A 230686-nucleotide genomic window follows, 5' to 3' on the forward strand; every position below is an offset into this window, starting at 1 on the left:
GGCGGAGGGGCAGCAGCAAACCTAAACCCACCGCTAGGGCAATCAAACACAAAGTAGCTGCCGCTGCCGAGTAAATCGGCTGGGTAATTCCCAAGACTACGAAGCCGATGATGGCGGCAGCCAGCAGCAGCCAGCCGACCTTGGTGCGGGTCCGCAAAGTCGGTAATGGGGGATTGGGCGCTACGAAACCTTCGGTGTCTTCCACTGGGGTCCAGTCCCGAGGTCCGAAACCTCCGAGTTCAGGAGTAGCCGCCGCGAGTTGCTCGAAACGACGGTTTACTTCCTCAGGGGTTTCCTCATTGCGATCCTTGTGACCGCTTCGATTACGAAACGTCATAATTGAACTATACATGAAGCCCTGTGGGCACTGGAGGTATCGACTGTGTACAGATTTCCAAAGTTTGTCGCTGGACCGTTGTTGCACCTCTTGTTTCAGCCGTGGATACGCGGAGCGGATAACATTCCCGAAACCGGTCCGGCAATTTTGGCTTCCAATCACCTCGCGGTTATTGACTCAGTGTTCCTGCCATTGATGATTAAACGAGAAATTACTTTCGTCGGGAAATCAGATTACTTTACCGGTACCGGTATAAAGGGCTGGATTACCAAGCATTTTATGCAGTCCGTGGGGGTCATTCCAGTGGATCGTTCCGGTGGTAAGGCTTCCCAGGTCGCTTTGGATAAGGGACTGCAAGTTTTGGAACGCGGCGACCTATTCGGTATTTATCCCGAAGGCACGCGTTCTCCGGACGGCAGGCTTTATCGCGGTAAAACGGGGATTGCCCGACTGTCTCTCATCAGTGGCGCTCCGATTATTCCGGTGGCAATGGTGGGAACGAACAAATCGCAGCCCATCGGCAAGACCATCCCGAAGCTGGAACGTATCGGTGTCATCATCGGGAAACCTCTGGATTTTTCTCGCTACAAGGGCATGGAAAACAACCGCTATGTGCTGCGTTCCATTACCGACGAAGTCATGTATGACCTGATGCTGCTGTCCGGGCAGGAATACGTGGATGAATATGCCGCCAATGTGAAAAAGCGTTTGGAGATACAGCGCAAAACCAGCAAGGAAACCAGCAAAGACTCCGAAACCGCCGCTAGTGAGGTCGGTACGGCGGAGGCATCTCCCGCGGAGGGACAATCCGATACACAACCAGATGTAGCCGCCCAACCAGGCGACGAACCCCAGAATGTAAAGAAATAGGATAACAAGAAAGGCAGAAATATGGCTCTGAAACGAGTGGCTCTGTTGACAGCGGGCGGTTTTGCGCCGTGTCTGTCCACCGCGGTGGGCATGTTGATTGAACGGTACACCGAGTTGGAACCGGAGGTGGACATCATCGCGTACGAGCACGGCTATCACGGTCTGCTCACCGGCAAATACTTGCAGATTGATGATGATGCCAGGGCTAATGCCGCCCGGTTGCAGCTCTACGGTGGTTCACCCATCGGGAACTCTCGGGTCAAGTTGACGAACACCGCCGACCTTGTGAAGCGCGGTCTCATCAAGGAAGGCGAGGATGCGCTGAAAGTCGCCGCGGACCAATTGGTGAAGGACGGCGTAGACGTGCTGCACACCATTGGGGGGGACGATACGAACACGACCGCTGCCGATTTGGCAGCTTATCTGGAGGAGCACAACTATCACCTCACTGTGGTGGGGCTGCCCAAGACGATTGACAATGATGTGGTGCCGATTCGCCAATCCTTAGGTGCCTACACCGCGGCAGAAAATACTTCCATATTTGCCCAACACATCATTTCGGAATCCCGGGTATCTCCGCGGATGTTGATTGTGCATGAGGTAATGGGACGCAACTGCGGCTGGTTGACGGCGTACTCGGCAAAGCTGTATCGCGAGTGGCTGGACCAGCAAACCTTTGTGCCTTCGGTGGGTCTGGATCGCAAACACTGGGATATTAACGGCATCTATGTGCCGGAAATGCACATGGACATTGAGTCCGAAGGCAAGCGCCTTAAGAAAATTATGGACGAAAACGATACGGTCAACATTTTCCTGTCTGAAGGTGCCGGGGTCATGGACATCGTGGCAGAGATGGAAGCCCAAAACCAGGTCGTCAATCGTGATGCGTTCGGTCACGTGCGTCTGGATGAAATCAATCCGGGACAATACTTTGCCAAACGTTTCGCCCAGGCAGTCGACGCGGAAAAAGTCTTGGTTCAAAAATCTGGCTATTTCGCCCGTTCTGCCCCGTCCAATCAGGCTGATTTGCAGCTCATTAAAGGCATGGTGGACCTGGGTGTGCAGTGTGCCATCGCCGGAGAATCCGGGGTTATTGGGCACGATGAAGAAAATGGTAACCGTCTGAGCTGTATTGATTTCCAGCGCATCAAGGGTGGCAAGCCTTTCGACGTGAACCTGCCGTGGTTCCGCCAGATGCTCCAGGAGATTGGTCAAGCCTAGGCTTTTTTAGGTTTTCTCACTCGCCGCGCTCCGGGTTAAACTGTAGAAAGTTGCCCGGAGCGGGGCTTTTTAATGGCAAACACGAAATGGAAACGCGAAAATGGTCTTGAATGCACTTAGAGATTTTGAAACTGTGTGGCGTGGCGCACCTGCCCTCCAGCAGCCGCGCTATCCTGACCCAGACCAGGTTTCTGCGGTCTGTGCAGCATTGAAGCAGCGTCCGCCACTGGTTTTTGCCGGGGAAGTCAATGAACTGCAACACTTGATGGCACAAGCCTGTGTCGGGGAGGCTTTCGTGCTGACCGGCGGAGATTGTGCCGAAACTTTTGCTGAATCCACTGCCGACCACTTGAAACTGAAAATTCAGACCATCCTGCAGATGGCAGTCGTTTTGGCTTACGGTGGGGGACTGCCCGTCATCAAAATGGGTCGCATGGCGGGGCAGTATGCCAAACCCCGTTCTGCTGATACAGAAACTCGTGACGGCGTGACGTTAGAGTCCTACCGAGGCGATGCCGTTAACGGACACGAGTTCACCGCAGAGTCGCGTACTCCTGACCCGCACCGGCTGATGTCCTGCTACCAGTATTCAGCTGCCACACTGAACCTGATTCGGGCTTTTACCCAGGGCGGTTACGCCGATATGCGCCGAGTTCACGAGTGGAACAAAGGCTTTATGCGTAACCGGGCGTACGCACAATTCGATGACCTGGCTACCGCGATTGACGCGGCAATGCAGTTCATGAAAGCTACCGGGGTTCCCTCCGATGCGCTGCGAACCACTGATTTCTATTCCTCGCATGAAGCGTTGCTCCTGGAATACGAAAACGCCCTGACTCGCGTGGATTCCATCAGCGGTGATTTGTATGACACTTCCGCACACTTCCTGTGGATTGGAGAACGCACCCGTCAAGTGAACGGGGCGCACGTGGCTTTACTGTCACAGGTGAAAAATCCTCTGGGCGTTAAGCTCGGACCGAACTCGACTCCCGATGATGTGAAAGGGCTGGTGGAAAGGTTAAACCCGGAGGGCGTGGCGGGACGCCTGACTTTCATCACCCGGATGGGAGCCAGCAATATCCGGGAAAAACTTCCCCCCCTGCTGCAAGCCGGCAAAGACACCGGCACTCCTCTGGTGTGGATGTGCGATCCGATGCACGGCAACACAATAAAGACCGGTTCGGGCTACAAAACTCGTCACTTTGAGACGATTCTGGACGAGGTGCGGGGTTTCTTTGCTGCTCACGAGGCTATCGGGACAGTTCCGGGGGGCATTCACGTGGAACTGACGGGCGAGGACGTGACCGAAATTGTTGGCGGTACGGAAACTATCGACGAATCCGCCCTGGCAAACCGTTACGAAACTTTGGTCGATCCCCGTCTAAACCACCAACAGGCTCTAGAACTGGCTTTCTTAGTGGCGCAAATGCTGGCGCAAGCGAAACCGGGCATCCAACCGGCAGATTTAGAGAACTTCCCGGCGCTAGGTTTTTAATCTGTCACCGGTGGCAACGCTTTAACCTGCCGGAGACTCTGAATGGCAGTCGCGACGCCGGTCCGCCGGGTTTAAGTTCGTTCAGAACAGAGTAATCGTTACCGTGGATCCGACTTTAGCTTGGGTTCCGGCGCCTGGATTGGAATTCAAGACCCGCTTGGAATCTCCGAAAGTACGCTTTACATTCACCGTGAATCCAGCTGACTCCAGGGCAGAGCGGGCCTCGCCTTCGCTTTTACCAAATACATTCGGTACTGCTGCCATCTCTGGACCTTTAGAAACCACCAGGGTCACTTGGTCGAGACGGTGGAGGGTCGTGTTGGGAGCCACACTTTGGCTGATGACCTTGCCTTTGGGAACGCCATCCGAGAATTCTTCCTTAACCTGTGGCTGTAAACCAACCTTGGTCAATTCACTTTGAGCTTCCGAACCTGGTTTGCCGACCAAATCTAGCATCGTAACCGGCTGACGACCTTTGGAAACCATAACTTTAACTATCGTGTTGTGCGGCACACTGGCATTGGGTGCAGGGTCTTGGGCAGAAACCTGCCCCTCCGGCACGGTGTCATGGAATTCCTCGCTGACCTGCGGGGCATTGAAGCGAGCCTTTTTCACCAGCTCCAAGGCCTCTTCCTGAGTCTTTCCCGTCAAATCGGGCATCGTCAGCATTTCGACGCCCTTGGAGACAAAAATCTTTGCCGTCTGGAAACGTCCCAAGGGTTTCCCCGGCGCTGGATCGGTACGGGCTACGTTCCCGGCAGGAACGTTGTCATCAAACACATCCACACGTTCAAAAGTTACGTCGGCGGCAGTGAGGGATTTGGAGGCATCCGACCACTGTTGGTTGACCACGTCCACCATGGGTCGATACGAACCCGGTCCCCACATAAAGAACCAGGTCAGGATAGCCGCTAGCAGGACTATGGCGCCGATAATTCCCCCAATTAAGAACCACCGCGTCTTTCGGTGGGAAGCATCTGCGGATGGGGCATCTGAGTTCCGCACGGAATTTGCCCGACGTTCCCGGCGGCGCTTCCACCAAGACTTGTGATGCGTAGGGGAGCCAGGGGCACCGGGCAGGGGAACTTCGTTGAGAGTCGGCGTTAATTCCTGATCCGAGTCGACCTCAACAGCGTCGGGTGCGGGCTGAGCGTCGCCGTGCAGCGCCATTTCGGTGGGACTAAGCCCAGCAATGGTTTCGTCAACCAGTTCCAGGGCAGCATCCCCGTTCAAAGGTCGCTTGGCAGGATCCCGTGTCGTGAGTTTCGCAATCAGGTCATCGACGGACTGTGGCACCCAGGGCTGGGTCTCCCTGATGCGTGGAACGTCTTGGTTCACGTGGGCGTAGGCGATTTGGATGGGAGAATCGCCGGAAAACGGGGGGACTCCAGCCAAAAGCTCGAAAAGCATGATGCCGGTGGCGTAAACGTCCACGCGGGAATCTGCGGCTGTTCCCGACACGGTTTCGGGAGACAGGTACGCCACTGTCCCCAAGATTGAACCGGTAGTGGCAGCGGTAACTTCGGAGGCGGCACGCGCCAAACCGAAATCGGCGACCTTTACCTGACCGGTTTCTGGCAGCAGCACGTTTTCCGGTTTCACGTCACGGTGAACCAGACCGGAGCGATGCGCAGCGGCGAGGGCTTGGAGAATTTCCCTGGTGATTTGGAGGGCTTCACTGACCGGCAGGCACCCCCGTGAACGCAGGTAGGTACGCAGGTTAGGACCCTTTACCAGTTCCATCACCAGGTAGCTAGAGCCTTGGGCACTACCCTGGTCATACACCGCGACCACACCGGGATGGGTCAGTTTTGCTGCCGCTCGCGCTTCCCGGCGAAACCGGGCGACGAAGTCCTGGGACTCTGCCAGGTGGGGGTACATAATTTTCAACGCTACCGGTCGGTCCAGGCGTGTGTCTCGTGCTCGATACACGGTAGCCATCCCGCCGCGGGCGAGTCTCTTTTCAATGACGTAACGACCATCAATAGTCTGTCCCACCAAGTGATCCGTAGGTTCCCGTGGAGCCTGAGGGCTGGCGGGGGTGGACTGGGCAGGTGGGAAAGAATCGGGCATGTTGCCGTTGGAGTGACGTCCTGTAGAAGTGGGTTTGGGGGCCGGTACCGCGGTCGTAGCTCCGGTACCGTCGAAATTTTCCGTTTCTTTGTCACTCACGCCCAAAAGTCTAGGTTAAATTGCTCCGTATTTCTGTGTCCCTCCCCGTGACGCGCCGCTTTTTGCATTAGTTTTGCATTGTGAGTGAAATCTGGAAGGAATATAACTGGCTGACTATCAGCGAAGCGGCGGCTTATCTGGGTGTGGAACCGAAAGCTATCCGCTCCTGGCTCAAAGAATTATCTTTGCTAGCGTTGCCCTCACCAGAGGATGGAAAGCTGCGTATTCCCCAGGTCTTCCTGGTGCCAGCTGAATCGGCGGGAGATTATTGCGGACCCTTGGAGGTCCTGCGGGGTACCTTGATCCTGTTGCGTGATGGCGGGTTCAGCGATGTCGAAGCAATGAACTGGATGCTCAGCGTGGACGACAGCCTAGGGGACACCCCGTTGAATGCACTGCGGGCGGGACGCAAGAAAGCTGTGCGTAGGGTGGCAGGAGCTTTGGCACTCTGAATAGTTAGTGCTGATTAGCTGGCGCGGTTCACCAGGGAGGAACCGAAAGCGGCGAGTTGTCGTTTCACCTCTGCGTCGCACGGCATAGCGTCTAGGAATTCCTGGGATTGCTCCAGGTGCTCATTCATCAGGTCAGAAATCGCGCGTCGGGCTCCGGAACCGGTGATAATGGCGCAAATGTTGTCGATGATGGGTGGGGTCAAGTCCGGCGCTCCCCAGTAGCGCATCAAGTAGTCTCGCCCTCGGTCATCAGTCATTTCCCAAGCGAGAGCGAGCTGTGCAGTACGTTTCCCAGAACGAATATCGTCACCGGAGGGTTTTCCGGTCAGTTCTTGATCTCCGAAAATCCCCAAATCGTCGTCACGCAGCTGGTAAGCCACGCCCAAGGGAGTGGCGAATCCTTCCAATTGCTCAATGAGGGAATCACTGGCGCCGCGCAACGCCGCTCCCAACAGCAGCGGTATTACTACAGAGTAACGCGCGGTCTTGTGCTTGATAATTTCCATAGCCGCCTCCCGAGAGGGGGGCATATCAGGTGAGAGCTCACGAGTCTCTGCGGAAAGGTCGAGGAACTGTCCGTAAGCCACTTCGGCTTGCATCGTAACGAAGAAATTACTGGCTCGATGGGCATTTTCCACAGAAAGCGTGCTGATGGCCTGGGAAAAGTAAGAGTTTGCAGCCGCATAGAGCAAGTCTCCCCACAAGATAGCAGCGGAATCGCCGAAACGAGGTCCACCCATGGGGAAAGACGTCATAAACGCGATTTGCGCAGCAGGTAGACCGCGACGTTTTATGGCATTGTCGATGATGTCATCATGAACCAGAGCTGAGGTTTGAAACAGCTCGAGACTGGCGCCCAGGTCCAGCAGTTGGTCGGGAATCTCACCTGTCCGCAGGGGACCGGCGGCGCTAATCCAACCCATGTAGGCGGCGATGGCTCGGAAACGCTTACCCCGGGTGAGTAGTCCGCTAGCGGGGGCAGAGAATCCGTCTAGCTGCGCGTTTGTTAAGGCTTTGCTGTTGCAATATTTCCACGGCTCGGCAAGTCGGGCGCTGACTCCGGAGCGCACGTCAGCTATTAGGGAAATTTCCTCGAGCATGACCCAAATTTACCATGTCATGAGCAATTTTGTTAGTATGAAATTATAATTGTGCCTTGTACGTTTTGAAACAATTCCTCAATGCGAAAGGTTCTCGGTGTCTACCAGCGAAAAGTCCCTTGAAAATCAAGGCGAAACCAGCCCTACTACCACTCGGAAGACTGTCGGCAAGGCAGCAGGCGCCAAAGCTGGTTCCACCACTCGGAAAGCTAGCACCAAGGCGGGACAGAAAGTCTCTAAGGCGCAGTCGGAGGCGAAATCAACCGCCAAATCTGCAACGAAATCTAAGGCATCGACCGGATCCAAGAGCGCCGCAGCGAAGGCTACCAAGACCGCTGCTAAATCTGGCGGGAAAGCTAGCACAAAGACTGGCGCTAAAACTGCAGGGAAAACCGCGGCGAAATCCACCACCAAGACCAGAGCAAAATCCAGTGCCAAATCAGGTGAAAAGACCACTACTCGGAAAACCCGGAGCTCCAAGGCAAAAGCCACGGAGACGAGCACGGGTACGAAGCGGAGGAAGTCTGCAACCAATCAAGAACTACCTGAAGAGTCTGTAAAATCTCCGGAACTCGAAGTCGAGGACGAAATCGAGGAAGAAGTCGAAGATAAGGACAACGAACCTGATGAAGGCGAGCTGGAAGACCCGGAAATCGAGGATTTAGCAGACCTCGAGGGCGACGACGAAGAAGAAGATGATGCAGACAGTGAGGAAGACGCTGAGGATACTGAGGACGACGAGGACGAGGACGCTTCCCACGAGGATAAATCGAAAGATACCAAACTAGGGTCTAAAGCTAAATCCTCGACCAGTGCGGAATATACCCTCTCCGAAAAAGATGATGCGGACGAGCCGGCTCAAAAGGTGACCGTAGCTGGGGCGACTTCCGATCCGGTCAAGGATTACCTGAAGCAAATCGGCAAGGTCGCGCTGTTGAACGCGGAACAGGAAGTGGACCTGTCCAAGCGCATCGAAGCTGGTCTGTACGCGGAGCACCTGTTGAAGACTAAGCAGGAAACCATGACTCCGAAACAGATTCGGGAACTGCACTATGTCGTTCAAGACGGGCAGATGGCAAAGAATCACCTGCTAGAGGCAAACCTGCGCTTGGTAGTGGCTCTGGCAAAGAAATATACCGGACGTGGTATGTTGTTCCTTGACTTGATTCAAGAGGGCAACTTAGGTCTGATACGTGCGGTAGAAAAATTCGATTATTCCAAAGGTTACAAGTTCTCTACCTACGCCACCTGGTGGATTCGTCAGGCCATCACCCGTGCTATGGCAGACCAGGCGCGTACCATCCGGATTCCGGTACACATGGTGGAAGTCATTAATAAACTGGCGCGGGTGCAACGCCAAATGCTGCAGGATCTGGGACGCGAACCCACCCCTGATGAGCTGGCGCAAGAACTTGAAATGACCCCAGAAAAGGTCGTGGAAGTCCAGAAATACGGTCGCGAGCCGATTTCCCTGCACACCCCGCTGGGTGAGGACGGTGACTCTGAATTCGGGGATTTGATTGAAGACTCCGAAGCAGTAGTGCCTGCCGATGCCGTTAGCTTTATGATGCTCCAAGAACAGCTACAACGTGTTTTGGACACGTTGAGCGAACGAGAATCTGGCGTGATTGCCATGCGTTTCGGTCTCAAGGATGGTCAACCCAAGACTCTGGACGAAATCGGGCGCCGCTACGGGGTCACCCGCGAGCGTATCCGCCAGATTGAGGCCAAGACAATGTCCAAGCTGCGTCACCCGGCTCGTTCTCAGTCTTTGCGCGATTACTTGAACTAACCGCGACTCCCGTTAGACGAGTGTGCTATCGCGTTGATGGCGGGGATGGCGTATCAGCGACGTCTGGGGGACGTCGCGCCGCTGTAGCCCTGAGCTGAGTGATGAAGCGTCCTGGGTTTTGTTCCTATCTGTTTTTGAGAGGATTGGAACATATCGCAGGGGTGTTCGCTGGAGTTTAGGAATCGTGCGGTGAGGATGGTTGGTGATCGTCTGTCTGATGACAGGTCGTGTACGCAGTGGCGGGCTATCAGCGAGATTGCTCCACGGCTGGGTACATCAGTTGAGTCGTTGCGCCGCTGGTATGAGCAGCATCTTGATGTGGGGGATATTGTCCTCCAAGTAGGGCTCGGAGATCTGACGGAACCCGAGGTTTTCATAGAACCCCTGGGCATAGACCTGTCCCTCCAGATAGATGGCTTCAGCGTGGAAATGCTCTTGAGCCACGCGTATTCCCGCTTTCATGATTTCAGAACCCAAGCCCTGGCGGCGGCGCGCAGCAATGACGCGGCCAATCGAGACATATTCGCTCTCCACGCCGCGATCCAAGACGCGCAGGTAAGCCAGAATCTCGCCGTCCTCTTCCAACCACACGTGCAGAGAATCCTCATCTCGCCCATCAATTTCCGGGTAGGGGCAAGCCTGTTCGACCACGAAAACATCCGCCCTGAGTTTCAAGATTGCATACAGTTCCGTGTTACTGAGTTGCGCAAAAGTCTTAACCTTCAGCTCCAAAGGCGACGCCTCCTGTGTCGTGGGTTTTCATGTGTTATCAGCGTTTTAGTCTACCAGCGGTTTACTGTGGCGACACAGCGTGAAAACCGGGGGCGCGGGGGCAAAAAGCGCGAAGCCCGGCAAGGCAACCTGAACCGGAGCGCCACGGCGCATAGGATATAGCCCGTGGTTACAGCTAAAGATGTCTCTGATTACTCTGCCCACCACCTTTCCGTCTTGGAAGGGCTGGAGGCGGTGCGCAAGCGTCCCGCTATGTATATAGGCTCGACTGATAAGCGCGGGCTCATGCATTGCCTGTGGGAAATTATCGATAACTCGGTCGATGAAGCTTTGGCTGGGTTCTGTGACCACATCGAAGTCGTGCTTTATCCCGATCATTCAGCGGAAGTGCGCGATAACGGTCGTGGCGTGCCGATAGACGAAGTGCCCGGCACGGGCTTGAGCGGTGTGGAAGTCGTCTACACGAAACTGCACGCGGGCGGCAAATTCGATGCCGGACTGTACAAGGTCGCGGGAGGTTTGCACGGGGTGGGTGCCTCGGTGGTCAACGCCCTGTCCGCCCGTATGGACGTGGCGGTCGACCGGGATGGTTACACCCACGGATTGCAGTTTCGTAGGGGCGAACCCGGCGTGTTCAGCGACACGGAGGAACTGAACCCCAACAACGCTTTCCTACCTTTCGAGGATTCCTCCAAGCTAACGAAGCTCGGCAAGGTTAAGAAAGGTACCACCGGGACGCGGGTACGCTTTTGGGCGGACTACCAGATTTTCCCCAAGGAGGTTGACTTCAGCTACGAGGACCTGTCTAATCGGGCGCGCAAAACCTCGTTCCTGGTTCCCGGTCTGGCCATCACCATCACCGACCTGCGTGGAGAGGAAACTCTCACCGATACGTTCTTGCACAAGGGCGGTACGGTCGACTTTGTGGACTATCTCGCGCCGGACCGTGCCATCACTGACACTTGGCAGTTACAGGGGAGCGGCACCTTCATGGAGATTGTGCAAGTGCCGAACCAACAGACGGGTCATTTGGAGCCTAAAGAGATGGAGCGCACCTGTGAGGTCGACGTGGCGCTGCGCTGGGGAGTGGGCTATGACACTGTGGAACAAAGCTACGTAAACATTATCGAAACCCCGGTCGGTGGCACGCACCTGGCGGGCTTCGAAGCGGGGTTGGTGAAAACCCTGCGCGCGGCAATCCAAGCCAACTCACGGCGTCTGAAACTGGGCGCTAAAGAATCGAAAATCGAGAAAGAGGACATTCTGACAGGCATGACCGCCGTCATCACCGTGCGCTTGCCCGAACCCGAATTTGAGGGGCAAACAAAAGAAGCCCTGGGCAGCGCCAAAGTCAAGCCGATTGTGACCAAAGTCGTGACTGAGGAGCTGGAAGCAAAGCTGAACTCCCGGAAACGCGAGGATAAAAACCAGGTTTCCGCCCTTCTGGACAAAATCGTGGCAGAGATGCGTTCACGCCTGTCCGCTCGGCTGTCCAAAGAGATTACGCGACGGAAAAACGCGCTGGAAACCTCGACTCTCCCGACGAAACTTGTGGATTGCCGCAGTGACGACGTCGAGAAATCCGAGCTGTTCATCGTGGAGGGCGATTCTGCGCTGGGCACCGCGAAAGCTGCTCGGAACTCCGAATTTCAAGCTCTGTTCCCGATTCGCGGCAAAATCCTCAACGTGCAAAAGACCGGCACTGCCCAAATGCTGGCTAACGCGGAATGCGCGGCGATTATCCAGGTCCTCGGGGCTGGGTCGGGGCGCACTTTCGACATTTCACAAGCCCGGTACGGCAAAGTCATCATGATGACGGATGCGGACGTGGATGGGGCGCATATCCGCACGCTGCTGTTGACCCTGTTCTTCCGCTATATGCGACCCATGATTGCCGCAGGTCGAGTCTTTGCTGCCGTCCCGCCGCTGCACCGGATTCAGGTCAACGCGAAAGGCAAGACGCCCGGCGAATTCCTCTACACCTATTCAGAGGATCAGCTCCATAAAGAGCTGGGGAAACTGGAACAGACCGGACGAACCTACAAGGAACCCATTCAGCGTTACAAAGGCTTGGGCGAGATGGACGCCGACCAGTTGGCAGAAACGACCATGGATCCGCAACACCGCACGCTGCGGCGAATCCGTTTAAGCGATGAAGCCGCTGTCAATCGGGCAGAAGAAGTCTTTGAGTTGTTGATGGGTTCGGCAGTGCCACCGCGGCGAGAATTCATCATCGAGGGAGCTTCGAAGTTGGACGCCGAGATGATTGACGCCTAGAATCGTCAGATAAGCTCCGGATTGGTGTCCGATTTCACCAGGAACCAATCAAAGTCATGGCAACGGCTTCTAACAAGCGAGGGGGAGATTTGGCTCAACTTTTTGCGTACCCAGCTTCCACTCCAGGACTCACCTGGAAACCGCTGGAGGTCACGCATAAGCCAGACCTGATGCGACTCATTGTCGAGATGGAACGTATCGACAATCCGCCCTACCGGACTTCCCCGGCGGAAGTTGATTCAATCTTTCAATCTGAATTTTGCGGACTAAGCGCCTGGGATCAGGACTCGCGGATGGTCGCCTACGCCATTGTGCGTATCGACGAAACCGACGGAGTACAAGCGATTTGCTCCGGAGGAGTGGGAGCGAGCTGGCGGAATCGTGGGGTCGGTTCCATCATTTTCCAGTGGGAAGTCCAGACTGCGCACACTATGCTGACAGACAAGCCGCGTCCTGCCCAGATTGTGTGTTTCGTGGACCAGGCAGCCAGTGGTGCCGAACCACAGCTGCGCGCCAGCGGTTTTCTTCCCGCCCATACTTATCTGGAATTGCGTCGTGATTTGGCAGCTCCGGGAGAACTGGTAGCCCCCGGTCAATATCTGGAAATTATCCCGTGGTCACCGGACTTTGATGACCATGTGCGTCGGGCTCACAACGAGCTGATGTCTTTAGCAGCCGGAGCACCTGCCCAAGATATGCAGACCTGGCAATCGAGCCGACCCTTCTTTGCCCCGCAATGGTCATTTATCGCCTTGGACAAATCCAGTGATGTCGCCGAAATAGCCGGGTATTTGCTATCTGCCCGCTATGAGCAAGATTGGGAGGCAATGGGATTCACCCAAGGTTATACTGAAATCCTGGGGGTCCTGCCTGATTATGCGGAGACGCAGGTAGCGGCGGCTTTGCTATCTCATGCCATCGCTTCATACCAAGAATCGGGAATGCAATACGCCGCTGTAGGGTTGGATCAGGAAAACCCGACTGATGTCGCACAACTCTATACTGACTTCGGGTATGAAGTTACAGGAGGTTCGACTGAGTGGGTGGTGAACCTACCTGCCGAAACTACAGAGCCTGCGGATGCTTCCGCCCTGCGGGAAGAAGTCGCAAAAATGAATCGTGAGTCTGCCTCTGTGCTATCGAGACGAAAAAGAGAGAAAATCGGGCGTAAATCTCAGTAAAGACCCTGCTTGCGGGAGCGTCTCTCGACGTCTCAGACTCCGGTGCAACGATGAGGATAGAAAATATACTGCAATCGAGTATTAGCCAAAATAGGCGATATTAGATTTCAAGTTCGATCCAGAACCATCCCTACGTTCGTCTAATTCTGGCAGTTTGACTGGCTTACCGTGGGCATCGATGGCGTGTATTGGATCCGGACCCACAAAAGCCATATCGAGCGCATACTCGCCCTTTAGGAAACGCTGCACCCGCACCCCTTGTGCGCCCCGACCCTTTACGGGATAGCGATCCAGCGGTGTGAGTTTAATGGAACTTTGATTCGCCCCCGGCATCGCGTTCATAATGGCAGCGACAGTGGCGACGGTAGTAGCTGCAACCAGCTCATCAGGGACGATAGCTCCGGCAATGACCTGCGTGTGTTCTTTCAGACTCATACCTGCGACCCCGCCGGCATTGCGCCCCTGGGGGCGAACTTTATTAGCGGGAGTTCGCAGCAGCTGGGCATCCGTTGAAATCATCACGATTTGAGCGTCATCCGGGCAAGCTCCGGCATAAATCAACTGGTCCGTACCCTCCAGATTGATGATGCTGAAGCGGTCTTGGGTACTGGGATAGTCCGGTCGCATCCGTTTCACGATGCCGCGTGCGGTCATCATTCCGACCGTTTCGTCTTTATCCAAGGTGAGGATACCGACCACAGTTTCCCCGTCCTCCAAACGAGCTGCAGCTGATAGTTGCGGGGCGCCGTCAAAAGACCAGAGGGGCGCACTTTCCGTGAGACTCAACTCTATATCCTCAGTTTCGGTTGAACCTGCGGCAGTTGCGCTACTAGCGCCGGCAGAGTCAGCCAATGAGGACTTTTCCCCCGGAGGAAGACTCAACACGTCCAGACGCACCACAAAACCCGATGAAGTCACGACTCCGAAAGACCCTCGCGTATGGGTCAGTATAGAGCCGGCGATGGTGCTGTTGAAACCCTCTAAACGGGTCACGGGACCGGTATGTGTCAAACGGATAGCTCGCCCGTCGGCACCCAGGATAATCCGGCACGGTACATCGGGAACCTCCAGGGGCACATCCGACACCGTCATCGCCCCCAAAACCGGCAGTGCAGCGTCTTTTGAAGCCGCCACAGCTGAACCGTCCTCTTCCAGCAACACGGTACGACGTGGCGTAGACAGACGCGCCGCGGTCTGACGCATATCGGAACGTACCACGTCATGCAGTTTTTCGGTGGATGCCAAAATTTGTTCCAGTTCGGCAATCGCTTGTCGCAGCTCATCAGCTTCCGCCTCCAGCTCCAGGCGGGAGAACTTAGTCAGCCGCCGCAACCGTAGCTCTAGGATGAACTCCGCCTGGGCTTCGGACAAATCGAATACTGTCATCAAACGTTGACGAGCCGCGGCGGAATCATCCGAGGTCCGAATGACCTCGATGACCTCATCCAGATTCAGCACGGCAATGAGCAACCCATCGACCAAATGCAGGCGTTCTTGCTTTTTCTTCAGACGGAATTCGCTGCGCCGTCGAGTGACCTCCACACGGTGGTCGACAAACACCTGCAGTGCTGCTTTCAGACCCAGCGTGCGCGGCTGGCCATCGACCAGGGCGACGGTATTAATGCCGAAAGATTCCTGCAGGGGAGTGTACTTATACAGCGAAGCCAAAACAGCTTCAGGATGAAAACCGTTCTTAACCTCGACCACCAGGCGCATTCCGTGCGTCCGATCGGAGAGGTCCTGCCAGCCCGAAACACCTTTGACCTTTCCGGAGCTGACAGATTCTTTCAGTTTTTCCGCGACTCGCTCGGGACCGACCTGGTAAGGCAGTTCAGTAATGACAATGCCACGCTTACGAGCCGTGACCTGTTCGATGGTCGCCCTGGCACGAGTGATAAAAATGCCTCTCCCGGTTTCGTAGGCTTCACGGATTCCGTCCAAGCCCACAATAATTCCGCCTCCGGGAAGGTCCGGACCGGGGCAGTACTTCATCAGTTCCGCGGTGTCGGCTTGCGGATGATCCAGTAAGTGAATGGCGGCGTTAATCGTTTCGCCCACGTTGTGAGGTGGAATGTTAGTCGCCATGCCTACCGCGATCCCGTTAGCGCCGTTGACCAGCAGATTCGGGAACGCAGCTGGGAGCACCGCAGGCTGGGTGAGCTGATTGTCATAGTTTGGCACAAAATCGACAACGTCCTCGTCCAAATCGTCCACCAGTGCCAAAGCGGCGGGAGCCAAGCGAGCCTCGGTGTAACGCGCGGCGGCGGGGCCGTCATCCAGCGAACCGAAGTTGCCGTGACCGTCGATAAGCGGCACGCGCATGGTGAAAGGCTGTGCCAGACGCACCAGGGCATCGTAGATGGCAGAGTCTCCGTGCGGATGCAGCTTACCCATGACATCACCAACGACACGTTGCGACTTGACGTGTCCTTTATCAGGTGTCAGACCCATCTGTTTCATCTGGAACAGGATGCGACGCTGGACTGGTTTCAACCCGTCTTTTGCATCTGGTAGGGCGCGCGCGTGAATGACTGAATAGGCATATTCCAGGAAGGAATGCTCCATTTCCTCGTTGATGTCGATGTCTTGGATGCGTTCGAGGGAGGAGTCAGACATGACATCAATTCTTACGATTTTTCCTGCTCTTACGCCGCTTGCCACACCGGCGGGGTCGGAAATGATTGAATGGAAGGGTGAGCAACACGGAATTTCACACTGAAATCATGGCTGCGGGCGATGCTGATTTACGCCTCGATGCCCTGCTGGAAAGCGAATTTGCGGCTGCTGGCTGGTCCACCTTACCTCAGCAGCCTCCCTCCGCCCCGGATTCGACTGATAGCCCTGCCGGAGCCCCAGTCGTCCTCGTCCTGATTGACGGTCTGGGATGGTGGAACTTGAACGAATACCTGGGACATGCACCGAACTTACGTGCTCTGGTGAAAGCCGCCACAGCCTCGGGACAGACCTTAACCGCTCGCAGCGTGTGCCCCTCCACTACTGCAGCCGCGATTACTTCCACTCTGACCGGGCTGGCTCCCGGACGGCACAATATGCTGTCCTACCAGCTGATAGACCCGGTGGCACAGGCGAAATTTAACTTGATTACCTTCGAGGATTATCCGGGACGGACCGAAGAATTCCAACCCGAATCGACTTGGTTTGAGCGACTGCACACGGCGAAAATTCCGGCTTTTGCTTTGGGACCGAAAAAATTTATCGGTGGCGGACTGACTCGAGCTGCCCTGCGGGGCGCGACGTATGTGGCTTCTGAAAACCTGGAGGCACGAGCCCGTGATGCCGCCAACGTGTCGAAACAGGGCGGACTGACGTATTTCTATATCGCAGAAGTCGATCATGCCGGACATGGTTACGGGGTGGGATCCGATAAGTGGGTGAAAAACTTGGAAAAGGCTGATCGCGCCATTGGAATCATGCTGGATAGTCTGGCACCAGGAGTGAGGGTCATCATCACCGCAGATCACGGCATGTTGAACACGTCCCCTGAAGTCACCGTGGATTTGGCAAAGACTGCGGCGGCAGAATTTATCGCTGACGCCAGCGGGGAAGGACGCGTCCTGCACGTCCACGCCCAGCCGGGAGCGGCAGCGGTGCTGCAAGAAACGCTGCAGACACTGCTGGGGCCAGCCAAAGTGCTGAATCGCGACCAGGCAGAAGCCTTATTTGCTGCCTACAACGGCACCCCGGTGCGCCGGAAGGAACTGTTGGGCGATGTGGTCATATTTGCAGCGGGGACAGGTCAGACCTTGGACTCGCGATTTTTCAAAGAACAGGTATTCCAGATGAAAGGTCTGCACGGGGGCTTGAGCGAATCAGAAATGCGCGTTCCGCTGCTGCGTTATGTCAGCTGAGTCTCTCTCAGTCTGCCTTAGAGCCAAACAGAATCTCGTCCCAAGAAGGCATGGCAGCACGCCCCCGGCGTGTGGTGTGTCTACCTGTGTCAGCGGCAGGCTGAGCTGGATTTGGCTGCAAATCTTCCATCCCCGGTAACACGCCACTATCTGTGGGCAGTGCGGGTGACTGGGCAGCTGGAGGAGACTGGCGTTTCGCGGCTTCGAGGGACAAAACGTCCGCATCTGGGAGCGGCGAAACAGCGTCTGGAGTGGGTGCGGCTGGCGGTGCAGTCTCAGCATCCGGGGCAAACCCGGACGCAATGGCTGCCTCCATCGCGGAAACATCGTCTTCTTCGTCTCCGGTCACCACGGAAAGCCGGGTTCCTCGAGCAGCGTTCAGCTCTTCGAGCAGAGCTTCGGTAGCGCTCGTTTCTGGAGATTGTTCCGGGATGGGTTTGGTGGTTGGAGAGGGGGAAACCTCAGTCTCTGGGGCAGAACCGAAGCGGAAATGTCCTCGGCTCAGCAGGGTGTCGGAACCGGCGGGGGTAGCGGTCTCTGTCAGCCAGCGTGCCTGTTCGTCCAATGCCGTCAACGTGCGGTTTTCGTGGTCAAAGTCCCAGTTTGCCTCCAGGGCTTTGGCGTCCTGTACGAACTCCAGGTGAACCAGCCAGTTTTCGCCGGGTTGCCGGGTGGCATCCCAAATCAAGGAAGTGGGGCTGACTCCGCGGGTCGCCAAGCGGTCGATAACCAACTCGCCCAGAGCCGGGGCATCTTTATCAGGCGAAACCCGAGTTTCCTGAGCCTGACGGGCAGTATAAATCCGTTCTGCCAAAACCGGAGCTTCGTAACGTTTCACCTGAGCCAAGTCCATGCCGGCGCTGGTGGCGACCTCTTGGGCGGACGCGCCACCGCGAATCAAAGTTTGAATGTCTTTGGGGCGTAAATCCTGGGTGTTGGAAGCGGATAGCGCCGCCACAACTTTCCTACGCTGCTGGCGCACTATGGAGCGCAGCTCTTCGTCGAGAGGTAAAAGGAAGCGTTCACCTTCTGTGTCAACTAACACAAGGTGTTCGCCGTCAGTATGAATTCCAAGCAAAGAAAGGCTGCGCATTTTTCCTCCTGGACTAAACATTGCCAAAATCGGGGGCAGTTTTCACGTCAACCCGCCGTAGCGTTGCCGACAGGTCGCAATTTCCTTAAAGTAGTGCTAATATCGCGACGCACCAAATCGTTTATTTTAAGGGAGTGCAATGGCCACCGATTACGATGCCCCGCGCAAGCGAGATGAGGAAAATCCTGAGGAATCCATCGAGGAGTTAAAGACTCAGCGAAAGAATTCCGAAGATGCTTCCGTTGATGAGGACGAGAATGAAGCTGCCGATTCCTTCGAGCTGCCTGGCGCGGATTTATCCAATGAGGAACTCTCAGTTCGGGTAGTTCCCAAACAGGACGACGAGTTCGTGTGTTCACAATGCTTTATTGTGCATCATGCGTCACAACTGGCTGGGGAGGAAAACGGTCAGCCGGTGTGCATGGATTGTGCGGGTGTAGCCTGATGGGACTGTTTTTTAAGCGACGTCAGAAAACTGCGAATGCTCGTGAGCTTCAAGACGATTCCACCAGTGCGGTAACCTCGGGGACACCCGATTCAGCTCCGGTATCGTCCGAGGCTGTGGAGACGAAAGACCAGCCCGCAGGTCCCCGGGACGTCAAACAACTTGCTGACCAGGACACCTCCCAGTACGCAGACTTCGGAGTGTTCTTGCTGCCTCAAATTCCCGGTCTGGCGGTGCATCCGGAATCTCCGCTGGATGAAAAAACTTTTGGTTCTCTGACCATGCAGATTGGTAAGGCAGCGGTAGAACTCCTGGCAGTTGCCGCGCCGAAATCAAAGCGCTTGTGGCCTGAACTGCGTGCGCAGGTGCGCGGAGAGACCACCGCTGCGGGCAACACTTGTGAAGAACGCGAAGGAAGCTTCGGTACCGAACTGTTCGTACAGTTAGCAGCACAAGACGCTCAGGGCAACCGGGGACGCGTACAGGTTCGCTATTGCGGAGTGGACGGTCCGAACTGGTTTGTGCGCTTGGTTTTTAACGGCATGGTGCAAGCTGATGACCCGGATTTGCAGGCGTTGGAGAAAGCTGTCCGTCAGGTCGTGGTGGTGCGCGGTTCCCGACCGATGAGTCCACGCTCGGTCATCCCCGTGGTTTTGCCTGACGATTTGGCACGTCAGTTGGCAGCTTTGCGCGAGCAGCAGCAAGCCTAATCGCGCGGCGAGCAGACGAGTTAACCATGTCACCACGTCAACAGATTACGCGTGTCGGCACCGTGCTTTCCACGTCTTTCCTGTCTCCCGCCGACGTACCGTCTTTCCGGATATGTCTGGAAACTGCCGGGGGATTCATTAACGTGCGCTGGCTGGGGCGGATGGAGGTTCCCGGAGTGACCTTGGGGCGCCGTCTGCAAGTGTGCGGCATTCCGTTACAAGGGTCGGACGGTGTAGAACTGATTAACCCTGACTATCACCTCTTGGGAGCAACGAATGAGTAAAGAAAACGACCAAGAAGCGATTATTGCCGGGCTCAATGACTTCAAAGATACCCTGGGGCGGAACATGGGGGGCAAGCTGGATGCGGAAGAATTCTCCCTTCGCCAAGCCGTAGGGGGGTGGCGCGGCATTATCGAGTCCATCGGACCGACGCTGGTTTTTGTGGTGGCGTTTGTGGCAGGCTGCGATGTCCTGAAAGCCGGTGCGATTTCGTTGGGCTTTGCTGTGGGCTTGATTATCGCGCGGCTTATTGGTCATTCCTCGATTATGCAAGCATTTGCAGGATTCTGGGTCGTCATCATCGGTGTGCTGTGGGCCATGTTCAGCGGCAAAGGCGAGAACTACTTCTTGCTGAGCCTAATTATTAATGCGGTTTATGCCACCGTGATTTTGGTGTCGATTTTGGTGCGTTTCCCCGTTATCGGTCTGTTAGTCGGATGGTTTCGTGCCCAGGGTTTGCGCTGGCGGACAAATCCGAGACTGAAGGCAGATAAACAGGCATATTACGCGGTGACAGTCATCTGGCTGGGAGTATTCACGCTCCGTCTAGCTGTGAAAACACCTCTCTACCTGGGAGGAAACGTGCCCTGGCTGGGAACCTTCCAGATTCTGTTGGGTGTGCCTCTATTCGCCGTGGCGCTCTACCTGAGTTGGCTCCTGCTGCGTCGCACTCACGGGAAGTTCCTCGACTCCGGTCTCGCTGGCGTCGGTTCCTCCGACACCGACGCTGCCCACACCCCCGACAGCGCTTGCTGAATCCGCGGCGTCCGTAACTGTCAGAAGCTTTCCGACCTGGGCAATCGCTTCTTCATTCTGCTCGGGGAACAGGAACAACAGCTGATCTGAAGCACGTAAACTCGCGACCAGGTGCGGAGCCAGCGCTGTTCCGTCTTGCATGACCGCAGTCAGCAAAACCCCCGTGGGCCACTCAATTTCGCCCGGGTTCCTGCCCAAAACTGGGGAATCAGCGGAAAGGACTATAGAAAATAATCCGTTGTGGGAGTTATTGAACCGGAATATCGGCACCAAAGTACCAACACTCAAGGCCTCCTCGACCAGGGCAGTCATCATCCGGGGGGTAGAAATCGGCACGTCCACGCCCCAAGACTCATTGAACATCCACTCATTCTTGGGATTATTAATCCGACCCACCACCCGAGGTACCCCGAACTGAGTTTTGGCCAGAAGTGCAATCACCAGATTAGCCTGGTCGTTGCCGGTAGACGCAACGACCACATCGGCTTGCGCTGCCCCCGCCTGTTCCATGGTCTCGGGAGTGGATAAGTCTCCCAGAATCCAGTTCGCCTCTGGAACTGAGGAAACTTTCATCGCCTCGGGGCTGGAGTCGGCAATTGTGACCTGATGCCCCCTGGCTAGCAGCTCCCTGGCGATGGAGCGACCGATTGAGCCCGCCCCGGCAATAACAATCAGCATGATTACTCCTTGGAATTCCTCGCCAAACGGGACGCCACCGCTTCACGTTGAGACTCGGCAACGAAATAAAACAACTCGTCGTTTTCCTGTAACACGGTCGAAGCCTCAACCATCAGCACTTTCGAAAAACGCAGGACATAAGCCGCTCGAATCCCCAGCTCAGCCTCTAAAGCGGAAATCTCGTGCCCGACCCAGCTGGGGCCCACGGGCACGCGGCACAGACTCAAATATCCGGTGTCCTCGGTATATACGACATCCGGGGGTAGCGGCAAGACTCGCGCCAGCAATAATGCGGTGGTGCGATCCACCGAACCGATAGTAGGGATACCCAACCGTTCATAAACTTCGGCGCGACGGGGGTCGGAAATTCGCGCCACCACTTTCTTTACATGATAAATTTCGCGAGCCATGCGTGCCGCCAGGATATTGGCATTGTCATCATCAGCCACCGCCGCGAAAGCGTAGGCGTCCTCGATGCCAGCCTGGAGCTGGGTGTTGCGGTCATACCCCTCACCAGTCAGCTTTTGCCCCTGAAAATTTTTGTACAGCCGACGGAAAGATTCCGTGTTGTTGTCAATAATTGCCAGGGTGTGCCCCCGGTCCTCAATCGCTTTCGCCAGCGTGGTTCCGACGCGTCCACAGCCCATGATTACAAAATGCACTCTTAAAACATAACCTGAAAGGCTTAAATTCGGCGACATTTCAGGGGTTCGGGAGGTAAATTCTTTCCGGTTTGAATCCGAGCGGCTAAAGTTGAGACGTGTTGAAGAATCTAACTCCTCGAGAGGGCTGGCGGGAGAACTTTATCCAGCTGGCATTCTTCGCACCAAAATTTTGGTTCCCTGCCCTCATTGCGGCTTCGGTATTCCCCTCTTTGATTGCATATTCGGGACCGATTTTCTCTGCAGTAGCCCTGTGGATTGTAGCGTTTATGCTGATTGCTGGGTTGATAACAACGCTCGCCCACGGGTATTCCCTGGGGCAAACCCACCGTTTAGATTCCACAGCCGCCTTGGTGCAAGCCAACTTAGGTTCGTTTCTCGGTGCCCTCACCGCGGCGGCGTCATTGCTGGCGATGGTCGTTGCCGTAGCTGCGTTGGTCTCTACCGCTACCACGTTCATCGTGGTTTCCGTGGGGCTGCCCGAAAGTTATCGGGTGTGGATTTTAATTTCCGGTTTCGTCTTGCTGTTGCTGGCGCTGTTTCGTCCCGAACCTGTCCGCAAGGTGATTCCGTGGCTCACCCTGGTTATATTCGTGGTTGGTTTTCTGATGCTGGCATACGGTTTCTGGCATTACCTGCGCAATGGAGCCAAGCCCGGTTTGCTGGAGTTGCTCAGTTCCACCACGAAAGCCAAGAACGCCGTCGCCGATGCAAATCTGGAGTCTGGGTGGAGGGCTGCTGCTGTAGCCGCGCTGCTGCTGGTGCCCGTGACCCCCGCGGTGACTTTGTTCCGCAACGAGAATCGCCAGCCGCTTTCGGGGCTGATATTCCGGATTCTAGGTGGTTCAGCAGCAGCCATGTTTGCCGCTACGGTCTATCTGTCGTTTACGGTTGCCGGATTCCATTGGACCCGCTTGGATACGGTGATTCAAGGACCGGGCAACCTGGCTTTATTGCTGGGTGTTTTGCTGGACAAGCACGGGTGGTTGGTCATCCCGGTCATGTCTCTGTTCGCGGTGGGATGCTTGATAAGTGCTTACATCTATATCTCCAGTGCCTCCACTTTGCTCGCTGATTTGAGCAGACATGACCTGACGGTACATCAGGTTCCCGTGTCGTGGATGCGCCGAGGTCGTTCGGCTTCAATTTTGATATTCATGACGGTCACGTTCGGGGTAGCGCTGACGGTGCACAGCCGTATGGGAGTGGCGGCGCTGACCTGGGTGACCTTCGTGGCAATCTCTAGCTTCCTAGGTCAGGTCGCGCGGATGCGCATGTGGCGTTCTCGGTTCCACAGCGGGGTTACCTTCGCGCAGCGGCGTCAATCCAAGCGGTATTACCGGATTGCCATTATCAGCGTCATTATTAGCTTGATTATCCTGATTGTGGTTTCGGTGGCGTTTAACTCATTTTTTGAGTTCTATGTGCTGGCCACCTGGGTCGGACTGGGACTGCTCATTTACATACTCAACTTTTATTACCGAAGGGTGCAATACAAAATGTCGCAGCTCGAACACGCCGAAACCCCGGTGAAACATACTCTCGCCCTCGTGCTGGTGTCGCGTTTTAATGCGTCTGCCCTAAAAGCCATCCGTTACGCGTGGGCGGCGCATCACCCTAATGTCGAGGTAGTACACGTGCTTGAGCCAGATGAGGATGAAACGGGGGTGCGTCACCGCTGGCAGGAGTTAGGAATCACCGCTACGCTGACCCTGATTCCGGACGAGGGCGGCAACCACCTGCAGTCGGTTCAGAAATATCTCAACGCGAAACTTGATATGGATCCGCTGACCTCTATCTCGGTATATTTGCCGAGATACGTGCCGAAATGTAAGGCTTTGGGATTGCTACACAATGCCGCTGAACGCACTTATGCTCGTCATTTGGTGCGACTGGCACGAGTGACAATCACCTGGGTCAGCTTATTGGGGGGAAAGGAATCTGATGCAAACTGAAATCATTACGCTGGGCGGACCGGCTCATGGCGGATATTGCGTGGGGCGTCTGGCTGCAGGTAAAGTCATCATGGTCCGAGGGGGACTTCCGGGAGAAACGGTCGAGGTAGAAGTCACTTCTGAGCGGTCCAAAGTTGCCTATGGGCGTGTCGTGCAGGTGAAAACAGCCAGTGCGGACCGGGTCCCACACATATGGCCCGAGGGGGAGACTAAAGACCTGGGCGGGGTGGAACTGGGGCACGTTGCTTATCCTGCTCAGTTGCGTTGGAAACGTGACGTGGTGCGCGACGCCATCAGGCGGAATGGCAGTTCGGAACTATTGGCGGAACTGGATCAGGCGCATCCCGGTTGGGAAGTGGAATCGTCTGGTTCTGAGCCGGGTCGCACTCGCGTGAGCTTTACGGTCTGCGAAGGCGGGGGATTGGGGATGTATGAAGCTGCGGCTCACAATGTCCATACGGTGCGTTCTTTTCCGCTGCTGGTGCCCGAGTTGGTCGACTTGGATTTGTTCCGGCGGCATTGGGAGTTTGCGCCGGGAACCCGCCTGCGTGTCATTGCTCCGTCAAACTCTGCGCCGGTACTGTTTGCCGATGGACAGACTTTCAGCGTGGACGGCGAGCCGACAACCTCGCGGGTGCGGGAGACGGTCCACGTGAGTGACCTGACTTTTACATACCGAATTTTTTCCGGGTCATTTTGGCAGACTGACCGGCGTGCTCCCGCAATCCTCGCGGCGGCACTTCGGGATGCTCTCGGTCAGATTGAGGGGTTTGAAGCGTGGGAGCTCTATTCCGGTTCAGGGCTGTTTTCACTGTTCCTAGCTCAGGGGCTGGGCGCAAAAGGGCGTTTGACCACGGTGGAAGGTGACGGTCCGGCGACGAAATCTGCTGCCTACAATTTGGCGAAGGCTGGTTTTGACCAGGTAGAAGTACGGCGCGGTGATGTTTCCCCACAGTTGTTGCGTTCTTTGCCGATGGGAGAGATGGTTAGTCAGGGCACGTTGGTGGTGGCTGATCCGCCACGCTCAGGGTTGGGTAAAGCGGTGGCACGAGCGATTTGTGCGCAGCATCCGGATTTGGTGGCGCTGTTTTCTTGCGACCCGGTTAGCTGTGCGCGGGACCTAGAAACCATGCGCCAGTTGGGCTACCGGGTTAAGACATGGCGAGTCTTCGATTTATTCCCCTACACGAGCCACGTGGAGACAATCGTGTTGCTTTCCAAACTAGATTCAAAGAAATATATTAGTGTAGAACTTCCGATGGATGATATGGGCTTAACAAGTGCCGAAAGTAAAGCAACCTATAAACAAATTCAAAACTATGTTTTTAAGAAGTTTGGATTTAAAGTATCTAATTTATATATAGCACAAGTAAAAGAAAAATGTGGAATTAAAGAAAGAGAAAATTATAATAAACCTAAAAAAGAAGACTTAAAACAACCAATTTGTCCAATAGAAAAAGAAGAGGCAATAAAAGATGCGTTTAGATATTTTCAGATGATCTAATAGATGTTCGCTAAAGCTAAAATTTCAAAATTAGTATTTGAAAATGTTTAAGTTTAGTATCCTATTAATAATTAAATATTGAATAGAGTAAGTCTATTTTAGCAATAGGTGAGCAATATTATATAAATATAAATTATCAGAATATGAAATTGATTTTTCGAAGAAAAGATTAAGCCTATGGAATAATGTTAAAGTTAGAAAAATAGTGAAAGGATGGCTAAAATGCGATTATCGAAGATAAAGATTAAAAACTACAGATTGCTTATTGATGCCGAATTGGATGTCGATGCAAAAACAACCCTTATTGTTGGCAGGAATAATACGGCCAAGACTTCCTGTAGTAACTGTATCAACACCGTGCTACAAGGAAACGATTTTTCATATAATGATTATCCTATATCAAAGCGAGAAAACCTCTGCAACCTGTTTTTTCAGTTCATGAAGAAAGAATTGAGTTATGAAGATCTCTGCAGAGGAATACAACCTATTTCTATAGAGTTTGTAGTTGATTATTCATTGGATGATCAAGATACAAAATTGGGGGCATTATCACCTTTCATTATTGACGTTGATGTGGATACCACTACAGCGTTAATTCGTGCGGAGTATCAGTTGAAAACTGACGAAAGCAAACTGCGGGAACTGTTTAAGGATAGTTGCTATAGTAATGCTAAATTTGCGCCTAAAGCAGAGGACATGCACGCTATGCTTGCAAGCAATTTTTCGAGGTTGTTTGGCTTAATTATCTATGCGGTTAATCCAAAGAATTTAGAAGATTGGCAAGTTAAAAGTCATAGAGAACTTAAAGACCTTTTCCCTTATTATCCGATTCCTGCAGAACGCATACTTGGAGAAGATGGTACTCAAAAGAACGAGTCCCTTAGTTCGTTGATCGCGGACTATTTCAGCTTGAACGAGGAAGATTTGACACCTGATATAGCAGAGAAAGTCAAGGAACTCCGTGCAGTAGTTGATGGTGCAAACAAAAATGTGCAAAAAGAAAGCGATCGAATACTCAGTGACTTGGTCAGCAAGGCAGTTGGTTTTGGATATCCTAATGTTGAAGAATTGCAGCTTGGTGTTACTACTGAGTTAAAAATTGACGATCAAATAAAAAACCAGACACGGCTTTCATATAGCTCTGGCGCCGGTGACGAAAGCCTGCCCAGCTCCCATAACGGATTGGGGTACAAGAATTTGATTAAAATGGAATTTCTCTTGGCTGCGTTTGCACGAGATGTTGAGAAAAAGGGAGACGCCTGCATTCCATTGTTGTTCATTGAAGAACCTGAGTCACATATGCATCCTCAAATGCAGCATGCGTTTGCGGAGCATTTAGAAAAATTCCTCGATAAAATTACAACTGTTCATATTCAGACGTTTTTAACTACTCACTCTGCACATATAGCGAATACTATGGATTTCTCTAAAATCCGGTATGCGAAAAAGTCTAAATCTGGAGTTGTTTATAAGAACCTTGATATTTTTGTGAGAGAAAATGCTGACAACATGGATTTCATCAAGAAATACCTTACCCTTAGCAGATGCGATTTGTTCTTTGCAGATAAAATCATTTTTGTTGAGGGTGCTTCGGAGCGGTTGCTGCTACCGGATATGATAGAGAAATGCGAGAAAGAAAAACTGTTTGATTCAGAAAAATATAAACTGCCCGCACAGTATTATGCTTTGATCGAAATTGGAGGAGCATACGCATACAAATTCATACCTTTTGCAGACTTCCTTGGACTCCCTTGCTTAATCCTTACGGATATAGATTCTATGATAGATGGCAGAACAAAGGCTGTTGTCAGCAAAGGTAAGACTACCTCCAATGCAACAATAAAATGGTGGATGCGCAAAATTAAGGGTATTCCGCAGAATAGTAAAGATAAGATTTACCTTGCGGATATCGCCGCTGCAACAGATGCAGAAAAGACTTTGGGGAAATGTCATATTGAATATCAAACTTCGGAAAATGGGATATGTGGCAGATCTTTGGAAGAAGCCATCATGAATGTGAATCGTAGTCATTATGGGTTCACAGAACCTGTTGCCGAAGAAGATTTGGAGTTTACTGAGAAAAGCAAGACGGACTTTGCACTCAATCTGATTTGCAACAATCCTAATTATTCTATTCCTCAATATATTAAAAATGGTTTAATATGGCTTAATCGGCAGCCAGTTCTTGAATGAGGAGGTATTGAGAATTGTCTAAGAATTATGAGTATTTAAATTATAACATAGCTAAGGCGGAAGCAGATAAAGTCGACGAACAAATAATTTCTGCACTCAAGGCTGGGCGTAGCTTCCGCGTGGAGGCAGGCGCTGGTTCTGGAAAAACCTACTCACTAAACCGTGTAATCGAATGGATTCAAGCAAATAAGTGGAATGATTATCGCCGACAAAAGCAGAATGTAATATGTATTACATATACAAATGCAGCTGTTGATGTGATTTCGCAGCGCTTATCCCAAGATTCATTTATTCTTCCGTCGACAATCCATTCATTTGCTTGGAATGCAATCAAGCAGTATCAAAGTACCCTTATTAGTATTATCGAGAATGATGCGTCATTAACAACGACGGAAACGGACTTCAGCAAGGTGTTAGAGATTCGTTATACTTTAGGACACCGTTATGTATCCCAAGGAGTTCATTACTTGCACCATAATGATGTTTTGAAACTTTTTTGTACTATGCTGGATAATGCAAAATTTCGCCGTGTTTTCTCTGACAATTATCCGTTGATTTTAATTGATGAATACCAAGATTCCTACAAACCGATTATCACACGTTTTATAAACTTTTTTATTGCAGAAGGAATAGGCCCACAATTTGGCTTTTTCGGAGATGCATGGCAAACTATTTACCAAACCAACAACGCTTGCGGTGCGATAGAGCACAGCAAGCTTCAGGAAATTAAAAAGGGTTCAAACTTTAGATCAGCTCCCAGAATTGTGAAGCTTTTAAATGATATTCGCCCAGATTTACCACAACAATCTGCAATAGATAATTTTGAAGGTGAAGTAGTTGTTGTGACTTGCGATGATTTTTCTGGAGAACGTCGAACAGAACGGACATTCAAAGACGATCTCCCCGCAGAAGAACTGAAATCTAGACTGTTCCAGCTTTCAGAACACATCAAGAAAAACGTGTCAAAGGATGAAAATATCAAAATTTTGATGATTACTCATAAGGTTCTTGCCACACAGCAAGGATATGAGCGTCTATTAGCCATTATTGATGATGGACTCCGAGATAAACAAGATCCATTTTTGCTATTCTTTATGAATACCGTTGAACCGATTTATGAAGCACTCAGCACATCAAATATGCAACTTCTGTTTGATACGCTTGGAATCAGACGATATCCTATCACGAAAAAAGCTGATAAGATGAAATGGAAAGAGTTTGAGTCGCAGCTAAAGAAAGCTCGTAATGGCAGAGCCATTGATGTTATCAACACTATCGTAGAGACAAAGTTAGTGCCCATTCCATCATTGGTTGATGGATACTACCATCTATATTTTGATGCCCCTGATACAATCTATGGATTGGATGCAACAATCCAGGATGTTTTAGATTTAGATTACAGTCAATTTAAGGCTGCCATTGAATTTCTGTACCCTGAATCAGAGTTTTCGACAGAACATGGTGTTAAGGGCGAAGAATACGATAATGTTGTCTTCGTTATCAGTAAGGGATGGAACCAATATCAATTTGAGACTTATTCACCTATGATAACTGGGAAAGTTCCAATACCAGTAGGTAAAGAGGCATCATATGAACGAAATAGAAATTTGTTTTATGTATGCTGCTCAAGACCAAAGAAAAGATTATTTTTATTTGTTTCAATACCTCTTAATTCCACTTTTAGAAATTTTCTAATCGATATAGTTGGATTAGAAAATATTTATACATTTAATGAATATTTAGATAATAAAGCCAAATAAAATGTTGGTTTGAACAAATCTGAAAAGAAAGTTGTTTCTTTACTTATTGAAGATTCAGCTTCCACTTCAGATGAGCGAGCAATTTACATTGGTTTAACAAAAAGAACCATAGAGCGAACATTTATTTCTTACAAAATGAAAAAGTCATCGAAAGAATCGGAACAAAACGTGATAGAAGATGGTTTGCAATTAAATATGAAAATAATCCTCAAGATATATTTTATGTTGATGTTTACATGTGGGAGTTTGGACAAAAGTTCGCATGTCGAGAGTTTGTGCCTGCTATCGGCTCAGGTTAGGTAAATGTATGCAGCTTATCGAAATACCCCGCATGGTACTGCGGAAACCTGAACTATCTGATTTAGAACCCTTATTTCAAATCCATTCGGATCCAGCTACTAATCGCTATAACCCAGCCGGACCAGTGCGTGACCGTGAGACTTTTCAACAAGAATTGAAGACGTGGATTGAACACCATGAGAAGTACGGTTTTGGGTATTATGTCATTATCGATAAAAGCGATAGTGGTTACGTGGGTGTCTGTGGGCTTAAACACGTCTTTATTCAAGAGCAGCGCTATTTGAATCTCTATTACCGGATTACTCCAGAAAAAATGCGCCGCGGATATGTTAAGGAAGCCGCCAGAACGATTATTGATACTGTGCTTCAATCTGATGGGTCAGATAGGGCTGGCGAGGCGGAATGTCCTTCGCCGCAATCTCGTATAGTTGTTGCCTTGACCTTGAATACAAATCTACCTTCCATTCGTACCGCGATGTCACTCGGTCTGAAACATTATCCTGGATTAGATGATTATGACGGTGATGGGAACGTCTATTATTTTAACTCTGAATATTTTGAACAAAAAGATTCTTAAATGACGGGAAACGGGTAATACCTGAGTTTCACGATTTTAGTGCCCCAGTACGCTTCAACCTGCATTATGTTATGCAATCGTGTAGCAGAAACCCATCTTCCATAATGATAGGTGCGCGGGAAAATATTAATGGCATCGGCGACAGGGATACGAAAGCTGCTGAATAATTTGTCGGCTTCAGGTTTTATTTCAGGTTCTCTACGAAGGATAATATTTGCGGTTTTGGCCCTGAGTTCTTTGACTGGTACCCCTTCAGGGCTTTCTTTGAGCTGGTTTTTAGAGTCTCGAACCCGGACCCAGAACATTTGCGCAACAACAGTTTTGCGTATTGGGTGCACTTCAGGAACGTGAAAACGTCTCGCCCCACCCTCGTGAAGTTGGTCGATGATTGCCCCAGAAGCTGTATGTGCCGGGCATAACACCAGATGGCAGGCGATTCGACGCTTGAGGTCTGGCAGTATTCAAAAAATGTATGCCAACCAGAATTGTGTGTGTTGTGAATTTGCCAAATAAAATATATCTTGATGTCGAGATAAATTTTGTGGCGTTGGCGCCACCTCAGAGGAGGTTATTAATGGCCAGTTTGAACAGCTTAAATGCTCGCAAGACATTGCAGGTGGGAGATAAATCCTACGAGATTTTTTCTCTCGATGCCGTGGAAGGCTTAAAACAACTTCCTTACGCCCTGCGCATTTTGGGTGAAAACCTGCTGCGTAACGAAGACGGAGCCAACATTACGGCAGACCAAATTAAGGCTTTGGCAGCATGGAATCCTGACGCGCAGCCCAGTACGGAAATTCAGTTCACCCCGGCTCGCGTGGTGATGCAAGACTTTACCGGCGTGCCCTGCGTAGTTGATTTGGCAACCATGCGCGAAGCCGTGAAAGAGCTGGGCGGAGATCCCAAGAAAATCAACCCGTTAGCTCCGGCGGAAATGGTCATCGACCATTCGGTCCAGATTGACTACTTCGGGCGCGTTGACGCGCTGAAACTCAACACAGACAAGGAATACGAACGTAACTCAGAACGTTACAAGTTCTTGCGCTGGGGACAGGGTGCCTTTAACAACTTCCGCGTAGTGCCGCCGGGGACCGGCATCATTCACCAGGTCAACATCGAGTACTTGGCGCGTTCCGTGTTCACCAAAGAACTGCCCGACGGCACGGTACAGGCTTATCCTGACACCTGTGTCGGTACTGATTCCCACACCACCATGGTCAACGGGTTGGGTGTGCTGGGCTGGGGAGTCGGCGGTATTGAAGCCGAAGCCGCTATGCTCGGGCAACCGGTGTCCATGCTGATTCCGCGCGTGGTCGGCTTTAAGCTCAGCGGTTCCATCCCTGCCTCCGCTACCGCTACGGACGTGGTGCTGACCATCACCCAGATGCTGCGCGAGCACGGCGTGGTCGGCAAGTTTGTGGAGTTCTATGGCGAGGGTGTCACGCAGGTGCCGCTGGCTAACCGCGCCACCATCGGCAATATGTCTCCCGAATTCGGCTCGACGGCAGCCATCTTCCCCATCGACCAGGTCACCGTGGATTACCTGCGCTTGACCGGACGTGACGAAGAACGCTGCGCTCTGGTGGAGGCTTACGCTATGGAACAGGGTCTGTGGCACGATCCGAGCTTCGAGCCGAAGTATTCGGAGTACCTGGAACTCGATTTGTCCACCGTGGTGCCTTCCATTGCCGGTCCGAAGCGTCCGCAAGACCGCATTAAGTTGAGCGATGCCAAACGAACTTTCGAGCAGACCCTGGTGCCTACGTATGCTCCCGAAGCGCATAAGCGCGTAGAACTAACCACCGCTGACGGCACCAAGACCGACCTGGATCATGGTCGCGTGGTCATAGCCTCCGTTACATCTTGCACGAACACCTCCAACCCCTCGGTGATGATGGCTGCCGGACTGCTGGCTCGCAACGCTCGTACCAAAGGACTGAAGTCGAAGCCCTGGGTTAAAACTTCGGTGGCTCCCGGCTCCCAAGTCGTCACGGACTACTTTGATCAGTCAGGTCTGTGGAAACCATTGGATGAGCTGGGATTTAACCTGGTAGGTTACGGCTGTGCGACCTGCATCGGTAACTCTGGTCCTCTTTCTCCCGAAATCTCGAAGGTCATCAACGACAATGATTTGGCAGTTACAGCGGTGCTATCAGGTAACCGTAACTTCGAGGGACGCATCTCTCCTGACGTAAAGATGAACTACCTGGCTTCTCCGCCACTGGTTGTGGCATACGCCCTGGCTGGCACCATGGACTTCGATTTTGAGACGGAGCCCCTGGGTCAGGATCAGCATGGCAACGACGTGTTCTTGCGTGACATTTGGCCCGACCCCACTGAGGTGCAACGGACTATCGACGAAACCATCAACCGTGATATGTACACGAAAGATTACGCAAACGTGTTTGCTGGTGACGAACGCTGGCAGTCCTTGCCGACTCCGGAAGGCAGCCGCTTTACCTGGGACGATGCCTCGACCTATGTGCGCAAGGCGCCTTTCTTTGACGGAATGAAGATGGAGCCCGAACCGGTTCGGGACATCCACGGGGCTCGGGTTTTGCTGAAACTGGGCGATTCCGTCACGACTGACCACATCTCTCCGGCTGGCGCCTTTAAGCCCGAAACTCCCGCTGGTCAGTACTTGACCAGCAATGGGGTGCAGCCCAAGGACTTCAACAGCTACGGTTCGCGTCGTGGCAACCATGAAGTCATGATGCGCGGAACGTTCGCGAACATCCGCATTAAGAACCAGCTGCTGGACGGGGTGGAGGGCGGTTTCACCCGCGACTTTACTAAGGATGGCGGTCCCCAGGCTTATGTGTATGACGCCTCGATGCACTACCAGGCTGAAGGAATTCCACTGGTCGTGCTGGGGGGCAAGGAATACGGTACGGGGTCCAGCCGTGACTGGGCTGCAAAAGGCACGCGCCTGCTGGGCGTGAAAGCCGTTATCGCGCAGTCCTTCGAGCGTATCCACCGCTCCAACCTGATTGGGATGGGAATTCTGCCGCTGCAGTTCCCGGAAGGAGAATCTGCGGACTCGCTGGGGCTGGACGGGACGGAAACCTTCGATATCAGCGGTGTAACTGTCCTGAACGAAGGTAAAACTCCAGAGACGGTGAAAGTCTGTGCCACTAAGGCAGATGGTTCCAAAGTTCAGTTCGACGCGGTGGTGCGTATCGACACCCCCGGAGAAGCTGACTATTACCGCAACGACGGCATTTTGCGTTACGTGCTGCGTAACTTAGTAAAGGCCTAAGTCGCCGCGGCACAATCGTCAACAGCTCCCCGAATTGACTTTTGGTCGGTTCGGGGAGTTATTTTTGACAAATTCATAGCAAAAACGTTGCCGTGCCACCGTTCCACACTGGAAAGGTATGAAAGGAAACACAGAAACCGGATAGAATGAAGCAGCATCTTTTTGAGGAGTTTCACGATTCTATGTCCCAACTTGAACCCGTACGTGCGCAAAATGCCGACTTGGTGTCCCTGCGCCTGTTGCCGACGATTTCTTCGCCACGCGATTTGCGGCACCTAAACCACCAGGAACTCAATCGTTTATCTGGGGAAATTCGTCAATTCCTGGTGGAATCAGTCGCCAAAACGGGGGGACACCTGGGACCGAATTTGGGCGTAGTCGAGCTGACCATAGCCTTGCACCGCGTGTTCGATGTCACTCGAGACACTTTCGTTTTTGACACGGGACACCAAACTTACGTTCACAAGCTTCTGACAGGGCGGCAAGATTTTTCTCGACTGCGTCAACGCGGAGGGCTATCAGGTTATCCTTCCCGGGCAGAATCCGAAACTGACGTGCTGGAAAACTCTCACGCCTCAGCCGCGCTGTCCTGGGCGGACGGGATTACCAAGGCAAACCGTCTGACCGGAAATCAAGGCTGGGTCGTGGCGGTCATCGGTGATGGGGCGATGACCGGCGGCATGGCTTGGGAAGCCCTGAACAACATTGCCGAACAAAACGAAGGTCGGCTGATTATTGTTTTGAACGACAACGGGCGTTCCTACGCTCCGACTATCGGCGGACTGGCACATCACCTCGATGCGCTGCGAGTTACCCCCCAGTATGACAAGGCTCTGAAATGGGGTAAACGAACTCTGAAAGGCGGCGGACCCGTAGGGAACCTGGTGTATTCCGGGCTGCACGCCGCGAAAGCCGGGTTGCGTGACATGGTTGCCTCCGCTGAGGGGGTCTTGTTTGACGAGCTGGGGATTACCTATACCGGTCCGATTGATGGACACGATATTGCCGCCCTAGAATTTAGCTTTACCAGGGCAAAAGCCGCCAATAAGCCCGTATTGGTGCATGTCATCACGCAAAAAGGGCGTGGCTACACCCCGGCGGAAGAAAACGACTCTGACCACTTCCACGCAATTGGACGGATTCACCCGGAGACAGGACTGCCCATCGAACCGAAGCGATTTGAATGGACACAGGTTTTTGCCGACGAAATCTGTAAGTTGGCACGTGAGAACGAAAAAATTGTCGCTTTGACCGCCGCCATGCTCCGTCCGGTGGGGCTGTGCCCAATGCAACGAGAGTTTCCGAACCGAGTTTTCGACGTGGGCATTGCCGAAGCAGACGCCCTCGCCACCGCTGCTGGTCTGGCTTACGGCGGGATGCACCCAGTTGTTGCGTTGTATTCCACGTTTTTAAATCGGGGCTATGACCAGTTGCTGATGGATATAGCTCTGCATCGGGCAGGGGTGACAATTGTGGAGGACCGTTCCGGTATCACGGGAAACGACGGTGCCAGCCACAACGGCATGTGGGACTTGGCTCTGGCGGGAACCGTGCCCGGTCTGCGTCTGGCTGCCCCGCGTGATGCTGTGACCTTGCGTGAAGAACTCCGGGAGGCTCTCCAGGTTGAGGACGGTCCCACCATCGTGCGCTATCCGAAAGGTTCGCTGCCTGAACCTTTACCTGCTTGGAAACGAGCTCATGGCTGTGACGTGCTGTGGGAATCTGCAGAGTTCGTGGACCCCACTACCCAAACTCGTGAGCCGAATGACAGCTCAAGTCGCCCCCAGAACATTCTGATTGTGGCAACCGGAGCATTTGCCCACTTGGGGGTGGAAGTCGCCAAACAGCTCGATGCCTCCAACGATTTGGCAGTACGCGTAGTCGATCCGCGATGGCTGATTCCCGTGCCTGCAGATTTAGTGTCGGCAGTAGGCGCCTACGACTGGGTCGTAACTTTAGAGGATGGTCTGGTAGAAGGTGGTTTTGGTTCTCAACTGCGCAATGCTGCAGCTGCATTGGACATCTTTACTCCGGTGCTGTCCTACGGGATTCCGAGACAATTTCTGCATCACGCCACCCGCGATGAAATCCGAAAAGAACTGGGTCTAACCCCGCAGGCGCTAGTCGATTCTATTAATTCTCGGATTTGAGGACTTGCACCAGCGAATCCAAAGTATTTTCAATTTGCCAGGGTCGTGCCTGGCTGGCCTGCAGCACCTCGAGGACTTGGGACTTTGTGGCGTCATCAGGCAGCATCCAAGCCAGCCGGCGGATAGTTTTCGGTTCCAACATGGCTTCGTGATTGACGTCTAGCTGGGCTGCCACGCCTGCCACGGATTCACGCAAACGCCGCCACCGGTCGGCTTCTTGCGGATGATTATGTGTGAAAGAGCGCGAATCTGGAACGTCACCGGGAATGCGTGGGGCGCGCCGTGGGGGGAGCTCTTGAGGGGACAATTGGTAGGACCTTCGCAAAGCTGCAAACCAACGGTCAGCTCGTTTTCGTCCGATTCGGTCATGGCGAAAATCCTCCAAAGCCGCCATGTAACGTTTCCCTTTTGGCAGCCCTACCGCGAGGGCAATCATGGCAGCGTTCGTCAACACTTTGGTCGGCGCCAAATCTTCTTGCTGTGCTAGGTCATCACGGGAATACCACAGTTCCCGCAAGGCGGCGAGATTGCGTGGGGCGTGAACCTTTCCAGAACCGGGGACGTGGCGCCACGGATCAGGTTTAGGAGCGGGTGGCTGAAAGTCCAGCAGAAAGTCGAATTCTTGCTCTGCCCAATCGTCTTTGTCTGCGTCTTGCAGCTGTAACCACAAATGATTGCGCAGGTCAATGAGGTAATCTACGTCCAGTGCCGCATAGGTTTGCCAATCGGAGGGCAGGGGACGGGTGGACCAATCCGCGGCGGAATGTTCCTTTGCCAAGCTGATACCCAGTACCTGTTCCAGGACCGCTGCCAAACCAAATCCCTGAAAATTCAGCAGCTTCGCTGCCAGCTCGGTGTCGAACAGCAACTGTGGACGCATCCCCAGTTCCAACAGATACGGCAAGTCTTGAGTGGCGTCGTGCAAAATCCACTCCGCCTTGCCAATAGCCCGGCTCAACGGCTCCAAATCGGGAAAGGCTATCGGGTCGATGAGGAACGTCCCCGCCCCTTCGCGGCGCAGTTGCACCAGGTAAGCGCCTTGTGAATAGCGAAAAGAACCGGCTCGTTCGGTATCGAGAGCCACCGGACCCGTGGCATCGGCGATAAGTTCACAGACTCGCGCCAGGGCTGCGGAAGTATTCACAATCGGAGCCAAAGGCTCACGAGTACGGGTAACCAGTCGCGGGGTACTGACTTGTGACATTGAGGTGGTGCTCGACATAACGGTTCTATGTTATATAACCTGTCGCGTTTACGCCCGTCTAGGCGCACCGTGGGAGTATTTCCGAGAATTCTGTTTAGTGCATAAGGGCGGTCGGGAAGGTCTTAACGGCGCAGTTGCGTGACGTTTTCCTCGGGGGAGAGCCCGGTTGCCTGCAGCATTGTATCCAACCACGCCAGGAAATGGGCGCTCAAATCGGGGCTGCCTGGAGTCCAAGAAGCGCGAATCTCCAGAGTGGCAGAGGTGGCGCGCAGTGCGAAGCCCTCAAAAGAACGGTTGATGGTGGTGGTGGCAGTGCCCACCAAGTGTCCGTAATCAGCGTCGCGACTCGCCAAACATTCCCGCAGCCACGACCAAGCGACTTCCCCCGCCAGGGGGTCTTCCCCTAAAGCTAGCTCCGTATCGGTCGCCACCAAAGCAATTACCCGAAACTCGCCGCCCCAACCTTCTTGGGTCTGCGGATCGTAGAGACACACAAACCTACCGGTAGCGGGAGCTTCCGCCTCCACATGCAGTGCGGTTTCCGCGCTTATTGCCACCGCGTAAGGGGCAATCTTTGTCGGGGCAGGAACCTCGTGAATGGAAACGCGGGGCGGCACAGACGCCTGTCGCAGTGACAAAAGAGCGAGCTTCCACGCCGGGGGTACCTGCGCCTGCGCCGCTGAACTCGCCTTGCTCACTCTCTCAGCGTAAGCGAGAGAACCGGAAAACCGACCGTACCACGCCCTACAGACCCGAAATACCTTCTGACCGGGAGACACCCCGACCTAGAGTGTGCGCTCAGCCATAGGTGACGCTAAAACCATAATGGAACGTGAACGCACCGTAATGGTCTCAGGAGAACCCAACAGTTCTGCCCGCACGAAATCTGTCTCAATAGGCTCTGGCGAGGTCGTGTCAATCACCCGATACCACTGCAAATCGTGGGTCCATCGCGGCATGGTGAACTCCAAGTCCTTTTCAGAGGCATTGAACATCAGGATAAAATCATCATCCTGCACGCGCTCGCCACGCTTGCCCGGCTCGTCAATAGACGCGCCGTTCAGAGAAATCGTCAGGGCTTTGGCGTAAGCTGTGGTCCACTCTTCATCGGTCATATGCTCACCGTTCACACTGAACCACTCGATGTCGCCGCGGTCTGATTCTCCGCCACGTGCCGCATCTCCAGCTAGGAACCGGCGACGGCGAAACACCGGATGCTCGTTGCGCAGGTGAATCAGGGTGCGGGTAAAGTCAAACATTTTTTGGTCGCGCGCATCCTCATCCCAATGAATCCAGGTGATTTCGTTATCCTGGCAATACCCGTTGTTGTTGCCGCCCTGGGTACGCCCTAACTCGTCTCCGTGAGAAATCATGGGAACCCCTTGGGATAGTAGCAGGGTGGTGAGAAAGTTGAAGCGTTGGCGCCGGCGCAGCTCATTGATTGACTCGTCGCTGCTGGGACCTTCCTCCCCGTAATTCCACGATTTGTTGTTATTGTCGCCGTCAACCCCGCCTTCGCCGTTGGCTTCGTTGTGTTTTTCGTTATAGGAAACCAAGTCCAGCAGGGTAAATCCGTCATGCGCAGTCACAAAGTTGATGGAGGCCACCGGCAGGCGCCCAGTGTGGGCATAGAGATCTGCCGAACCGCTGAACCGAGACGCGAACTCGCCCAGCTTTGCCGGCTCGCCACGCCAGTAATCTCGCACCGTGTCACGATATTTGCCGTTCCATTCCGACCACAGAATCGGGAATCCGCCCACGTTGTAGCCGCCTTCACCGACATCCCAAGGCTCGGCAATAAGCTTAACCTGGGAAATAATCGGGTCTTGGTGGATGATGTCAAAGAACGCCGAAAGTTTGTCGACCGAGCTGAGTTCCCGCGCTAGGGTCGATGCGAGGTCAAACCGGAACCCATCGACGTGCATTTCGGTAATCCAGTACCGCAGGGAATCCATAATCAGCTGCAGCACTGCGGGGGAGCGCATCAGCAGGGAGTTGCCGGTTCCAGTCGTGTCGAAGTAGTGTGCCCGGTCGCCTTCAACCAGGCGGTAGTACACTTCGTTGTCCAAGCCACGGAAAGACAGAGTCGGTCCCAGCTGGTTGCCTTCGGCAGTGTGGTTATAGACGACATCGAGGATGACTTCGATGCCTGCCGAATGCAGGTCTTTGACCATTTGCTTAAATTCTTCGACCTGGCGGTCGCCTTGACGATTTGAACAATAGGCGTTATGTGGAGCAAAGTAACCGATAGTGTTGTAACCCCAATAGTTTTTCAAGCCTTTTGCCTCTAGGGAAGGATCGGTAACGAATTGGTGCACGGGCATGAGTTCCACCGCGTTCACACCTAAATGTTTCAGATAGGCAACGGTATTCGGATGCCCCATCCCCGCGTAAGTGCCCCGCAGAGGTTCGGGAATGGCAGGATTCAACATGGTCATACCCTTAACATGAGTTTCATAAATGACCAGGTCTGGGTAATCCAAACAGGGATGACGGTCATTGCCCCAATCAAAGAAGGGGTTGATGACGACGGAATGCATCGTGTGCGCGGCTGAGTCCGCCTCCGAATAACCGTCCGGTTCTCCGGCAGGATAAGCGAAAATCGACATGTCGCCGTCTAAGTCTCCGGCGATGGCTTTGGCATAAGGATCCAGCAACAATTTGCTCGGATTGAAGCGTTGCCCGTTAGCAGGGTTATAAGGACCGTAGACGCGATATCCGTAGTGTTGCCCAGGGCGGAGATTGGGGATGTAGCCGTGCCACACGTGACCATCAACTTCATCCAAAGTGAAACGTTCGGTTTCTCGTCCGTATTCGTCTACCAAACAGAGTTCCACTCTTTCAGCGTTAGCTGAATAAACTGCAAAATTTGTTCCGCTCCCGTAATAAGTTGCCCCCAGCGGATAAGGTTTTCCTGGCCACATTTCCATAACTTAAATATCTCATACTCCCCCTCGGTGCGCTGCATGGGGTTTGTTAGGGTTACTTTTCGTTCGGGGGGATGTCGCCTTTGTCGGCGGATTTAAGTTTCAGAAGTCCGCTCCACAGGTTAGCGCGATTGTCCTCAGTTTCGTCGGGCAGCGGGGGAATTTTGTCGGCAGTCGAGTCTTGCCACCAACCACGTTTCTGCAGCAGCGGTTCGACCATGCGGACGAACTCGGCGGCAATCTGGCGATAGGTGTCGGTGTTGGGGTGGAAACCGTCCTCGGCTCGAATCATGAGAGTTCGCCAGAGTGGCACATCTCCCAAGTGGCGAATGGGAACCAAAATATGGTCTGACTCGGAAACGACGCGAGTCAGGATATCGTTCATTTCGATGGCACGTTTATCTGCCGGTAGTGGTTTTGCCGGGGGAACTTCAGAGATAAGGGCGGGGGCAGGTAGGCTTTCAACGATAATTTCCATCTGCCGTTGGAAATTTTTAGGGTTTTGACCCTCCGCGGAAAATACGTCGTTACCGCCTATGTCCAGGGTGATGATGTCTGGCGTCAGACCCGTGGCCAGCATCTGCGGAATCTGCGCGTTCACCACAGTCGAGGCGACGGCCCCGGAAATGGAATAATTCAGCACAATCACCCGACGCTGTGTGGCGCGTCGCAGATAAGAGGCAAACAAAGCCACGTAAGAGTCGTGTACGTCCTCGCACCCCACCCCTTGTGCAGCGGAATCACCTAGAGCAACGTAAACCAGGGGAGGAGAGTTTTTGATCTTGGAGGGACGGTGTAGTTTCTGACCGGTTTGCGGAAAGATGAGTTTGTTGGAGTACCAGTCGCTACGGTGCAGATAGTGTTGCGCCCCGTTGGAGAGCAGCGCAAAGCTGGGGGCGTAGATTTCCGGATTTGTCAGCATTCCCAGTTCGTTTAGTTTAGCTAGCCCGGAAATGACGTGGTCTTCCCAGAACCAGCGGTGACTGGAAACCTCTTGATGAACCTTCCACATCCCCGCCGCCGCAGTGCCCGCCCAGACCAGGGACGATGACGTTCCCAGTGCCGTGAGGGCAGAAACTTTTGCCGAAGCGGGCAATTCTCGAAACAGCTCGAGTACCGTCTCAACAGAAATTTTTTTGGCAACCATAGTTTCAGCTTACTCGGCTCGCGCTGTTTTAAGCGCGCCAGAACGTGTATGGTGGGCCATACTGGGATCGAACCAGTGACCTCTTCCGTGTCGCCTGGTGTTAACGACACACCCCTAAGAGGGTGCTGGTTGGGTAGTCACGGTATGCCCCAGATAAGCGGGCATAAGAAAACCGCCCTGGCGTATAGCCAAGACGGTTGCTGATGAGGTTTGTTTGGTTAGACGCGTTCCTGCAACGCATCTAGCATGTCTTGGTAGTATTCCTCGTCGAAAAAGGGTTTAAGAGCAAGGATTTCATCCAACACATCAGCAGGAATGTCTCTTGACGGACTCTCTACCACGGCACTTATTCCTGCATGTGCAGCAAACGTTCCATCATTGTCGATGAAATTGTTCATGTCTTCTAGTTCTTTTTTGGTAATCACGTTTCTTTCATACATGTGCTGGAGGACAGCTCTTGTTTCAGATTCGCCATTCATGTTTCTCCATATGCTGTTGTATCCAGTTGAGGGTTCTTAGCTGAAGTTCTTCGTCCCACGATGTGTTCACTTCGTATTCGGTATCGCGTAAGAGTTTCTCGGGTACTTCAACGGAATCCAATAAAGCGAACTGAAGAAAGTCGTCTATCTCCATCCAGGAATCGCCTTCAGCGCGATCACTTTCGATTAGAGATTGTGCCTCGTCGGACAGATGACTGAATAAATAGGTGTCGTATTCTTTCAGGATTTGTATCAAGTTAGACATTGCGCTCACCTCTGCTGCGTTTTATCCCGGTTCGCAGGGTCTTTTCTATTTTACCCGATTGGGTATTGACGTAGAATCCCTTACCGGTTACCGGGAATGCTAATCTGAATTTTGTGTATGTGAACTGCACCAGAACGTGGAAAACTCGGGGATGCCATCGTTGAAATCTTTATCAGTTTGCAACGCTCTCAGGGCGTGTCGCTACGTGGACTCTCTCGAGAGTCTGGCGTGAAGTTAGGTCGGCTTGGAAATATTGTGTCGCGCAACTACACGCTTACGATTGACGAAATCGGCGCTATCTCAACAGCGCTGAATGTGTACGCCTGGGAGGTTGTGGCTGCTGCGGAGTGGATGGGGTACGGACAACCACCAGAAGGACTCACCAGCAAGAACAAATCGACGTCGCGGCGCTCTTCGAGGCTGCAGCCCGCTACCAAGATAAAGACTGCGCCCCAACCTCAGCAGCCCCGAAGATAACCCCACTATTCTCTGACCGGCGCAACGACGGCTTCTACGGCTACGAAGCCCTGCCCCGCAGGGCATAGCATCCAGGCAAGTTTTCTTGACGCTGGATACTTTTGTCAAGTATGATTGACGTATGGAGTTTAAGGAAAGCGCCTTCAAACACGGATACAACCGCACGGAAATCACCCACGCTATCCGCAACGCTTGGCGAATCCTTGACCTCGACGAAGGCGTAACCCTATTCCTAGGACCAACTCCTTCGGGAAACATCCTTGAAATACTAACCAACAGAGACGGCACCGTATTCCATGCGATGCAAGCCAGACCAAAATTCTTTCAATAAAAGGTGATAACAATGGAAACCAAAACAAAACTAAGTGACGAAGAATACGCCTTACAGTTCATCAAGTCAGACCCGCAAGACATCATCCGAAACGCCAAGGCAATCCACGAGGGAGAAATCCTACGTCTTATACAGACCGCTCGCGATAGGAAAGAAGCTGCCGAACATGACCTCGTAGACGCAGTACGCCAGGCTCGCGCCGAGGGTGTTACTTGGCAAGCCATTGGCGGGCTACTCGGCATGAGCCGCCAAGGCGCACAATCTTTTTACGCCGAACGCATCGCCTAATACTGTAAAGAAAGGACTAACATCCATGCCCGCCCGTTATCTGGCTCTCACTGACGTTGCCAATCGTATCGGCATAGCTGAAGGCGCTATCCGCTCTTACTCGGCTAAAGGAATGCTCCCTGAACCTGACGCATACACAGGTACGGGTGCCCGGGCTGTGCGTGGCTGGCTACCCGAAACCATAGACGCGTGGAACCAGGCTCGCCCAGGACGCGGGAACTGGGGTAATAATCGGGGCGGCTCAGCGGATTTGTAATATTATGACCCGTTTTGAAACATTGCCATCGTAAATCTGACCTACCCAGTGGTCTCCGTTGTGTGTCATAGTAGAGACTTCCGGTGCCGTATGTGCGGTTTTTTCATGGTTGCCGCTTTTTCTTTTTTAGGAAGTGCTACCTTGACGCTCTGACTGGGGTTTTGGGAACGCTATTTTTGGGTGCCTCCACCGGTTTTGTGGTGCTATTGGTGGTGCTTTTTTAGCGATTATTTCCGACTATTTCCGACTATTTCCGATTATTTCCGATTATTTCAGAAATAAAAATAACAGCCCCGAAGCCCTTATTTGCTGGGGTTTCGGGGGTGTTTTTCCTGGTGGGCCATACTGGGATCGAACCAGTGACCTCTTCCGTGTGAAGGAAGCGCGCTACCGCTGCGCTAATGGCCCAAGGCTTATAAAGTTTAGCCTTATGTGGCTCGGAACGCAAAACGTTGACGGAATGCGGGAGAATGGGCGTTATCTGGCACTCGGTGGGGTTAGGGAACGTTGAGTCGAGCTGAAAAATCTGCGTGGAATCTTATTTACGAGTTTTAGCCGAAACTGGGCGCGAGAGAAACAAATTGGTACATGTTAAGAAAAATGCCCAGACAATTATCAGAATTTCTACAGCTATCGTTTAGAATTCTAATATGTGTGAGGTTTCAGATTCTGCTGTTCTCGTGAAAAAGCGCGTAACTTTGGATGATGTGGCAAAGGTGGCACACGTGGCGACCTCTACCGCTTCGCGGGCGTTGAATCGTCCGGGGCGTATCAATGCTGAGACGGAAGCCCTGGTGCGCCAGGTTGCGATTGAACTAGGTTACGAGAGGCCCGAAAATTTTTGGTTGCGGACGCACGTACTGACCCAAAAAGTTGGGGTCGTGATTGCGTTGGAGCAGTATCGCATGTTGGCTGCGATACAGGACAAATTGATTCTGGAGCATTACTTGCCGGTCTTGTATCCCACTGTTCCAAACCAAAGCGCGCGAATTATCAAGCGGGAGTTCAATAATGTAGACGGTCTGATTATCGATAATCCGCAAACACCCGGACGCATTCACTTGGAAATCCCTAATACTGAGCCACTGGTGGTGACGAATTGCGTGATTGACGAAGCGACTTGTGTCGTGCCGGATACGGAACAGGGAGTGGCGGTCTTGCTGACTCATCTAAAGTCATTGCGGCATCGGTCGATTACTTACTTTTACGCAAAGGATTGCTGGCTGGGCGAGAGCATTTTGCAGGCTTTGCAGTCTGGATGTGGGCAAGCGGGCGTGATTTTGCATCCGATGGGAAATGTGGGAAATAACCTGGAGGCTGGCGCTCGTGCAGTCGCGGCGTGGTGCCGGCACAAGGACAGTGCGGCGGTTTTTTGTGGAGATTATTCTGCCCTCGGGTTTATGCAAGAGCTGAACCGTTCGCTAAAGATGCTGGTGCCTGACGATGTTTCCGTCGTTGCCATCGGTGATGCCTTTATCGGACGTTTATGCCCTTCCGTCACCACGACTCTGGAGGTTCCGTACCGGAGAATTGGTACTGAAGCGGTGCGCCAGTTGCTCAGTCAGATTTATCATCCGTCCGGTCGCGAAAGGCGGGTGAAACCGATGAAAATGAGCCTCGTAAACGGTGGTACTACAGGCATTTCTTGATTTGAGTGCCGGCTGGCTCCGTGCCGTATTTGCAACCTCTGGTGACTTATGTATAAGATACTGGGGTTGGTTTTTCCAGCGTGTTGCGGATGTAGCTCAGTTGGTAGAGCATCACCTTGCCAAGGTGAGGGTCGCGGGTTCGAGTCCCGTCATCCGCTCGGTTTTTGGGGGAATCGAGCCTCGGTTCGGTTCCCCTCAAAAATTGGCTGTCTGAGGAGTCCTACCGGGTGCGTAACAGGTACTGGGTTTGGGCTTCTTTATAGAGTATGATACTCAAGACCACATTGGTGGGTTGGCCGAGTGGCTAGGCAGCGGCCTGCAAAGCCGTATACACCGGTTCGAATCCGGTACCCACTTCGACGGGCGGTTGGCGCAGCTGGTTAGCGCGTTTCCTTGACACGGAAGAGGTCGCAGGTTCGAGTCCTGTATCGCCCACCACGACGCAGGTCGAGGATAAAGCCACGACCTGCGTTTTTTGGTTTTATGAGCCGGGCAAGCTTGCTTGCAAAGGCTCATAAAACCAAAAAACGTTAGCGGGGGACCCGCTGGTGGTTTTATCCGAGACCAAGGAAGTGGCGCGCAATTTTGCGGAGCAAAATTGTTGGCACCTCGGTGCGGGTGTGGTTGCTATTTTGCGGAGCAAGATAGCTGGTACTTAACATGGCTGCTAAATCTCCCAGAATGTTTTTCCTATTATTTCCCGCGCGTATAAGATTGTCTCAGTAAACCAAGACTGAGAAAGGCGCAAAGTGTCCGAGATCAACGTCACTATTGACGGGAAAGCAACCCAGATTGAATCCACTATCACCGGTGAAGATTTGTACCGGGATCGTAAAGAAGTCATTGCTTACTTCATCAACGGTCAGGCACGTGACCTGTATCGCGAACTCCATGACGGGGACACAGTTGAAGCCATCACTATCGACTCTGAGATGGGCTTGAACATCTTGCGCCACTCCTGCACTCACGTGATGGCTCAGGCAGTCAAGCAGGTTCGCCCGAATGTGAAGTACGGCATCGGTCCTTTCATCGAAAACGGTTTTTACTATGATTTCGGTGTCGATGAGCCTTTCACTCCGGAAGATTTGATAGCCATTGAGAAATACATGGCGCGGATTTGTAAAGAAGACCAGAAGTTCGTGCGCCGGGTCGTTACCGAAGATGAAGGTCGCGCTGAACTCGCCGATCAGCCTTACAAACTGGAATTGATTGGCTTGAAAGGAACAGACTCCGACAATGACCAGGCTGCCGCCGGAGCTTCGGTGGAAGTCGGGGGCAGTGAGCTGACGATTTACGATAACGTGCGCAAGAACGGTGAGGTGGCGTGGAAGGACTTGTGCCGTGGTCCTCACGTACCTTCGACCCGGCTCTTAAACGGCGTGTTTAAGCTGATGAAAGTATCAGCCGCGTACTGGCGCGGTGACCAGGCAAATGACTCTCTGCAACGTATCTATGGCACCGCTTGGGCGACTAAAGATGATTTGAAAGAGTACGTGACCCGCATGGAGGAGGCTGCCAAGCGTGACCATCGCCGGCTGGGAAACGAGCTCGATTTGTTCAGTTTCCCGGAGGAAATCGGATCCGGTTTGGCGGTGTTCCATCCCAAGGGTGCGATGGTGCGTATGGAAATGGAAAACTATTCTCGACGTCGCCATCTGGAAGAAGGGTACTCTTTCGTTTACACCCCGCATGTCACGAAGGGTCAGCTGTTTGAAACGTCGGGACACTTGGAGTGGTACAAAGATGGTATGTTCCCGCCCATGCGTGTGGATGAGGAATGCGATGATCAGGGCAATGTCACCAAGGAAGGCTTCGACTACTACTTGAAGCCTATGAACTGCCCCATGCACAACCTCATCTATAAATCTCGTTCGCGTTCCTATCGGGAGCTACCGCTGCGCTTGTTTGAGTTCGGAACGGTCTACCGTTACGAGAAATCTGGTGTGGTTCACGGTCTCACTCGCGGACGTGGCTTCACCCAGGATGACAGCCATATCTATTGCACGCGCGAACAGATGAAAGACGAGCTGACAAAACTGTTGACTTTCGTGCTGGATTTGCTCAAAGACTACGGGTTGGATGACTTTTACCTGGAGCTTTCTACAAAGAATCCGCATAAGTTTGTGGGGTCTGACGAGATTTGGGAGGAAGCGACCAATACGTTGGCGGAAGTTGCCACAGCTTCGGGCTTGGAACTGGTTCCGGATCCGGAGGGAGCGGCGTTCTATGGTCCCAAGATTTCCGTGCAAGCTCGAGATGCAATCGGCCGCACATGGCAGATGTCGACCATTCAGCTGGACTTTAACCTGCCCGAACGCTTTGATTTGGAATACACCGCGGCGGATGGAAGTCGGCAACGTCCCGTGATGATTCACCGTGCCTTGTTCGGTTCAATCGAACGCTTCTTTGGGGTGCTGACTGAGCACTATGCGGGAGCATTCCCGGCTTGGCTGGCGCCGGTGCAGGTGCGTTTGGTGCCGGTGGCAGAGGCATTCAATGACTACTGCGAAGACATTGCGAACCGTTTGCGTGCGGAAAACGTTCGGGTCGAGGTGGATACGACCGATGACCGTTTCGGTAAGAAAATCCGCAATGCTGCCAAGGATAAGATTCCTTTCACTCTCATTGCTGGTGGGGAGGACGCTGAGGCAAACGCGGTGTCTTTCCGCTATCGCGGTGGGGAGCAAAAGAACGGTGTCCCAATTGACCAAGCGATTGCGGAAATCCTGGAGGTTATCCGCAGTCGCAGGAACGACTAAGATGACTGACTTACCCGCGGAATCAAGCGAAAATTTCGGTGCGCAAACTGACGGGATGGAACGATTGTGGACTCCTCATCGGATGGTGTACATCGATGATGGACCGCATCGTGATGTGAAAACCTGTCCGTTTTGTGAGGGTCCGAAAGGCGGGGACGAACAGAGTCTCATTGTGTATCGAGGCGAGACTTGCTTCGTGGTGATGAACCTGTTTCCTTACAATCCCGGTCATGTTCTGGTTTTGCCCTATCGACATATTCCCGATTACACCGATTTGGACTTTGCGGAACGTGTCGAATTTGGCGAACTCACCGCGCACACTATGGAGGTCATCCGTCAGGTCAAAGCTCCGCAAGGGTTTAATCTGGGGATGAATCAGGGCGCGGTCGCGGGAGCAGGAATCGCGGGTCACCTGCACCAGCACATCGTGCCGCGGTGGGCGGGGGACGCGAATTTCTTTCCCATCGTGGCGCGTACCAAGGCGGTTCCGGAGCTGTTGGGTCAGACTCGTCAGGTGTTGGCTGAGGCTTTCGGCGATTGGCAGCCACGCGAAATCTGAAACTTTCCCGGTATGGGACTTGAGAAACTGTTGCTAGATCACAATGAAGACCACCAAGACTAACGCCATGCGACTGTTGGACGGTGCCGGAGTAGCTTATGAAACGTCGAGCTACTCCACGGAAGGGGACGTCGGCGCGCTCCATACTGCCGAAGTCCTGGGAATTCCCCCTGAACTCATTTACAAGACCCTGGTGTTGGAAGATGGGCAGGGCGGTCACTATGTCGCGGTCGTTCCCGCCGATGCTGAGCTGGACTTGAAAAAGACTGCCGCGCATTTCGGTGTGAAACACGTCCAGCTCATTAATTGGCGGACCTTGCGGGAAGTGACCGGCTATATCCGCGGAGGATGTTCCCCTTTGGGAATGAAAAAATTGTTTCCCACGGTCATCGAGGAAACTGCCATATTGCTCGATAAGTTCTATGTTTCGGCAGGGATGCGGGGCTTGCAAATTGTGGTTAATCCTCAGGAATTGGCACCAGTGGTGTCGGCCGGTTTCGCGGATATAGTGCAGTAATAGCTAAAATGGGGACGATTGAGAAATTTTAAGAGTATGAACAAGGAAAGAAGGAAAAATGTCTGATCAACTGGCGCAAGGCACTGGAACTGATTTAGTGAAGCGGGGTATGGCGCAGATGCTCAAGGGCGGTGTCATTATGGACGTCGTAAATGCCGAGCAAGCCAAGATTGCCCAAGATGCCGGTGCCGTGGCGGTGATGGCTCTGGAGCGCGTTCCGGCGGATATTCGCGCCGAAGGTGGAGTCGCCCGTATGAGCGACCCTGATTTGATTGATGAGATTATCAATGCGGTGTCTATTCCTGTGATGGCAAAAGCCCGAATTGGTCATTTTGCGGAAGCTCAGGTGTTACAGAGCCTGGGTGTGGATTACATCGATGAATCCGAAGTTCTGACCCCGGCTGACTACAAGCATCACATCAACAAGTGGGATTTCACCGTGCCTTTCGTGTGTGGCGCCACCAACCTCGGTGAGGCTTTGCGTCGTATCAGTGAGGGCGCTGCCATGATTCGTTCCAAGGGTGAAGCCGGTACCGGGGACGTGTCCAACGCGGTGACCCATATGCGCACCATGACTTCTCAGATCAACCGTTTGACCACCATGCGTCCCGATGAGCTGTTTGACGCCGCCAAGGAATTGCAGGCTCCCTATCCGCTGGTCAAAGAGGTTGCGGATACCGGGAAGCTGCCGGTCGTGCTGTTCACCGCGGGCGGTATCGCCACCCCGGCTGACGCGGCGTTGATGATGCAGTTGGGTTCCGAGGGCGTGTTCGTGGGCTCCGGCATCTTTAAGTCCGGTGATCCGGCGAAGCGCGCGGCGGCGATTGTGAAGGCTACGGCTCGCTACAACGAACCGGAAGTGGTCGCTGAGGTGTCCCGTTCCTTGGGTGAAGCCATGGTCGGCATCAACGTTCACGATATTCCTGACGAGGCACGCCTAGCTCAGCGCGGTTGGTAAACCGCTGGCTCGGTCGTGAGCCAGCATATTCGCGTCTTTAGGAAAACCACAGAAAAGGATGATTTTGGATCAAAAACAATGGCGCGTAGGCGTCTTGGCTCTGCAGGGTTCGGTGATTGAGCATGTCCGAGCCCTGCAGGCTTTGGGCGCCCTTCCTGTGGAGGTAAAAGTTAGCGCTCACCTGCAGGATTTGGACGGTTTGATTATTCCCGGCGGGGAATCTACCACCATGTATAAGTTGGCGCGAGCCTTCGACCTGTTTGATTCCTTAAAAGCCTTTGTTCACAGTGGAAAAGCCATTTATGGCAGCTGCGCGGGCATGATTATGCTGGCTGACCACATTGTTGATGGTATCAAGGGGCAAGAGACGCTGGGAGGATTGGACGTGGTAGTGCGACGTAACGCGTTCGGTCGACAGGTCGATTCGGCGCAAAGTTTCGTCGACCCCGGTTCCTTCGGGGGCGACCAGCCCCTTCCGGCGGTATTTATTCGCGCTCCTTGGGTGGAGTCGGTCGGATCGGGGGTGGAAGTGCTCTCGACTTGGCAGCAAACTCCCCAGTCGACTCCGCGAGTGGTGGCAGTACGCCAAGGTCCCTTGTTGGCGACCTCATTCCACCCCGAAGTAACCGATGACCTGCGAGTACATAGTTACTTCTTGAACCTTGTGAAAGCTCAGACCAGCTGAGAGCCACTAAAAGGGGAAAGATCATGGACGAAGTCTGGCGTTCCGGACAGCAGCACTGTGATGCTGTGCCGGGCGCGGGATTCGAGAGTGATACGCAGACCTCTCTGGAGGACTATTTCCTGAATGAATGGCCCCAGGATGAGGAAGGCTATAACCATCGCCAGGCCGCACGAGTCGTGGCTTTCAACAGTCGTGACGAGTTGCTATTGCTGCGTGGGCATGACTTTTCTGACTTCGACCACTGGTGGTGGTTTACCGTCGGCGGCGGACTGGAGATAGGGGAGGACCCGCGAGCTGGGGCAATACGGGAGTTCTTTGAAGAAACCGGTTACCGTCTGCAGCCAGACGCGTTGGTTGGTCCGGTGCTATGCCGGCACGCCACCTTCGAGTTTCACGCGTTGACTTGCCGCCAAGACGAGCTGTTTTTTCTGACCTGGCTGCCTGGAGAACCCGTGTTTGTGCGAGACGGGTTTACCGCCGTCGAACAGAAAGTCTTGGATGAAATGAGATGGTGGAACCTCTCTGCATTACAACGCGAAATAGCTGATGGTGCGGTGGTTTACCCGCAGGATTTGGTTTCCCTGGCGCATGGCTGGGTGCGGGGCTGGGATGGGACCTGCCCGGAAATCAGTGAAGGTACCGTGGGGAAGCGCCGCCCTGCCGGTTAAATATTTGGTGCCTGATCACAGAACAGGCACCAAAAGCATTTATTTTGACCGAAGTCAGTAATGAAAGGCGTTTTCGGTGCCTCCGATTGTGGGGTGTGCAGGTTCGCCGTGGCATGCCGCTATCCCTAGGCTAGCTTTCAGGCTAAAATTTGTAGCCATGCTCGCGTCCTCTCTTTCCGTGTTTGATGTCATCCAAGTCGGTGTCGGACCTTCCGCTTCACACACCGTCGGACCGATGCGCGCCGGTGCGGATTTCGTGGCACTATTGCTTGATTCTGGGCAGCCTTTCCGGCGTCTGGAAGTTGAGCTCCAGGGTTCTTTGGGTGCCACTGGTCGCGGACACCTCAGCGATGGTGCGGTGCTGGGGGGTCTTTCCGGTTTCATTCCCGCTACGGTACAGCCCGGCGCGGTAGCGCGTCTGTTGGACGCGGTGACTCCGGAAGGGGCACTAGTCTTGCCGGGCGGGTCGACGGTGCCGTTCTGCTTTAAGCGGGATTTGCTTTACCGACCGCAGACGATAGCCCCATTCCACGCGAATTCTCTCGTGATTAGAGCCTACGATGATGCTCAGGTTACCTTTTCGAAACGCTACTATTCCACCGGTGGGGGGTTCGTCACCCGTGACGAGGCAGATTTCGGGGAACCCGGTGAACTGACCTCCCTCGATGAGGGTACCGCCGCAGCTGACGTGCCCTACCCGTACAACTCTATGGACGACCTTTTGCAACTGGCGCAAAGTGAGGGAAAATCCCTCGGCGACCTGGTGCGAGCCAATGAGCTAAGTCGGATGACCAAGACTGAGCTGGGGCAAGGTCTGGACAACCTGCGCAAGATGATGAACAAATGCATAGATAACGGCTGCACCAGCACTGAAACCATTCTGCCTGGCGGATTGTCCGTGCCGCGCCGAGCGCACCGATTGTTCCTCCACTTGCGAGCTCGAGATGGCAAGCCCGGCACTCCGGCGATTTGGCGTAGCTTCGCGCAAGACCCTATGCGCGCAATGGACTGGGTGAACCTGTGGGCGCTGTCCGTAAACGAGGAAAACGCGGCTGGCGGAATGGTGGTGCGAGCCCCCACAAATGGTTCGGCGGGTATCGTGGCAGCGGTGGGGCGTTACCTGCAGTGGTTTTGTCCCGAAGTGGAACAGAAATGTGGCTCGGCGCAGCGCGACTACCTGACGGTGGCAGGGGCGGTAGGTGGAATCATTAAAACGAATGCCTCTGTCGCTGGGGCAGAAGTCGGCTGTCAGGGTGAAGTCGGATCCGCGGCAGCTATGGCAGCGGGAGGCTTGGCTGCCGCTTTGGGGGGAAGTCCTCACCAGATTGAGAACGCCGCTGAAATCGCGATGGAGCATCATCTGGGCTTGACCTGCGACCCTATCGGCGGTCTGGTGCAGGTTCCCTGCATCGAACGCAATGCTATCGCTGCCATCAAAGCTATTAACGCCGCCCGCATGAGCTTGTGGGGAGACGGAACACATCGGGTCAGCTTTGACGAAGTTATTGAGACTATGCACCAGACTGGTCTGGATATGAACTCAAAATACAAAGAAACCGCCACCGGGGGGCTGGCGGTCAACGTCGTGGAATGCTGAAAAATCAGCGTTTAGAAATCGAAATTTGGGTTTCATGCGGCTACGGTCCGATGATTGTGTCGGAATTGCGGTAATCTCAGTTGGACGATACGAGGAACGTTTTATTAAACTGTCTTCGTTATAGGCAAGAAGTTTAAGGAGATACATCAATGTCGGGTCACTCAAAATGGGCCACCACGAAACATAAGAAGGCTGCCATCGACGCCAAGCGCGGCAAGCTGTTTGCGCGCCTGATTAAGAATATCGAAGTGGCGGCGCGTACCGGCGGCGGTGATCCTGCCGGTAATCCGACCCTTTTTGATGCCATTCAGAAAGCCAAGAAATCCTCCGTTCCTGCGGATAACATCGATCGCGCGGTGAAGCGCGGCTCTGGTGCTGAATCCGGTGGTGCAGACTGGCAGTCCATTACTTACGAAGGTTACGGACCTAGCGGGGTGGGCTTCATCGTGGAGTGCCTCACCGATAATAAGAATCGCGCGGTGTCTGAAGTGCGGACTATCTTTAGCCGTAACGGTGGCAATATCGCCGATTCTGGTTCCGTTTCTTACCAGTTTGCCCGCCGTGGGGTCATCGAGGTCGCCAAAGTTGACGGCTTGGACGAAGACAAGATTCTGGAAGCGGTGTTGGCAGCTGGCGCTGATGATGTGGAAGATGCTGGTGAAATTTTTGTAATTGAGACTGAACCGACGGATTTGGTGGCGGTTCGTACCGCTTTGCAGGATGCTGGGATTGACTACGACTCGGCGGAATCCCAGTTCGTTCCTTCGGTCAAGGTGGGCTTGGACTTGGATGCCTATCGCAAGGTCATGCGCCTGTTCGACGCTCTCGAGGATAGCGATGACGTGCAGAACGTGTACATGAACGGCGATGCTTCCGATGATGTCATCGCACAATACGAAGCCGAATAGTAAACGTCTCTATGCGAGTTTTGGGCATCGACCCCGGTATCACCAGGTGTGGTATCGGGGTCGTTGACTTTGATACGAGCCGGCGGTGTACTTTGGTCTATGTCGATGTGGTGCGCAGTGACCCGAACACTGCCACACAGTTTCGACTCTTGAAAATTTCACAAGGGGTGGCTGAAGCTATCAATCGCTTTCAGCCGGACATTGTGGCTTTGGAGCGACCTTTTGCAAAGGAAAATCGTCAATCTGTAGCTACCACTATGCAGGCGATGGGCATCGCCATGGTTGAAGCGGCGCGTCAGGGGCTCCCTGTGGCAGTACACACGCCCTCGGAGGTGAAAGCAGCTGTGAGTGGTAACGGGAGTGCCGCGAAAGCGCAGGTACAGGCTATGGTGGCACGGATTTTGCGCTTAGATAAACCACCAAAGCCCGCCGATGCGGCTGACGCATTAGCTATTGCTATCACTCAAGCCTGGCGTGGCACGGGGATTCTCGGAGCGGGTGCGGATGGAGATTTTAGCGTCAGTTTGAGTGGGAAAGTGAAAACGGCAGCCGGCACTCACTTGACTGCTGCCCAACGCTTGTGGGCAGAAGCGGAAGCAAAAACTCGACGTTCCGGCGCGGTGGATCCACGACGACACCAGAAACCGCTATAGTACAAATGTTCGAATTTTCAACCACGAGGACAATTAGTGATTTCTGTAATTAAAGGGGAGGTTGTCTCCAAGAAGCTGGACCGAGCTACGGTGCTGGTGGGGGGATTGGGATTGGAATTTCTTGCCACCCCAAACACCTTGGCAGCTTTGGTTCCGGGAACGACTGCCACGGTGCAAACATACCTGGTGGTTCGCGAAGATTCCTTGACTCTCTATGGATTTGCTTCTCCCTCGGAACGTGATACTTTTGCGACTTTGATGCAAGTCAAAGGGATTGGTCCCAAGCTCGGATTAGCGGCCCTTTCAGTTTTGAGCCCCGAAGCCCTGGCTGCAGCGGTGGTTAACAGTGATGTGGCGGCGTTGCAAGGCATTCCCGGTGTGGGCAAGAAGTCCGCTGAACGGATGATTCTGGAAATCGGGGACAAACTCGGTGGCGTATCTGGCGTGGCAGCATCCACAGGTGCGACCGCCGGTTTTAACGCCAGTACCGTCGTCGAAGCGCTGAGCAATCTGGGTTACAACCAAGCCCTCGCTACCGAAGCGGTCAACGCGGTATCAGCCAGTGATGCTCCCACCGCATTGCGGGAAGCCTTAAAGTACCTGGGGAGCAAACGTGGCTGAAGATACAGATTTCTCTCATGAGCAGCGTTTGGTGGATTCCTCCGCGCCCGATGCGGAACGCGCCGCCGAAGCGGCTTTGCGCCCCAAGACGCTCGGTGATTTCATCGGTCAGGAAACTGTCAAGACCCAGTTGCAGCTGGTCCTTTCGGCAGCAAAAGAACGGGGTGAGGCTGCCGACCATGTTTTGTTAGCGGGTCCTCCGGGGCTGGGTAAGACGACTCTGGCAATGATTATCGCCGCTGAAATGTCATCTTCACTGCGACTGACTTCCGGTCCTGCCATCGGTCACGCTGGTGATCTAGCGGCGATACTGTCTTCTCTGCAAGAGGACGATGTCCTGTTTATTGACGAAATTCACCGGTTGGCACGTCCTGCCGAAGAAATGCTTTACCTGGCAATGGAAGATTTTCGAGTTGATGTCGTAGTGGGCAAAGGACCTGGCGCCACATCTATTCCTCTGACGCTGCCACCCTTTACCCTGGTCGGAGCCACAACTCGGGCGGGTCTGCTCCCAGCACCCCTGCGTGACCGCTTCGGTTTCACCGCGCATCTGGAGCCCTACCAGCCCCCAGATTTGGCACTCATCGTGAAACGTTCTGCCAGTTTGCTGGGGTCTGAGATTACCGAGGACGCTGCCAGCGAAATTGCCCGCCGTTCGCGTGGTACGCCTCGGGTAGCGAACCGTCTGTTGCGCCGGGTCATTGACTTTGCCCTGGTTCATGGTCATCCCCGGTGTGATTTGGAATCGGCACGTCGTGCCTTGGAACTGTTCGAGGTCGACGAGCTGGGCTTGGATCGCTTGGATCGCAGTGTTTTACGTGCGGTAATAGAGAGATTTGCGGGAGGCCCGGTTGGTTTGCACACCCTCGCGGTGTCCGTCGGGGAGGAACCAGAGACGATTGAAGAAGTCGTGGAGCCGTTCCTGGTGAGAGAAGGTCTCTTGATACGTACCAATCGAGGTCGCGCCATCACTCCGAAAGGTTGCGAACACTTAGGCGTTACTCCACCGGCGGAAAATGCTCTGTTTTAGCGGGTATATTTTCCGTTTTTGTCGTGCAGGCTTTAGACTTGGACGGTCGCCTAATTTAAGGAAGGTTTATCTGTGCTGCCATTTCAAAATGCCGCAAGCAATGCCCAAAATCCCATGATTACTTGGGGGATACTTGGTTTAGCGTTTTTGTTGATGATTATTTTTATGCGCAGGTCCGGTCAGAAACGCTTGTCTCAGATGGAAGAGCAGCGTAAGTCTATGGAACAGATGATGACTCCGGGGACTTGGGTGCGTACCACCTCCGGTTTCTTTGGCAAAGTCGTCGAAGTTAGTGGGGAAGTTATTACCTTGGCTAATCTGACCGGTGAGGAAACCTTGTGGGATATTCGGGCTATCGCCAAAGTTGAGGATCCAAACTTTGGAACCGTTAGTGACTCTGATTCCGTGACGGAAACGGATTCGGTGGCTGCTGACCCGGAAGCACCTGAAACCAAGCCAGAGGAATCAGGATTTGGCTCCAACGTGGAAGATAATTCCACACCCGGTGAGGACACTGAAAAAGGTGAGGGTCACACCTTTTGACCCCGAGACTTTTACAACACACATTGAAAGCTAGATAAAGAAGGAAAATCTGTGGCTGCCAAGAAGACTAAGAACAAGGCGTTGCGCACACTCATATTTTTCGCCGTGATTGTGGTGGCTCTGGCGGGGACCCTGGTTGGTTCGACCATTTTCTCAAATGGCTCGTATGCCCCGAAGCTGGCTATCGATCTAGAAGGTGGAACCCAGCTGATTCTCACCCCGAAAAATACAGAAGCCAAGGCAAAAGCCATCTCCGACGCCGATATTGAACAAGCTATTGAAGTCATCCGCCAGCGTATCGACGCCTCCGGTGTCGCCGAGGCCGAGATTGCGCGGAATGGTCAAGAGAACATTTCGGTAGGTATTCCCGGCAACCCCAGCGAAGAAACTTTGGCATTGATTCAACAGTCCGCAGTCATGCGTTTCCGTACCGTGCTGCTGAGCGCGCCAGGTAATGCTACTAATAATGAGGATCCCCAAGCGCTTCTGGGACAGTTGACGGGGGCTGCGGCTCCTGCCGGACAGGGGCAACCAGCCGCCGGAGAAACCGGTGGTCAACAAACTCAGACCACGGTGGGCGAAGGCAATAATACCGTGACGATTCCGCCTTCTGCGCCGACAGAAAAGGGTAAAACGCAGTCTTTGGTCTTAAACTCTACGGATCCCAGCGCTACTCCTGAGCCGACAAGCAATCCAGGCAAGCCGGCACCCACACCGGCTGCTAAACAGCACCCCTCCGCGGCGATTCCTTTCGATGAACTCATGAAACAGGCGGAAAAATATCCCGACACACCCGCCGGTGAGTCCAAAGTCATTAACGACCGGAAACACATCACGGTACGGGATATGTTCATCTTTAATCATTTGGATTGCACCGACCCGGCATCTCTCAAGGGTGGTTCCCTGGACGACCCGAAAAAGAATTTGGTGGCTTGCTCTAAGGAAGGTTACGAGAAGTACATCTTGGGTCCCGAGGTACTTTCCGGTACCGACTTGGTCTCCGCGTCTTCCGGGATGGGCACTAACCAGCAGGGTAACGCTACCGGTCAGTGGGAAGTCGCGCTGAAGCTTGATGCTGATGGCGCCAAGAAATTCGATGCCGTGGCAAAGGTTCTGTACCCCAACCAAAACCAGGGGAGCAACCGTAATCCTGACAATAACCGTTTCGCGATTGTGCTGGACTCCCTGGTCGTTAGCGCTCCGGGGGTAAACGCTCCCGCGTTCGGTGGCTCGGCATCTATCTCCGGTTCCTTGACTCGAGAATCCTCCGCTACTTTGGCTAATCAGCTCCAGTTTGGTTCGCTGCCTCTGAACTTTGAACAGCAATCCAAGCAATCCATCTCGGCGACCCTGGGTGGGGAACACCTGAAAGTCGGGTTCTATGCCGCTATCGTTGGCTTGATTCTGGTCGTGCTTTATCTGCTCCAGCAATATCATGCTTTGGCAGGTTTGGCGACGGCATCCCTGCTTCTGGCTGGCGGCATTGTGTACTTGGCAGTGGCTATTCTGTCTTGGTCGATGGGATACCGACTCTCGCTGGCAGGGGTGGTCGGTTTGATTGTGGCAGTCGGCGTGACCATGGACTCGTTCATCATCTATTTCGAACGTATCCGCGATGAGGTTCGTGATGGCAAGCCCCTGGCTACCGCGGTGGAAACCGGATGGAACCGTGCGAAACGCACCATTGTGGTGTCCGATATTGTGAACATCGTGGCTGCGGTGGTTCTCTATGTTCTGGCTGTTGGTGGTGTGCAGGGCTTCGCATTTACCTTGGGTCTAACCACGTTGGTTGACTTGGGAATTATCTTCCTGTTCACTCACCCCATGATGTCGTTGCTCATCAAGACTCGTTACTTCGGTGAAGGTCGGAAGTTCAGCGGTCTCGATCCCCTGCACCTTGGTGCCAGCAGCGACCGTATCTATATGCGTTCCACCGCAACCGCGACTTTTTCTCGGAAAAAGAAATCTGCGCAAAAGGTCGCGTCGCCAACTATCTCTCTGGCTCGCCAAAAGGCTGGTCTGCTGCAGGCAGACGAGGAAGATACTGCAGATACAGCTGCCACTCAGAACGCGAATCTAGAATCGGATACTCCCGCGACTGAGCCTGCAGCGGAAACTTCCTCGACTGAATCGCAGTCTGAGACAGCGAAATCTGATGAGAGCGGGGAGGACACCGCCTCGAAAGACGAACCCACCCAGACAGAGGAGGACGCGAAATGATGAGTTATGCCCAGTGGGGTAATGCGCTTTACTCCGGAAAAAAGTCTTATGGAATCATTAAAAATCGACGGATTCCGCTCACTGTCGGAGCTATTTTGATGGCAATCTCCGTCATCGGAATCGCGATTTTCGGGTTGAACCCGTCTATTGAATTCACCGGTGGCGCTGAGTTTGTAGTCACGAACACCGTGAAAAATCCGCCTCAGCAACCTGCATATAACGCGGTCAAAGCTGCCGGTCTGAACGAACAGACTAAAGTTGCGCAGATGGGCACGAACGGTCTGCGCGTTCAAACCAGTCAACAGCCCAACGATGTGGAGCTCAAGATTCAGCAAGAGCTGGCAAAGTCTTACCACGTGGACATTAAGAAAGTCTCCAAGACTTCCATTGGTCCGTCTTGGGGTGCTTCGGTGTCCAAGCAGGCTTTGGTTGGTTTGCTGGTATTCATGGGCATGATTGCTGTGCTGCTGATGGCGTACTTCCGCACCTGGACCATGTCTTTTTCCGCGCTGTTTGCCTTACTGCACGACTTCCTGATTACCTTGGGCGTTTTTGCCTACACACATATTGAGATTACTCCGGCAACGATTATCGGCTTGCTGACGATTCTGGGGTATTCGCTCTATGACACGGTGGTGGTATTCGATAAAATTCGCGAAAATACTCGTGATATGTTCAATCAGTCGCGCTCCAAGTACAACGAACTGGCGAACCTCTCGATTAACCAAACCATGGTGCGTTCCATCAACACCTCCATCACCGGTATTCTGCCGGTGTCGGCGATTCTGTTCCTGGGAGCGGCACTACTGGGCACATCCACTCTGTTGGATATCTCGATGCCGCTGTTTATCGGCATGATTGTGGGTACCTTCAGCTCCATCTTTATTGCCACCCCGATGCTGACGCTGATTCGAGGGCGTTCCCAAGCTATCAAAGACCACAACGCCAAGGTGGATAAGGCTCGCGCTGCCGCGGTGGAATCCGGTGCCGTGACTCTCAAGGAAGACGGTTCTTTCCAAGAAATTACTCCCGCGGTGGTAGCCGCTCCCATGGTTCCCGGACACCATAAGGGACAAGCTTCTCAGCCAAAACGGAAGAAGAACAAGAAATGAATACGGCGGTTGATTTTGACCCGCGGCTGCACCAGATTATTACTTCGCATCTGGCAGAGATTCCTGATTTTCCTCAGCCTGGGGTTCTGTTTCGTGACTTTTCCCCGCTACTGGCTTCGGGGGATCCTTTTCGGGAATTGATTGCCGGGATTGCCCAGCATTATCGCGGTCGAGTCAACGCGGTTGCGGGGTTGGAGTCACGCGGTTTTATTCTTTCCTCGCCTTTGGCTGTGGAACTAGGTGTGCCCATGATTATGGTGCGTAAGGCAGGGAAACTGCCCGGTCACGTAATCAGTGAATCCTATGACCTGGAATATGGTTCGGCGACAATTCAAGTCCAACCGGAAACAGTGCAAGGCTTTGACAGTATCTTGGTAGTGGATGACCTGTTAGCGACGGGTGGTACTGCCGCCGCGTCCGTGAAACTGTTGGAAAAAGCCGGGGGACATGTCAGCGAGATCTTGGTATTGATGGAGCTGAAAGCGCTGAACGGACGCAAGCACTTGGGCAATACCCCATTCCACTCGCTCGTTGAACTGTAAACAGATTTATTCCTTTTGGGGTATTTCGAATTTAGCTGGTCAATTCGTTGAATTTACGTTTGATTTTGGAAAAAAATCCAGGTCACGCCCAATTCAACTAACGCTCATCGGGTAAAACAATTAGAATCTCTGTATGGAGCAAGCGCCGGAGATTGTCAATGAGCCCAGTGAGAGCACTGGCGCGTTGCGGGGTTCCCTGTTTCGGCTGGTTCGTTCCCGGAGTCCTTACCGGGAGCTAGAACCCGTAATCCGGGCAGTCAAAGAAAACCACCCGAAAGCAGACTTCGACCTCGTGGAACGGGCTTATACGACTGCTGAACGCTACCATCGGGGTCAGTTTCGAAAGTCCGGAAAGCCTTACATTACTCATCCTGTGGCAGTCGCGACCATCCTCGCTGAACTGGGTATGTCGGAAACGACGGTTGCCGCGGGTTTGCTGCATGACACAGTCGAGGACACCGACTATTCTCTGGAACAATGCCAGCGGGACTTTGGTGAGGACATTGCCGCTTTGGTTGACGGGGTCACCAAACTCGACAAAGTAAAATACGGGGATTCTGCACCTGCTGAAACCATCCGAAAAATGCTGGTAGCGATGGCGAAAGACATCCGGGTCCTGCTGATTAAACTCTCTGACCGTCTGCATAATGCGCGTACTTGGCGCTACGTTAGTAAAGAAAGCGCAGCGCGCAAAGCCAAGGAAACCCTGGAAATTTATGCCCCGCTGGCGCATCGGATGGGACTCAACGCTATTAAGTGGGAACTGGAGGATTTAGCATTTAAAACCCTCTATCCCCAGATTTATCAAGAAATCGACAAACTCATTCAGGAAGCCGCCCCCCGGCGAGAAGAACAACTCAGCGCCATTATCCAAACTATTGAAGGCGACTTGCGGGAAGCGAAGATTAAGGGGACAGTGAACGGTCGCCCGAAGCACCACTACTCGATTTATCAAAAGATGATTGTGCGTGGGCGTGATTTCAACGACATTTATGACTTGGTGGCAGTGCGTGTCCTGGTGGAATCTGTGCGAGATTGCTATGCCGTGCTGGGGCTGATGCACTCTCGATGGTCTCCGATGCTGGGGCGGTTCAAAGACTATATCGCGATGCCGAAATACAACCTGTACCAGTCGCTGCACACCACGGTGATTGGACCTAAGGGGAAACCCGTAGAGATTCAGATTCGTACTTTTGAGATGCACCGCCGTGCCGAATTCGGGATTGCTGCGCACTGGAAGTACAAGGAAAACCCGAACGCTAAATCCTTAAAGAAGTCCGAGGGCGGCAAGGTCTTGGACCTGGAAAATGAGATGGGTTGGTTGCGTCAACTGGTTGACTGGCAAAAGCAAACCCAAGACTCGGGGGAGTTCCTCGACTCACTGCGTTACGAAATTAACTCTGCGCAAGTTTACGTCTTCACCCCGAAAGGTCAGGTTGTGGTGTTGGCTGCCGGATCCACTCCGGTCGACTTCGCCTATTCCGTGCACACCGAAGTAGGAAATAAGACGGTCGGCGCCAAAGTCAACGGCAAATTGGTTCCTTTGGACTCGAAACTGGAAAACGGCGACACGGTGGAAATCTTCACTTCTAAGTCTCCCGGTGCATCTCCCAGTCGAGACTGGTTGTCATTTGTGGCGACCCCACGTGCCAAATCCAAAATTAAAGCCTGGTTTTCAAAGGAACGCCGTGAGGAATCCATCGATAAAGGCCGCGAAATCCTGGCAAAAGAGATTCGCAAACAAAAGTTGCCGTTACATCAACTCGCCAGCCACGAATTTTTGGAAACAGTGGCCAGTCAGCTGGGATTACCAAACGTTGATACTCTCTATGCGACCATCGGGGATGCCCACGTCAGCGCGCAGAATGTAGTGGAACGCCTGCTGACCTTTACCGGTACTCTCACCGATGATGATGAGGACACTTTGGCAGAGGAAGAAGTCGTCCCCACTCACGCGCCTACTTCTGAATCTCGTACCGGGGGATCCGGTGTATTGGTCGACGGTCAGGACGCCGATGACCTCTGGGTGAAGTTGGCAAAGTGTTGTACCCCGGTTCCCGGTGACGAAATTATGGGATTTGTCACGCGAGGGCACGGTGTTTCCGTGCATCGCGTGGACTGTGTGAATGCAAAGAATCTCGATGCCTCACAACCGGAACGTGTCATCAAAGTTAATTGGGCGCAACATGCCAAGACTCCGTTCCTGGTTCAGGTACAAATCGAGGCTCTGGACCGCGGGGGATTGTTGAGCGACGTAACCAGGGTTCTCACCGATAATCACGTGAATATTCTCTCGGGTAATATTTCCACCACTCGCGACCGGGTGGCGTATTCACGTTGGGCTTTTGAACTCGCCGAGCCTTCTCACCTGCAAAACATCCTCAATGACTTGGGACGTATCTCGGGAGTTTATTCCGCAACGCGCGTGACTCCTGGGAAAAACGGAACCATAGAACCGATCCCGCAGTCTTAAACTGCAGGGGAATCCCAGTTACGGGAAGACTTTATCTCTGGCTACGGTAATTCGGGGAGGTTACTCCGCCGCAGCTTTACGAGCCTGGTCCAGCCAACCCTTCCGGGCTTGCAAATCTTCTTCCAGTTTTTGGGTGTCCTTGCCGGCTTGTTTCGCGGCAGCAATCTTGCTTTCAAGTTTGGCGATTTTTTCTTCGAGCTGACCGACCAGACCCTCAGCACGGGCTTTCGTCTCGGGATTGGACTTTACCCAGGCATCGTTCTCAGCTTTCGCGATGGCCTGTTCCACGGAACGTAACCCGTTTTCCAAACGCTGCATATCTCCACGGGGGACCCGTCCAGCCTCGTCCCACTTATCCAGCAAGGCGCGGAATTTTGCCTTGGTGGTTTCCAGGTCCTTCACCGGCATGAGGGCTTTCGCTTGTTGCAGCAGCTGTTCTTTCACCTCAAGATTAGCTTGTTCTTCGGTATTGGTCTTGGCATTGTCAGCGCTGCGAGCATCGAAAAAGACCTGCTGGGCGGCACGGAAGCGTTCCCACAGAGCATCGTCATCTTTTCGGGAAGCCCGTCCGGCAGCTTTCCATTCTGCCATCAAATCTCGGTAGGCGGCTGAGGTCCGCGCCCAATCAGTCGAGTTGGCAAGCTCTTCAGCACGCTTAATCAGGGCTTCTTTAGCATTTCGAACTTCCGCCCGCCGAGCATCAAGTTGGGAAAAGAAAGACTTGCGGTGTCGATCAAAAGACGTGCGAGCTGCCGAAAAGCGTTTCCACAAGGCATCCTCAGTGGTGCGATCGATACGTGGGCCCTTGCGTTGGGAGTCTTTCCACGATTCCAGCAATTCGCGCAAGCGTTCCCCGGATTGTTTCCACTGGGTGCGCTCCGGGTCTTGGGCAGCAATCTTTTCTGCCGTTTCCACAATCTTGGTACGGGCTTCCAGAGCCTGCGCCTTAGCGACTTCGCGTTCTGCTGCCAGCTGTTCTTTGCGGGCGGTACCCAGCTCCCGCAGTTTTTCAATACGCGAACGCAGCCCAGCTAGGTTGCCTACTACCATTGGGGATTCCATGGCCTTGTCCAAGGACTTCAGCGTGGCATCAATGTCGTGGGCCTTTAACGTTGCCAAACGTGCTTGTGCCAAATCGACTTGGGCTTGCAGGTCGAGGAAACGACGCACGTAAAGCGCTAGAGGCTGTTCTGGAATTCCGTCCGCGTATTGACCGACTTCCCGTTCGGTGTCGCCGTCTTTGACAAAAACTCGACCTTGGTCGTCAACACGACCGTATTTGGAGGCTTCGTCCATAGCAATTTTCTCTACCGACCCCACGGACTTGTTCTGATTAGCGTTCTCAAGATGTACCGGGGTGAGCTGCGCGGGTTTTTCTGCAGACTGGGGCGCTGGTGTTGCGGAGGATACTTCGCTGGCTGTTGATTCGGGAAGGGGAGCGGCTGGTGACTCAGTTTGAGGTTGGCTGCTCGCTGCAACTTCAGTCTGGGTAGGTCCTGTTGAGGTGTCACCAGAGAGATTTTCCTGGGGTTCCTTGATTCCGCTGGTGTTGGATTCCTGTTCAGACGTGACCATGAATTTTTCCTCCTGACGGGGTTAGTGCCGCGGCACTTTCCGTACGCGTTGGTAAGTATATTTCCAGGATTACTTTACTTGAAAAGACGCACTTTCGGGAAACTGGGTGAAAGAAAATTCGTGATGAAAAAAATCAGTTAGCCTTGAACCATGGACGTGTTACGGATTGTTTCGCCAATTTATGGGGAAAATTGCTATGTTGCAGTAACTGCTAACAAATCCGCGCTGGTCGTTGATCCCGGCGCAAAAACTGCCCCGCGTATCAAAGCACTCTTGTCAGAGCTCGAAGCCGAACTGGCTGCGGTATTGCTGACTCACGGTCATGCGGATCACCTGTGGAACACAGCCCAGGTGGTCGCCAGCAACCCGGAGGTTCCGATTTATTTGGCAAAACCCGATCATTTCTGGATGGATGCACCCGGTCCAGGGGTCCAGCTGGGAGTAGACAATTACTTCACAGAAATGGACGGAGCCTGGGAACCAGTGACGGTCCAGGCTCCCCCTGATGAATTATTCACGGGCGGGGGAGCACAAATTATTCCCGATTTGACGCTCCGCGCCTTGCCTGCCCCCGGTCATTCGCCTGGTTGCACCATGTTTTTTGGGGCGGCAAAAGGCGAAGATCACGGTCAAGGACTTGGCTTTGACGGTCGTGAGGACCAGACATTTTGCTTTTCCGGTGACGTGATATTTAAAGGCTCAATCGGACGCACCGACTTACCCCATTCTGACCCTGAGGTGATGACGGAAACCTTGCGAACCCTCAAAATCAGCATCAATCCGGACACCCTACTGCTGCCCGGTCACGGAGAAAGTACCACTTGGGCAGCGGAACTAGCGACCAACCCATTTCTGAGATGACATGGGAAAATGAGAGAATATGCCCATGATGACATCACTTTCAGGTTTTCCTGAGTTCACGCCGGAGGAAAAAATCCTTGAGGACGAGCTGATTTCTCGTCTGACCAAAGTATTTGAGCTGCACGGATTTTCTCATTTAGAGACGCGCGCTATAGAACCTCTCAGTGAGCTGGAACGCAAGGGAGAAACCTCCAAAGAGGTCTACGTCCTGTCTCGCCTGCAAGACAAGGAAGGCAAAGAGGACCGTAAGAACGGACTGCATTTTGATTTGACTGTGCCGTTGGCGCGTTACGTGTTAGAAAACTCGCACTTGCTGCGGTTCCCATTCAAGCGTTATCAGATTCAAAAGGTATGGCGTGGCGAGCGTCCCCAGGAGGGTCGTTTCCGCGAGTTTGTTCAGGCCGATATTGATATGGTGGCAGCCGAAACTTTACCGCCACAATTTGAGATTGAGGCTCCGTTGATTATGGCGCAGGCTTTGGACTCCCTGCCGATTCCCACCCCGGTGGTACACGTGAATTCCCGCAAGATTTTGCAGGGTGTCTGCAACGCCTTGGGTATCGCACACGTGGAGGGGGTCCTGCAAGTCATAGACAAACATGACAAGGTCAGCCCCGATGATTTTGCAGGAATGCTCAGTGAACTCGGTCTCGATACGTCCCAAGTACAGACCCTGGTGAACTTGGCAGACATTTGTGGTGCTGATGAAAGCGTCATCCAACAGGTGCGTGATCTGGGACTACAAGATGACCTGTTGGAGGAAGGTCTGGAGGACGTGGCGCGGATGCTGCGCAGCGTTCCCGACCATGAGAAAGGCAACGTGGTCGCTGACTTTAAGATTGCCCGTGGGCTCGATTACTACACCGGCATGGTTTACGAAACATTCATCACGGGAGCTGAATCTTACGGTTCTATATGTTCCGGGGGGCGCTACGATAACTTGGTTTCGCAGGGTAAACGCCACTTTCCGGGGGTGGGTATGTCTATCGGCTTGACCCGTCTCATCTCGATTATTCTGGCTAACGATTGGGCGAAAGTGTCCCGTCAGGTTCCGACCTGTGTCTTGGTTGCGGTAGATAGTGAGGAAACCAGAGGACAAGCCGAGAACGTGGCTTGGAAGCTGCGGGCTCGCGGTATCAACACGGAAGTCAGCCCCACCGCTGCCAAATATGGTAAACAAATCAAATACGCGGTGACTCGTGGTATTCCCTACGTGTGGTTTGTGGAATCCGGGGAAGTTAAGAATCTAATTAACGAAACCCAGGAAAGTGCCCAAGCCGACACGTTTACGCCCGCGCCCGACCTTTTGAAACCGCAGGTGATTGCCAACTATGGGTGAATCGCCAACGGTAGCTTTGGATGAGTTGGCTCAGCAGCTGGAGGACCTAACGTTTGGTTTTCCGGCAGCGCAGGCTGCCGCCATAAAGCTGCGAGACTCGGCGATTTCTCGGCTGCGCGAACATCTGTGCGCGAGAGGCACTGACTTGGACGGGCCTCTGGTGGCAGTGCTGGCAGGCTCCACCGGGGTGGGCAAATCGACCATCCTGAATTCCTTGGTCGGTTCCCAAGTTCCGACTTCCGTGAGACGCCCCACGACCCTCACCCCAGTGCTGGTGTACCATCCCGATGACGAGCTGTGGCTGGCGGCGGATCGTATCTTAGGGGGCTTTGAAAAGATACGTCTGTTAGAGGACGACACGTGGGACGACCCCGCAACCTTAGATTCCCCGACAGAACAGGCGAGAGCGGCTAGTGAAGACTCTGGGACGGCACCCCGACCCCAGCTGATTCTGCGCGCGACTCCAAAGATAACCCCAGGTATATGCCTCATTGATTGTCCCGACTTGGATTCCTATCTGGATACGAACCGAGATTTAGCACAGCACCTTTTGGAAGTGGCTGACCTATGGATCTTTGTGACTACCGCCAACCGCTACCGGGATGAACCAGGACTGGAACTGTTGCGGAAAGCTGCCCGGCGCGATGTTGCTATTGGCGCGGTGCTAAATCGGGTCGCCAAAGGTGCCCTCCTGACGACAAAGCAGGATTTCAGTGCGGAAATTGCAGGCAGCAACCTCAAAGATGTCCCGATTTTTGCCATCTTGGAGACACAAATCGCCGACGGAGAGCTGCCTGCCGAAGATTTAGTTCCCTTGCGTAACTGGCTGGATAATCTGGCGGGGGACGCCTTGCTACATTCCGCCATGGCTCGCCAGACCCTGTTCGGTTCTCTGCAGGAAGTTTTGGATTCGAGCGAAGAAGTGTTCGCTGCAGCCGCCGCAGAGACGCAGCTGCGCAGCGATGCGGAGCAAACCGTGGAGCGACTGGAACAGCAGTTACGAGATTTTGTTGATGCGCAGATTGCGGATCCGACTTGGTTCCAAGGAGAGCCTGCGGATTTGTTGGAGCCTTGTGTGCGCCACCATCTCGAGGAATACCGGGCTGAAAATAACTGGGTACGCCAGCGGCTGAAATGGAAAAATGCTTGGCTCAAGCAGCAAACGCAATTGGATTTGGCGCTAGATTCAGTCCAGCGAGCAGTGGCAAGTAGTGTATCCAACCTGGACTTTCAGATGGAACAAATGATTGCCCAGAGCATTCAGCATTCCACTTTGTCAGTGCCAGACCAGCTTTTCGACAACACAGCCTCGCCCCTGGATGGGGGCGAACTCTTGGAACAGTGGTCTCTCACGCCGACGGAGTGCTATCGCCAAATGGGACAGAACCGGGATGAGGAGCTTTCCGCAGAGGAACTCCAGATGCTATTCTTGGCGATCCTTTTCGCGGGGGTAGCGTCACCCGAAACCTGCGAGTTCACCGGGGTCGACCAGCTTTTGGGAGATTATTTTGATACCGAAATTCTTATGCAGCTGCAATCGTGGAGCCTGGCGATGCTGCGCAATGGGCTGTACGCGCGGGTCAACCAGCATATTGTCGCCTTGCGCCAAAGCATTCCCCATCCCGCCAACTCAGAGGTAATCGCCACGGGACGAAAGACGCTGCGTATCCTGCGAGAGGAGTGGTCCTAGTGCCTCGGAACAATCCCGAACAACGCAAAAATCGGATGCAGGCAGCCCTCCAACGTGCCTTGGAATGCCTTGCTGACGCTCAGGTTACGTCCAGTGCCGAGACCTTCCTGACCCGGACCCACGAAGACTTACGCCGTTTGGAGGAGCAGCTAGCACGCCGAGACGCCTTGGATCCTCAGGTCACGGTGGTGGCGGTAGCTGGACCAAGCGGTACTGGAAAATCCACGGTAGTCAACACCTTGCTCCGCCGCAACGGTCTGGTGCCGACCGGGACACACCGTCCCACCACGACGGAACTGGTCGCATATGTTGACGCGGAGGTGACTGGGGCACCATTTTTGGAGCTGAGTGGAATTTCTCGCAGCGTCAGTGTGGAGTTTTGCTCTACCGGGTCCAATCTTGTCGGGGAAAACCAGCGCGAGGCTGGCGAAGCTCATCAGGTGCGTTCGTCTCGGGGAAATCACTTGATTGTGGTTGAAGTGCCCGATACATTGTTAGTCCCGGAGCTGACCTCAGCAGTGTCGCAGGTATTGGAAACGGCGGATTTAATCTTGTGGACCACAGATTCCCAAAAATATGCCGACGCGGCTTTTCACCGCCAGATTTCCACCTTTCCGCGGCAGCAAAATTCGTACTTTGTTTTGACTCACACCGAGGGCTTGACCGCGAGTCAACAAGGGACTCTAAATCAAGAGCTTGCTGCTATTGCGGAACGGCTCGGGGTTAGTTCTGAAATCTTGCAAATTTCGGTTTATGAAGATTCAAGTTTGGCACAGTTCCGGGAAACCGTAGCTGAAATTTCTCGTGCGCCGGAAGCCCGTTGGAGGAGCGAACAAGCCGCGATCAGTCGTATCGCCATGCGGTCGTGTCAAGACTTGGAACTGAAAATGAATGGAGAATCGTCTCCTCTGTCCGATTCATCCCCGTCTGACTCTGCGTCGCCGAGCACAGCCGAAAAAAAGCTGGTTGACCAGGTGGCTCAGGTCAGTGGTCTCGTGGCAGTGCAAACGAACTTTTTCAAACGGTACCTGCAGGCAGGAGGATTTTGGACCCTGTGGCCGGTGCTGAATTGGCTAGCCGGTATCAAACCGCTGGCTTCTTCCAGTGAGAATTCTGCAATCACGGTGGGCGAAACTGCTGCGGATGAACCCGTCGACGACAACTCTGTCCAGAGCTCTGCGGACTCTTCTGCAGAACACCCGTCAGAAGATAGCACAGCTGCAGCCTCCACGGACGCTTCGACAAGCACGGGTGAGGTCGAGGGGTCAGCAACCCCGCAAGCTGATTCGCTAAACCGAGTTTCCACCCAGGTCAACACCGCGGGAATTACAAGTGCAGCTCGTGCCTATGCCGTGGTTGTCAGCACGGATCGTCCTTCCAAATGGATTAACTTTGCCCAACTTAAGGCAATAGAACTGTCCGGCAATCTGGCTAGTGCTCTCACTTTGGCTCTGGAATCGTGGAAATTCCCGGCGCGTCCCACCCGGACCTGGTGGCGGATCTGGCGTATAGGACATTGGTTCTGGTTAGCAGCGCTGCTGGGGGGTCTGCTGTGGAGCCTCATTGCGGGGGTTGCCTTCCTCGGAGGAGCCGGCACTAGCGCGGTCGGACGGATGGTAGGACCGGCGCCGTTGCCCCTCGTGATTTTCGCCGTGGCCATCGTGGGTACCTTGGCATGGAGTTTGGCAGGAGCCAAAATGCTGCGCCGCGGGGCGCAAAACTACGGGAAAGAATGCGCTGATAAATTCCGCGCCCTCATTCTGGAAGTGACTCGTCAGGCGTTCCTGGTCAAAATGAATCAGAATTTGGATGTGTATCCCCAGCTGTCCGAGCTGTTTTTGGAAATGCGCGGGGAAGCGCAATCCTGTTAGCTTTCTCGGCTGCACGCCACAGGTTATTTTCTAGGGTTTTCCCTCAGCTCAGATAGGCGTTAAACTTTAGACAGCCCACTTGCTGGGGTCGGGGTATCGCCCCGGTGTTTACTTGAGACGATTTTTCAAAGGAAGGCATAAGTTGCTGCGAAATCACAAATGTGCGGAATTGAACCTGAATCACGATGGTCAGACCGTCACCCTCTGCGGTTGGGTGGATCGTCGCCGAGACCACGGTGGAGTAGCTTTCATGGACTTGCGTGATGCCTCCGGGATCGTGCAGCTGGTTGTCAGCGAAGAAGTGGTACGGGAAGTCCGTAATGAATACGTGCTCAAGGTCACCGGCAAGGTGCGCAAACGCCCCGAAGGTAATGAAAATCCCGATATTGCCACCGGAGAAATTGAGGTTATGGCGGACGATGTCGAGATTCTTAATTCTTGCGCGACCCTACCTTTCCAAGTTTCGGAACATGCTGAGGACTCCAAGGTAGGCGAAGACATCCGGTTGCGCTATCGTTTTGTTGATTTGCGTCGTCGTCAGCTGCATGACAACCTGGTGCTGCGTTCTCGGATTTCTCAAATCGCGCGGCGGGTCATGGAGGAACATGAGTTTCTTGAGATTGAAACCCCGACTCTGACGCGTTCCACTCCGGAAGGTGCGCGCGACTTTGTGGTTCCCGCGCGGATTCGACCCGGCTCGTGGTATGCCCTGCCGCAGTCACCCCAGCTGTTCAAGCAGCTACTGATGGTCGGTGGTATGGAACGCTACTTCCAGTTGGCCCGCTGCTACCGAGACGAAGACTCCCGTGCCGATCGCCAGCCTGAGTTTACGCAGCTCGATATGGAAATGAGTTTCGTTGATCAAGATGATGTCATTGAGGTGACCGAACACCTGCTGAAGGAGATTTGGAAAGTCATCGGCTATGACCTGACCACTCCGATTCCGCGGATGCCTTTCCAGGAAGCCATGGATCGTTTCGGCTCCGACAAGCCGGATTTGCGGTTCGGATACGAGCTTGTGGATTTGACCGACTTCTTTAAAGACACCCCGTTTAAGATTTTCCAAGCGCCCTACGTAGGAGCGGTAGTTATGCCCGGAGGTGGTTCCCAGCCGCGCCGTACTTTTGACAAGTGGCAAGAATGGGCGAAAGCCCGCGGCGCGAAAGGTCTGGCATACGTAACCTTGGACGAAAAAGGCGAAGCTGGCGGTCCGGTGGCAAAGAATATTTCCGACGCGGAAAAGGTCGGTTTGGCAGCTGCCACCGGAGCCCAACCGGGTGACTGCATTTTCTTTGCCGCGGGGGACAAGACCGCTTCACAAACGTTGTTGGGGGCAGCACGTTTGGAGATTGGCAGGCGCTGCAATCTCATAGATGAAAAGGCGTGGGCTTTTACCTGGGTGGTGGACGCGCCACTGTTCAAGCCCTCCGGAGAGGCAGAAGCGGAAGGTGACGTAGCCCTGGGACACTCCGCATGGACCGCTGTGCACCACGCGTTTACTTCGCCGAAACCGGAATGTCTCGACACTTTTGATACCGATCCGGGCAGTGCCTTGGCTTATGCATATGACATTGTGTGCAATGGGGTGGAGCTCGGCGGTGGTTCCATCCGTATCCACCGTCGCGATATTCAGGAGCGGGTGTTTAAAGTTATGGGCTTCTCGCAGGAAGAAGCGCAGGCTCGCTTTGGGTTCTTGCTCGATGCTTTCAAGTACGGCGCCCCGCCGCATGGCGGTCTGGCTCTGGGCTGGGATCGCATCGCCGGAATGCTGACAGGTTCTCCGTCGATCCGCGACGTTATCGCTTTCCCGAAGGCTGGCGACGGTTTGGATCCGCTCACCGGCGCGCCCGCTCCGATTACGGACGAACAACGCAAAGAAACCGGCGTGGACTACGTGCCGGAAGACGACGAGGACGACGAGTCAACCGAGGACAGCGAATAAACGCTGTAGACGGCGCTTGTGCAAAGAATCACCGCGAGTTGTCTCTCCACTGCCAGCTATCCCTTCTAAAATGGACGGGATAGCTGGCAGTGTTTTACCTAGGGGAAAATCATGAGTGCGAAAATTTTTGAACTGCATCCGGAAAATCCGCAGGCTCGTTCGTTGCGTCAAATTGTCGAGATTATCCAAGACGGTGGCATTATGGCGTATCCCACTGATTCTGGATATGCGTTGGGCTGTGCGTTGGCTAACGGGGCTGGTCTGGAACGCATCCGGAAAATTCGTCAGCTTGATGACAAACACCATTTCACGCTGGTATGCCACGACTTTTCCCAGCTGGGTCAGCTGGTGATGGTGTCTAATTCTCAATACCGTCTGATTAAATCGCTGACTCCGGGTCCCTATACGTTTATTTTGAAAGGCACCAAGGAAGTACCCCGCGCCACGTTGAACAAAAAGAAGCACACCGTAGGCGTGCGGATTCCCGCTCACAAGGTCGCGTTATCACTGGTAGAAGCCATGGGGGAGGCCATCTTGTCCTGCACCTTGTTGCTGCCCGGCGATGCGGAACCGTTGAGCGACCCGGTGGAAGTCATTGCCAAGCTGGGACATCTGCTGGATGTAATCGTCGACTCCCCAATTGGTTCGGATCAGGCAACTACCGTCATCAACATGGAGGACGATGTGCCCATCGTGACCAGGGAAGGTGCCGGTCCAGTTGATTTCTTGGAGTAGCGACTAGTCGCTTGCATCCGCAGCGTTATCGCTGGTTTCAAGGCTTTCAAGGGCAGGTGCGCTGTCTACTGCGCTGGGTTCGCTCTGTTCTGGAAGCTCATCTTCCCAGACCAATTCGGAGTCTTGTGACTTTCGCGCCGGGTAAGTCTCCAGCAGGGGAGAGAGGAACAGTCGGCTGAACAAAACGTTGAGCAGCACCACGATGACGAGGGCGAAAGCTGACTGTTTCACCGGCATAGCGTGCATCGGCAGGAAAGCCAGAAAAATCGCTAGGTGAACCACAGAGCGAGTCCATAGGGCGCCACGGGTTTGAGTTAATTCGTTTAGCAACGGGTCATCGTCCAAGTCCGCGAGTTCTTCAGGCAGGTGGTGTTTCGATTTATTCATGGCATAGAACTGATAATCCAGGGATAGCGCGAAACCGAAACCTGCCAATAAAACTGCCACGTTAGGGTCGACCCCCCCGGAACGCGCCAGTTTGGGCAAGAACGCGCCCCACCCGTCTTGGAAAACTAAAGCCGTCAGCCCTAACGCTACCAACAGATTCAAGGAGTTCAGCAAAGTCGCCCACACCGCCGCCCAGACATGCCTGGTGGCGCGCAAAATGACCAAGAAAGTAGCCAGGACCATAACTCCTACCAGCGGGGGGACAAACTTGATGAGCTCGGAGGCGAAATCGACCTGGTTGGCGGCCTGTCCAGTGGTCCATTTCGGAAATTCCGAAGGTAGTTTGCGGATAGTTTTCACGATCTCCCCGGCTTGCCGGTTGGTGATACCCGGTTTCAAATCAACGTTCAAAACGCTGTAGTCCCCAGCGATTTCGGTGTTACCCGCAGTCATTGCCGCCACACCGGGGATTTTCCCTACTGCCACCGACCAGCTTTGTATATTTGCGGCGGTAGTTTTCCCGAGAATCTGAATATCAGGGGTAGCCGCGGTGGTACCGTAATGGGCGGCACGCAAAGACTCAAATTTTGCGGCATTTGTGCCGGGAGGGAAAGTCGTTTGCCCGGATGTATGCCAAGTAATCCCAAAGGTGGGAACAGCCAGCACCAGCAGAAACACCACCAGGACACCCGTCAAAATCGGTCTGGCGGGCTTTCGTGAGGCAAATGGTGCCCACAACCGGGTGCCCAAAGAACGTATCCAGGAAGAAACGGTACTCAGAATCTGTCGATGCCATTGCGGACGAGGGCAATCCAACCAATTGATACCGAGGTACAGCAGCGAAGGAATTAACGTGGCCCCGATTGCGTAGCATTCCAGAATCGAGAACATGCTCACCAGAGCTACCCAGCGCAGGCTGCTGGCAGGGAATATGGCGACCATAATTAATCCCAGCACAATCAACGCCGTCGAAATCAGCATGGCAGGCGCCGAATGTGCGAAAACTTCATCTAAAGGGGTGAGCGAGTCGCGACGCTTGCGCAGCCGGCGTTCACGAGGCTTGGAAACGCGAGGAATCTCGGCAGTGTATTTCATGACTGCTAAACGAGAACGACTGCGACTGATGAGAAACACCGCATACCCGGTCACCACACCTAGTGAAAGCATAGTAACCAGGGCAGAGTCACCGGGAGCGGGTTTGACGACGAGGGAAACCAGCGTAGCGATGGTGCGCGTCACAATCCACCCGCAAAGGCTCGGAATGAAAGCGAGCAGAGTCAAGCGCAGACGTCCCATAGCCCCAAACAGCACCGTGAAAATCAGCAGCAAAGCAATCAGATTAGCCTGGAGAGAATCTTGATGCGCATTGAGAGCCACTTCGCGATTATTCAAGTCTTGATCTGTGACGAGTCCCGTGGCGTGGGGCGCAAATGAGCGCATGTCACCGGCGATTTGGCTTAAAGCGTGCTCAGTCATGGCACGGATGTCATCGGCACGTTGGGGAAACTGGGTCAGGTCCAGCAGCACCACCATCATGAAACCGTGTTTATCTTTTGCAATAAACTTGTCCATCAAAGTTTTCGCGTCGGGGTTATTGACATCGTCACCTTTCGCAAAGGGATACAGCACCCCTGCCGGAATTACCCCCGGAACCTCGCTGAAACTCGCCGCCGCGGAGTCCAGCACATTCTTAACTTCCGCACGTTGCTTATCCATGTCCACGCCGGTGACGATGAGGTAAGCCTGATAATTCGAGCTACGGCTGTCATTCAGGATTTGCGATGCCACGTAGGATTCCGAGCCGGGGATTGATACCAGGCGGTTTTCAACGCGATTCCACATGCTTCCAAAACCAAAACCGGTCAATGTAAAAACTGCACAGATAACTATCACCAGAGCCCAAATCAACACCGTAGGGAGGGGGCGTCGATTCAACCGGCGATATAGTTTGAAAAACATGTTATGCATTGTCTCACACACTTTGGGGTAATTTTCACTAGGGTGGTGGCATGGACTTGTTTGATTCCTTGAGTGATACCGGCAAGGGGGTTCCGGAGTTTCGCCCGGATGCCCCTTTGGCAGTGCGGATGCGTCCACGTAACGTCGAAGAATTGGTGGGGCAGTCGCACCTTTTGGCACCCAATTCCCCATTGCAGCGACTGTTGCGGGGAGACACCGAGATGACCTCCTCGGTGATTCTCTACGGTCCGCCCGGCACCGGTAAAACGACTTTGGCATATTTGGTGGCACAGGCAGGAGGTCGAGACTATGCCCAGCTGTCTGCCATCAATGCGGGAGTGAAAGAAGTTCGAGAGGTTATCAATGCGGCGAAGCAACGGCTGAGCCTGAGCGGACAAGAAACCATATTATTCCTGGATGAAGTTCACCGGTTTTCTAAATCGCAACAGGACTCGCTGCTGCCGGCAGTGGAGAACCGGTGGGTTATCCTGGTGGCTGCCACCACTGAAAATCCGGCTTTCTCGGTTATTTCTCCGCTGTTGTCTCGGTCCCTCCTGCTGACCCTGCAGCCTTTAACGAACCGGGACATTGAAATCATCATGGACCGGGCTTTGGCAGATGAACGGGGACTGGGTGGGAAATACACCCTGACTCCGGACGCTAGGGAAATTCTCATCAGATTAGCCAGCGCGGACGGGCGCAAAGCCCTGACTCTGTTGGAGGCTGCTGCCGGAGGAGCGGATTCCCGAGCTGCTAGCGAGATTACTGAAGACGATGTGGCAGCGGCAGCGGATACGGCTGTGGTGCGCTACGGTATTGACGAGCATTATGACGTGGCGTCGGCGTTTATCAAGTCGATGCGCGGCTCTGACCCCGACGCTGCCCTGCACTATTTGGCGCGGATGATTAAAGCCGGGGAAGACCCGCGTTTCATTGCTCGGCGCGTCGTTATTGCGGCGGCAGAAGACGTCGGGTTGGCAGACCCCAGTGTGCTGCCCCTGGCGGTCGCGGCGGCACAAGCGGTGCAATTGATTGGGATGCCAGAGGGACGGATTCCCTTGGCAGAGGCTGTCATCGCGGTGGCGACTGCCCCAAAGTCGAATCGGGCTTATGTAGGTATCAACTCCGCTCTAGCTGACGTGGAGTCCGGCAACATTGGAACCGTTCCGACCTATCTGCGGGATCAGCATTATCCGGGTGCCGCTACGGATAGGAAAATCATCGGTACTTATCGCTACCCTCACGATGACACTCGTGGTATCGTCACGCAGCAATACCTGCCTGACCCGCTGAAAGACAAGGTATATTACGAGCCTTCTGCCCACGGGTGGGAAGTCACTTTGGGGGATAGGCTCGCAAAAATACGCAAGATTCAAAAAATGGGGTAAGATAGCTAAGTTGCCCGGCGCTTTGGTCAACCTTCGGTTGCTTGGCGTCCGGACACCTGGGGTCTTAGCCATGAAGGTGACCCCTCCCCGTTGAGATGCCCTCGCGGGGTGACTTTGCGATAAGACAGGAAGAATAAAATGGGAAACCGTTCTCGGAAAATGGTGCGCTTGTCGCGCGCCTTGGGGATGCCGCTGACCCCGAAAGCTAAGCGGTACTTTGAACGTCGTCCGTATGGGCCCGGCGAACACGGTCGCGCTCGTCGTCGTAGTGAATCCGACTACGCGGTGCGTTTGAAAGAAAAGCAGCGTTTGCGCGCCCAGTACGCCATTCGTGAGGCTCAGCTGGTGAAGACCTTCCAGGAGGCTCGCCGGATGGAAGGTCAGACCGGTGACAACCTGGTGGAATTGCTGGAAATGCGGCTTGATGCCCTGGTGTTGCGTGCCGGCTTTGGTCGCACTATGTTCCAGGCCCGCCAAGCGGTGACACACCGTCACATTCTGGTTGACGGCAAAATTGTGGACCGCCCCTCTTACAAGGTGCGTCCCGGACAGACCGTGCAGATTAAGCCGACCTCCCAGGTGAAGGACCCCTTCGTGGTAGCAGCACGTGGTTCGCACCGCGATGTGTTGCCTCCCGTCCCTGATTACCTGAAGGTCGATTTGGAAAAGTTGCGTTTTACGTTGGAACGTAAGCCGAAGCGTGAAGAAGTTCCGATTCAGTGTGAAGTGCAACTGGTCGTGGAGCACTATTCCCGCTAAACCTTACAGTGGCCCTGGGATTTTCCCAGGGCCAATTGTTTAAAGTTAGAATGCTTACGGCGCAAATCGCGCCGAAAACGCGGAAATGGGTCGCTATACCGGGACAGGAGAATGACATGATTGGTGAAATTGCCGGGATTATTGCCGCCGTGACTTTTGCGGTATTGGTGCTGGTTTTGGCAGTGCCGCTGTGGAAACTGGGCGGAGTTTTTTCCCAACTGGAGCAATCCATTAAAGCAATCGGAGATGAAACGGTCGTGGCGGTCAAACAGGGGCAGACTTCTTTGGATCAGGTCAATAACCAGTTAGAACGGGTCGATTCTATGACCTCGGCAGCGAATCGTTCCGTCGAGGATCTCTCGGCATTGACGACCTTGTTTACGGCGACGCTCGGTCGACCGCTGATTAAAGTCGCGGCGTTTAGCTACGCGGTGCGTAAAGCTATGGGTATTGACCGAAAGAATGCGAAGTAGGGGGAGGAATGTCGAATACGGCAAAAGTAGTGGGAACGACGCTGCTCCTTTCGGCAGGAGCGGCGCTGGCGGCATACTTCACCGTGACCCCGTTCCGGCAGACTGTTGATCAGATGACCGAGCGTTTCCGTGCGGATATGTCGCAGCGTGAGGGGGAACTCATCGAGGCTCTCAGCTCCAGTGATTCAGAAATCGAACAGGCTCGTGAGACCTGGAACGCTCGGAAGGACGACGGCGCGGGTTTCAAAGTTGGACGCGGACGCCACCGTGACTCTGCTGCAGATGATGACCTGGACTTTTAATTACATTCATCGACAATAAACGAAAGCCACCCGGAACCAACCGACCGGGAGACTAGGACAGATAATTCCGGGAACAGCCCGGAGCTGAAAGAAAGAAACATATACATGCGTACTGCGGAAGTTCGTCAGCGTTGGCTGGATTTTTTTGCAAAGAATGGTCACGAGGTTCGTCCCTCGGTGCCACTTATTTCTCCCGACCCCTCGATTTTGTTCACTATTGCGGGGATGGTTCCGTTCATTCCTTACATTGTGGGGACTGAACCGGCACCGTGGCCGCGAGCCACATCGGTGCAAAAGTGTATTCGCACTAACGATATTGATGAGGTCGGGAAGACCACTCGTCACGGTACTTTCTTTCAGATGTGCGGGAACTTTTCTTTCGGTGACTACTTTAAGGAAGGTGCTTCGAAGTTTGCCTGGGACCTGCTGACCGGCAGTCAAAAGGACGGCGGTTACGGTCTGGACGGCGACAAGCTTTGGGTCACCATTTGGGAGCAGGACGAAGCCGCTTGGGACATTTGGACTCGGCAAATCGGTCTGGACCCTACCCACGTCCAAAAACTTCCGCGCGAAGAAATCTTTTGGGATACCGGTCAGCCCGGTCCTGCCGGTCCCTGTGCGGAGATTCACTTGGATCGCGGTCCCGAATACGGTCCCGAGGGCGGTCCGGAAGTTGACACACAAGGCGACCGCTACCTAGAACTGTGGAACCTGGTTTTTGATGAATTTCTCCGTGGCGAGGGCACTGGGAAGGATTACCCACTGCTGGGTAAGCTCGACCAGACCGCTATCGATACAGGCTTGGGCTTGGAACGTCTGGCTTTCGTCCTCCAAGGCAAAGACAACATGTACGAAATCGACGAAGTGTTCCCCGTCATTGCCGCCGCTCAGGATATGTCTGGACGTCGCTACACCTCTAGTACTGACCAGATGGATGTGCATTTCCGTATCGTGGCTGATCATGTGCGTTCCAGCCTGATGTTGATTGGCGATGGGGTTCGTCCCAGCAATGAGGGGCGAGGCTACGTGCTGCGCCGCTTGATGCGCCGCGCAGTCCGTTCCATGCGACTGTTGGGCGTATCCGAGGCTGTCATGCCACAGTTGTTACCGGCTTCCATGAATGTGATGAAAGCCTCCTATCCGGAACTGGAAAAGGACTGGGATACTATCTCCGAAGTGGCTTATGCCGAGGAGGACGCTTTCCGTCGCACCCTCGATGCCGGAACCGTCATCTTGGATACCGCGGTGGCGAAAGCGAAACAATCCGGTGCGGCTCTGAGCGGCGATGATGCTTTCCAACTGCATGACACTTATGGTTTCCCCTTGTCCCTGACCTTAGAAATCGCAGCGGAAGCCGGAGTTAAGGTGGACGAGAAACGTTTCACTGAGCTGATGAATGAGCAAAAGCAGCGTGCCCGAGCGGATGCCGTTGCCAAAAAGACCGGTCACGTGGACACACACGTTTATCACGAGTTGGCTGCGAAACTAGGCGAAAACAACACGGTGGAGTTCCTGGGATACACCGAAACCAGCGCTCCGGCGCGAGTGGTCGGCATCTTGCAGGACGGCAAACCGGTACCGGTCGCGACAGCGCCAGCTACCATTGAAGTCTTGCTAGATCGGACCCCGTTCTATGCCGAAGCCGGCGGGCAACTGGCTGACCAAGGTCAGATTACTTTCGCTGGTGGTGGCGTACTGGATGTGGCTGATGTCCAGGCTCCCGTGAAGGGATTGCCGATGCACCGGGGAACTTTGACGGAAGGTCAGGTCACCCTCGGTGAGGACGCTCAAGCCACGATTGATGTGGAGCGTCGTGGAGCGATTGCACGGGCGCACACCTCTACCCATGTCATTCACCAGATTCTGTTGGATTCTTTAGGACAGGGCGCGACTCAAGCGGGGTCGGAAAATGCTCCCTGGCATGTCCGGTTTGATTTCCGCAATGCGAAGGCTCTCCCTGATTCTTTAATGGCAGACATTGAGGCGGAAGCTAACGAACGGGTACAGACCAATATGACTGTTACCGACTACCAGATGCCGATTGAAGAAGCTCGCAAGACTGGTGCCCAGGCAATTTTCGGGGAAAAGTACGGCAAGATTGTGCGGATTGTTGATATTGGCGACGGTTGGTCCAGGGAGTTCTGTGGCGGCACTCACGTGCCGTTGACTGGGCATATTGGGTCTATTGCGTTACTGGGAGAATCCTCAATTGGCTCTGGGGTACGGCGTATCGAAGCGTTGGTTGGAAACGGTGCGTCGGGATTCCAAGCGAAAGAACACGCGTTGGTGTCTCAGGTCACGCAGCTGGTCGGCGCCAAGCCGGAAACCCTGGTGGAACGGATTACTTCCCTAATGGATCGGCTTAAGACCGCGGAAAAAGAACTCGAAAAGACCCGGTTGGCAGCATTGCTGTCCAATCTGGACGACTACGCTAAATCTGCTGAAACGCTGTGTGGCGTACAGGTCATTCACCAGGTCGCCCCAGCAGGTTCTGTGGACGACTTGCGTCAAGCAGCCACCACTTTGCGAGCACGATTCTCTAACGCAAATCCGGCGGTCGTTGCTTTGGCAGCCGTTATTGGCGGAAAACCAATGCTGGTTGTGGCAGTGAACGAAGCGGCTCGTGAAAAGGGCGTGAAAGCTGGGGCGCTGGTAAAGGCCGGTGCCGCTGCGATGGGCGGTGGCGGCGGCGGCAAGGATGACTTGGCGCAAGGTGGTGGAGCCCCCACTGGGAAACCCGAAACCGGTCTGAATGCCCTCGTGGATACCTTGCGGACCATACTCACGAAGTAAGCAACTTGTCGGTTCGGGCTGGTCCCGAGCCGACAAGTCGAGAGGAGATAGCGCACAGGATGGTTGCCGGAAACTTTCTCGCCATAGACGTGGGCAAGGCGCGCATCGGAGTCGCCCGCTCGGTGTCGGGTACCTCCTTGGCTCTACCGGTGAAGACTCTGCAGGTGCAGCCGGACGGTTCTGAACTGGATGAACTGTTGGCAATCATTACGGACAGTAACCCTGCAGCTGTGTTTGTGGGCTTGCCGAAACTGATGAGTGGCAAAGAAGGCGAGGCGGCGCGGATGGCACGGTCTTATGCCCGGCGTTTAGTGCGGCGACTTGGTGAGCTACCGGTGCATCTCATTGATGAACGATTGAGCTCGGCTGATGCGCACGCCAAACTGCAACAAGCGGGAGTCTGCGCCCGCCGCCAAAAGGAGATGGTTGACCAACTTGCTGCCGTGACCATCCTCACGCGAGCTTTAGAAACTTTAACTCAAACAGGAAACTTACCTGGTGAGTTGGTTATCATTTAGTAAACCACGGAACAAGGGAAGTACATGTCAGAAACTGAAGATTTAGCTTCGATGGGACCCCGACGCCGACGTCGGTATTTGGCTCAACACGGTCAGGCTGCCTTGAGTCAGCTTGACTCGCAGTCTCCCGCGACCTCGGCACTTCCACCCGAGGCGGCTCTTCCGCAGACTCCAATACCGGCGTCGCCTTTCGTCGCATCTCCGTACACAACGGTTCAGCCAGAACCACACGAACTTCCCAACTTTCGTGACTACCACGAGGAACCTCACCCCCCGTCTTTTCCCCGCGTGACCCCAGACATACCCCCAGCCGCAGACACGACCTGGGAATCTCTGTTACAGGACACGCAGGTTACTCCCGCCGAGCAACCTGAAGTTACTCTGAGTGACAATCGTCGGCGTGATAAGCGATCCCGAATTCGGCGCCGTAAAACTATGCGCAATCGCACTTTTATCATCCTGGCTATAGTCGTGACGCTGCTGGTGATAGCGATTGTTTTTGGTGCCATCATCTTCAACCGTTGGTTGAGCGCAAAGGGAGCCGATTATGAAGGCAGCGGCACCGGTCAGGTCATGGTGACCGTTCCCGAGGGTGCTCTGGGGTCAGACATTGGTAGCATTCTGGCTAAAGCGCAGGTCGTAGCCTCTTCACAGGCTTTCTTTAATGCCTGCCGTGACCAAGAGGCGGCGTGTTCTGCGATTCAGCCCGGAACTTATGCCATGGCTAAACACATGTCTGCCGTCAACGCTTTGTCAATCTTGATTGACAAAGCAAACCGGGTCGATGATCAAATTACGATTGGTCCCGGTCTGACAAAGTGGCAGGTCAAAGAGCAGCTAGTCAACACTGCTGGATTCAGCGATGCAGACGTGGAGGCAGCTTTTGCCAAAGCTCCAGGGCTACCCAAAGTCGCCGGGGGAAATATCGAAGGCTGGTTAGCTCCCGGAACGTACCTGGTGGGACCTGGTCAGGACGCGACCGAAACGGTGCGCCAGATGGTGGCAGCGAACGTGAAACGGCTGCGAGAGTCAGGAATTCCTGAAGACCAGTGGGAGACCTTCCTCACTAAGGCATCTATCGTCCAGCGTGAGGGCAGTGACCTGCAAAAACAGGACTATGCAAAGATTGCTCGGGTTCTGGAAAACCGCATGGATACGAGCAAAGAAACCGTCGGGTTCTTGAACATGGATTCCACGGTTATCTACGGCTTGGGTGAAGCCTCGAAATCGCGCAAAATTCCGACCTCCGGTGAGGTTGCTGACGCTTCCAATCCGTACAATACTTACCGTCACAAGGGGCTTCCGCCGGGACCTATCGGGGTCGTGGGTCAGGACGCTTTTGACGGTACCCACAACCCGCCACCGGGAGACTGGCTTTACTTCACCACGGTAGATTTGAACACTGGTGAAACCCGTTTCAGTGCGACCATGGAGGAACAGAAAGCCAATGTGGAGTTGTTGAAACAGTTCTGTAAGGATCACTCCAATATTTGTAAAGGGTAGCGGGTCGTGCCGTACTGTTTGGTCCTGGGAGACCCAATTTCACATTCTTTGTCTCCCGTCATACATCTTGCAGCGTATCGCGAACTGGGTTTGAACTGGGATTTTCGGCGCCAACAGGTTCAGCGGGGGACACTCAATGCATTCCTGTCCGGAGCGGATACCCAATTGCGTGGCTTGGCGGTGACCATGCCTCTGAAGCCAGAAGCGCTGCAGGTTGCCACTTTTGCTGACGGTTTGGCTAAAGCTACCGGCGCGGTTAACACCCTGGTCCCGGCTACGGGAGGGGACTGGACTGGATTTAATACTGACGTCCGGGGCATTGTCGAGGCTTTTCGGGGAGCTACCGGGGAGGAATTGCCGTCAACGGGCAGCGCGGTTATCTTTGGCTCGGGCTCCACAGCGGCTTCTGCCCTAGCGGCTTGCGCAGAGCTGGGGATGAAAGAACTGACCATAATTTCGCGGAATACGGAACAAACGGGGGCAGCCTTTCAAGCCGCACGACGGATGGGCTTGTGCATTTCCGCAGTGGCGTGGCACCAGACCGAGGCGGTCAACCTAGCCCTGAGCGCGGCACGCCTGCTGATGGGAACAGTTCCCGCCCCCGTCCAAGATGCCCTGCCCATGGCGCAGCTGCGGATTAATCCGAATTCGATATTACTGGACGCGGCTTACGCACCGTGGCCGACTCCGGTCGCCCGCTGGGCAAAGTCCTGCGGTGCTCAGATTATCCCTGGTTGGGAAATGCTGCTGCACCAAGGCGTCGCTCAGGTTAAATTGTTCACCGGAGAGGAAATTGACGCTGCGGTTTTACGCCCCACTTTGCTGAAAGTCGTCAACTCCACAGATTAGAATAAGTGCGAGCTTTGTCTCATGATTTGCAGGCTCCCTATGCAGTTACAGCGCAGTAACGAGAGAGAGGACCGATGCTCTGGCACGTTTTGACATGGATTTTTAGCGGAATTTGGGGTTTTGTGGTGGGCGCACTGACCACCAAAATCCTGCGTCAACGCCATCTCGAACTGCCAGATTTGCATTACCTACCGTTTTCACTGTGCCTCACCTTTGTTACGGTATTAATTAACGTCGCCCAGTGGCTCATTCTGGAATACTTTTCAAACGACATGTGTTGCACGCATCTGTTGCTTACGCTACCGGTGTATTTGAGTACCGCTCCGTTCTGTGCGTTATTCCTGACTGACGCCCGCTATCGGCTGCTGCCGAACCGGTTGCTGGGATTGGGAGCGGCTATGCTTCTGCCTCTGTTGAGTATTGTCGCCATAATCCTGCATGACCCGGAGGCGCTGGCACGGGTCTGGGGTCTGTCTTTGGCTATGGGGTTGGTTCTGGCTTTCGCCACGCATTTCGGTTTAGGGATGGGAGACGTCAAACTCGGAGCGCTACTCAGTGCCTGGTTAGGTCTTTATGATTGGTTTGCACCCCTGGTCATGCTGCTGTTGGCATCCTTTTTAGCCGGAGTGTTTGCCCTAATTCTCATCATCAGCAAGAAGCTCGATTTAGACAATGACATTGCTTTTGGTCCCTGGCTCATCACGGGTGCGTTCATTACGTGGGTCGTGTATCTCCCTTCGATATTGGATGGTATCTAGCTGGGGTTGCTATCACGAGGGCGGGGCATCCGGTTCGGGATGTTTTGCGAAATGTGGCAAGATGAACTCATGCTGGAATGTGTCACTGCGGGGGAATCGCACGGAGCTGCCCTGGTCGCTGTGCTCAGCGGGTTACCTGCGGGCATTGAAATCACCACTGATACCCTGACTAAAGCCCTGGAACAACGGAGAAGGGGATACGGCAGGGGAGCGCGCCAAAAGTTTGAGCAGGACGTGGTGACCATCCTGTCGGGGTTGCGTCACGGAAAAACGTTGGGTTCTCCGGTAGCTGTAGAAATTAAGAACACAGAATGGCCCAGATGGCAGACTGTCATGAGCCCGGACCCGGTGCCTCGTCGGGCGCTGCTTCGGGACGCGGGGCGAGGCGACGTGCGTGAGGTGGCACGGAACCAGAAACTTACGAAACCGCGGCCGGGACATGCTGATTTTGCAGGCATGATGAAGTACGGCTTCGCTGATGCCCGTAATGTGTTGGAACGTTCTTCGGCTCGCGAAACCGCTGCCCGGGTGGCGTTGGGGGCTTTTGCGCAAGCATTTCTGGATCAGGTCGCAGGTATTCGTATAGTGTCTCATGTCACATCCCTGGGACCGGTTTCGGTTTCTCTGCGTGCCCCGGTGCCTCGACCAGAAGATGTGGATTATCTGGATCGTGACCCGGTGCGCTGCTTGGATCCGCATACGTCTGAACAGATGGTGCAGGCTATCGACCAAGCGCAGCATACGGGTGACACTTTGGGAGGAGTGATTCAGGTCATTGCTTACGGGGTGCCGGTTGGTTTAGGCTCTCACGTGAGCCGCGACCGCCGGCTGGATGCGCGTCTCGCCGCTGCCTTGGTTTCTATGCAAGCTGTAAAAGGGGTAGAAATTGGTGCTGCTTTCCTGCAAGCCTCCCTGCCGGGCAGCAAAGCTCACGACCCTCTCTACCGTGGTGACCAGCCCGCTGAGGCAAACACCGGCTTGGGCATGATAGTGCGCCCCAGTAACCTGGCAGGTGGCATCGAAGGCGGAATGTCCAACGGCAATCCGATTGTGGTCTCTGCTGCGGTGAAACCTATCTCTACAGTGCCCCACGCCCTACCCACCCTGGATGTGGCAGATGGCAGCCCTGCAACCGGGTTACACCAGCGTTCGGATACAACCGCCGTGGTACCGGCGGCGGTCATCGCGCAGTCCGAAGTTGCCCTGGTGCTGGCTGATGCTCTGTTGGAAAAAACTGGCGGGGATTCGGTCGCGGAGTGTTCGCGAAACTTATGGGCTTATTTGGACGAAGTCACCCAAAGGAACACATTTTCATGACTCGCAAGATTGTTTTGATGGGATTACCAACCTCTGGTAAGACCAAAACTGCCAGGCTGTTGGCTCAAATGTTGCACGCCACCTGGGTTGATACCGATTTAGAAATTGAGCGGCGTTTCGGCAAAGCTATTCCTTGGATTTTTAAAGAACTTGGGGAGGAAGGCTTTCGCGCCCTCGAATATGCGGTGGTACGGGATGTTCTGCGCGGACCAGCTCAGATTGTTTCCCTGGGAGGTGGTGCCCCAACCTATGTCCCGACCCGTGAGTTGCTGCATGGACACACTGTCTACTATCTGAAAGCGGATCCAGACTTTCTGGTGGACCGTCGGAGGGGACGTGCCGGGCGTCCTGGATCACATAAAGGCACCCAAGTCCGTCCTTTGCTGGCAGGCGACTTGCGGAAACGGATGCATGAGCTGTATCGGGAACGAAGAGATATTTATGAAAGCATCGCTTCGGTGGTCATCGACGCGCAGCGCAAAAGTGGCGAAATAGCAAATGCCATTATCACGCAGGAAGAAACTCTGGCTGGTCGTCTCTGGGTGTCTACTCCGAGCCAACCCTATGCCGTCAGTTTCGGGCAAGATTTAAATTCTCAGGTGACCGACTTGATGAAGGCTCACACGAAAAAAGTTTTGGTGTTGAGCGCGCCTCCGGTCGCATCGGCAGCAAACAGTTTAGCGCTGCACCTAGATTCGTTGGGCAAACACGTCACCGTGAAAGTGTTGCCTGACGGAGAGGCTGCTAAGCAGCTTCCGGTGCTTTCTGAAGTATGGGAAGCAGCTGCCAGTGCCGGTCTGGAACGCCGCGATTTAGTGGTTGCCCTGGGCGGAGGAGCCACTACTGATTTGGGTGGTTTCGCGGCTGCGACCTGGCTACGCGGCATTGACCTCATCACGGTGCCGACCACCCTGCTGGCGATGGTTGATGCCGCAGTTGGAGGCAAGACTGGTATTGATTGGAGTACCGGGAAGAATTTGGTGGGAGCGTTTTATCCTCCCATCGGGGTGGCGGTGGATTTCACGACTTTGCGGACGCTCTCTCCCCAGCATCTGCGAGAAGGCTTAGCGGAGGCTCTGAAGTGTGGGTTTATCCGCGACCAACAGATTCTAGACATTGCTCAGGATAATGCGCCGGCGCTGCTGGATCCCGATTCCCCTTCGCTTCGCGAAATTATTCGGCTGGCTGTCACGGTAAAAGCCGACGTGGTATCTGCCGATTTATATGAATCAGGGCAGCGGGAACACCTGAATTACGGTCATACTTTGGCGCACGCCATAGAACGGGTAGAGGACTACCGTTTCCCCCACGGTCTAGCAGTGTCTATTGGGATGGTGTTTGCGGCAAACCTCGCCACGGTGCTGGGTTTAGGCTCAAAAGACTTGTCTGCGCGCCTGCGTGAGCAGCTGGAAGCTGTCGGTCTGCCCACCACCTATACCGACCACACTTTTGCGGAACTATTACCCGTCATGTTCACCGATAAAAAAGTTCGTGGCGGGCAGTTGCGGTTTGTCCTGCTGGAAGATTGGGGCAAACCCGTGGTCGTTCCGGTGGCTGATTCCCAAGCCCTGGTCAAGGCGGCTGAACTGACAGGAATTCCCCTGTGAGTCGACGCTGTTCGCTAGCTTTAGTGTCTCTGCCGGGAGCTCGTCTGCAGGAGTTGGCACAGGCAATTTCGCCGAACCTCGGGCTGCCCGTAATAGGTTCAGAGGACTTCGGTTCCTGGTCGCCACACTGCGCTCCCGCCGTGTTCGTGCTGCCCTCTGACGTGCTCGAGAGCGGGGCAACTGACCGGGTAGATGACTTTCGGCACGCCGGGAATCCGGTCTTTTTCCTGGATTTGCCGTGGGAGGACTCGTGGCACGCGATGAACCCGGAGAATCTCCATGACCCCAACGGATTGCCTTGGCGCGCAGCCTATCGTCGCTTAGCCAATAGCCGTCGCGAGCAACTCATGGCGCACGCTGACCACACGGTCGACGTGGACGGTACTTTCACAGAATTGGCGCACCGCCTGTTGAAAGTTATTACTGCAAACGGCTATAGTTAGCCAGTGGTCTGCTTTTTCGGTAGACTGTTTGAGCTGATTTTGCTAACTGTTAAGACTGTGAAGGATGAAACGTGGCAACGACTAATGATTTGAAAAACGGCTTGGTGATGAAGATTGACAACCAGTTGTGGCAGGTTGTCGAATTCCAACATGTAAAGCCCGGTAAAGGACCGGCTTTCGTGCGCACCAAGATTAAGAACATCCTTTCGGGCAAAATCGTTGACCGGACCTTTAACGCGGGACTAAAGATTGAAACCGCGACCGTGGATCGTCGCGACATGACCTACTCATACAACGACGGCACCGATTACGTATTCATGGACGAAAAGACCTTCGAAATGGTCAACGTCACCCCTGAAATAGTTGGGGATGCCGCGCACTTCCTGTTGGAAAACCAGAAATGCATCCTGGCTTTCAACGAAGGCAACGTTTTGTTTATCGAGTTGCCCGCTTCGGTCGTGCTTGAGATTTCGCATACGGAACCCGGTCTGCAAGGTGACCGCTCCAATGCGGGCACCAAGCCTGCCACCCTAGAGACGGGATACGACATTCAGGTACCGCTGTTCTTGAATATCGGTGACAAAGTGAAGGTTGATACCCGCTCTGGCGACTACATTTCGCGGGTCACTGATTAATACTGTCGTGGACGCGAGCCGGGGCGCAGGCTTCCGGCTCGCGTTACGCATTTTCGCGAGGGGATGAGACCGTGGGACATAAATTGCCGCGACGCACGCGGGAGCGGGTACGTGCCGTTGACGTGCTGTATGAGGCGCACGTGCGGGGCTGGGACACTCCTGAAGGCATATTTTCTCTGTCTCAGCTGCGTCAAGACGAGACTACCGCCCAAACTCCATTACCGGCGTATGCCGTGGAAATATTGGAAGGCGTGGCGGAGCATTTGGAGCGGATTGACGCAGCTCTAGCTACGTACTCGAAAGCCTGGCCTTTGCATCGGATGCCGGAGGTCGACCTGGCGATTATGCGGGTCGCGGCTTGGGAAATCTTGTTCAATCCTGATGTTACTGGACCGGTCGCTATCACCGCGGCGATGCAAATCGCAGAGGAACGATCGACTGACGAATCGCCGAAATTTATTAACGGTTTGCTGGGCGCCATCGACGACATGAGGGATACGTTGAGCAATACTGAGACTGACCAAACTTTGAGTGGTGAGACAATTGCCAAACTTGAGTCCTCGGTACCTCAGAGCTTCGATACCGTCGCCAAGACCGCAGCGGCGGGCGGTGTTTTGGAACAGATTGACTTAGACAGCCTGGAATAGAGTCCGCAGTTAGTCTCGATTCATCATTTCACGCAAGATGTCCGCGGATTTTTCCGAGTTCTCCAAAGTCTCGTTGATGGTTTGGGCTTTCTGTTGTGCTTTTGCCCACTTTTGGAAACGAGCCGCAGCCTCTGGTGAGTTGTCTGGTTGGGTGACCTCGTTACTCAATCCCGGCTTGTCCTCGTTGCCAAAAAGAAGCTGCATTAATAGCTCGCGTTTCTCGTCCATAACCCTATTATCGGCGATTAATTCCCCGAGTTTAGCCTGAAAACGCCCGATGTTGAGATTTGTGGGCGGTGGTGTGTCTGTTGCGTGCAGAGACACCATAACTGACCCATTTTTCGGCGTCATGGCGTGAGATTCGGAGGTGACAGAAAAAACGTGTACTATTGAGTCGCTATAAAACCTTTAATTTTGCCCTGTGAGGCAGAAAGGAAAAATATGGAAAAAACAGTGTTGGGCAGTGCTGACATTGCCCGTTCGCTGAAACGACTGGCCTTCGAGATAATGGAGAAAAACCAAGGTCTTGAAGATGTCGTTCTGTTAGGAATCCCCACCCGTGGCGTTGATTTAGCCAATCGGTTGGGGTCTTTTTTAAAGGAAAATAATCCCGATACAGACGTCCCGGTTGGCACCTTGGACATCACTCTGTACCGCGATGATCTTTCCCGTCAACCGATACGAGTCCCGAAGCCCACTGTGATGCCCAAGGGCGGCATTGACGGCAAGACGGTCATCCTGGTCGACGATGTGCTTTATTCCGGACGAACCATCCGGGCTGCGCTCGATGCTTTGAATGACCACGGTCGACCTGCCCAGGTGCAGTTAGCCGTGCTGGTGGACCGCGGTCACCGTGAACTTCCGATTCGCGCCGACTACATCGGCAAGAATCTGCCCACGTCACGCGCGGAACAGATACTCGTAAAACTTCAAGACAGTGACGGCGAAGACGCCGTGATTATTGCAGACGGGAAGGAATAAAGACTATGCGACATTTGCTCTCTGCGGCTGATTTGAGCCACGATGATGTCCTGAAAATTTTGGATACTGCCGAAGCTATGGCGATGACCCAGGCTCAAAAGGTGAAAAAACTGCCGACCCTGCGCGGCAAAACCGTGGTCAACCTCTTTTTTGAGAACTCCACCCGCACCCGGATTTCTTTTGAAACCGCTGCCAAGCGTCTCAGCGCGGACGTCATCAACTTTTCCGCGAAAGGATCCTCAGTAGCCAAAGGCGAGTCTTTGAAAGACACGGCTTTGACCCTGCAAGCAATGCGGGTTGACGGTATCGTAATCCGTCATTCCTCCTCCGGAGCGGCTTACCGTTTGGCTAACGCCGGGTGGTCTGACGTGCCGGTGCTTAACGCTGGTGATGGTGAACACCAGCACCCTACCCAGGCTCTGCTCGACGCGATGACACTGCGCCGCCACTACCTCGGTTTGAGCGGCGGTGACTTGGCGGGCAAAGACCTCAATGGAGCCAACGTGGTGATCGTGGGCGACATCCTGCACTCTCGTGTGGCCCGTTCCAATGTGGACCTGATGTCAACTTTGGGTGCCCACGTGACCCTGGTTGGTCCGCCGACCCTGATGCCGGTCGGAGTGGAAAATTGGAAATGTGATGTGAACTACGACTTGGATGCGGCTTTGGCAACCGACCCTGACGCAGTCATGATGCTGCGGGTACAACGCGAGCGTATGAGCTCTGCCGGTGGCGGTTATTTCCCCTCCGTGGTCGAATATCACCGCGCTTACGGTTTGAATAATGTCCGTTTCGCTAACCTGCCGGAACACACGGTAATCATGCACCCCGGTCCGATGAACCGTGGGGTGGAAATCTGCGCCCAAGCCGCAGATTCCGCAAAATCTGTCATTGTTGAACAAGTTGGGAACGGCGTGAGCGTCCGGATGGCTGCCCTCTACCTTTTGCTCGCGCCGGAAGGAGGCCTGCTGTGAAGGAATATTTGATTAAAAACGTAACCCTGCCGAACGGTAAAGGGGCTGACATTGCTGTCAAAGACGGCATTTTTGCAGGGGTAGGAGCCAACGCGGCGGATGCCGTTTCGGCTGGCGCTACCACCATTGATGCCAACGGCTTAGTGGCTCTGCCCGGTCTGGTTGATATGCACACTCACCTGCGCGAACCCGGTGGCGAAGACGCGGAAACAGTCGCGTCGGGGACCCTCTCAGCTGCTTATGGTGGTTACACCTGTGTTCACGCGATGGCTAACACGACCCCGGTTCAGGACAACGCCGGTATCGTCGAGCAGGTTGTCCACTTGGGGAACCTGGCGGGCTGGGTGCAGGTGTGCCCAGTTGGCGCCGTTTCCGCCGGTCTGCAAGGTGAACACCTGGCTGACTTGGGGTCTATGAACCGTTCGGATGCTCACGTCACGGTGTTTTCTGATGATGGTAAATGCGTTTCTGACCCGGTACTGATGCGTCGTGCTCTGGAATACGTGAAAACCTTTGACGGTGTAGTCGCGCAGCACGCCCAGGATCCGCGTCTGACCGAAGGCGCCCAGATGAACGAGTCTCCGCTGTCAGCGGAAATGGGTATGCCTGGATGGCCGGCGGTGGCGGAAGAAGCCATTATCTTGCGTGATATTCAGTTGGCTTCTCACGTGGGTTCACGAGTCCACATTTGTCACGTGTCTACCGCAGGTTCGGTTGACATTGTGCGTTGGGCCAAGAGCCGCGGCATTGCCGTGACTGCCGAAGCCACCCCGCACCATATCTTGCTGACCGAAGATAAGGCGCAAACTTACGACCCGCGCTACAAGGTCAACCCGCCGCTGCGCACCTCTGCGGACACCGAAGCCGTGGTGGCAGGTCTGCTGGACGGCACTATCGACTGCATCGGCACCGACCACGCGCCACATCCTCTGGAAGATAAGGACTGTGAGTGGCAAGCTGGGGCTTGCGGCATGATTGGTTTGGAAACCGCTCTGCCGGTGGTCCAGAAAGTCATGGTCGATACCGGCAAGTTCACGTGGGAGGACGTGGCACGAGTCATGTCCACCGCGCCGGCACACATCGGGCGAGTCAAAGAACAGGGTCAGGGCATCGTCACCGGTAAACCGGCGAACCTGACCTTGTGGGATCCCTCCACACGCCGCACTATTGACCTGAACTCCCAGCATTCCCTGTCCACAAACACACCCTACCTGGGCATGGAGCTGCCCGGTCAGTCGCGGTACACCATGTGGAAGGGCGAGTTCACGATTATGGATGCCACGGCTATCCCGCTCGACCAGCGCTGAAAGTATGACCGTGACGGAACTGCCCAATCTGGGTTGCAATCTGCACGGTTATCCCCGGTCTGTGTCGCCGGGTTATATCTGAACTAAATCGACTTCGAAGGCTTTGTCTAAGTGGGCAAAGCCTTCGAAGTTGCTTAATGAGCGACGCGAAGGAGCTCGAGTTTCAACGCGCGATTCCGATTCCAAATACTTTGCGCCACCAAATAAATTAAAGAGTGGACCGTCGCAGGCAATCTTTTGGGGAAACGTGAACTGAAAATGGAAAAGTTTGTTACCCGGAACCCCGGTAAGGCATAAAATAACTTTTCAAGACGTTCGAGCGTAGTCGCTCGAGCAGATTCTTGACACTAACTGCGAAAGGGAAGCTATGAGCGCTGCGCCGGAAACTAATCCTGTTAAACCCTTCGGGAAACGCTGCTTGGAAACCATTGCGAACCAGGGTCCCCTGTGTGTGGGCATTGATCCTCATCCGGAGCTGCTGGATGCTTGGGGATTGCCACGCAGCGGGGCCGGCGTCTGGGATTTCGCCATGCGCGTGATAGACGCGCTGGGTGATTTGTGTGGATTCTTTAAACCGCAGTCGGCGCTGTTCGAGGAATACGGCACTTCTGGAATCTCTGCGCTCACCGCGACATTGCGGGCGATTCATGATGTCGGGGCAATCAGTATTGCGGATGTGAAGCGCGGTGACATTGGTTCTACTATGAGTGCTTACGCAAGGGCGTATCTGTCAGAAGGACCGTTGGAAGCGGACGCGATGACGTTGAGTCCTTTCTTGGGATTTGAGTCGCTGCGTCCCGCGCTGGACTTGGCAAAACAGAACGGAAAAGGGACTTTTGTGCTCGCGTTAACTTCAAACCCAGAGTCTGCTCCCGTCCAATCAGCGATGATTATGAATGCGGGCGGACAGCCGGTATCTTCCCTGGCTGCGGACATTATGCAACGTGTGGGTGCGGAGAATAACGAGGCGGCACAAGCGGGACACTGGGGTCACGTGGGCATGGTGGTTGGGGCTACTGTAGGGGAGCGGATGCGCGGTCTAGAGCCTTTGCTAGATGCCGCTAATGCGCCCCTGCTGGTTCCTGGTTTTGGAGCCCAGGGTGGAAACACTGAAAGTATCGCCACAGTGTTTGGAAAGGCCACTGAACGGATTATTGTTTCGAGTTCTCGCGGAATTTTACGCTGCGGTCCGGAACCGAGCGCGCTGCAGGCAGCATTCAAAGAAAATTTAGATTCCCTTAAATCCCTAATTTCGTGAAGCAATCCTGTATAGAATGCTCAATAGAGTTGGTCATTGACCAATTCGCGTTCACAAAGAAGTCAGAAAACAGGAGTTTAGCAAATGGCACTTCCTCCACTTACCGCTGAACAGCGCGCAGAAGCTTTGAAGAAAGCGGCTGCGGCGCGTAAACACCGTGCTGAGATTAAAGCTGATTTAAAGAACCGCAAAAAGACGCTATCGCAAATCCTTAAGGCTGCCGAAAAGGACGAAGCCCTAGCAAAGATGAAAGTTCAGTCCTTGCTGGAGTCGCTGCCTCGGGTTGGCGCTAAAACTGCCGCTTTGGCAATGGAAGAAATCGGGATTTCCCCCGCTCGTCGCATTCGTGGTCTGGGACCCCACCAGACTGCCGAACTTATCAAGCGTTTCGGCTGATGGTCGCTGCCGGCTCCGCTGCCCGGCTGTTCATACTTAGCGGACCTACCGCTGTTGGAAAAGGAACAGTGGTAGGTTCGCTTTGTGCGACTTTTCCGGGTGAGTTTTATCTTTCTGTCTCTGCCACCACTCGTGACCCTCGACCGGGGGAAGTGGACGGGCAGTCCTATTTCTTTATGACGAATCCCCAATTTGAGCAGCTTATTGAATCCGGGGGTCTGCTCGAGTGGGCACGAGTCCACGGCAAGAATTATTACGGTACTCCCGCTGACCCGGTCGATGAGGCATTGCGTCAGGGCAAACCGGTTCTGTTGGAAATCGATTTGGCAGGAGCCCGGCAGGTGAAAGCGAAACGCCCGGATGCTCATACCATTTTCCTCAAACCCCCGTCTTGGGAAGAGCTGGTGCGTCGTCTGCAAGGTCGCGGTACGGAATCTTCCGAAGAACAGCTCCTGCGCCTCAATACGGCACGCACAGAACTGGCTGCCGCCACGGAATTTGATGAGATTGTGGTCAATAACGAAGTGCCCGCCACCACCGCGCAACTGGCTAAAATTATGGGTTTGCGCTAGGATAGCTGGGCTGAAGAAACCAAATTCACTATTGAGGGGAAACTTTTATGACCGGAACCGTCGCCCGCCCCGAGGGCATTACCGACCCGCCTATTGATGACCTGTTGGAAAACGTTGATTCCAAGTACGCTTTGGTGGCTTTCGCGGCGGCTCGCGCACGCCAGATTAACACGTACAATCAGCAGCTGGAAGCTGGTTTGTTGGATACTATCGGTCCGCTGGTTGAACACGGTCCGCGAGAAAAGCCACTGTCCATCGCGATGCACGAAATCGCCCAGGGCATGTTGGACATGGAGCTGAAGGGCGATGAGCCCGAGGAAGAAACTCCTGAGGAAGACACGCCGGCACCGGTGGATCCGCTGGCAGCTTTGGCAGCATCTTTCCCCGAGGGGCTGGCGAAAGATGACGACGCCTGATAGCAGCGCCCCCGACGCTCCTGAAAAAACCGTCATTTTGGGGGTGGGCGCCTCCGTGGCTGCTTTCAAAGCCATCGAGGTGCTGCGCAATCTCATTGCTGCCGGCGTTGATGTGTGGGTTTGTCCCACGGTCGATTCCCTCAATTTTGTGGGAAAAGCGACTTGGGAATCCCTAAGTAATCACCCCATTCACACCAACGTATTTCAGACTCCGGACTTCATCACCCACATTACTCTGGCCAGGCAAACTGACCTGTTCCTAACGGTGGGGGCTTCTGCCGATTTGATGGCGCGGTTCCGCGTAGGCATGGCAGACGAGTTTCTCACGCTGGTCGCTCTCGCGGTAAATTGCCCACGTCTCATCGCGCCATCTATGCATCCTACGATGTGGGAGAACCCGGCAACACAGGAAAACGCTGCGGTGCTGCGTGATTGGGGCTGGCATTTTATCGGTCCCGGAACCGGTAAGCTGGCTGACAACACTTATGGCATGGGACGTTTGAGTGAACCTGAAGTCATCTGTGATGAGGTTCTGACACAGCTAGGTGTGAGTGTCCCCGGTTCAAATAATTAGTTTTCACAAGGTCGCCCCATGAGTTTTCGTTCTGTAGTGGTTTCCGCGGGGGGAACCCGCGAGCCTTGGGACGAGGTGCGTTTTTTAGGGAATCGTTCCACCGGGCGCCAGGGTTGCGAAGTGGCTCGGGCTGCCCTTGAGGCTGGCGCAGCGGTCACTCTCGTGGCTGCCAATGTGGAAGCTGCGTTGATTCCTCACGGAGTGACGGTTGTGGACGCGCCTACCGCTGAGGATATGCTGCACCATATGACCGCCTTCTCGCCGCAGGCAGACTTGGTGGTCATGTGCGCCGCAGTAGCTGACTTTCGCCCGATTCGTGTTGCCGGAAAAATTTCCCGCCACGACGCAACAATCCCTACCTTGGAACTGGAACGTACCCCAGACGTCCTTCTGAACCTGATTCGACAGCGGCGCGAAGGACAGACCATTGTCGGATTTGGGGCGTTGGCCGGCAGCGAAGCACAGGTACGGGAGAACGGTCGTAAGAAAGCTCTGGATAAGGGCGCTGACCTGCTGTGTGTTAATCGTGTAGGGGACGGTCACGGCTTTGCGACCGCGACCAACACTTTGATATTTTTTGATTCCCAAGGAAACGAACGAGGTCAAGCCAGCGGCACGAAATTTGAGGTGGCACAAGCTATGTTGCGGCTAGCTGGAGAAATCTCACAAAGTCACTAGAATTAATTTATGAGTAAAAAAGTAACTTTCACATCTGAATCTGTCACTGAAGGACATCCCGATAAGGTTTGTGACCGGATTGCCGACTCAATCCTGGACGCTATTTTGGAACAAGATCCGGCGGCGCACGTTGCGGTAGAAACGTTCGTTACGACCGGACTGGTGCATGTTATGGGTGAGGTGACGACTGAGGCCTACGTGGAGATTCCCCACATTGTGCGCCACGAAATCGCCCAGATTGGATACACGTCCTCGGATATTGGTTTCGATGGACGCAGCTGTGGCGTGATGGTGTCTCTGGGGCAGCAATCGCCAGACATCGAAGCGGGCGTCAGTCATTCTCTGGAAGTGCGTCAGCGTCCGGAAGCCTACGATCCTCTGGACGAGCAGGGTGCCGGGGATCAAGGCATCATGTTCGGCTATGCCTGTGATGAAACCCCGGATTTGATGCCCATGCCGATATGGTTGGCACATAAACTCTCCCAACGCCTGGCTCAGGTGCGCAAAGAGGGAATTGTATCCGGATTACGTCCCGACGGCAAAACTCAGGTCTCTATTGAGTACGAGGACGGGGTGCCACGTGCCCTGTCGACCGTCGTGGTATCCACCCAACATGCTCCCGATCGCACCCAGGCTGAGCTCCATGCCATGGTCGAAGCGGAGGTGATTCGTCCGGTGCTCGACCAGTTGAATATCGAATTGGACACGAAAAACGCGGAAATTTTGGTGAACCCCTCGGGACAGTTCATTATCGGCGGACCTGCTGCAGACTCCGGTTTGACCGGTCGCAAGATTATCGTCGATACCTACGGGGGCATGGCACGTCACGGGGGAGGAGCGTTTTCTGGCAAGGACGCTTCAAAGGTCGACCGTTCTGCGTCTTACGCCCTGCGTTGGATAACCAAGAACATCGTGGCGGCAGGTCTGGCGAAGCGTTGCGAGATCCAAATCGCGTATGCCATTGGTCGAGCCAATCCGGTGTCTCTGTCGGTGGAAACCTTCGGGACCGGAGTCGTGTCGGATGAGGAACTGGCAGCGGCGATTCGTGAGACCTTCGATTTGCGACCTGCGGCCATCATTCGAGATTTGGATTTGACTCGTCCGATTTTCCGCTACACCAGCAACTATGGACATTTCGGACGAGACGGTTTCAGCTGGGAAGAGACCAATCGAGCGCAAGCTCTCAAGGATTATTTTCAGTGAAGCCGACTGCGGGGCAGGGCAGGGTTTTGCCCTGACTATCGGGATGAAATGACAACTGTTAGATTTTCGTCTCCGGGGTATGAGCTGTAATTAAGTCGTGTTTTCTGAACCGATTTTGCCGCTGGACGATTTCGCACCTCCCGAACCTCGGGAGGTGCGGGTCCACGGTGTGGAAAAGCCTGTGGCAGCAGTTCTGCTCAATACGTTTGCTCCTGCTTTGTCTCATCCTCTTGACTTCCTGATTCCTGCGAAACTCGATGCTGTGGCGGTTCCAGGGGTGCTGGTGAAAGTGAAAGTGGGGACGAAACGCTACACCGGGGTCATCGTGGAACGCAAGGATAGTACTGATTGGCAAAAACCGCTGCGGGAAATCGAACGGACTTTGGGTGACCTGCCCTTGTTGGACATCCCCACTCTGGAACTGCTGGAAAATGTCTCTCTGTACTACGGGACGGGACCTTCCGCCCTATTGCGTTACGCCCTGCCGGAGCGGCGAGTCAAGGTAGAACAGGACTTTTCTACCGCCCCTTCCGAGCTGGACCCGATTCCAGTCACCGTGCCACCACCAGAACAAACAACTTGGGCACGCTACGCAGGCGGCGTCGAGTTTTTCTCTGACTTGTGTCAGGGACGCCACCCTCGTGCTGTGGTCAGCGCGTTGCCACTGGGGAATAATCCGCATTTCCAGCCATCGTCGCGATTTCAGCCCATCGCTGAGTTAGTGTCGGCGGCATGGTCGAACGGGGAGCAATCCCTGATAGTGATGCCTACGGTAGAACAAGCCGACGAGGCATATCTGTATTTGCGTGACTACTTCGCCGACTCGGATCAAGTGGTGCTCTACACCTCAGAAATTCCCACTGCAGCTTCCTATGAAACATTTTTGCGTTCGCGTTTCGGGACTGCCGCAGTGGTGGTCGGCACCCGCGGTGCGGTGTTCTTACCGTTGGCGCGCCCCGGTTTGTTTTTTCTCTGGGATGATTTGGCTTGGTCCCTTAGCTCGGACATGTTCCCGAACTTTTCTGCCCGACAAGTCCTGCTGATGCGTTCTCAGCTCTGTGGCATAGCCTTAGTGTTGGCGCATTATTCAGTCAACGCAGGGGATTTGCAGCTCGTGACCCGTCACTTTGCTCGCGGGTTGGCTCCCAATCGCGAGGTCTTGCGCCAATGCACGGGACGATTTGAATTCCTCAGCGAGGATGCTCAGTTGGCAGAAGGGATGACGGGGGCAATGCTCCTACCAAATGCCGCTTTGCGTCTGGTTCGCTGGGGTCTGCAATCCGGACCGGTTTTACTGCTGATTCCCCCCGATGGAGCGTTCTCGGTCGTGAGTTGCGCAAACTGCGGTGCTAATGCTGTGTGTGAAGTGTGTGCTGGACCGTTGACCTTTGAAGGTTCCCGCCTGGTCTGCACCCGCTGTGGTAATGTCCCCGCACACTATGCCTGTTTGCGCTGTGCCAGCACGAAACTGCGCGGTCGCCACCTGCAGTCACGTACCGTGATTGATGATATTGGGCGGGCTTTTTCGGGAGTGTCGGTGTTGGTTTCGCGTCCCGGAAAAGGACGAATTGGTCTCGTAGACGGAGCCTCACGCCTGGTCATAGCCTATCCAGGCGGTGAACCTTTCGCCACGGGGGGATACGAAGCTGCGGTTATCCTGCGGGCTCACATGTGGGCTAATCGGACCGCGTTGTGGACTGCCCAAGAACTCATGCGGCAATTTTTAGCAGCCGGATCCTTGGTAAAACCAGAAGGGCGTATTTTGGTGACCAACCGGATTGATTCGCGTCTGGAACAAGCCCTGGTACGTTGGGATCCCTGGAGTTTTGCTGCCCATGACTTGCGGGAACGCGAAGCGGGTCACTTTGCCCCCGCGTGGCGCACGGCTTTGCTGCAAGGGTCATCACTGAGTGAAGTGTTGGCATTTTTGCGCCAGGATTTCCCCGAAATCATGGTATTTGGTCCGGTTCCCGCACGTGATAATCCCGCACTCAGCACCGCTTTTGTGTCAGTGTCGCTGCGTGATAGCCAAGAATTTGGGCGGGCATTGCGCGCGGTGGAACTCCAAAATGCGCGCGAACGTAAATCCGGTAGTAGCGGTTTGCGTATCGTGGTGGATCCTCCCGATCCTGCCGGTCAAATCGGATAAGTAGTGTCAGCTCCTCGAAAAACCCCAGTTGAACTTAGATAGGATAGATTGCATGCGTATTGTTTTTGCCGGTTCCCCCCCAGTTGCCCTTCCCGTGTTGGAATACCTTGAGCAATCTGCACACGACCTGGTGGCGGTGTTGTCACGCCCGGATGCGCCCTCCGGACGAGGGCGGAAAATGGCTCCGTCAGCGGTATCCAGTTACGCGACTCAGCATGACCTGATGCTTTATCAGCCTAAAACTCTAAAGAATAATGCAGAAGCTGCCACATTTTTGCGTGACCTCCAGCCTGATTTGGGCATCGTCGTGGCTTACGGGGCGATTCTGCCGGCTGACATTTTAGAGATTCCTCAGTTTGGGTGGATTAATATCCATTTTTCACTGTTGCCACGCTGGCGGGGTGCCGCCCCGGTGCAGCGCGCTTTGCAAGCGGGGGATACTGAAACTGGAGTGACGGTATTTCAACTGGAACAGGCTTTGGACACTGGTCCCATTTATGCGACCTGTTCTTATACGGTGCCGGAGCAAGCTACGGCGGGAGACGTATTGCAAGAACTTGCCGAACTCAGCGTCAAACCGCTGGAACAAGCGCTATCCATGATTGCGCGAGGCGTTGCGCCGGAACCGCAATCCGACATCGGCATCACTTATGCGTCGCCGTTGCAGCCAGCAGAAGGTGAAATTGACTGGTCCGCTGCAGATGACACGATTGCCTGCCAGATTAAAGGATTTACGCCTTCTCCGGGAGCCTGGACGATGTGGCAGGGTTCCCGCATGAAATTGGGTGTACTGGAAGTAAATCCGCCCGTAACGATGCCTATCCCGTCTCTGGAACCCGGTCAGATTTTTACCACTCGTCACGAGGTGTGGGTTGGCACCGGTTCCGCCCCTGTTTGTTTAGGCGCGGTGGCTCCCGCCGGAAAAAAACCTATGCCAGCTGACGCGTGGGCGCGTGGAGCCCACCTGGAAAGCGGTGCGAAATTTGAACCTTCGCACTCGATGGGGGGACAAGAGTGAAGCATCCCGGGACATCTTCTGGAGGTAAGCCGCGTACACCGCGCAACCCTGCAAAATCCACGGGCACGGGACGAAATTTCCGTAACTCCCGCACCGGTTACGCCTATCGCAGTAAAACCCGGCGCGACCCCGCTCGTGACGTCGCATTCCAAGCCTTGCGCCGGGTAGACCAAGACCATGCTTACGCAAACTTGGTTTTGCCCGGTCTGATTGAACGAGCACGGTTGCATCGACGTGACGCGGCTTTTGCCACCGAGCTGGTGTATGGCACCCTGCGTTTACAAGGACGCTACGACGCTATCATCGGGCTGCTGAGTGACCGAGACATCGCAGCTTTGGATCCGGAGTTAGTGACGGTGTTGCGGATGGGGATTCATCAGATCCTCCAGATGCGAGTGGAAGATTATGCCGCGGTAGACACCATGGTTGACCTGGCACGCGACCGTTTATCTGCCGGTCCGGCAGGAATGGTAAATGCGGTGTTACGCAAGGTTACGGAACATGACCTGTCCTATTGGCTCGATGCCATCACTTCGGGACTGACCGGAGAAAAAGCCCTGAGTCGAGCGTTTTCCTATCCGGAATGGATTGTGTGGGCGCTGCGCGATGCCCTGGTCGCCACGGGTCGTGATGCCGGTGAGCTACCGGGACTTTTGCACGCCCAAAATCGTCCTGCCTACGTGACCCTGTGCGCCCGACCAGGGTTGATTAGTGCAGATGAGCTGGCGACCGCTGCCGAAACTTATCTCGATGCAGACACACGTTTGGGTGAGCTCTCGGATTGCGCAGTGGTGCTGTCTGGAGGCGACCCGCGGCGGCTGCGTGCGGTGGAGCGTGGTCTCGCCGGGGTTGAGGACGAAGGCTCGCAGCTGGTTGCCAAAGTCTTGGCAGCAGCACCCGTGACGGGGGTGGAGCGGACCTGGGTCGATTTGTGTGCTGGTCCGGGCGGGAAAACGGCACTGCTGGCGGGGCTGGCGCGCTCACGTGACGTTTCTGTCATTGCTAATGAGGTTTCGCCGCACCGGGCTGAATTGGTGCGAGACTCTACGAAAGCATTTACAGACCAAATCGTGCAGGTATTACAAGGCGACGGTCGCGATTTCGGGGGACTTCATCCCGGCAAGGCCGATCGGGTTCTGGTGGATGCACCATGTTCGGGCTTAGGGTCGCTGCGGCGTCGACCGGAAGCCCGGTGGAACAAATCCGCCACCGATTTAAAGGATTTGACCGCCCTACAGCAGGATCTGCTGCGTTCCGCATTGGAAACTGTCAAGCCTGGGGGCGTGGTGGGATACGCGACCTGTAGCCCGCATCTGGCTGAGACCCGCCAGGTGGTAGAAACCACAGTGAAAAATCGCGCGGATTTGCGAGTCCTCGATGCCCCCGCGGTAGCGCGTGAGATTATCGTCAACTCGGAACATGACCTTGGTCCAGGACCGTACCTGCAGCTGTGGCCTGACCGAGACGGTACCGACGCCATGTTCCTGGCGTTGATACAGAAAAAGTCCCCTACAGAAGCACCAAAACAGTCCGAAACAGACCTCGAAATCAGACAATAGAAGAAAGAATGGATTTGATATGAGCCTTAAGATTTATCCCTCCGTGCTGAACTGTGACCAGATGCATTTTGCCAAAGCGTTGCAAGACATTAAAAGCGCTGATGGGGTTCATCTCGATATTATGGACAATCACTTTGTGCCCAACCTGACGTGGGGACTGCCCACCGCCACGGCGGTGTTAAACTCCACCAGACTGCCGGTTGATGCCCACCTGATGATTGAAAATCCAGACCGTTGGTCCTTGGAATATGCCAAGGCTGGCTGCGCAATCGTCTGTTTCCACCTGGAAGCTTCCCGTGCCCCGATACGAACCGCAGACGTACTGCACAGCTTGGGCGCCAAAGTTGGCATTGCGTTGAATCCAGCGACCCCTGCCAGCGCCATTAAAGATATTTTGGGACGCTTTGACCAAGTGACAGTCATGAGTGTGGAGCCGGGCTTTGGGGGGCAAAAGTTTATCCCTGAGGTTCTTCCCAAGATTCGCCAGCTGCGCGCATATGCCGAAGACGCCCGCTTGCCCCTCGACATTGAAGTTGACGGGGGAATTAACGATGATACCTTGCCTCTTGTGCTGCAAGCCGGAGCAAATGTGGTGGTGGCAGGGTCCTATGTGTTCAAGCGCAACCCCGAACAGGCTATCGCCACGTTGCGCACCATTGGTGCAACCGACCATACCCATTAGCCTCCTCCGGAAATTTGACCGCAGCGCCTCGCTGAGGGGCTATACTGTAGATAGCTCTGGGGGCTGTGTGATTCAGCACCGGCGGTTAAAGTCCGCGACCTCGTGCTTGCACGAGTTGAATCGGTGAAATTCCGATACCGACGGTTATAGTCCGGATGGGAAGAGCCGTGCGTTTCACCGTGCCTGGGTTTGCTTACTCAGGCGTTGGTCAGCGTTCATCTTTCTTTGCCCTGGGCTGTCCAATGAGGTGCTGCACCGAAAGGGGTGAAGATGTCGATGAGTCAGAACCGGGCAACGCCAACGTTTCATGCCGTCTCGGGATTTCGACCGCTCAATGTCATTGCCCCGCTTTCTTTAGCGTTGCTCATTGTGGCAGTCTGGTTCCTCGCGACGAGTTCTGGAAACATTCCGACCTTTATTTTGCCGCGTCCCAGCGATGTAGTTAGCTCCGGTGTGGAGCTGTTGAGCGGGAAAACTTTTTGGGTTTGCCTGGGAAACACCTTGCTGGCAGCGGCGGGCGGAACCGTTTTGGGATTGATAGTGAGCGTGCCGCTTTCTTTTGCGATTCATCATCTGCGACTCCTGAACGCGGCAGTCCAGCCGTTTTTGGGAGCTTCCCAAGCGGTTCCGGCAGTAGCTCTGGCGCCGCTGCTGTTGATTTGGCTGCCGACTCCGCGTCTCGCCATCGCGATGTTGTGCGCGTTGATGGTGTTTTTCCCCATTTTGGTTTCTACCACTGTGGGTTTGCATCACCTGAACGCCAGCATTTTAGAAGCTGCCAAACTCGATGGTGCCGGAACTTGGGACTTGTTGCGATACATGGAGATTCCCCTGGTATTGCCGTCTTTACTGGGGGGCATCCGTAACGGTGTGACCCTGTCTATCACCGGGGCAGTGGTGGGTGAGATGGTCATCGGTGGGCATGGTATGGGCACCCTGATTACTCTGCAGTCACACAACGTGGATACACCGGGCATGTTCGTGAGTTTAATCATGATTTGCACCGTCGCCGCGCTAATTTACCTGGGGGTATATCGCCTGGAGCGTCATTCCAAAACTGTAAACGCAGTTTAGCTGTGTCTCTAAGAAAGGTTCACGAGAAAATGTCACATCGTTTCATCAAGTCCCTAGCAGGGTTGGCGATGAGTGCCGTACTCCTCGCGGGTTGTGCTGCCGGTTCCACTGCGGAAAAGGGAAGTTCCGCGAGGTCTGCCGGTAGTCCTGCCGGGGCGAACCGGGCGGTCACAATCGGTTTGACTTATATCCCCAATGTACAGTTTGCGCCGTTCTATGTGGCAGCCCAAGACCGGCTGTTCCGTTGGGACGGTGGTGGGGGAGTCCGCCAGCAGCCCGTTAACCTGCGTCACCACGGTGCTGATGAGGGACTGTTCAACGCCCTTTTGTCCCACAAAGAGGACTACGTGGTGGCGTTTGCTGACGAAGCGGTACAGGCGATATCCGCCGGTATGGATTTGTGCGTCACGGGTATCCTCTACCAAAAATATCCGGTGGAAGTTATCGCCACCAAGCAATCGGGGATTACCTCTTGGGCGGATTTGAAAGGAAAAACCGTAGGCGTACCGGGTCGCTTCGGCTCGAGCTGGTTTGGTTTCCAGGCAGGTTTACAGCAGGCGGGTTTGAGTCTGGATGACGTGAAAATTTCGGAAATCGGATATACCCAACAGACTCAAATGGCCACCGGAAAAGTTGATGCGGTGGTCGGATTTTCCAATAATGACCTGGTCCAGTTCCAGTTGGCAGGGCTCGCAGTGACCGAGATTCCGCTGCCGCCAAATCTGCCGTTAGTCGGTGCTGCCGTGGTGACGACCGGCGAAAACTGTAAAACCCAAGATTCTGTGAATGAGGGCGTCATCAACGCTATGGCGCAAGCCGTCAACAGTATCCAGCAAAATCCAGAAAAAGCGGTGGAATACACAAAAAAGTATGACCAAACGCTTAACACCGCTGCTTCCTTGCAGGCTGCCAAGAAAGTCAATCAGGCGACGCTGGAGTTGGAGCAAATGCCTGACTACGACCCGGCTGACCCTGGTCGCGCTGCCGCTCCCGACCCGCAAAAATTCAAGGACATGATAGCCCTTTTAGATGAAATCGGAGCGTTGGATAAAAAAGTCGACCTCAGTTCTCTGGACCAGGCAGGTTTAGAAAAAATTGCCCGACCGTGGCAGTCGCTGCAGGCCCATTCTTCAGCCACGAAATAGATGCGGGGAACCTCGGAGGATCCGGATGGCATACACCCATATTTAATTCTGTCATATTGATATTTGGGAAAACTTCTGCCATTGCATAATCTTTAAACGTGAATAATTTCGAAGAACTGTATGAGATTATTGAAAGCCGAAAGAACGAACGTCCGGAGGGATCCCGCACGGTTGAGGAGCTAGACAGGGGAGTCCACGGGATTGGCAAAAAGATTGTAGAAGAAGCTGCCGAAGTGTGGATGGCGTGCGAATATGAATCGGATGAAGCCGCCCAGATTGAAATCTCACAGCTCATTTATCATTTGCAGGTCATGATGGTGGCGAAAGGGTTTACTCCCCAAGACATCTATCAACATATGTAGGACAGGGGCAACTTCGTCTAAAGTTTGCGTCCGATAACACCCGGAAACCAGTCACAATAGTTTGAGAAAAGGGGAATCAGCCATGTTACGAATCGCGGTGCCGAATAAGGGGTCACTGTGCGAACCGGCGGTCACGATGCTAAAAGAAGCCGGTTACAAGGTAACTCGGCGGGGACGTGAGCTGACGATTATTGACAAAAGCAACGATGTCGAGTTCTTTTTCCTGCGTCCGCGTGACATTGCAGTTTATGTCGGTGCCGGGGTCGTGTCTTGCGGTATTACCGGGCGGGATTTGCTGATTGACTCCGGAGTAGCCGCGGTGGAATATCTGGGGTTGGACTTTGCCCGTTCCACATTCCGGTTTGCTGGACCGGCGGGTAAGTTCCAAGAATTGGAGGATATCCAGGGCAAACGAGTCGCGACTTCCTATGACTTGCTGCTGAAAAAGTTTCTCGACGAGCATGAAATTTCTGGGGTCAGCGTGGTACACCTGGACGGTGCGGTGGAGTCTTCAGTCCAGCTGGGTATCGCCGATTTGATTGCTGATGTGGTCGAGACTGGTTCTACGTTGCGAGCTGCAGGTTTGCATACTTTCGGGAAACCTTTGATGGAATCTGAGGCCTTGCTGATTACTGCCGCGGGACAGGAGACTCATGCCCAGCTGCAAACTTTGGCAGCACGCCTGCGGGGCGTGATGGTAGCGCGAACCTACGTGCTGATGGACTACAACGCTCCTTCCGCCCAACTTGCAGACTTGTTAGCGATTACGCCCGGTATTGAATCTCCAACCATTTCCGACTTAGCTGAGGATGCCTGGAAAGCTGTGCGCGTCATGGTGAAAGCCGCGGATGTGAACCTCATTATGGATCGTCTCTATGCGGCGGGGGCACGTGGAATCATTGTGACTGACCTGAAAGCGTGCCGTCTGTAACACTGTGGTCCCCTCAGTGACGCAGCGCGGGGTCGTTCTCTGATTTCTTGGCTTCAGGGACGGGCACAGTGGCACCGTAGGCTCCCGCGGCTGCCGCCGCGAGGAAAGCGGCTGGGTCTTCGCTTAGGGTCCTGCCCATGGTGGAAAGTTTCACCGGGAACTCCTCCAGAGCTGCGTACAGTCCCGTGGTGGGTTGGCTGATAACCCGGTGGTGTTCCTGCAGAAGGCTCAGTTGGGACTTCACCAGGGGCGTGAAGGTTCCTTTCGGATCGGCGAGGGTCTTTTCAACGGGATTGTCTATGTCGAAAACTGGAAGTACCACATCCAGAGGAGGCAATCCCATCCAAGTCAGCATGGTTAAGGAATGATGCGAAATTCCGTAGTGGCGGGGGCGAGCGTCACCACTGGACATGCGCAGCACTGCAATCGGATGACCGTTTAACGCCGAGACGGTATGTAAAAATTGTGCTCCGTCCACCCCCGAGTAACCCCAGCGCGTACCGGTACCCAGGTTACCTGGACCTTGTGACACAATGACTGCGTCCGCTTTTACCACCGCAGACGCTACGAACAGGGCAGAAGGAAAACTCACGGCTTCGTAATCGCCCCCAAAGCATTGCCCGCAGGTAATGGTGGCAGCTAAACTGCCGGACTCACGCATTTGGGCTACGGTACGGGAATACGCTAACGGCAGAGCGCCACCATCGGTTTGAATATAAACCAGCCGGGCTCTCGGGTTGCGGTGCAAGAATCCCGCCACGATAGCCGGCAGAGCCGAATGCAAATCCGTCACCAAAACGGGAAGTCCATCTAGCGTATCAGCGGAACGCAGCAGAGAGTGGTAGGGGCTGTCCGGCTCGTCCGCTCCCAACACGACCTTTTGATGCGGGGTATAGCGAGCCTTCACCAGGTGACCGGGATTAGGCAGCTCGTCCGCCGGCAGACGAGTTTCATTAGCCAGAACCATGGCTTCACCACCGGTACCCAGGGCTTTTGCCAGGGGAGAAACTTCAATCTGGATGATGTCATCGGGCTGCGCGGCACCGAGCAACTCTGGATAGCAGATGGCTCGGCAGGTGTCACCGGGCTGGAAACTCACGGCAGGTCCGGAATCTTGTCGGGGAGGCGCAGCTACAATTTCGCAGAGCAAAACCTGATGGGGAGTCTGCCGCCGCACTTCCAGAACACGTGCTTTCCGAATCATCACGGCTTAAGCATAGCCGCTTTACGCTTGGGTTCAGAACAATCCTGAAGGCGCACGGCTATAATTTTTATATGCACCAGGTATCCAGCGAGTCCGACGTTTTCGATGCAGACGACGATTATGAATGGCGCGAAGACCTCCCTAGTGAATCGCAACTTGCCTCAGCATCGCGACGTTACCAGGGGCTTTTAACGATTTTTTATCGAAATGCCCGCCCTCTAACTTATGACGAAATCTATGCCGCCTACAATGCCACCATTGGACCTTACCTGCCTGTCAGCCACAACACCGACCAGACGCAGCTGCATGACGCTTACAGCCTCAAAATCCGCAATGATATTAAAACTCTGAATAAAATCCTGGGCGGGATTATCGTCCAAGATGAACGCAACAATGCGGGGACTGCCCACCGATACCTGCTGCGACCCGATGTAAGTCGTCAAACGCACTTGGCTTTTGACGCTGCTGAATCAGTCTGGGTACACCTCGCACTGGGATTATTAGAAGGCGACTTTACCCAGATTGATTCCCATGTCCGTTCCGTCAGCGAAATCGACCCCGAAAATCCGCTAGCAGTGCAATCTCAAGCACTCATTTCGCGGTTTACGCAGGATATTTTTCGGGCAATTGCCGCGGCACAGATAATTGAGTTTGATTATCAGGCACGTTATGGCGAAGCTACGCATCGACGGGTGCGACCCACGCGGATGATGCTGTCGCGCGGTTTTTTCTACGTTCGCGGTTTTGACGAAACTCGCCAAGGTTTCCGGACCTTTAAGTTGTCTCGACTCAGTAACCCGGTGATTACGAACCAGACCTTTGACGTTGCGGAACACGTTGAATCCCCGCGCAACGTTTCTCTGGAGAGCCCCCTGGAACGGGTCATTTTTGTGGCGGATTCTGAAAAAGCCTCCGAAGCCGTCATGAATGCGGAACTCATCTGTGAGCATGCCGATTTCGCCCGCCAAGCGCCGAAACTGGGACTGGACGTACTAGACAGGGTTCCTTCAGGATGGAATCTGTATCGTGCCAAACGACCGGATTTCTATACCTGGAGCCGTTTGGCCACCGAAGCAATGGCGCACCTGGCAGTGCTGGACCCCCCGAAACTTGTGACGGCGACCGTACAAGCGGCTCAGCGTCTGACTCATCTTAAATTGACGGCGGGCGAGTCTGAAACCGGACGGCTGAAGTTCGACGAGTTTAGCCACCGCACCGCCGGTGTTTCTATAGATAATCAGACGCGTGTCACAGCTGAATCCCTGGCAGTGATGACGTTTATCCTCAAACACAGCGCGGCAGGTAACACCTGTACCGTAGCTGAACTGGCTAAACATTTTGGTCTGCAGCCTGCTGACATCAAAAACATTATCTGGGATTTTTTGGACTTGGACGCGGCAGCCAGCAACGCAGATTCTGACTATGACAGTTTCCTGCCCTCGATTCGTAAAGACGGAACGATTGAAGTCAACGGTTCTCGCAGTTGGGTGATGCCCCCGTCCTTTAGCGCCCATGAGGCGCTGTCCCTCCTGTTGGGGCTGGAAGTCGCCGGATATTTGGCACCGTCGTCACAAGAGGCGATTGCGACCGCTCGTCTGAAGGTTGCCTCCTGGTTGGGGCAGGTGCATGAACTGACCGCCCCGCAACTGGTGACGAACACGGTGCCGCCCTCGATTCAGAGCTCTTTGGAAACGTTGAATCGGGCGATAGAACAGGGTCGCACGGTCGTTTTCACCTATACCAATGCCAGCTGGGATACTGCGCTGCGCCGAGTGGCACCCCAGTCTGTCTATACGGATCGCTACCATGTGTATCTGGTGGGAGTGAATCTGGATAAACGCAAGTGGCACAAGTACCGCCTGGATCGCCTCAGTGACCTGCATGTCACCGCGGATCCGATTCCCGAAAAACTTCCCCAAAAACCCAGCTACAAGTACCAGACGGTCGATCTGGAGCTGAAAAATCAGGCGAAATCCTACGTTGACACGATTCTTCATGCCCAGACGGTGGAACAATCCGCGACCACATACCGGGTGCGTTTGAAAGTGAAAGATCCTGCCTGGCTGCAGCGGGTGATACAGATTCTCGCCACCGATATTACAGCCATTGTTGGTGGACCTGCACACCAGACCGTAGTGGAGGCAGCTCGACAGACGGGTGCCGCGGCTTTGGCTCGCTATGCCGAACTCGACTCCACGCGGGCGGTAACGGATGGGTAAGATTGAGTTATGAGTGTTCAGGGTATCGTGTGGCTCATCGCCGTAATTTGTGCCGTGGCTATTTTTGTGGCGACGACCGTGTGGATTATTTTGCGGGGGATACGTCTCTATCGGACGGTTCGCGATATTGAGATGCCTGTCCCCGATGCCTTGGAGTCAGTTAGCCAAACGGTCCGAAAGCCAGCACCTACGGGAGACCCTGCAACTTTGAGCGCGGCACGAGTGGCTCGCGCCGAGGTGAAACAGGCTCGCAAAGCCAACAAACAGCGCCGCCTGAACGCCGCTCATGACCGCTGGGCGAGCTACGATTTGGTCGCACCGCGGCAGTAAACACCTGAAATTATGAGTCCCAAACGTCACCGTTACCGTGAAAGCCAGAAAGCTGCCGCACGGTTGGCACAAACGGAAGCCGCCAACGCGACCAGCCCCTCTCCTGCCCAGCGTTATCAGGCTTTCAAAGCGACCCAGCAGTCTCCGCAACTCTACGAGTTCCAAGCGTTGTTTGATTTTCCCTTGGACGACTTTCAAATCGAGGCCTGCCAAGTACTAGATAAGGGGCAAGATGTTTTGGTTAGTGCCCCGACTTCGGCTGGGAAAACTATTGTCGGTCTGTATGGGATATTCCTGGCTTTGCGCCAGGGGAAACGCCTGTTTTACACGACACCAATCAAAGCTCTGTCCAACCAAAAGTATCTGGAGCTGGTGGAGTTATTCGGTGTCGATAATGTCGGATTGTTGACCGGCGACACCGCGATTAATGGCGACGCCGCCATCATCGTGATGACCACCGAAGTGCTGCGGAACATGATTTATGCCGCCGCGCCGTTGGCAGACCTGGGATATGTCGTCATGGATGAGGTTCATTATCTCTCCGATCATTTCCGTGGGCCGGTGTGGGAAGAAATAATTATTCACCTCGATGCAGCGGTGCGTCTGATTTCCCTTTCTGCCACGATTTCTAACGCTAATGTTTTCGCCCAATGGCTCCAGACTTTGCGCGGTCCCACCACCGTCATCTCGACCTCTGTCCGACCGGTGCCGTTGAAACACTTTATGATTAGCGCCTCGGGCGAAATCCTGCCCCTATTTGCCAAAGGCGAGGTGGGAGGACACCTGAACCGGGCTCTGCTAGCGCAAGCCGCCCAACAGGTCATGCCGCGTCGGGGGCGGATGCCCCGCCGGATTCGCGCGGACAGACCCGCGGTAGCACGCAGTCTGGAACAGAGAGATTTGCTCCCGGCGATTGTGTTTATATTTTCCCGGCAGGGTTGTAACGATGCGGCAGCGCAGGTGTTTGACGCCGGTTTACGTTTCACCACTCCACAAGAAGCCGACCAGATTCGTCTCGAGGTAGAAACTACGCTGGCAGGTTTCAGCCAGGGCGATTTGAGCGCTATTGACGTTTCGAACTGGGAAGAAACCCTGGCCGCCGGTATCGCCCCACATCACGCCGGATTACTGCCGATTCAAAAGCAGCTGACCGAGTCACTATTCGCGAAAGGCTTGATTCGCCTGGTCTTTGCTACAGAAACACTAGCCCTCGGGATTAACATGCCTGCCCGCACCGTTGTCCTGGAATCGCTGAATAAGTGGAACGGTCAGGAACGCGCGAATTTGACACCGGGGGAGTACACCCAGCTCACGGGTCGCGCTGGACGCCGCGGGATTGATTCGGTGGGACATGCGCTGACTCTCATGGAAGTGAAGAATCCACCCCAGCTGCTGGCTAATTTGGCAAGTCAACAGACCTACCCGCTGCACTCGGCTTTCGTACCGACGTTTAACATGGCAGTAAACCTGCTGGCTCGCACTACACTGGAGGGCGCAAAAGAGACTGTTGAAAAGTCTTTTGCTCAGTATGTGGCGTTGGGAAGTTCACGCAAATTGTTCGCACAACTGCGCCGGTTTGAAGATTTGGCAGCGGATCAAGAACGCAGCGCCAGTTGCGAGCGCGGGGACGTAATGGCGCTGCTGGACTTGATGAACGCCCTTTCCAAAACCGAAAAACAAGCTAAACAGAGACGCCACAGCGGGGAAAATACCCCCCAGAACCAGCAAGCCGACCGTCGGGCTATAGAGCAGGCACGCGCCCAGATGAAAGCCCACCCGGTCTATAGCTGTCCCGAACGGGACAAACATCTGGTGAAAGCCCGCCAGGCTGCCAAAAACCGAGAATCTGCCCGGATCACTCGCCAGCGAATTGAAACTCGCACTAAGTCCCTGGCACGTCAGTTGGATCACACCTGTCAAGTGCTGCGGGAACTGGACTATGTTGATGATAATTTTCAGCTTCGTGACGCGGGAATCATGCTGCAGTCGGTCTATAACGAGCGTGATCTACTGGTGGTGGAATGTTTACGTCGTGGCGTTTTCGATGACTTGAACGTGGCGGATCTAGCAGGGGCGCTCTCGGTGTGCTTGGCGCAAAACCGTACTGGCGGACTGTCCCGTTTGATTCCAGCCGAGGCGTCTGCCAATCTGGCGACAGCACTGGAATCGATGGGGCGAATTAACTTTGAAATCGCGACTCTCCAGCAAGAACACTATCTGGAGGCATATCCGCCGTTGGAGACAGATTTGTTGCCAGGAGTCGTGGCGTGGGCGCAGGACGTCACCCTCGGGCAATGCCTGGAGCTGACCGGTATGAGCGCCGGGGACTTCGTGCGGGTCATTCGCCAGGTTATAGACCTCGCCGACCAGTTGCGCAAACTGAACCTCAATCCGGCTTTGCACGCGAAATTCCGCAGCGTAATTAATCAGGTGAAGCGGGGAGTGGTGACGTGGGACTTCTGATAGCTCTGCCCCTAGCTTTCGTAGGGGGAGTGGCGGGAGCCCTGGCTTTTCCGCACTGGAATGTGTGGTTCTTGTTGATTCCTTCTCTCATGATTTTGCTGGGAACCTTGCGTCGCCAGTTCGGTCGCGGCTCTCGCAGGCGGCGTGTTCTGTTAGTGTCAGCAGCGTGGGGGCTCGGTTTCTTCGGTCCGCAGTTGAGCTGGACCGGGGTTTCTGCAGGTTCAGCCTTTCCGTGGATCGCCCTGACGATTTTAGAGACGCTGTTTATTTGCTTTTTTGCACAAGTGTGGGTGCGTGGGGATCAGGCTATTCCACGGTTTCCCCGTTTGTTCGGGTTGTTACGGCTGGTTTGGGCACCTCTGGCATGGGTCGGCGTGGAACAGTTGCGCTCCTTGATTCCTTTCGGGGGGTTTCCCTGGGCAAAACTTGCCTTTGCGGTGGTGGACACGCCGTTGTTGGCATGGGCGCCCTGGGGAGGCAGTGCGCTGGTCAGTGGGGTCTGTGTATTCATAGCCGCTGCCGTGCTGGAACTTTTGAATCGACACCGTGGGCTGATGTTGCGGATGGTGTCGCTGGTCGCTCTGGTTGCCGTCGTCGTGTACCCCACCTTGGTGCATCCCGCGTTGCCCGTTGTTACCAGGCATGTGACGGTCGCTGCGGTCCAGGGCAATACGCCGGGACGCGAGCCGAAAACGGCATTCGGGCAGCCTTATGAAGTGTTGCTAAACCACGTAGCGGAGTCTCTCCGCCTGCGTCAACAGACATCTCGGCACGTTGATTTGGTGTTGTGGGCGGAAAACGCGGCAGACATAGACCCGCGGACCAGTCATCATGCAGCTGCTCTGGTGAACCAGGTGACTGCCGCCTTCCAAGCTCCGCTCATCACGGGTACGTTAGGAGCGGGAGCTCGCGGACGGGGCGTAGCTAACCTTGCCGGATCGAACCTCGACACAAGTTCTTTGCAAAACACCATCTTGGTGTGGACCAACGGGCAAGCCCGCGACACTTATGCCAAGAAGCATCTGGTACCTTTCGGCGAGTACCTGCCCTGGCGAAAATTTTTTGCCACATTTATTCCCTCTCTAGCCGATTTGGTTCCCGCAGACTTGGCTGCCGGGGGTAGCGTGGCGCAGCTTGAGGTTTCGCTCTCCGGTAGAGACGTGCATTTGGCCAGTCCCATCTGTTACGAGATTGCCGACGATGACCTGGTGCGGCAAGCGGTTAAAGGCGCGAACTTTATCTACGTGCCCACCTCGAGTTCCTTCTTTGGTTCTTCCGATGAAGCTGACCAGCAACTCGCTATTGCCCGCTTTCGTGCGGCTGAACACGGTTTGGACACCATCCAAGTATCCACGATGGATTCCACAGCCCGGATTAATGCTCGTGGACAGATTGTGGGGCGGGTGATTCCAAACTTCCAGGCAGGCAGTTTCGTCACGAGCCTTCCTCTGCGCAGCGGGACCACCCCCGCAACCTTCACCGGCGAACTGCTCGGTCTGGGGGCGCAGGTATTGGTGGTGCTGGCGGCGGTTTTACAAGTTTTATTGGCACTCTCAGAAAGTTGGAAACGTGAAAAACACTAACTATAACGCGCAGACCGTTATCGCTATCCCGACCTATAACGAGCGAGAAAACCTCGAGTGGATTACCACAGAGGTTTTGGCGCAAGCGTCAGGAATTCACATCCTCATCGTGGATGATAATTCACCTGATGGGACGGGGGAATTGGCAGACGCTTTAGCTGCGAATCACCCGCAGCTTCATGTGTTGCACCGCACGGGTAAGGAGGGTCTGGGACCGGCTTATTTGGCAGCATTTGCCTGGGCGGATAGCCACGGATACAGCTGGGTTGGGGAATTCGATGCAGATGGTTCGCACCAGCCTCGGGATTTACCGCGTCTGTTGGCTTTAGCTCATGGTAGCGGTCGTCCGGACCTGGTCATCGGATCGCGCTGGCGGCGTGGGGGAGCGACCTCAGGGTGGTCGCTCCCGCGTCAGGCGCTGAGCCGGGCGGGAAGCGTTTATGTCAATGTGGTGCTGGGATTGGGCGTAGCTGACACCACAGCGGGTTTCCGGGTCTATCGGGTGGATTTCCTGTCCCGTTTATTGCAGAGTTACGTCATTGAATCAAAAGGGTACGGTTTCCAGATTGAGATGACCTGGCGGACGCGCCGGGCGGGGGGCAAGATTGTGGAAGTGCCCATTACCTTTGTGGAACGCCGGGCAGGTACTTCGAAAATGAGCGGGTCAATCATTAAGGAAGCGTTCCTAGAAGTCGCCAAGTGGCGGATACGGGAACTATGCCAACGTGCCTAGTGTTATGTCATTTTATTAGTGTAGCTCCACGGAGTGTCGAAACCGGGAATATTAGCGTCCGTAGTGGCGCCGCCCGGAACGCAAGGCTTCTAAACGCTCATCAAGCAGCACGCGGAGTTCCTCCTCGCTGCGTCGTTCAATGAGATGTTCCCAGTGGTTGCGCTGAGGTTTAGCTGTGTTTTCCTCCTGGAAGTCTTCCGCGCCGTTGCGTACCGCAGTCTTGGAGCAAATCGGGCAATCCCAGGTGTCAGGCACCTCGGCGTCAATGGCGAAGGGAATATCGAAAGCGTGTCCTTCCGGGCAGGTGTAGTCTACGTTTTGGCGCTCGACGAAAACGACGCCTTCTTCAGACTCGAGAGAATTGGAACCCATACGCATCCCGCGTAGTGCGCGATCAGCCACGATTAGTGCCTCCTTTTATGCTTAGCGGTTCATTCTAACCGATTTAGCGGAATTTTGCTCAAGGACGGTGCGAAGCTTTGGTATCGCACGCTCGCGACGCTCCTTCAATCCGATAATATATATTATGTCATTTTACACATGGCGGGTTTATGTGTCTGTCCCCGCGGATATATGTACAAAAAAGTGTCCCGGTCGTTACGCATCTCCCTAACCTCCGACCGGGACACTACCTTGCCAAAAAGTTTGGCACCGCGCTTGTGAACGCGAGAAACCTCTCAGCTGACTTGACGCCGACGCGCGCGACGCTCCGCCAGTTCATCGTGGACCACCACGTTGTCATCATTAATGTTTTCTACAGGCAGCTGCGCCAGCTCGCCCTCAATTTCGTGCCAGACGCGACCTACCGCGATGCCGAACACACCTTGTCCGCCCTGCACCAAGTCGATAACTTCGTCCTGTGACGTGCAGGCGTAAACCGAAGCGCCATCACTCATCAAGGTGATGCCAGCTAAATCCTCGACACCCATCTTGGACAGAGTCGCTACCGCAACTCGAATCTGTTGCAGGGAAACACCGGTATCCAGCAGACGTTTAACCACCTTTAACAGCAGGCAATCCCGGAAAGAATAGAGACGCTGGGACCCTGAACCGCGGGCGTTACGCACAGAAGGCTCTACCAAACCGGTACGCGCCCAGTAATCGAGCTGCCGGTAGGTAATTCCGGCTGCTTTACAGGCAGTCGGTCCGCGGAACCCGGTTTCTTCGTCAATAACCGGCAGGGTTTCACCAAATAGCATCCCCTGCTTAATCTGCGGTACTCCAGATTTGCTCGGCTTTTCCAAGGCAACCTCCGTTCAAGTATGTTTCTATTTTAGATTATGCACCATAGAAACGTGGTCCGATGCGCGGCGCGCCCAAACCTTGCACTTAAAGTTTAAGTGCAAGGTTGTCGGGGAACCAAACTTTATTCCCGCAGCCTTACAGCTCCTCGACACCGACAGTCAGCAATGCCTCAGCTAACGCCGCTAGCTGTGCCGAGAGTTCCGTTGCTCGCATTTGGGCACGATCCTTGGCAACAGCGTTATTCTTTTGCCGCTCCGGAGCCACCACTCGATCCACCAAATCCAAAATCGCATTGACCGCAGAATAGACGGAACGCAAATTGCGTGGCTCGATACCCTGCTTTTCCAAGACTTCCAAAGCCTGCACCACCGCAACTGCCCCGGCAGAAAAGCGGGAGGAAAAATCTGGAGCAATGAGCTTGGCATTGACCGCCTTTTCCAACAGTTCATCAGAAGCGCCGGTATAAACCTGTAAATCACGCAACGAAATCCGGGAGTGAGTCGGCAGGCGCATTTGTCCTTCCGAAGCCACCACTCGCATGACTGGCTGCACCGGCAGGGGCTCCTCCCCCAAATCCAACAGCCGCAAATTTTCGCCAATCTGATTTAGAGGCAAGTAACTGTCCCGCTGGGCTTTCAGGGCGTACCGTATCCGCTCCACATCTGCCAGGGAGTAACCGCGGTAACCGTTGGACATCCGTGCCGGGCTGACAATCCCGTGCTTCTCAAAATTGCGCAATTTAGCCTGAGATACCGAAGGAAATTCCTTCACGATAATCTCGTGGACTCGTCCAATAGACATAGTTGGCTTATGGCTTACCTCGGGAGGCCACGAGCTGCCAATGTCATTGACTTTTCGGGCGACCTGACTCATTGCTTAAAATTCACCGCCGGGTAGTAAGCCAATCTAAACTTGCCAATCTGGACTTCTTCCCCCGAAGTCAGCAGGTGCGACTCTACCCTTTCCCGGTCAATATAGGTGCCGTTGAGAGAACCGACATCGCGAACCATGTAGCCGTTTTCCTGGCGAATAAACTCGCAATGCCGGCGCGAAACCGTTACATCATCAAGGAAAATATCCGACTTGGGATGTCTGCCCGCGGTGATGCGGTCTGTATCGAGCAGGAAACGCGCCCCCGCGGAGGGACCACGCTGCACAATTAACAGTGCCGAACCTGCAGGTAGAGCCGCCACAGCTTCCTCGTCAGCGGAGGACAGAACTCGCTTACCCAGTTCTGGTTCCGTTTCGGTAACGCTGCCTATAGCCCCAAATACTGCCGTTTCAGTAGGGTCCGGTCCTGGATTCGTTTCCGACACTTCGTCCTCCTTAAAAAATCACGTATCTCTACTTTAGTAGAAGCGCCGGAAAAAAGTTAACCGATTTGTTATCTTTCGGTCTGTCACAAGCTCGAACGGTAATCCAGGACCTAGAATGGCATTTGCGTGTAAGTTAAGAGACGGAATATCGGGGTAAAGGGGAAATATAGTGACGGATGCAGCCTACCTTGAATGGGCGCTTTCTCTGACTGATAAGCAAATCGGAGTCACTCCCCTAGCACCACCTGCCGCTGCCCTGACTTTCCCCTTTTCCGCGGACTCCCTGAATGCAACCCTTCGCCAGTTGCGCGCTGGCGGGACTTTCCCTCTTTCTACCGTTGGTGGGGATGCGGACACGCAGCTCACTACCGCCGAACATTGGCGCTGGCTCTTGGCAAATCGATGCGATGGTCTGGAACTACAACTCGCTTTCGGTTTCCTGGTCGCGAACCGTGGGAGTGTTCGTTTTCCAATTTTTCAAGCCAGATTAGACCCCGACCCCGATCGTCCCCTGGGATATTTACGGCTGGCACCGGGCGACAAACTGGAGCTGAACAGTACAGTAGTGCGTTTGTTGCACCAAAAGTTTCGGATTCCGTCCCGCTGGGTGAAAGCCGGTCGAACTTCTCGCGGGCTCGACCTCGACGCCATTCTGTCGGCTTTGGAAAAAGCTCTGCAAGATAGCTCCCTCCATGGCAAAATGCAGCTGGAACGTCAAGCTGCTCTGGGGCTGTCTCATTGTAACTGGTCCCCCGTGGCGACCGACCTGAAAGCGCACCACCAGGATTACAGCAGTTCCGCCCTAGTGAAACGTTATGCCACCACCAATGCCCCCACCCAACTTTCCGAAGATAACACTGACACCGTCCCTCTCTCGGGAGATGTTTTTGCGCCTCTAAAAGCCGACCGCAAACAACTCCAGATACCAAAGTTATTTGGTCAAGGTCATAGCCTCATTCTGTCCGGAGCCCCGGCGACCGGCAAGACTGATGCCGTCGTGAATGCACTGGCGCAGTCTCTGGTACAGCAGCATTCCGTTCTGGTCGTGGGGAGTCGCACCAGTCTTAAGAAACTGCGTAACCGGGTTCGTAAAGCCGGATTTGAACACGTGTTCCTCACTCTCGACCCGCAAGCCGAGACTCGCGATGAGCGCAGCCGGGATTTGCTTCGAGGGGCTTGGGATCGCCCAGTCAACGCTGACGCGGGATACCTGGATTCTTGCCGAGCTTCCCTGAAAACTCTGTCCCAGGATTTGGATTTGTATCTCAACCAGATTCACGAGGTCGGTCCCAACCATGTTTCCGCATGGCAGGCTTACACTGCACAAATCATGACTGCCGCCGAGTTGGAACCCGAAGAACGGGTTTTGGCAGGTCGTCTGGCGGCGGCTCCGAACTTCCCCTATCTGTCTAATGACCGGTCTGCTGCGGCGAAACTTGGCAAAGAATTGGCAAATCTGGATGCTAACTCGGTGAATGGCATCGGTGCTAATCCCTGGTCCCTGGTGGGCGAAAGTGCGCGCAGCATAGACCGCACGGAATTGAAATTGGCGTTGCAAACCTTGGAAGATGCCATTACCCAGGCTCACCCTGCCGTGTTGGAAATTATGTCTGCCGCTTCCGACCTGGCAGCCTGGCCAATTTTCGCGCGATGGCTGGACCTGCTAGAGATTGGATACGGCAGGGCTCCAGTGGAACTAACCGAAGCGGAACGTAGTGCGGTTACTTCCGGAATCGAAACTTTGCAACAGTCCTTGCAAGACCTGTGGGACGAAGCCACTCCCCTGCTAGAAATTGCTGCCCCCGCTTACCATTCCGGCAAAGATTTAGACTTGCTGATGGATGCGCGTCACGCCGAAGCCTCCGGTGGGTTTACCCGCAACAGTCGCCGCAAAGCCGTGTTATCTCAGCTGCAGCCCTACCTCACTGGTCCGGTTACCCCCAATAAGGTCGCGGAGTTATTAGACGACCTCAATGCCCTGCGGATGCGCGCGGAAGCCTTGGGCTCGCAAATTGGCGCCAATCCCGTGTTAGGGCTGAAAGATTTTGACGCCTTAGCCCCCGACTCGCGTGAAAAATTCGCAAACCATGCCGATACGGTGCGAAGCGCTATCGAATTGGGGCGGTATCTGCCCAGCCGCCGCGATGATTTGGAGTCTTTGATGCCTCTGGCTCGCCAGGGTGGTCGTTTAGGTCAGCAAGTGCGCGCGATTTCTGACGCTTTTGCTGAGGTTTTACAGTCTTTGCAGGTCTCGAGTACGGATTTGGAAACGTGGTCACAAGGTCTGCCACCCTTGGGTCGTTACTTGCAGGTTCGCAAGGTTTGGGGAACGTCGCTCAGCTCGGAGGACTCGACCCTGGACGATATTTTGGCTTTTCGAGCCCTGACCCCTCAGCTGAGAGCCTTGGGGCTGGATGACCTGGTCACCTGGGTGGCAGAAGGAACTCTCGGCGGAATGGCGATTCAAGGCGTGTTGGAACACGCTTTGTCGGTCGCGGCGGTACGCGAGCGGCAGCGAGCCTTGGCGCAGCAGGGGTTTGATCCGGTGACTCATGCCGCCCAGGTGGAACGACTCTCGCTGAACTGCACGGAAACTCGTCGAGAAATCCTAAATCAGGTGATTACCGCGGCAGGCGAATTTGCTCAGCGTGCAGATAAAGAAACCTTGCGCAGTTTTGGGGCACGATTGCGTGACGATAATTTCTCCATCCGTCAAGCACTGCGTGAACACTTGGACGGTGTCTTGACTCGTACCCCAATTGTGGGTTTGACTCCGCTGGAAGTCGTGACCTATTTGCCTGATTTTACCCAGAAAACACCCCGTTTTGATGCCGTGGTGATTCTCGATGCCTCCGAGCTACCTTCCGGGTCCGTGGTGAAAGCCCTCGCGGGAGCGGCACAAGCCATGTTCGTGGCGAGCCTGCCCGCAGCCACGAGTTTTGCAAAAGGTCGGGCGCGCAGCGCCTACGAGTTCGCTAAGTCAGCAGGTTTTCCCGAATACGAACTGACTATCCGCTATGGTCGAGATTTAACCCCCACCCCCGGTCGTTTGGCACAGCTGCTCAGTCCTGATCAGCTGGACACCTGGCCGGTAGCACAAGTGCAAGCGCATCCAGTCTTAATTATGGAATTTCCCGCCGCGCATCATCCCCTTCCCCTGCACCTTGCCAGCGAAAATCCGGGCTGGCAGGGACTGGGCGCCGATTACGTGTGGTTTGAAAAGGCCGGGAATCTGCTGATGAATCTGTGCCTGAAAAACCGTGGTAAAGCCGTCACGGCGCTGACCTGGACGGCTGAGTTAGCAGCGGGTATCCGCTGGTATCTCGATGACGCTAACCGACAGGGTGAAATCAATCTGATGAATCTGCGGGTCACCCACCTGGGTGCAGCCGGAGCAGCGTTCCCCAGCGCCGATACAGGAGTACCGGGGAATAGCGGAGGCTTCAGCGATGGTGACGGCGTCGCAGCTTGCGATTTGCTGGTGTGTTTCCTGGGGTCTGATTCGCAGCCGGAGACGTCGAAATCTGCGGTTACACGTGATTTGCCCCTGGCTTGGACTCGAATTTTGTTAGAGACAAATCGCCAGGTGCTATTTGTCGTCAACCGCGACCTCGATCAATCTGGGCTGCCTGCCATACTGCAAGACGTCTTAAACGTCCCGAGCATCATGCCCGATACCGTTCCAGTTTCGGCAGTGCGTGACCACCTCGCGAGGCTACTGAGTCACGCGGGTTTGGAGGTCCGCACAGATATGGGGTCGGCATCATTACGTCTGGATTTAGCGGTTCGTGGTGATGCAGGCGCGCCGTGGCTAGGTCTGATTTTGGATAGTCCCGAACAGCGACAGGTTCATTCCGCTTGGGATCGAGAGGTCGGTATTCCCCAATTCCTCCTGGAACATTGCGGTTTTGGCGCTATCGAACATGTGTATTTGACTCAGCTGATGGAAAACACAGATGAAGTGACGCGGCGTCTCGTTTCTATAGCGTTAGACCTCGCATTTCCCGGTGACGTTACGGACGGCTCGGTAGCGAGCGATGACCGCTACACCTCTCCGTCACGTATTGCAGCGGCGCAAAATAACCGTGACGACGAGCCGTGGAAAGTTCCCGATGAAACGCAATGGGATTTACCGCAGCCCCTACGTGAAGCCGCGGCTCACACGCAGACCGACGAGTCTGTCCCTCCTCCCGCCCCGATGCCAGCCCTGCCACAAAACGAAGCTGTTTCTGAGGAAACAAAGCCGGAACCTTCTGCGCCTACACCGCCTCCGTCGGAACAGCCTGCCGCCCGCATCGAGGACCTTCCCCCTGCCGTACAACGGAAAACCCGTTCAGCGCTACCGGTCATCGCGGACATTCCCGCGGATACATTTGCGCATGTAGAGAGAGGAGAGCTCACCTCGACTCACGATGCTCCAACTCTGGGAGATCAGCTCGGAGCACAAGAAACCGACTTTTTTATAGAACTTGCCCAAAATCCTGAGTCGAACGAGGAACTCGGCAAAATTTCTAAGCCCGGTTTGGGTGCGTTCGCCCCCCTCTTTTCCCCTGAGGAAACCGCGGAAGGCACTGAAAAAACTGATACCCCCGCGATGTCTACATCGCCCCTGGCAAACCCCATACCAGAACCTTCCGAAGCCAAGCTCCCCAGTTTTACTGCGCAAATTCCCGCCATTGTTCGTTCTAAAACGGTCCCGCAGCCGTTTGTTCCCCGCGGAAAACCCTTACAGAATCAGGGTTCCAAGGAAGTCCTAGATGATTTACAGGACCCCGCTAATGCTGCCGCTGTGGCTGACGTGTTGGCGCAGGTGCTCTATACGGAGGGACCTATCGGGGAAGTTCGGCTGGCTAAACTCGTTGCCGATGCCTTCGGAATGCAACGTCTACATCCGAAACGCCGTCAACGGATTTTGGAACTGCTTAATCCAGAAGTCCAGAAAATTAAGACGAAATTCGGCACATTTGTTTGGCCTGCCGGAACATCAGCCGCGGATTTTACCGTGTTTCGAACTGGGTCAATCTATGGTCAACGCTCCTTGGTAGACATCTGTGACGAAGAGTTTAATAATGCTTTGACCTGGGTTATCGACACGCAGCAGCCCCTTGAGGAGGAGACCTCAGAAGCAGTGGCACGAGTGCTAGATTTAACTCCAGCGCGTACCGATATTCGTCAACGGATGCAAGACGGACTGAAGTCTTTGGAACAGACCGGACGAATCCGGCGTCTGGCGGGTCACCTGTATCTGCAATAATTTTCAAATGTTGAAACATTCCCATCTCTCAGGGTTTAATGGCGGTAAGTGATTGGAGTTCACAGATGTCAAAACAGAAAAAAGGTTCTTCTCGAACGAACTTGACGGTGTCTCGACCCGGCAATCGTTCTGGCGCCATCTTGGCGATTGTTTTGGTCGCCATCGTGCTGGCGTTGATTATCGTTTTCGTTAAGATTGCGACCACGAAACACGAGTTAGAGGCTCAGCCTACGGACACCATCGCGGGAACGAAGACGATGATTGGCTATGCCGAACCCCAAACCTACGCCGCCGGGCGGGGCATCTGGCTCAAAGATGGCAAAGTTTTGACTAACGACGAAATCACTGCCGAGTCGAAAAAAGGCACTAAGGTCCTGGAACTGTACTACGACTACTTGTGCAACATCTGTAATGACTTCGAAGACCAACTCAACCAAGGTAAACAGCTCAACGACTTGGTCGAGGGCGGTCAGGCGATAGTCGTGTTGCGCCCAACCCTGACTCACGCCCAGCAGCTGAAGTTCCCCAACATTGCGTATTCTGCGAATAACCTCATGTACTGGACCGCAGAAAATAAGCCCGAGAAACTATGGGGACTCAGCAAGGACTTGACCAAGTTCGCGATGGATAACTATAAGTCCGCTGATTACGAAAAGAACCAGAACAATGAACAGTGGGCGCAGACCATCCGTAACCCCGATGAGGAACTGGCTAAAATTGCTGGAAAACACGGCATAGACTACAAATCAGTGCCACCGGCTACCGAACAATCTGGTCTGATGCCGATTAATATTTTGGCGCAGCAGCGTCTCAAGAGCCTCGGTCGGGAAAATGCGGGGACACCCCTGTACATTGCGAACGGTCACCCCGTCGACATGAGTGGAATCGGGAAAGACGACAAGCTGCTTGAGAAAGCCACCCTGTAAGGTCTTTTCCGTCGTGGATAGTTTCGGCGCATCTCCCAACATTTTGGTCAGATGCGCCGATTGACGTTCGACTGGTGGGAACTGGTCATTCCTGAGGCTGAAAACTAAGCGCCACCGAATTCATGCAAAATCGGTTTCCGGTCGGGGTTTGCGGCGCGTCCGGGAATACGTGTCCCAAGTGAGATCCACAGTTTGCACAGCGAACTTCGGTGCGGGTCATGCCGTGGGATGTATCGGTCACTTCGCGTACGGCTCCCGGCTTCGCTTCAAAAAAGCTTGGCCAACCGCACCCGGAATCAAACTTTGTGTCGGCATCAAACAGTGTCGCCCCGCAGGCTCCGCAGCTGTAGAGACCATCACGGGATTCAAAGAGCAATTCCCCGGTACCCGGTCGTTCCGTAGCGGCTTGACGGAGCACCGCATAAGCGCGGGGGCTCAGTCGTTCTTTCCATTCCTCGTCGCTCAAATTTATAGTCATTTTGTGCCTTTCACTTTGAGGATTTCTGCCAAGTATTGCCCGGTAAATGAACCGGGTACTGTTGCCACGGTTTCTGGAGTGCCTTCCGCAACCACCGTACCGCCGCCTTTACCGCCTTCTGGACCGAGGTCGATAACCCAGTCAGCACACTTGATGACATCCAGGTTATGTTCGATGACCACGACCGTGTTACCTTTCTCGACCAGTCCCTGCAGGATGACCATAAGCTTGCGGATGTCGTCGACGTGCAGACCAGTGGTTGGTTCGTCAAGCACATAAATGGCGCGCCCGTTCGTGCGTTTGTGCAGTTCACTGGCTAGTTTGACCCGTTGGGCTTCGCCTCCAGACAGCGTGGTTGCGCTCTGCCCAAGTTTCACGTAGCCCAAGCCGACCGCTGTCAATGTGTCCAAGTAGCGAGACACGCTGGGAATTGCGGAAAAGAACTGGGCGGCTTGTGCAATCGGCAAATCCAAAACATCGCGCACATTTTTTCCGTGATAGTACACTTCCAAGGTCTCCCGGTTATACCGCGCCCCGGCGCAAACCTCACAGGGCACATAAACATCGGGCAGAAAATTCATCTCGATTTTCAATGTGCCGTCACCTCGGCAAGCTTCACAGCGTCCGCCCTTGACGTTAAAGGAAAAGCGCCCCGGACCGTATCCGCGAATCCGGGCTTCTTCAGTCTGGGCAAAGAGCTTTCGGATTGCATCCCATACTCCGGTATAAGTCGCAGGATTCGAACGTGGAGTGCGACCGATGGGTGATTGGTCCACGTGGATAATCTTGTCCAGATGAGCAGCGCCGTCAATCTGCTTGTGACGTCCCGGCACCGTGTGGGCGCGGTTCAAATCCCTGGCTAACGCTTGGTACAAAATGGAGTTGACCAGCGTGGATTTACCGGATCCTGACACCCCAGTGACGGCGATGAGGCATCCCAGGGGGAACGATACGTCAATGTTTCGTAGGTTATTTTCGCGCGCGCCTCTTACTGTCAGAATGCGCTCCGGGTCAGGTTTGCGGCGATGCTGCGGGATTTCAATAGATTTCCGTCCCGCTAAATAATCTGCGGTAAGCGAAGACTTATTTCGCAATAATTCCTTGACGGTTCCGGAATGCACAATCTGTCCGCCGGACACTCCTGCGCCGGGACCAATATCCACCACCCAATCTGCTGCCCGGATAGTGTCTTCATCGTGTTCCACCACGATGAGGGTATTGCCTAAATCACGCAAACCTTTCAGGGTATCAATGAGGCGTTGGTTATCTCGCTGGTGTAGACCGATGGAAGGCTCATCCAAGACATAAAGCACGCCTACCAGTCCGGATCCAATCTGAGTAGCTAACCGAATACGTTGTGCTTCACCGCCTGACAAGGTGTTGGCAGCTCGTGACAAAGTGAGATAGTTCAATCCCACATCAATTAGGAAAGCCAATCGCGCGTGTACCTCTTGTAAAATCGGTGCAGCGATTTTAGCTTTCATACCCGATAAAGGAATATCCTTTAAATAGGATTGCGCTTCATCAATTGATAAATCCGTGACTTCTGAGATATTGAGTTTCCCGATGCGAACGGCCAGAACTTCAGGCTTTAACCGCCGTCCCTGGCACGTCGGACAGGGAACTTCGCGCATATAACCTTCATATTTGGCTTTGGATAAATCAGAATCGGTTTCATCGTAACGACGCTGGATATAGTTCGCTGCCCCCTCAAAGCCCGTGGTATATACCCGTTCCCGTCCCCACCGGTTGCGATATTTCACTCGTACCTTATAGTTCTTGCCCCACATCAAATAGTCGCGTACTTGTGCAGACAAATCCTTCCACGGAGTGTCGAGGTCAAAGCCTACTTCATCACCCAGTCCTGTTAATATACGTTGCATGGTATCTTTGGAACTCGTCCAAGGGCTGACAGCGCCTTCACGCAGGGTCAAATCAGGATTTGGTACCACCAGTTCTGGGTCAATCACTAACCGAGAACCAATTCCGGAACAATCGGGACAGGCTCCGTATGGCGCATTAAAAGAGAACGTCCGCGGTTCGATTTCTTCCAAAGCGAGCGGATGATTATTTGGGCAGGCTCGTTTTTCTGAAAATCGACGACTGCGTTCAGGGTCGTCCGGGTCGCGGTCCACAAAATCCACCACGACCAGTCCTTCTGCCAACTCTAAAGCGGTCTCAATAGAATCCGCCACTCGTGAACGGGAGCCTTCCCGAATTACTACCCGGTCGACAGACACCGAAATGTCGTGCTTCAGTTGTTTTTCCAGGGTCGGTGGTTCTTCCAGGCGATGAGTTTCACCATCCACGCGCATCCGGGTAAAGCCCTTGGCGGCGAGCTGTGCAAACAATTCCGAGTACTCGCCTTTACGCCCCCGGACCACTGGAGCCAAGACCTCTAACCGCGTCCCCTCCCCCAAAGTGAACAGCCAATTCACGATTTGTTCCGCAGACTGGGCAGTAATTTCCTCGCCGCACACCGGACAATACTGGGTGCCGGCTCTCGCAAACAGCAGGCGCAGATAATCGTAAATCTCGGTAATGGTACCCACGGTGGAGCGTGGGTTGTGAGATGTAGACTTCTGGTCAATCGACACCGCGGGGGATAGACCTTCTATGAAATCCACCACGGGTTTGTCCATCCGCCCGAGGAACTGCCGAGCATAGGAGGACAGCGATTCTACGTAACGGCGCTGCCCTTCTGCAAAAATTGTGTCAAAAGCTAGCGATGACTTGCCCGAGCCGGACAGACCGGTGAACACCACCAAAGCATTCCGAGGGATTTCAACGTCGACTGCCTTGAGGTTATGTTCGCGAGCTCCGTGGACTTTCAAAGTTTCATGCACCTGTTAAGTTTAATGCCCAAGTGTGTTTCTGACGATTCGGATCGGTTTCGTTGGCGCTGGGCACACGCCTAGAATTGCAGCATGAGTAAAGTCGTCGTTATCTACCACTATGACCCCGCTCGGGAAGCCGACCGAGCCACGATTCGCCCCGAACACCTGGCTTACCTGGGAAATTTGGAAAAATCAGGGAAACTTCAGGCCGCCGGTGCCTGGATGAATGAAACCGAAAAGCCCGGTGCGCTGCTGCTGATGAACGTCGAGACGCCGGAGGAGGCGTTGATGTTTCTCAAGCACGATCCCAATCAGGTCCACGGCATCGTGCAAGCCATTGAGACTCACCAGTGGGGTCCGGCGATCGGTTCCTAAGGGCTACTTCAAAAGAGTTAGTTGGCACGGCTCCATGCCTTTCATTCGGTGGTTTTTTGCTTACGTAGACTGGTTCGTTTTTACCCTCCTGCTGATTATGGTTGCGGGGATTTTTATCCCTCTGCCGGTCACTGTGGTGACTGGGGTGGGGTCAGTCAGCCACTACGCCATTGCGGTACTGTTCTTTGTCTACGGGGCACGTTTAAAAACCGTCGAAGTGCTGGGCGGACTAAAAAACTATCGCCTGCAGCTGGTCATTTTGACCTCCACTTTCGTGCTCTATCCCCTGTTGGGAATGTTGAATTACCAATCCTATGGATGGTTTTTGGGACCGAGTTTTGCCCTGGGCATGTATTACACCTGTCTGTTGCCCTCCACGGTGCAATCCTCCATTGGGTTCACATCCATTGCCGGGGGTAATGTCGCCGGGGCAGTCACTGCCGCCACTATCTCCAACCTAGTCGGGACATTTGCAACTCCCCTGCTGGTGCTGTTGCTGTTAGGGAGGGTCGGTACCGTCTCTCTAACGACGTTACGCGATATTGCCATACTGATTTTGCTGCCTTTTGTTCTGGGACAGCTAAGTGGTCGATGGACCCGCGATTGGCTGAATGCTCACCCCGTCATCACCAAAACCGTCGATAAGGGCACGATTTATTTGGTCGTTATCGCGGCAGTTTCCAGCGCAAAGCTGCATGGCTTGTGGGACACCGTGGAAGCTTTAGACTTCGTGCTGATAGGTGCAGATGCGCTGGTCATTGTCGGTATCATGCTGATTTTGACCTGGTATGGGTGGGGGAAACTTTGCGCCTTGAATCGGGCTGACCGTATAGCTGCCATGATGTGTGGCTCAAAAAAATCTCTCGCTACCGGTCTGCCGATGGCGATGATTATCTTCCCAACCTCCACGTTCGGTGCTATCGCGGTGCCCATCATGCTGCTGCATTTGGAACAGCTCATCATGTGTTCGGTCATTGCTACGCAGCTCGGGCGTGGTGCCGGTCCTCGTCAGGCTGATTTCTAAAATTCTCTAACCTCGTACTCCCCAAGCTACTGCTTCGCTAATAGCCCCTGATCCGCCGATAATGACGGAGGCAGCGCGGTTGGGCAAGTGTGCCAATCTGGCTGCCGTTGGCGGTGAAAGCCGACTTGGGTCGGTCAGCAACAGGCAAGCATTACGGTGAGCTGCCAGAGCTGCTCCTGCCAGCCCATCGGGAAAGCTCACTCCGCTGGCTACCACCGCGGAGGTTGCCCCGGGGGCAAAGGCTTGCGCCACAAACTGAGCTGTTTGATAACGATCCAGACCTTGAATCGGTTGCGATCGGAAATCCGCTAACCCCGCCTGGTTCCACGCTTGCGCTGCCGGTCCCCCAATGGGGAATATGCTTCCTCCCGACTGTGCCCGATGATTTTGGATGAACTCTGTAGTCTCTGGAGGCAGGGAGGCTCCTGCATTCAGCACCACCACGCCGTGTATAGAAGCCGCTCCCGCTCCCGCACTCAGGGCGTCAGGGAAAGACATTCCATCTGCCAGCAAGATAGGAGTTTGCGTAATTCCACGCTGGTTCCATTCCGTAATCGTCTGGCGAGCTACCGCCGCGGCAGTACCGTAGCGATTCATGCCGTAAATTCGACTCACTTGAATTCCCCGTGCCTGGAAATCCCTCATCGTAACAGGGTCAAAAGTCACTTGACCTCCCACCAATCTCACGTCACGAATTCCCCTCCCCAGAATCTCGGCGACTATGCCGGGTTCGATGCGGGGACCGTTAGATAGCACCAGCGGTGCGTCCAGCGCTGCAGCTAGCGGACCGGCACTCAAAGCATCGGGTGCTGTTCTCCCGGTGGCAATGACCAGGGAAGGTCCGGTGAACCCGCCTTGTCGCCAGGCTTGCAGAGATGTCTCGACACGATTGGTGCCGGCAATTCTTCCCGGAGCGGTCCCCGGTTGAGGCTGAGCAGCAGGCTGTGGCTGCGGTTGCGGCTCGGGTTTTGTTGGGGAGGGCGATACTACCCTCGCAATGCCGTCGATACTGGAAACTCCGATAGTTTCAAAAATCCAGTTGGCAAAAGCAGAACTCGGCACATATTTGTAGTCTTCAGAGAGCAGGAAGCCTCGTGGTGTTTGCACCGCTGCCGAGAGCACCCCATAGAGCTTTCCCCCACTAATGAGAGGTCCGCCGGAATCACCAACCTCTGAATACTTTCCTCGTGAGGAACGAGCATAGAGATAACCATCATTGAGAGTGCCGAGAGAAGTTAATTGTGTCGTTTTAAGATTCAATCCGGTACCAAACCCATAGGCCTCACTTACCTGTCCGGAGGGCAAATTTTGACTGCTGAAAGGCAAGATGGCTCTACCAGGGGAATCTAAACGCACCAAGGCTATGTCATAGTGGGGATGCGCGACAATACCCGTTACCGCAAGGGGAAAATTTCGATTGATGCTCGCCCCCACCGAAGCGTAAGCGACTTCTAGGTTAGCATTCGCCACGCAATGCGCAGCTGTAAGGACCCAATTTGCGGCTACGAAAGAACCGCTGCATTCCATCCATCCGCTATCAGATTGATTAGAAATACGTAAAGCAGCTGCCCAGCCTGATTCATTTGGATCAGTTAGGTTCCCACCCTCGATGGCATAGGCGGGGGTTTCATATCCCGCTGCCAGACCGAGGGTTGCCCCTAAAATGGAAAAAAGGGCGATGCACCGATAGATAAAACGTCCACTCACGTCTTTATTATCGGTGAAAATCGCTGATTTTTAAGCATCCGGATGGTTCTGAACTGTTCCATTCGATTGATTCTTTTGACGGCGTCGGCTGACCAACAGGGAGACCACCGCGGTAATAATCAGCACCGCAACGATGTAGCCCAAAGACACCACGTTGCTCGCTTCAGGCAATCCCGTAAAGGGCTGACCGCCGTTGATAAACGGAATCTCATTCGTGCTCAAGGCGTGAATTATGAGCTTTGCCCCGATGAAACCCAGAATGGCGGCCAGACCGTAATGTAAGAAAATCAAACGTTCCATCAGACCTTCAATTAGGAAGTACAGTTGGCGCAGTCCCATTAACGCAAAAGCATTGGCAGCAAACACGATAAAGGCTTCGTTAGTTAGACCAAAAATGGCAGGAATGGAGTCTACGGCAAACATCACGTCTGCTGATCCCACCGCTACGACCACCAGCAGGAAAGGAGTGATGTGACGTTTACCGTCAATCTTGGCAAAGTATTGATGCCCCACGTAATCGGGCGTGACCGGGAAAATCCGGCGTACCCCGGACACAAAAAAGTTATCTTTGTACTCCGCTTCTTCCTCTGCGTCAGCGCTGCCTTCGCGAATCTGCTGTAGCGCAGTGAAGAGCAGGAACAGCCCGAAAATATAAAAAATCCAACTGAAATGTTCGATGAGGGCGGCGCCCAACAAAATGAAGATTAAACGGAATACCAACGCCAAAGTGATGCCAACCGCAATAATTTTTTGCTGAACTTCCCGCGGCGCTTTAAATGCAGCAATGATGATAACGAATACAAACAGGTTATCCAGCGACAATGACCACTCGGTTACCCAGCCGGCGAAGTATTGTCCGCCTAGGTCCCAGCCCAACGTCAAACTGATAACCAATCCGGCTACCAAAGCTATGGAAATGTAGATGATGGTCCACGCTGCAGACTCCCGCAGCGATGGAAAGTGGTCTTTGCGCACGTGGGCGAAAAAATCAAAAGTCAAAACGCCGATAATTACGACAAACAGAATTATCCAAGCCAACAGGGGCACATGCATATGTAAACTTTCCTCCGGTACGAAATCGTTGGGTACCGAAAGTCTCTCCCCGCCTGTGGTTCAGCAGGCTGGTGACACCGAGTGACGCGGTTCCGCAGCATTGGCAGCGGACGGTTTCACCGTGATGACGATGCCCCATTAGCGGGAATACTCCCCTTCGCACCAGCGATTGTACCAGGATGCGGTCACGTTTCTAAAATATAAGGACTTAAGTACTATGATGACGCTGTCGAAGCATTGTGCCCGCGTTGTTGCTGGTTTAATTATTTTCAGAAAGGTTCAATATGTACATAACCACAGTTGTACCCGCGGGAGCCGCTGGAACCACGGCTAATCCCGCAGGCATCGCCATCGCGATGATCATCTATTTCGTAGCCATGATTCTGATTGGCGTCTATGGTTATACCCGTTCCAAGAGCCTGGACGACTATATGCTGGGCGGTCGCGATTTGCCCCCGTTTGTAGCCGCCCTTTCCGCAGGTGCGGCTGACATGTCTGGCTGGCTGATGATGGGGCTGCCCGGTGCCATGTACTTGAGCGGGATTTTTAACGGCTGGATTGCAATCGGTTTAACCGTTGGAGCCTGGATTAACTGGCTGGTCACCGCGCCACGTTTACGTGCATATACGGAAGTCGCCGGTGACTCGATTACCGTCCCTTCGTTTTTTTCAAACCGTACCCACGATACTTCTAAGATCATCCGCTACGTAGCGGGCATTATCATCGTGGTGTTCTTTACGTTGTACGTATCCTCCGGCATGGTGGCTGGTGGCACTTTCTTTCACTCGACTTTTGGCTGGGACTATCACGTCGGCATGGTTTTCGTAGCGGGCATCGTGATTCTCTACACTTTGGTGGGCGGGTTCCTGGCGGTGTCTTGGACCGATATGGTGCAAGGGCTAATCATGATGGTGGCGCTGGTAGCGGTGCCAATTATGGGTCTGTTTGTTATCGGTGGTTTCGGCGGTGTTGCGGCGGGCTTGTCCACCACCGGCGATAACTCCCTGCTGAACCCCCTGGGTACCGGTCTTGACGCCGTAGGCTGGATGGACTGGATTTCCAACGTCGCGTGGGGACTGGGATACTTCGGAATGCCCCACATTATTGTGCGTTTCATGGCGCTGCGTTCTCCGCGCCAAGCCACTCCGGCACGTCGTTTCTGGCTGGGTTGGATGGTTTTCTGTCTACTCGGCACCGGCATGACCGCCATCATCGGTCGCGCCATGAGCGAGCAAGGCATCATCCCCGACCTTATGCCCAAAGACGGGGTGGAGGGTAACCCCCAGGAAACCGTGTTCCTGGTCATGGGTACGAAACTGTTCCCCGCCGTTCTGGCAGGGTTCATGCTGGCTGCTATCCTTGCGGCGATTATGTCCACCGTCTCCTCACAACTGCTGGTAACATCTTCGGCGATGGTCGAGGATATCTATCACGGTGCCACCAAAAAGGAACTCAGTGATTACAAGGGCGTTCTGCTCGGTCGGATTACGGTTCTTTTGGTGTCCATAGTGGCGGCTTTGCTGGCGATAGATCCCACGAACTCTGTATTGGGACTGGTGTCTTTTGCTTGGGCAGGTTTTGGGGCTGCCTTTGGTCCCATCGTCATTTTGTCTCTCTACTGGAAGAAACTGACCTGGCAAGGAGCGGCTTCCGGGATGGTTGCAGGCGCGGGGGTAGCAGTGCTGTGGAACAAGGCGTTCAACAACGGTGACGCTTCGTGGGTCGCCTATACGCACCTGTATGAAATTGTGCCTGGTTTCCTGGCTTGCTTGCTGGTGGCGTGGCTCATTTCGCAAGCTACCTGGCGGGACGACCCGCAGATTCTTGAGGAATTTGAACGCGCCGTGGCTATTGCCAAGGGACGACCTGATCCGAAAGGACTGCTGGTGGCATTTGAGGAAAAAGGAACTGATTCCGTGGCGGAATAGCTGTTTTTATAACTTTTCACAAGAAAGGTTAAAGCATCTGCAAAATATTGCAGTAGATTATAGGTAGAAAGTGACTGAATTGCTCTGGTGAGCAATGAGTATCTCCCGAGCGAAAACACAACCCAAAGGAGACAAGTTGAAACCGCTCAATGAACAAGAATTAGCTGAACTGAAGGAAGTCGGTCAGTTGGCTGTCGAGAGAGCTCAAAAGTGGATTGAGGCCTCAAAGAAGTACCCGATTGACTACGCTTCTAAGCTGCTGTCACGCACCTTAAAGGATCCGCGTGGTTTGGATTTTACCGTCGCATTTGTCGATGAAGTGGTACGTCCGGAGGACATTAAAATTGCAGGCAAGAACCTGTCGGCTTTGGTGAAAGAAAATCAGCCGTCTTTCCTCCCTCCCTACCTGAAGCTGCCGGCTGTGTACGGTGGGGCTTTGGGCACGCTCATACCTGATATTGCGGTTCCGGCGGCCCGGCGCATATTCCGGGAACTGGTAGGCGACTTGGCGATTGACGTGACCAACAAGTCCTTGGGACGAGCTATCGCGAAATTGCGCGCTGACGGTTCTCGGCTGAACATGAACCTTTTGGGTGAAGCGGTATTGGGCAATAAAGAGGCCTCCCGACGCTTGAACGACGTGGTGGAATTGCTGCAGCGTGACGATGTGGACTATGTGTCTATCAAAGTCTCCGCCGTAACCGGTCCGCACATCGCCTGGGACTACCAAGAGATGGTGGCTTACGCGGTCGAAAACCTGTTGCCGCTGTACCGGGAAGCCAACAAGTTCAGCCCCAAGAAGTTCATCAACTTGGACATGGAGGAATACCACGACCTGCATATGACTATCGATGTGTTCAAGCAGCTGCTGGACCGCGAGGAGTTCAAAGACCTGGAGGCAGGTATCGTGCTTCAGGCCTACCTGCCGGATTCACTCGCTGCCATGCAAGACTTGCAAACTTGGGCGGCAAAGCGCGTCGCAAACGGCGGGGCTCGAGTTAAAGTGCGGGTGGTTAAAGGCGCAAACCTGTCCATGGAACATGTCGACGCCATGATGCACGGCTGGTCGATGACCCCGCAGCCATCGAAACAGCACACTGATGCGAACTATATGCGTATCCTCAACTATGCGTTGACTCCTGAGCACACCCAGAATATTCGCATCGGGGTGGCTGGTATGAACGTGTTTACTGCCGGCTTTGCTTACGAGCTCGCGAACCAGCGCGGAGTGTTCCAAAACCATGGCTGCGAGTTCGAAATGCTGACAGGCATGAACAGCTCCATGGCGCGCGCGGTCATGGAAGACACCGGTCCGCTGCTGTACTACGTTCCGGTGGTACACCCCGAGGAGTTCGACGTCGCCATCAGTTACCTGGTGCGTCGTCTCGAAGAAATCGCCGCGGAAGAAAACTTCATGAGCGCGGCTTTTGAGCTGACCACGAACCAGTCTATGTACGAACGGGAACGCAACCGTTTCGAAAAGGCTATTTCTATGCTCAATGACCTGGAATTCGGGCCGCGCCGTCTGCAAGACCGGAGCCAGGAAACCGCGGACGAGCTCACCAAACTTGTCCAGGATGACTCCGGTGAGTGGATTTTCCGCAATGTTCCGGATTCCGATCCCTCCCTGCCTGCCAACGTGGCTTGGGGTGAGGCAATTGCTGCCAGGATGCGCAATTCTCAGGTCGGTCAAAAGACCATTGACGCCTCCAAGATTAACAACGAGGACGAATTGCAGCAGGTGTTGCATCGCGCTGAGAAAGGTGGTCAAAAGTGGCTGGCACTCAGCCCGAAGGAACGCGCCGAAATCCTGCACCGGGCAGGTGTCATCATGGGTCAGCGTCGCGGCGAATTCCTCGAAGTGATGGGTTCCGAAGCCGGTAAAGCCATCGACCAAGGAGACGTGGAAGTCTCCGAAGCAGTTGATTACGCTCACTACTACGCCGCTGAGTCCATCGCGATGACAAAGGTAGCGGGGGCTAAATTCACTCCTGCCAAGATTACCGTGGTGACTCCCCCGTGGAATTTCCCGGTGGCGATTCCCGTTGGTTCGACCATTGCTGGTTTGGCAGCGGGTTCTCCGGTTATTTTGAAACCTGCCTCCCCCACCCGCCGCTGTGGGGCATTGCTTGCGGAATGCCTGTGGGAAGCCGGCGTGCCCAAGGATGTGCTGCAGTTTGTGACCCTCGCCAATCACGACTTGGGCAAGACTCTGGTCACCGATTCGCGGGTAGAACGAGTCATTCTGACCGGCGGTATCGAGACCGCGCAAATGTTCCGCTCCTGGCGTCCCGACCTGGGTCTGCTGGCTGAGACTTCCGGCAAGAATGCCATAATCGTCACACCTTCGGCGGATCTTGACCTAGCGGTCAAAGACGTGGTCACAAGTGCGTTTGGGCATGCTGGTCAAAAGTGTTCGGCTGCCTCCCTGGTCATTTTGGTTGGCACCGTGGGCACTTCCAAGCGTTTCCACAATCAGCTGATTGACGCGGTGCAGTCCCTGAAAGTTGGCTATCCGTGGGATTTGGGTATCCAGATGGGGCCGGTCGTGGAAAAGCCCGGCGAGAAGTTGCGGCGCGGCTTGACCCAGCTGGAGCCCGGTCAGAGCTGGGCAGTCAAGCCTAAGCAACTGGATGATTCCGGGCGACTGTGGAGTCCAGGCGTGCGCGCCAATGTGAAACCCGGCAGCGAATACCACTTAACCGAATACTTCGGTCCGATTTTGGGCGTGATGCGCTGCGACACTTTGGAAGAAGCTGTCGAGTTGCAAAATCAGGTCGAATACGGTTTGACCGGCGGGATTCACTCGCTGAATCCGGACGAAATCAAGTATTGGCTCGATCATGTCCAGGTCGGTAATGCCTATATCAACCGTGGTATTACCGGCGCTATCGTGCGCCGTCAGCCGTTCGGTGGCTGGAAGCGTTCCGTAGTGGGTGCGGGTTCCAAGGCAGGTGGTCCCTCCTACCTGTACGCGTTGGGTGAATGGAGTCCAGACGATGCTACGTTGAGCGACATTACCGGTTCCGCATCCGGTGCTTTGGCGCGTGAATTGACCGCGCTAGCTGATGAAATCGGTGACCGCGACAAGCTTGAGAAGTCGTTGGCTGGTGATGAAACCGCTTATGCACAGGAATTTCAGGTCAATCGCGATCCGTCCCAGCTCGGTGTGGAGCGCAACATTTTCCGTTGTCTGCCGGTCCCAGTGGTGGTGCGAATCGGTGAAAACGTCAAGAACTGGGAGATTGCCCACGTGCTGCACGCTGGTTTGCTGATGGGTTCCAAGATAACGATTTCGACCGCTAAACCATTGATAACCGGTTTGGCAGGTTTTGCCTCCCAACACGGCGTCAGCGTGATGGTTCAAGATGAAGCTGCCTGGTTGAACTGGGCTCGAAGCTGGGCGGCTCACGATACCGGCTATGACGGGCGTATCCGCATCCTTGGTGAAACCCGCACCAAGGTCGCCGAAGCTATCAAAGGTTCAGTTGATATTGCTATCTGGGATCACCCGGTAACGTATTCTGGTCGAGTCGAAATGATTCCGTTCTTCCACGAGCAGGCAGTTGCTTTGACGAACCATCGCTTTGGTGATCCCACACCAATCACCAAGGGAATCCTGGAGGAACACGTGGTGGATTACTAATCCCCCTACCTGTTCGGTCTCGAGCTCCTAACTTAATCGTCCGGTGGCTGCTGAAACTCAGCAGCCACCGGCGTTTTTAGCAAACTTAGACACCGCAAAGCCGAGTGCGCCGAAGCGGGCAAAGCCAAGCCAACCCGACCGCCCTTGTGCATAATTTAACCTGAAGCACGATCCCGGAACGCTAGTTGCCCAGGGGTTTGCCACGGCGAATTTCTTTCTTAAGGTCGGCGATTTCATCTCGCAGCCGGGCTGCTAGCTCGAATCGCAGTTCGCTGGCAGCGGTATGCATCTGATCGGTCAGTTCTGCAACCAGCGATGGTAAGTCCACGGTGTTTTCATGCGCACCAGCCTGACTCGGCTGGTCCTCTGTCGCATTGACCCGCGCTCTATTGATAACTTCCAATGCCGCACGAGCTGCTGCCGCGTCCTGAGCTGCGCTACGGGCCGCAGCAGAAGGCTTTTGGTCAGGCTGACGGTACCCGGTGCCCAATAATTCTGCGGTATCAATGTCTTCGCGTGCCAGCATATCGGTCACGTCAGAGATTTTTTTGCGTAACGGCTGCGGATCGATACCGTGAGCTTCGTTATAAGCAATCTGTTTATGGCGGCGCCGCTCAGTTTCATCAATTGCCTCCCGCATCGCGTCGGAAACCGCGTCGGCGTACATATGGACTTCACCGTGCACATTACGGGCCGCTCGCCCAATCGTTTGAATCAGGGACTTCGTGGAACGCAAGAAACCTTGCTTGTCGGCATCCAAAATCGAAACCAGCGAAACCTCGGGCAAATCCAACCCCTCACGCAACAGGTTAATGCCTACCAAGACATCGAACTCGCCTTGACGCAAGGAACGCAGCAGCTCCACCCGGCGCAACGTATCCACATCCGAGTGCAGGTATTCCACCCGGATGCCGCGCTGAGCCAGGTATGTGGTCAAGTCCTCCGCCATGCGTTTGGTCAGTGTAGTCACCAAGACCCGCTCATCAGCTTCGGTACGCAGGCGAATCTGTTCCATCAGGTCATCAATCTGACCCTCCACCGGTTTCACCACAATCTTCGGGTCAACCAGACCGGTAGGACGAATGATTTGCTCCACTACCCCGTCGCTGAGCCCCAGTTCATAGTCACCCGGTGTGGCAGACAAATATACCGTTTGCCCGATGCGGTCTTGGAATTCTTCCCATTTCAAGGGACGGTTATCCATCGCTGAGGGCAGGCGAAATCCGAAATCCACCAGCGTGCGTTTGCGTGACATGTCACCTTCAAACATGCCGCCAATCTGGGGCACCGTCACGTGAGACTCGTCAATAACAAGCAGGAAATCCTCCGGGAAGTAATCCAGCAGGGTGTGGGGTGGCTCGCCCGGTTGCCGACCATCAATGTGCAGAGAATAATTCTCAATGCCCGCACACATCCCAATTTGGCGCAGCATCTCTAAGTCATAGGTGGTACGCATCCTGAGGCGCTGTTCTTCCAACAGTTTGCCTTGGTCGTGGAACCATTTGCAGCGTTCTTCCAGTTCACTCTCGATTCCGGCGAGGGCGCGTTCCATGCGCTCAGGACCGGCGACATAGTGAGAGGCTGGGAACACGTAGATTTCGTTCACTTCGTGCAAGGTCGCCCCGGTCACCGGGTGCAGCAAAGCCAGAGCGTCAATCTCATCGCCGAACATTTCCACGCGCACCCCAAGCTCTTCATACATGGGAATAATGTCAATCGTGTCTCCGCGCACCCGAAAATTGCCACGCGTAAATTCCACATCATTGCGGTTGTACTGCATCTGCACAAATCGCTTGATCAGGTCTTGACGTTCAATCTGCATTCCTCGGGTCAGGTGAATGCCACGCGAAACGTACTCTTCCGGGGTACCCAAACCGTAAATGCAAGACACCGAGGAAACTACTACCACGTCCCGGCGCGTCAGCAGTGAGTTTGTCGCCGAGTGCCGCAAGCGTTCGACTTCATCGTTGATTGCGGAATCTTTTTCGATATAGGTATCGGTCTGCGGTACGTACGCTTCGGGTTGATAGTAGTCGTAGTAAGACACGAAGTATTCCACGGCGTTATGGGGTAATAGTTCCCGAAATTCGGCCGTCAACTGGGCTGCCAGAGTTTTGTTAGGTTCCAGCACAAGGGTGGGGCGTTGCAGTTTTTCGATGAGCCAAGCGGTGGTGGCGGTCTTGCCGGTGCCTGTCGCACCCAAGAGAACAACGTCCTTTTCACCGGAGTTAATCCGTTCGGCTAACTCTGCTATGGCTTCTGGCTGGTCCCCAGAGGGGGTGTATTCGCTGACGACTTCCAACGGAATCGGATTTTCTACCAAATCACGAGGTAACGCCTTTTTTTCAGTCATAGTCCCAGTTTAGGCAAATCCGGGTCACGGTGCTTTGCAAAGGGGAATCTCCGACCGGTTAAACCCGCGAGAGAAGATTCCAAAGCGCCGTAGCGTCCGCGTTGAGGTCCTCAGGCGTACCGCAGTTGTCCACCCAAAACGTTGCAATGGCTTCACGCTGTACGCGACTGGCTTGTGCATTAATCCTGGCACGAGCTTGCGCCTCGGTCAGTTGACGACCCCCAATTAGACGTGACAGACGCACTTCCAGGGGGGCATCCACCATGACGCAACAGTCAAAACGGGTGTGATTGCCGGTTTCGGTGAGCAGGGGAATCTCCGCTAGCAGCACGTCCCCTGGTTCCAGGGATGCTAAAACTAGGTCCATTTCCTGCCATACCAAGGGGTGCAAGATGCTTTCCAAGCGAGCCTTCGCGGCGGGGTCAGAGAAAATGAGTTGTGCCAAGGCAGCACGGTTCAGTTGTCCTCCGGGCTCCCATACCGATGCCCCAAAAGCTTCCCTAATCTGAGTTAATGCCCGCCCTGGGGAACCGGTGATAGTGCGCAACACTTCATCCGCATCAAATCGAACCCCGCCCAGGGCGGCTAAACAGTTGGTGAACGCCGTTTTTCCGGAACCAATACCACCGCTGATACCGACTTTAAGGGCGCGGTCATCCGGGGCGGAAAACTTACGCAGTTGTTTAAGCATCCAATGCTTTCAGTAAGATGTCACTAATGGCAGGATTTGCTCCCACGGTCATCAACTGCAGAGTCAAGGTCACCGTGTCTTCCAACATGACAGATGCTTTTTCGATAGCAACTTTTTCGCCGGTCATTGCCTGGTGCATGATGGGAATGATTGCGGTGAAGCCGTCCTGCAGCAAAATTTCGTGTCCCAACCCCAATCGCGCGGTAAACGCCAGGACAGGAATACTGCGCTGTCGAGCCAGCTGTGCCACGCTCCAAGGTGTCTTGCCACGTTGGGTTTGTCGGTCTAGCTGCCCTTCCCCGGTCAACACCAAGTCAGCACCTTCCATAGCCTCGTTGAGGTTCGTGGCTTCGGCTACGACTTCGAAACCGTGGCGATTTTCCGCACCTAAGGCGAGGAAAGCAGCTCCCATGCCCCCGGCGGCACCGGATCCTTCCACGTCAACTACCTTGGTACCGGTGGTTTCTTCCAACAACCGACCCCAGTTCTTAAGGCAGCGATCGAGTTTGCCTAACTGCAGTGGCTTAGCACCCTTTTGCGGACCAAATGAGGCGGATGCGCCACTGGAACCAGTGAGGGGGTTACGCACATCGTTAGCTGCCACAATCTTTACTTTGCTCAAGCGCGGATCCAGCCCGGACAAATCCAACCGGGCGGCGTTAGCCAAAACATGTACTTTCGGTTCGAGCTCGTGGCCAGCCTCGTCAAACAATTTTGCTCCGAGATTGTGCATCATGCCCCAGCCACCATCGTTGGTCGCGGAGCCGCCTAAACCGACCACAATAGTTTCGGGATCCAAATCCAAGGCGGCTTTCAGGAGCATCCCGACGCCTTCGGTGTTGGACTCCATAACGTTGCGTTCCAACATGGAAATGTACATAATTCCGCAAGCTTCAGCGGTATCCAAGACTACCATTCGTCGCGCCGGAATCCAGGTAAACTCGCCTTGGCGGGCGCGCCCCAGAGCATCTACGGTCGGGGCTGTTTTCACTTCTCCACCGTAAGCGTTGAGCATGACCGCAGCGGTCCCTTCTCCGCCATCCGCCACCGGTACCGAAACCGTTTCCGTATCCGGGAAAATGGCTTCAATCCCGCGTTTCATCGCAGCTACTGCATCCGCGGCGGACAACGAACCTTTAAACGAATCCGGGGCAATGACAATTTTCACGGCAGATACCTCTCTGTGCTGTTCTCAAGTTGTGGCGACGCGGAAAGTTTCATCCGGTCGATAAAACCGCAATCTTTCCCAGCTTAAGCCACCGGGCGGGGAAATGTGGTGAAATGCCGGAACAAAATCGGACATAAAAGTGGTGCGGAAACCAATAGGTCTCCGCACCACTGATGAAATTGTATTGGCGTTGCAGCCGAACTGAACTGGTCAGAAAGTTTACTCTCCTGCCAACTTGTCGCGCAGCGCCGCCAAGGCTTCGTCGTCCGCCAAGGTACCGGAGGTATCGGCTTCTTCCTCAGTGGCGGAGCTGTAGGAAGTTTGTTCCGCTACGCCCTGTGCGATAGCAGCTTCTTTATCGGCTTCCTGAGCGACCTTAACCTGTTCTTTGTGAGCTTCGAAACGGGCTTGCGCAGCCGCGTAGGAGGCCTCCCAAGCAGCGCGCTGCTCTTCGTAGCCCTCCATCCACTCATTAGTTTCCGGATCGAAACCTTCGGGGTACTTGTAGTTACCCTCCGCGTCGTATTCAGCGGACATGCCGTAAAGCGACGGATCAAAGTCATCAGATGCCAAATCAACGCCCTCGTTGGCCTGCTTCAAGGACAGCGAGATACGGCGACGTTCGAGGTCAATGTCGATTACCTTAACAAAGATTTCGTCACCAATCTTGGCGACCTGCTCGGGAACTTCGACATGACGGGTGGCCAACTCGGACACGTGAACCAGACCCTCGATACCATCCTCGACTCGGACAAACACACCGAAAGGCACCAACTTGGTGACCTTACCAGGCACAATCTGACCAATCTTGTGGGTACGAGCAAAGGTCTGCCACGGATCTTCCTGGGTAGCCTTCAAGGACAGGGACACGCGTTCGCGATCGAAGTCAACGTCGAGAACCTCCACGGTGACTTCCTGACCGACCTGAACCACCTCGGAGGGGTGATCGATATGCTTCCAGGACAGCTCGGAAACATGCACCAGACCGTCCACGCCGCCCAAATCGACGAACGCGCCGAAGTTGACGATAGAGGACACCACGCCCTTGCGAACCTGACCCTTTTGCAAGGTCGACAGGAACGTAGTGCGCACCTCGGACTGGGTCTGTTCCAAGAAAGCGCGACGGGACAAGACCACGTTGTTACGGTTCTTGTCCAACTCGATAATCTTGGTTTCCAGCTGGCGACCAATGTAAGGCTGCAGGTCACGCACGCGACGCATCTCTACCAGGGAGGCCGGCAGGAACCCGCGCAGCCCGATGTCAATAATCAAACCACCCTTGACAACCTCAATGACGGTGCCGGTGACGACTCCGTCTTCCTGCTTCACCTTTTCGATGTCGCCCCAGGCGCGTTCGTACTGAGCGCGTTTCTTGGACAGCAACAGGCGGCCTTCTTTGTCTTCCTTTTGGAGGACCAGAGCTTCGATTTCGTCACCAACTTTGACTTCCGCGTCGGGATCCACGTCATGTTTAATGGACAGTTCGCGGGAAAGAATAACGCCTTCGGTTTTGTAACCAATATCGAGCAAAACTTCGTCGCGATCAACTTTCACGACGGTACCGGAGACAAGGTCACCATCATTGAAGTACTTGATGGTCTTGTCGATTTCTTTGATGAGGTCCTCAGTCGAGCCGATGTCATTAATAGCAACCTGAGGAACAGTAGTAGGGACATTAGTAGTGGACATTTAGTTGGTGACTCCAAGGTCAGATAGTAGGAATAATTACCGATGTTTTCTCACCTCACGATGGCAGAAAAGCTACCCCGAAGCGATAAAACACCAAGCATCAATTCTACCGGATAGAGCCGGTCTATCCAAATTAATCCCCAAAATTCTTCGTATCTCAAATCTCCCTGGCTGCGTACGGCAAGGTAAATATTCGGTTTACTCCAGGTAAACACGCGGAACGTCCAGATTAAAGCGACTGGCAAAAATATGGTTTAATGCAGGAATGCAGTCTATTTTGAACTTCTTTAAAAAAGGTGGCATCTTGCTTTGGGTTGTCATCGCTATAGTTCTGGGCATCATCTTTGGGCTTTTTGTCCCCACGCCCTTCGTAGTGGTTTTCGCCACGTTCAACTCACTTTTCGGTCAGTTCCTGAATTTCTGTATCCCGCTGATTATCATCGGGCTGGTCACCCCCGCTATTGCCGACCTGGGGTCCGGTTCGGCGAAGTGGCTGGGACTGACCGCCGTGGTCGCCTACATCTCGACGATGTATTCCGGGTTCCTGACATATGGCGTCTCTGAGAGCATCTTGCCTAATTTCTTGCGCAAGGGTTCGCTAGCCTCCGTTACGGATCCTTCGGCTTCCAGCATCGCCCCGGCGGTAACTTTAGAGATACCCGCCCCGATTTCCGTGCTGGGTGCGCTCATTTTGTCCTTCATTATGGGTATCGGTCTGTCCATGGTGTCCCGCGGTACATTGCGTCGTGCTTTTGTAGAATTCCGCGCCATCATCATCAAGTTGATTGAGAAAGTCATCATTCCCCTGCTGCCGATTCACATCTTCGGAATCTTCCTCAACATGACCAAGACCGGCGAAGTTTACAACGTTATCGCCGTGCTGGCAGTGGTGGTCATCCTCGTACTGGTGCTAGAGGTCGTTATCTTGGTCAGCTTGTACTTAGTCGGCGGTTTGGCTTTCGGAGTCAATCCTTTCAAAGCGCTGTTGACGATGCTGCCCGCTTACGCAACTGCTTTGGGTACGTCTTCCTCTGCCGCTTCAATTCCGGTGACGCTGCGCCAAGTTAAAAAGATTGGTGTTCCCGATCCGGTTGCCTCGTTCACTGTGCCGCTGTGCGCCACGATTCACTTGGCGGGGTCGACTTCGAAAATTACCGCCTTTGCGTTGGCTATCATCATGACTTCCGATATCAAGGTTACCGCCGCCCAATTCGTCGGGTTCATCTTTATGCTGGGCGTGACGATGGTGGCAGCTCCGGGCGTTCCCGGTGGCGCGATTATGGCAGCGACCGGCATCCTGTCTTCTATGTTGGGATTCAACGATGCACAAGTCGCGTTGATGATTGCGTCTTACATCGCCCTCGATCCCTTCGGGACCGCCACGAACGTGACCGGTGATGGAGCCATCTCTATGCTGATGGCGCGTTTCTCAAGCGGCAAGATTGATGACAATGACAAAGAGATTGCCCAGAGCTTCGCCGGCGAAAACAATTTCGACACCGATAAATATCTGGAAGGTGTCAAGTAACCACTATCCTGAAACCTAACAGACCGGTGCCGGGTCGAATGCTTCGGTGCCGGTCTGTTGCATTTAATGTGCCGCAGCCCTCCAGTTAGGTCCAATACCGACCGACACTTCCAACGGAACTCGCAATTTCGCAACCCCGGTCATTGCCTGGCGGACCAAGGTTTCCAACCGCTCCGTTTCTCCCGGAGCTACCTCTAAGACGAGCTCATCATGGACTTGCAGCAACACCCGAGACTGCAACTGTTCCTGACGCAAATCAGCATCGACCTGAAGCATGGCTGCTTTCATGAGGTCGGCAGCACTACCCTGAATAGGCGCGTTTAGCGCCGCGCGCCGAGCATTATCAGCCACGTTACGATTAGTGGAACGCAGCTCAGGTAGGTAACGGCGCCTGCCCCGCATGGTTTCGGTGTATCCAACCCTGGTCGCGGTGGCGACAATCTGATTCAGGTACTCCCGAACTTTCCCGAAACGTTCAAAATAGGTGTCCATCAGCTGTTTGGCATCTCGTTGAGAGATGTTGAGTTGCGCAGCCAGTCCATAAGCACTCAGCCCGTACGCCAAACCATATGACGTTGCCTTAACATGGGAACGCTGGGTCGGAGTAACTTCGTCAGGCTGGACTCCATATACCAAAGCAGCCACCGAACGGTGCAGATCCTCGCCGGACGCAAACGCTGCCAGCAGTCCTTCATCACCGGAGAGGTGCGCCATAATTCGCATCTCAATCTGAGAATAATCAGCTGTCATTAATGCGGCGTATGGTTTCTGAGGCACAAAGGCTTCGCGAATTTTTTGTCCATCCACCGTGCGGGCTGGAATATTCTGCAAATTTGGGTCAATGGAAGACAACCGTCCGGTCGCCGCTACAGTTTGCCCAAAAGTGGTATGAATCCTGCCGTCGTCTGCCACCCGTTCGCGCAGATTGCGAACAATTTGTAAAAGTTTTATCCGGTCGCGATGGTATAAAAGTGCTTCGAGGAAAGGGTGTGGGTTGTAGCGAGCAAGCTCTTCCAAAGCCTTCGCATCAGTAGTATATCCGGTTTTGGTTTTTTAGTTTTAGGCAGTTCCAGTTGGGTAAAAAGGACTTCTTGCAGCTGCTTCGGGGACGACAAATTGACTTCTCGACCAATAGAGTCGAAGGCGGATTGTTGCGCCATCGCGACTTCGGATTGTAGACTCTGGGCATATTCATCAAGATAAATTGTATCTATACCGATACCGGTATATTCCATCTTCTCTAAAATATATGACAGCGGATTCTCAAGTTCCAGTAACCCGTCTACCTGGCGGAAGTGTGCCAATTGCTCGAGCGTGGGTTGCATCTGCAGCAGCGCGTATGCGTAGATGGCTTGGTTAATGAGTGTTTGAGGCCAAGGCTGAGCTGAGGAGTTCCCGTCCAATTCCACGCCCAAGTCCAACGTCATCTGTTCGCTTATCTTGCTGATATCTGAGGGCTTTTCATCGATTTCCCATCCCAGCAAACGTTTCGTAACACCAGCAAACTTGGTTCGATTCCCATCAGGATTGACCAGGTAATCGAGCATTTTTATGTCCGTGACCGCACCGTGCAGCTCCCAACCGTGGGCATGCAGCGCATGACGCAGCGATTTTGCGTCATATACGGTCTTTTTGCGGTCACCTGCCAAAGCATCGCACAACAAATGCTCCGTCTGAGGCGTTAGTTCATCAGGCACAATCAACACACATTGTCCCTGACAATCACGTTCTGCGGCGAGAAACAGCCAATCAATTCGCGGATTTGTCACCCCGATATTACCCACAGCCCAGATTCCTAAGCTGGAACTCTGGGTATTTTGTAACCAATCGGAAAATTGAGTTGCCGTGAAGTCCGATCCTAAGCGGAAGCGCTGGGGTTCCGGTACCACCCCGTAACCATCCGCATCCTGTGGTTCCGGTTCGGTCTGGGTACGGTCAAGTTCCATCGTTGCCGAATCACCATTGATTGATGTCACAGCAAAAGCCTGTCCGAGTCTCAGGATTTGGGTGCGCATCTGTTTGAATTCTAGTTCATCACAAATTTCCTGAATTGCCTGCGGATCAAAACCAGTCCAGTGCAAATCCTCCAGGCTGAGAGGAAGTTGCAGGTCGGTGCGCAATCGATTGAGCTGTCGATTTCGCAGGACGTCGTCTATGTGCTGACGCAAATTTTCCCCACGTTTCCCCTTCAGTTCGTCACGATGCTCCAACAACGAATCCAGAGAACCATATTCATTAATCCACGACGCGGCGACTTTTTCCCCGACCAAGGGTACGCCCGGCAAATTATCAGCGTGCTCGCCTACCAGAGCGGCAATCTCCGGGTACTGCTGTGGCCAGACATCATATCGGTCCTTCACCACTTGTGGCGTCATACGTTTTGTCTCTGAAATGCTGCGCCCGGGGTAAAGCACGGTAACATCATCAGAAATGAGCTGAAATGAGTCGCGGTCGCCCGATGAAACCAAGACCTCCATGCCACTTTTGGTCCCTTTGGTCGCCAAAGTCGCCAAGATATCATCAGCTTCTACGTTGGGCTCCGTTAGCCATTTAATCCCCATCGCACTGAGCATTTTTTGGATGTTTTCAACTTGTCCGATGAACTCGGGAGGGGTTTCGGCACGCCCTCCCTTGTAGTCAGGGTAGATGTCGGTGCGGAAGGAATGTCGGGAGAGGTCGAACGCTGCCCCGATATGAGTTGGCTTTTCGGCGCGTATCATCGTCAACAGCATGGAGAAAAATCCGTGCACCGCATTAGTATAGACACCGGTAGAGGTGCGGAAATGTTCCGGGTCACGGCTAAAGAAAGCACGAAAAGCCAAGGAGTGACCGTCCAACACCAACAAACGTTTTTTACTCATGTCTGTAAGGTTATCAAGAACCCCGGAGGTAAAAATGGATCAGGACAATCTCGGTCCCGCTATCGAAAAAATGGGCATCACGTTTTCCGAGCTCACCGCAGAACACGCAGTCGGTATCATGCCCCTGGAAGGAAACACCCAACCTTTTGGGATACTGCACGGCGGAGCCGCCGCCCTGTTAGCAGAATCTGTAGCTTCATTCGCCGCTCACCAGTGGGCTAAACAGTTCGGTAAGAGCGCTGTCGGAGCGCACCTAGATATTACGCATCTCAAACCGGGCACCAGTGACCGCATCATCTGCACCGCCGATGCAGTTCACCTGGGACGACGCACCGCAGTCTATCGCTTTGACAACACCAGCGAGGACACCGGCAAGATCATCTCCACCGGTCTCATGACCTGCTACCTGGTAGAAGAGCAGCCCCGTTAATCCCCCAGCTGGTCAATGACCGCATCCGCCACTTCCCGCATGGACAAACGGCGATCCATAGAAGTCTTTTGAATCCAACGGAACGCTTCTGGCTCCGTCAGTTCCATCTTTTCCATCAACAAACCTTTAGCGCGGTCGACTTGTTTACGAGTAGTGAGCCGATCTTGTAAATCAGCAATGGAATCTTCCAAAGAAAGCAGTTCCTGGTGACGCGACAGGGCGACCTCTACCGCGGGCAGTAAATCCTTCGGATCGAACGGTTTCACCAGGTACGCCATAGTGCCGGCATCTTTGGCGCGTTCAATGAGTTCCTTATCCGAGAATGCAGTGAGCATCACGATGGCACAGGGCGTCTCTTTCATGATTTTTTCGGCAGCAGCGATGCCGTCGAGCTTTGGCATTTTTACATCCATCACGATTAAGTCTGGTTCCAGTTCCAATGCCAAAGTCACGGCTTCTTCACCGTCAGCAGCTTCGCCAACCACCTCGAAATCGTTTTCTTTCATAGTTTCGACGATGTCGAGCCGGATTAAAGCTTCATCCTCAGCCACGATTACTCGCCTGTGTACTTTTGTGTCCTTTACCGCAGATGCCGTCTTCGCCATCTCTCCAGATCCCCCTCATGAGTGGACTCGATTTGATTTTCTCGTTAGATACTTTAGTATATATGAAGTCATTGTGATGGTTGTTTATCAGACTTTCGCAAAGAACGCCCTGGTAGCCCAACTGGTAGAGGCGGTCGGCTCAAACCCGGCTTGTTAAGGGTTCGAATCCCTTCCGGGGTACTACACGTTTCGTTGCAGTACCAACAAAAAACATGCATTCTTTTTTCTTGATTCCATTTTCTGCTGATGTGTGCTGATACCCAGCGGATAAGAAACCGAAAAACCAGTAGCCCTACTCACCGATAAGAGTGATTTCGTCGGGTTTTTGCGGCAGGACTTTTTTCACATAAGAGTCAATAGCTTCATGCATGCTGACCTGCTCACCGCGATTTTCCGAGAGATACCAACGGTGATCCAGAATCTCGTGAAACACCTGCGCCGGTTCCAGCTTAGACAACAGTTCCTCGGGAAGAGCCGCCAAAATAGGTTCGTAGACTTTAGTCATCCAGCGGTGCGCCACCACATCATCAGGGACATTCTCGAGATGATTAAGCACCCGGAAGGTCTTCATATCGTTGATCATGCGCCGCCCCTGATTTTCCTGGACATCCAAGCCGGTCAAACGCATCACTTGACGGTGATAGTGTCCAGAGTCCACCACCTTGGGCTGAATCAGCAGTTGGCGTCCCCCCTCCGCGGTACCCGTCTTCATCTTTAGCTCCCCCACGTCGAAGCCCAGATTATTCAAACGCCGAATACGATCTTCGATACGCCAAGTTTCATCCGCGTTGAATGTCTCTACAGAAGTCAGTTCATCCCACAGGGTGTCGTAGCGGTCTTGGAGCAAGTTGCCTATCTCGACAGTGTCGGCAGTTTCGTCAAGAGTTCCGGCGGCCTGCAAATCCATCAGCTCGCCAATAATATTTACCCGAGCAATTTCTACGTCATAGGAACGCTGCCCGTAAGTCAAACCCTCCGGGTGCAGCTCCCCGGTTTCCGCGTCGACCAGATAAGCAGCAAATGCGCCAGCATCCCGTCGAAATAACGTGTTAGAAAGCGAGACGTCTCCCCAATAGAACCCCAACAGATGCAGTCTGACCAGCAGCACCGCCAAAGAATCAATGAGGCGAGTAGCGGTATCAGGGCTCATATTGGCGTTAAACAAAGTTCGATACGGCAGGGAGAAAGGCAGGTGATAGGTTACCAGAGCACTGTTGAGCTCTTCCCCTGTAGCATCAGTACGGTGAGTAACGTGAGCCAGCGGCTCTACCACCGGTTGCTCCAAACGCACCAGGTCACGCAACAGGGAATACTCGTGGCGCGCCTTTTCCTCCGAAATTTCTTTTACCGCTATGAGCCGCGGTCCGAGATTCACGAAACGCACAATGTGGCGTGAAATCCCGTGCGGAAAGGAGGCGATATAGCGCTCAGGCCATTCTTCCAAGGGCAATTCCCAAGGCAAATCCAGTAAAGCGGGTTCCGCGGTGGCCGCGGTCACTGAGAACGTCACTCCCCTAGTGTAAGCTAAGACGATAATTAATTATCGATTAGTTGGTGAAACATTTGTGAGAGGAAGTTTTTATGAGCCGGAAAATCGGGTTTGACCACGAGTTATACATCAAAATGCAGTCTCAACATATCGCGGAGCGTCGCAAAGAAATCGGGGGACGTCTCTACCTGGAAATGGGGGGCAAGCTCTATGACGATATGCACGCCTCCAGAGTCCTGCCGGGGTTCACTCCTGATAACAAAATTTCGATGCTGCGTCAGTTAAAGGACGAGATTGAGATTTTGGTCTGCGTCAGCGCCTTGGACTTGCAGCGGCAAAAGCGACGCGCCGATTTGGACATTACTTACGAAGAAGACGTGTTGCGACTGATAGACGTGTTCCGCGAAGGCGGTTTCTTGGTCGAGAACGTGGTGATGACCCAACTTGCAGACGACAACGCCCTGGCTTTTGCATTCAAAGAACGCCTGGAACGACTGGGGCTGAAAGTCGCGAGACACCGCATTATCGAGGGCTATCCCTCAAATACGAAACTGGTGCTGTCCGAGGACGGCTTCGGTCGTAACGACTACGTAGAAGTCAGCCGTGGCCTCATCGTAGTTACCGCTCCCGGTCCTGGTTCCGGCAAACTGGCAACCTGCCTGTCTCAGGTCTATCATGACAATAAACGCGGCATTGAAGCAGGCTACGCCAAGTTTGAGACCTTCCCCATCTGGAACCTGCCCCTGGAACATCCCGTGAATTTGGCTTACCAAGCCGCAACCGCGGATTTGGAAGACATCAACCTCATCGACCCTTACCATTTGGCGGCACATGGAGTACAGGTCACCAGCTACAACCGCGATACTGAAACGTTCCCGCTGCTGAAAACCATGCTGGAGCAGCTCACCGGGAAATCCCCCTATCAAAGCCCCACAGACATGGGTGTCAATATGGCAGGTTATTGCATCAGCGATGACGAAGTTTGCCAAGAAGCCTCCCGTCAAGAAATTATCCGCCGCTACTATAAGGCTTTGGTTGAAGAGGCTCGAGACGGTCGCGATGCTGAGGAATCCAACCGGATTGCGGTACTAATGGCAAAAGCGGGCATCTCCACTTGGGAACGTCGCGTAGTGGGAGCTGCCCTGGAAGTCGAAGCCGCCACTAATCAGCCTGGCAGCGCTATTGAACTCCACGACGGCACGATTATCACCGGCAAGACCTCCCCTCTGCTGGGTTGCTCCGCTGCCATGCTGCTGAACGCACTGAAGTACCTGGCAAACATTAATCCGGAGATGGACTTGCTGTCCCGCGAGTCAATTGAGCCGATTCAAACCCTCAAAACCCAACATTTGGGTTCGCACAACCCACGCCTGCATACCGATGAAGTGCTGATTGCCCTTTCCGTTTCCGCGGGAACTTCCGCAGAAGCGCGCGCCGCGCTGGGAATGCTCAAGGAATTGGAGGGCACGAACGTACACACGACCACTATCCTGGGGTCAGTGGATGAAGGAATATTTAGAAACCTTGGAATCCAAGTCACTTCGGAACCGAAGTTCCAGCGCAAGCGCCTGTACCGCAAACGCTAAACCTCTCGAACTGCGGCGCGCCGAGTAATACGTTCCGTTTTCCGGGTGAGTCCCCGCGGACTCACCCGGAAAACAGGACTTCATGGTTAGATGAGTTTAGAACTCGGTGATAACTGAACGGATTACCTCGCCGCGCATGAGCTGTTCGTAAGCTTCGGTAATCTGGTCCAAGCGGATGCGCTGGGTGACGATGTCGTGCATATTGAGCCGACCGTCCACTGCCAGGTCCGCATAGTAGGGAATATCGTGCTTCGGATTTGTCGCCCCCATCCACACGCCTTTGAAGCCGCGCTGCATAAATAGCAGGTTGATGGGGTCAATCTCTAAGGAAATCGTGGCATCCGGTTTCGCCAAACCGATACAGTAGGCGGTCCCACCCTGAGCCAGCATATCCCAGCACTGTTTCATAGTTTCCGTAAACCCGATGGCTTCGAAGGACTTGTCTACCCCACCGCCGGTGATGCGGCGCACAGCCTCGACTGGATCTTCTTTCTTAGCGTTGACCACGTGGGTGGCGCCGAACTTCTTGGCGAATTCGAGCTTGTTGTCGAACACGTCAATAGCGATGATGGTGCGCGCGCCACACACCCGTGCCCCGGAGATTACGTTCAGTCCAATGCCTCCGGTGCCGATGACCGCGACCAAATCCCCCGGCTGCACTTTCGCCGAGTTCTTTGCCGCTCCGAATCCGGTGATGGTAGCGCATCCGATGCAAGCGGCCTCAGCCATATCTACCTGATTATTCACGACCGCCAACTGATTTTGGTGAATCAGAGACTTAGAAGCGAAACCGCCAATCCCCAGCGCTTGGGTAATCGGACGCCCATCGGGGAACTGCAGACGCGGTGGCTCCCCCGGCTGGCGTACGCATTCTTCCTGATGACGGCAGGAATGTGCTTTTCCTCCCATGCATTTATCGCAATGTCCGCAAATTTGCTCCAGGGTGGCCACCACGTGGTCTCCCGGTTTAATTCCCACAACTTCCGGACCGACAGCCTCTACCGTGCCGGCGACCTCGTGGCCCAGAACAGCCGGGAATTCAAACATTTTGTCGTCGTCTTCCACCAGGTGCAAATCCGAGTGGCACAGACCGGAAGCCTCGATATTGACCAGCACTTCGGCTTTGATGGGATCATCGAGGATGAGTTCTTCGGGCTTAGAAAACCCTTTACCAACGCCCTACGCGATGGAGGCGCGAATTTTTTGAGGCATGACTTTCTCCTTTGATAGTCCGTTGGGTACTGGATTAGAATCTCCAACCTTATGCTCAATTATTTCGTCTCTCTGCCTTTTCACAAGGGACCGGGGTCCCTCTTTCATAAACTATTTCATTTATTTTTCCGCGAGCAAGGATTGCTTTACTTAATGTTTCCGCTTTTGCGCCGCTGTGTTAGCGCACCAGAGCCAGCTCGGACCAGTGCGTCGTGCCGCGGTTAGACAGCATCTCTCGCTTCATGGTCCAGTCCGGGGCAGCTTTCAGTCCTGCCAGCCCCAGCCCTACAGAGCCCTCCCCCACCGCCGCGTTAACTCGGTCAATAATTTTTCCCCGGCGTCGTGATTCCGGGTCCGGAGCAAAAATGGGCAACGGCTCTTGCGGATCAGGTTTACCCAAGTCTGTCAGACAGATGCCTGCCCGCACGTAATCTGCTCGTGGATCGACCTGTCCCAGCAGGACCTTTGCGGCTGCTTTCAGGACTGTCACCGGGTCATCGGTACGCGGGTGTAGTGGAGCCATCGCGCTAATCCGCGAAAACGGCTCCTTGTACCAGGCGGTAGAGGCAAAAGCCCACAGAGCCCCAGCGGTCATCTGTTGGCGGCGCAGACGGTGCGTCACATTTTGGGAATAGATGGACAGGACCTGATAAGCCTGCGTAACCCCACGCACTGGCGTAGAAAATGAACGTGAATACATGACTTGGTGAGTGCGCACCGCATCTCGCTCAATAATCTCGATGCAGGGCACCCCATTGAGCTCCAACACGGTTTGCTGCAGATTCACGTTGAAACGGCGGCGAATTTCGCCGGGGTTGGCTCTCTGTAATTGCAACGCATCTGTAATCCCCAGAGCCTCCAGGCGGTTTTTCAGGCGTCGCCCTATTCCCCATAAATCACCAATCTCAGTACCGCGTAGAATCCTGTCGTGTTGAGCCGGGGTATAAGCATCCCAGCTGGCTACCCCGCCCAAGGCCGGGGTATGTTTGGCACCGTGGGAAGCGAGTTTTGCCAAAGTCCGGGTCGGGGCGATTCCGACTGAAACCGGCACCCCCAGGTCGTGCAGGATTCGGGATCGTAAGCTGCGGGCTATGCCCACGAACTCCGTGGGTCTGCCATAGAGCGTCAGAAACGCCTCGTCGATGGAATAGACCTCTACCGAGGCGGAGAACTGACGCAAGATTTCCATAATTCGCGCCGAGATAGAGCCATAAAGTTCGTAGTTACTGGACCGCGCCACGACGCCGCATGCCTCAGCCCGCGCCCTAATTTGAAACCAAGGCATACCCATCTTGATGCCTAATGCTTTCGCTTCTCGTGAGCGCGCCACCACGCAGCCATCATTGTTAGACAACACCACTACCGGACGCCCGAAAAGCTCCGGATGAAAAATCCGTTCGCAACTGGCAAAGCAAGAATCTACGTCTACTAAGGCAAACCGATGCACCAGCCCGCTCTGGTCTTTGCATCCCTCACGGGCGTTTACCTCGCAGCGGGAGGTCTGTTCGGGTTCGTGGCAGCCCTCCGGATTTAGAGTCGGTGCAGACATCGCGTCACCACCCCCCAAATTTGTAATTCGGAGGGGTGCAGTATGGGGTAGGTAGGATTAGCGGGATGCAGTTCCGGTCCGTGAGTTCCAAAGTGCAGGCGTTTCACCGTCATTTCACCGTCAATGATGGCAATAACGACGTTGCCTTCACTTGCCTCTAGAGAACGGTCCACAATGAGTTCGTCCCCGTCGCTGATGCCTGCATTAATCATAGAATCCCCCGCGACCCGTACCAGGAAAGTCGCCGGTCGATTGCGGATGAGATGTTCGTTCAAATCAATGTCGCGGTCAAAGTAATCCTGAGACGGTGAAGGCCATCCTGCCGGCGCCAAATCCGGCGCAAGAGGAAGTCCGTTAGGTAGCTCTGACTGCACTAGCGCGTAGGGGCGCCACGATTTTACAGACCGCACAGTATCGAACATATGTTCGAGTCTAGCATGTTTTATTCCGTTTGGTTAGCACACTAAAAATTCGCGGCAAGCCGGGGGCTTGCCGCGAATTTACGTCAAAATGCCTAGCTGTTAAGCAGCTGTCGTCACCAAATCTAACCCTAAGAAATCTAGGGCACGGACTCGACGAGCACCGCCCTCGTTCAAATCACGCAGAGCCGACTCAATCATCGGATCGTGACGGTAAGCGTCAAACCAGGGACGCACCACTTCTGACAAAATCGACCGAGGCGACAAGTTAAGAGCTTGGCGGTCAGAGTTACGGTCAAAAAGAGACCATGTGAGATGATGTATAGATTCATTCATATTCATTTTGTTTTACCTTCTTCCTCTTCATCCTCTGAGGGGCGGACGCATCGGTTGCGCCGGTAACCCCTCGCAGTAAAAACCCCTAGGAATTACTGCTTAGCTATTCATTGTACCGCATCATCCGTAAAATTGCTGCTTAAATCGGGTCGTTGTCCGAAATAAATTTATTTTTCGGGGTCTTTTTCAGTACTGGCAGTCATTTTTGGCTCAGATTTAGACTTGGGCTCAAAAGGGGATTTTTCTCGGTTAAGCTCGATGGATTGCGTTTCCGGGCAATCCGGGGCGGAGTGGGTCACCTCGGTCAGAACAGGAGGAAGTTTCCGGTAACGAGCCACCCCAAATACAGCTAGTCCCGCAACGGCAATAACACCGGCAACGACTTGGAACCAGCGGAATCCCCCAGCAACCGTGTACTGGTAGTCGATACGCACAAACTCCAGGAAAAATCGCCCCAGACTGTACAGGAACAGGTACAGACCAATGATTTCCCACGCGCAGAGGCGTCCCCAAGATTGATTGGTCGGGGGACACAAATCCGCCTGTTGCACAAACTCGGAATTATGGGAACGCTTACGGAGTTTTTCATACAGCAGCAGGATGCCCATGGCGAAAAGGTTCCAGATAATTTCATAGAGAAAAGTTGGGTGGAACAGGGTGCCTGGTGCCGTGTTTGCGGGAGCCATCTGGGGACTAATCTCTAGCCCCCAGGGCAAGGTCGTGGCTCTGCCATAGACTTCCTGATTAAAGTAGTTACCCAAGCGTCCCAGAGCTTGAGCCGCTAGCATCGCGGGCGCCAGAGCATCCAGGAACACTCCCACGGGCTGTCGCTTGACGCGGAGGAAACACACGATGGCGAGGAATCCGCCGATGATACCGCCATAGATAGCCAAGCCGCCTTGCCAGATAGCAAACGGTTTCCACCACGGAATACCCGGACCAAAGTAATCGCCAGGATAGGAAAACACTGCCATAGCCCGCGCCCCAGCGATACCCAGCAAGCAAATCCAGACCCCAATGTCGCCCACCAGCTCCGGATTGCCTCCGCGGGCTTGGTAACGTTTGGAGGTCCAGAAAATCGCCAGCGCCATGCCCAAAATAATCCAAAAGGCATACCAGCGAACCGTGAGCGGTCCCAAGCTGAACAAAATCGGCGAAGGCGGAGAGGGAATGCTGGTGCGGACAGCAGAAAGCGGACCGTGATATGTAGACAAAACCGCTAACGCAGGGGTAAAACTCAGGGAAAACATTACTCGTGACCTTCAGTGTTATGGCGATACCGGGATGCCCGATCGGGACGCAAAGCAGGATGCTGCGCTGCAGAAGTCATCTTGCGCAACAGATTCACCGGGTCAGGGGAACGCACCAGCGCTTCACCGACCAAGATGGCATCAGCCCCGACCCGAGCATAATCAAAGACTTCCTGTGGACCATGCACCCCAGATTCCGCAACCACGGTGATGTCGGGAGGAATGACGTCAATAGTTTGCTCGCACATGGAGCGATCTACCGCGCCCGTTTCTCGGTTCCGAGCGTTGATACCAATGAGACGCGCCCCGGCCGAAATAGCCTGCCGCGCCTCCAAACGAGAATGACACTCTACCAAAGCGCACATTCCCAACGAATGTGTCCGTTCCACCAACGATTCCAATACTATCGGTTCCAGCAAAGCCACCATCAGCAGCACCATATCCGCGCCCATCGCCCGCGACTCGTGAATCTGATAGGGAGTGACCACATATTCCTTGCGCAGCAGCGGCACGTCCAGAGCCTGACGGACCTGTACAAAGTCCTCTGTCGTCCCCAGGTAGTTAGGATGATCCGTCACCACAGAAACCGCTACTGCCCCGCCTTCGATGTATTCCCTGGCTAATTCCACCGGATCTTCAATGGGATTGAGAAAACCAGCGGTCGGAGTTTGCCGTTTGATTTCCCCCATGATGGCGACAAAACCGGGACGGGAGTGCAGCACCGCCAAGCCATCTTTTGGGCTGGGAGCGTGACGAGCCTGCTCTTTGACGAGTTCCAAAGGCACTGTGGCCTCGCGCAGGGCAACCCCAGCTTTGGCTTGACGGTAAAACTCCTCATAAGTCAGCATCAATAACCCGCCGTCTCCGTCGCCCCGTCGGGGGGCTTGCACCAGGGTTCTGAGGTCGCCACATCTGCGTCCACTCGCGCCGGCGCGATGACTCCTCCAGCATCAAAACAAGACCGGGTACCGGTGTGGCAGGCGGCACCTACCTGTTTCACCTGCAGCAGCAGCGCGTCTCCGTCGCAGTCCATCTCGATTCGGCGCAGGAACTGAACATGACCGGATGTGTCACCTTTACGCCAATAGACTTGCCGGCTGCGCGACCAGAAAGTGACCCGCCCTTCGCGCAGAGTGCGCGCCAAAGCCTCATCGTTCATGTAACCGACCATGAGCACGCGTTTCGTGTCAAAATCTTGAATTACCGCAGCAAACAGCCCCTGGGCGTCGCGTTTCAGACGCTGGGACACATCATCGGGTAATTCGGTCACGGAATTATATTGCCAGCAGACGTGATATTTACCCAAATCGCTGAGAGCAAAATAAATTGCCTAAACGCACAAGCCTGTTCCCGGTCAGGCGATAAGGTCGCGAAGTCCGCACGCCGTGCTGTAAAAACTAGCGAACCGGGAACCCTGCCGCGCTTAAAGCCGCCTTAACTTCCGGCACTGAAATTTCCCCAAAGTGAAAGACGGAAGCCCCCAAGACCGCATCCGCCCCGGCTTGTGCAGCTGCCACGAAATGTTCGACGCTACCCGCACCCCCCGAAGCAATGAGGGGAACGGGACAAACCGGACGAACCGCCTGTAGCATCTCAATGTCGAAGCCGGACTTGGTACCGTCAGCGTCCATAGAGTTCAACAGCACTTCCCCAGCACCGTGTTCGCAAGCCTGATTGATCCATTCCAAAAGGTCAATGCCGGTAGATTGTTTGCCTCCATGCGTGGTGACTTCATAGCCCGAAGGAGTGCGTACCTCGCCCTGCACTCGCCTGGCATCAGCCGACAGCACCAGCACTTGCACTCCGAAGCGCGACGCGATCTCGGTGATGAGTTCCGGGTGGGCAATCGCGGCGGTGTTGATACTGACCTTATCGGCACCGGATTTCAGCAAGCGTTCCACGTCCGCAACGCTGCGCACCCCGCCACCGACCGTCAGAGGTACAAAAATCTCACGAGCGCACTGCTGCACGACTTCTGCCATCGTCGCCCGTCCCTCCACGGTGGCAGACACGTCCAGGAACGTTATTTCGTCCGCCCCAGCTGCGCAGTAACGCGCCGCCAGTTCGACAGGATCTCCCGCATCGCGCAAGTTTTCAAAATTGACCCCTTTGACTACGCGACCCGCATTTACGTCCAAACAGGGAATCACTCGCACGGTCAGAGTATCATCAGCGTAACGGTTCGGCATTTGTCACCTCAAGATTCTTTCGTCATTTCGGGATTATCCCAGGCCGCCAAAATATCTATCACCAAGATAGTTGCCTGGTTCCCGGAGCCTTCGGCAGGAGGCACTTCCAGCAGCATCCGGGAGCCAATCTTGCGGTCCACAATGCCGCGCGCTGCCCCCTGCTGCACTTTATCATCGAGTTTCAGTTTCACCGGTTCAGACCAGTGATTTTTCAGCAGTGCGGGCGGATTCGAGTAGGAAAATTCCTGATATTTCACCAGTACCGTCTGACCGGGAGCCACTGTCGCCCCCGAACCAGTAATCAGAGGATAGAAACGAAAATCACCGCTGAAGTCCGAAACGATGCTGGGGCGAACTTGCCCCTGGTCTTCGGTAACGGTTACCCCCGCCTCGGGCGGTAGTGGCTTCATCTGGGCATTCAGGGAGGTAGGAATAATATCTATAACCCCAATTTCCATGGCGGACGTGCCCTGTTTCTCGACAGGCTGTTTCAACAGGTAGCGTGACCCTTCGGTGGCACCCCGCACCGCGTGATACAGTTCCGTACCGAAAACCTTGGCAGAAAGCGGACCTACCAACACGGATTCATCACCAGGGGTGGATTCCAGCTTCCCAGTCATTCCCGAAAAGACCGTCACCCGCAACGCGACCATGGTATTGTCTTGAATCTTTTGCCCGTCGCCTTTTATCAGGCGTTCAGTAGAGCTTCGTTCCAGAGGAATGGGCTCGGACAGGGTCAGCACGGGTTGCGCCCCAATCGCGCCCAAGACTTCAATCTTTGATTTCGCGGGGTCGCTGACAGCCACGGCGCTGCGATACCACATAATCAAAAGTGCTAAGGCAACAGTGAGTGCCAAGAGAATTCCTAAAGTGAGGGCAATCGGGACGACCTTCGTCTTTGCTAATGGTTTCGGTCTCCGAGGTAGAGACGCAGCACGTCGCAGTTTCGCCGCCCGACGGGGGCTGTGAGTCTTTGGCTTTACCTGCTCAACGAAAGCCCGGTTTTGCACGTCTTCACGTCGCAAACTGACCGTGGGCACCATTTCGGGAGGAAGGCTCAGGATCGCTTCTGGTACCGGAGCTTCTGTGGGTACAGGTACTTCGACGGGGGCATCCTCGATACCTGAATCCGAGATTGGAGACACTTCCGTATCACTCGAGGTAACGTCGAGATTGGCGGGTTCCGTCCACGGGACGGAACCCAGTTGGTTCGGGATTGGGGCGGGCGTTTGCACCGGTTGTTGCGTCGCCACGCGGGTGGAACGACGCGGTAACACGGCAGGCATTACCGGCGGAGCGAAGGGCGTCGATACCACCTGTTCTTCTGGGGGCACAAGGGCGGGGGGCGGAGTTTCGGCAGGCGGTGCCGGGGCTGCGGCGAGGGGCAGTTCCTGACCGGACGGGGATGTTTGACGAAGTTGCGAGTCTGCTTTCCGGGTCATTTCCTGGAAAGCTTCTAAGTCCTCGAAGCCGTTAGCTTTCAACCAAGAAGTCAGCAGGTCTTTGGCACCCTCCGTTATCGGCTGGGTCGCAGCAGAGGACTTTTGCTCGGCTACCTCAGCCATCATTCGGGCACGCCGACGCGGCGAAAGGTTCGGGTCTACCTCACGCCTGACGTAAGTTCCTGCATCAACCGGACCTGCAGCCCGGTGCGAGGAACGCCGGGGACTTTCTTCGCTCAAACTTCCTCCATTGTTTTCATAAGCATATCGACTTCTGGGCTGGTAACTGCAAAGGGGTCGCTGAGTGTCACGGTTCCCAATCCTGATTCCGGCAGACGTAGATGAGTCCAGTCCACTTGCAAATCTGCCCGGTGCTCCCGCGCCGCTGCGATTAATGCGCCGCGTACTTTGGCGCGAGTGTTTTGGGGAGGCGCAGTTTTCGCAGTCTCAACCGCGTTCGGGCAGGTCAACCGAGTTGCTAAGCCGCGCTGATCCAAGCGAAGCCCTCCGGGGGTGATGTCGTGATAAGCCAAATCCAAACGTGCCATTTTGGAGTCAGACCATTCCATATCGTGACGTTGGCGCAGCCCATTCAGTAACGACAATTTTGTCGCCCAATCCAAGTGCCCAGTTAAAGCGTCCAAATCTTGATTCCGTAGCGCCGTCAACCATTGCCCCCACTGAGCCAAAACTTCGTGGTAGTCCGCACCCATCTCAGCCCCAGAAAACACTTCTGAGAGACGGTCGCGGAAAGTTTCTTGCATATCCAGAGCGCTCCAGAGTCGTCCATCCGTCAGTTCCACCAGAACCTGCCCCCCAAAACTTGTGACATCCGAGGTGATGTCGCGTAACGCGACGATGGGTGAGATCAGAGAGAGGTCAGAAAAATCCACCCCCGCCTCCAGGGCTGCCAGCAACAGGTTCATCGTCGCGATTTTGAAACGTGTCGGAGGCTCTAAAACGTTGGAATCGCCGACAATGACATGCAAACGACGATACCGTTTCGGGTCCGCGTGGGGTTCATCTCGAGTGTTGACCAAAGGACGGGTGGAAGTGGTGGCGGCGGAGACGGCGTCATCTATCTGGAAAGCCCGCTGTGAGAAGCAATAGCGGGCTTTCCCTTGAATCCGCAGCAGGGCACCAGCCCCGGTGATGACTTGACGGGTCACTAAGAAAGAGACGAGAGCATCAACCAGGGAACGAAACTTCCCGTCTCGGTACAGCAGATAGTTTTCGTGGCAGCCGCACGAGTGACCCGCCGCATCCAGGTTATTCTTAAACAGGTGTACCTGGGTTTTCGTGCCAGTTTGGGCGCTCAGACGCTCGCTGGCTACACCAGCCATATCCGCTAGGATTTCTACCCCGACGCGGTCTTGGTTGAGCACATCGTCTAGGCTCAAGCATTCCGCAGTGGCGTATTCGGGATGGGATCCGACATCGAGATAGAGCCGTGCCCCGTTGGGAAGGAACACCGAAGTGCTTTGGTTGCGGGCGAGGAGGTCACGAAACAACACCCGTCCAGCTGTGTCCGCATCCGCCACCGGGGCACCGCCCGACACCGCCGCAGCAAGAATGCCATATTCAGTCTCGATACCGAAAATGCGACGCGGCAAGCAGTCCAGGTGAGCATTTCGCGCCAAGGTTCACTCGCCGCCTTTTTGCACGAACCCTTGCACGAAGGTCCCCGCGTCCTCGGCAACCAGGTCCTCGATTTCGTCAAGCAGGTCGTCCAGTCCTGCGGGTTCTTGAATCTGACCGTGTCCGACAAGAAACGCACTCGGGTCAGGTGAGGCGGGAGTCGCCGGATAATTTGCCTGGTCTTGTTTCATAACATTCTCCATTGTGCCACTTCGTCTCCACCTTTAGAGTAAGCATAGCCTGTGCAATCATGAAGTTAATGCCTGATTAGAGAACGGATCACGCAGGGAAATCCGCTGCAAGCGATCCCGCCCGACACGAACCACCAAAGCTGTCCAGCTAGCTGCAACCAAGTCTTTTCGGTGGGCTACTGCCTCTCCACGGACTTTCGCGCGAGTGCCGGCAGGGGGCTGGGTGGCAGCCAAATTAATATCCGTAGCGGGTGCGACCTCCTCAACGTGACCTTTGGCTCGCAACTTATCGACCGGGGACAAGCCGGGTCGCAAATCAGCCCATTGAATGTCCAGAGCAGCCAATTTGTCACTGGACCAGCCACCGGGAATTCGCCGACTCAATGCCTGGAAAATCGTACGTTTCGCCACCCATTCGACCCGCTGCGCCGCCGCTACGGGATCCTCGCGCAACATCCGTACGGTATCCACCCAGGTCAGAGCATCAGCGAGAGCATCCGCTAACAAAACGTCCCGGTCTTGGGAATGCAAGAAATCTGCCACCGTGTTTGCTGCCGCCCACTGCCACTCCAACGCGCTGCGCTCTATCCCGTCGGCACACTGCAAGGTCGTCTGAAAATCAATGTCGTGGGACACCTGCCACCCGGCTGATACCGGGTCGCACTCTAGGAACAATCCCTCTACCGGCGGAGCCTTGTGACTGACCCTCCAAGCCACTTCCGCCGCCGCCAGCCACGCCCGGCTCGCGGCAACTTTAGCCAAGATAGAGCCGGGGAACCGATTCGCATCGCCGTTGATGACGTGCAGACGGCGCCACTTTGAACTGGCATGAGATTCGTCACGAGTATTGACGATGGGTCGGTTGAACGCGGTTTGCAAACCAACCAAATCGCCAACAAAATCCGCACGCTGCGACATCTGGAAACCGCAAGTTTCACTGTTCTTTCCGATGCCGACCCGACCGGCACCGCAAATCACCGGTCGCGTCACCAAAAATGGCACCAAACAATCACGCAGCAGCTCAAACGGCACATCCCGAGCCAACAGGTAGTTCTCATGTGAACCGTAAGACCACCCTTTGGAATCAGTGTTGTTCTTGTACAGCACGATCGGTGAACCATAGCTGGAGGCAACGCTCATGGCTCGTCGGGCCACATATTCCCCCGCTACGTCCCACACCACCGCATCGCGGGCGGTCAAAACTTCGGGAGTGGAGTACTCGGGGTGAGCATGGTCAACATAGAAACGTCCTCCATTGGTTAACACCACATTCGTCAGCATGGGAGAGGATTGACCCACCAACTCCTGCACTGAAAACGTGTCCTCCGCAGCAGTCTCCACACCTGGAGATGCCGGGGCAAACCGCTGAGGGTCATCAGTCAACATGGTCGGGTCAGCGCTGGCGCGGTCCAACCGCGTGCCTCGCAAATCTTGGAGAGGATCCTCCCCTTCCCAGTCCCAGCCAATGACCTGCCCATCCGTACGCAAACTCGCCTGCCAGGAACGCACAGCTTGTGCCGCCACCACGGACAGGCTTTCAGGACTCTGCCGGAAGTCGGGTTGAGTGTAAACTTCCGAATCCGGGTCAATCGCTATGCCATACTCGGTTTCGATTCCTACCACGCGCTGATTTGTCACAAGCCCAGCCCCTAACTAGGAATATAACGGGTCGCGGGCGACCCCGCTGGCAATGCAGTTGATTCCCAAGTCTCGTGCCAACGCCTCCGGAGGCAACAGCGACGTGAGTGCCGCAGTCTGCGCGATAGTGTCCGCAAGTGCGGCGTTGAGATCCTCCCAGCGAATCCCGTGCCCGTCGCCGTTCAGTTCACGACCTATCGCCAAATTTTTGGCTTGGTTCGCAATCGAAACCAGCAAAGCTCCGGAAATCATGTCGCTAAAGAACACTTTGCGTTCTTGCTCTCTACCCCCTACCTCGACGTAGCGCAGGGTACACAGATAAGTGGCTGGTTCCTGGACAAACAAGCGATTAACGGCAGCTTCCACCAGGTTTACGGCGAAAATTGTCGCTCCCCCGGCCGCGGACATTTGCGCCTCATCGAAAGGGGTCGATGGACTGAAATGGTGAGCCAAAATGCCTCGCGCCGCCGCCGCATCCGGACGCCCCACGCGAATCTTTACGTCAAAACGGCCGGGGCGCAGCAGTGCCGGATCAATCATGTCTTCCCGGTTTGAAGCGCCAATGACTATCACGTCTCGCAGCTCATCCAAACCGTCCATCTCGGTCAACAGCTGCGGTACCAGCATATTTTCCACGTCGGAGGAAATACCCGAGCCGCGGGTACGGAACAGGGCTTCCATCTCGTCAAAGAACACCACAACGGGGTGCGTACCCGCCGACAGTTCTCTAGCGCGGTCAAAAATGGCGCGTATCTGCCGTTCCGTTTCGCCCACGAACTTGCTGAGCAGTTCGGGTCCTTTCACGGAGAGAAACACGCTGGGTTGGTCGTATTGCACCGCGAGGGATGTCGCCACAGCCTTGGCAAGCATGGTTTTTCCACAACCGGGAGGTCCGTACAGCAAGACACCTTTGGGCGCGCTCAGACCATAGGAGGCAAACAGATTGCGATGGGTATAGGGCATTTCCACCGCCGCCCGGATATGCGCAATCTCCGTGTCCAGTCCCCCAATATCGTCATAGGTGACCCCCGGCACTTCGGGCTGCAATGCTTGTTCGACCCCGGCGCTTTCGAGCAGTTCCAATCCCCAACCTGCCCGCGTATTTACCAACAGGGTGTCACCGACTTTCAAGGTTTTGGCAAAACCGGGACGCAGCCGCACCACAACTTCCGTTCCGCTGGATAGGCGTACTACCGACCGATTCATCTTTAGGTCACATACGGTAGCCACAGTTCCATAGAGGGAACGTGGGGCGCTACCCACCACCACCGGGGTGGCGTCTATCCACACGGCGTCACCCGGTTGGAGCTGGTCCACCCCCGCGAACTCCTGCACCGCTAAGCGAACGTGCTTTCCGTCCCAAGCGACCTCTGCCAGTCGAGAGGGCTGGCTGACATCCGTTCCGGTCACAGTATCGGTGGAAAATCCTTCAAAAATAGCGTGCGACAAGGGCGGTTGACCGATTTGTCGCAGCTGCGAACGCAGGGACTCCAGTTGGGTTTTTGATTCTCGCAAGGAAGCTTTCAGGCGTGCGTTGTGCTCTCCGACAGAAATAACCTCACGTTTCAGATCTTCGATACTCGGATCGGAATCATTCATCGTGCTCCTCCTGATGTGCCTCCTGGCGAGCCGTCTGTTCCCGTTGATAGGCGGCTTTTTCCGTGGCATCCCGGATGACGCGACGCAATTTTTGATTCGAAATTGGGCGTGGGGCCTCATAGTCAAGGGTTTCGTCTTCCCACAGGGCATCGCGGGAGTCGAACTGTCCCACCGCTTCTTCGCCGTGTCGAATAGAAATTTCGCCGTCAGCCAGGCGGCGCGCCGTAAATATAAATCCCGTGTGGGCAATCATGCGATGATCGGGTCGCACCGCCAAACCGTCAACATGCCAAGGTCGAACCAGGGACTCCCAAGAGCGCAACGAGGTGAATCCGCCGAAGTTTCGTAAGTCTTGCACCATCCGCGCCAGCTGCGTAATGGTGGTGAGATAGCAGGTCAGCACCCCGCCAGGCACCAGTACTCGATGGACCTGTTCCAGGTGTTCCCACGGCTTTAACATGTCCAGCACCACCCGGTCCACAGATTTATCTGCCACACCATCTCGCAGCCCTGCACTGAGATCGCCCAGGCGCAACTCCCAGTTGCTCACCTCCCCGCAAAACCACATCTCTACGTTGCATCGCGCTACCTCTGCAAAGTCGGGACGTAACTCAAAACTGGTGACATGCCCGGATGACCCTACTGCCCCCAGCAGGCTCATAGTCATAGCACCACTGCCCACCCCGGCTTCGACAACGTTCGCACCGGGGAAAATATCGCCTTCCATCACGATTTGCGCAGCGTCTTTTGGATAGAGGATTTGCGCCCCGCGTGGCATGGACAGATGATAGTCAACCAGCAGGGGACGCAAGGCGGTGAAGCGATGTTCGCCGCGCTCCGAAGGAAAGATTGTGCCCTCCGGTTTCCCAATAATTTCTTGGTGGCGCAGGGTTCCTTGATGGCATTGGAAATAGCCGTTTTCGCGCAGTAGGGTCGTATGCACTCGACCTTTTTCATCGGTCAGCTGGACCCACTCCCCACTGCGAAACGGACCGCGACGACGCGCTGGACCGCCGGGAATGAATGGTTTTTCCTGAGATTGAGCCATAGCCATTATCTTAACCTATGGTTTTTCACCCTGACACAATCGGTCGGGTAAACGGAGAGATTTTTGGCAGTCAGGCGATAACCTGAAGGCATGAGTGAATCGTCATCTGCCCCCGCTCCTCGTCCCCCAGCGCTTTCGGCATCTTCGGCGAAACAGTTTCAACAATGTCCCCTAAAGTGGCGTTTCAAGTACGTTGATAAACTCCCGGAGCCCCAAAGCCCCGCCGCTTTGCGCGGCAGTTTAGTGCATAAGGTGCTGGAGGATATGTTTGATTTGCCTCCCGCCGAGCGACAAGCCCCCACGGTGCGTGAAACCGTGGACCGTGCTTGGGAAAAGGTCACGGATGGAGCTTATAAACTTTCCGAAGTCTTGGCACAGACTTCCGAGCAGGAGTTGAAAGCTGCCGCCAGACAGCTTATTGATGCCTATTTTTCCTTGGAAGATCCACGCCGGCTGCATCCTAGCGGTCGGGAGCTGGGGGTAGAAACGGTATTATCCAGCGGTTTAAGGCTGCGCGGATTTATCGACCGCGTAGAACAGGCAGGCAACGGGGACGTGCGCATCATTGATTACAAGACCGGCAAGGCTCCCGATATGCGTTTTACCGGAGAATACGTCTTTCAGATGCGTCTGTATGCTCTGCTGTACCGAGAACAATATCGAGTCACTCCCAAACGGACCCAGTTGTTGTTCCTGGGAGGCAACCCGCAGGTTCTAACGTTCGACCCCACAGATGCCAACGTGGACGATTTCACAGCTGAAATTAACGCGCTGTGGTCAGACATAGCCGCTCACCTACAAGCGAATCATTTTGAAACGCGGAAATCTCGACTCTGCGACTGGTGTTACTTTCAAAACCTTTGTCCCGTTTTCGGTGGTATCAGCCCGGAAGTCGACCCGGCGATGCTAGAAAAAATTTCGGAAATCGGTCCTGCCGCCGCGGGCTAGGCAGTTCACGGTCCTTCCTCGACTAGGCTGGAAACCATGGAGATGCGACGTCTGGGAAATACCGGTATGCGGGTTTCAGCTTTGGGTCTGGGAACCCTGACTTGGGGGCGAGATACTTTAGAATCAGAAGCTTCCGCTCAGCTCGAGGCTTTTGTCGAGGTCGGGGGGAACTTGATTGATACTTCCCCAACTTACGGAGACGGTCAAGCCGAGGTGGTGTTGGGTCATCTGCTGGGTTCCGCTGGCAGCTCTACCGCGATGGATACCGAATTCCCCGCACCTCATTTTGCCCGCGAAGACCTGGTTATCGTGTCAAAAGCGGGGGTCTCGCGGCGGCATGATGAATCTTTCGTGGACGCCTCCCGCCAGAACCTGTTGGGCAGTCTGGATCGAACCCTGCGCAATTTGGGCACTGATTACGTGGATTTGTGGTTGCTGCAGGTTCCCGATCCGCACACCGACTTTGACCTGATACTGGGGACGTTATGGTCGGCATGGTCGAGCGGAAAAGCGCGGTATGTGGGGCTGTCTAATCATGCGGGCTGGCAGTGTGCTTACGCAGCGGCACGTCTGCGGGAAGGCACAGTTAATGTGCCGGGTTTAGCGGCGGTGGAAAATGAGTACTCGTTGTTGAACCGGCAGGCGGAAGCCGAAGTTTTACCTGCTGCCCAGTCGCTGGGATTTGGGTTTTTGGGATGGTCGGCGCTGGGTCGCGGGGTCTTGACCGGTAAATATCGCAATTCGGTGCCGCCGGATTCTCGCGCCGCCTCTATTCATCTGCAAGGTTTTGTGCAGCCTTATCTGCAAGGAAGGTATCGCAGCATCGTGGAATCGGTAGCGACCGCGGCGCAGGGTTTGGAAGTTTCTCCGTTGGCAGTGTCACTCGCTTGGGCTTTGCAAAAGCCCGGTGTGTCCAGTGCCATAGTCGGGGCGCGCAGTGCCGAACAATTCCGTCAAGTCTTGGGGGCGCTAGATACGAAAGTGCCACGTCAAGTCATGTCGGCTTTAGATGAGGTTTCTGACCCGCGACTACCGGTGACCTAGTGCTTTTGCATCTGACTCTGATTACGCATAGCGCACCACACCCCAGGAGAGGCGACGTGACAGCCGAAATCAGTCCTCACCGTGCAGGTCAAAGTCCTCTAAGTCGCCTTCGTCCAGATAATCGTTGTCGTCGTCTTCATCATCATCATCGAGGTCATCGATGAAATCGTCGTCGTCTTCGTCATCGTCGTATTCCTCGTCGTCATCTTCGAGGATGTCAAAGGGCAACTCGACCCCGGTGGCAGTAAACAGCGCATCATCGTAGGTAAAAAAGGCGTCACGAAGCTTTTCTTCGGCATCGCTCAAGACCGACGAATCGTCCATATCGCTGTCGGCTACAGATGCCACTTCCAAATGCCGCTGCAGTGCGGCAATCAAATTATCTAACTCCGTACGAGGATTTTTCATAAGTCCAATTCTAATGTGCAGGACCAAACATTGCAGGACAATTCAGGGGGAAACCAGGGGCTTTACCCCGTCAATGTGACTCCAGGGAAAGGTCTGGTGACACCTGGTGCGAACCTGCCGTAAGGAACCGATCCGGTTAGAGAAACAACATACTCTAAGGCAGATGCAGCTGACCTCTGACCATGGTCACCATCAGGTCGGTGCCTTTGATTTCGGAGGTTTCGTCAGGACCTACGATTTGTGATTCTCCGTTAGGACCGGTCAGCTGGGACGCTCCCCCCTCGACTCCCAAGGGCAAAACAATCCACATCTTACCGGGGGTATAGGTGGTGGAGGGTGGCTGCCCGGCAATCTCCGCTTTAATATTTGCCACCACTACCCGCGCGTGTGCCCGAGCCGCGTCAGCCCGTTTAGACTCGTGAACATCGGTAATATCGCCGACCGCGTAGACGTGATTCTGACCTTTGACTCGCAGGTATTCATCCACCGTGACCTGCCCCTCACTGTTGAGGGAATCACCGTAGTTCGCCCGCAGATAGCCCGAAGCCGTTTGAGCGCCGTAGCACAGGAACCACATATCGGCGTCGATTCCTACTCCGGCTTGCGTCTCGACATGGAAAGGAGCCAGCTCACCGATATCGGTTGGCGGCAAATACGCCAAGGGAGCGCCCAAAACCAGACGCACTCCCGCCTGTTGCAAATCCGCGGTCAAAACCTCACGCAGGTCTTCGGCATACTCGTTAGACCCCAAAATATGCGGGGAACGATCCACCATAATGATTTCTATATCCGGAAAGTTCGTAAACAGCTCGCCGGCGAATTCAATGGCAACAGTACCCGCGCCAACCAGCATGACCCGCTTCGCTTGCGACAAATTATTCCGGGTTTCTTCCAGACGCCGTTTCGCCAACGAAGCTGTCGGGATATTGTGTTTCGCCGGATAGGGGTAGGTGGTCCCAGTCGCTAAAACCAGGTAATCCGCTTCAATAGGGTCATGATTTGCCAGGTGAACGGTGGTTCCCTCGACGCGGGTCGCTTCTCCGTGCACGACCCGACCGTGCTTTAATAGGCGCGAGTAGGGCATGAATATGGTGTGGGTCCAAATATCATCGACGGCGGCACGCAAAGCTGCTGCGTGATGCACGAACTGGTCTTTTTGTTCCACCAAAGTCACTTCGGCGACATCATCCAAACCGCCTGCCACGGTGATTCCCCCATATCCACCACCGACTACAGTAACTCGGACCACACTACCTCCCGCTTCAGCTCCTCTAGGATTGACGCCTTCCAACAAAACGTCTTAATCCTAACCTAAATGCCAGCTAGTGCACCGGTTTCGCGATAAATATTTCAACCGGTTCGGAGTGAGGTTTACAGTTCTGGCGCCAGCGGGACCTGCAAGGCTCGGGCAATGTTCGGGGGAAAGAATCCCTCCCCTTTCAAAACTTTACCGTCATCGCGATAAATCGGTTTCCCGTCCGGACCCAGCTTCGACAGATTGGACGCTTGAACTTCCTGCAATACTGCCGGCAGGTTGATTCCCGCCTCCAGAGCCATGCCGTAAACAACGTAGGTCAAATCTGCCAACGCATCGGCGACCTCGACAGTGTCGCGAGCGCCCTCGTCCAGTTCACTGATTCCGTCCATCACCCCGCGCAGCGCCGCATAGGCTTTCTGACCGTATAGCGCGCGCACCAACTCGGAAGTTTCTTCTAAAATCAGTGACAAGCGCATATGCATCCGCTCGTTTTCGATGTTTGGTCCCGTTGTCACCACTGGCAGGTCATAGACTTGGTGAAATTGCCGCACGAGGGCTTCCGGGTCACGCGGGTCGGGGGTAGGCAGTTCTGGTTGGCTCATTTTGTACTTCTTTCCCTAGTCCGAGGTGTTTCCCCGGTCACTGAGTTGCAATCGTTTCACAAGGGCGGTCCACTCGGTTGCCGGTTCGAGCGGGTCTCCCTGCAGCAGCGTCGCCACGGCACGGTCTTCTCGTTGTCCCTGATGCAAGCCAATACCACGCAAAATTCCGCCAAACCGAAAACCGCAATGCCACGCGACCCGGATGGACGCCAGATTTTCCGGGTGCGCTTCCAAGGTCACGCATTCAAAGCCCAACAGATTAAACGCGGTGGTGACTGCAAGTTGCAATGCTTCACGCATCAGCCCGCGTCCCCGCCATTCGGGCGCTATCCAATAACCGACATTTACAGTCTTTTCCATCCCGACTCGCAGCGAAATCGTCCCTGCCAGGTGGGCGGTTTGAGAATCAAAAGCACGGATAATCCAGCTGGCTCCCCCCTCGTCCCACAACCGGGGGCAAAGTTCGTTTAAAAAGTTGTCCGCGTGTTCCGGGCCGAAAGGCACTGGGATATTGGTAAATCTCTGGATTCCGGGGTCTTGGCAAGCTGCCGCGACTTCAGGTGCGTCCGCAGCCCGTGGCACGTCCAAGGTTAGGAGGGTGCCGTGCACCGGGAAGGGTCGATGCGCCCCGATTTCTCCTGCAGCGGCACTGGTGGAAACAAATTTAGCGATTCCCTGAACGAAAGGCGTTTCAGACATGAATCCCCCCGAACGAAAATACAACAAGGACCCGGATTACCGGGTCTTGTGCGAGGAAAGGGACTTGAACCCTCACGACCGCAATTGGTCACAAGCACCTCAAGCTTGCGCGTCTACCATTCCGCCACCCTCGCTGGCGCCAAAGGCAAATCAAATTTAGCGGGTTTAGCCGTCATTCTCAAGATGAGTTCCGCGACGGAAACACAGACCGCGAAATTTAGCGAAAAAACCGCGGATTGCCGATGCCGAAACGGAGCTCAGTCAGCTTCGGCGAATTGCCATATCTCGACCATGGAGGCGGTCGGAGTCAGGAAAAAGGCATTCTCATCCACATCGTCCTTGCCAGTCGCACTGGCTTTCACCAGAACGTAACCACTGGCCAGCTTGATACCAATCTGAGCCGGATCCGTGGCGGCTTCTGCGGAAAGAGTACCGTCCGGACGCATAAAACGAACCGTTTTTGCCGAGCCGCGCATCACCTCGGCGACCTCGGCGTTACCCGAGTAAACCCCAATCACAATCAGACCTGAACCCACCAGCGGATCACCGCGCACCAGGGATTTAGCCCGGACGGCAGAACGTTGGAAATAATTACGCCCTTCAACAATGTCATCAATCACGGTTTCATTCTTTCACGCCCACATAGTCAATGCCAGAATTTGGGGAATATTTACCAGGTGCTCGGGCCACCGGGCGACGCTGCCAGGAGCACTGCCGAAGTTTCATCCCAGCAGGCTGCGTAACTGATCGAGGGTGATTCCCGCAGACACTTCCCGATTCTCCTGACCGGAGAGTACCGCCCCAATGAGGTCGCGTTTCTTTTCTTGTAGCTCCAGGACGCGCTGTTCAATCGTGTCGGTAGCGACCAGCCGGTAAACATTGACGAATCGTTTTTGCCCCAGTCGGTGTGCTCTATCGACGGCCTGAGCCTCCGCCGCTGGATTCCACCACGGGTCGGTGAGAAACACGTAATCTGCCTGCGTGAGATTCAAACCAAATCCACCAGCCTTTAACGAAATCAGGAATACATCGACTTCTCCGTTTTGGAACCGTGCCACCTGCCGGTCGCGATCACGACTGGTGCCATCCAGATAGGCGTAGTCAATTCCCGCCTGATCCAGCCTTTCCCGCAGTATCGCCAAGAAAGACGTGAACTGAGAAAACACCAGCGCCTGATGACGCTGTCGGGGATTCAAGTTGCTATCATCGCGCAGCCCCTCCAGCGTTTGCAGCAGGTACGTGACTTTTGCCCCGTCCTCGTGTGCCTGCGGGTCGATGAGCTTGGCGCTCAGAGCAAGTTGGCGCAGTCGGGTCAAAGCCGTGAGGATGTTGATGCGAGGAGAATTGGCATCTGCGACTTGGGCTCGAGCTGCCGTCAAATATTTGGCGTACCAGGTGCGCTGCGCCGGTTCCAGGTCAATAGAGACTATCTGTTCAATCTTTTCCGGCAGCTCCTGAGCGACGCTCTCCTTGGTGCGACGCAGCAGGAACGGCGCCACCCGGTCAGAAAGTTCGGCAGCTGCCTCACCGCGATCACTGAGGGCTTCAGCGGCAAAACGGCGCGTGAATACCGATAGGCTGGGCAACACCGTGGGAACTGTCAGGGACATAATCGACCACAGGTCAGTGGCAGTATTTTCAATAGGTGTACCGGTCAAGGCAAAAGCCCACTTGGCGCGCAGACGCACCAAGGCTTTATGGGTGGCAGTGGAAGGGTTTTTCACAAATTGGGCTTCATCGAAAACTAAACCTGAAAAGCTCTGGGTCTGCCAAAAGTCTATGTCCATGCGCGCCAACGTGTAGGTAGTCAGCACCAAGTCCGCTTGCTTTACTTCGCGAGCGACCCGCTCCCAGTCCGCCGCGACCTTACCGACACTGGTCTTTTGCGCGTACAGATGCAAATCCGGGAACCACCGTGACGCCTGTTCCTCCCAAGTTCCCATCAAGCTGGCGGGAACTATCACAAACACCGCCCCGGCAGCGTTCGCGGGACTATCCATCAACTGCTGTTTTTGCCCAGCGATGACCGCCAGCATCTGCATGGTCTTGCCCAAACCCATATCATCAGCCAAGATGCCACCCAAACCAGCTGTAGCTCGAGCCATCATCCAATGGAAACCGTCCTCTTGATAGCCACGCCAAGTGCCTCGCGCCAATGCGGGTGTCGAAACTTCAGGCGGGTCCACCAATTTGTTGACGGCATGTTCCCAATCTCCGGAGAAGTGACGCGTCGTCGCCAGCGCGTCCAACGCCGAGACCAGTCCGAAATTGGAAATTCCGACCGAAAAGTCCGCCCCTCCGGAAAAATCGTTGAGCCCTAAATCGGTAAACTCCCGAATCAGCCGTTTCAGCTGCTGATTTTTCGCCGCATACAAATCCACCCAGTTACCCTCAGGGGTTTGCCACCAGCGTTCCACCCGCCCCAGGGCTGCCAGAAATTCTTTTGTGTCCAAGTCCTCTTGCCCCAGGCGCAACCCCAGGTCCAGCCCATAACGCAGCCCCCAGCCCCGCGGCTCGTCTTCAGGCAGTCCTTCAAAATCCGCAGCAAAGTCAGGGGCATCTTCGTCAGACTGGGATGTTGCTTGACCGGGAGAAATAATCTGGTCAATCCGCAGGTCAAGCGCAGGACCATCCGAAAAAATCTGAATGTGTTGCAGTTCGGGGGATATGTCCACTTCGGCACGTTGAGAAGCATTAATGGTTGCAATCAGCTCGCGAATCCGATCCAACTCAAAAATGGGAAATTTTTTCGTAAAGAACGTCTGAATCTCGGATGCATTCCATCCCCCCAGGGAGCCGACGCTATGCATCGCCTTTTGGATTTCCGAATCCGCAGTATTGGGATCCAGGGGCACTTCCACGGTGTCAGTGGCGGAACGACGACGTACGGTCCAGCGTATTTCGACCAGTTGGGGATTCATTTCGTGGAGGCGCAACAATCCACATAACTGAGGTGTACCAAAAGCATGTTCCTGGACCAGATTCATTGAGTCCGGGGACAGCATCCCCAGTTCTCCCAGGTGTTTGGCATAGTTCGCCCAAAAATCGTTGGCTTGCGCAGCCGGGATTTCCCATCGGGCCTGCGCCGCAGCCAGCGCGTGCAGTTCCTCGTTTACTCCCGCTTTAATTCCCGTACAGGCTACGAAACGCCCGCGCAACACTTGCAGTCTGGTGCCGAGAGACTGGCAGTCGGCGTCAGCGGTGTCTGCCGTTTCGTAGCGAGGTCCGGGCACAGAGTTTTCAGCACGAGCCACCACCGTCACCGAGCCGTCCTCGTGTGGGGTGATGACCAGGACGGCTTGAGACCCCCTAGTAGTGGGACATAACACAGTAGTACGAGTCGTGTCCGAATAGACGGTAACTCCGCTGGTGACGCACTTCTCCAGGAGGTCCAGACCGGTAGCGTCAAGGTGGCTTAACTTCACGAGTTGGGCGTGGGCACTGTGCTCGAAAAGGTGACGCATCGCGACGAGCTGGGTCGCATTCAGTCCCTTGGTGACAGATACCCACCGGGAGGTGAGGTCGCGCCAAGTAGCGCGTTTTTCTGTCCATTCCCCAGACAATGCCAGTCGCAGCGGAATCAGGGTTTCTCCGTCTATCTGGATAGCCAAAGGCTGGTTCGTAAAGTCCACTTCGCTAGCGTTGAGTAGACTTCCGAGCCCGGCACGCCAATCCATTTCATCAGCCATTCTGTCTATTTTACAGGTTTCAGCTCCGGATTTTTCATTGCATCATGAAACCTACTTAGAATAGGGGTGTTATGTTGCACGTGATCTTCTTTGAACCTCGCATTGCCGGGAATACCGGTGCGGCGATTCGCCTGGCTGCCTGTACCGGAGCTACCCTGCATGTGGTCGAACCGACCGTGTTCGACCTGGATAACGACACCAAGTTGAAGCGGGCAGGACTGGACTATCACGACCTGGCGCATCTGGAGCGTCACCCTGATTTGGACGACTGCTTGGCGCACGTGCCCGGCAAACTTTATGCCTTCACCGGTCATACTGACATCTTGCTGCCCCAGATTCAGTTCCAGGACGGGGATGGTCTCATGTTTGGTCCCGAAGATACCGGGCTGCCGGTTGAAGTCATGGATGACCCCCGTGTCACCAGCCGGGTTCGCATTCCTATGCTGGACGGACGTCGTTCCTTGAACCTCTCGATTTCGGCGGCGATTGGGCTGTATTATGCCTGGGGTCAACTCGATTACGCCGGCGGCATGTAGTTTCGTTTCCCGCGTTCACAAGTCTTGATTTCCCGTTTTTCCGCGCGCCTGCGCGGTTTTCTCCTTCCCTCATGTTAATCTCGGGGAGAGAGAGGGAGCACGTGTGATTAAATACTTGGGTTCAAAACGCACTTTGGTGCCGGCGTTGGCACAGATTGCGAACCTGTCGGGCGCGCGCACCGCCCTTGACGCGTTTACCGGGACGACCAGGGTTGCCCAAGCATTTAAAGCTCTCGGGATTACTACCGCCGCTAATGACGTGGCCAGCTATTCCCGGGTGCTGTCGGATTGCTATATCGCCACCGACAAACGTCAGATAAACGACCGCGAGCTGCGAACTATCTTGTGCGACTTAGAAGCCACCCCCGGCGAGCCGGGATACTTTACGGAAACGTTTTGCGAAAAATCCCGGTTCTTCCAACCGCAGAACGGAGCGCGTATCGATGCTATCCGCAATCGGATTGAGGCGGAGTTTGCCGCCGACCCCCGATACCCTATCCTGCTGACTTCTCTGATGGAGGCGGCAGACCGAGTGGACTCCACGACCGGGCTGCAGATGGCGTACCTGAAACAGTGGGCTCCGCGCTCGTACAATAACCTGGAACTGCGAGTGCCCGAGCTTCTGGACGGCACGGGTACCACCTACCAGCGTGACACGAACGCACTCATCGCTGACCCCGCGACTCCGCATTTTGACATGGTTTACCTCGATCCGCCCTATAACCAGCATCGTTACTTTACGAACTACCACATCTGGGAGACGCTGATTCGTTGGGATTGTCCCGAGGCTTACGGCGTGGCACAAAAGCGGATAGACGCGCGGGATTCCGCCACACATTCGGCGTATAACCGGAAACGCGAGATGCCCCAGGCTCTGCAAAGCCTGATTTCGCAGATAGACACGGACACGCTGGTGCTGTCCTATAACAATGAATCTTGGATTGATTTTGACACCCTGTTTGACTTGGTGGCTGCCCGTTTTGAGGACTGCGTGGCGCTGGCTTTTGACTATAAACGCTACGTGGGCGCCCAGATTGGCATTTACAATCCAGAAGGAACCAAGGTTGGTAAAGTCACCCACCTGCGAAATCTGGAATACCTGTTCGTCGGCTGCAGCGCGCAGGTTGGCGCGCGTATCCGGACCGCTTTCCACGTCCCCGACGCCCCGGCAGCTCCCTCAGAACCGCGCCTCCTCGCCCAAGTAGGCTAGTCCCGGGTGAGGTTTTTCTGGTTAGTCCGCGCTCTCGGGTGGAAACCCTGCACGCTGCGAATCCTTTTCTTATAAACTGAAGCAGTAAATGGGCATTGGTCTGCGGACGGTTCTAGGCAACAGGGGGATGCGTCGTGAGTGTGCGGGTGAGTGTTTCCCCAGAATTGCTATTGTGGGCGGTAGAACGCAGTGGTAAATCCCTGCTCGACCTGACCGAGAGCATTCCCGGTCTGGGGAACTGGATTAGCAAAAAAACCAGCCCGACTCTCAAGCAATTACAGTCTTTTGCGGATAAAACCCACACGCCTGTTGGGATGCTGTTCTTGGACACGCCTCCGGCAGAAGTTCTGCCTATCCCGGATATGCGAACAGTGAAGAACCGGGATCTTACGCACTTAACAGCAGACTTGCTGGATACGATCTATGATTCCCAAGCTAAACAAGACTGGTACCGTGACTATGCGCTGGAAAACGATGCAGAACCTCTCGATTTCGTCGCTTCCTGTAGTACAGGAACTCCTGTACAAGAAGCCGCAAAAAATGCTATAACGCTGTTGAAACTGCCCTTAACCCACCAAGAAGCCAGAAAATACGATGAGGCTTTTCGGGTCTTATGCCAAAGGGTTGAAGAGACCGGGATACTCGTCATAGTGAACGGGATAGTTCAACACAACACACACCGAATTCTAGACGTTGACGAATTCAGAGGATTCGCCCTGACAGATGCAATCACACCGCTAATATTCATCAACGGTCAAGATACCCGTGCTGGGAAAATTTTCACTCTCCTACACGAGTTTGGGCACATACTTCTGGGGCAAAGCGCACTAGACAACCCCACGCTTACCGATACGGGAAAATCCGATAAGAACGATACAGAACTGTGGTGTAACGAATTCGCGGCACACACCCTGATTCCCGATTCTCTCATCACAAACATAACCACAAGAGAACTCAACCAACAATTAGTCGATAACCTGGCTCGACAAACCTACACCAGCACGCTAACAGTACTGAACCGGCTTTACGGAGCGGGGCTATTATCCTGGGACAAATACACCACCTGGTATAAAAAAGAAGAAGAACAAGCATTAGAATACCTGCATAACTCGACCCCGGGCAGTGCGGGTGGAAACTTTTATAACATGCTCCCCTTGCGTGCCAGTAAAACCCTGACTCGCGCAATAATCACCAGCACTCTCGAAGGGCAAACCCTGTACACCGAAGCGTTAAGCATCCTCGGAATCAAAGATCCGGAAGCTATAGATCACCTCGCAAAACACTTGGAGGTGGCGTGAAATACCTGTTAGACACAAACATTTTTATCGAGTCCAAAAACCGCTATTATGGTTTCGACATAGCTCCCGGGTTCTGGGAGTGGCTAAATAGAGCCATGACCAACGGTGATATTAACAGTATTAAAAATGTTTATGACGAGCTGATGAACGGTAACGACAAAAATCTCCTTACCTGGATAGATTCCAGGAAAGGGTTTTTCCTGGACATTGACGAAAACACCTTGAAATATGTGAAAGACTTGAGTACCTGGGCTGGAGACCAACACTACAAGCAACATGCGATTAACACCTTCCGGCAAAGCGCTGACCTGTTCCTAGTTGCTTACGCTAAAGCGCATGGCTTTGTTGTAGTAACACTGGAAAAACCAGAACCAAACCGAAAAAGGCGCATAAAGATACCCGAAGCCTGCCAACACCTTAAAGTAAAATACTGCAACACTTTTGACATGATGCGTTCACTAAAAGCCAAGCTGATACTTTGATCTTTAGTACTGCGCCCCGCCGGCGTACCTTACGTATTTTGAGCACGATAGGGGGCCTGGAACCTCCATTCACAAGGGCGTTGGCTCACTCTTCGGGGAGCAAAACGATTCCGTCCATGTCGGCGTGCAAGGTGTCTCCGGGGCGCCACGTGATGCCCCCGAAGTTTAGCTCGACATCGGTTTCACCCGCGCTGTCTTTGGTGGATTTGCGAGGGGTTGTGCCCAGCGCTTTTATGCCCAGAGCCAGACCGCGAATCGTTGCCGAGTCACGAATTGCCCCGTTGATGATGACTCCCGTCCAACCATTCTTTACCGCAGCACCTGCAATCAGGTCCCCGCATAAGGCCGCGTGTAGGTCACCTTCGCCGTCAACAACCAAGACCCGACCCCGCCCCGGCGTGTTGAGCGTGGCTTTCACCAGACCACTGTCCAGGTGACAGTGAATGGTTGTAATCTTTCCGGCAAAAGCCTTGTGCCCGCCAAAGTTGGTCATCTGCATATCACAAACCCGCAGCTTGTCACCATATTCATCATACAAATCTGTGGTTGCGAGAGGGGCTATCATGTCTTGCTTCATTGTCGTTTCCTTTCCGAAACACCACCGCATAGCCGGAACAATCAGACGAAAACGGGCCTGGGGCGCTGTGTTGGTTTCCCCAGTTTAACGAATTTTCAAAACTACCGGGAAGGGAAACTGACTCCCAGGAACTTGGCGACTTCACGAGTATCCGGGTGGGCTTTTAACTCGTCCAACGTGCCGGTCTGACGAATCACGCCAGCCAGCATTATTCCCACCCGGTCCGCCACCAACGCCGCTTCTGCCTGATCATGAGTTACGTAAACAGCGGTGATTTGGCTGCGTTTCACAATGTCGCGAATTTCGGCAGCTAGCTCATATTTCAACTGTTCGTCAAGAGCAGAAAGTGGCTCATCCAGCAGCAGCAGTTTTGGTCTGGCAGCCAAGGCGCGAGCGAGGGCGACCCGACCAGCCTGCCCTCCTGACAGAGTATCAACCCGGCGCTTTTCCATGCCTTCCAACCGCACCAACTGCAGCATTTCGGCGACCGTGTGGGCTATTTCTGTTTTGCGGGGGCGCGGTCGGCGCAGTTCTAGGGCGTAGCCGACGTTGCGTTCCACGTTGCGGTTGGCAAACAGTTGGCAATCTTGGAACAGCATCGCGAACCCGCGCCGATGCGTCGGAACGGGTTGTTGGTTGACACCGTCCCAGGTCAGAGTGCCGGAGTCGGCAGACAGTAATCCTGCCACAATCTGTAGCAGGGTCGATTTCCCACAGCCGGAAGGTCCCAGCAGCACCATAATCTCGCCCCGCTTCACGTCCAGATTCACGGATTGCAAGATAGGCACTGGCTTCTCGCCGCGGCGATTTGGCGGGTAGGAAAATGTGATTTGCCGCAGGCACAAGCCCGGGTGGGCAGTTTCGTTCACGTGTTTATTCTCCCTTCGAGGACAGTTTAAGTCGCCACCGCAAACCTCGCGTAGCCGTGGCAAAACCGTTTTCTGCCACGAACATCACCAACGCACAAGTCAGCGCCAGCACCACGCTCGCGGCGGCGCTCGCCCCTTGTGCCTGCGCGGACGGACGGGAACTCAAAGCAAAAATCGCCACCGGCAACGTCGGCTCCAGCGGCCTGGCCAGGAAACTGGTCGCCCCGAACTCGCCCAGGGAAATCGCGAAAGCAAAGCCGGCCCCGACCCCGCTGACCCGCGCCAAAATGGGCAGCTCTACCGTGACGAAAGACTGCAGCCGATTTGCCCCCAGAGTCGCTGCCGCTTCTCGCAGATGTGGATTGATGGCCCGCAAGGTCGGCAATACCGAGCGTAACACCAGTGGCACCGCCACCACCGCTTGTGCAGCCGCCAGGAACGCCGCGTTAGCGGGCAGGGAAAGCGGCGGGGCCTGCAAAGTTATCAGCATTCCGAACCCCACCGTGACCGCACTGACGCCTTGGGGAGAGGAAAACAGCATATCGAACAGTTCTTGAGCACCGCGCCACCGCGAATTCAGCGGCACTCGGCGCGACACGACCAGAGACACCGATAACCCCATGACCAGGGAAATCACGCATGAGAGTAACGCCACCTGCAGGGAATATCCCCACGCTCCCCACGCCGTGCCCGGCAGCTGCGCTACGATTCCCGGCTGCCCCAAAGCCTGATAGTTTTCCAGTGTCCAGCGACCTGCCAGACGCAGCGAAGCCACCACCATGAAAACCAGTGGCACTGCCACTAACATAATCCCCAGACCCGTCAAGACCAGCGCGAAAGTGTCCTCACGGCGCACCCGCCGGGGCGGCACGGTACGCAGCGCCCCCGCGCGCTCAAAGCAAGCCCGCGCCACCCCGTTAATCCCCAAAGCTGCCAGCACGATGAGAATTTGCAGGATGGACAAAACCGCGGCTCCTGAAAGGTTGAGATAGCTGGCAGTTTCCAGGTAAATCTCAACTTCCAACGTCGTGATTTTTACTCCACCGAGCACCCGAATCAGACCGTAAGACGTAATGCAATACAGGAACACCAACGAAGCTGCGGCAAAAATCGCCGGTCCCAGCCGGGGCAGGGTCACGGTCAGGAACGCCCGAGCCGGACTGGCTCCCAATGCCCGCGCGGCTTGTGCGGGACGCGGATCCAAACGCATCCAGGCGTTGCCGACTATCCTCGCGACCAGGGAAAAGTTAAAAAACACCATCGCCAAGATAATCGCGGCGCGACTCTCGGAAAGCCCCAGGAAACCCAGGGGGGCACTCGGACCCAACAAATTCTGGAATGCCACACCGACTACTACCGATGGCAGCACGAAGGGCACCCCGGTCAGGGTGCGCCACACTCGGCGTCCCGGAATCCTCAGCCCGTAAAGCGCCCACGCCCCGGCGACCCCCAGAAACACTGAGAATACAGTCCCCAGCAAACCCATTTCCAGGGTCCAAAACAGCGTCGTCCAGGTCCGGGTTCGACCGAGCATCTCGCGCAGCGACCCGCCAACGCAGGCAGTCCCACCCGATCCCAGACCGGTCGTCGCACCGCTCAGCCCCAGACCGATAATCCGCAGGGTGGGCCAGAGAAAAAACAGCCCCAGGAAAGCCAGCGGCAGGAACACCATCACCGCTAGAGCCACCCTGGGGGCTGTCTTTTCCATTTATCGCCTTTCGAACGCTCGGGGCGCCTAGCCCATAATCGAGGCCCAGGAACGTACCCAGGCTTCGCGGTTCTTCACCACGTCGGCTTCTTTCAGCACGGCAGCCTGACCAGAGGGGGCGCCGAACTTCGCCAGCGGTTCGGGCAACTGTACCGAATCCAGCACCGGGTACATGTAGTTGTTCTCGGTCAGGTCCTTTTGCGCTGTTTCTTCGGTCAAGAACTGAACCAGTGCTGCCGCGCCCGCCGGGTTCTTGGCACCTTTCAGTACCCCGGCGTATTCAACCTGCTGATAGCAAGTCGCCGGTACGTTACCGATAGTAGAAACGCTCCCGTCATCGCTGACTGCCCAAGCCGGAGATGACGCATAGGACACCATAATCGGATACGCCGCGCTACCGTTGTCATTAGAACCTGCCGTAAAGTCAACGTTGAACGCATCATCCCAGGAGCCTGCGGACTTCACCCCGTTTGCTTTCAGTGACTTCCAGTAATCCATCCACCCGTTTTCACCCTTAGCTTTGATGGTGGACAGCAGGAAAGCCAGACCCGGCGTGGACGTACGAGGATCCTCTACCACGGTCAGATTTTTGTATTCCGGCTTTGTCAGGTCATCGAAAGTCGCCGGAGGCTGCTGACCTTTCTTTTGGAAGTAAGAGACATCGTAATTCACACAAACCTCGCCACGATCCACCGGGACCAATTGTTTTGAATCCCCGCGCAACTTTTGCACGCTAGGAGCGAGTTTCCCGGTGAAATCAGCCAAGGCTCCGGCATCAACGGCAGCCTGAGCAGTGTTGTTATCAAAACCGAACACGGCGTCACCCAACGGCGCGTCCTTGGTCAAAATCAGCTTGTTAGTCAGCTCTACCCCGTCGCCATTTTTCACGACCTTTAGCTTGTAACCGGTTTTGTCGGTAAAGGCGGCGGCAGTTTCATCGCTCAACGGGAATGAATCATAGGTCACAAGGGTCACCGTGCCGCTGGACTTGTTACTGTCAGTTCCCGGTGTGCCGGTGGCGCTGCTGGTCGGACGGGAATCGGTACAGCCCGCCAGCAAAGCCGCGCACATCCCTGCTGCAGCCAACACTGCCAAAGTCCGGGACGAGGCTTGTCCCCGAGTAATAGAAAACATATCTGCCCTTTCTAGAATCAGTAAGAGCAGGGGAAAAGTTCACGTCCTGAGCGACGTGAACCGAGATTTACTCGACTTCCTCGGCAACATTACTTGCCTGGTGCGAGGGTCTGCCCGCCACATGCTACGCATTAAGACTCGGCACTCTCAGCGAATTTCGCTCCCCTGTCGTGCCTCTAAGTATATGCCATCACTAGACAAAATCTGTGGGCGCGCCGATTTGGCGGACCCTTGGGGGAAAGGTAAAAATAGAACGGTAAATATATATAAATTTTACCTTGCAGGAGGTTCCGGCGTGTTTAATGATTCACAATCAGTAATTAACTTTGTCAAAGAAAAAAACATTCGTTTCATCGATGTGCGCTTTTCCGACCTTTATGGAACTATGCAGCACCTCACCATCCCCACCAATATGCTTGAGGAAACCCTCACCGAGGGGATGATGTTTGACGGGTCGTCCATTAATGGTTTCACCGCGATTCATGAATCCGATATGAAGCTAATTCCCGACCCCACCGCGGCCTTCGTCGATCCTTTCCGTAAGGAGCCGACTCTGGTGCTGTATTCCTCCATCGTGGATCCCTTCACGAACGAACCATTTTCTCGCGATCCGCGTGGCGTGACGCAAAAGGCAGAGGCCTACCTGAAGTCCACCGGTATCGCCGACACAGCGTTCCTGGCTCCCGAACCGGAGTTTTACATTTTTGATTCCATCCAGTTCCGCACGGATCCCCACGATACTTTCGTAAAAATTGGTTCTCGGGAATCGCCGGAGACCTCCGGCGATTGGGAGGACGGGCACAACTTGGGCAACAAGATGCCTTTCCAAGCCGGCTACGTCCCCGTCCCCCCGATGGACGCCACCGCTGATGACCGTGACGCCATTGTGCGCGCCTTGCAAGAGACGGGGTTCGAAATCGAACGTGCTCACCACGAAGTCGGGGCGTCGGGTCAGCAGGAAATCAACTACACCTATTCCACTCTGCTGCACGCCGCAGACAACCTCACGGTGTTCAAATACATCGTGAAAAACAAGGCTATCGAACTGGGCAAGACCGTCACTTTCATGCCGAAGCCGCTGTGGGGTCAGGCCGGTTCGGGTATGCACTGCCACGTGTCTCTGTGGAAAGACGGCAATCCCCTGTTCTACGGCGAAAACGGCTATGGCGGTCTGTCTGACATGGCACGTTGGTTTATCGGCGGGTTGCTGCGTCACGCCGCCGCTATTCTGCCGTTTACGAACCCGTCCATCAACTCGTTCCGCCGCTTGGTTCCGGGCTTTGAAGCCCCCGTGAACCTGGTGTATTCCGCGCGTAACCGGTCGGCTTGCATTCGTATTCCGGTCACCGGCACTTCCCCGAAAGCAAAGCGTGTCGAGTACCGTGTGCCGGACACGTCTGCGAACCCTTACCTGGCTTTCCCCGCCATTCTGATGGCTGGTCTGGATGGAATCCGCAATCGTATCGAACCTGCCGACCCTATCGACAAGGACCTTTACGAGCTTCCTCCCGAGGAATACCGCGATATCGAGAAACTGCCACCGTCGTTGGATTTGGCTCTGAATGCCCTGGAGGATGACTACGAATTCTTGACCGAAGGTGACGTTTTCACCACGGACCTGTTAGAGACATGGATACGCTTGAAGCGCGAAAATGAGGTGCAAAAGCTGTTCGTGCATCCTCACCCGCTTGAGTTTGAGCTGTACTACAACTGCTGATAGCCGCGATTTCGCCTGGATTCACGAGGGTCCTGCGGCATTTCCGCGTTGCCGTCACCTCTTTCGGGGTGGCGGTGGCGCATTTTTATCGCGAGGGTTTTCACGCATCAACCGTGGTCCTATTAACAGCATAATCCCGATGATTGTCGCAAAGCTCAGGGCAACAATTTCCTCTGCAACCACGCCGTCGACGAACACCCGCATCACAACCAGGGTTATCACCAACACGCCGCACAGGCTGATGAGATTGCCGGCCGTGAGGTTGGCAATGCCGAGGTTCAGGTTTAGGGTCTGCTGCAGTTTCGCCCCAAATCCGCTGGCTGCCGCGACTTGGCTCATATAGACCGGATCTTCCGACACCCCGGCGACGCTGGCACCTAGCTGACCGGCTTTCGGTGCTGGGTCCTGGGGCGTCAAGGGAGCTGGTAACGCGGGAGCCGGATTGGCGTCGGGTAGTATAGCGGCGTTGCGTGCCTGGCTTTGGGGATGGGCAGCTGCAGTTTTTCCTTCTCCTTCGGATGCCGCTGCCTGGGTCACGGCTTGCTGTGCGCTGGCTTGGGCAGCATTGGCTTGACGTACCGCTGCTTCGGGTAAGGCTGCCGGGACTGCTGTTCCGCCAGGAGCGCTCGCGAGTGTACCCGCGGGGCGCGTGGGAGCAGGAGCAGCCTGGGTCTGTGCTCCTTCCGCTCGCAAAGTCGCTGCACCGGCGGCTGTCTGCGGGACTGCTGCTGAGCCTGGAGTTGCTGTAGCAGCACTGTTTGCCTGTGTGGGCGGGGCGGATTGAGCTGAAGCGGATGCCGCCGTAGTGCCCGGATTAGCGGTTCCTGCGGCAGAAGCCGCGTTAGCCGCGGTGGTGGTACCTCCACTTTGCACTGCGGCATAAAGGTTTGCCCCTTGCCCGGGAGGAATTATTTGGGCGCGTCCCAAAGACGTTTGCACCGTTCCGGGAGACACCGTGGATTGGGAAAATGATTGCAGCATTCGCGCCAAAGAATTTGGATTTGTAGCGGGCCTTTGACCCGCTGCCTGCCCAGCGGCATTCTGCCAGGCACTGCGTGAGTTTTGCAGTGCAGAGTCAAGGTTGGCGCCGGAAGTTCCCGTGTTGGGCAGCAGTTGAGTCGCCGGTGAGGCGTTGGATTGTGCCGGCGTCGTATTGGGTTTCCCGCTGGACGCGGCGGAATTATTTTGTGCCGAAGCAAGACCTGCCGTTACATTGGCGATGACGGCAGAGTTTTGCGGAGCGGGCAAGCCGGTCGCGCTCAGATTTTGTTGAGCGGCTGCCCCCATATTAGCAGCTGCATTGTTGACCGCCGCTTGCGCATTTTGTGCGGCAGTGCTGGCATTTTGTGGGGCAGCGTTAGCAGCATTTGCAGCATTAGCAACACCCGCATTGCCTAGCGGAAAGGAGGGACCGACCGCAGGTATGCTCATGAACCTTCCCTCTCTCTCAAATAAATTTATCTGAAACGTTTCACCTACCGAACTGACATCCCTCATATCGGCTCAGTTGCTTTCATTATGAGACTCCCCCGAGACAAAATCCATCATTTTGGCAGGTTAAGCCAAATGCTATGTAAAGTGTTTCGACGTATTTTGCGGTATGTTAAACCTATTGATTCAGGAGGCTCTGTTGACCACAAATTATTACGCCACCCCCGCCCAAATCAGTTTGGAACCCAATGATTCCATACCTGCGCTGTTTTTCACCCGTGCCCGGCGCACTCCCCAAGCCGTCGTGATGATGCGTCCGCAGCCTTTTGGTGACGGTTGGGAAGAAATCACCGCCTCGACGATGGCGAACCAAATTATCGATGTAGCGCGCGGGCTTATCGGAATGGGCTTAGAGTCCGGAGACTGCATCGGCATTATGGCAGGGACCTCCTACGAGTGGGTGCTGTTAGATTATGCTGCCCAATCAGCTGGCTTAACCGTCGTGCCCATCTATGAGACTGATTCCGCATCCCAAGTGGACTGGATCTTGGAGGATACCGGGGCGCGGTTGGTGATTACTGAAACTGCGACCCAAGCCCGTTTGGTTGAGTCTACGGGACGAGTTGTGGATTGCGGGGTGGCAGCTATCCAAGACGGTGCGCTGGACCAAATTCGTCTCAAGGGCACCAACGTCCGGAAACAGGAAGTTAAGGAACGTTTATCCGCAGTCAACCTTGATTCTCTACTCTCTATCGTCTATACCTCTGGAACTACCGGCAGACCGAAAGGTGTAGAACTGACCCAGCGTAACTTCGTTTATATGGCGCTAATGATTGGGGACAGTCTGCCTGAAGTCGTCGACAACAAAAAGACCCGTCTGCTGCTGTTTTTGCCACTGGCTCACGTGTTCGCCCGCTTCAGCTCCTACACGGTGCTTTCGGGTCGCGGCGTGCTGGGTTGCGTTCCAAATGTGAAAAACATGTTGAACGACCTGCAATCATTCCGCCCCACCAGCATGATCGTGGTGCCACGAGTTCTGGAAAAAATTTACACTGCAGCTCAAGTCAAGGCTGGTCGTGGCTTAAAGCACAGCATTTTTAACTGGGCTGCCGCGCAAGCCATTCACTATTCAGAGGCTCTCAACGATCCGAATCGAAAGTTTGTGGGGTTCCGTTTGCATCGGTCGCGTGCCATTGCTGATAAGTTGCTGTTTTCTAAACTATTGGATCTCATGGGTGGAGAATGCCGGTGGGTCATCAGTGGCGGGGCTCCTCTCGGGGCGCGTCTGGGACATTTTTTCCGTGGCGTAGGTTTAACCGTGATTGAAGGCTGGGGCTTGACGGAAACTGCTGGTCCGGCGACCGGGAACCTTCCCGGTAACATCCGAATCGGCACCGTAGGGCGTCCCTTGCCCGGCGTGGAACTAAAAATTGACGCCAGCGGTGAAATCTTTGTTCGTTCCAGAATCGTGATGCGTGGGTACCGTAATAACCCCGAGGCTACTGGCGAAGTTTTGGACTCTGACGGCTGGTTCGCCAGTGGAGACTTGGGCGAAATAGATGACGACGGATATCTCAGCATTACCGGACGCAAGAAAGAACTTATTGTGACTGCTTCTGGCAAGAACGTATCCCCTGCACCATTGGAGGACTCGTTCCGGGGTCATCCTCTGGTTTCCAATGTGGTCGTCATCGGAGACAAGAGACCTTTCGTGTCGGCTTTGGTGACTCTGGATCGTGAGATGTTGCCGACATGGCTCGCCAACCACAAACTTCCGCCCATGGATCCGGCTACTGCCGCTATTCATCCCGCCGTTCAAGAATCTCTGATGCGGGGTGCCCAGCGGGCATCTGCCAGTGTCTCCAGGGCGGAATCCATTCGCAAGGTGCGTGTTATTATCGGCGACTTTACCGTGGATAACGGTCTCTTGACTCCTTCTTTGAAGGTTCGTCGTGAACAGGTCATTAAGAAATACGCCAAGGAAATCGAAGCCATTTACGCGAAATAGTCCTGTGTTCTAAACAGTCTTACACGCGAAATAATCCTGTGCACATTATCACGGAAGCTAGATAGCTCCGTGCTGCCTGAAATTAGTCAGGTTGAAACCCACACGCGATTTCATTGAGAGAGCTCTAGACAGTTAAATCAGTTTGGACCCGCGCGTGGCGGGTCCAAACTGTGGAGGTGTTTCAGTAATTCTGATTGAACGAGTTACTTTTCAATCGCGTTAGCGCGACGACGTGTGGTAGCAACTGCGCCAGCCAGCAATCCAGCACCTGCAATCAAGGCTGCTACGGAGAGCAGCGCGGCGTACTGGGCGATGGAACCGGTGCGTGCCAGAGAGCGGCTCAAGGTGCCGGCTTCGGCAACGGTCTGAGCCCGGTTCATCTGCGCCTGCTGAGCAGGAGCTGCTTGCACGGCTGAGGTCTGTACTGCGGTGGCAGGAACCACGTTCGCATTGACAGCCGGAGCTTCAGAAACAGCTGCGTTCAACAGCGGAGTGGACTGTCCGGGAACCAGAGCCGGACCGGCAGGTTCCGGAAGTTCAAACCAAGCAACCTGGCGCTGGCTATTGGGATCAGATTGCGGATTGTTGTCGGTCTTTGCCATGGTCAGCAAGGGAGCAGGAGCCTGAGGATCAGGTTCCGCTACCGGAGCAGCATCCGCGTCCATAGCGCTGTAGTGAGGTACCACGTAAGTAACGGGCACTACCTGCGCCGGGGCGGGCTCAGCAGCCTCTACCTCTTTGGCAGGAGCAGCTTCCTCAGCAGCAGCGTCATCTTTTGCCGGAGTGGTCTGTTCCTGAGCCGGTTCAGACGTACCCGCAGCAGCAGTTTCATCAGCCGAGGTGCTTTCCTGCGGAGCAGGTTCCGCAGCCTCAGCAGGCTTCTCGGAAGTTGCTTCCTCGGTAGCAGACGGTTCTGCCTGAGCATCCTGCGCCTTGGCATTCTCCTCAGTTACAGCCTCACTACCAGCGACCGTAATGTCATTATCTGCGGCAGTTGCACCTGCCACCTCGATGGCCGGATCCGCTTCCAATGCGGTCTGGGTGCCATCATCTGCGAAAGACGGGGCGAAACCCATCATCGCGGCTATAAGTAAGCCGCCTCCTGCGGCATAAAGCTTATGTGTGTTCTTCATAATCGGAGACCTCCATGCTCCAGCGATACCCTGTATATCGCTCCTCGGTTGTTTCCATCCGGTTTTCCGTCTTTCCGCAACCTGTACCCATAAGTATAGCCCCTTTTGGCGCCATGATGCGGATTGATTCCTGCTGTAGGTACCCCAAAATGGGGTCAAATTTTGCATCTCAGCAAGTTTTAAGCTGGGTGACAGGAAAAATCGCTGAATTATCAACATTTAAAACCTTTACGAGCGGTAAAAGATAGTACATAAATGTGAGCAGTATCACATTCGCAAAGTTCGACTAGGGGTGTCTTTTGACCTGACATTAAAATCTTTTTTGTTTGTTCATTTGCACTTTTGAACCGCCAAGTTTTTAGCCATAATCCCAGATAAAACGGCATTTCTAATTTCGGGACGGTTCTGACCAATCCGACACGCCGGGAACATTCAAAAATTTCCCCGATGTCGCCACTGATTTCCCCAGAGATTTCCTAAAAATACTCAGGCACTCAGGAACACTCGGTGAATTTGGGTGATTTTTCAGCCGACCTTCAGATAAGGGGTGAGTTTAAGGATAAACATCGCTCTGTATTGCTCACTGCGTCACGCTTCTCGGACTTATCTGGTGAACAAATTTCAAAAATTAATCAGCTGTTTGGAGTATCCATTGATAGCTAACGCTGGGAGACAATTTTACTCTCAGGAAACTGGAAGCCGGGACATCCGCCCTTACCGGCTTGCAAAGACAATAATGCAACGGTTTTGGATGCACTCGAGATGCCACTGCGGGAAATCTTGACAGCGTCGATGCGCGCTAGCTTGATTCCCTTCAAGATCACGAGGAACTGGTGATGAGCAAAAGCCAAAGGTGGAACTAATGAGCCCACTGCATCGATATAGCCAGAGACGCAGCCGGGATACTCGCTATCAGTATGAAGCAAAGCCACTATCACAAAGCCCGTGTCACAGAGGGCGTCATAACCCGAAGCGTCTAGCAATTCATGCTTCGCGCTTCGGGTTATGACGCACCAAGGACTTGCTCTTTTAGGCATCAAGGAAAAACTTAACACCTTTAAATTTTCATGACTATTCCACATTCGCGAAATCCGAATTAACGGAAACACCAAGCAAATGCGATAGACGATAAGCTATTTCGCAATCGCTTCAGATTTCTGATAAGTAAACTGAGAAATATAGCCATCCATGGTATGCGCTGCAGAAACCAAACCTTTGGTGGCCTCCTGCAGCTGCATCACGCCCTGACCAGCATTTTCCGCAATCGACTGATACTCAGAGACCGTCTGGGTGATTTCTCCGGATCCGGTGGCGGCTTCTTGTACAGAGCGTGACATTTCCGTTGTCGTAGATGTCTGCTGCTCTACCGCCGCTGCAATTGTCGTCTGGAAATCATTAATCTGCTGGATAATCTCCGAGATTCGCTCAATAGCAGCCACTGCCCCATCCGTATCAGCCTGAATCGCGGTAATCTTTGCCGTGATTTCTTCAGTAGCCTTACCAGTCTCTTGCGCCAGATCCTTGACTTCCCCAGCCACCACTGCGAAGCCCTTACCAGCCTCTCCAGCCCGCGCCGCCTCAATCGTTGCGTTTAGAGCCAATAAATTAGTCTGCTCAGCAATCCCAGTAATGGTTTTAATTACGTCACCGATTTCACGTGAAGATGCGCCCAGTTTCGCCACGGTCTCGTTAGTCCGCTTCGCCACCTCAGTCGCATCATTAGCTACCCGCGATGCCTCATTCGCATTAGACGCGATTTCTCGAATAGATGCACCCATTTCTTCGGCACCAGCCGCGACAGTTTGAATAGACTGGGTCACATCACCTGCAGCGCCAGCTACCACCTCAGTCTGCGCGATAACTTCCTGAGTCTTTTCATGCGCCCAATCGATTTCCGTACCCACTTCGGTAGCCACCGATTTAACTTCCCCCGCTACCTCTGCAGCGGAACCCACAATACCCCGCAGAGCCGACTGTGTATCATTGAGTTTCTGCGCCACGTCACCGACTTCATCGTTCAGAAGAATCTGCGCCTCAACTGTCAAATCACCCGCTGCCATCGCTCCAATTGCATCACCAGCAGAACGCACCGTGCGACGCAAAGTACGGCGTACCAGCATCGCGGAGAGCAGGGAAATCCCCAAAACCACCACGAAAATCACTAGCATCACGGCAATCATCGTGAAACTGGTTTTCACGACCTGTTTGACTACATTATTCATCTTGTCAACGCACACATTCACGATTTCGGGAATCATCGTGTTGAGTTTGTCGACGTATTGCGAAACGTCGATTGCATCACCCTCGGCATATTTGCGTTCTCCGTATAGCTTGGTGATTTTTTGTGAAGCTTCGTGTAATTCCTTGGTTACTTCTGCGGTTTCTTTGACCATATTCGCTATCTGCGGGTCATTGATACTGGAGAGTTTCTCGATACTCTTGTCCGTCAGCTCAATATAGTGATTGACTTCCTTAGTGTGCTCCTGTATTAGCGTGGCTCGCAGTTCGTCTGTAATCGTTGTTTTCAGCAGCGAAAGGCGTTTGACTTCGTTTTGTGCCACTATCAGCCGCAGCATGTCGTGGTTAAAGCTACGCGCAGTCTGGACTTCATTCTGCACTTGGGAGTACACCCTGACGGAACCAGCATACATATTAATCCCGATCACAAAGACCAGCATCATAATTAGCAATCCCACTATGCCAGAGAAGCCAATCGTACCAATCTGCACCAGCAGCGGAATTCGCCGCATTTGTTGACCATTGCTGTTACTCTGGTTTTTATTTTCGGCTAATTTCGGGGTTCTCGCTGTATCGTTGGTCAGGCTAAGCTTTGCGTCGTTCATGCTTTGCGTTTCAATAGTCATGTTTTCTTTTCCCTCTCCTAGTGCTTCAACTCGTTCAAGCGGGAAACCAAATCCTGCGATTGACCACTCAAGCGACCCATCTTTTCATCCACCCCAGTGAACCGATCCGCCAGTTCACTAGTCTGCTTTGCAATATGCGCCACATTCTCCGCAATCGTCGTGGAACTATCCGCTGCCTCCGAAACCGAACGCGACATCTCATTAGTGGTAGCAGTCTGTTCCTCTACCGCCGCCGCAATCGTCGTCTGGTAATCATTAATCGAAGCAATAATCCCCGAAATTTCCTCGATAGCCGACACCGCTGCCTGCGTATCAAGCTGAATCTGTTCAACCTTTAACGCCACGTCCTCAGTCGCGCGTCCAGTCTCCGCAGCCAAATCCTTCACCTCAGAAGCAACCACCGCAAAACCGCGACCAGCATCACCAGCTCGCGCCGCTTCAATGGTCGCATTCAAAGCCAACAAATTAGTCTGCTCTGCCACCGCGGTAATCGTCCCAATAACCTCACCAATCTCACGCGAAGACTCCCCCAACTTCGCCACCGTCTCATTGGTCTGTACCGCCACTTCAGAAGCCTCTTTCGCCACCTCGGCAGCAGAATTCGCATTAGCCGAAATCTCCCGAATAGAAGCACTCATCTGTTCCGCTCCAGCAGCCACCGTCTGAATCGAATGAGAAACCTGTTCCGCCGCCGCAGCACCGCTGTTGATATAGTCAGCACCCCGACGAGCTGCCTCAACGGCTCCGCGAGAGCCCTCCGAAATATCCCGAGTGACCCCCATAACTTCCTGTGCGGAAACTACTGTCGAGCGAATGCCTTCACGCATTCTCCCCATAGCCGAATTAAATTCTTCGCTCATATCTCCGACTTCGTCAGAACTAACTCTGGGCACCTCCACCGTAAAATCGCCATCAGCCAGCATATCCATTCCCTCGGAGAGCACCTGAGAAGCCCGAGTCAAGGAATTTACTATGCGTTTGGTTGAAAATATGGCAATAACCAGACCGACTACCAGCAGCACACCAGCAAATGCGATAGCTGTCTTTTCGATTTTGTCACGTAGGCTGGCTGCATTTTGGCTGCGCTCCCCATAAGTATTCAGGAGTTTTGCCGCCGTATCTGAAAATTCGTAGGCGTGATCAGTTTGCCAGATACCAAATTCATCGGCGGCAGCAGCAGTCGCAACCCGGTCCGTGGACACATTCGTGATGAACGCTTGCCACCGTTTAGCGTATTCAGCCGCTGCAGTTTCCATGTCAGAGACCATTTGCTTTTGTTCCCCGGTCAATGGAGAAGCCCCTAGCTGTTTCAAATCTGAGTCAACGCGTTCCAGGGCAGTAGCGACTGCGGTGGCGTTAGGATTGTCCGCGCCCACCGCTGTCAATTCCCAAGTCTGGACTTGAGTTGCCAGCTTGGACTCCTCAGCTCGCATCCCAATCCAAGTCAAGCGTGAGTCTTCTATGGCAGAAATGTTCTTGAAATTATCGTTTTCAGTCCTAAACGCACCGCCGTATGCTTGCACCGAAATAATCATGTAAATCAACATAATTAGCAGCAACACAGCAACGATTACGGACGCTAGAGCTGTCTTTACAGCAATAGTAAAACGGAACTTTTTATTCAATTCGCCACTCCTTGAGTTAGGGGAAAACTCGATTAGTCGACCCAGCAGAACTCGGCACAACTCAGATTTTCGCAGTAAATGTTAACACCATCACAATAGCGATAAAAAAACTTTGGCTTATCAAACGTACATTGACGTGTCAGGGGTTTCATTCCTCTTCCAATGCGGGCGTTAGTCGTCTACCATAGGCTCGATTTCATTGAGTAATCGTGTCTTTGATGGCGGAACAATCCCATGATTCACAGAGGCAGTGGTTTCATGCTCCGGGTATGCGCGCCAGCATTTGAGAGCGCTTCGCACCAAAATTGGTTGAAAGTGCACAAAATCGTTGAGTTTTTGTTAAATCAGAGTGAATCTTAACGGTTTTCAATACTACAAACTCAGGTATTCTTGCAGGTCACAACCAGTTTATCGGTCGGGCTGACAGGATTTGAACCTGCGACCCCTTGACCCCCAGTCAAGTGCGCTACCAAACTGCGCCACAGCCCGATTGCCTTCCAGGCAACATGGATACTTTACCCTATTGAACACCGAAGGGAAAAACGCCACCGCCCCGAACGCTCAAAATATAGATAATTCGTTGAAAATACGCGGAAAAATTCTTAGCGACCTTTCCGCTTTTCCCGCACCCGTACCCCAATGCGAACCGGAGTTCCCACGAAACCGAAGGCATCTCGCAGGCGATGTTCGATGAAACGCCGGTACTGCGGATCCAAAAAACCGGTCGTAAACAGAACAAAACGTGGCGGGCACACTCCCGCCTGGGTGGCGTAGAGAATCCGCGGCTGTTTGCCACCACGCAGGGGATGCGGGTGAGCCGCGACCAATTCACCCAAAAACGCATTCAAACGCGAGGTCGGGATACGAATCGTCCATCCCTCCAAAGCGGCTCGCAGCGCCCTGGTAATTCGGTTCGTGTGCCAGCCAGTTTTTGCGGAGATGTTAATCTTTGGCGCCCAGGACACATGTGCCAAGTCCGATTCTTGTTCGTATTTCAGCTCACCCTGACGGTATTCGTCCACCAGGTCCCACTTGTTGTTCACCAGCACTAAGGCCCGCCCCGCTTCGATGACCTGGTTTACGACCCGCACATCTTGCTCAGTGAGAGGTTCTCCCCCATCCAACAAGACCAGCGCCACATCGGCGTTTTCGATGGCAGCTTGGGTGCGCAACACCGAGTAGTAATCTGCCCCCACGCTGCGCTTAACCCGTCGGCGCACCCCCGCGGTATCTACAAAAACCCACTGCTGTCCGTCCAGCTCCAAGACCTCATCCACCGGATCCCGGGTGGTGCCGGGAACTTCTGAGACCACAGCTCGTCCCGCCCCAGAAAGGGAGTTGAGCAGTGAGGACTTGCCTACGTTGGGACGCCCCACGAGGGCGACTCGAGGCGTTGAATCTTCGGCACGAGTCACCTGTGTGGCTCCAGATTCAGGCAATACCTGCAGGATAGCGTCCAGCAAGTCTCCCGTCCCACGCCCATGCAAGGCAGAAATCGGGTAGGGCTGACCCATGCCGAGGTTCCACAAGGCGGCAGCATCGGCCTCCTGACGCTCCGAGTCCACCTTGTTGGCGACCAGCAGCACCGGTTTACCCGCGCGTCGCAGCAGCTTCATCAAACGCTCATCAGTAGCGGTCGCCCCCACATTTGCGTCCACCACAAAAAGAGCGGCGTCCGCCAGGTCGATTGCGATTTCAGCCTGGTCGGCAACCGCCCGATCCAGACCGGAAACTCCGACGTCCCAGCCGCCAGTATCAACCAGGTGAAAGTTGCGCCCATTCCAATGAGCATCGTACGTGACGCGATCCCGCGTCACTCCCGGCTCATCCAGTACCACGGCTTCGCGACGTCCCAAGATTCGATTCACCAAGGTGGATTTACCAACATTGGGACGCCCCACCACGGCGAGAGTAGGCCAATTTGGCACAGCGGGCAGTCCGGCATCATCCAGAGACATGTCTCCGGAGAGCAAATCCAAGTCCTCCGGCTCCAAATCATAATATTGCAGACCCTCGCGCAGCATCGCCTCCCGCGCCGCATCCGCAGGGTCTACCGTGCCGTCATCGACAAAGTTTTCGTATACAACTTCCGGAAGTTCGCCATTGGGCGCACTCGGTTTGGTCTGGTCTGCCGCTGTCGAGTCGCCGGCGTCTCCGGTGGTTTCCTCAGTCATCTTCCCCCCGTGCGTTACTGCCTGGCCAATTCGTGCCAAGCCTCAATTTGTCGCTTGATCAATCAGACGCATAACGGTATCTAAAGTTTGCGACACGCTCAAATCGGTAGAGTCCAACGTGGTCACCCCATCGGCAGCCGTATGGAAGGAAGTGACCTTGGCATCGCGAGCATCACGGTCCAAAACCAGGGCGCGTTCCCGATCCAAAGTTTCACTGCGAGCATCACCTTGATCCTCCAACGCCCGCCGACTGACCCGCGTTTCCGCGCTGGCAGTCAACAGAATCCGCACTTGTGCATCGGGCGCGACCACGGTGGTGATGTCCCTACCTTCCACCACGATACCCCGGGTAGATTGGCGCGCTTGCGCGATAATGTCGCGCTGCAGGGCAATCAGCACGGTACGCACTTCTGGCACGCTCGAGACGGATGACACGATGGTATTGATGTGATCCGTGCGAATCACGTGCATAACGTCGATACCGTCCACAAAAATCCGTGGGGCGTGCGGTACTGCATTAACCGTAAGTTTCATTTCCCGCACCGCTGCAGCGATGGCTGCTGAATCGTTGAGATCCACCCCGCGGTGCTCCACTCCCCACGCTGCGGCACGATACATCGCTCCCGTATCGAGATAGCCCAAGTCCAGGGCTGCCGCCACGTTTCGCGAAATGGTGGATTTGCCCGAACCGCTGGGTCCATCGATGGCGACCACTACCCCGCGTCCCAAAATCTTTTCGCGCAATGCCTCATAGTTCGCGTATTCCATCAATCCCCTACACTTTCCAGATACTAAGCGAGAATCCAGTATTCCACATTGAAACCGGAATGCCCTAAGCAAGTCCATCTTACCGACAAAAGAGCTTGTAATGACCCGTTTTTGCCGAAAAATCCGGCGCCAAAGGCGCCCCCGGTTCAGACCTCTGCCAGAGACCAGCCCTGTTGCGCCAGATGCTCCATCAGCGGTTCTACCGAAGCCGGGGTCACATATAGGTAGGCGAGACCGCGTGCTTGCCCCAAAGAGTGTTCCAAGCGGAAATCCTCCACGTTGATGCCGGCGGAACCCACATCGTTGAACAAACCTCCCAAGAAACCCGGTTCGTCTGGAACCAGCACCGCTACCACCCCGTACTTCGAGGCCGCGTCACCGTGCTTGCCGGGAATTCGTCCCACGCCCTCGTTTCCGCGCACCAACACGGTGTTGATTGCCCCCACCGCGGGAGAATTCCAGGCGGTGCGCGCGCTAGTCTCAGAGGGTTCACAAGGTCGGGTGGGCAGGACTATTTCTTCCAGGTTACCGTACGGGTTGCCGGGTTCGCGAGGACCTTCTGGGCTCAATCCCGCAATGAGAGCCTGCAAGTTGCGCTGCAATTCCACCAGAATTTCGCGCACCGCAGTTTCGTTTCCTGCCAAGATGGCATTCCAGAGTCGCGGGTCTGAAGCTGCAATGCGCGTTACATCCCGTAAGCCGCCTCCCGCCAGTTCCAACGCTGCCGGAGGTGCCGTCACTAACAACCCCGCCATCAGGGACGACACCAGCTGGGGTACGTGCGATACCAGCGCTACTGCCCGGTCGTGTTCGTCAGCATCCAGAGTCAACAGGAACGCACCTAAGTCCGTCCCCAAAGTTCGTGCTGCTAACACTGCGTCAGGGCGGGTCGTCTCATGCGCCACCACCACCCAGGGGCGTCCCGCGAATAAGTCCGCGGTGGCAGCTCCAACTCCGTTCACTTCCTTGCCCGCCATAGGATGTACTGAACAATAGCGCGGCGCCATCGCACCATCCTCCGCCACGACCTCGTGCACCACGGCGTTCTTTACGGAACTGACATCAAACACGAAAGCCGTGGGAAACTCCCGCAAAGCCCCTAACACGACTTCTGCAGTCACATCAGGAGGGGTCGCCACCAACACTAGGGAAGGCGCGGGCAATCCCTCCTGCCAGACCCGACCGGCTCCCAGGCTCTCGCCTAAAGCCATCGCGGTGGGGGAAGCATCTCGCAGGTAAACGTCCACACCCGCGCGACGCAGCGCCAGACCGATGGACCCCCCGATTAAACCCGCGCCGATAATTAACACCGGACCCTGCGTACCGACCACAGCGGCACCGGACTGCGGGGCAGATTGCGGCAAGGTTTCACTCATAGTCCCACCATTTCTTGCAGGGCTGCCAGCTCCTTGCCGTGCAGCAGCCGGAACTGACCTTCTTTCAAGCCGTCCAAAGTTAGGTTGGCGATTCCGGTGCGAGTCAGGGCAGAGACTGGATGCCCCACCGCGGAGAGCAGGCGACGCACCACGCGATTCTTGCCCGAATGCAGGGTCAGCTGCACAATCGACGAGCCCCTCCGCACTTCGATCAGTTTGAATTTATCGACCTTGACTTTGCCGTCCTCCAGCTCAACACCGCGGCGCAACACCTTGCCCAGACCCATCTTGACCTGACCTTGCACCACCGCGACATAGGTTTTCGGGACTTCGTAAGATGGGTGCATGATTCGGTTTGCCAGCTCTCCGTTGTTGGTCAGCAACAGCAACCCCGCCGTGGCGGCATCCAGGCGACCCACGTTATAGACCCGCTCGGGCAGCTTCGTCACCCAATCCCCGATACAGGGTCGGTCATCCTCAGGCTGCATGGAAGAAACCGTGCCAACGGGCTTGTGAAAAGCCCAGACCTGCAGGACCGTATCGGTGTGAATTCGCTGCCCGTCTACCGTAATCCGGTCCGTAGGCAGGACTTTTACCCCCATTTCGCGCACTGTTTCGCCGTTAATCTGCACGCGACCCCGCGCAATTAAGTCCTCGCTGGCGCGCCGCGAAGCAACGCCGGCGCGGGATAGTACCTTTTGGAGACGCTCGGGTTCGCTGGTGAATTCCGGTCGGGACTGGGGCGTAGTTTCAGGATTGGGCAAGGGCGGATTGTCACTGGTGACGGTGTTTTCGGTTTCGTTCTCAGTCATCTTCTCTGCTTTCTGTTTCATTCATTTCGCGTCCATCCGCGCTTTGTTGAGTTTGGGCATCCCACAGCATGTCTGCCGTTTCCGCTGCGAGGACCTGGGACAAATCGGGGTTAGCCGGCATATAAGGCGCGAGAGGGGGCAACTGTTCCAGACTATCCAACCCGGTCTGTTCCAGGAAAGCCGCGGTGGTTCGGTACATCAAAGCTCCGAGGTTCGTCTGACCACATTCCTCAATTAGCCCGCGCGCGGCGAGGTTACGCATCACGGAATCCACGTTCACTCCGCGAATGGCAGCGACTTGGGCACGAGTACAGGGCTGTTTGTAAGCCACCACCGCCAAAGTTTCCAACGCCGCTTGTGAGAGTCGACCGGTGGAGCCGAGAGTCACGAAACGCTGCACCAAGGTCTGAAACTGGGGTGCCACATAAATGCGCCATCCACCGCCGACTTCCCGCAGCTCAAATCCGCGCGGACGGCTAAACAAGTTTCCATCCCCACCTGCGCCGCGGTATTCCGCCGCTAACCCCTGCAGGGCTTCGTACACCTCGGTTTCGGGGGTTTGCAGGGCTTGGGATAACATGTCCACGCCCACCGGCGCTTCTGTAATCATCAAAATGGCTTCCAATGCAGCCCACAAGTCTTGGTTGTCGCTCATTCCCATTCGTCCTCAATCTGGGGTTCGGTTTCGTTTTCGCTGGAGCCGACCCAGGTGATAACTAACTTACCCAAAGGATTTTTCTGGGTAAAACTCAATACCCCGGAGCGATACATATCCAGCAGCGCTAAGAATCGCGAAATGACCACCGGCAACGTTTTGGCATCTGCCACGAGTTCTTTAAACGTCAAGCTGTGAGCCTTTTTCAGCCGCTCGGTCAGTACCGCGGTCTGCTCGTGAACTGAGACAAGCGGATCGTGCAGGTGGGCAACCAAGACTTGGGGAGGGAGAGCGTACAAAGTCCCGGCGGCGCGACGAGCCAGTTCCTCGGGGTCTATCTGGGTTTTCAGTTCTGCCAGGACGTGCTTCAAAGCCGGCTCGTCTCCCGGTACACGCCCCGTCACCAGTTGAAATACCTCCAACTGTTCCTCAACGAAGTTCGAGGCTTCTTTATAGGTTTGATACTGGATGAGCCGGGAAATTAGCAGGTCCTGGGCTTCTAGGAGTTCCAGGTCTTCCTCACTGTCAGCCATGCCCGGCAAGAGACGCGCGGCTTTAATATCCAACAGGGTTGCCGCGATAACCAGGAATTCGGTCGCTTCTGCCAGGCTGGGCCATTTATCCAGATAAGCGAGGAAATCCGCGGTCACTTCGGCTAGGGCAAAAGCGGTGATGTCCAGTTTGCGTTTCGCGACCAGGTCTGCCAGCAAGTGAAACGGACCGGTGTACTCGGGTGAATGGACCTCAAAAGCGGGGGTGTCCACCGCGTCCACGCCCGTTTCTGCCTGAGGTTTGTCCGTTTCGGTGTCGGACAGGTTCGAGGCAGGGTTAGGCGACATAGCCCTTGGCTATCACTTCGCGCGCCAAACGACGATAGGCTTGGGCACCCTCGTGGGTAGGAGCGAATTCGATGATGGGTCGGGTCGCTACGGTAGAGTCAGGGAACTTCACGGTGCGTTTAATGACAGTGGAGAACATCTTGTCTTGGAAGGCTTCGACCAGGCGTTCCTGAACTTCCTTGGAATGTAGAGTTCGCGTATCCACCAAAGTCGCCAAAATGCCGTCTAACTGCAGTTTCGGGTTCAACCGGTCGCGGACGGTTTCAATGGTTTCCATCAGCAGCGCCACCCCGCGCAGGGCGAAGAATTCGGTGGATACCGGAATAATCACCCCGTGAGCCGCCGTCAAAGCATTGACGGTAAGCAAACCTAGTGACGGCTGACAGTCAATGATAATCGCGTCATATTCTGACTCCACTTCCCGCAGCACCCTAGCCAGGATAGATTCCCGCGCCACTTCGTTTACCAGCTGCAACTCCGCGGCAGAAAGGTCAATGTTGGCCGGAATGATGTCCAGATTTTCCGTGCTGGTGTGGTGAATGACATCGGCAGTCGTCAAGTCGCGGTGCGGGCCGACCATGAGGGAATAGATAGTCGTGTCCATCTCGTGACCGTTGATTCCCAAACCGACCGATGCTGCGCCCTGCGGATCGAAATCGACCAACAGGACTTTGCGACCATATTCCGCCAGGGCTGCTGCCAAGTTAATAGATGTCGTGGTTTTGCCGACCCCACCCTTTTGGTTACACATGGCGATAATCCGCGCCGGACCGTGACCTTTCAGAGGCTTCGGGACCGGAAATTCTTTATCTGTATCAGGAACAGGCATCATCGCGGGTTGGTTAGCATTCACCTCTCCAGTTTACCCAAAGTTGTTCCGTTGATATACCACCTCACCGCCGGTTCCTGGCAAGTAGGTTTCCTACCAGCGTGCCCTCACTGGAACCCAATTTTTTGAATCGGAATCGGTTTTATCCCTTCCTTCCCGTAGGAATCCAGCTCGTAAGAATTCCGCGGTATCGGGAAACATCTGGTGTCAATGCTCATAGCTACTGTTCCCAGACGGCATCTGGCTGTAAAATCGTTAGGGGTGTCTGCCGTGTGGCAGACACCCCAACGTGGTCAGGAATGCGAGTTTCTGACCATCAGCCAGTTTCAGATGCGGCTAATTTACAACAGCCCACCAGTAGTGCGGATTGTTTTCGGTCGAGTTCTTACCATCCCAATAGAAACACTTTAAACCAGTTTTGTCAGCGGCACAGGAATAGGCTAAACCCGGAAGACCTACTTCGAAGCGTTTTCCGAGGGGGAAGGGTTTGGTCCATTCGGGGTGTTCAGCACCTTTACGGCACTGAGAAGGATAAAAAGCTCTAGCAGTCCCGTCATTATTGTTGGGTTTGGCTGCAAAGAACGTTCCCCAGCCGTAAATAGCCGTAGGATCCGTTTCAGCACCGTAAGCTCTGTAATTCGGATCAGTAAACCAACGTTGCGCGTCGCTCAAATCCTTAAAATTCCAAGGCCATAGATCCAGAAGGCGTTGCGGAGTCATGTCAGTGTAAGGTTCGGCAGGAAAAAACATCGGCAGCTCAAATGCATCGTAGACCATACGGAATTCGTGACCAGTATCTCCCAGGCAGTACGAATACGAAGCAGGGATATCGATATCACGCGGTAACTCCTCGGGTTCGCCTGCTAATGGGTAGTTGGCGCGCATTTCTGCGAGGGTCATGTCTGCCAATGGTTTCTTGGGGATTATGCCGGTGATGGCGGCTTTGACGGTAGCATCGGGCATGACGCCGGTCCCGCCGATAATCATCAGCTTGCTAGCACCCAGGGCGTCAGCTTTCGCTTTCACACCCTCCCCGTTAGATGGGCTGAGCAGGATAACTCCGTCTTTGGCGGCTCCGGCGACCATCGCGTCTTTCAACGCCGTACCCGACGCCAGGTACACGATACTGCCGGACTTTTGGGCTTTCGCATACTTCGCGATAGTGAACGCGGTCTCATACCGGTTCGCCCCCGCCAAACGAGCCGTTGCCTTCCCGCCAGCAGCCGTGTTCAACACACTATCCGGCACAACAGCGGTACCACCCAAAGCAGTAACCTTACCAGCTTTCAGTTCGGAGACAACCCCAGGCAATGCTGCCGCCGACGCATCAGACGTAAACGTCAAAATCGGGCCATCACGCAACACGCTCGCCGCGACCGCGTCAGGAGAACCCGAACCCACATTCTTCGTCACATACACATTCTTCGGGGTGCCATTAACCTTCACCCACTGTTTCGCGATAGCCACCGCCGTAGCATTACGATCAGCCCCCGCCAAACGAACCACCTCGGCACCACTAGCTTTCGCTTGGTCCTCGATAGCCTGCGGCACCGCACCAACACCACCAAGAATCATAATCTTGCCGGGCTTCACCCCACCCAGATTCAGACCCTTACCATCAGTCAACACCACCGGACCATCCCCAATAGTCGCTGCCGGTAGGGCATCCACCGGGTTACGATTAGACGCCACATACACAACCTTCCAATCAGCCCCCCACGTATGCTTCGCCACCGCCAGGGACGTCTCCACCCCAGACGGGCCAGCCAAACGCTCATGCGCCAACTCACCAGCCACCGCCGGTGCTACAGACGCACCAGCCAAACCAAACATGGAACCAGCCGCAACCAGCCCCACCAAACATCTCTTCACACCCATATCAAACTCCTAACATTAGAAAAAAACTGGGTAACAAAATGCTAAGAAAATACCCCCCCCGCACGCTGTTCACCACCAGCGAACACCACCCTTGTGCGATAAACCCGTGTTTGCGATAATTAACACATGAGTACAACCGTGGAATTACCTCCTGACTTGGCAGAGAAAGTTAGCCAAATCGCTTCTGCACGCGGTGTCGACTCCAGCTACTTAGCCGCCAGTTTTATCCGTGAGGGCATCGCCTCCGTGCGATTCACCCCAACGCCTCCCCCGTTTAGGGTCGTGAAAGACCCCAATACCGGATGGTCATCGCTTTCCCTGGGGCGCACGGTAACTTCTGCGGAAGTCAAGGCATTCCTAGCGCAGGACGAAGATGACGAACTACCTGATTGACGCCAATGCGCTGATTGCTTTCAATGTCAGCACCCACCAACATCACGATGTGGTTCTGCGCTGGTTTGCACAGGCGGATACAGTCCTGCTGTGTCCCATCACGGAGGGCGCGCTATTCCCAAAGTGCAGAGAATCCCTGACGACCTACACTACGACAATGCCGACTGGACAGGAGTTCAGGGACACCGCCAAGTTACCGATGTTTACTTGACCGAGCTCGCACAGCATCACGATGCCTTGCTGGCAACTTTCGACCAAGGTATTGCCTCCCTACGCCCAGACGCAACATTTCTGATTCAATAGACGGCTCAGAACCTTTGTCGCGGCGTTTTCATTACTCCCGACGGCAATGCGCCGACTGGTTCAGTGCGCACTGTTTTCACCCAGGTTTACGCCCCGAGGTTTCCGACCGGCAGGCTCAACCCTATTAATTTGCGTCGGTGTGCCATATATGACATACCTACGCGTTATAAATAGTTTTTATCCCAGTTACTTCGAGAAGCTCAGGGCACCGTCAGTGTAGATAACTAGGGGGATTTGGGCTGTAGCTGCCAATAATGGCAGCTACAGCCCAAATCCCACCCTTTATCACCCAACGCAAGCAAACTTGGTGTCGGGCGCGACCAGAGCAAGGGAGGCGACTCAGCGCCTCCACTAAAAGCGATACCTCGGCAGAGGGCATATGCACGAACGACCGATTTCAAACCAAAAAAACACGCCATTACCCCACCAAGAATTTCTAAAACCCCTGGTAGACACGTTTCCGAAGTGATTGAGTTGCGCCAAACCGAACCGAAATCGGTCATTCACGCACCGGACACACCAAACCAGACTCACTGTATTACGCACCATGAACGCAAGCCGAACCAGGATGCTGGGCGCGACCGGAGCAAGGGGGCGACTCAGCGAGAGGCTGGGGGGTGAGAGTTTTGCGACAATAGTCGCGCAAAACGCGAGGGGGTACTCCCCCTTCCGCCTCTCGCGAGCGCCCCCGCGACGAAGCGCCCAACGAAGACCGATACTTCACCATCGCGCACGCGGATGTGCCGAAGCGTAGACTTCCCGGAGCATGTCGTTCGAGACTTTCGTATAAATCTGAGTGGTGGTGACCGAGGCGTGGCCGAGCAATTCCTGTACCGCGCGGACGTCCGCGCCACCTTGCAACAGGTGCGTAGCAAAGCAGTGTCGCAGAGTATGTGGGCCAACCGGAACGGTAATCTGAGCGCGCTGCGCCGCGGCTTGGATGATCGCCCAGGCACTTTGCCGACTGAGGGGTCGCCCCAGAGTATTCAAAAAGACCCGCCCTTGTGAACGACCTTTTTCTGCCAAACGCGGACGCACCCGCACCAGGTATGCTTCCAGGGCATCTTTGGCGAGGTGACCCAACATGGACAGGCGTTCCTTACGACCCTTGCCGAACAGTCGGACCAGCGGAATTTCCTCATCGAGATTAATATCATCCACCGCCAGATTAACCGCCTCAGAAATTCGGGCTCCCGTCGCATAGAGAAATTCCAACAACGCCCGATCTCGCAGCGCATTGTCGTCACCGGGCGCGCTCGCGGCCTCCAGCAACGTTTGGACTTCTTCCACCGTCAACACCGTGGGCAGATGAGCGCCGACTTTGGCTGGTGCGATACCTTTTGTCGGATTGGCGCGAACAACCCCGGTTTCATAAGCATAGCGATGCCAAGAGCGTACACTAGCGATGACACGGCGCGCCGAGGAGGGCGCCACCGCGGCATAATCGCCAAAACCCGCTTCTAGGGCTCGCGCAAACGACTCCAATACCGGCAAGGTGACTTCATCGAGACTGTTGACACCGTTAGCAATCAGGAACGTGATGTAACGACGCAAATCCCTGGTATATGCCGCCACGGTATGCGGGGAGGCACCGCGCTCCACCGCCAGATAGTCCAGGTAGGGTTGAGGATTCAACAGTTCGGGACACATGAAATCGGGGGCAGGTCGTGAGCCCATGTATTCCCCCTTTCGCCCGGTTTTTTTATAGTATCGAGTGGTGGGACAAATTCCGCGAGTATCTATCCAACTTTCCGATATTTTAGGTGATGAGTTATGTCTTTTGTGGCAAGTGAGCTAGACAAACAAGCTATTAAAGCTGCCAAAGCTCTGGCGGCAGACGCAGTGGAAAACGCCGGTAATGGGCATCCGGGAACCCCGATTTCTTTAGCCCCCGCTGCTTACCTGCTCTATCAATATGTGATGCGCAGTGACCCGGCAGACCCCTGGTGGTTGGGTCGAGATCGTTTCGTTTTGAGTGCCGGGCACGCCTCGGCACTGCAGTATGTCCAGCTGTTTCTGGCTGGCTACGGGATAGAGTTGGAGGATCTGAAACGGTTCCGTCAATCGGGCGGGCTGTTGACCGGTCATCCTGAATACCGTCACCAGCCGGGTGTGGAAGTGACCACCGGACCTTTGGGCACCGGCATAGCGGCAGCGGTCGGGATGGCTATGGAACAGCGACGCTTGCGCGGACTGCTGGACCCAGACGCAGCACCCGGCGAAAGCCCCTTTGACCATCATATTTATGTGGTATCCGGGGACGGCTGTCTGCAAGAAGGCATCAGTTACGAGGCGATGTCCCTGGCGGGTACTCAGGAACTCGGAAACCTCATCTATCTGTATGATGAAAACCGGATTTCTATTGAGGACGATATTGAGATTGCTTTCACGGAGGATATTCGCGCCCGGTTTGAATCTCAGGGTTGGCACTACCAAGAAGTGTCCTGGTTGCAAGACGACGGGTCTTACGTGGAAAACCTGGAGGCTCTGTTTGCCGCTTTCGAGACTGCAAAAGCCGAAACGCGCAAACCCTCAATCATTAAGTTGCGTACCATTATTGGCTGGCCGTCGCCGAACAAACAGAACCAGGGGGGCATTCACGGCTCCGCTCTGGGCGCTTCAGAGCTGGAGGGTCTTAAGACCGCGCTGGGGCTGGACCCCACAAAGATGTTCGACATTCCTGCCGAAATTGTTGCCGCGACCAGGGAAAACGTCGCGAAACGGGCACAGGCATTCCGCTCCGAATGGGACCCGCGCTTTGCCACCTGGCAGCAATCCCACCCGCAGCAGGCTGCCTTGCTGAAGCGTCTACAGGATGGGAAGTTGCCCGCCGACGTGGAATCAGCACTGCCGCAGTTCGAGCCCGGCAGCGCAATCGCCACCCGCGCCGCCTCCGGCAAAGTCATCAACGCTTTGGCAGGCGTGCTGCCCGAGTTGTGGGGCGGCAGCGCGGACTTGGCAGGTTCCAATAACACTGCCATTGCTGACGAGTCGTCTTTTGCTCCTGCCGACCGCGCCACGAAGGCGTGGACGAACGTTAGCGAATGGGGGCGTAATCTGCATTTTGGGGTGCGCGAGCACGCTATGGCAGGGATTCTCAACGGCATCGCTACCAGCGGTTTGACCCGTCCCTACGCGGGTACTTTCCTGGTATTCTCAGACTTTATGCGCGGGGCGGTGCGCCTCTCGGCGTTGATGAAGCTGCCGGTCACTTACGTATGGACCCACGATTCTATCGGGGTCGGTGAGGATGGGCCGACTCACCAGCCGGTAGAGACGCTGACCAGCTTGCGCGCTATTCCGAACCTGGCGGTGGTACGTCCTGCGGACGGCGCGGAAACCGCGTATGCCTGGTTAGAAATCATGCGGCGACGCGGTCCGGCAGGGTTGGCGCTGAGCCGTCAAAAGCTGCCCAATCCTGCCCGCGGGGCAGACACCGGCTTGGCGAGTGCAAAAAATGTGGCGCGCGGTGGTTACGTGCTGAAAGACTTTGGGGACAATCCCGCGGTCATTTTGCTGGCGACCGGTTCCGAGGTCGCTCTGGCTCTGCAGGCTGGCGAGAAGCTAGCGGAGGAAGGCGTGGTGGCACGAGTGGTTTCTCTGCCTTGCCTGGAGTGGTTCGAGGAACAGGACGCAGCTTATCGGGAATCGGTTTTGCCGACGTCAATCCGAGCCCGGGTGTCCATCGAGGCTGGACTGGCGATGCCGTGGTATCGCTATCTGGGCGACGCGGGGACAGCCGTCTCGGTGGAAACGTTTGGTACCCCGGCAAGTGGTGCGGATAACTTTGCCCACTTCGGGTTCACCGTGGAAAACGTAGTCGCGAAAGCCAAAGAGAGCTTGGTTAAAGCCTAAGCAAAGGTCCCAGAAACCAGTGGAAGCCCCGGATATATTCCGGGGCTTCCACTTTTAAGTTTAAACGTGACTTACTTTTGAGCCGGAGCGGGACTGGTCGGCAATGCCGGAGTCGGGTTGGCAGGAGCCGTAACCGGCGCGGTAGGCGCGTGGTTTCCTTTGGCGTCGGGCGCTGCCGGTTTATCCATAGTGAATGCAAACAGCACGATGGCAAAAAGCCACACTAGGGACACCACAACGGTCAAAATATTCAGATTGCGCTGACCCACACCAGAAGAGGACATTGCCGAGGTCAAGCCGCCGCCGAACATATCGGACATGCCACCACCTTGACCCTTATGCATCAAAATGGACAATATCAGCAGCAGCGAAGTAATGACCAAAAGCACCTGCGCCACAATGTTGAAAGCAAATAACATGTTTTCCTCTGCGTTTATCAGTTCATGAACTCAGCCTTGCAATGATACCACGACCCAGGTATTAAGATAGTTTCGTGCCCGCAACACCCAAAGATTTATCTGCTCTCAATGCCACTCTCGTTGTCTTTATCGGCGGGGCACTAGGCGCGATGCTGCGATGGGGTGGGTCTTTAGCGGCTCACGGTGTCGCCACGTCGCCAATATGCCGGGGAATGTGTCAAAGCATTGTCGGGGGCGGCGGAGTCAACATCGACACCTGGATATTGAACCTACTGTCGGTGCTGGTACTGGCATATTTAACGGGTCGTTTAGTGTCCAATCCACATCGGCGTCATTCCCAAGCCCTGAAATTGTTAATCGGCACGGGTTTTTGCGGAGGTCTGGGAACGTACGGGGGTCCAGTCTGGCAGATAGTGGTCTATCAGCAGTTTCATTTGAGTCACCTGCTGGAATTATTGGCGATGTTTGCTGTGTCTCTGCCGCTCGGGCTATTTGCGCTGTGGCTGGGGACTCGGCGGGCTTTCGTGTCTGGCGATGACGGGAGGTTGGCATGATTCCCCTGTTGATAGCTCTCGGTGGAGGACTGGGCGCCATTGCCCGCTTTGGCATGGATAAGATGACCACGCACTTTATCGACAAGTTACGCGACCGATGCAGCACCAAACACCCCAGTGAAACCGTGACCGGAAAACGCTTGTGGGGTGGCTGGGGAATTATTTTCGTTAACGTCACGGGGTGTTTCCTGGTGGGCTGGGTCGCGACCGCGCCGTGGCTCGATGTTGTCATGAGTGGACCTTTGCAAGCGCAGCTGCCCACGCACACGGTGGCGGACGTGCTGCAAGCCGGTTTCCTGGGTGCCTACACGACCTTTTCCACCGCCATCATGGACACTATCGGCTATACCTGGAAACCCCAGTTTGACTTGGGTTACGCCATGAAAGCCACGCTACTAATTGGTGTGGTCATTTTTGTCTGTATCGGCGCGGCGCTGGCAGGCGTGGCGCTGAATACCGGCGTTTTCGTCCTGCCGAACTTGCATTCCTAGGGGTGCCGGCGACAAAACGCCAGTTCGAACACGACACCAAGAGGACTTCTGGTGGGCTGGGGGTCGGGCATCTGCGCGCCGGATTTTGTCACGTCTAAACATCTAAAAACCCTGTACTTTTGAGGATTCTAGACGCGGAATTATGCTATAGCGCTCTGTACTAGCTGAAGGGAATGTGAGGGAAGCTAACATGGACATTTTTGGCATTAGACCTCATGTTCCTCCCCCAGATTATTTGATGGTTAATTCCACTCAGATAAACTCGGCAGGCAATGAGATAACCCAAAATGAGCTTGCTCACGCCCTGTTCAAACTAGGCAAAGCCGACGAGGTTAAGAGACTGAATCTGAAATACTCTAAATAGTTTTGCCGCTCAGGCGGTGATGCCTGGCACAGAGTCATAAATACTTTTCCGGGGAGGCTACTGATTATCAATAACCTCCCCGGGAAAATTTAGGGTGTCCTGCCGGTGGCGTTACTCACCGAGGCGACAAATCTTGCCAAATTCTTCGGCTTTCAGAGAAGCGCCGCCAACCAGACCTCCGTCCACGTTGGGCTGAGCCATGAGCTCCGCCACGTTCGCGGACTTGACCGAGCCGCCGTAGAGGACGCGGATTCCATCAGCGGTTTCCTGACCGTACAGCTCCGCCAGCTTGGCTCGGATAGCCCCACAAACTTCCTCGGCGTTTTCCGGGGTCGCGGTCTCGCCCGTGCCAATCGCCCAGATAGGTTCGTAGGCGACCACACACTTGGCTGCGTCCGGGGTGGGAATAGCGTCAAAAGCCGCTGCAATCTGTGCCAGAACGTGCTCGACGTGCTTTCCTGCCTTGCGCACCTCCAAAGCCTCGCCACAGCAAATAATCGGCACCATACCTGCCGCCAGAACCTTGCGCGCCTTTTCATTAACGACGGCGTCGCTTTCCTGGTGATATTCGCGGCGTTCCGAGTGCCCCACTACCACGTAGGTGCAGCCCAGCTTGGTCAGCATCGCGGTGGACACTTCGCCGGTGTAGGCACCGTTGTCGTGAGTGGAGACGTCTTGAGCGCCATACTTAATTTTCATGTCGTCGCCGTCGATGGTGGTTTGCACCGAACGAATGTCGGTAAACGGCGGAATGACTGCCACCTCTACTTTGCTAAAGTCGTGACGATGATCTTGCAGATCAAGGTTCAGCTGATTGACCAACTGAATTGCCTCGAGGTGGTCGAGGTTCATCTTCCAGTTGCCTGCCATCAGGGGAATACGTGCCATGCTTAGGCCTCCAATACTTCAATACCGGGCAAGACTTTGCCCTCCAACAATTCTAGTGATGCTCCACCACCGGTAGAGATGTGGCTGAACTTGGACTCATCAAAGCCCAGTTGGCGCACCGCCGCCGCGGAGTCTCCGCCGCCAACGATGCTAAAGGCCGTGCCGTCCTGCATTGCCTTTGCTACCGCTTTGGTACCACCCGCGAATGCCGGGAACTCAAACACGCCCATCGGTCCGTTCCACGCGACGGTCTTTGATTCAGCAATCTTGGCAGCAAAGAGTTCGCGCGATTTCGGTCCAATATCCAGCCCCATCTGGTCTTCAGGGATAGCATCAGCAGCCACTACGGTGGTTGGCCCATCAGGTTTAAACTCGGGCGTCACCACAACGTCAACCGGCAACACCAGTTCAACCCCGTTTTGTTTTGCCTGGTCCAGGTAGCTTTTCACGGTGTCAATCTGGTCAGCTTCCAGCAGGGACTTGCCTACCGCATATCCTTGTGCCGCCAGGAAAGTGTAGGTCATTCCTCCCCCAATCAGCAGGGAGTCAGCTTTCGTCAACAGATTCGCGATAACGCCGAGCTTATCGGAAACTTTCGAGCCTCCCAGCACTACCGTGTAGGGGCGTTCCGGGTTGTCGGTAGCTTTACGCAGCGATTCAATCTCTTTTAACACCAGGAAACCGGCTGCTGCGGGCAGCAGTTTCGCCACGTCATAGACCGAGGTTTGCTTGCGGTGTACTACCCCGAAGCCATCGGACACATAGCAGTCAGCCAACGCCGCCATTTCCGCGGCAAAAGCAGCACGTTCAGCGTCATCTTTCGAGGTTTCACGAGGGTCAAAGCGGACATTTTCCAACATCAAGATTTCACCGGTCGCGAGGGCCTCAGCTTTTGCTTTCGCGTCCGCACCGGTCGTGTCCTGGGCTAAAGTGACTTTGACCCCAATCAACTCAGCGAGTCGCTGCACCACCGGAGCCAGAGAAAATTCGGGCATGACCTGACCTTTGGGACGCCCCAAGTGCGCCATAGTGATGACTTTGGCGCCACTGTCCAGCAACTTTTGCAAGGTGGGCAGAGCCGCGCGAATACGCCCATCGTCAGTAATCTTGCCTTCCTTGAGGGGCACATTAAAGTCGCAACGCACCAAAACGCGCTTACCGTTCAAATCTCCCAAGGAATCAATAGTTTTCAGCATATTTTTCCTTCCTTATACACTCTGAGGATGCGAAAGGACGCCCGCAAGTCACAGAGAAATGCAGGCGTCCTATCTCAACTCAAGACTCCAAAATTAGAGCTGCTTGCCCATGAACATGGCCAGGTCGACCACGCGGTTGGAGTAGCCCCATTCGTTGTCGTACCAGGACACACACTTAATCATGTTGTCAATCTGCTTGGTCAGAGGAGCATCGTAAATCGAGGAGTGCGGATCGGTAACTATGTCGGTGGAGACGATGCCATCGTCGTTGTAATCCAAAATGCCCTTCAACGAGCCCTCAGCGGCAGCCTTCATAGCGGCATTGATGTCATCAATGGAGCAAGACTTCTTCGGGATAAAGCTCAAATCGGTAACAGAACCGGTGATTACCGGCACGCGCAGAGCGTAACCGTCGAGCTTGCCCTTCAACTGGGGAAGCACCAGGGCAACCGCACGGGCAGCACCGGTAGAGGTCGGAACAATGTTTTGAGCCGCAGCGCGGGCGCGACGCAGGTCCTTGTGCGGAGCGTCGTGAATGCGCTGGTCACCGGTGTAGGCGTGGATGGTGGTCATCAAGCCGTATTCAATACCGAACTCATCGTCCAGGACCTTAGCCATCGGAGCCAGGCAGTTCGTGGTGCAAGAAGCGTTAGAAACCACGTTATGCTTTGCCGGATCGTAAGTTTCGTGGTTCACGCCCATGACGAAAGTCGCATCCACATTGCCCTTGGCAGGAGCAGAAATAATGACCTTCTTGGCGCCAGCATTGATGTGCGCACGAGCCGCGTCACCATCGGTAAAGAAACCGGTGGATTCAATCACGATATCCGCGCCCAAATCGCCCCAGGGCAACTTCGAAGGATCGCGCTCAGCCATAGCCGCGAACTTCTTGCCGTCAACGGTGATGGAATCGTCATCATAGGTGACGTCCTTGCCCAGGCGACCGGTCACCGAATCGTATTTCAACAGGTGAGACAGGGTGTGGTTGTCGGTCAAATCGTTCACGCCAACAATCTCGATGTCCGCGCCCTGCTCCAGGGCAGCGCGGAAGAAGTTACGACCAATACGGCCAAAGCCATTAATACCAACACGGACAGTCACAGTTTCCTCCATCTTGTGCAATCTCTCGTGCACATGTAGGTCCTTTAGATATTAATCCCAGCAGTGAATGCACTGCGGAACCCGGTCAAAATGTCGACCAGCCCTTAAAACCTACCCGAAACGCCCCTATAAATCATCAAAAATCGCGGTTAATTTCTGGTTAATTTCACTCTTTTGCGCCAGAACCTGCACAAAAAACATGTTTTATTAATTCGTGACTCCCCCTTTCGATGATTCGCGGCACATCAGCCGGTACTGCTGGGCATGGAGATAAAACCGCAAACCAACCTAAAAAGGACGTAGGATTCAGGTATGACCAACATTGATGTTTTTTCTAAAGATTTGTCCGCTCTGCACACTCCCCTGGTGCTGGCTGTTACCAAAAAAGGCGATGAGCTGCAGGTTCCTACTTTCCCCGCCCTGCGGGATTTTGCCCGCGCCGCCGGGATGACCGGAAAACTCGGAGAGGTCAATAGAGTCCCCTCCCCACATGACTTTTCCGCCGACTTTGTCGTGTTTGCCGGGGTCGGTTCCCCGAATACTCCTGCCGACACGCTCCAGAACTTCCGTGAAGCTGCCGGCAACGTAACCCGCAGCATCACCAGTGAAGAACTTGCTTTTTCTTTCCCCACAAAGAACCGGGAGGAAGTCCTCGCCACGCTAGAGGGGGCACTTCTGGGAGCCTATCGTTTCGCCAAATATCAGTCCAACCCCGCTAAAACTCTGCAGACGCTGTACTTTCCGTCTGGTGATGCTCTCACCGAAACTGAGTACTCCCAGTTGCAAGCCACTATCAAAGCGGTGACGCGAGTCCGTGACCTGGTAAATACCTCGCCCTTGGAGCTGTATCCCGATTCTATGGCTCAGGCTTTCAAAAAAGCCAGCAAGAACTTGCCGGTGAGCTTTGAGAAGTGGGATTACCACGATCTCAAGGACCAGGGCTTTGGCGGACTCGTCGCGGTAGGGAAAGGCTCCAAACGCAAACCCTGCCTGGTGAAGTTGACCTACGCCCCCGAAGGCGCCAAAGCACATGTCGCGCTGGTCGGTAAGGGCATTACTTTTGATTCCGGTGGCTACAGCTTGAAACCGAGCTCTTCGATGCTCACCATGAAGTCCGATATGACCGGCGCCGCCACCATGGGAGCGGTGTGCTTGGCGGCAGCGGAAATGCGCCTGCCGGTTACGGTCACGGCGTGGCTGTGCTTGGCAGAAAATCTGGTCAGCGGGAATGCCTCGCGGGTTGATGACGTTATCACCATGAGAAGCGGGAAAACCGTGGAGATTACTAACACAGATGCGGAAGGGCGCCTGGTGCTGGCAGACGGTTTGACCATGGCGACTGCACAGCATCCCGACTTGGTAATCGACATGGCGACTCTGACCGGCGCCCAGAGAATCGCTTTTGGGACCCGAATTGCCGGGGTGATGGGCTGTCAAAAGGATCGGATACGCGACGCCTCCGTAAAGGTTGGGGAACCGGCTTGGACCGCACCGCTACCCGATTACCTGTTGGAACACTTGCATTCTGATGTGGCTGACATCGCGAATTCTTCCTCGAAACGCGAGGCTGGCATGTTGGTAGCAGGAATCTTCTTGAAACAGTTCGTTGGTGATACACCGTGGGCACATATCGACATCGCTGGTCCAGGTTTTAATACTGGCTCCGCCTGGGGATATACCCCGAAAGGTGGCACCGGTTACGGAGTGCGCACCTTGCTGGAAGTCATCGCCGAGATGGGACGCTAGCTGCGATTTTCTCTCACTTTGTGGGCATTAGCACATGAAAAACATTTAGTGAAAGAATGAACTTGCTGGCATTTGTTCCTATGACAGACTGGAGTTAAACATTGAGCGAAGAACAATACGATGTAGTGATTTTGGGCGGCGGAAATGGCGGTTACGCCTGTGCTTTGCGGGCGACTTCGCTGGGCATGAGCGTGGCTCTGGTCGAAGCGGACAAAGTCGGTGGCACCTGCCTGCATCGCGGTTGCATTCCTACCAAGGCTTTGCTCAGGGCGGCGGAAGTCGCCGATACCGTGCATGAGTCCGGGGAATGGGGCGTCGTTTCTGCTTACGGCGGTGTCGATATGGCTAAAGTGCGGGAATTCCAAAGCGGAATCATCAACAAAATGCATCGCGGTCTGTCCGGGTTGATTAAGAGTCACAAGGTCGAGTTCGTCAACTCTCGCGGTGTGCTTAGCGGGATTGATACGGTCACTGCCGGTGACCGGGTACTCAAAGGTCAGAACATCATGTTAGCCTCCGGTTCCGTCACCAAGACTTTGGGAATGAACCTGGGTGGGCGCATTATCGGTTCCGAGCACGCCCTGTTCCTAGATCGTGTTCCCAATTCGGTAGTGATTTTGGGCGGCGGGGTCATTGGCGTCGAATTTGCCTCCGTGTGGAAGTCTTTCGGGGCAGACGTCACCATCGTTGAGGCTTTGCCACACTTGGTGCCTAACGAGGACGAGGACGTTTCTAAGGGATTAGAAAAGGCATTCCGGTCTCGCGGGATTAATTTCATGACCGGGACTCGTTTCCAAAACGCCATAGAGGATGAGTACGGAGTAACGGTCAACACGGAGGACGGTCAGACGCTGCGTGCGGATTATCTGCTGGTGGCGATTGGTCGTGGACCGAACACGGCAAATATGGGTTATGAGGCGCAGGGTATCCCGATGGATCGTGGTTTTGTGCTAGCCAATGAGCGCTTGCACACCGGTGTGGGGAATATTTATGCAGTCGGGGATATTGTGCCCGGTCTGCAGCTGGCGCACCGGGCGACTATGCAGGGGGTCTTTGTGGCTGAGGAAATCGCGGGACTGCAACCACGTGTAGTGCCCAATGACAACATTCCGCGCGTGACGTTCTGCGAACCCGAAATTGCCTCCGTAGGCTTAACTGAAGCGAAAGCTAAGGAAGTCTACGGCGCGGACAATGTCATCACGAAGCAGTCTAATATGCTGGGCAATGCGAAGTCACAAATGCTGAAAGCAGCCGGTTTCGTGAAACTGGTCCAGGTCAAGGACGGTCCGATTGTGGGCTTTCATGCTTTGGGTCAGCGCATCGGGGAACAGATTGGTGAGGGTCAGCTCATTGTGAACTGGGAAGCTGACGCAGAGGATTTGGCTTACCTGATGCACACCCACCCGACCCAAAACGAAATGATTGGTGAAGCGGCGATGGCTTTAGCTGGGAAACCGCTACACGGCTGAAACTTCGGGAAAGTCAATCAAAGGATAAGGACGAAATCATGGCTCAATCAGTTGCAATGCCCGCACTTGGGGAATCGGTAACCGAAGGTACCGTCACCAAATGGCTGAAAAACATTGGCGACCCTGTCGCCTTAGACGAACCCCTCTTGGAAGTCTCCACCGACAAAGTCGACACGGAGATACCCAGTCCCGTTGCGGGTGTGCTGACCAAGATTTTGGTTCCAGAGGACGAAACAGTCGATGTGGGCACCATTTTGGCTGAAGTTGGTGATGCTTCTGAGGTCAGTGCCACCCCGGTCGCTCCCGTTGCCCCGGCAGTTTCGACAGTGCCAGAGCTGCCGAATCCCGAGATTCCTTCCACCGTCACCGCTGGCAGCAATGGTGGCGCCCAGGTTGAGTGGTCCTATCCGACAATTCCCCCCATTCCTCCAAAGGCCGCAGAAGTTCCGGTTCCCCCGGTGCCTCCGGTAGTGGCACCAGCTCCGGCTGAACCGACTGTTTCGACTCCCCCGGTGCCCCCGGTTCCCCCCGCTGTGCCGCCGGCTCCAGTAGAATTGGCTGCACCAGTTGCGCCGGTCACACCATCAGTCGCTCCCGCAGCTCCCGTTGCCCCAACTGTCACGGCTCCACCGATTCCACCGATTCCACCGATTCCACCGATTCCACCGATTCCACCGGTTCCACCGGTTCCACCGATTCCACCGGTTCCACCGATTCCACCGGTGCCGCCAACTGTACCAACCACCACAGAGTTTCCGGCAGCACCAGCAATCCCCACACCGCCACCCGCCCCCACAGCACCAGCTGTTCCCGCAGCATCGACGGCTCCCATAGTTGCTGAGACACCGAAAGCGCCAGCTGCCCCCGTGACTCCACCGGCTTCGGTTACTCCTGCTCCGCTGGCAGCACCTGCCGTTCCGGCGACACCTGCCGATAATCAGGCAGAGTACGCCACCCCAATTGTGCGAAAGCTAGCTGCTGAAAAGGGCGTTGACCTCAGCAAGGTGCACGGCACCGGGGTAGGGGGACGAATTCGCAAGCAAGATGTTTTAGACGCTGCTAGCAACATTTCTGACCAGTCGCAGCCTCCCGCTGCACCTGTAGCTCCAGAGGTTTCACCAACGCCACCGGCTCCTGCGGATGTAACACCGCCGGCGCCCCCGGTTCCGACCGTTCCCGCCGTTCCGGATTCGCCGGTACCACCGGCTCGGGTTACTCCTGAGGTCCCGGCTCCACCGGTTCCCGTTACAGATGCCCCCCGTGCCGCTGCCCCGAGCGGAGATTTGGATATGGCTCGCCTGGCGCAACTCTTTGCCGAAGTGGCAGAAGCCTTCGCGCATAAAGATGCCACGCCGGTGCCGCCAGCTCCGGCAGAATCGGCTGCACCAGTCGCGCCGGTAGCAAAATCAGTCGCTCCCGCAGCTCCCGTTGCCCCAACTGTCACGGTTCCGCCGGTTCCCCCGGTGCCACCTGTACCTCCAGTTCCCTCGGCGCCCCCGGTTCCGCCAACTGTACCAACTACTACAGAGTTTCCGGCAGCACCAGCTGTTCCAGCAGCACAGGCGGCTCCGGAGACTCCTGTCTCCCCGGCGAATGGCACAGGTCAGCCCATTAAAATGCCAGCCCTGGGTGAGTCCGTCACCGAAGGCACTGTCACCAAATGGCTGAAAAACATCGGCGACCCTGTCGCCTTAGACGAACCTCTCCTGGAAGTCTCCACCGACAAAGTCGACACCGAGATTCCCTCCCCCATCGCTGGCACCATCACCCAAATCGTCATCACTGAAGACGAAACCGTAGACGTCGGCACCGTCCTCGCCTACATCGGTTAGAGCCGGAATTATGTAAAACCGGCTCAATTAAGTCGGACCACCGAAGCAATCTTCCACGGATTGCCGGATAACAGAATCTCAGATTCCGTATCGGGAATTGCCGCAATCTGGTGGTGGTTCCCGATACGGTCAATTTGAGTGTAGGCACCTTGTGTCAGGGTCACTTGCAGACGTACCGAACGCGTGTTCTTGCCAGCGTTGCTTTTATTTCCCGACACGATAGTTGCCGACTTCACCGCGGTGGATAAACCTTCAATCTGAGCTTGGCTAGACCGCAAAGCAGCCAGTAAGCTCGCATCGGCAGACCCAGCTATCGAATCTTTGACACTGAGTTTTTCCAAAGCCGCCCGGTCCTGACGAATCAGGGCGGTATCGCGTTTGGTCAGTAGCTGCTGCAGGATTTCCTGGGCGGAGGTGTCATCCGTGATGGGATCGCGCAAACTTGGTGGGTGCGGCTGGTCTCCCTCAGAATTGGGCAGCAGATTGGTGGGCGGCGTGGCTGCTGGTGTGGATGACATCACCGGCGAAGCAGTTTCAGGACCTGCCGGGTCCGCAAGGCGTTCCGATGGCGTCGGTACATTGTGAGGAAACGCAGAAGTGTGGTCCGCTGCGTGAGGTGCATTTGCGCTGTTTTTTCGTCCCGCCCCAGGGCTGACTACCTCGTCTCCGGCGGGTAGCGACGTGCTTGGGGTCGTGGATTGCACGGGGAGAGCTTGGGCAGTATTAGGCAGATTCCCCAGGCGCGGGAACAGGACCGCGCCCAGTGCCAGTGCAGCTCCCATTAAAGCCGGCAATCCCCAGCGCAGTATCGGGCTGGGAGGGAGTATTTCGCGACGTTGCCCCTGTCCGGACCCCGGGCGGCGCAGGTGACGCGAAGACGAAACCAGCTCCGTCGCTACATCGCGTCCTGCTGCCCGCATTCGAGCCGCCATCAGCTCCGCCCCGCTCAGCAAGTCAATGCCGCAACACGGCAAGTTTTCCCAGGCATCGGCGAGTTCCCCCGCGCGGGGACGCGCCCTGCCCTCCGGATGTAACGCTGCTTTCAGAAGCCCCGCGTCCATTCCCAATGCCAGCAACACGTGCGCCATCGCATAAACATCGCCGGCTTGTCTGGCGGCTAATGACTCGCCGGAACCTTCAGAGGATGTCCCCGCTGGGTGAGGCGACTCCCCCGCTACGCCGCCCCCAGCCAGCTCGTCTGTTTCCGGCGCGCTAAAAGCCCGAGTCGTCCCTACGTCACCGAGCAGATCCACCAAGACCACCCGACCTTGTGCCGTCACCATCACATTGGCAGCCGAAACGTCCCCGTGGCTCAAACCGACCTCGTGCAGCGCTGCCAAACCCCGCGCCAGAGACAGAGCAATGAAGTTGACCTGTGGCGTGGTGAACTCGCGCCCCGCCCGCAAGACCTCGAGGTCTTGCCCGTCAAGATACTCAAAAATTGCTACGTAACGACCATCGGTCAGTTTGCGCAACTCGTGCAATTTCAGCAGGTTCGGACAGGATACCTTTCGCAGTGTTCGCAGTCGCGAGTCCAGCTGCGCCGGCAGAGTCCCACCCAACAGCTGCAGCGCGTGGGTACCGCCCTGTTCATCGACAACTCTCCACATGGGACCGCTCTGACCAAACCCCACCGGTTCATATAGGACATAACCAACAAGTTCCATACCACAATATATATCTAAGCAAAGGAACATAAATCAACAGACATCTTCAAACCTGTGGATAACTTTTGTTACCATGACACAACTCGGTTTACCCCTGAAGCAAAAATCCCCTAAGATAAAGGCGATGGCTAAGAAAAGTAACACTGTGACCGGGGGCGACACGTCCGGCAAGAAACGCAACATATTTCAGAATCTCAAGGACTCTTTCACCATCGTGAACCGGTCCTTCCCGTGGATTGTGTGGGCGATTTTGGCGACGCTGGTCGTGACAGAAGCGTTAACCGTGTGGTACATGATTGTAGGCAAGCACTGGGTCATGGGCGCAATCACCATTGTTTTGGTGCTGATGGTCGTGCCGATGGCTTGGATTTCCGCGTTTTTGTCCCGCGCTATGCTGCGTCAGATTGAGGGGATGAAAGGCTGCGTTGGCGCGCTGCGCCAGCTGCTGCGCCGGTCCTGGTTTGCTGAGGAAGAGCCTGTGGCGGTCAATAAGGATCAAGATTTGGTATGGCGTTTCGTGGGTCCCCGCGGGATTTTCCTGGTTAGTGAAGGACCGCACTCTCGCGCCAGCAAGCTGCTCAACGATGAGACGAAAAAGACCACGCGAGTCGTCGCGCAGGTGCCGGTACACGCCGTAGAGTGCGGCACCGAAGATGGTCAGGTTCGCCTGGAACACTTGATGAAAACCATGTATAAAGCTCCACGCGCTTTGAATCGAAATGAGATTCCCGCAGTACAAAAACGACTGCTGGCGATTCACCGCAATCAGGGACTGCCGATCCCCAAGGGAATTGACCCTTACCGAGTTCGCCCTAATCGGCGCGCTTTGTACGGATAAAATTTATCCACCACTATCCCAGACATGCGAGATGAAAAACTGTTACAATTTCTGAATTTTTTATGGGCGGAGATTTGCATAAAGTTGCACAGCTCTGTAAATTTATACCGATAGTTTATTTACACGACCGTCAACAAGGAGAATCTCATGCGTCGTCTTTCCGTTGCTATGCTTCTAGCTGCAGCCTCTTTGGGCTTAGCCGGATGCTCCACCGCTTCTACCGGAAATGCCGGCGGTGACGATGCTAATAATCCGCAACCCAGCGCCGCCCCCACTTTTGATTTTTCAACGATAAAGCCTGACCCCAAGGTCGAGGCGATGGTTCCCGCCGAGGTAAAGGAACGCGGCGTGCTCCGCAACGGCGCTTCTACCAGCTACGCTCCGGCGGAATTCTTGCTGGATGACGGCACCACCCCCACCGGCTATGAAGTAGACATGGTAAAAGCTATCGCCCTGACAATGGGTCTGGATGACGGCACGACCACTACCGAAGCGTTCGGCGCTCTGCTGCCCAAGATTGGCACGACTTACGATTTGGGGGCATCTTCGTTCACGGTTACACCGGAGCGCGTCGCAAACTATGACATGCTGGCTTACATGCGTATGGGTTCCCTATTTGCGGTGGCAAAGGGCAACCCGCAGGGCTTTGACCCCAAGGACATCTGTGGCAAAACCGTCGGAGTGCAGACCGGCACCCTGCAGGAAACTGAGCTGTTGCCGAAACTGAGCAAGCAGTGTGAAGCCAGCGGCAAACCGCCGGTAGACATCCAAAAAGAAGAGCTGCTGTCCAATGTATTCCCGAAAGTCATCTCGGGTCAGTATCAGGCTATGCTAGCCGATGATCCGGTCACGTCTTACTACGTGAAACAAACCCGCGGTCAGATGGAGCAAATTGGTCAGATTCTCGACCCTAGCCCCATCGGGATTGTGGTAGATAACAAAAATCAACAACTGTCCGCCGCGATTAAAGCGGCGATGGATTCCCTGCTGGCATCAGGAAAAATGCGGGAAATCATGGATAACTATGGCGCTGGCGCAGGCTTGTACGACGCGGTGGAGCTGAAAACTTCCGAGGCGAAATAACCCCTCAGCTTGCAGTCTTTGACGTTTCACTTTCCGATTCGGGGAGTCCGTCCGAGAACTACATCGGCGAGACTGAGCAGCCCAAGACATCAAAAGGACGATAACGCATGAGCGAAGAAGACCTGAAATTCAACCATCCACGACCGGTATTCCGTTTAAGCAGATGGGTCAGCGTGGCAGTGGTCGCGCTGGTAGTGCTCGGACTGGTCAACTCCCTTCTCACCAATCCCAACTACCATTGGGAGATGGTGCGAGAGTATCTGACGCACCCGAACTTGATTAAAGGAATCGGCTTCACTCTGGCACTGACGATAGGAGCGATGACAATCGGCGTCACCCTCGCTATTACCATGGCAGTGATGCGCCAGTCCCCGAACCCGGTGTTGAAGGGCGTTGCCTGGTTCTATATCTGGTTCTTCCGCGGCACTCCCGTATATACCCAGTTAATCTTTTGGGGCTTGCTGCCGACGCTGTACCCCATGATTACCCTGGGGATTCCTTTCGGACCGCAACTGTTTGCAGTGGAAACGAAGCTGGTGCTAAACATGTTCTGGTCAGCCATGCTGGGGCTAGGACTGAACGAGGGCGCTTACTTAGCTGAAATTGTGCGCGCTGGGCTAAACTCGGTGAATCCGGGACAGTGGGAGGCTGCTACCGCTCTGGGCATGAAGCGCAGCATGATTTTGCGTCGCATCGTCATTCCCCAAGCTATGCGCGTCATTGTCCCGCCCACTGGCAACGAAACGATTTCGATGTTAAAGACCACTTCCCTGGTTTCGGTGGTGCCGTTTACTTTGGAGCTGAACTTCCAGGCTCAAAACTTGGGACGCCTCACTTTCATGCCGGTGCCGATGATGATTTGCGCTGCGATTTGGTACCTGCTCATCACCTCGATTTTGATGGTGGGTCAGTACTACCTTGAGAAATACTTTGGCAAGGGTTTTAACACGCAGCAGTCCCCCACCTCATCGCGTAGCAAGTCTCTGAGCGCGGTTCCGGCAACGAAAACGCTATTGGATGTGAAATCGTGAGTAATGAGCTGATGCCAAACAATCCTCTAGACAGTAAAGATCCTGATGGTATCATCGATACTTTCCCGGATTTACGGCCGGGTAATCACATTCCCGCCCCTGCTGACGTGGTGGGGACCATGGTGGCTTTACGCGATGTCCACAAGTACTTTGGTCACCTGCACGTGTTAAAGGGTATTAACCTGGACATTCACAAGGGCGAGGTGTGCGTTCTCATCGGTCCCTCCGGTTCTGGTAAATCTACAGTTTTGCGCTGCATCAATCAGCTGGAAACTATCACTTCCGGACGAATTTACCTGGACGGAGAGCTGTTGGGCATGTCCGAGGAAAAAGCTCCCCTGCCGGGACGGAGACGCTCGTGGTACTTAAAGACCGGCGCTTTGACTGAACGGAACACGGTGCTGCGCGAGCTACCTGATGAAATCGTGTCCGCTCAACGGGAACGTATCGGCATGGTATTTCAGCGTTTCAACCTGTTTCCTCACAAAACTGCTCTCGAAAACGTCATGGAGGCCCCGGTTCACGTCTTGAAGAAACCACGTGATGAGGCTGCCGAGCAGGCAAAAGCGCTGCTGGATCGGGTTGGTCTGGGAGATCGCATGGACCACTACCCGTCCCAGCTGTCCGGCGGTCAGCAGCAGCGGGTGGCGATTGCCCGTGCTTTGGCGATGGATCCTGAACTGATGCTGTTCGATGAACCGACTTCCGCGCTCGATCCGGAACTGGTCGGTGAAGTGCTGCAGGTTATGAAAGATTTGGCTCGGGACGGGATGACTATGCTGGTGGTGACCCACGAAATTGGCTTCGCCCGAGAGGTCGGTCACACTCTGGCCTTTATGGACGAGGGACAAATCATGGAAATGGGAAGCCCTATCGAGGTTTTGGACAATCCTCGCGAAGCGCGCACCCGCGAATTTGTCTCAAAGGTGTTATAGGTTAAGCCACGCCTGAATCGGCTCGGTTCCGCCAGCTGCTGTCACTCCAAAACCTATGGTCAGCGATATTGCCGCGACCGGAATAGCAGTCAGCAAATCCACCACGGCGTGCTGCTTGGTGAACTGGGTAGCCAGGACAATAGCCACAGCTACCAAGACCGAGACGACTCGTAGCCACCAGGGCATCTGCACTGTCACCACGGCGGTGAAAGCAATCATCATCGAGGTGGAACAGTGCAAGCTGGGGGCGCAATTGACCCCGCGGTAGCTCGTCTTGTACACCAGTGCCAACAAGCGTTCGGTCAGGCTTTGTCCCAATTCTTGACGCTGAAAAGTAGTGGGATACGCTAAATATGCTGCCACCGAAATGACTACGCAAAATATCCACGCAATCTGGAACACCACCCAGTTTCCCGGTGAAAAAAAGTACAGCGAAATCGGGAAGAATACAATCAGCGGAAACCACAACACGTATGGATAGACGAAAGCGGGAATGCGCGGGATGTGCCGATCTAGACCGCATTGGGGATTATGAAACACGTGCTGGAAACGCTCTGAGCCAAAGTACAGGATACTCTGCAGCAGCAAGATTGCGGCTTGGATTAATATCAACTTGGTCAAGAGGTTCACGGTTTAAGATCTTCTGTTTAGCAGTTTTGCGGGGCGAGCGTATCGAGTCTGACAGCGGTGGCTCAGCTAAGCAACACGGATTCCAGATGTTCGCGGGCTTCTTTGGAGGTGCGGGGTTTACCTCCGGGCACCACCGACCAATCTTCCAGATGCCGATCGGACCACAGTTCGGCTTTCCAGCCGGCAGTCGGGCTGCCAGTCGCCAACGTGAGGGAACAATTTTGGCAGGGGAACTGCGCCAACAAGTCAAGGGTCAATCCCTCAATCCGGTTTGCGCCCCACACGCGCATAATTGCGCCGTGAATGACGACCGCTACGGTCGCTTCCGGATCATCCTCCAATCCCGCACACAGCCGCGCAATCCCCCGGTCGAAACGCGCTAAAGTATCGGCACCAGATTCCGCTCCGGGCATCCGTCGCTTCAGGTCGCCAGTCACCCAACCGATAGCGGTATCGAGGTATTCTCGGGTGTCTTCGAGAGTTGTAGACATTTCCAGCGCTCCGGCTCGAACCTCACGCAAATCCGGATCTACCTGCACGGGAATATTGAAAGCCTGTGCCAACGGCTCGGCAGTTTGGCGTGTTCGGAGGATGAAAGAGCAAGCCAAACGCTGCGGAGCCGACCCCACTAACTTGTGAAATTTATCAACCAAAGCCACCGCCTGTTCGCGCCCCGTGGCATTCAAGGGACGTCCCGGCCAAGCCGTGTCCAAAGCCCCCGAGAGGTTCGAGTCAGTTTCCCCATGACGAATCAATACCAGTCGCAACGTTATTCCTTTCTGTGCCCATCCCACCTTAGCGCGTTTTCTCGCCTCAAGCTTATTTTGCTGAGTGGCTCTCAACAGGGTAGACCTGATGATTCCCGCGGTGCCGTGAAATGCAGGTTATTCATAAAAAATCTGTTCCACTACTCCGCGCGCCAGGCGCGCGGCACGCATCCAGTCATCGGTTAAGTCTTGGTGCGTGCCCTCTGGGTAGCCCAACAGCGCCGCGGTGGTCACCAATAGGCGATCGACTGGCAGCACATCGAGTTTTTTCCCGGTAGTCCGCCCTGAGCCCAACACGTTCGCTGCCCGAATAGACATTGCCATCATCCATGCGGTGCGCAAGATTTCCGCGTCCGAGGCAGGAATCAGCCCCGCACTCACCGCTGCTCGCAGAGCGTCGCCGGTGGACACGCAGCGCAACCCGGGCACGGTGTGGGCGTGACACATTTGCAATAATTGTACCGACCATTCCACGTCGGATAATCCCCCCGGTCCCAGCTTAACGTGGCGTACTGCCGCCCCGGTCTTGCCTGCACCGGACACCTGACCTCCACCAATCCGTTCCGACTCCATCCGGGCTTTTAACCGGCGAATCTCTTTCAGTTCTTTAGCCTCCGGCGGGGTGTCGAACCGCACCGGATCTACAATCTCGACAAAATCTGTGCGCAAAGTCGATGAGCCCACCACGGGACGAGCCCGCAGCAGGGCTTGACGCTCCCAAGCGCTAGCCCAGCGCGCATAATAATCCTTCAGCAAATCTAAGTCCTTGGACACAGCCCCGGAACGACCTTCGGGACGTAAATCAGTATCAACCCGCCAAGCACCGGCTTGGGCTCCGCTCAAGATTGAACTGACGGTATTGACCAGGCTGGTCGCTTCCATCACGGCACGCTTGCGAATTTCTGACGTGGCAGAGTCTGCCTCTGTCCCCACTACCGGCAAATCCGCCGGCGTTGCCCGCAAATATCCCCCTGCCGGATTGCCCGGCTCCTGCCACGGACGATAGTAAAACACCACGTCAGCATCAGAAGGGTAACCAGATTCACCACCGCCAAATCGACCCATCCCCACTATTAAGTGATCCGCATAATACCCGGCGGACGCTAAAGCGCGCGTCGCAGGACTCGCAAGTGCAACCTGCGCGGACGGCTGCTCCCCACCGCCCTTGTGACCAGGGGCAGTCGGAGGCAGCTGCGCTTTGAGCTTCCGTAATGCCAGGTCGAAAGCCCCCGCGAGGACAGCTTCACCCACGTCAGTTAAACGCTGGGCGGTTCGCAGCGGGTCAATGCCTTGCAGCACGTCCACCATAGCGGCCCGCAACAGTTCCCGTCCGCGCACTGCCCGCAGCCGCGCGGCTTGCTTGTCCAAATCCGGTTGGCGCTCAAAAGTTGCTAGAATCTCGCGCTCGAGTTCCTCGCGTGTACGCCCGCGTAACTGAGACTCGTCATCAAGCCACTTAATAGCGTCTGGATTAGCGGGCAACAGACCCGCCACCAAAGGCGAAGACGATAGCAACCGGGTCAAACTCCGGGCAGCGGTACCCGAATCACGCAGCAAACCAAGATACCAATGCGTATCCCCCAAGGCATCAGACACTTGCCGGAAAGCCAACAAACCACCATCAGGATCCACCCCATCCGCAAGCCAATCCAGCAGCACCGGCAAGAGCTGACGTTGAATCGCCGCCCGCCGACTCATTCCGGAAGTCAAAGCCTCAATATGTTCCAAAGCGCGCTTGGGATCGCGGTAACCGATAGCTTGCAACCGGGACTGGGCGGCAACACTGTCCAAAGCCGCTACCCCCGCTGACAGTTTCGCCATCGCGGGCAGCAACGGGCGGTAGTAAATCTCCTCGTGCAGTCCCCGAACCTTGTGCCGCACTTCCTGCCAAGCCTGAGTCAGTTTCGCCCCCTCAGAAAACCGCGTCACATCAATAGAGCGCGCGACCCTCCGCAGCTGAGCATCCTGGGGAAACAGGTGCGTGCGGCGCATTCGGTCCAGCTGGGTGCGATGCTCAATGACCCGCAGGAACCGGTAATAGTCAGCCATTTCTTCGCCCTGGTCGCGACCTATGTAGCCTCCAGCAATGAGGGCTTGTAAAGCGTCCAAGGTTCCGCGCACCCGCAGGCTCTCATCGACCCTGCCGTGCACCAGCTGCAACAGCTGTACCGTAAACTCCACATCACGCAGCCCCCCGGCGCCGAGTTTAATTTCCCGGCCTGCCTTTTTCGGATCCAGCAGCTTTTCTACCCGCCGCCGCATAGCTCGGGTATCTTCCACGAAACCTTCGCGTTCTACCGCGGACCACACAAAAGGACGGATGGTGCTCAGGTAACGGGCGCCCAGTTCCCGGTCCCCTGCTGCCGGGCGAGCCTTCAGCAGTGCCTGAAATTCCCAAGTCTTTGCCCAACGCTGGTAATAATCCAGGTGAGATTCCAGATTACGCACCAGCGCGCCATCCTTACCCTCGGGACGCAGCGCGGCATCCAAAATCCACAGTGCCGGTTCCGGTCCAGTCGCAGAACAATAGGAACCGAGCGCCTGCGCCATCGCGGTGGCACGCCGATTTGCCTCGGCGGGGTCCAGGTCGGCATCCTCCTGGGCTTGCCCCACATAAATAACATCGACGTCGGAAATATAGTTCAGCTCCCGCGCCCCGGTCTTTCCCATTGCCACCACGCTGAAAGCAATCAGACCCTCCGGGTCATGATCGCGGCGAGCCAATGCCAGACTCGCCTCTAGCGCGGCATCGACAAGGTCGCTGATGCGCCGGGAAGTCGCTTGAAACTCAGCCTTGGCGGCTGTTTCTCCCGCGTGAGCCAGGTCCTCCGCAGCCAGTTGCGCCAGCAGCGCGTAGTAAACCCGCCGCAGTTCCAAGTCGTGAGCTTGCGGGTCAGCGACCCAGCACGGGTTTTTGACCGTACCCAGATTCTTTGCCCCTACCGCGCGAAGCAGCCGTGCCGAGTAAGTCTCCGGTTCAGGCTCCTGTTCCAGGAGTTCAAGGGCTGCCGGGTGCGTCGCCAGGTAACTGGCAAAGAATTCAGACGCCCCCAGCAGCTGCAATGTGCGGTTTCCAATTTGGCGCGCACTCAGCGTCTCGGTAATGCCCGACGGGTGGGCGGCATCCTCAGAAAAAATTCGATCCAAACCCAACAGCACCAGGTCAGGGTCCGCTGTCTGACCGAGATTCTCGATGAGTTGCGGGATGTCCACCTGGGGAGCTGCCTGCGTGATGGCAGTCAACCGGGTCTTGGCACGCTCGACGTCTTCCACCCCGGAGGTTAGCAGCGCCACCGTCTCGGAATACTCTCGAGCCATTCTCTCCCTTTCAGCCCCACAGTCCCCACCGCCGCGGGGGAACCATTGGCATGGACTAATGCAAATGCAGCAGCAAGCGTTTCTCTTGTTCCGTCACCTGGTGGCGGTACTCGGTCCATTCCGCCAGCCGCGTGCGCAACACGTAATCAAAGACTTCTTCACCCAGGACCGCCGGCACCAACTCGGAATCTTGCAGATAGCGAATCGCGTCTTCCAAAGAACGCGGCAGAGTCTCGATGCCGTAGGCTTTCCGTTCCGCATCGCTCATCTCCCACACGTTGTCCTCGGCTTCTTCGGGCAGTTCCATGCGCTGTTCAATTCCTTTTAGCCCCGCTTCGATAATCAGGGCAAACCCCAGGTATGGGTTCATCGCGGGGTCGGGAGCACGGTACTCGACCCTGGTGTAAGTGTGCAGACCTGGCTTGTGATCTGCCACCCGTATCAGAGCGGAAGGATTATGGTGCCCCCAGCAGACGAAAGCCGGCGCCTCATCCCCGCCCCACAGTCGCTTATACGAGTTCACATGCTGATTGACAATGGCAGAGATTTCCTTGGCATAGTGCAGCAGACCGGCGGTGAACTGGCGTCCCACAATGGACAGATGGTCAGCGGCGGCGGGATCATAAAACGCATTTTGGTCGCCCTCCCACAGCGAAAAATGCACGTGCATCCCGTTACCGGGAAAATCAATGTCCGGTTTGGGCATAAACGTCGCCAGCAGACCTTTGACTTCTGCCAGGTCCTCTACCGCTTCACGTGTAGTCACCAGATTATCCGCACAAGACAGGGCATCGACGGAACGCAAGTCGATTTCGTTTTGTCCGGGACCCCCCTCGTGATGGGAAAACTCAACCGAAATGCCGCACTCTTCCAGCATCCGCACTGCCCACCGACGAAAGGCGTTGCCCGGACCTGCAGAAACGTGATCGAAGTAACCGCCCTGATCCACCGGGCGCAGGCGCTCCTCCAAACTGCCGGGCTGTTTGAACAGGTAAAACTCGATTTCGGGATGCGCGTAGGGCACGAATCCCAGCGCTTGAGCCCGTTTCATGGTGCGTTCCAGCACGTAGCGAGGGTCGGAATGCGAACGGGTCCCGTCCGGGTTGTACACGTCACAGAACATCCGCCCGATAGTGTCCTCCGAGATGTCCGCGAGCTGGGGCATAATCTGAAACGTTGTGGCATCGGGGAACAGCAACATATCTGATTCCGCCACGCGGGTGAAACCTTCCACGGAAGAGCCGTCAAAAGCCACTCCTTCTGTAAAGGCTCGTTCCAGTTCTACCGGCGCAATCGTGACAGATTTCAAGACACCCAACACATCGGTGAACATGAGACGCACATATTTCACGTCACGTTCCCCCACCTGCCGAATCACGTCTTCTTGGCGAGAATCCACGGTTTTCTCCCTTTCAATAGTCTGTTCCGGGGTTTTCCCGGATGTTCAAAGTGTCCCGGTCTAAGACTTCATTCTGGCAGTGTAGCGCCCCTGCTCCGTGTGCGTTATCTCCAGTTCAAGACCGTACATGGCGCTCATAGTGGAGCTGGTCAGCACGTTTTCAAGGGGGCCGGAGGCAAACACGCGACCTTCCTTAAGCGCTAGTGCGTGGGTAAACCCGGGAGGGATTTCCTCCAAGTGATGCGTGACCATGACCATGACCGGGCTTTTCGGGTCACGTGCCAGTTCTGCCAGCCCACTGAGCAATAGTTCACGCCCACCCAGGTCGAGGGCAGCTGCCGGTTCGTCCAAAATCAGCATTTCCGGGTCTATCATGAGGGCTCGAGCCACCAAAACGCGCTGTTTCTCGCCTTGACTCAAAGTGGCAAAGTCGCGGTCTTTCAAATCTGCCACCTCAAACATGCTCATCAGAGCTTGGGCACGTTGCACGTCCACCGTTTCGTAGCTCTCCCGCCAGGATGCCGTCATCCCCCAAATCGCGGATAGTACGGTCTTTTCTACGGTTTCCTGCGGGGGAATCTGACCGGCGAGAGCCGGGGAGGCGTATCCCACCCGCTGACGAATCTCCGCAATCTCGGTTTTTCCTAATACTTCGTCCAGGATTTCCACCCGCCCTCGCGAGGGGTAAATCCGCCCCGCCAGCATATCCACCAAGGTGGTCTTTCCTGCCCCATTGGGTCCCAGCACCACCCAGTGCTGTCCCAGGTGAATCCGCCAATTGACGTTATGCAAAATAGAGGTGCGATTACGCCACAATTCAACGTTGTCACACCGGGCGACCAAAGTCATACTGTTCTTTCCTATCCGTGGCTGGAGGGCTTTAGGTTAATTGTGACGCTGGGCAATGACTTTTTCATACAGCGCCAAAGTTTTTTCCCCAATTGCCTCCCAAGTGAAGTGTTCTTGGGCGCGCTTATGACCCGCCAGTCCCATCTCCCGAGCGCGTTCGGGATGAGTCAGCATCTCAGTAATTCGCTGCGCCATCGCGCACTCGAATTCTTCAGGATGCAGGGGCTTGCCCGTACCGTCATTGACCTGTTCAATGGGTACCAAAAAGCCGGTTTCCCCATCAACAACCACATCGGGAATACCCCCGGTATCGGTAGCGACCACGGGCAAGCCGCAAGCCATCGCCTCTAGGTTCACTATTCCCAGCGGCTCGTAAATCGAGGGAGTCACAAACAAGGTCGAGCCGGTCAACAGGGCAATCATGTGGGCGCGGTCCAGCATGTCCGCAATCCACACTACTCCCGGACGCTCCCGCTGCAGGTCATGCACCAGGCTTTCAACCTCCGCCATAATCTCTGGGGTGTCGGGCGCTCCCGCGCACAAAACGATTTGGGCGTCACGAGGTACGTCGCGCAGCGCCCGCAACAGATAGGGCAGACCCTTTTGTCGAGTAATACGCCCGACGAAAGCTATCGTGAGGGCATCTTCGTTCAGACCATAGTCCGCCCAGACTCGACTGCGGAATTCGGGAGTGATATTAGAGAAATCCCAGGTCGTCAGGTCAATGCCATTGTGGATGACATGGACTCGATCAGGCTCGACAGCGGGATAGCAACGCAAAATGTCGTCTTTCATAGCGTGAGACACTGCCACTATAGCGTCGGCGGCTTCATAAGCGGTTTTTTCTGCCCAGGAAGAAATCCGGTATCCCCCACCCAATTGTTCAGCTTTCCACGGACGCAACGGCTCCAGGGAATGTGCGGAAATAACATGCGGAATGTCATACATCAAAGAAGCCCAATGCCCGCCCATATTGGCATACCAGGTATGGGAATGCACCACGTCAGCCCCGGCTGCATCAGTCACAAACTCTAGGTCCACACCCAAAGTGCGGATGGCAGCGTTCGCGTCTGCCAACCCTTCCAGATAGTCGTAGCCGGTGACCCCCGGCTCGCCGCCTTCCGTGCCAGGGGTGCGAGGTCCCTCAAAACAGTGCACCCTCACTTCTGCCCGCTGCCGCAAAACCTTGGCGAGTTCGGTAACGTGAACTCCAGCTCCCCCGTAGACTTTCGGAGGGTATTCCCGACTCATCAAATCAACCCGCATGGCAACCTCGCTTTAGCACAAATCGACCCAGTACAACTCGGTCCGTAGTATCCCCGGAAAACCCCTGAGTGGCGAACCGCGACTGCACCTCTAACCTATCCCATTTGCGTGTAAAAAAACCTGAGAAATACCACACAAAAGCTAAAAAATCTCCTAGAGTTAATGCATG

194 protein-coding genes, 7 tRNA genes, 2 pseudogenes and 1 riboswitch (2 of these 204 only partly in view) are annotated in these 230686 nt (G+C 54.7%); of the genes and pseudogenes, 117 read left to right on the forward strand and 86 right to left on the reverse strand.

Annotated features, from left to right (window positions below; genetic code table 11):
* Nucleotides 1-337, reverse strand: partial view of a hypothetical protein gene (locus HMPREF0576_RS02700; RefSeq protein WP_004010600.1) — the 5' portion only. The gene continues 8 nt to the left of window position 1, outside the view; the window shows 337 of its 345 coding nt (coding positions 1-337); the start codon lies at nt 335-337; its stop codon lies off the left edge, out of view.
* 45 nt (nt 338-382) lie between these two features.
* Here HMPREF0576_RS02700 and HMPREF0576_RS02705 point away from each other — a divergent pair, with 45 nt between their 5' ends.
* The 3 genes from HMPREF0576_RS02705 (at nt 383) to HMPREF0576_RS02715 (ending at nt 3923) form a co-directional block, all read left to right on the forward strand.
* Entirely contained in the window at nt 383-1207 is an 825-nt protein-coding gene (locus tag HMPREF0576_RS02705) for a lysophospholipid acyltransferase family protein (RefSeq protein ID WP_004006699.1), read from the forward strand.
* Between the two features lie 21 nt (nt 1208-1228).
* Nucleotides 1229-2428, forward strand: a complete 1200-nt coding sequence (locus HMPREF0576_RS02710) for a pyrophosphate--fructose-6-phosphate 1-phosphotransferase (RefSeq protein ID WP_004010601.1) — start codon at nt 1229-1231, stop codon at nt 2426-2428.
* 100 nt (nt 2429-2528) lie between these two features.
* Nucleotides 2529-3923: a class II 3-deoxy-7-phosphoheptulonate synthase gene (locus tag HMPREF0576_RS02715; RefSeq protein ID WP_004010602.1), complete on the forward strand. Its 1395-nt coding sequence runs from the start codon at nt 2529-2531 to the stop codon at nt 3921-3923.
* Between the two features lie 81 nt (nt 3924-4004).
* On the opposite strand, the gene pknB is transcribed toward HMPREF0576_RS02715, so the two are convergent.
* On the reverse strand, nt 4005-5996 hold the full coding sequence (pknB, locus tag HMPREF0576_RS02720) for a Stk1 family PASTA domain-containing Ser/Thr kinase (RefSeq protein WP_004010603.1): 1992 nt from the start codon (nt 5994-5996) through the stop codon (nt 4005-4007).
* Nucleotides 5997-6175: 179 nt separating this feature from the next.
* Between pknB and HMPREF0576_RS02725 the strand changes: the two genes are divergently transcribed.
* Entirely contained in the window at nt 6176-6547 is a 372-nt protein-coding gene (locus tag HMPREF0576_RS02725) for an Rv2175c family DNA-binding protein (protein ID WP_004010604.1), read from the forward strand.
* Between the two features lie 14 nt (nt 6548-6561).
* Here the strand turns inward: HMPREF0576_RS02725 and HMPREF0576_RS02730 are convergent, their stop codons facing one another.
* On the reverse strand, nt 6562-7647 hold the full coding sequence (locus HMPREF0576_RS02730; RefSeq protein WP_004006704.1) for a polyprenyl synthetase family protein: 1086 nt from the start codon (nt 7645-7647) through the stop codon (nt 6562-6564).
* Between the two features lie 97 nt (nt 7648-7744).
* On the opposite strand from HMPREF0576_RS02730, the gene HMPREF0576_RS02735 reads away from it, so the two are divergent.
* Nucleotides 7745-9439: an RNA polymerase sigma factor gene (locus HMPREF0576_RS02735; RefSeq protein WP_004010605.1), complete on the forward strand. Its 1695-nt coding sequence runs from the start codon at nt 7745-7747 to the stop codon at nt 9437-9439.
* 276 nt (nt 9440-9715) lie between these two features.
* Here HMPREF0576_RS02735 and HMPREF0576_RS02740 read toward each other — a convergent pair whose 3' ends face one another.
* Nucleotides 9716-10171 (reverse strand): GNAT family N-acetyltransferase, encoded by a 456-nt coding sequence (locus HMPREF0576_RS02740; RefSeq protein ID WP_004010606.1) that lies wholly within the window; start codon nt 10169-10171, stop codon nt 9716-9718.
* A 165-nt stretch (nt 10172-10336) separates the two neighbouring features.
* Between HMPREF0576_RS02740 and HMPREF0576_RS02745 the strand changes: the two genes are divergently transcribed.
* A complete protein-coding gene (locus HMPREF0576_RS02745) occupies nt 10337-12448 on the forward strand; it encodes a DNA gyrase/topoisomerase IV subunit B (protein WP_004010607.1) in 2112 nt (703 codons plus the stop codon).
* A gap of 89 nt (nt 12449-12537) precedes the next feature.
* A complete protein-coding gene (locus HMPREF0576_RS02750) occupies nt 12538-13629 on the forward strand; it encodes an N-acetyltransferase (protein ID WP_211575028.1) in 1092 nt (363 codons plus the stop codon).
* Between the two features lie 81 nt (nt 13630-13710).
* Here HMPREF0576_RS02750 and HMPREF0576_RS02755 read toward each other — a convergent pair whose 3' ends face one another.
* Entirely contained in the window at nt 13711-16245 is a 2535-nt protein-coding gene (locus tag HMPREF0576_RS02755) for a DNA gyrase/topoisomerase IV subunit A (protein WP_004010609.1), read from the reverse strand.
* Nucleotides 16246-16322: 77 nt separating this feature from the next.
* Between HMPREF0576_RS02755 and HMPREF0576_RS02760 the strand changes: the two genes are divergently transcribed.
* Nucleotides 16323-17498: an alkaline phosphatase family protein gene (locus HMPREF0576_RS02760; RefSeq protein WP_245527313.1), complete on the forward strand. Its 1176-nt coding sequence runs from the start codon at nt 16323-16325 to the stop codon at nt 17496-17498.
* A gap of 7 nt (nt 17499-17505) precedes the next feature.
* On the opposite strand, the gene sepH is transcribed toward HMPREF0576_RS02760, so the two are convergent.
* Nucleotides 17506-18591: a septation protein SepH gene (gene sepH / locus HMPREF0576_RS02765; protein WP_004006714.1), complete on the reverse strand. Its 1086-nt coding sequence runs from the start codon at nt 18589-18591 to the stop codon at nt 17506-17508.
* 139 nt (nt 18592-18730) lie between these two features.
* On the opposite strand from sepH, the gene HMPREF0576_RS02770 reads away from it, so the two are divergent.
* The 4 genes and pseudogenes from HMPREF0576_RS02770 to HMPREF0576_RS02785 form a co-directional block, all read left to right on the forward strand.
* The gene (locus tag HMPREF0576_RS02770) at nt 18731-19036 is read left to right on the forward strand and encodes a DUF4193 domain-containing protein (protein ID WP_004006715.1); all 306 of its coding nucleotides are present in this window, start codon (nt 18731-18733) and stop codon (nt 19034-19036) included.
* Complete coding sequence (locus HMPREF0576_RS02775; RefSeq protein WP_004006716.1) at nt 19036-19746, forward strand: DUF3710 domain-containing protein; 711 nt, start codon at nt 19036-19038, stop codon at nt 19744-19746. Before HMPREF0576_RS02770 ends, HMPREF0576_RS02775 begins: the two co-directional genes overlap by 1 nt.
* Nucleotides 19747-19772: 26 nt before the next feature.
* Complete coding sequence (locus tag HMPREF0576_RS02780) at nt 19773-20030, forward strand: single stranded DNA-binding domain-containing protein (protein WP_004006717.1); 258 nt, start codon at nt 19773-19775, stop codon at nt 20028-20030.
* Between the two features lie 64 nt (nt 20031-20094).
* Nucleotides 20095-20640 (forward strand): annotated as a pseudogene (locus tag HMPREF0576_RS02785) (DUF3159 domain-containing protein); the annotation flags it as partial.
* A gap of 12 nt (nt 20641-20652) precedes the next feature.
* On the opposite strand, the gene HMPREF0576_RS09090 reads toward HMPREF0576_RS02785, so the two are convergent.
* Nucleotides 20653-21462: a potassium channel family protein gene (locus HMPREF0576_RS09090; protein ID WP_004010612.1), complete on the reverse strand. Its 810-nt coding sequence runs from the start codon at nt 21460-21462 to the stop codon at nt 20653-20655.
* Between the two features lie 2 nt (nt 21463-21464).
* Nucleotides 21465-22124 carry a potassium channel family protein gene (locus tag HMPREF0576_RS02790; RefSeq protein WP_004010613.1) on the reverse strand — a complete coding sequence of 220 codons (660 nt, stop codon included), beginning with the start codon at nt 22122-22124 and terminating at the stop codon, nt 21465-21467.
* A 98-nt stretch (nt 22125-22222) separates the two neighbouring features.
* Between HMPREF0576_RS02790 and HMPREF0576_RS02795 the strand changes: the two genes are divergently transcribed.
* The 6 genes from HMPREF0576_RS02795 to HMPREF0576_RS02815 all read left to right on the forward strand — a co-directional run bounded on the left by HMPREF0576_RS02795 (nt 22223) and on the right by HMPREF0576_RS02815 (nt 30413).
* Complete coding sequence (locus HMPREF0576_RS02795; protein WP_004010614.1) at nt 22223-24079, forward strand: hypothetical protein; 1857 nt, start codon at nt 22223-22225, stop codon at nt 24077-24079.
* Nucleotides 24069-25583 carry a class I SAM-dependent RNA methyltransferase gene (locus HMPREF0576_RS02800; RefSeq protein WP_004010615.1) on the forward strand — a complete coding sequence of 505 codons (1515 nt, stop codon included), beginning with the start codon at nt 24069-24071 and terminating at the stop codon, nt 25581-25583. The genes HMPREF0576_RS02795 and HMPREF0576_RS02800 overlap by 11 nt, the downstream gene beginning before the upstream one ends.
* Nucleotides 25584-25796: 213 nt before the next feature.
* Entirely contained in the window at nt 25797-27776 is a 1980-nt protein-coding gene (locus HMPREF0576_RS02805; RefSeq protein WP_004010616.1) for an ATP-dependent nuclease, read from the forward strand.
* Nucleotides 27777-27790: 14 nt separating this feature from the next.
* Nucleotides 27791-29536 (forward strand): UvrD-helicase domain-containing protein, encoded by a 1746-nt coding sequence (locus tag HMPREF0576_RS02810; protein WP_004010617.1) that lies wholly within the window; start codon nt 27791-27793, stop codon nt 29534-29536.
* A 9-nt stretch (nt 29537-29545) separates the two neighbouring features.
* On the forward strand, nt 29546-29839 hold the full coding sequence (locus HMPREF0576_RS09430) for a hypothetical protein (protein ID WP_181964217.1): 294 nt from the start codon (nt 29546-29548) through the stop codon (nt 29837-29839).
* 4 nt (nt 29840-29843) lie between these two features.
* The gene (locus HMPREF0576_RS02815) at nt 29844-30413 is read left to right on the forward strand and encodes a GNAT family N-acetyltransferase (protein WP_004010619.1); all 570 of its coding nucleotides are present in this window, start codon (nt 29844-29846) and stop codon (nt 30411-30413) included.
* Here the strand turns inward: HMPREF0576_RS02815 and HMPREF0576_RS02820 are convergent.
* Nucleotides 30410-30835, reverse strand: a complete 426-nt coding sequence (locus tag HMPREF0576_RS02820; RefSeq protein ID WP_245527314.1) for a hypothetical protein — start codon at nt 30833-30835, stop codon at nt 30410-30412. The genes HMPREF0576_RS02815 and HMPREF0576_RS02820 overlap by 4 nt on opposite strands.
* A 152-nt stretch (nt 30836-30987) precedes the next feature.
* Between HMPREF0576_RS02820 and acnA the strand changes: the two genes are divergently transcribed.
* On the forward strand, nt 30988-33672 hold the full coding sequence (gene acnA, locus HMPREF0576_RS02825; protein WP_036324186.1) for an aconitate hydratase AcnA: 2685 nt from the start codon (nt 30988-30990) through the stop codon (nt 33670-33672).
* 182 nt (nt 33673-33854) lie between these two features.
* Complete coding sequence (dxs, locus tag HMPREF0576_RS02830; protein ID WP_425357318.1) at nt 33855-35822, forward strand: 1-deoxy-D-xylulose-5-phosphate synthase; 1968 nt, start codon at nt 33855-33857, stop codon at nt 35820-35822.
* Here the strand turns inward: dxs and HMPREF0576_RS02835 are convergent.
* The 6 genes from HMPREF0576_RS02835 to HMPREF0576_RS02860 all read right to left on the reverse strand — a co-directional run bounded on the left by HMPREF0576_RS02835 (nt 35806) and on the right by HMPREF0576_RS02860 (nt 41844).
* Nucleotides 35806-37044: an HRDC domain-containing protein gene (locus HMPREF0576_RS02835; RefSeq protein WP_245527315.1), complete on the reverse strand. Its 1239-nt coding sequence runs from the start codon at nt 37042-37044 to the stop codon at nt 35806-35808. The genes dxs and HMPREF0576_RS02835 overlap by 17 nt on opposite strands.
* Nucleotides 37045-37148: 104 nt before the next feature.
* Nucleotides 37149-37724 (reverse strand): DUF3000 domain-containing protein, encoded by a 576-nt coding sequence (locus tag HMPREF0576_RS02840; RefSeq protein WP_004010623.1) that lies wholly within the window; start codon nt 37722-37724, stop codon nt 37149-37151.
* A gap of 87 nt (nt 37725-37811) precedes the next feature.
* Nucleotides 37812-39956 carry a glycogen debranching protein GlgX gene (glgX, locus tag HMPREF0576_RS02845; protein WP_004010624.1) on the reverse strand — a complete coding sequence of 715 codons (2145 nt, stop codon included), beginning with the start codon at nt 39954-39956 and terminating at the stop codon, nt 37812-37814.
* 52 nt (nt 39957-40008) lie between these two features.
* Entirely contained in the window at nt 40009-41100 is a 1092-nt protein-coding gene (locus HMPREF0576_RS02850; RefSeq protein ID WP_004010625.1) for an SGNH/GDSL hydrolase family protein, read from the reverse strand.
* A 218-nt stretch (nt 41101-41318) separates the two neighbouring features.
* Nucleotides 41319-41579: a hypothetical protein gene (locus tag HMPREF0576_RS02855; RefSeq protein ID WP_004010626.1), complete on the reverse strand. Its 261-nt coding sequence runs from the start codon at nt 41577-41579 to the stop codon at nt 41319-41321.
* Nucleotides 41563-41844 carry a hypothetical protein gene (locus tag HMPREF0576_RS02860; protein WP_004006741.1) on the reverse strand — a complete coding sequence of 94 codons (282 nt, stop codon included), beginning with the start codon at nt 41842-41844 and terminating at the stop codon, nt 41563-41565. The genes HMPREF0576_RS02855 and HMPREF0576_RS02860 overlap by 17 nt, the downstream gene beginning before the upstream one ends.
* A gap of 598 nt (nt 41845-42442) precedes the next feature.
* Between HMPREF0576_RS02860 and HMPREF0576_RS09380 the strand changes: the two genes are divergently transcribed.
* Genes HMPREF0576_RS09380 through HMPREF0576_RS02880 form a run of 3 tightly spaced genes read left to right on the forward strand, consistent with a single transcriptional unit; the run spans nt 42443 to nt 43196 of the window.
* Nucleotides 42443-42652, forward strand: coding sequence for a hypothetical protein (locus HMPREF0576_RS09380; RefSeq protein ID WP_004010628.1), 210 nt, complete (start codon nt 42443-42445; stop codon nt 42650-42652).
* A gap of 12 nt (nt 42653-42664) precedes the next feature.
* Nucleotides 42665-42940 carry a hypothetical protein gene (locus tag HMPREF0576_RS02875; RefSeq protein WP_004010629.1) on the forward strand — a complete coding sequence of 92 codons (276 nt, stop codon included), beginning with the start codon at nt 42665-42667 and terminating at the stop codon, nt 42938-42940.
* A gap of 25 nt (nt 42941-42965) precedes the next feature.
* Nucleotides 42966-43196 carry a helix-turn-helix transcriptional regulator gene (locus tag HMPREF0576_RS02880; protein WP_004010630.1) on the forward strand — a complete coding sequence of 77 codons (231 nt, stop codon included), beginning with the start codon at nt 42966-42968 and terminating at the stop codon, nt 43194-43196.
* A 333-nt stretch (nt 43197-43529) separates the two neighbouring features.
* On the opposite strand, the gene HMPREF0576_RS02885 is transcribed toward HMPREF0576_RS02880, so the two are convergent.
* Nucleotides 43530-43604: transfer RNA gene (locus HMPREF0576_RS02885), tRNA-Val, on the reverse strand.
* Nucleotides 43605-43846: 242 nt separating this feature from the next.
* On the opposite strand from HMPREF0576_RS02885, the gene HMPREF0576_RS02890 reads away from it, so the two are divergent.
* From HMPREF0576_RS02890 to HMPREF0576_RS02985, 20 genes are all read left to right on the forward strand, one after another.
* Nucleotides 43847-44845, forward strand: coding sequence for a LacI family DNA-binding transcriptional regulator (locus tag HMPREF0576_RS02890; RefSeq protein ID WP_004010632.1), 999 nt, complete (start codon nt 43847-43849; stop codon nt 44843-44845).
* Between the two features lie 85 nt (nt 44846-44930).
* A tRNA-Gly gene (locus HMPREF0576_RS02895) sits at nt 44931-45003 on the forward strand.
* Nucleotides 45004-45131: 128 nt separating this feature from the next.
* A tRNA-Cys gene (locus tag HMPREF0576_RS02900) sits at nt 45132-45202 on the forward strand.
* 4 nt (nt 45203-45206) lie between these two features.
* A tRNA-Val gene (locus tag HMPREF0576_RS02905) sits at nt 45207-45283 on the forward strand.
* Nucleotides 45284-45594: 311 nt separating this feature from the next.
* Entirely contained in the window at nt 45595-47604 is a 2010-nt protein-coding gene (thrS, locus tag HMPREF0576_RS02910; RefSeq protein ID WP_004010633.1) for a threonine--tRNA ligase, read from the forward strand.
* 1 nt (nt 47605) lies between these two features.
* Complete coding sequence (locus HMPREF0576_RS02915; RefSeq protein WP_004010634.1) at nt 47606-48163, forward strand: HIT family protein; 558 nt, start codon at nt 47606-47608, stop codon at nt 48161-48163.
* A 43-nt stretch (nt 48164-48206) separates the two neighbouring features.
* On the forward strand, nt 48207-48680 hold the full coding sequence (gene ybaK, locus HMPREF0576_RS02920) for a Cys-tRNA(Pro) deacylase (protein ID WP_004010635.1): 474 nt from the start codon (nt 48207-48209) through the stop codon (nt 48678-48680).
* 58 nt (nt 48681-48738) lie between these two features.
* On the forward strand, nt 48739-49638 hold the full coding sequence (gene pdxS, locus HMPREF0576_RS02925; protein ID WP_004010636.1) for a pyridoxal 5'-phosphate synthase lyase subunit PdxS: 900 nt from the start codon (nt 48739-48741) through the stop codon (nt 49636-49638).
* A 58-nt stretch (nt 49639-49696) separates the two neighbouring features.
* The gene (gene pdxT / locus HMPREF0576_RS02930; protein ID WP_004010637.1) at nt 49697-50323 is read left to right on the forward strand and encodes a pyridoxal 5'-phosphate synthase glutaminase subunit PdxT; all 627 of its coding nucleotides are present in this window, start codon (nt 49697-49699) and stop codon (nt 50321-50323) included.
* Nucleotides 50324-50346: 23 nt separating this feature from the next.
* Nucleotides 50347-50991 (forward strand): NUDIX hydrolase, encoded by a 645-nt coding sequence (locus HMPREF0576_RS02935; RefSeq protein ID WP_004010638.1) that lies wholly within the window; start codon nt 50347-50349, stop codon nt 50989-50991.
* A 157-nt stretch (nt 50992-51148) separates the two neighbouring features.
* On the forward strand, nt 51149-52588 hold the full coding sequence (locus HMPREF0576_RS02940) for an L-serine ammonia-lyase (RefSeq protein ID WP_004010639.1): 1440 nt from the start codon (nt 51149-51151) through the stop codon (nt 52586-52588).
* 149 nt (nt 52589-52737) lie between these two features.
* The gene (locus HMPREF0576_RS02945) at nt 52738-53496 is read left to right on the forward strand and encodes a YebC/PmpR family DNA-binding transcriptional regulator (protein ID WP_004006755.1); all 759 of its coding nucleotides are present in this window, start codon (nt 52738-52740) and stop codon (nt 53494-53496) included.
* Between the two features lie 11 nt (nt 53497-53507).
* Nucleotides 53508-54149: a crossover junction endodeoxyribonuclease RuvC gene (gene ruvC, locus HMPREF0576_RS02950; RefSeq protein ID WP_004010640.1), complete on the forward strand. Its 642-nt coding sequence runs from the start codon at nt 53508-53510 to the stop codon at nt 54147-54149.
* A 36-nt stretch (nt 54150-54185) separates the two neighbouring features.
* Nucleotides 54186-54770, forward strand: a complete 585-nt coding sequence (gene ruvA / locus HMPREF0576_RS02955) for a Holliday junction branch migration protein RuvA (RefSeq protein ID WP_004010641.1) — start codon at nt 54186-54188, stop codon at nt 54768-54770.
* Nucleotides 54763-55800 carry a Holliday junction branch migration DNA helicase RuvB gene (gene ruvB, locus HMPREF0576_RS02960; protein ID WP_004006758.1) on the forward strand — a complete coding sequence of 346 codons (1038 nt, stop codon included), beginning with the start codon at nt 54763-54765 and terminating at the stop codon, nt 55798-55800. Before ruvA ends, ruvB begins: the two co-directional genes overlap by 8 nt.
* A gap of 72 nt (nt 55801-55872) precedes the next feature.
* The gene (locus HMPREF0576_RS02965; RefSeq protein WP_236589599.1) at nt 55873-56343 is read left to right on the forward strand and encodes a preprotein translocase subunit YajC; all 471 of its coding nucleotides are present in this window, start codon (nt 55873-55875) and stop codon (nt 56341-56343) included.
* 51 nt (nt 56344-56394) lie between these two features.
* Nucleotides 56395-58563 carry a protein translocase subunit SecD gene (gene secD, locus HMPREF0576_RS02970; protein WP_004010643.1) on the forward strand — a complete coding sequence of 723 codons (2169 nt, stop codon included), beginning with the start codon at nt 56395-56397 and terminating at the stop codon, nt 58561-58563.
* The gene (gene secF / locus HMPREF0576_RS02975) at nt 58560-59675 is read left to right on the forward strand and encodes a protein translocase subunit SecF (protein WP_004010644.1); all 1116 of its coding nucleotides are present in this window, start codon (nt 58560-58562) and stop codon (nt 59673-59675) included. Before secD ends, secF begins: the two co-directional genes overlap by 4 nt.
* Nucleotides 59672-60217, forward strand: coding sequence for an adenine phosphoribosyltransferase (locus HMPREF0576_RS02980; protein ID WP_004010645.1), 546 nt, complete (start codon nt 59672-59674; stop codon nt 60215-60217). Before secF ends, HMPREF0576_RS02980 begins: the two co-directional genes overlap by 4 nt.
* A 133-nt stretch (nt 60218-60350) precedes the next feature.
* Complete coding sequence (locus HMPREF0576_RS02985; RefSeq protein WP_004010646.1) at nt 60351-62690, forward strand: RelA/SpoT family protein; 2340 nt, start codon at nt 60351-60353, stop codon at nt 62688-62690.
* 60 nt (nt 62691-62750) lie between these two features.
* Here HMPREF0576_RS02985 and HMPREF0576_RS02990 read toward each other — a convergent pair whose 3' ends face one another.
* Nucleotides 62751-64265, reverse strand: coding sequence for a DUF349 domain-containing protein (locus HMPREF0576_RS02990; protein ID WP_004010647.1), 1515 nt, complete (start codon nt 64263-64265; stop codon nt 62751-62753).
* 150 nt (nt 64266-64415) lie between these two features.
* Between HMPREF0576_RS02990 and HMPREF0576_RS02995 the strand changes: the two genes are divergently transcribed.
* From HMPREF0576_RS02995 to HMPREF0576_RS03020, 6 genes are all read left to right on the forward strand, one after another.
* Entirely contained in the window at nt 64416-65126 is a 711-nt protein-coding gene (locus tag HMPREF0576_RS02995) for an MBL fold metallo-hydrolase (protein WP_004006765.1), read from the forward strand.
* Between the two features lie 19 nt (nt 65127-65145).
* A complete protein-coding gene (gene hisS / locus HMPREF0576_RS03000; protein WP_004010648.1) occupies nt 65146-66465 on the forward strand; it encodes a histidine--tRNA ligase in 1320 nt (439 codons plus the stop codon).
* Nucleotides 66458-68155, forward strand: a complete 1698-nt coding sequence (locus HMPREF0576_RS03005) for a dynamin family protein (RefSeq protein ID WP_004010649.1) — start codon at nt 66458-66460, stop codon at nt 68153-68155. The genes hisS and HMPREF0576_RS03005 overlap by 8 nt, the downstream gene beginning before the upstream one ends.
* The gene (locus tag HMPREF0576_RS03010; protein ID WP_236589601.1) at nt 68155-70026 is read left to right on the forward strand and encodes a GTPase family protein; all 1872 of its coding nucleotides are present in this window, start codon (nt 68155-68157) and stop codon (nt 70024-70026) included. The genes HMPREF0576_RS03005 and HMPREF0576_RS03010 overlap by 1 nt, the downstream gene beginning before the upstream one ends.
* 142 nt (nt 70027-70168) lie before the next feature.
* Entirely contained in the window at nt 70169-71968 is a 1800-nt protein-coding gene (gene aspS / locus HMPREF0576_RS03015) for an aspartate--tRNA ligase (RefSeq protein ID WP_004010651.1), read from the forward strand.
* A gap of 111 nt (nt 71969-72079) precedes the next feature.
* Nucleotides 72080-72703: an L-threonylcarbamoyladenylate synthase gene (locus tag HMPREF0576_RS03020; protein WP_004006770.1), complete on the forward strand. Its 624-nt coding sequence runs from the start codon at nt 72080-72082 to the stop codon at nt 72701-72703.
* A 3-nt stretch (nt 72704-72706) separates the two neighbouring features.
* On the opposite strand, the gene HMPREF0576_RS03025 is transcribed toward HMPREF0576_RS03020, so the two are convergent.
* Nucleotides 72707-75049: an MMPL family transporter gene (locus HMPREF0576_RS03025; protein ID WP_236585888.1), complete on the reverse strand. Its 2343-nt coding sequence runs from the start codon at nt 75047-75049 to the stop codon at nt 72707-72709.
* 50 nt (nt 75050-75099) lie between these two features.
* Between HMPREF0576_RS03025 and HMPREF0576_RS03030 the strand changes: the two genes are divergently transcribed.
* From HMPREF0576_RS03030 to nusB, 14 genes are all read left to right on the forward strand, one after another.
* Nucleotides 75100-76437 (forward strand): replication-associated recombination protein A, encoded by a 1338-nt coding sequence (locus HMPREF0576_RS03030; RefSeq protein ID WP_004010652.1) that lies wholly within the window; start codon nt 75100-75102, stop codon nt 76435-76437.
* A 138-nt stretch (nt 76438-76575) separates the two neighbouring features.
* Entirely contained in the window at nt 76576-77196 is a 621-nt protein-coding gene (gene rpsD / locus HMPREF0576_RS03035; RefSeq protein WP_004006773.1) for a 30S ribosomal protein S4, read from the forward strand.
* A 116-nt stretch (nt 77197-77312) separates the two neighbouring features.
* Nucleotides 77313-77669, forward strand: coding sequence for a DUF948 domain-containing protein (locus HMPREF0576_RS03040; protein ID WP_036324192.1), 357 nt, complete (start codon nt 77313-77315; stop codon nt 77667-77669).
* Between the two features lie 8 nt (nt 77670-77677).
* Complete coding sequence (locus HMPREF0576_RS03045) at nt 77678-77971, forward strand: hypothetical protein (RefSeq protein WP_004010653.1); 294 nt, start codon at nt 77678-77680, stop codon at nt 77969-77971.
* Between the two features lie 105 nt (nt 77972-78076).
* A complete protein-coding gene (alaS, locus tag HMPREF0576_RS03050; RefSeq protein ID WP_004010654.1) occupies nt 78077-80764 on the forward strand; it encodes an alanine--tRNA ligase in 2688 nt (895 codons plus the stop codon).
* 59 nt (nt 80765-80823) lie between these two features.
* Nucleotides 80824-81282, forward strand: a complete 459-nt coding sequence (ruvX, locus tag HMPREF0576_RS03055; RefSeq protein ID WP_004010655.1) for a Holliday junction resolvase RuvX — start codon at nt 80824-80826, stop codon at nt 81280-81282.
* 24 nt (nt 81283-81306) lie between these two features.
* Complete coding sequence (gene mltG / locus HMPREF0576_RS03060; RefSeq protein WP_004006778.1) at nt 81307-82785, forward strand: endolytic transglycosylase MltG; 1479 nt, start codon at nt 81307-81309, stop codon at nt 82783-82785.
* Nucleotides 82786-82791: 6 nt separating this feature from the next.
* Nucleotides 82792-83634 carry a shikimate dehydrogenase family protein gene (locus tag HMPREF0576_RS03065; RefSeq protein ID WP_036324197.1) on the forward strand — a complete coding sequence of 281 codons (843 nt, stop codon included), beginning with the start codon at nt 82792-82794 and terminating at the stop codon, nt 83632-83634.
* Nucleotides 83635-83708: 74 nt separating this feature from the next.
* Nucleotides 83709-84392, forward strand: a complete 684-nt coding sequence (locus HMPREF0576_RS03070) for a prepilin peptidase (protein ID WP_004010657.1) — start codon at nt 83709-83711, stop codon at nt 84390-84392.
* A gap of 39 nt (nt 84393-84431) precedes the next feature.
* The gene (gene aroC / locus HMPREF0576_RS03075) at nt 84432-85709 is read left to right on the forward strand and encodes a chorismate synthase (RefSeq protein WP_004010658.1); all 1278 of its coding nucleotides are present in this window, start codon (nt 84432-84434) and stop codon (nt 85707-85709) included.
* Entirely contained in the window at nt 85706-87316 is a 1611-nt protein-coding gene (gene aroB, locus HMPREF0576_RS03080) for a 3-dehydroquinate synthase (protein WP_004010659.1), read from the forward strand. Before aroC ends, aroB begins: the two co-directional genes overlap by 4 nt.
* On the forward strand, nt 87313-87759 hold the full coding sequence (locus HMPREF0576_RS03085) for a hypothetical protein (protein ID WP_245527316.1): 447 nt from the start codon (nt 87313-87315) through the stop codon (nt 87757-87759). The genes aroB and HMPREF0576_RS03085 overlap by 4 nt, the downstream gene beginning before the upstream one ends.
* A 71-nt stretch (nt 87760-87830) precedes the next feature.
* The gene (gene efp / locus HMPREF0576_RS03090; protein WP_004006784.1) at nt 87831-88394 is read left to right on the forward strand and encodes an elongation factor P; all 564 of its coding nucleotides are present in this window, start codon (nt 87831-87833) and stop codon (nt 88392-88394) included.
* A 71-nt stretch (nt 88395-88465) separates the two neighbouring features.
* Entirely contained in the window at nt 88466-89041 is a 576-nt protein-coding gene (gene nusB / locus HMPREF0576_RS03095) for a transcription antitermination factor NusB (RefSeq protein ID WP_004010661.1), read from the forward strand.
* Nucleotides 89042-89050: 9 nt separating this feature from the next.
* On the opposite strand, the gene HMPREF0576_RS09500 is transcribed toward nusB, so the two are convergent.
* Nucleotides 89051-89269, reverse strand: a complete 219-nt coding sequence (locus HMPREF0576_RS09500; RefSeq protein ID WP_236585885.1) for a hypothetical protein — start codon at nt 89267-89269, stop codon at nt 89051-89053.
* 183 nt (nt 89270-89452) lie between these two features.
* Between HMPREF0576_RS09500 and pyrR the strand changes: the two genes are divergently transcribed.
* The 18 genes from pyrR to hisG all read left to right on the forward strand — a co-directional run bounded on the left by pyrR (nt 89453) and on the right by hisG (nt 106320).
* On the forward strand, nt 89453-90022 hold the full coding sequence (gene pyrR / locus HMPREF0576_RS03105; protein WP_370446370.1) for a bifunctional pyr operon transcriptional regulator/uracil phosphoribosyltransferase PyrR: 570 nt from the start codon (nt 89453-89455) through the stop codon (nt 90020-90022).
* A gap of 5 nt (nt 90023-90027) precedes the next feature.
* Entirely contained in the window at nt 90028-90996 is a 969-nt protein-coding gene (locus HMPREF0576_RS03110; RefSeq protein WP_004010663.1) for an aspartate carbamoyltransferase catalytic subunit, read from the forward strand.
* Complete coding sequence (locus HMPREF0576_RS03115) at nt 90993-92303, forward strand: dihydroorotase (protein ID WP_004010665.1); 1311 nt, start codon at nt 90993-90995, stop codon at nt 92301-92303. The genes HMPREF0576_RS03110 and HMPREF0576_RS03115 overlap by 4 nt, the downstream gene beginning before the upstream one ends.
* A gap of 367 nt (nt 92304-92670) precedes the next feature.
* Nucleotides 92671-93561 (forward strand): orotidine-5'-phosphate decarboxylase, encoded by an 891-nt coding sequence (pyrF, locus tag HMPREF0576_RS03120; RefSeq protein ID WP_004010666.1) that lies wholly within the window; start codon nt 92671-92673, stop codon nt 93559-93561.
* Nucleotides 93562-93645: 84 nt separating this feature from the next.
* Nucleotides 93646-93957 carry an integration host factor, actinobacterial type gene (gene mihF / locus HMPREF0576_RS03125; protein WP_004006792.1) on the forward strand — a complete coding sequence of 104 codons (312 nt, stop codon included), beginning with the start codon at nt 93646-93648 and terminating at the stop codon, nt 93955-93957.
* Complete coding sequence (gene gmk, locus HMPREF0576_RS03130) at nt 93957-94529, forward strand: guanylate kinase (protein ID WP_004010667.1); 573 nt, start codon at nt 93957-93959, stop codon at nt 94527-94529. Before mihF ends, gmk begins: the two co-directional genes overlap by 1 nt.
* Before the next feature lie 47 nt (nt 94530-94576).
* Complete coding sequence (gene rpoZ, locus HMPREF0576_RS03135; protein ID WP_004006794.1) at nt 94577-94945, forward strand: DNA-directed RNA polymerase subunit omega; 369 nt, start codon at nt 94577-94579, stop codon at nt 94943-94945.
* A complete protein-coding gene (locus HMPREF0576_RS03140; protein ID WP_004006795.1) occupies nt 94932-95519 on the forward strand; it encodes a flavoprotein in 588 nt (195 codons plus the stop codon). Before rpoZ ends, HMPREF0576_RS03140 begins: the two co-directional genes overlap by 14 nt.
* Nucleotides 95520-95537: 18 nt before the next feature.
* On the forward strand, nt 95538-96197 hold the full coding sequence (locus HMPREF0576_RS03145) for a phosphopantothenoylcysteine decarboxylase domain-containing protein (RefSeq protein ID WP_004006796.1): 660 nt from the start codon (nt 95538-95540) through the stop codon (nt 96195-96197).
* Nucleotides 96198-96206: 9 nt separating this feature from the next.
* Nucleotides 96207-97400, forward strand: coding sequence for a methionine adenosyltransferase (metK, locus tag HMPREF0576_RS03150; protein ID WP_004006797.1), 1194 nt, complete (start codon nt 96207-96209; stop codon nt 97398-97400).
* Nucleotides 97401-97497: 97 nt separating this feature from the next.
* On the forward strand, nt 97498-99549 hold the full coding sequence (locus HMPREF0576_RS03155; protein WP_004010668.1) for a primosomal protein N' family DNA-binding protein: 2052 nt from the start codon (nt 97498-97500) through the stop codon (nt 99547-99549).
* A 52-nt stretch (nt 99550-99601) separates the two neighbouring features.
* The gene (fmt, locus tag HMPREF0576_RS03160) at nt 99602-100567 is read left to right on the forward strand and encodes a methionyl-tRNA formyltransferase (protein ID WP_004010669.1); all 966 of its coding nucleotides are present in this window, start codon (nt 99602-99604) and stop codon (nt 100565-100567) included.
* On the forward strand, nt 100564-102126 hold the full coding sequence (locus HMPREF0576_RS03165) for an RsmB/NOP family class I SAM-dependent RNA methyltransferase (protein WP_004010670.1): 1563 nt from the start codon (nt 100564-100566) through the stop codon (nt 102124-102126). The genes fmt and HMPREF0576_RS03165 overlap by 4 nt, the downstream gene beginning before the upstream one ends.
* A gap of 19 nt (nt 102127-102145) precedes the next feature.
* Nucleotides 102146-102808, forward strand: coding sequence for a ribulose-phosphate 3-epimerase (rpe, locus tag HMPREF0576_RS03170; RefSeq protein ID WP_004006801.1), 663 nt, complete (start codon nt 102146-102148; stop codon nt 102806-102808).
* A gap of 48 nt (nt 102809-102856) precedes the next feature.
* Nucleotides 102857-102979: riboswitch (FMN riboswitch) on the forward strand.
* Between the two features lie 99 nt (nt 102980-103078).
* Nucleotides 103079-103882, forward strand: a complete 804-nt coding sequence (locus tag HMPREF0576_RS03175; protein WP_013189554.1) for an ABC transporter permease — start codon at nt 103079-103081, stop codon at nt 103880-103882.
* Nucleotides 103883-103911: 29 nt separating this feature from the next.
* Nucleotides 103912-105027, forward strand: a complete 1116-nt coding sequence (locus HMPREF0576_RS03180) for an ABC transporter substrate-binding protein (protein ID WP_004006803.1) — start codon at nt 103912-103914, stop codon at nt 105025-105027.
* 98 nt (nt 105028-105125) lie between these two features.
* Nucleotides 105126-105389 (forward strand): phosphoribosyl-ATP diphosphatase, encoded by a 264-nt coding sequence (locus tag HMPREF0576_RS03185; RefSeq protein WP_004006804.1) that lies wholly within the window; start codon nt 105126-105128, stop codon nt 105387-105389.
* A gap of 82 nt (nt 105390-105471) precedes the next feature.
* Nucleotides 105472-106320, forward strand: coding sequence for an ATP phosphoribosyltransferase (hisG, locus tag HMPREF0576_RS03190; RefSeq protein ID WP_004006805.1), 849 nt, complete (start codon nt 105472-105474; stop codon nt 106318-106320).
* A gap of 13 nt (nt 106321-106333) precedes the next feature.
* Here hisG and HMPREF0576_RS03195 read toward each other — a convergent pair whose 3' ends face one another.
* The gene (locus HMPREF0576_RS03195) at nt 106334-107527 is read right to left on the reverse strand and encodes a DUF3866 family protein (protein WP_004010671.1); all 1194 of its coding nucleotides are present in this window, start codon (nt 107525-107527) and stop codon (nt 106334-106336) included.
* A gap of 68 nt (nt 107528-107595) precedes the next feature.
* Here HMPREF0576_RS03195 and HMPREF0576_RS03200 point away from each other — a divergent pair, with 68 nt between their 5' ends.
* Genes HMPREF0576_RS03200 through HMPREF0576_RS03220 form a run of 5 tightly spaced genes read left to right on the forward strand, consistent with a single transcriptional unit; the run spans nt 107596 to nt 114852 of the window.
* On the forward strand, nt 107596-109743 hold the full coding sequence (locus HMPREF0576_RS03200) for a WYL domain-containing protein (protein WP_004010672.1): 2148 nt from the start codon (nt 107596-107598) through the stop codon (nt 109741-109743).
* Nucleotides 109744-109752: 9 nt separating this feature from the next.
* Nucleotides 109753-110073: a hypothetical protein gene (locus tag HMPREF0576_RS03205; protein ID WP_004010673.1), complete on the forward strand. Its 321-nt coding sequence runs from the start codon at nt 109753-109755 to the stop codon at nt 110071-110073.
* A gap of 12 nt (nt 110074-110085) precedes the next feature.
* Nucleotides 110086-112536 carry a DEAD/DEAH box helicase gene (locus HMPREF0576_RS03210; RefSeq protein ID WP_004010674.1) on the forward strand — a complete coding sequence of 817 codons (2451 nt, stop codon included), beginning with the start codon at nt 110086-110088 and terminating at the stop codon, nt 112534-112536.
* Nucleotides 112524-114119: an apolipoprotein N-acyltransferase gene (lnt, locus tag HMPREF0576_RS03215; RefSeq protein ID WP_004010675.1), complete on the forward strand. Its 1596-nt coding sequence runs from the start codon at nt 112524-112526 to the stop codon at nt 114117-114119. Before HMPREF0576_RS03210 ends, lnt begins: the two co-directional genes overlap by 13 nt.
* Entirely contained in the window at nt 114106-114852 is a 747-nt protein-coding gene (locus HMPREF0576_RS03220; protein ID WP_004010676.1) for a polyprenol monophosphomannose synthase, read from the forward strand. Before lnt ends, HMPREF0576_RS03220 begins: the two co-directional genes overlap by 14 nt.
* A gap of 51 nt (nt 114853-114903) precedes the next feature.
* Here the strand turns inward: HMPREF0576_RS03220 and HMPREF0576_RS03225 are convergent, their stop codons facing one another.
* The 4 genes from HMPREF0576_RS03225 to HMPREF0576_RS03240 all read right to left on the reverse strand — a co-directional run bounded on the left by HMPREF0576_RS03225 (nt 114904) and on the right by HMPREF0576_RS03240 (nt 117413).
* Entirely contained in the window at nt 114904-115254 is a 351-nt protein-coding gene (locus tag HMPREF0576_RS03225) for an RNA polymerase-binding protein RbpA (RefSeq protein WP_004006812.1), read from the reverse strand.
* A 275-nt stretch (nt 115255-115529) separates the two neighbouring features.
* The gene (locus HMPREF0576_RS03230) at nt 115530-116051 is read right to left on the reverse strand and encodes a MerR family transcriptional regulator (protein WP_013189545.1); all 522 of its coding nucleotides are present in this window, start codon (nt 116049-116051) and stop codon (nt 115530-115532) included.
* A gap of 181 nt (nt 116052-116232) precedes the next feature.
* A complete protein-coding gene (gene ftsR / locus HMPREF0576_RS03235) occupies nt 116233-116970 on the reverse strand; it encodes a transcriptional regulator FtsR (protein ID WP_004010677.1) in 738 nt (245 codons plus the stop codon).
* On the reverse strand, nt 116967-117413 hold the full coding sequence (locus HMPREF0576_RS03240; RefSeq protein ID WP_004006815.1) for an FHA domain-containing protein: 447 nt from the start codon (nt 117411-117413) through the stop codon (nt 116967-116969). The genes ftsR and HMPREF0576_RS03240 overlap by 4 nt, the downstream gene beginning before the upstream one ends.
* A gap of 169 nt (nt 117414-117582) precedes the next feature.
* Between HMPREF0576_RS03240 and HMPREF0576_RS03245 the strand changes: the two genes are divergently transcribed.
* Both HMPREF0576_RS03245 and HMPREF0576_RS03250 read left to right on the forward strand, forming a co-directional pair.
* A complete protein-coding gene (locus HMPREF0576_RS03245; RefSeq protein WP_004010678.1) occupies nt 117583-122667 on the forward strand; it encodes a DUF3320 domain-containing protein in 5085 nt (1694 codons plus the stop codon).
* A 65-nt stretch (nt 122668-122732) separates the two neighbouring features.
* Nucleotides 122733-123593: a hypothetical protein gene (locus HMPREF0576_RS03250; RefSeq protein WP_004010679.1), complete on the forward strand. Its 861-nt coding sequence runs from the start codon at nt 122733-122735 to the stop codon at nt 123591-123593.
* Nucleotides 123594-123678: 85 nt separating this feature from the next.
* Here HMPREF0576_RS03250 and msrB read toward each other — a convergent pair whose 3' ends face one another.
* Together msrB and uvrA are read right to left on the reverse strand one after the other, a co-directional pair.
* Nucleotides 123679-124071 (reverse strand): peptide-methionine (R)-S-oxide reductase MsrB, encoded by a 393-nt coding sequence (msrB, locus tag HMPREF0576_RS03255; protein ID WP_004010680.1) that lies wholly within the window; start codon nt 124069-124071, stop codon nt 123679-123681.
* Nucleotides 124068-126917 carry an excinuclease ABC subunit UvrA gene (uvrA, locus tag HMPREF0576_RS03260; protein ID WP_004010681.1) on the reverse strand — a complete coding sequence of 950 codons (2850 nt, stop codon included), beginning with the start codon at nt 126915-126917 and terminating at the stop codon, nt 124068-124070. Before uvrA ends, msrB begins: the two co-directional genes overlap by 4 nt.
* An 81-nt stretch (nt 126918-126998) precedes the next feature.
* On the opposite strand from uvrA, the gene HMPREF0576_RS03265 reads away from it, so the two are divergent.
* Nucleotides 126999-127283, forward strand: a complete 285-nt coding sequence (locus HMPREF0576_RS03265; protein ID WP_004006820.1) for a YciI family protein — start codon at nt 126999-127001, stop codon at nt 127281-127283.
* A 34-nt stretch (nt 127284-127317) separates the two neighbouring features.
* Nucleotides 127318-128307, forward strand: a complete 990-nt coding sequence (locus tag HMPREF0576_RS03270) for a bile acid:sodium symporter family protein (protein ID WP_004010682.1) — start codon at nt 127318-127320, stop codon at nt 128305-128307.
* Between the two features lie 6 nt (nt 128308-128313).
* Here HMPREF0576_RS03270 and HMPREF0576_RS03275 read toward each other — a convergent pair whose 3' ends face one another.
* Nucleotides 128314-130014 carry a cell wall-binding repeat-containing protein gene (locus HMPREF0576_RS03275; protein ID WP_245527317.1) on the reverse strand — a complete coding sequence of 567 codons (1701 nt, stop codon included), beginning with the start codon at nt 130012-130014 and terminating at the stop codon, nt 128314-128316.
* 30 nt (nt 130015-130044) lie between these two features.
* Complete coding sequence (locus HMPREF0576_RS03280; protein WP_004006823.1) at nt 130045-131067, reverse strand: TerC/Alx family metal homeostasis membrane protein; 1023 nt, start codon at nt 131065-131067, stop codon at nt 130045-130047.
* Nucleotides 131068-131351: 284 nt separating this feature from the next.
* Between HMPREF0576_RS03280 and putP the strand changes: the two genes are divergently transcribed.
* Together putP and HMPREF0576_RS03290 are read left to right on the forward strand one after the other, a co-directional pair.
* Entirely contained in the window at nt 131352-132995 is a 1644-nt protein-coding gene (gene putP / locus HMPREF0576_RS03285; RefSeq protein WP_004010683.1) for a sodium/proline symporter PutP, read from the forward strand.
* A 94-nt stretch (nt 132996-133089) separates the two neighbouring features.
* Nucleotides 133090-136641, forward strand: a complete 3552-nt coding sequence (locus tag HMPREF0576_RS03290) for a bifunctional proline dehydrogenase/L-glutamate gamma-semialdehyde dehydrogenase (protein ID WP_004010684.1) — start codon at nt 133090-133092, stop codon at nt 136639-136641.
* Between the two features lie 181 nt (nt 136642-136822).
* Here the strand turns inward: HMPREF0576_RS03290 and uvrB are convergent, their stop codons facing one another.
* The 4 genes from uvrB to rpsA form a co-directional block, all read right to left on the reverse strand.
* Nucleotides 136823-138994, reverse strand: a complete 2172-nt coding sequence (gene uvrB, locus HMPREF0576_RS03295; RefSeq protein ID WP_004006827.1) for an excinuclease ABC subunit UvrB — start codon at nt 138992-138994, stop codon at nt 136823-136825.
* Between the two features lie 58 nt (nt 138995-139052).
* A complete protein-coding gene (gene coaE, locus HMPREF0576_RS03300) occupies nt 139053-139685 on the reverse strand; it encodes a dephospho-CoA kinase (RefSeq protein WP_004006828.1) in 633 nt (210 codons plus the stop codon).
* On the reverse strand, nt 139678-140853 hold the full coding sequence (locus tag HMPREF0576_RS03305) for a glycerate kinase (RefSeq protein ID WP_004010685.1): 1176 nt from the start codon (nt 140851-140853) through the stop codon (nt 139678-139680). The genes coaE and HMPREF0576_RS03305 overlap by 8 nt, the downstream gene beginning before the upstream one ends.
* A gap of 219 nt (nt 140854-141072) precedes the next feature.
* On the reverse strand, nt 141073-142542 hold the full coding sequence (gene rpsA / locus HMPREF0576_RS03310; RefSeq protein ID WP_004009557.1) for a 30S ribosomal protein S1: 1470 nt from the start codon (nt 142540-142542) through the stop codon (nt 141073-141075).
* A 265-nt stretch (nt 142543-142807) separates the two neighbouring features.
* Between rpsA and HMPREF0576_RS03315 the strand changes: the two genes are divergently transcribed.
* Nucleotides 142808-144070 (forward strand): dicarboxylate/amino acid:cation symporter, encoded by a 1263-nt coding sequence (locus tag HMPREF0576_RS03315; protein WP_004010686.1) that lies wholly within the window; start codon nt 142808-142810, stop codon nt 144068-144070.
* A gap of 63 nt (nt 144071-144133) precedes the next feature.
* Here the strand turns inward: HMPREF0576_RS03315 and polA are convergent.
* Nucleotides 144134-146931 (reverse strand): annotated as a pseudogene (gene polA / locus HMPREF0576_RS03325) (DNA polymerase I).
* A 34-nt stretch (nt 146932-146965) separates the two neighbouring features.
* Between polA and HMPREF0576_RS03330 the strand changes: the two are divergent.
* Nucleotides 146966-147361, forward strand: a complete 396-nt coding sequence (locus HMPREF0576_RS03330; RefSeq protein ID WP_004006834.1) for a PaaI family thioesterase — start codon at nt 146966-146968, stop codon at nt 147359-147361.
* Here HMPREF0576_RS03330 and HMPREF0576_RS03335 read toward each other — a convergent pair.
* Nucleotides 147358-147966, reverse strand: a complete 609-nt coding sequence (locus HMPREF0576_RS03335; protein WP_004006835.1) for an ANTAR domain-containing response regulator — start codon at nt 147964-147966, stop codon at nt 147358-147360. The two genes, HMPREF0576_RS03330 and HMPREF0576_RS03335, sit on opposite strands and share 4 nt — an antisense overlap.
* Before the next feature lie 106 nt (nt 147967-148072).
* On the opposite strand from HMPREF0576_RS03335, the gene HMPREF0576_RS03340 reads away from it, so the two are divergent.
* A tRNA-Leu gene (locus HMPREF0576_RS03340) sits at nt 148073-148146 on the forward strand.
* Between the two features lie 112 nt (nt 148147-148258).
* Here the strand turns inward: HMPREF0576_RS03340 and HMPREF0576_RS03345 are convergent.
* Nucleotides 148259-149476 carry a DUF4032 domain-containing protein gene (locus HMPREF0576_RS03345; protein ID WP_036324203.1) on the reverse strand — a complete coding sequence of 406 codons (1218 nt, stop codon included), beginning with the start codon at nt 149474-149476 and terminating at the stop codon, nt 148259-148261.
* Between the two features lie 71 nt (nt 149477-149547).
* On the opposite strand from HMPREF0576_RS03345, the gene HMPREF0576_RS03350 reads away from it, so the two are divergent.
* Entirely contained in the window at nt 149548-151041 is a 1494-nt protein-coding gene (locus HMPREF0576_RS03350) for a DUF1846 domain-containing protein (protein ID WP_004006837.1), read from the forward strand.
* Nucleotides 151042-151137: 96 nt separating this feature from the next.
* Here HMPREF0576_RS03350 and HMPREF0576_RS03355 read toward each other — a convergent pair whose 3' ends face one another.
* The 14 genes from HMPREF0576_RS03355 to HMPREF0576_RS03420 all read right to left on the reverse strand — a co-directional run bounded on the left by HMPREF0576_RS03355 (nt 151138) and on the right by HMPREF0576_RS03420 (nt 165558).
* A complete protein-coding gene (locus HMPREF0576_RS03355) occupies nt 151138-152157 on the reverse strand; it encodes a zinc-binding dehydrogenase (protein WP_004010688.1) in 1020 nt (339 codons plus the stop codon).
* A gap of 274 nt (nt 152158-152431) precedes the next feature.
* Nucleotides 152432-153802: a Y-family DNA polymerase gene (locus tag HMPREF0576_RS03360; protein WP_004006839.1), complete on the reverse strand. Its 1371-nt coding sequence runs from the start codon at nt 153800-153802 to the stop codon at nt 152432-152434.
* Nucleotides 153784-154224 (reverse strand): LexA family protein, encoded by a 441-nt coding sequence (locus tag HMPREF0576_RS03365; RefSeq protein ID WP_004010689.1) that lies wholly within the window; start codon nt 154222-154224, stop codon nt 153784-153786. Before HMPREF0576_RS03365 ends, HMPREF0576_RS03360 begins: the two co-directional genes overlap by 19 nt.
* A 99-nt stretch (nt 154225-154323) precedes the next feature.
* Complete coding sequence (locus HMPREF0576_RS03370; RefSeq protein WP_004009546.1) at nt 154324-154563, reverse strand: hypothetical protein; 240 nt, start codon at nt 154561-154563, stop codon at nt 154324-154326.
* 161 nt (nt 154564-154724) lie between these two features.
* Nucleotides 154725-155807 carry a prolipoprotein diacylglyceryl transferase gene (lgt, locus tag HMPREF0576_RS03375; RefSeq protein ID WP_004010690.1) on the reverse strand — a complete coding sequence of 361 codons (1083 nt, stop codon included), beginning with the start codon at nt 155805-155807 and terminating at the stop codon, nt 154725-154727.
* The gene (locus tag HMPREF0576_RS03380; RefSeq protein ID WP_013189533.1) at nt 155807-156655 is read right to left on the reverse strand and encodes an indole-3-glycerol phosphate synthase TrpC; all 849 of its coding nucleotides are present in this window, start codon (nt 156653-156655) and stop codon (nt 155807-155809) included. The genes lgt and HMPREF0576_RS03380 overlap by 1 nt, the downstream gene beginning before the upstream one ends.
* Nucleotides 156655-157077 carry a phosphoribosyl-AMP cyclohydrolase gene (gene hisI / locus HMPREF0576_RS03385; protein ID WP_004006844.1) on the reverse strand — a complete coding sequence of 141 codons (423 nt, stop codon included), beginning with the start codon at nt 157075-157077 and terminating at the stop codon, nt 156655-156657. Before hisI ends, HMPREF0576_RS03380 begins: the two co-directional genes overlap by 1 nt.
* Nucleotides 157078-157204: 127 nt before the next feature.
* Nucleotides 157205-157996 carry an imidazole glycerol phosphate synthase subunit HisF gene (gene hisF, locus HMPREF0576_RS03390; protein ID WP_004009542.1) on the reverse strand — a complete coding sequence of 264 codons (792 nt, stop codon included), beginning with the start codon at nt 157994-157996 and terminating at the stop codon, nt 157205-157207.
* A gap of 8 nt (nt 157997-158004) precedes the next feature.
* A complete protein-coding gene (locus tag HMPREF0576_RS03395; protein WP_245527318.1) occupies nt 158005-159678 on the reverse strand; it encodes an FKBP-type peptidyl-prolyl cis-trans isomerase in 1674 nt (557 codons plus the stop codon).
* Entirely contained in the window at nt 159675-161078 is a 1404-nt protein-coding gene (locus HMPREF0576_RS03400) for a proteasome accessory factor PafA2 family protein (protein ID WP_004009540.1), read from the reverse strand. The genes HMPREF0576_RS03395 and HMPREF0576_RS03400 overlap by 4 nt, the downstream gene beginning before the upstream one ends.
* A gap of 3 nt (nt 161079-161081) precedes the next feature.
* Entirely contained in the window at nt 161082-161279 is a 198-nt protein-coding gene (locus HMPREF0576_RS03405; RefSeq protein ID WP_004009539.1) for a ubiquitin-like protein Pup, read from the reverse strand.
* A gap of 45 nt (nt 161280-161324) precedes the next feature.
* Nucleotides 161325-162905 (reverse strand): proteasome accessory factor PafA2 family protein, encoded by a 1581-nt coding sequence (locus HMPREF0576_RS03410; RefSeq protein WP_004010691.1) that lies wholly within the window; start codon nt 162903-162905, stop codon nt 161325-161327.
* A 15-nt stretch (nt 162906-162920) separates the two neighbouring features.
* The gene (arc, locus tag HMPREF0576_RS03415) at nt 162921-164504 is read right to left on the reverse strand and encodes a proteasome ATPase (protein WP_004009537.1); all 1584 of its coding nucleotides are present in this window, start codon (nt 164502-164504) and stop codon (nt 162921-162923) included.
* The gene (locus HMPREF0576_RS03420; RefSeq protein WP_004009536.1) at nt 164497-165558 is read right to left on the reverse strand and encodes a tRNA (adenine-N1)-methyltransferase; all 1062 of its coding nucleotides are present in this window, start codon (nt 165556-165558) and stop codon (nt 164497-164499) included. The genes arc and HMPREF0576_RS03420 overlap by 8 nt, the downstream gene beginning before the upstream one ends.
* Before the next feature lie 84 nt (nt 165559-165642).
* Between HMPREF0576_RS03420 and HMPREF0576_RS03425 the strand changes: the two genes are divergently transcribed.
* Both HMPREF0576_RS03425 and HMPREF0576_RS03430 read left to right on the forward strand, forming a co-directional pair.
* Entirely contained in the window at nt 165643-166500 is an 858-nt protein-coding gene (locus tag HMPREF0576_RS03425; protein ID WP_004009535.1) for a RecB family exonuclease, read from the forward strand.
* 36 nt (nt 166501-166536) lie between these two features.
* Nucleotides 166537-167544 carry an aldo/keto reductase gene (locus HMPREF0576_RS03430; protein WP_004010693.1) on the forward strand — a complete coding sequence of 336 codons (1008 nt, stop codon included), beginning with the start codon at nt 166537-166539 and terminating at the stop codon, nt 167542-167544.
* Between the two features lie 69 nt (nt 167545-167613).
* Here the strand turns inward: HMPREF0576_RS03430 and HMPREF0576_RS03435 are convergent, their stop codons facing one another.
* The 7 genes from HMPREF0576_RS03435 to HMPREF0576_RS03465 form a co-directional block, all read right to left on the reverse strand.
* A complete protein-coding gene (locus tag HMPREF0576_RS03435) occupies nt 167614-167952 on the reverse strand; it encodes a hypothetical protein (protein WP_004010694.1) in 339 nt (112 codons plus the stop codon).
* Between the two features lie 154 nt (nt 167953-168106).
* Nucleotides 168107-169201 carry an FAD-dependent oxidoreductase gene (locus tag HMPREF0576_RS03440; RefSeq protein WP_036324211.1) on the reverse strand — a complete coding sequence of 365 codons (1095 nt, stop codon included), beginning with the start codon at nt 169199-169201 and terminating at the stop codon, nt 168107-168109.
* A 122-nt stretch (nt 169202-169323) separates the two neighbouring features.
* A complete protein-coding gene (locus HMPREF0576_RS09505) occupies nt 169324-169812 on the reverse strand; it encodes a pyrophosphohydrolase domain-containing protein (protein WP_004006856.1) in 489 nt (162 codons plus the stop codon).
* A 15-nt stretch (nt 169813-169827) separates the two neighbouring features.
* Nucleotides 169828-170511 (reverse strand): GNAT family N-acetyltransferase, encoded by a 684-nt coding sequence (locus tag HMPREF0576_RS09510; protein ID WP_004006857.1) that lies wholly within the window; start codon nt 170509-170511, stop codon nt 169828-169830.
* 49 nt (nt 170512-170560) lie between these two features.
* Nucleotides 170561-170645: transfer RNA gene (locus HMPREF0576_RS03455), tRNA-Leu, on the reverse strand.
* Between the two features lie 123 nt (nt 170646-170768).
* Complete coding sequence (locus HMPREF0576_RS03460) at nt 170769-171131, reverse strand: hypothetical protein (RefSeq protein WP_004006858.1); 363 nt, start codon at nt 171129-171131, stop codon at nt 170769-170771.
* Nucleotides 171132-171233: 102 nt separating this feature from the next.
* Nucleotides 171234-174200: a DEAD/DEAH box helicase gene (locus HMPREF0576_RS03465; RefSeq protein WP_004010696.1), complete on the reverse strand. Its 2967-nt coding sequence runs from the start codon at nt 174198-174200 to the stop codon at nt 171234-171236.
* 71 nt (nt 174201-174271) lie between these two features.
* Between HMPREF0576_RS03465 and HMPREF0576_RS03470 the strand changes: the two genes are divergently transcribed.
* The 4 genes from HMPREF0576_RS03470 (at nt 174272) to HMPREF0576_RS03485 (ending at nt 177726) form a co-directional block, all read left to right on the forward strand.
* A complete protein-coding gene (locus tag HMPREF0576_RS03470) occupies nt 174272-174736 on the forward strand; it encodes a tRNA (cytidine(34)-2'-O)-methyltransferase (RefSeq protein WP_004006860.1) in 465 nt (154 codons plus the stop codon).
* A gap of 103 nt (nt 174737-174839) precedes the next feature.
* Nucleotides 174840-175946, forward strand: a complete 1107-nt coding sequence (locus tag HMPREF0576_RS03475; RefSeq protein ID WP_004006861.1) for a DNA adenine methylase — start codon at nt 174840-174842, stop codon at nt 175944-175946.
* A 134-nt stretch (nt 175947-176080) separates the two neighbouring features.
* On the forward strand, nt 176081-177244 hold the full coding sequence (locus tag HMPREF0576_RS03480) for an ImmA/IrrE family metallo-endopeptidase (RefSeq protein WP_245527320.1): 1164 nt from the start codon (nt 176081-176083) through the stop codon (nt 177242-177244).
* On the forward strand, nt 177241-177726 hold the full coding sequence (locus tag HMPREF0576_RS03485; RefSeq protein ID WP_004006863.1) for a DUF4411 family protein: 486 nt from the start codon (nt 177241-177243) through the stop codon (nt 177724-177726). Before HMPREF0576_RS03480 ends, HMPREF0576_RS03485 begins: the two co-directional genes overlap by 4 nt.
* Nucleotides 177727-177811: 85 nt before the next feature.
* Here the strand turns inward: HMPREF0576_RS03485 and rraA are convergent, their stop codons facing one another.
* From rraA to HMPREF0576_RS03505, 4 genes are all read right to left on the reverse strand, one after another.
* Nucleotides 177812-178303, reverse strand: a complete 492-nt coding sequence (gene rraA, locus HMPREF0576_RS03490; RefSeq protein ID WP_245527321.1) for a ribonuclease E activity regulator RraA — start codon at nt 178301-178303, stop codon at nt 177812-177814.
* Between the two features lie 101 nt (nt 178304-178404).
* Nucleotides 178405-179091 carry an ABC transporter ATP-binding protein gene (locus tag HMPREF0576_RS03495; protein ID WP_004010699.1) on the reverse strand — a complete coding sequence of 229 codons (687 nt, stop codon included), beginning with the start codon at nt 179089-179091 and terminating at the stop codon, nt 178405-178407.
* A gap of 85 nt (nt 179092-179176) precedes the next feature.
* Nucleotides 179177-180880 (reverse strand): ABC transporter permease, encoded by a 1704-nt coding sequence (locus HMPREF0576_RS03500; protein WP_004010700.1) that lies wholly within the window; start codon nt 180878-180880, stop codon nt 179177-179179.
* Nucleotides 180881-180907: 27 nt separating this feature from the next.
* The gene (locus HMPREF0576_RS03505) at nt 180908-182014 is read right to left on the reverse strand and encodes a thiamine ABC transporter substrate-binding protein (protein WP_004006867.1); all 1107 of its coding nucleotides are present in this window, start codon (nt 182012-182014) and stop codon (nt 180908-180910) included.
* A 295-nt stretch (nt 182015-182309) separates the two neighbouring features.
* On the opposite strand from HMPREF0576_RS03505, the gene glnA reads away from it, so the two are divergent.
* Entirely contained in the window at nt 182310-183731 is a 1422-nt protein-coding gene (gene glnA / locus HMPREF0576_RS03510) for a type I glutamate--ammonia ligase (protein WP_004006868.1), read from the forward strand.
* 54 nt (nt 183732-183785) lie between these two features.
* Here the strand turns inward: glnA and HMPREF0576_RS03515 are convergent, their stop codons facing one another.
* The gene (locus HMPREF0576_RS03515; protein WP_236589609.1) at nt 183786-185162 is read right to left on the reverse strand and encodes a hypothetical protein; all 1377 of its coding nucleotides are present in this window, start codon (nt 185160-185162) and stop codon (nt 183786-183788) included.
* Nucleotides 185163-185331: 169 nt separating this feature from the next.
* Between HMPREF0576_RS03515 and HMPREF0576_RS03520 the strand changes: the two genes are divergently transcribed.
* Nucleotides 185332-187170: an AMP-dependent synthetase/ligase gene (locus tag HMPREF0576_RS03520; RefSeq protein WP_004010703.1), complete on the forward strand. Its 1839-nt coding sequence runs from the start codon at nt 185332-185334 to the stop codon at nt 187168-187170.
* A gap of 203 nt (nt 187171-187373) precedes the next feature.
* Here the strand turns inward: HMPREF0576_RS03520 and HMPREF0576_RS03525 are convergent, their stop codons facing one another.
* The 13 genes from HMPREF0576_RS03525 to HMPREF0576_RS03585 form a co-directional block, all read right to left on the reverse strand.
* Nucleotides 187374-188303, reverse strand: a complete 930-nt coding sequence (locus HMPREF0576_RS03525; RefSeq protein ID WP_004010704.1) for a hypothetical protein — start codon at nt 188301-188303, stop codon at nt 187374-187376.
* 659 nt (nt 188304-188962) lie between these two features.
* Nucleotides 188963-189358: a hypothetical protein gene (locus tag HMPREF0576_RS03530; RefSeq protein WP_245527323.1), complete on the reverse strand. Its 396-nt coding sequence runs from the start codon at nt 189356-189358 to the stop codon at nt 188963-188965.
* Nucleotides 189359-189436: 78 nt separating this feature from the next.
* A complete protein-coding gene (locus tag HMPREF0576_RS03535; RefSeq protein ID WP_004010706.1) occupies nt 189437-191167 on the reverse strand; it encodes a methyl-accepting chemotaxis protein in 1731 nt (576 codons plus the stop codon).
* A gap of 17 nt (nt 191168-191184) precedes the next feature.
* Nucleotides 191185-192792, reverse strand: coding sequence for a methyl-accepting chemotaxis protein (locus HMPREF0576_RS03540; protein WP_004010707.1), 1608 nt, complete (start codon nt 192790-192792; stop codon nt 191185-191187).
* A gap of 415 nt (nt 192793-193207) precedes the next feature.
* Nucleotides 193208-193281, reverse strand: a tRNA-Pro gene (locus tag HMPREF0576_RS03545).
* 113 nt (nt 193282-193394) lie between these two features.
* Complete coding sequence (gene der, locus HMPREF0576_RS03550; RefSeq protein ID WP_004010708.1) at nt 193395-194966, reverse strand: ribosome biogenesis GTPase Der; 1572 nt, start codon at nt 194964-194966, stop codon at nt 193395-193397.
* 42 nt (nt 194967-195008) lie between these two features.
* A complete protein-coding gene (cmk, locus tag HMPREF0576_RS03555; RefSeq protein WP_004010709.1) occupies nt 195009-195734 on the reverse strand; it encodes a (d)CMP kinase in 726 nt (241 codons plus the stop codon).
* Between the two features lie 146 nt (nt 195735-195880).
* Nucleotides 195881-197110, reverse strand: coding sequence for a prephenate dehydrogenase (locus HMPREF0576_RS03560; protein ID WP_004006879.1), 1230 nt, complete (start codon nt 197108-197110; stop codon nt 195881-195883).
* Nucleotides 197107-197943, reverse strand: coding sequence for a pseudouridine synthase (locus HMPREF0576_RS03565; RefSeq protein WP_004010710.1), 837 nt, complete (start codon nt 197941-197943; stop codon nt 197107-197109). The genes HMPREF0576_RS03560 and HMPREF0576_RS03565 overlap by 4 nt, the downstream gene beginning before the upstream one ends.
* Entirely contained in the window at nt 197915-198583 is a 669-nt protein-coding gene (gene scpB / locus HMPREF0576_RS03570) for an SMC-Scp complex subunit ScpB (protein WP_004006881.1), read from the reverse strand. The genes HMPREF0576_RS03565 and scpB overlap by 29 nt, the downstream gene beginning before the upstream one ends.
* Nucleotides 198574-199416, reverse strand: coding sequence for a segregation and condensation protein A (locus tag HMPREF0576_RS03575; protein ID WP_004010711.1), 843 nt, complete (start codon nt 199414-199416; stop codon nt 198574-198576). The genes scpB and HMPREF0576_RS03575 overlap by 10 nt, the downstream gene beginning before the upstream one ends.
* Complete coding sequence (locus HMPREF0576_RS03580) at nt 199406-200248, reverse strand: ParA family protein (RefSeq protein WP_013189511.1); 843 nt, start codon at nt 200246-200248, stop codon at nt 199406-199408. Before HMPREF0576_RS03580 ends, HMPREF0576_RS03575 begins: the two co-directional genes overlap by 11 nt.
* Before the next feature lie 333 nt (nt 200249-200581).
* The gene (locus HMPREF0576_RS03585; protein WP_004010712.1) at nt 200582-202123 is read right to left on the reverse strand and encodes a cell wall-binding repeat-containing protein; all 1542 of its coding nucleotides are present in this window, start codon (nt 202121-202123) and stop codon (nt 200582-200584) included.
* Between the two features lie 126 nt (nt 202124-202249).
* On the opposite strand from HMPREF0576_RS03585, the gene HMPREF0576_RS09110 reads away from it, so the two are divergent.
* Entirely contained in the window at nt 202250-202516 is a 267-nt protein-coding gene (locus tag HMPREF0576_RS09110) for a hypothetical protein (RefSeq protein WP_236589614.1), read from the forward strand.
* A 90-nt stretch (nt 202517-202606) separates the two neighbouring features.
* A complete protein-coding gene (locus tag HMPREF0576_RS09435) occupies nt 202607-202819 on the forward strand; it encodes a PIN domain-containing protein (protein ID WP_172460971.1) in 213 nt (70 codons plus the stop codon).
* Nucleotides 202820-203539: 720 nt separating this feature from the next.
* Here the strand turns inward: HMPREF0576_RS09435 and HMPREF0576_RS03595 are convergent.
* Complete coding sequence (locus HMPREF0576_RS03595; protein ID WP_004006888.1) at nt 203540-204496, reverse strand: tyrosine recombinase; 957 nt, start codon at nt 204494-204496, stop codon at nt 203540-203542.
* Nucleotides 204497-204592: 96 nt separating this feature from the next.
* Here HMPREF0576_RS03595 and tkt point away from each other — a divergent pair, with 96 nt between their 5' ends.
* Complete coding sequence (tkt, locus tag HMPREF0576_RS03600; RefSeq protein WP_004010714.1) at nt 204593-206674, forward strand: transketolase; 2082 nt, start codon at nt 204593-204595, stop codon at nt 206672-206674.
* A 71-nt stretch (nt 206675-206745) separates the two neighbouring features.
* On the opposite strand, the gene secG is transcribed toward tkt, so the two are convergent.
* Nucleotides 206746-207093 (reverse strand): preprotein translocase subunit SecG, encoded by a 348-nt coding sequence (gene secG, locus HMPREF0576_RS03605; RefSeq protein ID WP_004006890.1) that lies wholly within the window; start codon nt 207091-207093, stop codon nt 206746-206748.
* Between the two features lie 74 nt (nt 207094-207167).
* Here secG and HMPREF0576_RS03610 point away from each other — a divergent pair, with 74 nt between their 5' ends.
* Together HMPREF0576_RS03610 and HMPREF0576_RS03615 are read left to right on the forward strand one after the other, a co-directional pair.
* Nucleotides 207168-207647 carry a fluoride efflux transporter FluC gene (locus tag HMPREF0576_RS03610; RefSeq protein WP_236585874.1) on the forward strand — a complete coding sequence of 160 codons (480 nt, stop codon included), beginning with the start codon at nt 207168-207170 and terminating at the stop codon, nt 207645-207647.
* A complete protein-coding gene (locus HMPREF0576_RS03615; protein WP_004006892.1) occupies nt 207644-208138 on the forward strand; it encodes a fluoride efflux transporter FluC in 495 nt (164 codons plus the stop codon). Before HMPREF0576_RS03610 ends, HMPREF0576_RS03615 begins: the two co-directional genes overlap by 4 nt.
* Nucleotides 208139-208613: 475 nt before the next feature.
* Here HMPREF0576_RS03615 and tpiA read toward each other — a convergent pair whose 3' ends face one another.
* The 3 genes from tpiA to gap form a co-directional block, all read right to left on the reverse strand.
* Nucleotides 208614-209390 (reverse strand): triose-phosphate isomerase, encoded by a 777-nt coding sequence (gene tpiA, locus HMPREF0576_RS03625; protein ID WP_004010716.1) that lies wholly within the window; start codon nt 209388-209390, stop codon nt 208614-208616.
* A gap of 2 nt (nt 209391-209392) precedes the next feature.
* Entirely contained in the window at nt 209393-210586 is a 1194-nt protein-coding gene (locus tag HMPREF0576_RS03630; protein WP_004006895.1) for a phosphoglycerate kinase, read from the reverse strand.
* Between the two features lie 93 nt (nt 210587-210679).
* A complete protein-coding gene (gene gap, locus HMPREF0576_RS03635; protein WP_169760214.1) occupies nt 210680-211687 on the reverse strand; it encodes a type I glyceraldehyde-3-phosphate dehydrogenase in 1008 nt (335 codons plus the stop codon).
* A 312-nt stretch (nt 211688-211999) separates the two neighbouring features.
* Between gap and HMPREF0576_RS03640 the strand changes: the two genes are divergently transcribed.
* From HMPREF0576_RS03640 to HMPREF0576_RS09640, 3 genes are all read left to right on the forward strand, one after another.
* Nucleotides 212000-213433 (forward strand): leucyl aminopeptidase, encoded by a 1434-nt coding sequence (locus HMPREF0576_RS03640; RefSeq protein WP_004010717.1) that lies wholly within the window; start codon nt 212000-212002, stop codon nt 213431-213433.
* 101 nt (nt 213434-213534) lie between these two features.
* Complete coding sequence (gene lpdA, locus HMPREF0576_RS03645; RefSeq protein ID WP_004010718.1) at nt 213535-214902, forward strand: dihydrolipoyl dehydrogenase; 1368 nt, start codon at nt 213535-213537, stop codon at nt 214900-214902.
* 38 nt (nt 214903-214940) lie between these two features.
* Nucleotides 214941-216734, forward strand: a complete 1794-nt coding sequence (locus tag HMPREF0576_RS09640) for a biotin/lipoyl-containing protein (protein ID WP_081456826.1) — start codon at nt 214941-214943, stop codon at nt 216732-216734.
* A gap of 23 nt (nt 216735-216757) precedes the next feature.
* Here the strand turns inward: HMPREF0576_RS09640 and HMPREF0576_RS03665 are convergent, their stop codons facing one another.
* Nucleotides 216758-218401: a protein kinase domain-containing protein gene (locus tag HMPREF0576_RS03665; protein WP_004010720.1), complete on the reverse strand. Its 1644-nt coding sequence runs from the start codon at nt 218399-218401 to the stop codon at nt 216758-216760.
* Nucleotides 218402-218525: 124 nt separating this feature from the next.
* On the opposite strand from HMPREF0576_RS03665, the gene HMPREF0576_RS03670 reads away from it, so the two are divergent.
* The 4 genes from HMPREF0576_RS03670 to HMPREF0576_RS03685 all read left to right on the forward strand — a co-directional run bounded on the left by HMPREF0576_RS03670 (nt 218526) and on the right by HMPREF0576_RS03685 (nt 222288).
* Complete coding sequence (locus HMPREF0576_RS03670) at nt 218526-219239, forward strand: DUF4191 domain-containing protein (protein ID WP_245527324.1); 714 nt, start codon at nt 218526-218528, stop codon at nt 219237-219239.
* A gap of 147 nt (nt 219240-219386) precedes the next feature.
* Nucleotides 219387-220322: a transporter substrate-binding domain-containing protein gene (locus tag HMPREF0576_RS03675; RefSeq protein WP_004006903.1), complete on the forward strand. Its 936-nt coding sequence runs from the start codon at nt 219387-219389 to the stop codon at nt 220320-220322.
* Between the two features lie 107 nt (nt 220323-220429).
* Nucleotides 220430-221353 (forward strand): amino acid ABC transporter permease, encoded by a 924-nt coding sequence (locus HMPREF0576_RS03680; protein WP_004006904.1) that lies wholly within the window; start codon nt 220430-220432, stop codon nt 221351-221353.
* On the forward strand, nt 221350-222288 hold the full coding sequence (locus tag HMPREF0576_RS03685) for an amino acid ABC transporter ATP-binding protein (RefSeq protein ID WP_004006905.1): 939 nt from the start codon (nt 221350-221352) through the stop codon (nt 222286-222288). The genes HMPREF0576_RS03680 and HMPREF0576_RS03685 overlap by 4 nt, the downstream gene beginning before the upstream one ends.
* Here the strand turns inward: HMPREF0576_RS03685 and HMPREF0576_RS03690 are convergent.
* From HMPREF0576_RS03690 to glgA, 6 genes are all read right to left on the reverse strand, one after another.
* Entirely contained in the window at nt 222283-222918 is a 636-nt protein-coding gene (locus HMPREF0576_RS03690) for a phosphatase PAP2 family protein (protein ID WP_004006906.1), read from the reverse strand. The two genes, HMPREF0576_RS03685 and HMPREF0576_RS03690, sit on opposite strands and share 6 nt — an antisense overlap.
* 62 nt (nt 222919-222980) lie before the next feature.
* A complete protein-coding gene (locus tag HMPREF0576_RS03695) occupies nt 222981-223685 on the reverse strand; it encodes a histidine phosphatase family protein (RefSeq protein ID WP_036324500.1) in 705 nt (234 codons plus the stop codon).
* A gap of 117 nt (nt 223686-223802) precedes the next feature.
* Nucleotides 223803-227003: a bifunctional [glutamine synthetase] adenylyltransferase/[glutamine synthetase]-adenylyl-L-tyrosine phosphorylase gene (locus HMPREF0576_RS03700; protein ID WP_004010725.1), complete on the reverse strand. Its 3201-nt coding sequence runs from the start codon at nt 227001-227003 to the stop codon at nt 223803-223805.
* A 55-nt stretch (nt 227004-227058) separates the two neighbouring features.
* Nucleotides 227059-228402, reverse strand: a complete 1344-nt coding sequence (locus HMPREF0576_RS03705) for a glutamine synthetase family protein (protein ID WP_004010727.1) — start codon at nt 228400-228402, stop codon at nt 227059-227061.
* 60 nt (nt 228403-228462) lie between these two features.
* Nucleotides 228463-229251, reverse strand: coding sequence for an ABC transporter ATP-binding protein (locus HMPREF0576_RS03710; protein WP_004006910.1), 789 nt, complete (start codon nt 229249-229251; stop codon nt 228463-228465).
* A 36-nt stretch (nt 229252-229287) separates the two neighbouring features.
* Nucleotides 229288-230517, reverse strand: a complete 1230-nt coding sequence (gene glgA, locus HMPREF0576_RS03715) for a glycogen synthase (RefSeq protein ID WP_004010728.1) — start codon at nt 230515-230517, stop codon at nt 229288-229290.
* Nucleotides 230518-230683: 166 nt separating this feature from the next.
* Here glgA and glgC point away from each other — a divergent pair, with 166 nt between their 5' ends.
* Nucleotides 230684-230686: the start of a glucose-1-phosphate adenylyltransferase gene (glgC, locus tag HMPREF0576_RS03720; RefSeq protein ID WP_004010729.1), read on the forward strand. It continues 1236 nt past the right edge of the window; the window shows 3 of its 1239 coding nt (coding positions 1-3); the start codon lies at nt 230684-230686; its stop codon lies beyond the right edge, outside the window.

The organism is Mobiluncus holmesii ATCC 35242 (assembly GCF_000185445.1).
Classification (GTDB): Bacteria; Actinomycetota; Actinomycetes; order Actinomycetales; family Actinomycetaceae; genus Mobiluncus; species Mobiluncus curtisii.

What these genes read in the sequence shown, in the direction of transcription:
- HMPREF0576_RS02710 (WP_004010601.1), top strand. Translation starts at nt 1,229, where the DNA reads ATGGCTCTGAAACGAGTGGCTCTGTTGACAGCGGGCGGTTTTGCGCCG.
- HMPREF0576_RS02715 (WP_004010602.1), top strand. Translation starts at nt 2,529, where the DNA reads ATGGTCTTGAATGCACTTAGAGATTTTGAAACTGTGTGGCGTGGCGCA.
- pknB (WP_004010603.1), bottom strand. Translation starts at nt 5,996, where the DNA reads ATGCCCGATTCTTTCCCACCTGCCCAGTCCACCCCCGCCAGCCCTCAG.
- HMPREF0576_RS02730 (WP_004006704.1), bottom strand. Translation starts at nt 7,647, where the DNA reads ATGCTCGAGGAAATTTCCCTAATAGCTGACGTGCGCTCCGGAGTCAGC.
- HMPREF0576_RS02755 (WP_004010609.1), bottom strand. Translation starts at nt 16,245, where the DNA reads ATGTCTGACTCCTCCCTCGAACGCATCCAAGACATCGACATCAACGAG.
- sepH (WP_004006714.1), bottom strand. Translation starts at nt 18,591, where the DNA reads ATGCGCAGCCTTTCTTTGCTTGGAATTCATACTGACGGCGAACACCTT.
- HMPREF0576_RS02770 (WP_004006715.1), top strand. Translation starts at nt 18,731, where the DNA reads ATGGCCACCGATTACGATGCCCCGCGCAAGCGAGATGAGGAAAATCCT.
- HMPREF0576_RS02775 (WP_004006716.1), top strand. Translation starts at nt 19,036, where the DNA reads ATGGGACTGTTTTTTAAGCGACGTCAGAAAACTGCGAATGCTCGTGAG.
- HMPREF0576_RS02780 (WP_004006717.1), top strand. Translation starts at nt 19,773, where the DNA reads ATGTCACCACGTCAACAGATTACGCGTGTCGGCACCGTGCTTTCCACG.
- HMPREF0576_RS09090 (WP_004010612.1), bottom strand. Translation starts at nt 21,462, where the DNA reads ATGCTGATTGTTATTGCCGGGGCGGGCTCAATCGGTCGCTCCATCGCC.
- HMPREF0576_RS02800 (WP_004010615.1), top strand. Translation starts at nt 24,069, where the DNA reads ATGCAAACTGAAATCATTACGCTGGGCGGACCGGCTCATGGCGGATAT.
- HMPREF0576_RS02805 (WP_004010616.1), top strand. Translation starts at nt 25,797, where the DNA reads ATGGCTAAAATGCGATTATCGAAGATAAAGATTAAAAACTACAGATTG.
- HMPREF0576_RS02815 (WP_004010619.1), top strand. Translation starts at nt 29,844, where the DNA reads ATGCAGCTTATCGAAATACCCCGCATGGTACTGCGGAAACCTGAACTA.
- acnA (WP_036324186.1), top strand. Translation starts at nt 30,988, where the DNA reads ATGGCCAGTTTGAACAGCTTAAATGCTCGCAAGACATTGCAGGTGGGA.
- dxs (WP_425357318.1), top strand. Translation starts at nt 33,855, where the DNA reads ATGTCCCAACTTGAACCCGTACGTGCGCAAAATGCCGACTTGGTGTCC.
- HMPREF0576_RS02835 (WP_245527315.1), bottom strand. Translation starts at nt 37,044, where the DNA reads ATGTCGAGCACCACCTCAATGTCACAAGTCAGTACCCCGCGACTGGTT.
- glgX (WP_004010624.1), bottom strand. Translation starts at nt 39,956, where the DNA reads ATGGAAATGTGGCCAGGAAAACCTTATCCGCTGGGGGCAACTTATTAC.
- HMPREF0576_RS02850 (WP_004010625.1), bottom strand. Translation starts at nt 41,100, where the DNA reads ATGGTTGCCAAAAAAATTTCTGTTGAGACGGTACTCGAGCTGTTTCGA.
- HMPREF0576_RS02855 (WP_004010626.1), bottom strand. Translation starts at nt 41,579, where the DNA reads ATGAATGGCGAATCTGAAACAAGAGCTGTCCTCCAGCACATGTATGAA.
- HMPREF0576_RS02860 (WP_004006741.1), bottom strand. Translation starts at nt 41,844, where the DNA reads ATGTCTAACTTGATACAAATCCTGAAAGAATACGACACCTATTTATTC.
- HMPREF0576_RS09380 (WP_004010628.1), top strand. Translation starts at nt 42,443, where the DNA reads ATGGAGTTTAAGGAAAGCGCCTTCAAACACGGATACAACCGCACGGAA.
- HMPREF0576_RS02875 (WP_004010629.1), top strand. Translation starts at nt 42,665, where the DNA reads ATGGAAACCAAAACAAAACTAAGTGACGAAGAATACGCCTTACAGTTC.
- HMPREF0576_RS02880 (WP_004010630.1), top strand. Translation starts at nt 42,966, where the DNA reads ATGCCCGCCCGTTATCTGGCTCTCACTGACGTTGCCAATCGTATCGGC.
- HMPREF0576_RS02890 (WP_004010632.1), top strand. Translation starts at nt 43,847, where the DNA reads ATGTGTGAGGTTTCAGATTCTGCTGTTCTCGTGAAAAAGCGCGTAACT.
- HMPREF0576_RS02915 (WP_004010634.1), top strand. Translation starts at nt 47,606, where the DNA reads ATGACTGACTTACCCGCGGAATCAAGCGAAAATTTCGGTGCGCAAACT.
- ybaK (WP_004010635.1), top strand. Translation starts at nt 48,207, where the DNA reads ATGAAGACCACCAAGACTAACGCCATGCGACTGTTGGACGGTGCCGGA.
- pdxS (WP_004010636.1), top strand. Translation starts at nt 48,739, where the DNA reads ATGTCTGATCAACTGGCGCAAGGCACTGGAACTGATTTAGTGAAGCGG.
- pdxT (WP_004010637.1), top strand. Translation starts at nt 49,697, where the DNA reads ATGATTTTGGATCAAAAACAATGGCGCGTAGGCGTCTTGGCTCTGCAG.
- HMPREF0576_RS02935 (WP_004010638.1), top strand. Translation starts at nt 50,347, where the DNA reads ATGGACGAAGTCTGGCGTTCCGGACAGCAGCACTGTGATGCTGTGCCG.
- HMPREF0576_RS02940 (WP_004010639.1), top strand. Translation starts at nt 51,149, where the DNA reads ATGCTCGCGTCCTCTCTTTCCGTGTTTGATGTCATCCAAGTCGGTGTC.
- HMPREF0576_RS02945 (WP_004006755.1), top strand. Translation starts at nt 52,738, where the DNA reads ATGTCGGGTCACTCAAAATGGGCCACCACGAAACATAAGAAGGCTGCC.
- ruvC (WP_004010640.1), top strand. Translation starts at nt 53,508, where the DNA reads ATGCGAGTTTTGGGCATCGACCCCGGTATCACCAGGTGTGGTATCGGG.
- secF (WP_004010644.1), top strand. Translation starts at nt 58,560, where the DNA reads ATGATGAGTTATGCCCAGTGGGGTAATGCGCTTTACTCCGGAAAAAAG.
- HMPREF0576_RS02980 (WP_004010645.1), top strand. Translation starts at nt 59,672, where the DNA reads ATGAATACGGCGGTTGATTTTGACCCGCGGCTGCACCAGATTATTACT.
- HMPREF0576_RS02985 (WP_004010646.1), top strand. Translation starts at nt 60,351, where the DNA reads ATGGAGCAAGCGCCGGAGATTGTCAATGAGCCCAGTGAGAGCACTGGC.
- HMPREF0576_RS02990 (WP_004010647.1), bottom strand. Translation starts at nt 64,265, where the DNA reads ATGGTCACGTCTGAACAGGAATCCAACACCAGCGGAATCAAGGAACCC.
- HMPREF0576_RS02995 (WP_004006765.1), top strand. Translation starts at nt 64,416, where the DNA reads ATGGACGTGTTACGGATTGTTTCGCCAATTTATGGGGAAAATTGCTAT.
- hisS (WP_004010648.1), top strand. Translation starts at nt 65,146, where the DNA reads ATGCCCATGATGACATCACTTTCAGGTTTTCCTGAGTTCACGCCGGAG.
- HMPREF0576_RS03005 (WP_004010649.1), top strand. Translation starts at nt 66,458, where the DNA reads ATGGGTGAATCGCCAACGGTAGCTTTGGATGAGTTGGCTCAGCAGCTG.
- HMPREF0576_RS03020 (WP_004006770.1), top strand. Translation starts at nt 72,080, where the DNA reads ATGAGTGCGAAAATTTTTGAACTGCATCCGGAAAATCCGCAGGCTCGT.
- HMPREF0576_RS03025 (WP_236585888.1), bottom strand. Translation starts at nt 75,049, where the DNA reads ATGTTTTTCAAACTATATCGCCGGTTGAATCGACGCCCCCTCCCTACG.
- HMPREF0576_RS03030 (WP_004010652.1), top strand. Translation starts at nt 75,100, where the DNA reads ATGGACTTGTTTGATTCCTTGAGTGATACCGGCAAGGGGGTTCCGGAG.
- rpsD (WP_004006773.1), top strand. Translation starts at nt 76,576, where the DNA reads ATGGGAAACCGTTCTCGGAAAATGGTGCGCTTGTCGCGCGCCTTGGGG.
- HMPREF0576_RS03040 (WP_036324192.1), top strand. Translation starts at nt 77,313, where the DNA reads ATGATTGGTGAAATTGCCGGGATTATTGCCGCCGTGACTTTTGCGGTA.
- HMPREF0576_RS03045 (WP_004010653.1), top strand. Translation starts at nt 77,678, where the DNA reads ATGTCGAATACGGCAAAAGTAGTGGGAACGACGCTGCTCCTTTCGGCA.
- alaS (WP_004010654.1), top strand. Translation starts at nt 78,077, where the DNA reads ATGCGTACTGCGGAAGTTCGTCAGCGTTGGCTGGATTTTTTTGCAAAG.
- ruvX (WP_004010655.1), top strand. Translation starts at nt 80,824, where the DNA reads ATGGTTGCCGGAAACTTTCTCGCCATAGACGTGGGCAAGGCGCGCATC.
- mltG (WP_004006778.1), top strand. Translation starts at nt 81,307, where the DNA reads ATGTCAGAAACTGAAGATTTAGCTTCGATGGGACCCCGACGCCGACGT.
- HMPREF0576_RS03070 (WP_004010657.1), top strand. Translation starts at nt 83,709, where the DNA reads ATGCTCTGGCACGTTTTGACATGGATTTTTAGCGGAATTTGGGGTTTT.
- aroC (WP_004010658.1), top strand. Translation starts at nt 84,432, where the DNA reads ATGTTTTGCGAAATGTGGCAAGATGAACTCATGCTGGAATGTGTCACT.
- aroB (WP_004010659.1), top strand. Translation starts at nt 85,706, where the DNA reads ATGACTCGCAAGATTGTTTTGATGGGATTACCAACCTCTGGTAAGACC.
- HMPREF0576_RS09500 (WP_236585885.1), bottom strand. Translation starts at nt 89,269, where the DNA reads ATGGACGAGAAACGCGAGCTATTAATGCAGCTTCTTTTTGGCAACGAG.
- HMPREF0576_RS03110 (WP_004010663.1), top strand. Translation starts at nt 90,028, where the DNA reads ATGCGACATTTGCTCTCTGCGGCTGATTTGAGCCACGATGATGTCCTG.
- pyrF (WP_004010666.1), top strand. Translation starts at nt 92,671, where the DNA reads ATGAGCGCTGCGCCGGAAACTAATCCTGTTAAACCCTTCGGGAAACGC.
- mihF (WP_004006792.1), top strand. Translation starts at nt 93,646, where the DNA reads ATGGCACTTCCTCCACTTACCGCTGAACAGCGCGCAGAAGCTTTGAAG.
- gmk (WP_004010667.1), top strand. Translation starts at nt 93,957, where the DNA reads ATGGTCGCTGCCGGCTCCGCTGCCCGGCTGTTCATACTTAGCGGACCT.
- rpoZ (WP_004006794.1), top strand. Translation starts at nt 94,577, where the DNA reads ATGACCGGAACCGTCGCCCGCCCCGAGGGCATTACCGACCCGCCTATT.
- HMPREF0576_RS03140 (WP_004006795.1), top strand. Translation starts at nt 94,932, where the DNA reads ATGACGACGCCTGATAGCAGCGCCCCCGACGCTCCTGAAAAAACCGTC.
- HMPREF0576_RS03145 (WP_004006796.1), top strand. Translation starts at nt 95,538, where the DNA reads ATGAGTTTTCGTTCTGTAGTGGTTTCCGCGGGGGGAACCCGCGAGCCT.
- metK (WP_004006797.1), top strand. Translation starts at nt 96,207, where the DNA reads ATGAGTAAAAAAGTAACTTTCACATCTGAATCTGTCACTGAAGGACAT.
- fmt (WP_004010669.1), top strand. Translation starts at nt 99,602, where the DNA reads ATGCGTATTGTTTTTGCCGGTTCCCCCCCAGTTGCCCTTCCCGTGTTG.
- rpe (WP_004006801.1), top strand. Translation starts at nt 102,146, where the DNA reads ATGAGCCTTAAGATTTATCCCTCCGTGCTGAACTGTGACCAGATGCAT.
- HMPREF0576_RS03175 (WP_013189554.1), top strand. Translation starts at nt 103,079, where the DNA reads ATGTCGATGAGTCAGAACCGGGCAACGCCAACGTTTCATGCCGTCTCG.
- HMPREF0576_RS03180 (WP_004006803.1), top strand. Translation starts at nt 103,912, where the DNA reads ATGTCACATCGTTTCATCAAGTCCCTAGCAGGGTTGGCGATGAGTGCC.
- hisG (WP_004006805.1), top strand. Translation starts at nt 105,472, where the DNA reads ATGTTACGAATCGCGGTGCCGAATAAGGGGTCACTGTGCGAACCGGCG.
- HMPREF0576_RS03200 (WP_004010672.1), top strand. Translation starts at nt 107,596, where the DNA reads ATGCACCAGGTATCCAGCGAGTCCGACGTTTTCGATGCAGACGACGAT.
- HMPREF0576_RS03205 (WP_004010673.1), top strand. Translation starts at nt 109,753, where the DNA reads ATGAGTGTTCAGGGTATCGTGTGGCTCATCGCCGTAATTTGTGCCGTG.
- HMPREF0576_RS03210 (WP_004010674.1), top strand. Translation starts at nt 110,086, where the DNA reads ATGAGTCCCAAACGTCACCGTTACCGTGAAAGCCAGAAAGCTGCCGCA.
- HMPREF0576_RS03230 (WP_013189545.1), bottom strand. Translation starts at nt 116,051, where the DNA reads ATGCTATTTGGTGAAACCCTGCCGGTTATTGACGAAGAAACCGGGTTC.
- ftsR (WP_004010677.1), bottom strand. Translation starts at nt 116,970, where the DNA reads ATGAGTCAGGTCGCCCGAAAAGTCAATGACATTGGCAGCTCGTGGCCT.
- HMPREF0576_RS03250 (WP_004010679.1), top strand. Translation starts at nt 122,733, where the DNA reads ATGTCAAAACAGAAAAAAGGTTCTTCTCGAACGAACTTGACGGTGTCT.
- msrB (WP_004010680.1), bottom strand. Translation starts at nt 124,071, where the DNA reads ATGACTATAAATTTGAGCGACGAGGAATGGAAAGAACGACTGAGCCCC.
- HMPREF0576_RS03265 (WP_004006820.1), top strand. Translation starts at nt 126,999, where the DNA reads ATGAGTAAAGTCGTCGTTATCTACCACTATGACCCCGCTCGGGAAGCC.
- HMPREF0576_RS03270 (WP_004010682.1), top strand. Translation starts at nt 127,318, where the DNA reads ATGCCTTTCATTCGGTGGTTTTTTGCTTACGTAGACTGGTTCGTTTTT.
- HMPREF0576_RS03280 (WP_004006823.1), bottom strand. Translation starts at nt 131,067, where the DNA reads ATGCATGTGCCCCTGTTGGCTTGGATAATTCTGTTTGTCGTAATTATC.
- putP (WP_004010683.1), top strand. Translation starts at nt 131,352, where the DNA reads ATGTACATAACCACAGTTGTACCCGCGGGAGCCGCTGGAACCACGGCT.
- HMPREF0576_RS03290 (WP_004010684.1), top strand. Translation starts at nt 133,090, where the DNA reads ATGAGTATCTCCCGAGCGAAAACACAACCCAAAGGAGACAAGTTGAAA.
- uvrB (WP_004006827.1), bottom strand. Translation starts at nt 138,994, where the DNA reads ATGACTGAAAAAAAGGCGTTACCTCGTGATTTGGTAGAAAATCCGATT.
- coaE (WP_004006828.1), bottom strand. Translation starts at nt 139,685, where the DNA reads ATGCTTAAACAACTGCGTAAGTTTTCCGCCCCGGATGACCGCGCCCTT.
- rpsA (WP_004009557.1), bottom strand. Translation starts at nt 142,542, where the DNA reads ATGTCCACTACTAATGTCCCTACTACTGTTCCTCAGGTTGCTATTAAT.
- HMPREF0576_RS03315 (WP_004010686.1), top strand. Translation starts at nt 142,808, where the DNA reads ATGCAGTCTATTTTGAACTTCTTTAAAAAAGGTGGCATCTTGCTTTGG.
- HMPREF0576_RS03330 (WP_004006834.1), top strand. Translation starts at nt 146,966, where the DNA reads ATGGATCAGGACAATCTCGGTCCCGCTATCGAAAAAATGGGCATCACG.
- HMPREF0576_RS03335 (WP_004006835.1), bottom strand. Translation starts at nt 147,966, where the DNA reads ATGGCGAAGACGGCATCTGCGGTAAAGGACACAAAAGTACACAGGCGA.
- HMPREF0576_RS03350 (WP_004006837.1), top strand. Translation starts at nt 149,548, where the DNA reads ATGAGCCGGAAAATCGGGTTTGACCACGAGTTATACATCAAAATGCAG.
- HMPREF0576_RS03360 (WP_004006839.1), bottom strand. Translation starts at nt 153,802, where the DNA reads ATGTCTGCACCGACTCTAAATCCGGAGGGCTGCCACGAACCCGAACAG.
- HMPREF0576_RS03365 (WP_004010689.1), bottom strand. Translation starts at nt 154,224, where the DNA reads ATGTTCGATACTGTGCGGTCTGTAAAATCGTGGCGCCCCTACGCGCTA.
- HMPREF0576_RS03370 (WP_004009546.1), bottom strand. Translation starts at nt 154,563, where the DNA reads ATGAATATGAATGAATCTATACATCATCTCACATGGTCTCTTTTTGAC.
- lgt (WP_004010690.1), bottom strand. Translation starts at nt 155,807, where the DNA reads ATGTTTTCCCTGAGTTTTACCCCTGCGTTAGCGGTTTTGTCTACATAT.
- HMPREF0576_RS03380 (WP_013189533.1), bottom strand. Translation starts at nt 156,655, where the DNA reads ATGCTGACTTATGAGGAGTTTTACCGTCAAGCCAAAGCTGGGGTTGCC.
- hisF (WP_004009542.1), bottom strand. Translation starts at nt 157,996, where the DNA reads ATGCCGAACCGTTACGCTGATGATACTCTGACCGTGCGAGTGATTCCC.
- HMPREF0576_RS03405 (WP_004009539.1), bottom strand. Translation starts at nt 161,279, where the DNA reads ATGGAGAATGTTATGAAACAAGACCAGGCAAATTATCCGGCGACTCCC.
- arc (WP_004009537.1), bottom strand. Translation starts at nt 164,504, where the DNA reads ATGAATGATTCCGATCCGAGTATCGAAGATCTGAAACGTGAGGTTATT.
- HMPREF0576_RS03420 (WP_004009536.1), bottom strand. Translation starts at nt 165,558, where the DNA reads ATGGCTATGGCTCAATCTCAGGAAAAACCATTCATTCCCGGCGGTCCA.
- HMPREF0576_RS03425 (WP_004009535.1), top strand. Translation starts at nt 165,643, where the DNA reads ATGAGTGAATCGTCATCTGCCCCCGCTCCTCGTCCCCCAGCGCTTTCG.
- HMPREF0576_RS03430 (WP_004010693.1), top strand. Translation starts at nt 166,537, where the DNA reads ATGGAGATGCGACGTCTGGGAAATACCGGTATGCGGGTTTCAGCTTTG.
- HMPREF0576_RS03435 (WP_004010694.1), bottom strand. Translation starts at nt 167,952, where the DNA reads ATGAAAAATCCTCGTACGGAGTTAGATAATTTGATTGCCGCACTGCAG.
- HMPREF0576_RS09505 (WP_004006856.1), bottom strand. Translation starts at nt 169,812, where the DNA reads ATGAGCCAACCAGAACTGCCTACCCCCGACCCGCGTGACCCGGAAGCC.
- HMPREF0576_RS09510 (WP_004006857.1), bottom strand. Translation starts at nt 170,511, where the DNA reads ATGTCTGAAACGCCTTTCGTTCAGGGAATCGCTAAATTTGTTTCCACC.
- HMPREF0576_RS03465 (WP_004010696.1), bottom strand. Translation starts at nt 174,200, where the DNA reads ATGGCTGATGAAATGGATTGGCGTGCCGGGCTCGGAAGTCTACTCAAC.
- HMPREF0576_RS03470 (WP_004006860.1), top strand. Translation starts at nt 174,272, where the DNA reads ATGTTGCACGTGATCTTCTTTGAACCTCGCATTGCCGGGAATACCGGT.
- rraA (WP_245527321.1), bottom strand. Translation starts at nt 178,303, where the DNA reads ATGAAGCAAGACATGATAGCCCCTCTCGCAACCACAGATTTGTATGAT.
- HMPREF0576_RS03500 (WP_004010700.1), bottom strand. Translation starts at nt 180,880, where the DNA reads ATGGAAAAGACAGCCCCCAGGGTGGCTCTAGCGGTGATGGTGTTCCTG.
- HMPREF0576_RS03505 (WP_004006867.1), bottom strand. Translation starts at nt 182,014, where the DNA reads ATGTTTTCTATTACTCGGGGACAAGCCTCGTCCCGGACTTTGGCAGTG.
- HMPREF0576_RS03515 (WP_236589609.1), bottom strand. Translation starts at nt 185,162, where the DNA reads ATGAGCATACCTGCGGTCGGTCCCTCCTTTCCGCTAGGCAATGCGGGT.
- HMPREF0576_RS03520 (WP_004010703.1), top strand. Translation starts at nt 185,332, where the DNA reads ATGTTAAACCTATTGATTCAGGAGGCTCTGTTGACCACAAATTATTAC.
- HMPREF0576_RS03525 (WP_004010704.1), bottom strand. Translation starts at nt 188,303, where the DNA reads ATGAAGAACACACATAAGCTTTATGCCGCAGGAGGCGGCTTACTTATA.
- HMPREF0576_RS03535 (WP_004010706.1), bottom strand. Translation starts at nt 191,167, where the DNA reads ATGACTATTGAAACGCAAAGCATGAACGACGCAAAGCTTAGCCTGACC.
- der (WP_004010708.1), bottom strand. Translation starts at nt 194,966, where the DNA reads ATGACTGAGGAAACCACCGGAGACGCCGGCGACTCGACAGCGGCAGAC.
- cmk (WP_004010709.1), bottom strand. Translation starts at nt 195,734, where the DNA reads ATGGAATACGCGAACTATGAGGCATTGCGCGAAAAGATTTTGGGACGC.
- HMPREF0576_RS03560 (WP_004006879.1), bottom strand. Translation starts at nt 197,110, where the DNA reads ATGAGTGAAACCTTGCCGCAATCTGCCCCGCAGTCCGGTGCCGCTGTG.
- HMPREF0576_RS03565 (WP_004010710.1), bottom strand. Translation starts at nt 197,943, where the DNA reads ATGAAACAGAAAGCAGAGAAGATGACTGAGAACGAAACCGAAAACACC.
- scpB (WP_004006881.1), bottom strand. Translation starts at nt 198,583, where the DNA reads ATGGGAATGAGCGACAACCAAGACTTGTGGGCTGCATTGGAAGCCATT.
- HMPREF0576_RS03575 (WP_004010711.1), bottom strand. Translation starts at nt 199,416, where the DNA reads ATGTCGCCTAACCCTGCCTCGAACCTGTCCGACACCGAAACGGACAAA.
- HMPREF0576_RS03580 (WP_013189511.1), bottom strand. Translation starts at nt 200,248, where the DNA reads ATGATGCCTGTTCCTGATACAGATAAAGAATTTCCGGTCCCGAAGCCT.
- HMPREF0576_RS03585 (WP_004010712.1), bottom strand. Translation starts at nt 202,123, where the DNA reads ATGGGTGTGAAGAGATGTTTGGTGGGGCTGGTTGCGGCTGGTTCCATG.
- HMPREF0576_RS09110 (WP_236589614.1), top strand. Translation starts at nt 202,250, where the DNA reads ATGAGTACAACCGTGGAATTACCTCCTGACTTGGCAGAGAAAGTTAGC.
- HMPREF0576_RS03595 (WP_004006888.1), bottom strand. Translation starts at nt 204,496, where the DNA reads ATGGGCTCACGACCTGCCCCCGATTTCATGTGTCCCGAACTGTTGAAT.
- tkt (WP_004010714.1), top strand. Translation starts at nt 204,593, where the DNA reads ATGTCTTTTGTGGCAAGTGAGCTAGACAAACAAGCTATTAAAGCTGCC.
- secG (WP_004006890.1), bottom strand. Translation starts at nt 207,093, where the DNA reads ATGTTATTTGCTTTCAACATTGTGGCGCAGGTGCTTTTGGTCATTACT.
- HMPREF0576_RS03615 (WP_004006892.1), top strand. Translation starts at nt 207,644, where the DNA reads ATGATTCCCCTGTTGATAGCTCTCGGTGGAGGACTGGGCGCCATTGCC.
- tpiA (WP_004010716.1), bottom strand. Translation starts at nt 209,390, where the DNA reads ATGGCACGTATTCCCCTGATGGCAGGCAACTGGAAGATGAACCTCGAC.
- HMPREF0576_RS03630 (WP_004006895.1), bottom strand. Translation starts at nt 210,586, where the DNA reads ATGCTGAAAACTATTGATTCCTTGGGAGATTTGAACGGTAAGCGCGTT.
- HMPREF0576_RS03640 (WP_004010717.1), top strand. Translation starts at nt 212,000, where the DNA reads ATGACCAACATTGATGTTTTTTCTAAAGATTTGTCCGCTCTGCACACT.
- HMPREF0576_RS09640 (WP_081456826.1), top strand. Translation starts at nt 214,941, where the DNA reads ATGGCTCAATCAGTTGCAATGCCCGCACTTGGGGAATCGGTAACCGAA.
- HMPREF0576_RS03665 (WP_004010720.1), bottom strand. Translation starts at nt 218,401, where the DNA reads ATGGAACTTGTTGGTTATGTCCTATATGAACCGGTGGGGTTTGGTCAG.
- HMPREF0576_RS03670 (WP_245527324.1), top strand. Translation starts at nt 218,526, where the DNA reads ATGGCTAAGAAAAGTAACACTGTGACCGGGGGCGACACGTCCGGCAAG.
- HMPREF0576_RS03675 (WP_004006903.1), top strand. Translation starts at nt 219,387, where the DNA reads ATGCGTCGTCTTTCCGTTGCTATGCTTCTAGCTGCAGCCTCTTTGGGC.
- HMPREF0576_RS03680 (WP_004006904.1), top strand. Translation starts at nt 220,430, where the DNA reads ATGAGCGAAGAAGACCTGAAATTCAACCATCCACGACCGGTATTCCGT.
- HMPREF0576_RS03700 (WP_004010725.1), bottom strand. Translation starts at nt 227,003, where the DNA reads ATGGCTCGAGAGTATTCCGAGACGGTGGCGCTGCTAACCTCCGGGGTG.
- HMPREF0576_RS03710 (WP_004006910.1), bottom strand. Translation starts at nt 229,251, where the DNA reads ATGACTTTGGTCGCCCGGTGTGACAACGTTGAATTGTGGCGTAATCGC.
- glgA (WP_004010728.1), bottom strand. Translation starts at nt 230,517, where the DNA reads ATGCGGGTTGATTTGATGAGTCGGGAATACCCTCCGAAAGTCTACGGG.